This window comes from Pseudoxanthomonas sp. YR558 (assembly GCF_900116385.1).
In the GTDB taxonomy this organism is placed as follows: domain Bacteria; phylum Pseudomonadota; class Gammaproteobacteria; order Xanthomonadales; family Xanthomonadaceae; genus Pseudoxanthomonas_A.
On the sequence record NZ_FPCI01000001.1, the window covers coordinates 456,254 to 682,358 of the forward strand.

General features: G+C 66.7%; 216 protein-coding genes, 1 tRNA gene and 2 pseudogenes (2 of these 219 cut by a window edge). 111 read left to right on the forward strand and 108 right to left on the reverse strand.

Annotated features, from left to right (window positions below):
- The 14 genes from BM365_RS02045 to BM365_RS02110 all read left to right on the forward strand — a co-directional run.
- A protein-coding gene (locus tag BM365_RS02045; protein ID WP_093486136.1) for a hypothetical protein crosses the window boundary here: on the forward strand, positions 1–14 show its 3' end. 292 nt of this gene lie to the left of the window's left edge; 14 of the gene's 306 nt are visible here — the last part of the coding sequence; the start codon falls outside the window, past its left edge; the stop codon is at positions 12–14.
- Positions 11–319: a hypothetical protein gene (locus BM365_RS02050; RefSeq protein WP_093486138.1), complete on the forward strand. Its 309-nt coding sequence runs from the start codon at positions 11–13 to the stop codon at positions 317–319. Before BM365_RS02045 ends, BM365_RS02050 begins: the two co-directional genes overlap by 4 nt.
- Before the next feature lie 7 nt (positions 320–326).
- Complete coding sequence (locus tag BM365_RS02055) at positions 327–956, forward strand: FMN-binding negative transcriptional regulator (protein WP_093486140.1); 630 nt, start codon at positions 327–329, stop codon at positions 954–956.
- A gap of 57 nt (positions 957–1,013) precedes the next feature.
- Positions 1,014–1,802 (forward strand): SDR family oxidoreductase, encoded by a 789-nt coding sequence (locus tag BM365_RS02060; protein WP_093486142.1) that lies wholly within the window; start codon positions 1,014–1,016, stop codon positions 1,800–1,802.
- A gap of 42 nt (positions 1,803–1,844) precedes the next feature.
- Positions 1,845–3,266, forward strand: coding sequence for an aldehyde dehydrogenase (locus BM365_RS02065; RefSeq protein ID WP_093486144.1), 1,422 nt, complete (start codon positions 1,845–1,847; stop codon positions 3,264–3,266).
- A gap of 15 nt (positions 3,267–3,281) precedes the next feature.
- Positions 3,282–3,956, forward strand: coding sequence for a carbonate dehydratase (can, locus tag BM365_RS02070; protein ID WP_093486146.1), 675 nt, complete (start codon positions 3,282–3,284; stop codon positions 3,954–3,956).
- Entirely contained in the window at positions 3,949–4,344 is a 396-nt protein-coding gene (locus tag BM365_RS02075) for a RidA family protein (protein WP_093486148.1), read from the forward strand. Before can ends, BM365_RS02075 begins: the two co-directional genes overlap by 8 nt.
- 1 nt (position 4,345) lies before the next feature.
- A complete protein-coding gene (locus tag BM365_RS02080) occupies positions 4,346–4,876 on the forward strand; it encodes a 3-hydroxyanthranilate 3,4-dioxygenase (RefSeq protein ID WP_093486150.1) in 531 nt (176 codons plus the stop codon).
- A 55-nt stretch (positions 4,877–4,931) separates the two neighbouring features.
- Positions 4,932–5,942, forward strand: a complete 1,011-nt coding sequence (locus BM365_RS02085) for an amidohydrolase family protein (RefSeq protein ID WP_093486152.1) — start codon at positions 4,932–4,934, stop codon at positions 5,940–5,942.
- Between the two features lie 58 nt (positions 5,943–6,000).
- Positions 6,001–7,275 (forward strand): kynureninase, encoded by a 1,275-nt coding sequence (kynU, locus tag BM365_RS02090; protein WP_093486154.1) that lies wholly within the window; start codon positions 6,001–6,003, stop codon positions 7,273–7,275.
- Positions 7,276–7,290: 15 nt separating this feature from the next.
- The gene (locus BM365_RS02095) at positions 7,291–8,661 is read left to right on the forward strand and encodes an FAD-dependent oxidoreductase (RefSeq protein ID WP_093486156.1); all 1,371 of its coding nucleotides are present in this window, start codon (positions 7,291–7,293) and stop codon (positions 8,659–8,661) included.
- Positions 8,658–10,097, forward strand: a complete 1,440-nt coding sequence (gene sbcB / locus BM365_RS02100; RefSeq protein WP_093486158.1) for an exodeoxyribonuclease I — start codon at positions 8,658–8,660, stop codon at positions 10,095–10,097. The genes BM365_RS02095 and sbcB overlap by 4 nt, the downstream gene beginning before the upstream one ends.
- 78 nt (positions 10,098–10,175) lie before the next feature.
- Positions 10,176–10,862: a DUF2461 domain-containing protein gene (locus tag BM365_RS02105; RefSeq protein ID WP_093486160.1), complete on the forward strand. Its 687-nt coding sequence runs from the start codon at positions 10,176–10,178 to the stop codon at positions 10,860–10,862.
- A 16-nt stretch (positions 10,863–10,878) separates the two neighbouring features.
- On the forward strand, positions 10,879–11,421 hold the full coding sequence (locus BM365_RS02110; protein ID WP_093486162.1) for a DUF2939 domain-containing protein: 543 nt from the start codon (positions 10,879–10,881) through the stop codon (positions 11,419–11,421).
- Positions 11,422–11,438: 17 nt separating this feature from the next.
- Here the strand turns inward: BM365_RS02110 and BM365_RS02115 are convergent, their stop codons facing one another.
- From BM365_RS02115 to BM365_RS02130, 4 genes are all read right to left on the reverse strand, one after another.
- Positions 11,439–12,350 (reverse strand): 5'-nucleotidase, encoded by a 912-nt coding sequence (locus BM365_RS02115; RefSeq protein WP_093486164.1) that lies wholly within the window; start codon positions 12,348–12,350, stop codon positions 11,439–11,441.
- A gap of 40 nt (positions 12,351–12,390) precedes the next feature.
- Positions 12,391–12,888 (reverse strand): hypothetical protein, encoded by a 498-nt coding sequence (locus BM365_RS02120; RefSeq protein ID WP_093486166.1) that lies wholly within the window; start codon positions 12,886–12,888, stop codon positions 12,391–12,393.
- Between the two features lie 119 nt (positions 12,889–13,007).
- The gene (locus BM365_RS02125) at positions 13,008–13,775 is read right to left on the reverse strand and encodes an NAD kinase (protein ID WP_093486168.1); all 768 of its coding nucleotides are present in this window, start codon (positions 13,773–13,775) and stop codon (positions 13,008–13,010) included.
- Between the two features lie 82 nt (positions 13,776–13,857).
- Complete coding sequence (locus BM365_RS02130; RefSeq protein WP_093486170.1) at positions 13,858–18,927, reverse strand: NAD-glutamate dehydrogenase; 5,070 nt, start codon at positions 18,925–18,927, stop codon at positions 13,858–13,860.
- 299 nt (positions 18,928–19,226) lie between these two features.
- Here BM365_RS02130 and BM365_RS02135 point away from each other — a divergent pair, with 299 nt between their 5' ends.
- The 5 genes from BM365_RS02135 (at position 19,227) to BM365_RS02155 (ending at position 28,958) form a co-directional block, all read left to right on the forward strand.
- Positions 19,227–19,937 (forward strand): TetR/AcrR family transcriptional regulator, encoded by a 711-nt coding sequence (locus BM365_RS02135; RefSeq protein WP_093486172.1) that lies wholly within the window; start codon positions 19,227–19,229, stop codon positions 19,935–19,937.
- Positions 19,934–21,115, forward strand: a complete 1,182-nt coding sequence (locus BM365_RS02140) for an efflux RND transporter periplasmic adaptor subunit (protein WP_093486174.1) — start codon at positions 19,934–19,936, stop codon at positions 21,113–21,115. The genes BM365_RS02135 and BM365_RS02140 overlap by 4 nt, the downstream gene beginning before the upstream one ends.
- A 15-nt stretch (positions 21,116–21,130) precedes the next feature.
- Positions 21,131–24,298 carry an efflux RND transporter permease subunit gene (locus tag BM365_RS02145; RefSeq protein WP_093486176.1) on the forward strand — a complete coding sequence of 1,056 codons (3,168 nt, stop codon included), beginning with the start codon at positions 21,131–21,133 and terminating at the stop codon, positions 24,296–24,298.
- 328 nt (positions 24,299–24,626) lie between these two features.
- On the forward strand, positions 24,627–25,772 hold the full coding sequence (locus BM365_RS02150) for an efflux RND transporter periplasmic adaptor subunit (RefSeq protein ID WP_199186227.1): 1,146 nt from the start codon (positions 24,627–24,629) through the stop codon (positions 25,770–25,772).
- 12 nt (positions 25,773–25,784) lie between these two features.
- Positions 25,785–28,958: an efflux RND transporter permease subunit gene (locus tag BM365_RS02155; RefSeq protein WP_093486180.1), complete on the forward strand. Its 3,174-nt coding sequence runs from the start codon at positions 25,785–25,787 to the stop codon at positions 28,956–28,958.
- Positions 28,959–29,059: 101 nt separating this feature from the next.
- On the opposite strand, the gene BM365_RS17715 is transcribed toward BM365_RS02155, so the two are convergent.
- The 4 genes from BM365_RS17715 to BM365_RS02180 form a co-directional block, all read right to left on the reverse strand.
- A complete protein-coding gene (locus BM365_RS17715) occupies positions 29,060–30,628 on the reverse strand; it encodes a Tle-like phospholipase domain-containing protein (RefSeq protein WP_139227277.1) in 1,569 nt (522 codons plus the stop codon).
- Entirely contained in the window at positions 30,625–31,488 is an 864-nt protein-coding gene (locus BM365_RS02170; RefSeq protein WP_093486185.1) for a hypothetical protein, read from the reverse strand. The genes BM365_RS17715 and BM365_RS02170 overlap by 4 nt, the downstream gene beginning before the upstream one ends.
- Before the next feature lie 34 nt (positions 31,489–31,522).
- A complete protein-coding gene (locus tag BM365_RS02175) occupies positions 31,523–33,214 on the reverse strand; it encodes a type IV secretory system conjugative DNA transfer family protein (RefSeq protein ID WP_093486187.1) in 1,692 nt (563 codons plus the stop codon).
- Between the two features lie 333 nt (positions 33,215–33,547).
- The gene (locus BM365_RS02180; protein ID WP_093486189.1) at positions 33,548–33,931 is read right to left on the reverse strand and encodes a winged helix-turn-helix transcriptional regulator; all 384 of its coding nucleotides are present in this window, start codon (positions 33,929–33,931) and stop codon (positions 33,548–33,550) included.
- Between the two features lie 123 nt (positions 33,932–34,054).
- On the opposite strand from BM365_RS02180, the gene BM365_RS02185 reads away from it, so the two are divergent.
- On the forward strand, positions 34,055–34,951 hold the full coding sequence (locus tag BM365_RS02185) for an SDR family oxidoreductase (protein ID WP_093486191.1): 897 nt from the start codon (positions 34,055–34,057) through the stop codon (positions 34,949–34,951).
- Between the two features lie 60 nt (positions 34,952–35,011).
- Here BM365_RS02185 and BM365_RS02190 read toward each other — a convergent pair whose 3' ends face one another.
- A complete protein-coding gene (locus tag BM365_RS02190) occupies positions 35,012–36,886 on the reverse strand; it encodes a DUF885 domain-containing protein (RefSeq protein ID WP_093486193.1) in 1,875 nt (624 codons plus the stop codon).
- A 170-nt stretch (positions 36,887–37,056) separates the two neighbouring features.
- Complete coding sequence (locus BM365_RS02195) at positions 37,057–38,205, reverse strand: acyl-CoA dehydrogenase family protein (RefSeq protein WP_093486195.1); 1,149 nt, start codon at positions 38,203–38,205, stop codon at positions 37,057–37,059.
- 130 nt (positions 38,206–38,335) lie between these two features.
- Between BM365_RS02195 and BM365_RS02200 the strand changes: the two genes are divergently transcribed.
- From BM365_RS02200 to BM365_RS02215, 4 genes are all read left to right on the forward strand, one after another.
- The gene (locus tag BM365_RS02200; RefSeq protein ID WP_093486197.1) at positions 38,336–39,265 is read left to right on the forward strand and encodes an ArsR/SmtB family transcription factor; all 930 of its coding nucleotides are present in this window, start codon (positions 38,336–38,338) and stop codon (positions 39,263–39,265) included.
- Positions 39,262–40,347 (forward strand): homocysteine S-methyltransferase family protein, encoded by a 1,086-nt coding sequence (locus BM365_RS02205; protein ID WP_093486199.1) that lies wholly within the window; start codon positions 39,262–39,264, stop codon positions 40,345–40,347. Before BM365_RS02200 ends, BM365_RS02205 begins: the two co-directional genes overlap by 4 nt.
- Complete coding sequence (metH, locus tag BM365_RS02210; protein ID WP_093486201.1) at positions 40,344–43,031, forward strand: methionine synthase; 2,688 nt, start codon at positions 40,344–40,346, stop codon at positions 43,029–43,031. Before BM365_RS02205 ends, metH begins: the two co-directional genes overlap by 4 nt.
- Positions 43,032–43,150: 119 nt before the next feature.
- Positions 43,151–44,344, forward strand: a complete 1,194-nt coding sequence (locus tag BM365_RS02215) for an MFS transporter (RefSeq protein WP_093486203.1) — start codon at positions 43,151–43,153, stop codon at positions 44,342–44,344.
- A gap of 5 nt (positions 44,345–44,349) precedes the next feature.
- Here the strand turns inward: BM365_RS02215 and BM365_RS02220 are convergent, their stop codons facing one another.
- From BM365_RS02220 to BM365_RS02240, 5 genes are all read right to left on the reverse strand, one after another.
- Positions 44,350–44,976 carry a DUF2058 domain-containing protein gene (locus BM365_RS02220; RefSeq protein ID WP_093486205.1) on the reverse strand — a complete coding sequence of 209 codons (627 nt, stop codon included), beginning with the start codon at positions 44,974–44,976 and terminating at the stop codon, positions 44,350–44,352.
- 37 nt (positions 44,977–45,013) lie between these two features.
- The gene (locus tag BM365_RS02225; RefSeq protein ID WP_093486207.1) at positions 45,014–45,250 is read right to left on the reverse strand and encodes a SlyX family protein; all 237 of its coding nucleotides are present in this window, start codon (positions 45,248–45,250) and stop codon (positions 45,014–45,016) included.
- Positions 45,240–46,592: a UDP-glucose dehydrogenase family protein gene (locus BM365_RS02230; RefSeq protein ID WP_093486209.1), complete on the reverse strand. Its 1,353-nt coding sequence runs from the start codon at positions 46,590–46,592 to the stop codon at positions 45,240–45,242. Before BM365_RS02230 ends, BM365_RS02225 begins: the two co-directional genes overlap by 11 nt.
- 43 nt (positions 46,593–46,635) lie before the next feature.
- Positions 46,636–47,571 carry an FKBP-type peptidyl-prolyl cis-trans isomerase N-terminal domain-containing protein gene (locus BM365_RS02235; RefSeq protein ID WP_093486211.1) on the reverse strand — a complete coding sequence of 312 codons (936 nt, stop codon included), beginning with the start codon at positions 47,569–47,571 and terminating at the stop codon, positions 46,636–46,638.
- 84 nt (positions 47,572–47,655) lie between these two features.
- Positions 47,656–48,216, reverse strand: coding sequence for a glutathione peroxidase (locus BM365_RS02240; protein WP_093489393.1), 561 nt, complete (start codon positions 48,214–48,216; stop codon positions 47,656–47,658).
- Between the two features lie 137 nt (positions 48,217–48,353).
- Here BM365_RS02240 and BM365_RS02245 point away from each other — a divergent pair, with 137 nt between their 5' ends.
- Genes BM365_RS02245 through BM365_RS02275 form a run of 7 tightly spaced genes read left to right on the forward strand, consistent with a single transcriptional unit; the run spans position 48,354 to position 53,120 of the window.
- The gene (locus BM365_RS02245; protein WP_093486213.1) at positions 48,354–48,614 is read left to right on the forward strand and encodes a hypothetical protein; all 261 of its coding nucleotides are present in this window, start codon (positions 48,354–48,356) and stop codon (positions 48,612–48,614) included.
- A gap of 3 nt (positions 48,615–48,617) precedes the next feature.
- Positions 48,618–48,980: a GntR family transcriptional regulator gene (locus tag BM365_RS02250; protein ID WP_056880371.1), complete on the forward strand. Its 363-nt coding sequence runs from the start codon at positions 48,618–48,620 to the stop codon at positions 48,978–48,980.
- Entirely contained in the window at positions 48,980–49,858 is an 879-nt protein-coding gene (locus BM365_RS02255; protein ID WP_093486215.1) for an ABC transporter ATP-binding protein, read from the forward strand. Before BM365_RS02250 ends, BM365_RS02255 begins: the two co-directional genes overlap by 1 nt.
- Positions 49,855–50,853, forward strand: a complete 999-nt coding sequence (locus tag BM365_RS02260; RefSeq protein WP_093486217.1) for an ABC transporter permease — start codon at positions 49,855–49,857, stop codon at positions 50,851–50,853. The genes BM365_RS02255 and BM365_RS02260 overlap by 4 nt, the downstream gene beginning before the upstream one ends.
- 57 nt (positions 50,854–50,910) lie before the next feature.
- Complete coding sequence (locus BM365_RS02265; protein WP_093486219.1) at positions 50,911–51,570, forward strand: YggN family protein; 660 nt, start codon at positions 50,911–50,913, stop codon at positions 51,568–51,570.
- Between the two features lie 25 nt (positions 51,571–51,595).
- The gene (locus BM365_RS02270) at positions 51,596–52,438 is read left to right on the forward strand and encodes a DUF4097 family beta strand repeat-containing protein (protein ID WP_139227279.1); all 843 of its coding nucleotides are present in this window, start codon (positions 51,596–51,598) and stop codon (positions 52,436–52,438) included.
- Between the two features lie 16 nt (positions 52,439–52,454).
- Complete coding sequence (locus BM365_RS02275) at positions 52,455–53,120, forward strand: DUF2884 family protein (protein ID WP_139227281.1); 666 nt, start codon at positions 52,455–52,457, stop codon at positions 53,118–53,120.
- A gap of 42 nt (positions 53,121–53,162) precedes the next feature.
- On the opposite strand, the gene BM365_RS02280 is transcribed toward BM365_RS02275, so the two are convergent.
- Positions 53,163–54,584 (reverse strand): class II fumarate hydratase, encoded by a 1,422-nt coding sequence (locus BM365_RS02280; protein WP_093486221.1) that lies wholly within the window; start codon positions 54,582–54,584, stop codon positions 53,163–53,165.
- Between the two features lie 139 nt (positions 54,585–54,723).
- On the opposite strand from BM365_RS02280, the gene purB reads away from it, so the two are divergent.
- The 11 genes from purB (at position 54,724) to pilH (ending at position 67,793) form a co-directional block, all read left to right on the forward strand.
- Positions 54,724–56,091, forward strand: coding sequence for an adenylosuccinate lyase (gene purB / locus BM365_RS02285; protein ID WP_093486223.1), 1,368 nt, complete (start codon positions 54,724–54,726; stop codon positions 56,089–56,091).
- 21 nt (positions 56,092–56,112) lie between these two features.
- A complete protein-coding gene (locus tag BM365_RS02290) occupies positions 56,113–56,511 on the forward strand; it encodes a VOC family protein (protein ID WP_093486225.1) in 399 nt (132 codons plus the stop codon).
- The gene (gene bla / locus BM365_RS02295; protein WP_199186226.1) at positions 56,508–57,416 is read left to right on the forward strand and encodes a subclass B3 metallo-beta-lactamase; all 909 of its coding nucleotides are present in this window, start codon (positions 56,508–56,510) and stop codon (positions 57,414–57,416) included. Before BM365_RS02290 ends, bla begins: the two co-directional genes overlap by 4 nt.
- A gap of 84 nt (positions 57,417–57,500) precedes the next feature.
- Complete coding sequence (locus tag BM365_RS02300) at positions 57,501–58,748, forward strand: ribosomal protein uL16 3-hydroxylase (RefSeq protein ID WP_093489399.1); 1,248 nt, start codon at positions 57,501–57,503, stop codon at positions 58,746–58,748.
- Positions 58,745–59,653, forward strand: a complete 909-nt coding sequence (locus BM365_RS02305) for a GNAT family N-acetyltransferase (protein WP_093486227.1) — start codon at positions 58,745–58,747, stop codon at positions 59,651–59,653. The genes BM365_RS02300 and BM365_RS02305 overlap by 4 nt, the downstream gene beginning before the upstream one ends.
- Positions 59,654–59,769: 116 nt before the next feature.
- Complete coding sequence (locus tag BM365_RS02310; protein ID WP_175502028.1) at positions 59,770–62,670, forward strand: 2-oxoglutarate dehydrogenase E1 component; 2,901 nt, start codon at positions 59,770–59,772, stop codon at positions 62,668–62,670.
- Positions 62,671–62,722: 52 nt separating this feature from the next.
- Complete coding sequence (gene sucB, locus BM365_RS02315) at positions 62,723–63,946, forward strand: dihydrolipoyllysine-residue succinyltransferase (RefSeq protein ID WP_093486231.1); 1,224 nt, start codon at positions 62,723–62,725, stop codon at positions 63,944–63,946.
- A gap of 110 nt (positions 63,947–64,056) precedes the next feature.
- A complete protein-coding gene (lpdA, locus tag BM365_RS02320) occupies positions 64,057–65,493 on the forward strand; it encodes a dihydrolipoyl dehydrogenase (RefSeq protein WP_093486233.1) in 1,437 nt (478 codons plus the stop codon).
- 106 nt (positions 65,494–65,599) lie between these two features.
- Positions 65,600–66,193, forward strand: a complete 594-nt coding sequence (locus tag BM365_RS02325; RefSeq protein WP_093489401.1) for an LOG family protein — start codon at positions 65,600–65,602, stop codon at positions 66,191–66,193.
- A gap of 107 nt (positions 66,194–66,300) precedes the next feature.
- The gene (locus BM365_RS02330) at positions 66,301–67,296 is read left to right on the forward strand and encodes an oxidoreductase (protein WP_093486235.1); all 996 of its coding nucleotides are present in this window, start codon (positions 66,301–66,303) and stop codon (positions 67,294–67,296) included.
- A 104-nt stretch (positions 67,297–67,400) separates the two neighbouring features.
- Complete coding sequence (gene pilH / locus BM365_RS02335) at positions 67,401–67,793, forward strand: twitching motility response regulator PilH (protein WP_093297747.1); 393 nt, start codon at positions 67,401–67,403, stop codon at positions 67,791–67,793.
- Between the two features lie 66 nt (positions 67,794–67,859).
- Here pilH and cfa read toward each other — a convergent pair whose 3' ends face one another.
- The 3 genes from cfa to BM365_RS02350 all read right to left on the reverse strand — a co-directional run bounded on the left by cfa (position 67,860) and on the right by BM365_RS02350 (position 70,188).
- Positions 67,860–68,978, reverse strand: a complete 1,119-nt coding sequence (cfa, locus tag BM365_RS02340) for a cyclopropane fatty acyl phospholipid synthase (protein ID WP_093486237.1) — start codon at positions 68,976–68,978, stop codon at positions 67,860–67,862.
- 7 nt (positions 68,979–68,985) lie between these two features.
- On the reverse strand, positions 68,986–69,828 hold the full coding sequence (locus tag BM365_RS02345) for a DUF3298 and DUF4163 domain-containing protein (protein WP_233210779.1): 843 nt from the start codon (positions 69,826–69,828) through the stop codon (positions 68,986–68,988).
- Positions 69,829–69,894: 66 nt separating this feature from the next.
- Positions 69,895–70,188, reverse strand: coding sequence for a GNAT family N-acetyltransferase (locus BM365_RS02350; RefSeq protein WP_093486241.1), 294 nt, complete (start codon positions 70,186–70,188; stop codon positions 69,895–69,897).
- Between the two features lie 198 nt (positions 70,189–70,386).
- On the opposite strand from BM365_RS02350, the gene BM365_RS02355 reads away from it, so the two are divergent.
- The gene (locus BM365_RS02355) at positions 70,387–70,590 is read left to right on the forward strand and encodes a hypothetical protein (protein WP_056880390.1); all 204 of its coding nucleotides are present in this window, start codon (positions 70,387–70,389) and stop codon (positions 70,588–70,590) included.
- Between the two features lie 149 nt (positions 70,591–70,739).
- Here BM365_RS02355 and BM365_RS02360 read toward each other — a convergent pair whose 3' ends face one another.
- The 3 genes from BM365_RS02360 to BM365_RS02370 form a co-directional block, all read right to left on the reverse strand.
- Entirely contained in the window at positions 70,740–71,441 is a 702-nt protein-coding gene (locus tag BM365_RS02360; protein WP_139227283.1) for a hypothetical protein, read from the reverse strand.
- Positions 71,442–71,508: 67 nt separating this feature from the next.
- The gene (locus tag BM365_RS02365) at positions 71,509–72,126 is read right to left on the reverse strand and encodes a rhomboid family intramembrane serine protease (protein WP_093486245.1); all 618 of its coding nucleotides are present in this window, start codon (positions 72,124–72,126) and stop codon (positions 71,509–71,511) included.
- Positions 72,127–72,133: 7 nt separating this feature from the next.
- A complete protein-coding gene (locus tag BM365_RS02370) occupies positions 72,134–73,801 on the reverse strand; it encodes a POT-type proton-dependent oligopeptide transporter (protein ID WP_093486247.1) in 1,668 nt (555 codons plus the stop codon).
- Between the two features lie 214 nt (positions 73,802–74,015).
- Between BM365_RS02370 and BM365_RS02375 the strand changes: the two are divergent.
- A pseudogene (locus BM365_RS02375) lies at positions 74,016–75,704 on the forward strand (M14 family metallopeptidase); the annotation flags it as partial.
- Positions 75,705–75,722: 18 nt separating this feature from the next.
- On the opposite strand, the gene BM365_RS02380 reads toward BM365_RS02375, so the two are convergent.
- The 3 genes from BM365_RS02380 to BM365_RS02390 form a co-directional block, all read right to left on the reverse strand.
- Entirely contained in the window at positions 75,723–76,475 is a 753-nt protein-coding gene (locus BM365_RS02380) for a glutathione S-transferase family protein (protein WP_093486251.1), read from the reverse strand.
- Between the two features lie 51 nt (positions 76,476–76,526).
- The gene (locus BM365_RS02385; RefSeq protein ID WP_093486253.1) at positions 76,527–77,411 is read right to left on the reverse strand and encodes a ZIP family metal transporter; all 885 of its coding nucleotides are present in this window, start codon (positions 77,409–77,411) and stop codon (positions 76,527–76,529) included.
- 117 nt (positions 77,412–77,528) lie between these two features.
- Positions 77,529–78,134, reverse strand: a complete 606-nt coding sequence (locus BM365_RS02390; protein WP_093489403.1) for a YdeI/OmpD-associated family protein — start codon at positions 78,132–78,134, stop codon at positions 77,529–77,531.
- Between the two features lie 116 nt (positions 78,135–78,250).
- On the opposite strand from BM365_RS02390, the gene BM365_RS02395 reads away from it, so the two are divergent.
- From BM365_RS02395 to dbpA, 4 genes are read left to right on the forward strand one after another with little or no spacing between them, the layout of a single operon-like run.
- A complete protein-coding gene (locus BM365_RS02395; protein ID WP_093486255.1) occupies positions 78,251–79,030 on the forward strand; it encodes a YbaY family lipoprotein in 780 nt (259 codons plus the stop codon).
- 7 nt (positions 79,031–79,037) lie between these two features.
- Positions 79,038–79,619, forward strand: a complete 582-nt coding sequence (locus tag BM365_RS02400; RefSeq protein WP_093486256.1) for a guanyl-specific ribonuclease — start codon at positions 79,038–79,040, stop codon at positions 79,617–79,619.
- Complete coding sequence (locus tag BM365_RS02405) at positions 79,616–80,050, forward strand: barstar family protein (RefSeq protein WP_093486258.1); 435 nt, start codon at positions 79,616–79,618, stop codon at positions 80,048–80,050. Before BM365_RS02400 ends, BM365_RS02405 begins: the two co-directional genes overlap by 4 nt.
- Before the next feature lie 38 nt (positions 80,051–80,088).
- Positions 80,089–81,465 (forward strand): ATP-dependent RNA helicase DbpA, encoded by a 1,377-nt coding sequence (dbpA, locus tag BM365_RS02410; RefSeq protein WP_093486260.1) that lies wholly within the window; start codon positions 80,089–80,091, stop codon positions 81,463–81,465.
- Positions 81,466–81,533: 68 nt separating this feature from the next.
- Here the strand turns inward: dbpA and BM365_RS02415 are convergent, their stop codons facing one another.
- Positions 81,534–81,743 (reverse strand): cold-shock protein, encoded by a 210-nt coding sequence (locus BM365_RS02415; RefSeq protein WP_056880400.1) that lies wholly within the window; start codon positions 81,741–81,743, stop codon positions 81,534–81,536.
- A 308-nt stretch (positions 81,744–82,051) separates the two neighbouring features.
- Between BM365_RS02415 and BM365_RS02420 the strand changes: the two genes are divergently transcribed.
- The 3 genes from BM365_RS02420 to BM365_RS02430 all read left to right on the forward strand — a co-directional run bounded on the left by BM365_RS02420 (position 82,052) and on the right by BM365_RS02430 (position 85,472).
- Positions 82,052–82,609 (forward strand): YaeQ family protein, encoded by a 558-nt coding sequence (locus tag BM365_RS02420; protein WP_093486262.1) that lies wholly within the window; start codon positions 82,052–82,054, stop codon positions 82,607–82,609.
- A 1-nt stretch (position 82,610) separates the two neighbouring features.
- Positions 82,611–83,792 carry a BaiN/RdsA family NAD(P)/FAD-dependent oxidoreductase gene (locus tag BM365_RS02425; RefSeq protein WP_093486264.1) on the forward strand — a complete coding sequence of 394 codons (1,182 nt, stop codon included), beginning with the start codon at positions 82,611–82,613 and terminating at the stop codon, positions 83,790–83,792.
- Positions 83,793–83,921: 129 nt separating this feature from the next.
- Positions 83,922–85,472: a carboxylesterase/lipase family protein gene (locus BM365_RS02430; RefSeq protein ID WP_233210863.1), complete on the forward strand. Its 1,551-nt coding sequence runs from the start codon at positions 83,922–83,924 to the stop codon at positions 85,470–85,472.
- A gap of 3 nt (positions 85,473–85,475) precedes the next feature.
- Here BM365_RS02430 and BM365_RS02435 read toward each other — a convergent pair whose 3' ends face one another.
- The 4 genes from BM365_RS02435 to BM365_RS02450 all read right to left on the reverse strand — a co-directional run bounded on the left by BM365_RS02435 (position 85,476) and on the right by BM365_RS02450 (position 89,577).
- Positions 85,476–86,462, reverse strand: a complete 987-nt coding sequence (locus BM365_RS02435) for an LLM class flavin-dependent oxidoreductase (RefSeq protein ID WP_093486268.1) — start codon at positions 86,460–86,462, stop codon at positions 85,476–85,478.
- An 84-nt stretch (positions 86,463–86,546) separates the two neighbouring features.
- Positions 86,547–87,218, reverse strand: a complete 672-nt coding sequence (locus BM365_RS02440; protein WP_093486270.1) for a glutathione S-transferase — start codon at positions 87,216–87,218, stop codon at positions 86,547–86,549.
- Between the two features lie 44 nt (positions 87,219–87,262).
- Positions 87,263–88,822 (reverse strand): protein adenylyltransferase SelO, encoded by a 1,560-nt coding sequence (locus BM365_RS02445; protein WP_093489405.1) that lies wholly within the window; start codon positions 88,820–88,822, stop codon positions 87,263–87,265.
- Positions 88,823–88,827: 5 nt separating this feature from the next.
- Complete coding sequence (locus BM365_RS02450; protein WP_093486272.1) at positions 88,828–89,577, reverse strand: sulfurtransferase; 750 nt, start codon at positions 89,575–89,577, stop codon at positions 88,828–88,830.
- 87 nt (positions 89,578–89,664) lie between these two features.
- On the opposite strand from BM365_RS02450, the gene BM365_RS02455 reads away from it, so the two are divergent.
- The 3 genes from BM365_RS02455 to BM365_RS02465 are packed head-to-tail and all read left to right on the forward strand — an operon-like array spanning position 89,665 to position 91,082.
- Complete coding sequence (locus tag BM365_RS02455; protein ID WP_093486274.1) at positions 89,665–90,036, forward strand: ArsR/SmtB family transcription factor; 372 nt, start codon at positions 89,665–89,667, stop codon at positions 90,034–90,036.
- Complete coding sequence (locus BM365_RS02460) at positions 90,033–90,485, forward strand: SRPBCC family protein (RefSeq protein WP_093486276.1); 453 nt, start codon at positions 90,033–90,035, stop codon at positions 90,483–90,485. Before BM365_RS02455 ends, BM365_RS02460 begins: the two co-directional genes overlap by 4 nt.
- A gap of 36 nt (positions 90,486–90,521) precedes the next feature.
- Positions 90,522–91,082, forward strand: coding sequence for an SRPBCC family protein (locus BM365_RS02465; protein WP_093486278.1), 561 nt, complete (start codon positions 90,522–90,524; stop codon positions 91,080–91,082).
- Between the two features lie 3 nt (positions 91,083–91,085).
- Here the strand turns inward: BM365_RS02465 and BM365_RS02470 are convergent, their stop codons facing one another.
- On the reverse strand, positions 91,086–91,448 hold the full coding sequence (locus BM365_RS02470) for a DUF6164 family protein (RefSeq protein WP_093489407.1): 363 nt from the start codon (positions 91,446–91,448) through the stop codon (positions 91,086–91,088).
- A 76-nt stretch (positions 91,449–91,524) separates the two neighbouring features.
- On the opposite strand from BM365_RS02470, the gene BM365_RS02475 reads away from it, so the two are divergent.
- Positions 91,525–91,959, forward strand: a complete 435-nt coding sequence (locus BM365_RS02475) for an FKBP-type peptidyl-prolyl cis-trans isomerase (RefSeq protein WP_093486280.1) — start codon at positions 91,525–91,527, stop codon at positions 91,957–91,959.
- A 4-nt stretch (positions 91,960–91,963) separates the two neighbouring features.
- Here the strand turns inward: BM365_RS02475 and BM365_RS02480 are convergent, their stop codons facing one another.
- Positions 91,964–93,574, reverse strand: coding sequence for a serine hydrolase (locus BM365_RS02480; protein WP_233210777.1), 1,611 nt, complete (start codon positions 93,572–93,574; stop codon positions 91,964–91,966).
- Positions 93,575–93,662: 88 nt separating this feature from the next.
- Here BM365_RS02480 and BM365_RS02485 point away from each other — a divergent pair, with 88 nt between their 5' ends.
- A complete protein-coding gene (locus BM365_RS02485; RefSeq protein ID WP_093486285.1) occupies positions 93,663–94,925 on the forward strand; it encodes a TIGR03862 family flavoprotein in 1,263 nt (420 codons plus the stop codon).
- 174 nt (positions 94,926–95,099) lie between these two features.
- Here the strand turns inward: BM365_RS02485 and BM365_RS02490 are convergent, their stop codons facing one another.
- The 3 genes from BM365_RS02490 to BM365_RS02500 are packed head-to-tail and all read right to left on the reverse strand — an operon-like array spanning position 95,100 to position 96,338.
- Positions 95,100–95,312: a hypothetical protein gene (locus BM365_RS02490; RefSeq protein WP_093486287.1), complete on the reverse strand. Its 213-nt coding sequence runs from the start codon at positions 95,310–95,312 to the stop codon at positions 95,100–95,102.
- 3 nt (positions 95,313–95,315) lie between these two features.
- On the reverse strand, positions 95,316–95,660 hold the full coding sequence (locus BM365_RS02495; RefSeq protein WP_093486289.1) for a RidA family protein: 345 nt from the start codon (positions 95,658–95,660) through the stop codon (positions 95,316–95,318).
- Between the two features lie 30 nt (positions 95,661–95,690).
- Positions 95,691–96,338, reverse strand: a complete 648-nt coding sequence (locus BM365_RS02500; protein ID WP_093486291.1) for a DUF998 domain-containing protein — start codon at positions 96,336–96,338, stop codon at positions 95,691–95,693.
- Positions 96,339–96,516: 178 nt separating this feature from the next.
- On the opposite strand from BM365_RS02500, the gene BM365_RS02505 reads away from it, so the two are divergent.
- Complete coding sequence (locus BM365_RS02505) at positions 96,517–97,608, forward strand: diguanylate cyclase (protein ID WP_093486293.1); 1,092 nt, start codon at positions 96,517–96,519, stop codon at positions 97,606–97,608.
- 62 nt (positions 97,609–97,670) lie between these two features.
- Here the strand turns inward: BM365_RS02505 and BM365_RS02510 are convergent, their stop codons facing one another.
- From BM365_RS02510 to BM365_RS02535, 6 genes are all read right to left on the reverse strand, one after another.
- Positions 97,671–99,488 carry a sensor domain-containing diguanylate cyclase gene (locus BM365_RS02510; protein WP_093486295.1) on the reverse strand — a complete coding sequence of 606 codons (1,818 nt, stop codon included), beginning with the start codon at positions 99,486–99,488 and terminating at the stop codon, positions 97,671–97,673.
- 37 nt (positions 99,489–99,525) lie between these two features.
- Entirely contained in the window at positions 99,526–99,747 is a 222-nt protein-coding gene (locus tag BM365_RS02515; RefSeq protein ID WP_093486297.1) for a hypothetical protein, read from the reverse strand.
- A gap of 177 nt (positions 99,748–99,924) precedes the next feature.
- Positions 99,925–100,704 (reverse strand): SAM-dependent methyltransferase, encoded by a 780-nt coding sequence (locus BM365_RS02520; RefSeq protein ID WP_093486299.1) that lies wholly within the window; start codon positions 100,702–100,704, stop codon positions 99,925–99,927.
- A 16-nt stretch (positions 100,705–100,720) separates the two neighbouring features.
- Positions 100,721–101,266, reverse strand: a complete 546-nt coding sequence (locus tag BM365_RS02525; protein ID WP_093486301.1) for a GNAT family N-acetyltransferase — start codon at positions 101,264–101,266, stop codon at positions 100,721–100,723.
- Between the two features lie 73 nt (positions 101,267–101,339).
- Positions 101,340–101,780, reverse strand: coding sequence for a thioredoxin TrxC (gene trxC, locus BM365_RS02530; RefSeq protein ID WP_093486303.1), 441 nt, complete (start codon positions 101,778–101,780; stop codon positions 101,340–101,342).
- 32 nt (positions 101,781–101,812) lie between these two features.
- Positions 101,813–103,165, reverse strand: coding sequence for a M24 family metallopeptidase (locus BM365_RS02535; RefSeq protein WP_093486305.1), 1,353 nt, complete (start codon positions 103,163–103,165; stop codon positions 101,813–101,815).
- A gap of 145 nt (positions 103,166–103,310) precedes the next feature.
- Here BM365_RS02535 and BM365_RS02540 point away from each other — a divergent pair, with 145 nt between their 5' ends.
- Complete coding sequence (locus BM365_RS02540) at positions 103,311–104,384, forward strand: tetratricopeptide repeat protein (RefSeq protein ID WP_158253459.1); 1,074 nt, start codon at positions 103,311–103,313, stop codon at positions 104,382–104,384.
- A 53-nt stretch (positions 104,385–104,437) separates the two neighbouring features.
- On the opposite strand, the gene BM365_RS02545 is transcribed toward BM365_RS02540, so the two are convergent.
- From BM365_RS02545 to BM365_RS02585, 9 genes are all read right to left on the reverse strand, one after another.
- Positions 104,438–104,875 (reverse strand): hypothetical protein, encoded by a 438-nt coding sequence (locus BM365_RS02545; protein WP_139227285.1) that lies wholly within the window; start codon positions 104,873–104,875, stop codon positions 104,438–104,440.
- A 171-nt stretch (positions 104,876–105,046) separates the two neighbouring features.
- Positions 105,047–105,640: an RNA 2',3'-cyclic phosphodiesterase gene (gene thpR, locus BM365_RS02550; protein WP_093486311.1), complete on the reverse strand. Its 594-nt coding sequence runs from the start codon at positions 105,638–105,640 to the stop codon at positions 105,047–105,049.
- A 116-nt stretch (positions 105,641–105,756) separates the two neighbouring features.
- Positions 105,757–107,877, reverse strand: coding sequence for a M13 family metallopeptidase (locus tag BM365_RS02555; RefSeq protein ID WP_093486313.1), 2,121 nt, complete (start codon positions 107,875–107,877; stop codon positions 105,757–105,759).
- Positions 107,878–107,966: 89 nt separating this feature from the next.
- Positions 107,967–108,848 (reverse strand): bifunctional helix-turn-helix transcriptional regulator/GNAT family N-acetyltransferase, encoded by an 882-nt coding sequence (locus BM365_RS02560; RefSeq protein ID WP_093486315.1) that lies wholly within the window; start codon positions 108,846–108,848, stop codon positions 107,967–107,969.
- Between the two features lie 51 nt (positions 108,849–108,899).
- Positions 108,900–109,490: a DUF6151 family protein gene (locus tag BM365_RS02565; protein WP_093486317.1), complete on the reverse strand. Its 591-nt coding sequence runs from the start codon at positions 109,488–109,490 to the stop codon at positions 108,900–108,902.
- Between the two features lie 103 nt (positions 109,491–109,593).
- Positions 109,594–110,526: an HDOD domain-containing protein gene (locus tag BM365_RS02570; RefSeq protein ID WP_233210775.1), complete on the reverse strand. Its 933-nt coding sequence runs from the start codon at positions 110,524–110,526 to the stop codon at positions 109,594–109,596.
- Positions 110,527–110,589: 63 nt separating this feature from the next.
- Complete coding sequence (locus tag BM365_RS02575) at positions 110,590–111,012, reverse strand: NUDIX hydrolase (RefSeq protein WP_093486319.1); 423 nt, start codon at positions 111,010–111,012, stop codon at positions 110,590–110,592.
- A 33-nt stretch (positions 111,013–111,045) separates the two neighbouring features.
- Positions 111,046–111,312 carry a DksA/TraR family C4-type zinc finger protein gene (locus BM365_RS02580; protein WP_093486321.1) on the reverse strand — a complete coding sequence of 89 codons (267 nt, stop codon included), beginning with the start codon at positions 111,310–111,312 and terminating at the stop codon, positions 111,046–111,048.
- A gap of 65 nt (positions 111,313–111,377) precedes the next feature.
- Positions 111,378–111,923, reverse strand: a complete 546-nt coding sequence (locus tag BM365_RS02585) for a hypothetical protein (RefSeq protein ID WP_139227287.1) — start codon at positions 111,921–111,923, stop codon at positions 111,378–111,380.
- Between the two features lie 222 nt (positions 111,924–112,145).
- Between BM365_RS02585 and BM365_RS02590 the strand changes: the two genes are divergently transcribed.
- Positions 112,146–113,003, forward strand: a complete 858-nt coding sequence (locus BM365_RS02590) for an AraC family transcriptional regulator (protein ID WP_158253458.1) — start codon at positions 112,146–112,148, stop codon at positions 113,001–113,003.
- Between the two features lie 79 nt (positions 113,004–113,082).
- Positions 113,083–114,168, forward strand: a complete 1,086-nt coding sequence (locus BM365_RS02595) for a serine hydrolase domain-containing protein (protein WP_093486327.1) — start codon at positions 113,083–113,085, stop codon at positions 114,166–114,168.
- A gap of 18 nt (positions 114,169–114,186) precedes the next feature.
- Here the strand turns inward: BM365_RS02595 and BM365_RS02600 are convergent, their stop codons facing one another.
- The gene (locus tag BM365_RS02600) at positions 114,187–115,113 is read right to left on the reverse strand and encodes a M14 family metallopeptidase (RefSeq protein WP_093486329.1); all 927 of its coding nucleotides are present in this window, start codon (positions 115,111–115,113) and stop codon (positions 114,187–114,189) included.
- Between the two features lie 144 nt (positions 115,114–115,257).
- Here BM365_RS02600 and BM365_RS02605 point away from each other — a divergent pair, with 144 nt between their 5' ends.
- Together BM365_RS02605 and BM365_RS02610 are read left to right on the forward strand one after the other, a co-directional pair.
- Entirely contained in the window at positions 115,258–116,100 is an 843-nt protein-coding gene (locus BM365_RS02605; protein ID WP_093486331.1) for a class I SAM-dependent methyltransferase, read from the forward strand.
- 80 nt (positions 116,101–116,180) lie between these two features.
- Positions 116,181–116,780: a DUF1579 domain-containing protein gene (locus BM365_RS02610; protein ID WP_093486333.1), complete on the forward strand. Its 600-nt coding sequence runs from the start codon at positions 116,181–116,183 to the stop codon at positions 116,778–116,780.
- 13 nt (positions 116,781–116,793) lie between these two features.
- Here BM365_RS02610 and BM365_RS02615 read toward each other — a convergent pair whose 3' ends face one another.
- Positions 116,794–117,771 carry an AraC family transcriptional regulator gene (locus BM365_RS02615; protein WP_093486335.1) on the reverse strand — a complete coding sequence of 326 codons (978 nt, stop codon included), beginning with the start codon at positions 117,769–117,771 and terminating at the stop codon, positions 116,794–116,796.
- Positions 117,772–117,775: 4 nt separating this feature from the next.
- Positions 117,776–118,321, reverse strand: coding sequence for an OsmC family protein (locus BM365_RS02620; RefSeq protein WP_093486337.1), 546 nt, complete (start codon positions 118,319–118,321; stop codon positions 117,776–117,778).
- Positions 118,322–118,551: 230 nt separating this feature from the next.
- Here BM365_RS02620 and BM365_RS02625 point away from each other — a divergent pair, with 230 nt between their 5' ends.
- The 3 genes from BM365_RS02625 to BM365_RS02635 all read left to right on the forward strand — a co-directional run bounded on the left by BM365_RS02625 (position 118,552) and on the right by BM365_RS02635 (position 122,174).
- A complete protein-coding gene (locus BM365_RS02625) occupies positions 118,552–119,385 on the forward strand; it encodes a class I SAM-dependent methyltransferase (protein ID WP_093486339.1) in 834 nt (277 codons plus the stop codon).
- Positions 119,382–120,212 carry a class I SAM-dependent methyltransferase gene (locus BM365_RS02630; protein ID WP_093486341.1) on the forward strand — a complete coding sequence of 277 codons (831 nt, stop codon included), beginning with the start codon at positions 119,382–119,384 and terminating at the stop codon, positions 120,210–120,212. The genes BM365_RS02625 and BM365_RS02630 overlap by 4 nt, the downstream gene beginning before the upstream one ends.
- Positions 120,213–120,428: 216 nt before the next feature.
- The gene (locus BM365_RS02635) at positions 120,429–122,174 is read left to right on the forward strand and encodes an extracellular catalytic domain type 1 short-chain-length polyhydroxyalkanoate depolymerase (protein ID WP_093486343.1); all 1,746 of its coding nucleotides are present in this window, start codon (positions 120,429–120,431) and stop codon (positions 122,172–122,174) included.
- Positions 122,175–122,195: 21 nt separating this feature from the next.
- Here BM365_RS02635 and BM365_RS02640 read toward each other — a convergent pair whose 3' ends face one another.
- Entirely contained in the window at positions 122,196–123,506 is a 1,311-nt protein-coding gene (locus BM365_RS02640; RefSeq protein ID WP_093486345.1) for an alpha/beta hydrolase, read from the reverse strand.
- A gap of 190 nt (positions 123,507–123,696) precedes the next feature.
- Between BM365_RS02640 and BM365_RS17935 the strand changes: the two genes are divergently transcribed.
- Genes BM365_RS17935 through BM365_RS02650 form a run of 3 tightly spaced genes read left to right on the forward strand, consistent with a single transcriptional unit; the run spans position 123,697 to position 124,641 of the window.
- The gene (locus BM365_RS17935; protein WP_175502029.1) at positions 123,697–123,849 is read left to right on the forward strand and encodes a hypothetical protein; all 153 of its coding nucleotides are present in this window, start codon (positions 123,697–123,699) and stop codon (positions 123,847–123,849) included.
- Positions 123,846–124,313, forward strand: coding sequence for a YaiI/YqxD family protein (locus tag BM365_RS02645; protein WP_093486347.1), 468 nt, complete (start codon positions 123,846–123,848; stop codon positions 124,311–124,313). Before BM365_RS17935 ends, BM365_RS02645 begins: the two co-directional genes overlap by 4 nt.
- A gap of 7 nt (positions 124,314–124,320) precedes the next feature.
- Positions 124,321–124,641, forward strand: a complete 321-nt coding sequence (locus BM365_RS02650; protein ID WP_093486349.1) for a DUF6122 family protein — start codon at positions 124,321–124,323, stop codon at positions 124,639–124,641.
- 9 nt (positions 124,642–124,650) lie between these two features.
- Here BM365_RS02650 and BM365_RS02655 read toward each other — a convergent pair whose 3' ends face one another.
- From BM365_RS02655 to BM365_RS02670, 4 genes are all read right to left on the reverse strand, one after another.
- A complete protein-coding gene (locus tag BM365_RS02655; protein WP_093489411.1) occupies positions 124,651–125,088 on the reverse strand; it encodes a DUF1801 domain-containing protein in 438 nt (145 codons plus the stop codon).
- A 31-nt stretch (positions 125,089–125,119) separates the two neighbouring features.
- The gene (locus BM365_RS02660) at positions 125,120–125,536 is read right to left on the reverse strand and encodes a DUF1801 domain-containing protein (protein ID WP_093489413.1); all 417 of its coding nucleotides are present in this window, start codon (positions 125,534–125,536) and stop codon (positions 125,120–125,122) included.
- 94 nt (positions 125,537–125,630) lie between these two features.
- The gene (locus BM365_RS02665; protein ID WP_093486351.1) at positions 125,631–128,153 is read right to left on the reverse strand and encodes an alpha/beta hydrolase family protein; all 2,523 of its coding nucleotides are present in this window, start codon (positions 128,151–128,153) and stop codon (positions 125,631–125,633) included.
- Between the two features lie 111 nt (positions 128,154–128,264).
- The gene (locus BM365_RS02670; RefSeq protein WP_254772651.1) at positions 128,265–129,281 is read right to left on the reverse strand and encodes a S66 peptidase family protein; all 1,017 of its coding nucleotides are present in this window, start codon (positions 129,279–129,281) and stop codon (positions 128,265–128,267) included.
- A 176-nt stretch (positions 129,282–129,457) separates the two neighbouring features.
- Here BM365_RS02670 and BM365_RS02675 point away from each other — a divergent pair, with 176 nt between their 5' ends.
- From BM365_RS02675 to BM365_RS02685, 3 genes are all read left to right on the forward strand, one after another.
- On the forward strand, positions 129,458–130,075 hold the full coding sequence (locus tag BM365_RS02675; RefSeq protein ID WP_093489415.1) for a dihydrofolate reductase family protein: 618 nt from the start codon (positions 129,458–129,460) through the stop codon (positions 130,073–130,075).
- A 91-nt stretch (positions 130,076–130,166) separates the two neighbouring features.
- On the forward strand, positions 130,167–130,646 hold the full coding sequence (locus tag BM365_RS02680) for a VOC family protein (RefSeq protein WP_093486355.1): 480 nt from the start codon (positions 130,167–130,169) through the stop codon (positions 130,644–130,646).
- 105 nt (positions 130,647–130,751) lie between these two features.
- Positions 130,752–133,649, forward strand: a complete 2,898-nt coding sequence (locus BM365_RS02685; RefSeq protein WP_093486357.1) for a ligand-binding sensor domain-containing diguanylate cyclase — start codon at positions 130,752–130,754, stop codon at positions 133,647–133,649.
- A gap of 33 nt (positions 133,650–133,682) precedes the next feature.
- Here BM365_RS02685 and BM365_RS02690 read toward each other — a convergent pair whose 3' ends face one another.
- A complete protein-coding gene (locus BM365_RS02690) occupies positions 133,683–134,210 on the reverse strand; it encodes a hypothetical protein (protein WP_093486359.1) in 528 nt (175 codons plus the stop codon).
- Positions 134,211–134,385: 175 nt separating this feature from the next.
- Between BM365_RS02690 and BM365_RS02695 the strand changes: the two genes are divergently transcribed.
- The 3 genes from BM365_RS02695 to BM365_RS02705 are packed head-to-tail and all read left to right on the forward strand — an operon-like array spanning position 134,386 to position 137,131.
- Complete coding sequence (locus BM365_RS02695) at positions 134,386–135,537, forward strand: SPFH domain-containing protein (protein ID WP_093486361.1); 1,152 nt, start codon at positions 134,386–134,388, stop codon at positions 135,535–135,537.
- Positions 135,538–135,551: 14 nt separating this feature from the next.
- On the forward strand, positions 135,552–136,874 hold the full coding sequence (locus BM365_RS02700) for a hypothetical protein (RefSeq protein ID WP_093486363.1): 1,323 nt from the start codon (positions 135,552–135,554) through the stop codon (positions 136,872–136,874).
- A complete protein-coding gene (locus tag BM365_RS02705) occupies positions 136,871–137,131 on the forward strand; it encodes a hypothetical protein (RefSeq protein ID WP_093486365.1) in 261 nt (86 codons plus the stop codon). Before BM365_RS02700 ends, BM365_RS02705 begins: the two co-directional genes overlap by 4 nt.
- A 141-nt stretch (positions 137,132–137,272) precedes the next feature.
- Here the strand turns inward: BM365_RS02705 and BM365_RS02710 are convergent, their stop codons facing one another.
- Entirely contained in the window at positions 137,273–138,364 is a 1,092-nt protein-coding gene (locus tag BM365_RS02710; RefSeq protein ID WP_158253457.1) for a helix-turn-helix domain-containing protein, read from the reverse strand.
- Between the two features lie 188 nt (positions 138,365–138,552).
- Between BM365_RS02710 and BM365_RS02715 the strand changes: the two genes are divergently transcribed.
- Positions 138,553–139,356, forward strand: coding sequence for a DUF2306 domain-containing protein (locus BM365_RS02715; RefSeq protein WP_093486369.1), 804 nt, complete (start codon positions 138,553–138,555; stop codon positions 139,354–139,356).
- 67 nt (positions 139,357–139,423) lie between these two features.
- Here the strand turns inward: BM365_RS02715 and BM365_RS02720 are convergent, their stop codons facing one another.
- Positions 139,424–139,606 carry a YgaP family membrane protein gene (locus BM365_RS02720; protein ID WP_093486371.1) on the reverse strand — a complete coding sequence of 61 codons (183 nt, stop codon included), beginning with the start codon at positions 139,604–139,606 and terminating at the stop codon, positions 139,424–139,426.
- A gap of 185 nt (positions 139,607–139,791) precedes the next feature.
- Here BM365_RS02720 and BM365_RS02725 point away from each other — a divergent pair, with 185 nt between their 5' ends.
- Positions 139,792–140,772 carry a hypothetical protein gene (locus tag BM365_RS02725; RefSeq protein WP_093486373.1) on the forward strand — a complete coding sequence of 327 codons (981 nt, stop codon included), beginning with the start codon at positions 139,792–139,794 and terminating at the stop codon, positions 140,770–140,772.
- Between the two features lie 7 nt (positions 140,773–140,779).
- On the opposite strand, the gene BM365_RS02730 is transcribed toward BM365_RS02725, so the two are convergent.
- Positions 140,780–141,619, reverse strand: a complete 840-nt coding sequence (locus BM365_RS02730; RefSeq protein WP_093486375.1) for an amidohydrolase family protein — start codon at positions 141,617–141,619, stop codon at positions 140,780–140,782.
- A 139-nt stretch (positions 141,620–141,758) separates the two neighbouring features.
- Here BM365_RS02730 and BM365_RS02735 point away from each other — a divergent pair, with 139 nt between their 5' ends.
- The gene (locus tag BM365_RS02735) at positions 141,759–142,055 is read left to right on the forward strand and encodes an autorepressor SdpR family transcription factor (RefSeq protein WP_093486377.1); all 297 of its coding nucleotides are present in this window, start codon (positions 141,759–141,761) and stop codon (positions 142,053–142,055) included.
- Positions 142,052–142,432 carry an ammonium transporter gene (locus BM365_RS02740; protein WP_175502030.1) on the forward strand — a complete coding sequence of 127 codons (381 nt, stop codon included), beginning with the start codon at positions 142,052–142,054 and terminating at the stop codon, positions 142,430–142,432. Before BM365_RS02735 ends, BM365_RS02740 begins: the two co-directional genes overlap by 4 nt.
- A 33-nt stretch (positions 142,433–142,465) precedes the next feature.
- Here BM365_RS02740 and BM365_RS02745 read toward each other — a convergent pair whose 3' ends face one another.
- From BM365_RS02745 to BM365_RS17720, 3 genes are all read right to left on the reverse strand, one after another.
- The gene (locus BM365_RS02745) at positions 142,466–142,993 is read right to left on the reverse strand and encodes a hypothetical protein (protein WP_093486379.1); all 528 of its coding nucleotides are present in this window, start codon (positions 142,991–142,993) and stop codon (positions 142,466–142,468) included.
- A gap of 471 nt (positions 142,994–143,464) precedes the next feature.
- On the reverse strand, positions 143,465–143,995 hold the full coding sequence (locus tag BM365_RS02750) for an REP-associated tyrosine transposase (protein ID WP_093486381.1): 531 nt from the start codon (positions 143,993–143,995) through the stop codon (positions 143,465–143,467).
- Between the two features lie 405 nt (positions 143,996–144,400).
- Positions 144,401–145,933: a DUF5677 domain-containing protein gene (locus BM365_RS17720; protein ID WP_175502031.1), complete on the reverse strand. Its 1,533-nt coding sequence runs from the start codon at positions 145,931–145,933 to the stop codon at positions 144,401–144,403.
- Between the two features lie 132 nt (positions 145,934–146,065).
- On the opposite strand from BM365_RS17720, the gene BM365_RS02755 reads away from it, so the two are divergent.
- A complete protein-coding gene (locus BM365_RS02755; protein ID WP_093486383.1) occupies positions 146,066–146,941 on the forward strand; it encodes a hypothetical protein in 876 nt (291 codons plus the stop codon).
- A 132-nt stretch (positions 146,942–147,073) separates the two neighbouring features.
- On the opposite strand, the gene BM365_RS17725 is transcribed toward BM365_RS02755, so the two are convergent.
- The 5 genes from BM365_RS17725 to BM365_RS02775 all read right to left on the reverse strand — a co-directional run bounded on the left by BM365_RS17725 (position 147,074) and on the right by BM365_RS02775 (position 155,607).
- Positions 147,074–148,627, reverse strand: coding sequence for a hypothetical protein (locus BM365_RS17725; RefSeq protein WP_139227293.1), 1,554 nt, complete (start codon positions 148,625–148,627; stop codon positions 147,074–147,076).
- Positions 148,628–148,690: 63 nt separating this feature from the next.
- Positions 148,691–152,296: a methylmalonyl-CoA mutase family protein gene (locus BM365_RS02760; RefSeq protein WP_093486386.1), complete on the reverse strand. Its 3,606-nt coding sequence runs from the start codon at positions 152,294–152,296 to the stop codon at positions 148,691–148,693.
- Positions 152,297–152,415: 119 nt separating this feature from the next.
- A complete protein-coding gene (locus BM365_RS02765) occupies positions 152,416–153,978 on the reverse strand; it encodes a tetratricopeptide repeat-containing sulfotransferase family protein (protein WP_093486387.1) in 1,563 nt (520 codons plus the stop codon).
- 58 nt (positions 153,979–154,036) lie between these two features.
- Positions 154,037–154,912, reverse strand: a complete 876-nt coding sequence (locus BM365_RS02770) for an alpha/beta hydrolase (protein WP_233210774.1) — start codon at positions 154,910–154,912, stop codon at positions 154,037–154,039.
- Positions 154,913–154,986: 74 nt separating this feature from the next.
- A complete protein-coding gene (locus BM365_RS02775; RefSeq protein WP_093486391.1) occupies positions 154,987–155,607 on the reverse strand; it encodes a TetR/AcrR family transcriptional regulator in 621 nt (206 codons plus the stop codon).
- A gap of 215 nt (positions 155,608–155,822) precedes the next feature.
- On the opposite strand from BM365_RS02775, the gene BM365_RS02780 reads away from it, so the two are divergent.
- Both BM365_RS02780 and BM365_RS02785 read left to right on the forward strand, forming a co-directional pair.
- Positions 155,823–156,923, forward strand: a complete 1,101-nt coding sequence (locus tag BM365_RS02780) for a Glu/Leu/Phe/Val dehydrogenase dimerization domain-containing protein (protein ID WP_093486393.1) — start codon at positions 155,823–155,825, stop codon at positions 156,921–156,923.
- A gap of 55 nt (positions 156,924–156,978) precedes the next feature.
- Positions 156,979–158,151 carry an isovaleryl-CoA dehydrogenase gene (locus BM365_RS02785; RefSeq protein WP_093486395.1) on the forward strand — a complete coding sequence of 391 codons (1,173 nt, stop codon included), beginning with the start codon at positions 156,979–156,981 and terminating at the stop codon, positions 158,149–158,151.
- A gap of 60 nt (positions 158,152–158,211) precedes the next feature.
- Here BM365_RS02785 and BM365_RS02790 read toward each other — a convergent pair whose 3' ends face one another.
- On the reverse strand, positions 158,212–159,000 hold the full coding sequence (locus BM365_RS02790) for a DUF2189 domain-containing protein (RefSeq protein WP_093486397.1): 789 nt from the start codon (positions 158,998–159,000) through the stop codon (positions 158,212–158,214).
- A gap of 126 nt (positions 159,001–159,126) precedes the next feature.
- Between BM365_RS02790 and BM365_RS02795 the strand changes: the two genes are divergently transcribed.
- The 7 genes from BM365_RS02795 (at position 159,127) to BM365_RS02825 (ending at position 164,910) form a co-directional block, all read left to right on the forward strand.
- Entirely contained in the window at positions 159,127–160,302 is a 1,176-nt protein-coding gene (locus tag BM365_RS02795) for a thiolase family protein (protein WP_093486399.1), read from the forward strand.
- Between the two features lie 170 nt (positions 160,303–160,472).
- A complete protein-coding gene (locus BM365_RS02800; protein WP_056880473.1) occupies positions 160,473–160,817 on the forward strand; it encodes a hypothetical protein in 345 nt (114 codons plus the stop codon).
- Between the two features lie 163 nt (positions 160,818–160,980).
- Positions 160,981–161,358, forward strand: a complete 378-nt coding sequence (locus BM365_RS02805; protein WP_093486401.1) for a hypothetical protein — start codon at positions 160,981–160,983, stop codon at positions 161,356–161,358.
- 121 nt (positions 161,359–161,479) lie between these two features.
- Positions 161,480–163,087: a carboxyl transferase domain-containing protein gene (locus BM365_RS02810; protein WP_093486403.1), complete on the forward strand. Its 1,608-nt coding sequence runs from the start codon at positions 161,480–161,482 to the stop codon at positions 163,085–163,087.
- A 3-nt stretch (positions 163,088–163,090) separates the two neighbouring features.
- A complete protein-coding gene (locus BM365_RS02815; protein WP_093486405.1) occupies positions 163,091–163,840 on the forward strand; it encodes an SDR family oxidoreductase in 750 nt (249 codons plus the stop codon).
- A gap of 168 nt (positions 163,841–164,008) precedes the next feature.
- On the forward strand, positions 164,009–164,545 hold the full coding sequence (locus tag BM365_RS02820; RefSeq protein ID WP_093486407.1) for a bactofilin family protein: 537 nt from the start codon (positions 164,009–164,011) through the stop codon (positions 164,543–164,545).
- Positions 164,542–164,910, forward strand: a complete 369-nt coding sequence (locus BM365_RS02825; RefSeq protein WP_093486409.1) for a hypothetical protein — start codon at positions 164,542–164,544, stop codon at positions 164,908–164,910. Before BM365_RS02820 ends, BM365_RS02825 begins: the two co-directional genes overlap by 4 nt.
- A gap of 10 nt (positions 164,911–164,920) precedes the next feature.
- Here the strand turns inward: BM365_RS02825 and BM365_RS02830 are convergent, their stop codons facing one another.
- Genes BM365_RS02830 through BM365_RS02840 form a run of 3 tightly spaced genes read right to left on the reverse strand, consistent with a single transcriptional unit; the run spans position 164,921 to position 167,283 of the window.
- Complete coding sequence (locus BM365_RS02830) at positions 164,921–165,172, reverse strand: DUF6587 family protein (protein WP_093486411.1); 252 nt, start codon at positions 165,170–165,172, stop codon at positions 164,921–164,923.
- Between the two features lie 3 nt (positions 165,173–165,175).
- Positions 165,176–167,041, reverse strand: a complete 1,866-nt coding sequence (gene feoB, locus BM365_RS02835) for a ferrous iron transport protein B (RefSeq protein WP_093486413.1) — start codon at positions 167,039–167,041, stop codon at positions 165,176–165,178.
- The gene (locus tag BM365_RS02840) at positions 167,038–167,283 is read right to left on the reverse strand and encodes a FeoA family protein (RefSeq protein ID WP_093486415.1); all 246 of its coding nucleotides are present in this window, start codon (positions 167,281–167,283) and stop codon (positions 167,038–167,040) included. The genes feoB and BM365_RS02840 overlap by 4 nt, the downstream gene beginning before the upstream one ends.
- 108 nt (positions 167,284–167,391) lie before the next feature.
- On the opposite strand from BM365_RS02840, the gene BM365_RS02845 reads away from it, so the two are divergent.
- From BM365_RS02845 to yeiP, 8 genes are all read left to right on the forward strand, one after another.
- Positions 167,392–168,192 (forward strand): enoyl-CoA hydratase-related protein, encoded by an 801-nt coding sequence (locus BM365_RS02845; protein WP_093486417.1) that lies wholly within the window; start codon positions 167,392–167,394, stop codon positions 168,190–168,192.
- 4 nt (positions 168,193–168,196) lie between these two features.
- The gene (locus BM365_RS02850) at positions 168,197–168,598 is read left to right on the forward strand and encodes a VOC family protein (protein WP_093486419.1); all 402 of its coding nucleotides are present in this window, start codon (positions 168,197–168,199) and stop codon (positions 168,596–168,598) included.
- Positions 168,598–170,589, forward strand: a complete 1,992-nt coding sequence (locus tag BM365_RS02855) for an acetyl-CoA carboxylase biotin carboxylase subunit (RefSeq protein ID WP_093486421.1) — start codon at positions 168,598–168,600, stop codon at positions 170,587–170,589. The genes BM365_RS02850 and BM365_RS02855 overlap by 1 nt, the downstream gene beginning before the upstream one ends.
- A gap of 8 nt (positions 170,590–170,597) precedes the next feature.
- The gene (locus BM365_RS02860; protein WP_093486423.1) at positions 170,598–171,209 is read left to right on the forward strand and encodes a hypothetical protein; all 612 of its coding nucleotides are present in this window, start codon (positions 170,598–170,600) and stop codon (positions 171,207–171,209) included.
- On the forward strand, positions 171,206–172,126 hold the full coding sequence (locus BM365_RS02865; protein WP_093486425.1) for a hydroxymethylglutaryl-CoA lyase: 921 nt from the start codon (positions 171,206–171,208) through the stop codon (positions 172,124–172,126). The genes BM365_RS02860 and BM365_RS02865 overlap by 4 nt, the downstream gene beginning before the upstream one ends.
- Positions 172,123–174,687 carry a sensor domain-containing protein gene (locus tag BM365_RS02870; protein WP_093486427.1) on the forward strand — a complete coding sequence of 855 codons (2,565 nt, stop codon included), beginning with the start codon at positions 172,123–172,125 and terminating at the stop codon, positions 174,685–174,687. Before BM365_RS02865 ends, BM365_RS02870 begins: the two co-directional genes overlap by 4 nt.
- Before the next feature lie 82 nt (positions 174,688–174,769).
- Complete coding sequence (locus BM365_RS02875; protein WP_093489419.1) at positions 174,770–175,540, forward strand: SDR family NAD(P)-dependent oxidoreductase; 771 nt, start codon at positions 174,770–174,772, stop codon at positions 175,538–175,540.
- Positions 175,541–175,582: 42 nt separating this feature from the next.
- A complete protein-coding gene (gene yeiP, locus BM365_RS02880) occupies positions 175,583–176,149 on the forward strand; it encodes an elongation factor P-like protein YeiP (RefSeq protein ID WP_093486429.1) in 567 nt (188 codons plus the stop codon).
- A gap of 7 nt (positions 176,150–176,156) precedes the next feature.
- Here the strand turns inward: yeiP and BM365_RS02885 are convergent, their stop codons facing one another.
- The 3 genes from BM365_RS02885 to BM365_RS02895 form a co-directional block, all read right to left on the reverse strand.
- On the reverse strand, positions 176,157–177,911 hold the full coding sequence (locus tag BM365_RS02885) for a DUF7844 domain-containing protein (protein WP_233210773.1): 1,755 nt from the start codon (positions 177,909–177,911) through the stop codon (positions 176,157–176,159).
- 35 nt (positions 177,912–177,946) lie between these two features.
- The gene (locus BM365_RS02890) at positions 177,947–178,246 is read right to left on the reverse strand and encodes a DUF2388 domain-containing protein (RefSeq protein ID WP_093486433.1); all 300 of its coding nucleotides are present in this window, start codon (positions 178,244–178,246) and stop codon (positions 177,947–177,949) included.
- 80 nt (positions 178,247–178,326) lie between these two features.
- Complete coding sequence (locus tag BM365_RS02895) at positions 178,327–179,721, reverse strand: FAD-binding oxidoreductase (protein ID WP_093486435.1); 1,395 nt, start codon at positions 179,719–179,721, stop codon at positions 178,327–178,329.
- Between the two features lie 193 nt (positions 179,722–179,914).
- Between BM365_RS02895 and serA the strand changes: the two genes are divergently transcribed.
- Positions 179,915–181,156 carry a phosphoglycerate dehydrogenase gene (gene serA / locus BM365_RS02900; RefSeq protein WP_093486437.1) on the forward strand — a complete coding sequence of 414 codons (1,242 nt, stop codon included), beginning with the start codon at positions 179,915–179,917 and terminating at the stop codon, positions 181,154–181,156.
- Between the two features lie 3 nt (positions 181,157–181,159).
- Here the strand turns inward: serA and BM365_RS02905 are convergent, their stop codons facing one another.
- Entirely contained in the window at positions 181,160–181,708 is a 549-nt protein-coding gene (locus tag BM365_RS02905; protein ID WP_093486439.1) for an NUDIX hydrolase, read from the reverse strand.
- A 188-nt stretch (positions 181,709–181,896) separates the two neighbouring features.
- On the opposite strand from BM365_RS02905, the gene BM365_RS02910 reads away from it, so the two are divergent.
- The 6 genes from BM365_RS02910 to BM365_RS02935 all read left to right on the forward strand — a co-directional run bounded on the left by BM365_RS02910 (position 181,897) and on the right by BM365_RS02935 (position 187,822).
- Entirely contained in the window at positions 181,897–183,366 is a 1,470-nt protein-coding gene (locus tag BM365_RS02910) for an amino acid permease (RefSeq protein WP_093486441.1), read from the forward strand.
- Between the two features lie 75 nt (positions 183,367–183,441).
- Entirely contained in the window at positions 183,442–184,881 is a 1,440-nt protein-coding gene (locus tag BM365_RS02915; protein WP_093486443.1) for an amino acid permease, read from the forward strand.
- 25 nt (positions 184,882–184,906) lie between these two features.
- On the forward strand, positions 184,907–185,551 hold the full coding sequence (locus BM365_RS02920; RefSeq protein WP_093489421.1) for a methylthioribulose 1-phosphate dehydratase: 645 nt from the start codon (positions 184,907–184,909) through the stop codon (positions 185,549–185,551).
- 95 nt (positions 185,552–185,646) lie between these two features.
- Positions 185,647–186,207 carry a 1,2-dihydroxy-3-keto-5-methylthiopentene dioxygenase gene (locus BM365_RS02925; protein ID WP_093486445.1) on the forward strand — a complete coding sequence of 187 codons (561 nt, stop codon included), beginning with the start codon at positions 185,647–185,649 and terminating at the stop codon, positions 186,205–186,207.
- 32 nt (positions 186,208–186,239) lie between these two features.
- The gene (gene mtnC / locus BM365_RS02930) at positions 186,240–186,941 is read left to right on the forward strand and encodes an acireductone synthase (RefSeq protein ID WP_093486447.1); all 702 of its coding nucleotides are present in this window, start codon (positions 186,240–186,242) and stop codon (positions 186,939–186,941) included.
- Positions 186,942–186,949: 8 nt separating this feature from the next.
- Positions 186,950–187,822 carry an aromatic amino acid exporter YddG gene (locus BM365_RS02935; protein ID WP_093486449.1) on the forward strand — a complete coding sequence of 291 codons (873 nt, stop codon included), beginning with the start codon at positions 186,950–186,952 and terminating at the stop codon, positions 187,820–187,822.
- Between the two features lie 154 nt (positions 187,823–187,976).
- Here BM365_RS02935 and BM365_RS02940 read toward each other — a convergent pair whose 3' ends face one another.
- From BM365_RS02940 to BM365_RS02990, 11 genes are read right to left on the reverse strand one after another with little or no spacing between them, the layout of a single operon-like run.
- Complete coding sequence (locus tag BM365_RS02940) at positions 187,977–188,555, reverse strand: YdeI/OmpD-associated family protein (RefSeq protein ID WP_199186224.1); 579 nt, start codon at positions 188,553–188,555, stop codon at positions 187,977–187,979.
- Positions 188,556–188,557: 2 nt separating this feature from the next.
- A complete protein-coding gene (locus BM365_RS02945; protein WP_093486453.1) occupies positions 188,558–190,135 on the reverse strand; it encodes a calcineurin-like phosphoesterase C-terminal domain-containing protein in 1,578 nt (525 codons plus the stop codon).
- Positions 190,136–190,188: 53 nt separating this feature from the next.
- Positions 190,189–190,812 (reverse strand): bifunctional phosphoribosyl-AMP cyclohydrolase/phosphoribosyl-ATP diphosphatase HisIE, encoded by a 624-nt coding sequence (hisIE, locus tag BM365_RS02950; RefSeq protein WP_093486455.1) that lies wholly within the window; start codon positions 190,810–190,812, stop codon positions 190,189–190,191.
- Positions 190,802–191,578 (reverse strand): imidazole glycerol phosphate synthase subunit HisF, encoded by a 777-nt coding sequence (gene hisF, locus BM365_RS02955; protein WP_093486457.1) that lies wholly within the window; start codon positions 191,576–191,578, stop codon positions 190,802–190,804. The genes hisIE and hisF overlap by 11 nt, the downstream gene beginning before the upstream one ends.
- Positions 191,572–192,309 (reverse strand): 1-(5-phosphoribosyl)-5-[(5-phosphoribosylamino)methylideneamino]imidazole-4-carboxamide isomerase, encoded by a 738-nt coding sequence (hisA, locus tag BM365_RS02960; RefSeq protein ID WP_093486459.1) that lies wholly within the window; start codon positions 192,307–192,309, stop codon positions 191,572–191,574. Before hisA ends, hisF begins: the two co-directional genes overlap by 7 nt.
- Positions 192,306–192,905 carry an imidazole glycerol phosphate synthase subunit HisH gene (gene hisH / locus BM365_RS02965; RefSeq protein WP_175502032.1) on the reverse strand — a complete coding sequence of 200 codons (600 nt, stop codon included), beginning with the start codon at positions 192,903–192,905 and terminating at the stop codon, positions 192,306–192,308. Before hisH ends, hisA begins: the two co-directional genes overlap by 4 nt.
- Positions 192,905–193,978, reverse strand: coding sequence for a bifunctional histidinol-phosphatase/imidazoleglycerol-phosphate dehydratase HisB (gene hisB / locus BM365_RS02970; protein WP_093486461.1), 1,074 nt, complete (start codon positions 193,976–193,978; stop codon positions 192,905–192,907). The genes hisH and hisB overlap by 1 nt, the downstream gene beginning before the upstream one ends.
- Positions 193,975–195,057, reverse strand: a complete 1,083-nt coding sequence (gene hisC / locus BM365_RS02975; protein WP_093486463.1) for a histidinol-phosphate transaminase — start codon at positions 195,055–195,057, stop codon at positions 193,975–193,977. The genes hisB and hisC overlap by 4 nt, the downstream gene beginning before the upstream one ends.
- Positions 195,054–196,367, reverse strand: a complete 1,314-nt coding sequence (hisD, locus tag BM365_RS02980; RefSeq protein WP_093486465.1) for a histidinol dehydrogenase — start codon at positions 196,365–196,367, stop codon at positions 195,054–195,056. The genes hisC and hisD overlap by 4 nt, the downstream gene beginning before the upstream one ends.
- On the reverse strand, positions 196,364–197,278 hold the full coding sequence (hisG, locus tag BM365_RS02985; protein WP_093486467.1) for an ATP phosphoribosyltransferase: 915 nt from the start codon (positions 197,276–197,278) through the stop codon (positions 196,364–196,366). The genes hisD and hisG overlap by 4 nt, the downstream gene beginning before the upstream one ends.
- Positions 197,279–197,286: 8 nt before the next feature.
- Complete coding sequence (locus BM365_RS02990; RefSeq protein WP_093486469.1) at positions 197,287–197,613, reverse strand: YerC/YecD family TrpR-related protein; 327 nt, start codon at positions 197,611–197,613, stop codon at positions 197,287–197,289.
- A gap of 239 nt (positions 197,614–197,852) precedes the next feature.
- Between BM365_RS02990 and BM365_RS02995 the strand changes: the two genes are divergently transcribed.
- The gene (locus BM365_RS02995) at positions 197,853–199,679 is read left to right on the forward strand and encodes a sensor domain-containing diguanylate cyclase (RefSeq protein ID WP_158253456.1); all 1,827 of its coding nucleotides are present in this window, start codon (positions 197,853–197,855) and stop codon (positions 199,677–199,679) included.
- Positions 199,680–199,703: 24 nt separating this feature from the next.
- Here the strand turns inward: BM365_RS02995 and BM365_RS03000 are convergent, their stop codons facing one another.
- Both BM365_RS03000 and hisS read right to left on the reverse strand, forming a co-directional pair.
- Positions 199,704–201,593, reverse strand: coding sequence for an HAL/PAL/TAL family ammonia-lyase (locus BM365_RS03000; protein ID WP_093486473.1), 1,890 nt, complete (start codon positions 201,591–201,593; stop codon positions 199,704–199,706).
- 1 nt (position 201,594) lies between these two features.
- A complete protein-coding gene (hisS, locus tag BM365_RS03005) occupies positions 201,595–202,977 on the reverse strand; it encodes a histidine--tRNA ligase (protein ID WP_093486475.1) in 1,383 nt (460 codons plus the stop codon).
- Positions 202,978–203,124: 147 nt separating this feature from the next.
- On the opposite strand from hisS, the gene BM365_RS03010 reads away from it, so the two are divergent.
- A tRNA-Pro gene (locus BM365_RS03010) sits at positions 203,125–203,201 on the forward strand.
- A 78-nt stretch (positions 203,202–203,279) separates the two neighbouring features.
- On the opposite strand, the gene BM365_RS03015 is transcribed toward BM365_RS03010, so the two are convergent.
- The 14 genes from BM365_RS03015 to BM365_RS03080 form a co-directional block, all read right to left on the reverse strand.
- Positions 203,280–204,194 carry a hypothetical protein gene (locus BM365_RS03015; RefSeq protein WP_139227295.1) on the reverse strand — a complete coding sequence of 305 codons (915 nt, stop codon included), beginning with the start codon at positions 204,192–204,194 and terminating at the stop codon, positions 203,280–203,282.
- 11 nt (positions 204,195–204,205) lie between these two features.
- Positions 204,206–205,627, reverse strand: a complete 1,422-nt coding sequence (locus BM365_RS03020) for a glycosyltransferase family 2 protein (RefSeq protein WP_093486479.1) — start codon at positions 205,625–205,627, stop codon at positions 204,206–204,208.
- A gap of 122 nt (positions 205,628–205,749) precedes the next feature.
- Entirely contained in the window at positions 205,750–207,039 is a 1,290-nt protein-coding gene (locus tag BM365_RS03025; RefSeq protein WP_093486481.1) for a glutamate-5-semialdehyde dehydrogenase, read from the reverse strand.
- Positions 207,040–207,058: 19 nt separating this feature from the next.
- A complete protein-coding gene (proB, locus tag BM365_RS03030) occupies positions 207,059–208,207 on the reverse strand; it encodes a glutamate 5-kinase (RefSeq protein ID WP_093486483.1) in 1,149 nt (382 codons plus the stop codon).
- 9 nt (positions 208,208–208,216) lie between these two features.
- Complete coding sequence (locus BM365_RS03035) at positions 208,217–208,456, reverse strand: YciI family protein (RefSeq protein ID WP_093489425.1); 240 nt, start codon at positions 208,454–208,456, stop codon at positions 208,217–208,219.
- A gap of 14 nt (positions 208,457–208,470) precedes the next feature.
- On the reverse strand, positions 208,471–209,763 hold the full coding sequence (gene argH, locus BM365_RS03040; protein ID WP_093486485.1) for an argininosuccinate lyase: 1,293 nt from the start codon (positions 209,761–209,763) through the stop codon (positions 208,471–208,473).
- Complete coding sequence (argC, locus tag BM365_RS03045) at positions 209,760–210,722, reverse strand: N-acetyl-gamma-glutamyl-phosphate reductase (RefSeq protein ID WP_093486487.1); 963 nt, start codon at positions 210,720–210,722, stop codon at positions 209,760–209,762. The genes argH and argC overlap by 4 nt, the downstream gene beginning before the upstream one ends.
- Entirely contained in the window at positions 210,719–211,339 is a 621-nt protein-coding gene (locus BM365_RS03050; protein ID WP_093486489.1) for a GNAT family N-acetyltransferase, read from the reverse strand. The genes argC and BM365_RS03050 overlap by 4 nt, the downstream gene beginning before the upstream one ends.
- A gap of 1 nt (position 211,340) precedes the next feature.
- On the reverse strand, positions 211,341–212,660 hold the full coding sequence (locus tag BM365_RS03055) for an acetylglutamate kinase (RefSeq protein ID WP_093489427.1): 1,320 nt from the start codon (positions 212,658–212,660) through the stop codon (positions 211,341–211,343).
- Between the two features lie 81 nt (positions 212,661–212,741).
- Entirely contained in the window at positions 212,742–213,830 is a 1,089-nt protein-coding gene (locus BM365_RS03060; protein WP_093486491.1) for an acetylornithine deacetylase, read from the reverse strand.
- Positions 213,827–214,267, reverse strand: coding sequence for a GNAT family N-acetyltransferase (locus tag BM365_RS03065; RefSeq protein WP_093486493.1), 441 nt, complete (start codon positions 214,265–214,267; stop codon positions 213,827–213,829). The genes BM365_RS03060 and BM365_RS03065 overlap by 4 nt, the downstream gene beginning before the upstream one ends.
- Positions 214,268–214,281: 14 nt before the next feature.
- Positions 214,282–215,487, reverse strand: a complete 1,206-nt coding sequence (locus BM365_RS03070; protein ID WP_093486495.1) for an argininosuccinate synthase — start codon at positions 215,485–215,487, stop codon at positions 214,282–214,284.
- A gap of 84 nt (positions 215,488–215,571) precedes the next feature.
- Entirely contained in the window at positions 215,572–216,573 is a 1,002-nt protein-coding gene (locus BM365_RS03075) for an N-acetylornithine carbamoyltransferase (protein WP_093486497.1), read from the reverse strand.
- Between the two features lie 261 nt (positions 216,574–216,834).
- On the reverse strand, positions 216,835–217,278 hold the full coding sequence (locus tag BM365_RS03080) for a hypothetical protein (protein ID WP_093486499.1): 444 nt from the start codon (positions 217,276–217,278) through the stop codon (positions 216,835–216,837).
- Between the two features lie 197 nt (positions 217,279–217,475).
- On the opposite strand from BM365_RS03080, the gene cysS reads away from it, so the two are divergent.
- The 3 genes from cysS to BM365_RS03095 are packed head-to-tail and all read left to right on the forward strand — an operon-like array spanning position 217,476 to position 220,589.
- Positions 217,476–218,867, forward strand: coding sequence for a cysteine--tRNA ligase (gene cysS, locus BM365_RS03085; protein ID WP_093486501.1), 1,392 nt, complete (start codon positions 217,476–217,478; stop codon positions 218,865–218,867).
- 46 nt (positions 218,868–218,913) lie between these two features.
- Positions 218,914–219,351, forward strand: coding sequence for a SufE family protein (locus BM365_RS03090; RefSeq protein WP_093486503.1), 438 nt, complete (start codon positions 218,914–218,916; stop codon positions 219,349–219,351).
- A complete protein-coding gene (locus BM365_RS03095) occupies positions 219,348–220,589 on the forward strand; it encodes an MFS transporter (protein WP_093486505.1) in 1,242 nt (413 codons plus the stop codon). Before BM365_RS03090 ends, BM365_RS03095 begins: the two co-directional genes overlap by 4 nt.
- 72 nt (positions 220,590–220,661) lie before the next feature.
- On the opposite strand, the gene dksA is transcribed toward BM365_RS03095, so the two are convergent.
- Positions 220,662–221,768: an RNA polymerase-binding protein DksA gene (dksA, locus tag BM365_RS03100; RefSeq protein ID WP_093489429.1), complete on the reverse strand. Its 1,107-nt coding sequence runs from the start codon at positions 221,766–221,768 to the stop codon at positions 220,662–220,664.
- A 96-nt stretch (positions 221,769–221,864) separates the two neighbouring features.
- Between dksA and yidD the strand changes: the two genes are divergently transcribed.
- The 3 genes and pseudogenes from yidD to BM365_RS03115 form a co-directional block, all read left to right on the forward strand.
- Complete coding sequence (yidD, locus tag BM365_RS03105) at positions 221,865–222,128, forward strand: membrane protein insertion efficiency factor YidD (protein ID WP_093297360.1); 264 nt, start codon at positions 221,865–221,867, stop codon at positions 222,126–222,128.
- A complete protein-coding gene (locus BM365_RS03110; protein WP_093486507.1) occupies positions 222,128–223,474 on the forward strand; it encodes a dihydroorotase in 1,347 nt (448 codons plus the stop codon). Before yidD ends, BM365_RS03110 begins: the two co-directional genes overlap by 1 nt.
- A gap of 98 nt (positions 223,475–223,572) precedes the next feature.
- Positions 223,573–224,334: pseudogene (locus BM365_RS03115) on the forward strand (M23 family metallopeptidase); the annotation flags it as partial.
- Between the two features lie 340 nt (positions 224,335–224,674).
- On the opposite strand, the gene folE2 reads toward BM365_RS03115, so the two are convergent.
- Both folE2 and BM365_RS18295 read right to left on the reverse strand, forming a co-directional pair.
- Positions 224,675–225,607 (reverse strand): GTP cyclohydrolase FolE2, encoded by a 933-nt coding sequence (gene folE2, locus BM365_RS03120; protein WP_093486511.1) that lies wholly within the window; start codon positions 225,605–225,607, stop codon positions 224,675–224,677.
- Positions 225,608–225,718: 111 nt separating this feature from the next.
- Positions 225,719–226,105, reverse strand: the 3' portion of a protein-coding gene (locus BM365_RS18295; protein ID WP_343124170.1) for an isoprenoid biosynthesis enzyme family protein. 321 nt of this gene lie beyond the right edge of the window; 387 of the gene's 708 nt are visible here — the last part of the coding sequence; its start codon lies off the right edge, out of view; its stop codon occupies positions 225,719–225,721.

The window sequence follows — 226,105 nt, forward strand, 5'->3', positions numbered from 1 at the left end:
AGGCATTCGCATGAATCCGTTCCTCCGCGAAGACTGGTACCTGGCCTCACTCGGCCGCACCCTGATTTGGGCGCGCCTGCGCGTGTTGGAAGCCGGCACGGCCGAAGTGCTCGACAGCGACGGCAATACCCTGCCCTACGACAGCGAGGACAGCGCCCGCGCGGCCCTGTTCGATGCGGAATTCGTGGCGTTCGATGGCCTGGACGAAGACGACGCGCTGGCGCGCGGCTTCGCCCTGACTGGCGTGGCGCCGCCCCAAGGCGAGGACGATGCCGCATTGATCCCGCAGATGGTGCGGTCGCTGGGCGGTCGCGCCTGACACCCGCGTGTACACGCCGCGCGCCTTCGCCGAAGCCGACCTCGCCGAACTCGACGGGCTGATCGCCCGCGATGCCTTCGTCACCCTGGTGACTGTCGCGGACGGATTGCCCTTCGTGAGCCACCTGCCCGTGCTGTATGCGCGGGAGGGCGAACAGGTCGTCGTGGAGGGCCACTGGGCACGACCGAATCCCCAGGCACGCCACGCCGGTCCCGCTTTGCTCATCGTCCACGGTCCCCATGCCTACGTGTCGCCCGGCTGGTATGCGGACAAGGAAGAAGCGGCGCGCGTCCCGACCTGGAACTACGCGGTCGCGCATCTGCATGGCACGCTGGAAACCACCGACGACACCGCGCGTCTGGCGTCGATCGTCGACCGCCTCAGCCAGAAGAACGAAGCGCATGTCGGCAACGACTGGCGCTTCGAACATGAACGCGATGACCACATGCGCCAGTTGCGCGGCATCATCGGCTTCCGCTTCGTCGCCGAACGGATCGAACTGAAGTTCAAGCTCAGCCAGAACCATCCGGTCGCGAATGTCGAAGGCGCGGCGGATGCGCTGCAGCGACTGGGTGGCGAGGACAACCTGGAAATCGCGGCGTTGATGCGCGATCGGCTCGCACGCCGCACCGACTGAGGCCTGCGCACCCACGCACCGGTACACTCGACGCACTCTTATTCCGGAACACGCCGCATGGACTTGAACCTCGCTGGTCGACACGCGCTGGTCTGCGGCGCCTCCGAGGGCATAGGCCGTGCCGCGGCCGTCGAACTCGCACTGCTGGGCGCAGACGTCACGGTGCTGGCCCGTCGCGCGACCGCACTGGCAGAGGTGGCCGCCGCCCTGCCCCTCGTCGTGGAGGGCCAGCGTCACGGCGCGCTCGCGCAGGACGTCGCGGAGACCGCAGCGCTGGAGGCCGGCGTCCGCGCGTTGGTGACCGACCGGCCCGTCCATATCCTGGTCAACAACACCGGCGGCCCACCCGGCGGCCGCGCGCTGGACGCCGGCGCCGACGACTACCTCGCCGCGTTCCAGCGCCACCTGCTGGCGAACCAGGTGCTCGCAAGCGCCGTGGTGCCCGGCATGCGCGCCGCCCATTGGGGCCGGATCATCAACGTGGTCTCCACCTCGGTGAAGGAACCGATCGCCAACCTCGGCGTGTCCAACACCATCCGCGGTGCAGTAGCCAGTTGGGCCAAGACGCTGTCGAAGGAGCTCGGCGCTGACGGCATTACCGTCAACAACGTGCTACCCGGCTATACGCGCACCCAACGGTTGGAGCAGATCCTGCGCGACCGGGTACAGGCGACCGGAAAGGACGAGGCGGCCATCAGCGCCGCCATGCTGGCCAGCGTGCCCGCCGGCCGCTTCGCCGACGCGCACGAGGTGGCGGCCGCGATCGCCTTCCTCGCCACGCCGGCCGCGGCCTATGTCAACGGTGTCAGCCTGGCCGTCGACGGCGGCCGCATGCAGTCGCTCTGACGTCGGTCCGGGGGGCTTGTCAGCCGGGTTAAGCTAATGGGCATGGAACGCTACAGCCACTTCATCGATGGCGAACCTCGCGCCGGTGGCGCCTGGCGTCCCGTCTTCGAGCCGGCTTCTGCCGAGGTCTATGCTGAGGTGGCCGATGGCACCGAAAGCGATGTACTGCAAGCTATAGATGCCGCAGAAACCGCCTTCCCGGGATGGGCTGCCCTTCCACCCAGCGTTCGTGCGCGTTGGCTGGAGCGCCTGGCCGATGCCCTGGAAGCGCGCTTGGACGCCTTCGCCGCCGCGGAGTCGCGGGATGCCGGCAAGCCACTGGCGCTGGCGCGCGACATCGAGATCCCCCGCGCGATCGCTAACCTGCGCTTCTTCGCGCATGCTGCGACCCAATTCGCCAGCGAGTCGCACCACGGCGAAGCCGGCCTCAACTACACCCTGCGCATGCCGTTGGGCGTGGTGGCCGCGATATCGCCGTGGAACCTGCCGCTCTACCTCTTCACCTGGAAGATCGCGCCCGCGCTGGCTGCCGGCAACACCGTCGTCGCGAAACCGTCGGAGATCACGCCCGCCACTGCGACGATGCTGGGCGAACTCGCCGCAGAGATCGGCTTCCCGCGCGGCGTGCTGAACATCGTGCACGGAACCGGGCCCGCCGTCGGCGAGCGCTTGGTCGTGCATCCGGCGGTCAAGGCCGTGTCGTTCACGGGCAGTACGGCGGTGGGCCGGCGCATCGCCGGGCTCGCCGGACCGCTATTGAAGAAGGTCTCGTTGGAGCTCGGCGGCAAGAACGCCACGCTGGTCTTCGCCAACAGCGACTGGCGCGCGCACCTGGACACCCTGCTCCGCTCGGCGTTCCAGAATGCGGGCCAGATTTGTTTGTGCGGATCCCGCCTGCTCGTGCAGCAGGCGATCTACGAGGAGTTCCGCGAAGCGCTGATCGACCGTGCGCGGGCGCTGCAGGCCGGACCGCTGGACGATCCCGCCACGCGGCTCGGCGCCATGGTGTCGCAGGCCCACTTCGACAAGGTGCTGGGCTGCATCGCCCGTGCACGCGTCGAAGGCGGGCGCCTGCTCACCGGCGGGCACGCGCTGGACCGGCCCGGCTGGTTCATCGCGCCGACGATCATCGAAGGGCTGGGACCCGAAGCGGTCACCAACCGCGAGGAAATCTTCGGGCCCGTGGTGACGTTGCAGCCCTTCGAAGACGAATCCCATGCCTTGGCCCTGGCCAATGCCGGCGACTACGGGCTGGCCGTCACCGTCTGGACACGCGACCTCGATCGCGCCCACCGTCTGGCTGCGCAGCTGCGCGCCGGCATCGTCTGGATCAACACCTGGATGACCCGCGACCTGCGCACGCCGTTCGGCGGCACCGGCGCGTCCGGCCTGGGCCGCGAAGGCGGCCTGGAGGCCATGCGTTTCTTCACCGAACCCAAGAACGTCTGCGTGGCGTTGCGCTGAGGACGAATCAAGCGAATGTCTGACCTATCCGAACTCGAACAACTGCTGCAGAACAATCGCGACTGGGCCGCCCGCATCAAGCAGGAGGATCCCGGCTTCTTCAAGCGGCTGTCGCAGCAGCAATCCCCGCGCTACCTATGGATCGGTTGCTCCGATTCGCGCGTGCCGGCCAACCAGATCCTCGGCCTGGATCCTGGCGAAGTCTTCGTCCACCGCAACATCGCCAACGTGATGTCGCATGGCGACCTCAATGCGTTGTCGGTGGTGCAGTTCGCCGTCGACATCCTGAAGGTCGAGCACATCCTGCTGGTCGGCCACTATGGCTGCGGCGGCGTGCATGCCGCCATGACCGGCCTGCGCGTGGGCCTGGCCGATAACTGGCTGCGCCACGTGGCCGACGTGGCGATGAAGCACGCGGACCTGCTGGAGCAGGTCGACACCGAATCGCTGCGCCACGCGCGCCTGTGCGAACTCAACGTGATCGAACAGGTCTTCAATGTCTGCCAGACCACGGTGGTCCAGGACGCCTGGGCGCGCGGACAGCCGCTGGCGATCCATGGCTGGGTCTACAGCCTGTTCGACGGTCGCGTACGCGAACTGGGCATGGACGTCGCCGGTGCGGAAGACCTCCAGCCAGCCTACCAACGGGCCTTGTCGAGCGTGCCGCCGAAGGGAAAACGCAATGAGTGAGGTCGTCCAGGCGGGCGATGCACCGAAGCCGGTCGGCCGCTACCCGCATGCGCGCCGTGTCGGCGATCTTTTGTTCCTGTCCGGGATCGGTCCGCGCGACCCGGCGACGAATGCCATTCCCGCCGGCATCCAGGCGCAGAGCCGTGCGGTGTTTGCCAACGTGCGTACTGTGTTGGAGGCCAGCGGCGCCCGCTGGGAGGACCTCGTGGACGTCACGGTCTACCTGACCGACATGGCCGGCGATTTCCCTGGCTACAACCAGGTCTGGGCCGACTATTTTCCCGATGCCGCCGCCGCACCCTGCCGCACCACGCTCGGCATCACCGCCCTGCCCACGCCGATTTCCATCGAATTGAAGTGCATCGCGCACCTGCCGGAGCGTCGCTGACATGCTGCCCAACCCGCTCAACCTGCAGGCCTGGATCGAAGAACATCGCCACTTGCTGAAGCCGCCCGTCGGCAACAAGGTCATCTACGCCGGCGACTTCATCGTCATGGTGGTGGGCGGCCCGAATGCGCGCACCGACTACCATTACGACGAAGGCCCGGAGTGGTTCTACCAGCTCGAAGGCGAGATGGTGCTGCGTATCCAGGAGGACGGCGCCCCGCGCGACATTCCGTTGCGCGCCGGAGAGATCTTCCTGCTGCCCCCGCGCGTGCCGCACTCGCCACAGCGGATGCCTGATTCCGTCGGCCTGGTCATCGAACGCAAGCGACTGCCGCACGAGCAGGACGGGCTGATATGGTTCTGCGAGCGATGCAACCACAAACTCTACGAAGAATATTTCACCCTGCACAACATCGAGACGGACTTCCCCCCGGTGTTCGAACGGTTTTACGCCTCCCGCGAGCACCGTACCTGCACGGCTTGCGGACACCTGAACCCGGCGCCGTCCAAGTACGTGATGCCGGACACCTGATCGCCGCCTTGCGCCGCGTCGTGCCGACGCCGGAGCCCTCGGCTACACTCCGGCGATGCTGAAGATCGATACCCATGCGCACTTCCTGCCTCGCGATTGGCCCGACCTGGCCGCGAAGTACGGGGACGTGCGCTTCCCGGTGATCCACCACGGCGACGACGGCCGCCACCGCATCTACAAAGACGGCAAGTTCTTCCGCGAAATCTGGCCCAAAACCTGGGACCCGGAAGAGCGGATCGCCGACTATGCCCGCTTCGGCGTGCAGGTGCAGGTCATCAGCACCGTGCCGGTGATGTTCAGTTACTGGGCCAAACCGCACCATGCGCTCGAGCTGCACCAGGCCCTCAACGACCACACCGCTGCGGCGTGTCGTGCGTACCCTCGCCATTACGCGGGCATCGGTACAGTGCCGCTGCAATCGCCGCGTTTGGCCGTGCAGGAGTTGGAGCGCTGCATGGACCAGCTCGGCCTGCAGGGCGTGCAGATCGGCAGCCACGTCAACGACTGGAACCTGGACGCGCCTGAGCTGTTCGAGTTCTTCCAGGCGGCCAGCGAACTCGGGGCCGCCGTCCTTGTGCACCCTTGGGACATGATGGGCGCGGCATCGATGCCGAAGTACTGGTTGCCCTGGCTGGTCGGTATGCCCGCGGAACAATCACGCGCGGCCTGCTGCCTGATCTTCGGCGGCGTGCTGGAACGCCTGCCGGAGCTCAAGGTGTGCTTCGCGCACGGCGGCGGCAGCTTCCCCTACACCATCGGCCGCATCGAGCATGGCTTCAACATGCGCCCGGACCTCGTGGCCACCGACAACCCGCGCAACCCGCGCGATTACCTCGGTCGCGTGTACTTCGACTCATGGGTCGCCGACCCGCGCGCCCTGCACTACCTGCTCGACACCGTCGGCCACGAGCGCGTGATGCTGGGTACCGACTACCCGTTTCCGCTGGGCGAACAGGAGCCCGGCGCCGGCATTGCCGCGCTCGGCCTCGACGAAACCCAGCAGGCGCGCCTGTACCACGGCACCGCGCTCGAATGGCTGGGCCTGGCCGCCTCCCGCTTCGCATGATCCCGACTTCCGTCCCGGTGCATCGCCACCGGCTTCGTTCCGCCTGAACTGACTTTCCATGACCGACCCGCTGTCCCGCACCCACATCATCGCCCTGGACGCCGCCGATCCGCTGCGCGCGCTCCGCAACGAATTCCTGATCCCGCGCCACAAGCACAACGACCAGATCTACTTCTGCGGCAACTCGCTGGGCCTGCAGCCCCGAGGGGCGCGCGGGTACATCAACGAAGTGATGGACAAGTGGGCGAACGAAGCCGTCGAAGGCCATTTCACCGGCAGCGCCCAATGGATGACCTACCACGAACTGGTGCGCGAACCGTTGGCGCGGCTGGTGGGCGCGCAGGCATCTGAAGTGGTGGCGATGAATACGCTCACCGCCAACCTGCACCTGATGATGGTGAGCTTCTACCGGCCAACCGCCGCGCGTCCGGCGATCCTGATGGAAGCCGGTGCGTTCCCCTCGGATCGCCACGCCGTCGAATCGCAGATCCGCTTCCATGGTTTCGATCCGGCGACCGACTTGATCGAACTGGCGCCCGACCAGGCGGACGGCACGTTCTCGATGGCCGCCATCGAACGCGCCATCGCCGAACACGGCCATCGCCTTGCGCTGGTGCTGTGGCCCGGCGTGCAATACCGCACCGGGCAGGCGTTCGATCTGGCGGAGATCGTCCGGCTGGGCCAGGCGCAGGGCGCCATCGTCGGCGTCGACCTCGCGCACGCGGTCGGCAACCTGCCGCTCGCACTGCACGACAGCGGTGTCGATTTCGCGGTGTGGTGCCACTACAAGTACCTCAACTCCGGGCCCGGCGCGGTCGCCGGCTGCTTCGTGCACGAACGGCACGCGAACACCGACCGTCCGCGTTTCGCGGGCTGGTGGGGCCATGAGAAGGACACCCGCTTCCGGATGGCACCAGAGTTCGTGCCGACGCCGGGCGCCGAGGGTTGGCAGCTGAGCAACCCGCCGATCCTCGGCCTGGCGCCGTTGCGCGCGTCGCTGGAGCTGTTCGACAAGGCCGGCGGCATGGACGCGATCCGGACCAAGTCGCTCAAGCTCACCGGCCTGCTGGAGGCACTGATCCAGGCGCGACTGTCCGATGTCCTGCAGATCGTCACGCCCTCGGACACCGCCCAGCGCGGTGCGCAGCTGTCGTTGCGCGTGATCGGCGGACGCGAACGCGGCCGCGAGCTGTTCGACTACCTGCTGTCGGTCGGCACCGTCGGCGACTGGCGCGAACCGGACGTGATCCGCATCTCCCCCGCCCCGTTGTACAACCGCTTCATGGACGTCCATCGCTTCGTCGAGGAAGTCGAGACGTGGCGCGGCTTCTGACCAGGAGGAACGACCTTGGGCGTTGACGGCACGCGGCACATCACCCTCATCGGCGCCGGCCTGGCGGGCGCGTTGCTGGCCACGCTGATGGCGCGCGCGGGATGGCGGGTCGACGTACACGAGAAGCGCGGCGATCCGCGGGTCAAGGGCTACGAAGGTGGCCGGTCCATCAACCTCGCCCTGGCCGAGCGCGGACGCCATGCGCTGCGGATGGCCGATGCCGACGGTGCGGTGATGCGCCATGCGGTGATGATGCGCGGGCGCATGGTGCACGCGCTGGATGGCCGCCAGCAGCTGCAGCGCTACGGGCGTGACGATTCCGAGGTGATCTGGTCGATCCACCGCGGCGACCTCAATATCACGCTCCTCGATCTGGCCGAACAAGCGGGCGCGAACCTGCACTTCCACCATCGGCTCGACAGCGTCGACTTCGATGCCTCCGTTGCGCGCTTCGTCGATGATCGCGATGGCCGTCGCATCGAATCCGGATTCTCCGCGCTCGTCGGCGCCGATGGCGCCGGCTCCTCTCTGCGTGCTGCCATGATGGCGCGCGAGGACCTGGGCGAACGCACCGAGTTTCTCGATCATGCCTACAAGGAACTGGAGATCCCGCCGGCGGTGGATGGCGGCTTCATCATGGAGCCCAACGCGCTGCACATCTGGCCCCGCGGCCACTACATGTGCATCGCACTTCCCAACGACGAACGCACCTTCACCGTCACGCTGTTTTTGCCGAACGAGGGCGACCCCAGCTTCGCCAGCGTTCGCACGGGTGCCGAGGCGATGGCGCTGTTCCTGCGCGACTTCCCGGACGCCGTGCCGCTGATCCCCGAGTTGGAGAAGGATTGGGAAGCCAATCCGGTCGGTTTGCTCGCCACGCTCTACCTGGACCGTTGGCATCTTGGCGGCCAAGCCGTCCTGCTGGGCGATGCCGCGCACGCGATGGTGCCTTTCCACGGCCAAGGCATGAACTGCGCCTTCGAAGACTGCGTATCGCTGGCCCGCCACCTGCAGGCCACCGAGGACCTCGCCGCTGCCTTCGCCGCCTTCGAAGCCGAACGCAAACCCGACGCACTCGCGATCCAAGAAATGGCGCTCGAGAACTACGTGGAGATGCGCGACAAGGTCGACGACAGCGGCTTCCTGCTGCAGCGCGAACTCGAACTGGCCCTGCAGCAGCGCCACCCTGACCGCTTCGTGCCTCATTACACGATGGTCAGTTTCATGCGTATCCCCTACTCCGTCGCCCAGCATCGCAGCGAAGCGCAGCGTGCCTTGCTGGTGCGCCACACCACCGGTCGGAACACGCTCGACCAGGTGGACTGGGCGGCCGTGGATGCGGACGTGGCATCCACGCTCGCGCCGCTGGAGGATGCGGCGCCGTGAGCGCCAGCTTCCTCTTCTACGACCTGGAAACCTTCGGCGCCGATCCGCGCCGCAGTCGCCTGGCCCAGTTCGCCGCGATCCGCACCACGCCCGCGCTGGATGTCATCGACGAACCGATCAGTTTCTTCGTGCAACCTGCCGATGACCTGCTGCCTTCCCCGGTCGCCACGCTGATCACCGGCATCACCCCGCAGCGTGCCCTGCGCGAGGGCGTCAACGAAGCAGAGGCGTTCGCCCGCATCGCCGACGAGATGACGCGGCCCGAAACCTGCACCCTCGGCTACAACAGCCTGCGCTTCGACGACGAGTTCGTCCGCCATGGCCTGTTCCGCAACTTCCACGAACCTTATGAGCGGGAGTGGCGCGGCGGCAATTCGCGCTGGGACTTGCTCGACGTCATGCGGCTGATGCGCGCCCTGCGCCCGGACGGCATCACATGGCCCCGGCGCGAGGATGGCGCCACGTCCTTCAAGCTGGAGCACCTGGCTCTGGCGAACCATGTGCGCGATGGCGACGCGCATGAGGCACTGTCGGACGTCGTCGCCACCATCGGCCTGGCGCGCCTGATGCGACAGGCACAGCCGCGCCTGTGGGACTACGCGCTGCAGCTCCGCGACAAACGCTTCGCGGCACGCCTGCTGGACACCGTGGCGATGCAGCCGGTCCTGCACGTTTCGCAACGCTACCCGGCCAGCCGCCTATGCGCTGCGCCGGTACTGCCGCTTGCCCGACACCCGCGCTTCGACAGCCGCGTGATCGTGTTCGACCTGGACAGCGATCCGGCGCAGCTCCTGACGATGTCGCCGACCGACATCGCTGATCGGCTCTACACGCCGGCCGCCGACCTGCCGGAAGGCGAGCAGCGCATTCCATTGAAGGACGTCCACCTCAACAAAGCCCCGGCCTTGGTGGCATGGGCGCACCTTCGACCTGATGATCTGCATCGCATGCAGATCGATGCAGACCGTGTCGCACGTCATGCCGAAGCCCTGCGCCAGGCCGGGCCGGACCTGGCCGAGAAGGTGCGCCAGGTATTCGCAGGCGCACAGGAGTATCCCCCCGGCGACGTCGATGGTTCGCTGTACGACGGCTTCCTTGCCGATGCAGACAAGCGCCGCTTCACCGATGTGCGTACGACGCCGCCCGCGCTGCTCGGACAATGGGATTTCGGCTTCCGCGATCCGCGCCTGCCCGAATTGCTGTTCCGCTATCGCGCCCGCAACTGGCCGGGCACGCTGGACGCCACGGAACGCGCCCGCTGGGACGACTACCGCCGCACCCGCTTGCAGACCGAGAGCGGTCTGTCCGAACTGAGCTTCGCTGCCTTCGACCAGGAACTCGCCACGTTGCGGACCGCCCACGCAGGCGATGGGCCACGCCTGGCGTTGCTCGACCATCTGCAGCAGTGGCGCGACGACCTGGGCGAGACCCTCTGACGCCCTCCCGCCAGGGTGCAGCCGTCTTCGAGGACAGCCTTGTCGGCCATTTGACACCGGGGTGACTACAATCCACGCATGGCCACCTACTTCTCAGATGCCAGCTTCAAGTTCCTGCGCGGGCTGGCACGACACAACGACAAGACCTGGTTCAACACGCACAAGGCGAAGTACGAGGAGCATGTCCGCCAACCGTTCCTGCGTCTGCTGACCGATCTCCAGCCCGACCTCGCCGAGGTCAGCCTGCATTTCCGCTCGGACCCCAAGACCGTGGGTGGTTCGCTGTTCCGCATCTATCGCGATGCGCGGTTCTCGAACGACAAATCGCCGTACAAATCCTGGCAGGGCGCGCGCCTGTTCCACGAGCGTCACAAGCAAGTACCTGCGCCCTCGTTCTACCTGCATCTGCAGCCGGGCGAATGCTTCGTCGGCGCTGGCCTGTGGCATCCCGAGCCCGACACGCAACGCCGGGTGCGGCAATTCATCCTGGACAATCCGGGCAGCTGGAAGAAGGCCGCGCACGACGCACCCTTCCGCCGTCGTTTCGAGTTCGAAGAGAGCGAAAAGCTCGTACGCCCGCCGCGCGGGTTCCCCGCCGACTTCGAGTTCATCGAGGACCTGAAGCACCGCAACTTCGTGTTCTGGCGCTCGCTCGATGATGCGACGATGACCGGCCCTCGCCTGCGGCAGACCGTCGCCGGCGACCTCAAGGCACTGGGGCCGTTCGTAGACTATCTGTGTGCCGCGCTGGACCTGGAGTTCTGACCCGGAGGCCTTGCCGATGAAGAAGTCGCTCGTGATCGGATTGCTGCTCGCCGCGATCATCGGCGTCGCCAGCTACGTCGCCGCTGGCCCCTACCTGGCCATCCATGGCATCCGCACCGCGTTGGCCGAACAAGACACCGGCCGGCTGCAGAAACACGTGGATTTCCCCGCATTGCGCGTCAACCTGCGCGCGCAGGTGGAAGATGCGCTGGCACGGCGCGCGGGTACCGACGTCGCCTCCAACCTGTTCGGCGCCGCCGCCCTGTCCATCGCCAACAGCCTGCTTGGCCGTGGTGTCGACACCCTGGTGACGCCGATGGGCATCGCCGCGATCCTGGAAGGCCGCGCGACGTGGAAACGTGCCATCGGCGAGACGGTCGGTGGCGACACGTACGCGCCTGCCGTCCCGGCCGATCCGCTCAAGGAAGCGACGCACCGGTACGAATCGCTGTCCCGGTTCACCGCCACCATCCGTGATGCCGAGGGCGACCCCGTCGTGTTCGTCTTCACCCGCCAGGGCCTGCGTTGGCGCCTGACGGATATCCGACTGCCGCTGTAGCGCGAACTCCCCGAACGTCAGGGGTTGGCGACGCCATGCGGAACGTGGCCAGCGGCGACGTGCTGGCGTGCGCTGTCGATGTTGTGTTGCGAATCGTCGAAGAAAATGTCCGCGCCGAACGCTTCGAGGAACGGCCCTTTGTGGCGCCCGCCCAGGAACAGTGCTTCGTCCAGGCGCACGCCCCACTCGCGCAACGTGCGGATTACCCGCTCATGCGCAGGGGCCGAGCGCGCCGTCACCAGCGCCGTCCGGATCGGCGAACGTTCGTCGGCCGGGAATACCTGCTGGAGCTGATGCAGTGCCGACAGGAAATTGCGGAACGGACCACCCGAAAGCGGCTCGCGCGCACGCGCCTGCTCGTGCTTGCCGAACGCCTCTACGCCCTGCTCGCGGGAGATGCGTTCGCTTTCGTCGCTGAAGATCACCGCATCGCCGTCGAAGGCGATCCGCAACTGATGCTCGTGGCGCTGCTGCTGCGGCGCGCTGGCCGGCAGGATGGTCGCGGCGGCGATGCCATGCTCCAGCGACCGCCTGACCGACTCGGGGTTGGCCGACAGGAACAGATCCGTGCCGAATGGCTTGACGTAGGGCCAGGTCGCCTCACCCGCCGTGAACGTGGCCCGGACGATGCCCAAGCCGTGGTGCTGGATGGAATTGAAGATGCGCAGGCCGGTATCGGCGGAATTGCGCGACAGCAGGATCACTTCGACGCGCGGCGTATCCTCCGGAGCACCGACGTTGAGCGCCAGCAGCTTGCGCACCACCGGGAACGCGATACCGGGCGCGAGGATGTCGTCCTCGTGCGCACGCTGGTAGTCGCTGTAGGCCTCCACGCCCTCGCGCTCGTAAAGCGCGTGGCTCTCCTCCAGGTCGAACAGCGCACGCGAGGTGACGGCAACGGTGAGTAGGCGGGGGGTGTTGTCGGGCATGCGCACAGTATCCGCCATCCGGTGCGCAGGGCGTGAGACGCTAGCTGCCAGGTGCGGCGGCGATGCGCAGCTGGGCTGGCGGCCCGCGGCGGTTGTCCGGCGTCACGGCGCGCACTTCCACCACGAGGTCGATGGGGCCCTGCTGTGCTGGCGGCCCGTCCTGCCAGAGGAAAACGAACTCGCTGCGCCGCCCGTCGACGCGACCGGTCACCGGCGCCTTCGGGAAAATGGACAGCCGATCCTCGCCACCTACCACCCGGAACTCGAAGCCGAGGTCGCGTAGTTTGTAGTCCGTGCCCCGCGGCCACTCCACGCTGACCGTCAGCAGGCCGCTGGCGTCGCAGGAGGCACGTCCGTTGATGCCGCGTGTCAGGCTGACCATCTCGAGCGCCGGGGCGCGCAAGCCATCGCCCGCGTCCGCCGCGGGAGCGGCTGCGGCTGCGACGGCGAACGGCGTGGTGCCGGTGGACAGGTTGCAGGCCGCTGCATCGGCCACGACAAGACAGGCGCAGATCGCCAACGTGCATTTCAACTGCATCGGAACCCCTCCCCGGGTGGATGCGAACCGAACCGCTACGCGGCGCTGGATAACATGCGTTTGCAGAGGCGGCAAGCCGCAGTGCGGCGGAATCGCGCTGTCCTTGGGGACATTGCGACTCAGGTCATGAATTGCTCGCTGAGGATGCGCTCTTCGAGGTTGTGCTCGCGGTCGAACAACAGGGTGACCATGCGGTCGCGGGATTCGCGGATGGTCACCTCCACCACGTCGCGCACTTCGTGCGAGTCGGCGGTGGCGCTCACCGGCCGCTTATAAGGGTCGAGTACACGGAAGCGGACTTCGGTGTCGGCCTTGAGGATGGCGCCGCGCCAGCGGCGCGGGCGAAACGGCGCGATCGGCGTGAGCGCGATGGTGTTCGAGCCCAGCGGCAGGATCGGCCCGTGCGCGGAGAAGTTGTACGCGGTGCTACCGGCCGGCGTGGCGGTCAGCACACCGTCGCAGATCAGTTCGTCCAGTCGGGTCTCGCCATTGAGGTCGATGCGGATATGGGCCGCCTGGCGGGTCTGGCGCAACAGCGACACTTCGTTGTACGCCAGCGACGCGGTCGTAATACCGGACTCGGTCAGCGCTTGCATCTCCAGCGGACGCAGCTTGGCGGGCTCGGCCGCGGCGATGCGCTCGACCAATCCGTCCGGACGATACTGGTTCATCAGGAATCCGACGGTGCCCAGCTTCATGCCGAACACCGGCTTGCCCAGCGCGCCGTGCCGATGCAGCGTCTGCAGCATGAAACCATCACCGCCGAGCGCGCACAGCACATCGGCCTGGTCGGGCGCATGCGCACCGTGCTCGGCCTGCAGCGCAGCCAGCGCTTCCTGCGCCTCGGGCGTCGGACTGGCGAGAAAAGCGATGCGGGGGGTGGTCATCCGTGGCTCCATCATCGGGCCTGCACAGCGTACATAAAAAAGGCGGCCCGAAGGCCGCCCCGTTTCATGTCCCAGGCGATGCTCAGCCCTGCGACGCCAGTTGACCCAGTCGCTGCACGGCCACCGACGCGGTCGGGTAGTCCAGCGTCTTTTGCGCCGCCAGCTCGTTGAGCATGTTCAGCGTGAAGCGCAGGCCCGCGTCGTCGCGACCCAGCCAGGCCTGGACCTTGGCGTCGGCGTTGCCACCGGGCAGCGACAGCACCTGGTTGGTCAGCGTGCGCTGGTGCGCGGCGAGTTCGTCGCGCAACACGCCTCGCGCCACCGCATGCCAGCGACCGTCGACCTTGAGGGCTTCGATCTGGTCCTGCAGCCACGGTAGGTGCAAGGCTTCGCCCAAGCGGTAGTGGACCTTCGACACCTCGACCGGCTTGAGCTTGCGCGCACGCGACAGTTCGATGATGTCGCACGATGGTTCCAGGTACGGCAGCGCCGCAATCTGGCCGGCGAGCGCAGGCGGCAGGCCCTTGTCCTTCCAGTCCTGCAGGCTGGCGTTGTACGCCGGGCGCAGGGAATCCGGCAGCACGCCGTCCGCCGCACGGATCTCGTTGAAGCCGTCGTGATAGCGCTCCACCGCCGTGGCGATCGCCGGAATCGGTCCTTGGCGGGTCAGCAGCCAGCGGGTGAAGTTGCGCTGCACCTGCCAGATGACCTGTAGCGCGTCGATCTGCACCGACTCGGGCACCAGACCGTCCAGCGCATCGATCTGGTTCCACAGCGTCCGCGCATCCAGCGTCTCGCGGGTGATGGTGAAGGCCTTGGCGACTTCCGCCGGCGAGCGGCCCGTGTCTTCCTGCATGCGCAGCAGGAAGGTCGCACCCATGCGGTTGATGGTGGTGTTGGTGACCGCCGTGGCGATGATCTCGCGCTTCAGGCGGTGCTTCTCCATCTCCGAGGCGTACTTCTTCTGCAGCGGCTGCGGGAAGTACCGCTGCAGCTCCTTGGAAAGGTACGGATCCTCGGGGATGTCGGATTCCAGCAGTTGCTGGAACGCCACCAGCTTGGAGTACGACAGCAGCACCGACAGTTCGGGACGGGTCAGGCCCTGCCCACGCGCCTTGCGCTCGGCAAGCTCCGCATCGGACGGCAGGAACTCGATCTGGCGGTCCAGCAGGCCTTGCGATTCCAGCGTCTGGATGAAGTGCTGCTTGGAACCCAGGCGCGAGACGCTCATGCGCTCCATCAGGCTGATCGCCTGGTTCTGGCGGTAGTTGTCCCACAGCACCAGTTCGGCGACTTCGTCCGTCATATCGGCCAGCAGCTTGTTGCGGGCGTCCATCGACAGCTTCTTCGCCTGCACCACGCCGTTCAGCAGGATCTTGATGTTCACCTCGTGGTCGGAGGTGTCCACGCCGGCGGAGTTGTCGATGAAGTCGGTGTTGAGCAGCACGCCATGTTGTGCGGCTTCGATGCGGCCCAACTGGGTCAGGCCCAGGTTGCCGCCCTCGCCCACCACCTTGCAACGCAGATCCCGCCCGTCCACGCGCAGGCCATTGTTGGCGCGATCGCCCACGTCGGCGTGGGTCTCGCTGGCGGCCTTGACGTAGGTGCCGATGCCGCCGTTCCACAGCAGGTCGACCGGCGACTTCAGGATGGCGCTCATCAGCTCGTTGGGCGTCATCGCCTTCACGCCGTCCGCGATGCCGAGCACAGCGCGCACTTCCGGCGTGATCTCGATGGACTTCGCACTGCGCGGATGGATGCCACCGCCCTTGGAGATCAGTTTGGCGTCGTAGTCCGCCCAGCTGGAACGCGGCACCTTGAACATGCGGTCGCGTTCCTTGAACGACTTCGCCGCGTCCGGGTTCGGATCCAGGAAGATATGGCGATGGTCGAACGCCGCGAGCAGGCGGATGTGCTCCGACAGCAGCATGCCGTTGCCGAACACGTCACCGGACATGTCGCCGATGCCCACGCAGGTGAAGTCCTGCGTCTGCGAATCGCGGCCGAGCGCACGGAAGTGGCGCTTGACGGATTCCCAGGCGCCGCGGGCGGTGATGCCCATGCCCTTGTGGTCGTAGCCCACCGAACCACCGGAGGCGAATGCATCGCCCATCCAGAAACCATGCGCGATGGCCAGGCCGTTGGCGATGTCGGAGAACGTGGCCGTGCCCTTGTCGGCCGCGACCACCAGATACGGATCGTCCTGGTCGTGGCGCACCACGTCGACCGGCGGCACGATCTTGTTGCCGACGATGTTGTCGGTGATGTCCAGCAGGCCCTGGATGAACAGCTTGTAGCAGGCGATGCCTTCGGCGAGCACGGCATCGCGGTCGCCACCCACCGGCGGGCGCTTGACGAAGAAACCACCCTTCGCACCGACCGGGACGATGACGGTGTTCTTCACCATCTGCGCCTTCACCAGGCCGAGCACCTCGGTGCGGAAGTCTTCGCGACGGTCGGACCAGCGCAGGCCGCCGCGCGCGACCGGGCCGAAGCGCAGGTGCACGCCTTCCACGCGCGGGCCGTACACGAAGATCTCGCGATACGGGCGCGGCTTGGGCAGGTCAGGCACCTTCGCCGAATCGAACTTGAAGCTGATCGTGTGGGCCGGCTGTCCGTCCTTGCCGCGCTGGTAGAAGCTCGTGCGCAGCGTGGCTTCGATGGCGCCCATGAAGCCGCGCAGGATGCGGTCCTCATCCAGGCTCGACACGCGGTCCATCAGCTTCAGCAGCGATTGGTGCGCGGCCTCGACCTGCTGCTCTCGCTTGCCGCCACGGGCATCGACCAGCGCGGCCAGCGTCTTGGCGGCTGCCTCATCGTCGCCGGTCAGCGGCTTCAGTTGCGCCGCGAAGCGCTCCTGGCCTTCCTTGATCTGCGCCTTGCTCTCGCTGCCGGTCGCCGGATCGAAGCGCGCTTCGAACAGCTCCACCAGCAAGCGGGCCAGCAGCGGGTAGCGGTTGAGCGTCTCTTCTACGTAGCTCTGCGAGAACGGCACGCCGGTCTGCAGCAGGTACTTGCAGTAGCCGCGCAGCAGCGCGACCTGGCGCCAGGCCAGCCCGGCGCCCAGCACCAGCTTGTTGAAGCCGTCGTTCTCCGCATCGCCGCGCCAGATGCACGCGAACGCATCCTCGAAGGCGGGTGCGAGGCGCTCGACGTCGAACGCGCCATTGACCGGCTCGACTTCGAACTCCTGGATGTAGCGGGCACCTTGGGCGGTTTCCAGACGGAAGGGATGTTCCGAAATCACCCGCAAACCCATGTTCTCCATCAGCGGCAGCGCATCGGAGAGCGGGATGTCGGTTTCCTGGCGATACAGGTTCAGGCGCAGGCGGCCCTGGCCCGGACGCTTGCGACGCGACTCGTGCAGGCTCAGGCGCAGGTCGTCCTTGCCCGCCAGTGCGGCCAGCAGTTCGACATCGCGCGCAGCGCCCTCGGGGGACACCACTTCGATGTAGCCCGCCGGCAGAGCACGGCCGTAGCCACCGGCCAGCAACAAGCCCTTCGATTCGCCATGGCGCGAGATCAGGGTCTCGCGCAGGTCGTCCTGCCAGTTGCGCAGCAGGTGGGCGATGTCGCCTTCGAGCGCGGACGTGTCGACATCGACCTGTTCGCCCGCCTTAGGACGGATGGTGATGTGCAACTGCGCCAGCGGCGATTCGCCCAGCAGCACGCTGCTGTCCACGTACTCGCCACGCATGGCGTCCTTCAACAACGATTCGATGCGCAGGCGCACATCGGTGTTGAAACGCTCGCGCGGGATGTAGACCAGCGCCGAATAGAACCGGCCATAGCGGTCGCGGCGCAGGAACAGCTTGCTGCGCACGCGCTCCTGCAGGCCGAGGATGCCCATCGAGGTGCGGAAGAGCTCTTCGTCGCTGGACTGGAACAGCTCCTCGCGCGGCAGGGTTTCCAGGATGTGGCGCAGCGCCTTGCCGCTATGGCCGCTGGGCGACAGCCCGGACTTCTGCATCACGTACTCGTGGCGCTCGCGGACCAGCGGGATCTCCCACGGACGGCGGTTGTAGGCGCTGGAGGTGTACAGGCCGATGAAACGCTGCTCGGCGATGGGATTGCCCTGCGCGTCGAACTCCAGCACGCCGATGTAGTCCATGTTGCCCGGACGGTGCACGGTGGAACGGCGGTTGGTCTTGGTGAGGATCAGTGCGTCCACCGAACCGCCCTGCGGCAGGTAGTGCGCGGCCAGCGTCTTGATATTGCGCGGCGGCGTGGTGTCGCCCTCGCGCAGCAGGCCGAGGCCGCTGTCCTCGATGGCGCCGAGGATGCCGGTGCTCTTCTCCACGCGGTATTCGCGGTAGCCGAAGAAGGTGAAATGGTCCGCGGCGGCCCAGCGCAGGAATTCCTGCGCCTCGCGGCGGCCGTCGTCGTCCACCGGCATGCGGCGGGTGGCCAGGTCGTCGGCGAGCGCCAGCATCTTCTCGCGCATCGCGCTCCAGTCGCGGACGATCGCGCGCACTTCCTCCAGCACGCCGCGGATGCGCTTCTCGATCTGCGCCATCTCTTCTGCCGGTAGGCGGTCGATCTCGAGCAGCATCAGCGACTCGGGTTTGCCCTCGCCCACGGCGGACACCTTGCCTGCCTTGTCGCGGGTGAAGCGCACCAGCGGATGGCCGAGCACATGCACGCCCACGCTCATGTCGGCCAGCGCCATGCTCACGGAGTCCACGAGGAACGGCATGTCTTCGTTGACGATCTGGAGCACGGTGTGGGGCGATTCCCAGCCATGCGACTTATGGGTGGCATTGAACACGCGGACGTTGGCCGTGCCCGCCTTGCGGGTCCGCGCGAACGCCAGCATGTCGGCGGCGATGGCCGCCCAGCCTTCCGCACTGTGGTGGGGGAACTCGTCCTCCTCCATGCGCTTGTAGAAGGCTTCCGCAAAGGTCTGCGCTTCGGCCTGCGCTGTGGCGCCGGAAACGCGCTTGCGGATCGCGTCGAGGATCGGGGACAACGAGAACGCGTCGTCGGCCTTCGCCACCACTGCCTTGCCCTTCGCGGCCTTCGCCGCCTGCACCGGTCGGGCCGCCACCTTCTTGGTGGGGGTCGCCTTCGGGGTCACCGACTTGGTGGCCTTGGAGGCTTCCGGTTTAGACGTCTGTTTCGAGGCTTTTTTCGGGCTGCGTGCAGCGTTCATGCAGGGAGTGGCTCAACGATTGGTAGTCGAATGGTCATTGTATCCCTCGCCGCCATGACAAGACTTGCTGCGCGGCCACATAAGCTTCGCTTGCAAACGCATGCCGAATTTGTTTGGCACCGCGATCTGCATGCGCTCGCCCAGGTGTCCGCGATACGTCCACCACCATGCGGGTGCGCATGGAGGTGCGCGCACTTCGTCACGCGGCCATAACAACGACACGCGCCTGCTTTGTGCACGGAAATGCCCTGAAATCAAGGCTGTGAAATTTGTAAACTGGACGGTATAGTCTAGTCCGCATGCGCCCCGCCCCCACCCTCTCCGCGCCCGACCAACGTCGCTCTCGCGTCCACCAGGCCGTGCGCGAACTCATGGCCGAACAGGGGTTCCGCATCAGCATGGACGCGGTCGCAGCGCGGGCGGGCTGCTCGAAGCAGACGCTCTACGCGCATTTCGGCAGCAAACAGGAGCTGTTGCGCAGCGTGATCGCCGAGCACCAGGAGCTGGCGACCGCGCAGTTGTCGCCGACGGCCGATGCGCCCCGCGAGGCGCTGCTGGCCTTCGCGGAAGAACACCTTCGCCACCTGTGCGACCCGTCGGTGGTCGCCGCCAGCCAACTGCTGGCCGCAGAAGCGCACCAATTTCCCCAGGAAGCACGCGACCTGTATCGCGACGCTTGCGATACTCTGGTGCAGCGCCTCGCCGCCTGGCTGCAGCACGCCATGGACCAGGAATGGCTGAGGCATGACGACCCGCACTACGCCGCGGAGTTGCTGCTCAGCATGATCGTCGGGATGGATTTCGAGCGGCAGCGCTTCGGCGTCCCCCATCGCGCGAGCCGCCAGGCGCGCCAGCGGTGGTCGATATTCGCCGTCGATACCTTTCTGCGTGCGTTCGCGCCCTCGCCCGACAACGAACCTGCTTCCCCGGACCAGCCCCCTGGCCGTCGCATCCGCTCATTGCGCCCCCTTCCCACGTCTTCAAGAAAAAGAAACGGAGCTTCCCCATGACGTCCCCCGTCCGTCCCCTCGTCCTGGCCAGCGCCCTGCTGGCGGTCCTGACCGCCTGCAGCAAGCCCGAGCAGCAGCAGATGCCTCCGCCTGAAGTGGTCGTGGCGACCGCCACGCCGCAGAACGTGCCGTTGCAGCGCGATCTCGTCGGTCGGCTGTCGCCGTTCCGCAGCTCCGATGTGCGTGCCCGCGTCGCCGGCGTGGTGCAGAAGCGCGTGTACCAGGAAGGCAGCGACGTGAAGGAAGGCCAGGTGCTGTTCCTGATCGATCCGGCACCGTTGCAGGCGTCGTTGAGCGCCGCGCAGGCCAACCTGGCCTCGGCACAGGCCACGTACGCCAATGCGAAGGTCTCCGCCGACCGCGCGCGCCAGCTCGCGCCGCAGAAGTTCGTTTCCAAGTCCGACCTCGACAACGCCGAAGCCGCCGAGCGCAGCGCTGCTGCGGCCGTGCAGCAGGCGCGCGCCAACGTCGAGACCGCCCGCATCAACCTGGGCTATGCCAGCGTCACCGCACCGATCTCCGGCCGTGCCGGCAAGCAGCAGGTCACCGAGGGCGCGCTGGTGGGCCAGGGCGACGCCACGCTGCTGACCACGATCGACCAGATCGATCCGCTCTACGCCAACTTCTCGATGAGCTCCAGCGAGATGCAGGCCATCCAGCAGGCGCAGGGCGAAGGCAAGGTCGAACTGGCGGGCGCAGGCCAGCGCACGGTGCAGATCGTGCTGCCAAACGGCCAGGTGATCGATCAGGCCGGCACGCTCGACTTCTCCGACACCGTGGTCGATCCGGCCACCGGCAGCGTCTCGCTGCGCGCCACCGTGCCCAACGAAGGCCGCACGCTGCTGCCGGGCACCTTCGTCACCCTGCGTGCGACGCTGGGCGAGCAGAAGGGCGCCTTCCTGATCCCGCAGGGCGCGGTCCAGCGCGATACCGTCAGCGCCTACGCGATGATCGTCGGCAAGGACGGCAACGTCGTCCGCAAGAACGTCGTCACCCAGCAGGCCGTCGGCGCGAACTGGTTGATCACCGACGGTCTGGCCGCCGGCGACCAGGTGATCGTCGAAGGGCTGCAGAAGGTCAAGGAAGGCGCGCCCGCGAAGGGCATCACCGCCGAACAGGCTGCCGCCGCCAAGGCCGCGCAGGCCAAGCCGGCGCCCGCGCAAGGCAAGGCCGAGTAAGAAGGACCCTCCCCCATGCCCAAGTTCTTCATCAATCACCCGATCTTCGCCTGGGTCGTGTCGATCCTGATCTCGCTCGCCGGCGTGATCTCGATCCTCAACCTCGGCATCGAGTCCTATCCGTCGATCGCACCGCCGCAGGTGACGGTCAGTGCCACCTACCCCGGCGCCAGTGCGGAAACCACCGAGCGCTCCGTCACCCAGGTGATCGAGCAACAGCTGACCGGCATCGACAACCTGCTGTACTTCAGCTCCAGCTCCAGTTCCGCCGGCCAGGCCTCGATCACCCTGACGTTCCAGACCGGTACCGACGCGGACATCGCGCAGGTACAGGTGCAGAACAAGGTGTCTCTGGCCACGCCGCGCCTGCCCAGTGAGGTCACCGCGCAGGGCGTGGTGGTAGCCAAGGCCAACGCCGGCTTCCTGATGGTGGTGGGCCTGCAGTCCGATAACCCGAGCATCGACCGCAACCGCCTGAACGACATCGTCGCGTCGCGCGTGCTGGACCAGATCGCGCGCGTGCCCGGCGTCGGCAGCACCCAGCACTTCGGCTCCGAGTACGCCATGAACCTGTGGCTGGACCCGGGCAAGCTGCAGGGCTTCAACCTGTCGGCCACCGAAGTGCTCACCGCCGTGCGCAGCCAGAACGTGCAGTTCGCTGCGGGCTCGGTCGGTTCCGATCCGGCGCCAGAAGGCCAGGCATTCACCGCCACGGTGTCCGCCGAAGGGCGATTCACCACGCCGCAGCAGTTCGAGCAGATCATCCTGCGCGCCAATAGCGACGGCTCCACCGTCCGCTTGAAGGACGTGGCCCGCGTCGAGTTCGGCGCCCAGAACTTCGGCTTCGACACCCAGTTCAACGGCAAGCCGGTCGGCGCGTTCGCCATCCAGCTGCTGCCGGGCGCCAATGCGCTGAACGTGGCCGAGGCCGTGCGCGCCAAGATGGACGAGCTGCAGCCCAGCTTCCCGCCGGGCGTGAGCTGGTTCTCGCCGTACGACACCACCACGTTCGTGAAGATCTCGATCGAGGAAGTGGTCAAGACGCTGATCGAGGCGGTGATCCTGGTGTTCCTGGTGATGCTGGTGTTCCTGCAGAACTTCCGCGCCACCATCATCCCCACCCTCGTCATCCCCGTCGCGTTGCTGGGCACGTTCTGGGGCCTGAGCGTCATCGGCTTCACCATCAACCAGCTGACGATGTTCGCGCTGGTGCTGGCCATCGGTATCGTGGTCGACGACGCGATCGTGGTGATCGAGAACGTCGAGCGCATCATGGCGGAAGAAAAACTCCCGCCGCGCGAAGCGACCATCAAGGCGATGGGCCAGATCACCGGCGCCGTCATCGCGATCACCGTGGTGCTGGCGGCGGTGTTCATTCCGTCGGCGCTCCAGGGCGGCGCATCCGGCGAGATCTACAAGCAGTTCGCGCTGACCATCGCCATCTCGATGGCGTTCTCGGCCTTCCTGGCACTGGGCTTCACCCCGGCCCTGTGCGCGACCTTCCTGAAGCAGCACGAGCACGACAGCCACGAGAAGAAGAACATCGTCTTCCGTACGTTCGAGAAGTACTACGGCAAGATCGAGAAGACCTACGTGGGCCACATCGGCTCGGCGATCAAGCACGCGCCGCGCTGGATGGTGGTGTTCGCCCTGCTGACGGTGCTGGCGGGCTTCCTGTTCACGCGACTGCCGAGCAGCTTCGTGCCGGAAGAAGACCAGGGTTATGCGTTGGCCATCGTGCAGCTGCCGCCGGGCAATTCGCTGCAGAAGACCAAGCAGGTGTTCAACCAGGTCCGCGGCACGCTGCAGCAGATGGACGGCTTCGACGGCGTGATGGAAGTGGCGGGTTTCAGCTTTCTGGGCCGCGGCGAGAACGTCGGCATGGCGTTCATCCGGCTCAAGCCGTGGGACGACCGCGACGTCACCGTGCCGGAGTTCATCCAGCAGGCCAACCAGCGGTTGTACGGCATCAAGGGTGCGCAGATCTTCGTGGTGAACCTGCCGACCATCCAGGGCCTGGGCCAGTTCGGTGGCTTCGACATGTGGCTGCAGGACCGCGCCGGCCTGGGCCAGGAGGCCCTGATGTCCGCACGCAACCAGTTGCTGGGAGCCGCATCGCAGGACAAGAGCCTGATGGCGGTCCGCCCGAACACGCTGGAGAACGCGCCGCAGCTGCAATTGCACGTGGATCGCGTGCAGGCGCAGGCGATGGGGCTGTCGGTCAGCGACATCTACAACGGCATCCAGCTGATGCTGGCACCGGTGTACGTCAACGACTTCTTCTATGAGGGCCGCATCAAGCGCGTGAACATGCGTGCCGATGCTGCCTACCGCACGGGCGCCGACTCGCTGGGTCGCATCTACACGCCCAGCAGCCAGCAGACCGATGCCTCCGGTGGTCGCGCGATGATCCCGCTGTCCAACGTGGTGCAGTCCAGCTGGGCCTCGGTGCCGCCGTCGCTGTCGCGCTACAACGGCTATTCGGCGGTGAACATCAACGGTTCCGCCGCGCCGGGCAGTTCGTCCGGCCAGTCGATGACCACGATGGAGCACATCGTCACCGACCAGCTGCCGCAGGGCTTCGGCTACGACTGGAGCGGCATGTCGTACCAGGAAATCCTGGCCGGCAACAGCGCCACGCTGCTGATGGTGCTGTCGATCGTGGTAGTGTTCCTCTGCCTGGCCGCGCTGTACGAAAGCTGGTCGATCCCGGTGGCCGTGCTGCTGGTCGTGCCGCTGGGCGCCCTGGGTGCGGTGCTGTTCACCATGCTGCGCCCCGGTCTATCGAACGACCTGTTCTTCAAGATCGGCCTGATCACCATCATCGGCCTGGCGGCGAAGAACGCGATCCTGATCGTCGAGTTCGCGGTCATGGAGCGCAAGCAGGGCAAGACACTGCGCGAAGCGGTGGTCTCGGCGTCGCACCTGCGCTTCCGCCCGATTCTGATGACCTCGTTCGCCTTCATCATGGGCGTGCTGCCGATGGCGATCTCCACCGGCGCTGGCGCCAACGCGCGCCACGCCATCGGCACCGGTGTCATCGGCGGCATGATGTTCGCCACCTTCCTCGGCCTGCTGCTGATCCCGGTGTTCTTCGTGTCGGTCCGGCGCATGCTGGGCGACAAGATGGACGAGCCGTCGAAGGAGTACCTGGAAGAAAAGGGCAAGCCAGCCTCGCGCTGATTCGACCTGTCCGCTACGAGAAAGCCCCGGTCCTGCCGGGGCTTTTTCTTTGCATCGAGGGCGTTGCGGTCCTTGGATTGACCGCGATGACCCGCTTTCCTCGTGTCCGACCGACCCGCCCGCCTTCGCGCCCGTGCGCGCGGCTGCGGGCCAGGTAAACGAAACACACTTCTAGCCGGCGTCTCAAATCGTGATAATCCGGCGCTTCATGCTGTCGAACCGGCCCCCGCCCGTTCGTCGCCCTGACGACCTCCCTGACCTGCCGAAGACCTCCCCCATGACACGGAAAGACCCCACCGCACGGAAAAAGCCCTCCACGCCCCTGCGCATGACCCTCATGCTGATCGCCGTCGCGATCATCATCGGCGGCGTGTTCGTCGCCAAGGCGGTCATGGGTAACCTGTTGAACGGCTTCTTCGACAACATGCCGCAACCCGCTTCCACCGTCACCGACTGGACGGCCAAGGAAGAGGAATGGGTCGACGCGCAGCAGGCGGTGGGCACGTTCGTGGCGATCAACGGCACCGACGTCACCACCGAAGCCGGCGGCGTGGTCCGTAGCCTGTCGATCGACGTGGGCAGGCCGGTCAAGGCCGGCACGGTGCTGGCCCAGCTCAACACGGCCAATGAACTGGCGGTACTGAAATCGCTGGAAGCCCAGGCCAAGTTGGCCGCCGTGCAGCGCGACCGCTGGCAGGCGCTCGCGCGCGACAAACTAGTCTCGCAAGCCGAAGCCGAAGAGCGCGCCACGGTCGCCGCGACCTCGCTGGCCCAGGTGGAGGCCCAGCGTGCGTTGATCGCGCAGAAGACCATCCGCGCGCCGTTCGACGGTGTGCTCGGCATCCGCCAGGTCAACCTCGGCCAGTTCATCAACCCGGGCGACCCCATCGTCAGCCTGCAGGCGCTGGACCCGATCTACCTCGACTTCACCCTGCCCGAGCGCCAGGTCGGCCAGGTGTTGCCGGGCACCGCCATCCGCGCCACGGTCGACGCACTGCCGGGCCAGGTATTCGAAGGCAAGGTGACCGCCGTCGAACCGCAGGTCGATGCCGCCACGCGCAACTTCAAGGTGCAGGCAACGCTGGACAACGGCGAGTACAACCTCCGCCCCGGCGCGTTCGCGCATGTCGGCTTCGACACGGGCGACAGCCGCAAGGTCGTGGTGGTGCCGCAGACGGCGATCAGCTTCAACCCGTACGGCAATGCGGTGTACGTGATCCAGGAAGTGCAGCGCGCCGAAGGCGAGAAGGACATGCAGGGCAAGCCGCTCACCGGCAAGAAGCTGGTCGTGCGCCAGCGCTTCGTGAAGACCGGCGCCACCCGCGGCGACCTGATCGCCGTGACCGAAGGCCTGAAGCCGGGTGAGCGCGTGGCGACCACCGGCCTGCTCAAGCTGCGCAACGACGCCGAAGTGGTGGTGAACAACAAGGTGCAGCCGGTAACCGAGGCCCAGCCGAAGCCCGAGAACCGCTGACGGAGCGCCGGCATGAAATTCACCGACATCTTCATCAATAAACCGGTACTGGCGATCGTCGTCAGCCTGTTCATCTTGCTGTTCGGCCTGCGCTCGTTCACCGAATTGAACGTGCGCCAATACCCCGAGCTGCGCAACGCCGTGGTCAACATCAGCACGGTGTACTACGGTGCCGACGCGGACCTGATCCAGGGCTTCATCACCACGCCGCTGGAGCGGGAAGTCGCGAGCGCGGAAGGCATCGAGTACCTCAGCTCGACCAGCTCCGCCGGCGTCAGCCAGATCCAGGCCTACATCCGCCTGGACCAGGACCCGAACGAGGCGCTCACCCAGATCGCCGCCAAGGTCAACAAGATGCGCGGCCAGCTGCCGCCGGAGTCCGAGGACCCGGTGATCGACCTGCAGCAGGGCCAGCAGATCGCGGCCATGTACGTGTCCTTCGCCAGCGAGACCCTGGACAACAACCAGATCACCGACTACCTGACCCGCGTCGTCCAGCCCAAGCTGGTCACCGTGTCGGGCGTGCAGCGCGCCGATATCCTCGGTGCGGGCACGTTCGCCATGCGCGTCTGGTTGAAGCCGGACCGCATGACGGCCCTGCAGGTGACGGCCAGCGACGTGTCCACGGCGTTGTCGTCCAACAACGTGCTGGCGGCGGTGGGCTCCACCAAGGGCCAGATGGTCGCCATCGACATGACGGCCCGCACCGATCTGCGCAATGCCGACGAGTTCCGCCAGCTGATCATCCGTGAGCAGAACGGCGCCATCGTCCGCCTCGGCGACGTGGCCGACGTGCAGCTGGGTTCCGAGAGCTACGGCACCTCGGTCCGCATCAATGGCGAAGCGGCGACGTTCATGGGCATCTTCGTGTCGCCCGACGCGAACTCGCTGGACGTCATCAAGAACGTGCGCACCCTGTGGGACAACGAGATCGTTCCGCAGCTGCCCGAGGGTATCAAGGCGACGATCCCGTACGACAGCACCGAGCAGATCCAGGACGCCATCGACGAGGTCGTCAGCACGATCGTGGAAGCGGTGATCATCGTCATCGTGGTGATCTTCCTGTTCCTTGGCTCACTGCGCAGCGTACTGATCCCCGCGGTGACGGTGCCGCTGTCGCTGGTCGGCGCGCTGTTCCTGATGCTGCTGATGGGCTTCACCATCAACCTGCTGACCCTGCTGGCGATGGTGCTGGCGATCGGCATCGTGGTGGACGACGCGATCATCGTGCTGGAGAACATCCATCGCCACATCGAAGAAGGCATGTCGCCTTACGATGCCTCCATCAAGGGCGCGCGCGAGCTCGCTTGGCCGGTCGTGGCGATGACCACCACGCTGGTGGCCGTGTACCTGCCGATCGGCTTCCAGGGTGGCCTGACGGGCGTGCTGTTCACCGAGTTCGCGTTCACCCTCGCCGGCTCGGTGCTGCTGTCCGGCGTGATCGCGCTGACGCTGAGCCCGATGATGTGCGCCAAGCTGCTCAAGCCGCATACCGAAGGCGGCAAGGGCAAGCTGGAGAAGTGGCTGGACACGCGCTTCGACAAACTCAACGCCGGTTACCAGCGTCGCCTGCATGGCACGCTGGAAACCAAGTCGGTGATCGGCGTGCTCGGCCTGATCGTGCTGGTGTCGTGCGTGTTCCTATACATCACCGCGCCGAAGGAACCCGCGCCGCTGGAAGACGAGGGCTTCATCTTCTCGGTCGCCAGCGCGGACCCCTACTCCACCCTGGACTACGTGGAGCGCTACACCGAAGAGGTCACCTCGATCGCCAAGGGCGTGCCGGAAGTGCAGGACTACTTCCTGTTCAATGGTGGCTTCGGCGGCAGCGGTGGTGGCGCCAGCCCGATGGCGATGGCCGGTTTCGTGCTGAAGCCGTGGAGCGAGCGCGACCGCTCGACCAATGCCGTGCTCCAGCAGGAACTGCAGCCGAAGATGAGCCAGGTCAGCGGCCTGAACATCTTCGCGCTGGTGCCCCCCTCGCTCCCGAGCGCAGGCGGCGACGGCGGTGGCGGCGAGTTCGTCATCGGCGGCGTCGGCGAATTGAGCCAGTTGGCCGAGCTGGCCGACCAGATCCTGATGAAGGCGATGGAGAGCAAGCGCTTCATCTTCCTGGACAAGGACCTGAAGATCGACAAGCCGCGCATCGAGGTCAACATCGACCGCGACAAGGCGGCCAGCCTGGGCATCGACATGCGTACGCTGGCGGCCGACATGGCGGCGATGCTGTCGGGTGGCTACACCAACCGCTTCGCGATGCAGAACCGCTCGTACCTGGTGATCCCGCAGGTGCAGCGCAGCGACCGACTCAACGCCAGCGACCTGGAGAACTACTACACCCGCGCCCGCAACGGCGAGCTGATCCCGCTCTCCACCATCGTGACGCTGAAGGAGAGCGCGCAGCCGCAGTCGCTCAAGCGCTTCCAGCAGTTGAACGCGGTGTCGATCACCTTCGCCCCTCGCCCCGGCGTGAGCAAGGGCGAGGCGCTAGCCATCCTCGACCAGGCGGCGAAGGAAGTACTGCCGCAGGGCTACTCGGTGGATTACGCCGGCGAGTCGCGCCAGTTCAAGCAGGAAGGCGCAGCGATGCTGGTGACGCTGGCGTTGGCGCTGATCGTGATCTTCCTGGTGCTGTCGGCCCAGTTCGAGAGCTTCCGCGATGCGCTGATCATGCTGTTGACGGTGCCGATGGCGATCTGCGGCGCGCTACTGACCCTGAACGCGTTGGCCTTGCTCAGCGGCATCCTGGGGTTCATGCAGATCGAAGCTTTCCCCGGCATGAGCATCAACATCTACACGCAGGTAGGCCTGGTGACGCTGGTCGGCGTGATCTCCAAGCACGGCATCCTGATCGTGGAGTTCGCCAACAAGCTGCAGGTCGAGCGCGGCCTGTCCAAGCGCGAGGCGATCGAGGAAGCGGCGGCGATCCGCCTGCGGCCGGTGCTGATGACCACCGCAGCGCTTGTGTTCGCGATGATCCCGCTGCTGATCGCCAGTGGTCCGGGTGCGGCGTCGCGCTTCTCGATGGGCGTGGTGATCGCCTCGGGCATGACGATCGGCACGATGTTCACCCTGTTCGTGCTGCCGGCGTTCTACCTGTACCTGGCACGCGACCATGCGCACGACCGCAAGGATGCCAAAGAGGCGGCACCATCCCTGGAGAGTGAAGCCGCGCCCGGACATTGAGTACGGCCACGCCCGATGAAAAATAGGAAGCCCCGGCCATGCCGGGGCTTCCTTTTGGGCGCCGCCGGGACAGATGCTTGTCCTGTCCTGATCCGCGCGACTCAGCTCAATGCCTGGCCTTGGCTGGCCGATCTTTGCTGCTCCTGGAGGTGCGCCATCTGCTGCACCTGCAGCCGGTCGGACGACTCGATTCCGCGCAAGCTCTCCTGCAAAGAGGGAGACGGTTCGGACAGCGACACGTTGGCGCGGTCGCCGGGTATCCGGCCAGCTACCCAGACTTGGTCTTCATGGACCACCACGGCTCGGATCTGGCCGGGATCGGTCACGCCCCCCAACACGGCCTGATGAGTGATCTCGGCGATCTTCTCCTTCGCCACGCCTGGCAGACGTTCCTCCAGAGCGGAATACAACGGGTAGCGAGGATGGTCCGTGGGAAACGTTTGTGCGTGATCGTCGCGTTGAAGCCGGGTGTCCGACGATGGCGTAGTCCGCTCATGGTCCGAGCCAACCGACCCCCGCCCTCTGTGCTCGGGTGACGCAGGTTGAAGATAGTCAGGCGTCCGGAAGCGGATGGTCGGCCCAGACCCGTCGTCTGTTTCGGGTCGCCGCAGCTGCTCTGGCGGCCGTGCATCGCGGTCAATCGGAGGAAGTCGGTCGCAGAAGAATTGTTGACGCTGCTCGTGATAATCCGCGAGCCGCTGCGTCGCCGCGGCCTCCGCCGCTGCGCTGCGCTCCGCACGTGCCGCCGGTTCACCGGCCGGCAACGGGCCGCGCAGTTCGCCAAGGGTGTCCAGCGCGTTGCCGTAGGGACCACGCGCGACCACCGTGGCGATGGCCCGGCCTGCGGCAACATCGCCTCGGAACTTGTCGATCATGGGGTCGAACACCTCGGCCAGTTGGCGTGCGGCCGGATCCGACAGGATGGAGCGGTCGGGCCTGCCCTCGCCGTCAATGCCGAGAAAGTGATGCATGCTGTGCGATCCGAGCAGCAAGCCAGCAACGCCGGGGGCACGCGGATCGAGAGGATCACGGTCGCTGGCATAGCCCGCGCCGTGCAGGGCCGCGATCTCGTTTGCGCTGGCGTACACCCGCACCTGCCCATAGTGCGGGCTGGCGGCGCTGACTGCATCCCCGACCTTGACGTGGTTGAGGACGCTGCCGCCTCCTTCTCCAATCCCGTAACCCAGGCTCGCCGCACCATAGGCATTGAAGGTCTCGCCACGCAGGTCGAAATGGTGCGCCGTGATCTGCGCCAGGGTGCCACCCAGAGAGTGTCCTGTAACGGTGACTTCCGGGACGTGGCCCCCTTCACGGCCGATATCCCGGGCTCTTTCAATCGCACGCCGCGTCAACGCGATGGCGTCCTGCACCTGAGGATTGACGCGGTCAAGCACCATCGCGCCATCGGTAATCAGGCCATCTTTGACCCAGCCCTCCCACTTCTTTTCGCCCTCGGTACCACGGTGAGCAACGATGATCTCGCCGGTGTCTACGCGCTGGTAGATGGTGCCCTGGTAGCCGTTGATAGGGCTGCTGGCGTGTTCGAGTATTTTGTAGGTTATTCCACCGAGAACAATATTCTGCTCTTTACCTTTTGGCTGTGGTTCTGGCGGATAGAACTTGTACGCGTCATTTGCCAGATAAGCATACTGCTGGCTAGTTAGGCTCATTGGACTGCTGCCCTAGAAGAAAAAACAACAGAAAAAACTTCTGCCTCGAGCTCTGCGCGAAAAACCTTAGGGCCTTGGGCTTCCCATATAGTCGGATCGGCAGGATCTGACCTACCACGCCCATCCTTCCAGAAATAGAAAGTTTCTACTTGTTCGGAAATCATCATTTCTGGCGTATACCAGAGCGCAAGCTCCGGGTAAAAATGTCTTGAATTAAACTGCATATCGGCGGCAATAAAGATGCCGGCGAGCTCCCATTGGCAAATTCCTCGCCCATAAAAATCCTCCTCATATATCGCGTCCAGATAGATCGTGCCAACGTATCTGCCATCCGCGACCTTAGTCAAAGAAAACGGGATTGAAGCACTCTTTGGCTCAGTTTGAACGCCAGCGAAATTACGTATCGGGGGCAGACATTGTTGATTCGAGATGTCGTATTGCAAGCTACTCCTGGATACCTCATACGGTCCAGATGCGTCGACTATGTCCATGGTTATGATATAGCCGTGTTTTGGATTCTTATTTAGCTTGTGCAATGGCTTCTCTTCCTGCACCGGCGCACAAGCCGCGAATGCCATGCTGGTCGCGACGACCATCGACTTCATACTCATCTCGCTCTCCTGATTATCGTCACTATCTATCGGAAACGCCTTCGCCGCTTCGCAAGATGGAAGGTTTGGCTTGCGCTTTGTAGCGGCTGGCAACCCTCCTACCGGCAGCGGACCCAACTCTGCCACGGTGCGGACATTGATGATTTCCAGATCGCGCAGCAATTGCAGGTCGTGCAGCTTGTCGCCCTTGTTGGCACACAGCTTCATCCGCGCAACGATGGCATCGTCATTGCATCCCTCCTGCGCCATCACATCCTCCTGCCCTTAAAGGAGAGCAATCGTTTCATTGTCCGACATCGATCATCTTCACATCGACCTTCGGCAACAGCCGCCTGGTGAAATGCTTGTCCTGGTAGTACCTGATCTTCTCGCACATCACCGGATGTGGGATTCCCTCATACAGGAAGACCTCCTTTTCCGGGCCCATCGCTTTCAACTCCTGCGGCAGCATCAGCGCCCGGCGCTCCAACGATTCCGTGAATGACACGCTGCCCTGCTGCCCGTGCGATTGCGAGCGGTTGCGACGGTGCACCGTCGTGTAGCCCAGCATCTCGGAATAGTCGTTGGCATCCTGCTGCTCGCGGGGCGCGTAGATGATCTGCAACGCGTGATTGGTGATGATGGTCCGCGACACTTCCTTGCCGTACACCGCGTCCAACTGCGACATACTCTGAATGATCGGCAGAAGACGCAGGTTGTAGCCTGCCATGTAGCTCACTGCGCTGGCGATGATGTCCACCCTGCCGATGGCCGTAAACTCGTCCATCAGCAACAGGCACTGATGCTTTAGCGCCGGATTGGACTGCGGCAGTTCGCGCGTGTTCTCGTTGATCAACTGGCTGAAGAACAGGTTCACCAGCACCCTGCTCTCGGCCAGCTTGTTGGGCTGGATGCCGATGTAGATGGTCATGCGCTTCTTGCGGACATCGGTGATCAGGAAGTCGTCGCCGCTGGTGGCCGCGTCAAGGACCGGATTGACGAAAGCGTTCAGCGGCTCCTTAAAAGTACCCAGGATGGAGGAGAACGTCTCTTCGGCCTGCGAGAGCAGGTTTGCGAACGCAGTCCTGGCGTGCTCGCTGAGGAATGGCTTGGCCGAAAGCTCTTGCAGGTACTGCTTTTGTTGCGAGCCGTTTCCCGCCGAAAGCCGATGCACGCGCCCCAGCGTGGGGAAAGCCATAAGCTCCGGAGGACACTTTCTCCGGCGTTCTTCGTCGTGATTCTCGAACAGGTACAGAGTGAAGGCGAGGAACGCATTCCGCGCGTGGCTGATCCAGAACTTGTCCTTGCCGTCACCATCCGGATACAGCATGGCGGCGATCGCCTGCAGGTCCGATATGCGGAACGCAGGATCGGACGACACGTAGCTGAGCGGATTCCAGCGATGCGTGCGCCGGTCTTCGGCGAAAGGGTTGAACAGATAGATCTCCTGGCCCTGGCTGGCGCGCCAGCCGCTAGTCAGGTCGAAGTTCTCCTGCTTGATGTCCAGGACCACCACGGAGCCTTGGTACTCCAGCAGGTTGGGGATCACGACACCCACGCCTTTTCCCGAGCGCGTCGGCGCAGCCAGGATGACGAATTGCTGACCCGACAGCCGGATCAGCTTTCCACCCAGCCTTCCAACCACGATGCCTTCCGGCGCAGGCGCGAACATGCCATGCCTGGCGAGGTCGCCGGCGCGAGCGAAACGCGCATCTCCATGCAGTGCGGCTCTTGGCGACCTGAGGACGGGGATCACCATCGCCAGCCACGCGAGCAATGGCACACCGAACCCCAACGCTCCACCGGCCTTGATCTTGGTGGCGTAAGGCGCAACCTGGGGCTGGTCGAGGGCTCGCAGGTAGCGGAAATAGGTGTCCCATCGGAGCGAAGCATCCAGCCCGAGCAACCACAGGGTCGCGTATCCGGCCAAGTAGACACCCGCGATCAAAGCCAGCAATCCCATTGCCGACAGAAAGATTCCCTTCTTTCGTCCCATGTTCCTTTCCCGTTGTCACATTCCATGTATCACTGCAACTGTATGCAAGTGTCTTCTGCACTCAGCCTCGCGAGAATGAAACAAGCGGATTACCGCGTCCAGCCAGGACACGGTTTTTTCCCGCTAATGTCAGTTGATTAACTTCAATGCCACGGCGATGTGGCGAGGCGCAAACACTTTCAGATCGAACCAAAGCCACCGACATCGCTTGATGCGGATGAATCGTGACTTCTCGGGTGGCGATTCAACTTGCGCAGTCTTCTTCTCTAGCCCACAGCACCCGCATCGATCGTCGGACGTCGGACCCGAACGGGCACTCCACCGCAATGGCGACTACTTCGGCGCGTTCGCCGCCGGCGCCACATAGGCCTTGCGCGCAGCACGGACTTCGTCGTGGTGATCCGATGCCCACTGCGCCAGCATCTCCACGCGTTCGAAGAACGATTCGCCCAACGGCGTCAGTGCATAGTCGACGCGCGGCGGCACCGTGGGAAACACCGCGCGGCTGACCAGGCCATCCTGCTCCAGGTGCCGCAGCGTCTGCGCGAGCATGCGCGGCGAGATGTCGGCCACGCGTTTGCGGACCTCGGAAAAACGTAGCGTGCCCATGGCCAACTCGTGCAGGACGAGCACCGTCCAGCGGTCGCCGAGGCGGTCCAGTACGTCCCGGATCGGGCAGTTCTCGACGAGGATCAGGGATTGGCGATGCAAGGTCATGAGGATCTCCGGGACCGGTTACCTCGGGGTAACCGGGTTACTTCGAACACCCTGCTTGTACGGGCGTCCATTACTACCATAGGGTAACCAATATCCTTTCCGTTACCAAACCCAGGAGCCGCCATGTCTTCCCCCACCCTGCTCGTCACCGGCGCGTCCGGTCACCTCGGCCGCGCCGTGGTGCGCCACCTGCTGGAAACCCTGAAGGTTCCGCCCGTCCGGATCATCGCCACCAGCCGCAAGCCGGAGGCCCTCGCCGACCTCGCCGCCGCAGGCGTGACTGTGCGGGCCGCCGACTTTGACGCGCCCGCCACGCTGGCGACCGCCTTCGCCGGCGCGGACCGGGTGCTGCTGGTCAGCACCGACGCACTGCTCGAACCAGGCAAGCGCCTGGCGCAACACCGTACCGCCGTGCAGGCGGCGGTCGAGGCCGGCGTGAAGCATGTCGTCTATACGTCGCTGCCCTCGCCCGCCACCTCGCACGTCTCGTTCGCCCCCGACCATTTGGGTACCGAACAAGCACTGGAGGCCAGCGGTCTAGCATGGACCGTGCTTCGCAATGCCTGGTATGCCGAGAACCTGGCGTACTCGCTTCCGTCCGCGCTCGCATCGGGCGAATGGGTCACCGCCGCCGGTGAGGGTGGCGTCGCCTACATCGCGCGCGAAGACCTGGCGCATGCCGCGGCCGTCGCGCTCGCCGCCGACAGCACCGGGAACCGCACGTTCACGCTCACCGGCACGCAAGCGCTGAACGCCCGCGAGATCGCCGCGAAGGTCAGCGCGGCTCTTGGCAAGCCGCTGGCGATCGTCGGCGTCACGCCGGACCAACTGGCCGAGGGATTGCGCGGACATGGTTTTCCGCCGGTGCTGGCGGACGTGTTCACTTCGTTCGATGTGGCGACGGCGGCCGGCGACCTGGGCGAAGTGACCGATGATTACGCCGCGCTGACCGGTCGGGCGCCGGCGACGTTCGATGCGTGGCTCCCCGCACACGTCGACCTGCTGACCACGCCGCAATGACGGCTGAAAAAAGAACCCCGGCCTGAGCCGGGGTTCCTTTCTTACCGTGGAAGGAATGACTCAGGCCTGCTTGGCCTTCTCCTTCGCGATCCACTGGTCCACGCGTCGCTCCAGCAGCGTCAACGGCAATGCACCGCCGCCCAGCACGGTGTCGTGGAATCCCTTGATGTCGAACTTGTCGCCCAGTTCCGTCTCGGCCTTCCGGCGCAGTTCCTGGATCTTGATCATGCCCACTTTGTAGCCGGTGGCCTGGCCCGGCATGATCAGGTAGCGCTTCACTTCGGATTCGATCGCCGCGCGCGGCACCGCGCTGTTGGCGTCGAAGTATTCCACTGCCTGCTGTTCGGTCCAGCCCTTGGCGTGCAGGCCGGTGTCCACCACCAGACGGATCGCGCGCCACATTTCCGAGCTCAGGCGACCGAACTCCGAATACGGATCCTGATAGGTGCCCGGCATCTCCTTCGCCAGCCATTCCGCGTACAGGCCCCAGCCCTCGGCATAGGCCGTGGTGTTGTACTGGGTGCGGAACTTCGGCACGCCCGTCAGTTCTTGGGCGATGGAGATCTGCATGTGGTGGCCCGGGATGCCCTCGTGGTAGGCGATGACTTCCAGCTCGGGCTTCGGCATCGCGTTCATGTCGGACAGGTGCGCGTAGTACACGCCCGGGCGCGAACCATCCGGTGTGCCGGGATAGTAGTGCTGCGCGGCGCCGTCCTGCTCGCGGAACGCCTCGACGCGCTTCACCACCAGGTCCGCCTTCGGCTTCAGGCCGAAGTACTCCGGCAGCACCTTCTTGATGTTGTCGATGGCGCGCGTGGCGTCATCGATGTAGGCCTGGCGACCCGCATCGGTGTTGGGATACTTGAACTGCTTGTCGCTGTCGATGAAGGCGAAGAATGCATCCAGGTCGCCCTTGAAGCCGACCTTGTCCTTCAACGCCGTCATCTCGCCCTTGATGCGCTCGACTTCCTTCAGGCCCAGCGCATGGATTTCTTCGGCGCTCATGCCGGTGGTCGTCATCTGCCGCAGCTGGTACTCGTAGTACGCCTTGCCGTTCGGGTGCGTGCTGCCCACGCCGGTGGCATTCACTGCGGCCTTCGGCAGCTCTTCCTCACTCCACGCGATCACGCGGTCGTAGGCCGGCTTGAACTGCTCCAGCAGCGCCTTGCGGGCCTCGTCCTTCAACGCGGTGGCGCGGGCGGCGTCGATCTTGCCCGCCTTCACCAGCTCATCGGCCTTGGCCTGGGCATCGGCCCAGATCGCTGCGTCGGCGCCGGCTGAGAACGGTGCGCCGGTGATGACTTTCTTCGCCTGGTCGATGACGCCTTCGTACGCGAACTTGGGCGGACGGATGCCCTGCGTCGCCGAGGCGCGTGCGCGCTCCAGCAACTGGTCGAACGCACGACCAGTCGCCGTGATGCGCGCGATATACGCCGTGTAGTCGGATTCCTCTTCCACCTTGTGGAAGCTGATCAGGAAGGTCGGCCAGAAGCCCTGGGCGCCGTTCATCTGGTCGAACGCGTAGCCGTCGACCAAGAACGGCAGGCCGTCGCGCGCGTTCTCGTACTGCAACTTCCAGAGGTCATAGGACAGCTTCGCTTCGTCGTCGAGCTTGGCGTACGCGAAGGTCTTTTCCATTTCCTCGACGCTGGCCTTCTGCCAGGCGACCTGGTCGCGCGTGGCTTTCTCGGACATGTCGTCCACCTGGTCGTACAGGTCCTTGCGGCCCTGGAAGCTCAGCTGGATGGGGCTGAACTTCAACTGCTCCTCGTACTTCTTGTCGAACCACTCGTTCAGCCGCTTGCTCTCGGCGGCGATGTCGGCGGCGGACGCCACCGGGGCTGCGGCGTCGGCAGCGCCAGCCGCCGGGGCATTGCCCTTGTCGCAGGCAGCAAGGGCCAGGGTGAGGGCACAGACGATCAGGGTTTTGCGCATCGGGGTCTCCAGGAGGAAAACGGGGGACGCACCCCCGCATCAGGCCACTGTAGCGGACGGTCGGCCCTGTGGTCCCATGACCAAAGACGGGGGTCGCCGATACCCGTCGCCCAGAACGGAAAACGCCGCCTCGCGGCGGCGCTCTCCTTCAGGCGGGATGGCAGCGGAACTCAGCGCAGCCCGGTCTCGTTGCGCGCGATCACCAAGCGCTGGATCTCCGAGGTGCCCTCGTAGATCTCGGTGATCTTCGCGTCGCGGAAGTAGCGCTCGATCGGCATTTCCTTCGAATAGCCCATGCCACCGTGTATCTGCAGCGCCTGATGGGTGATCCACATGGCCGCTTCGGACGCGGTCAGCTTGGCGATCGCCGCTTCGTTGCTGAAACGCTGGCCCTGCCCCTTCACCCAGGCCGCGCGCAGCGTCAGCAGCGTGGCGGCGTCCAGTTTGCACTTCATGTCGGCGATCTTGGCCTGCGTCATCTGGAAGGTGCCGATCGGCGCGCCGAAAGCCTTGCGCTCCTTCACGTAGGCGATCGTGGCCTCATACGCGGCGCGCGCGATGCCGATGGCCTGGCTGGCGATGCCGATGCGGCCGGCATCCAGCACGCTCATGGCGATCTTGAAGCCCTCGCCTTCCTTGCCCAGCACGTCTTCCGGACGCACCACGTAGTCGGTGAACTCGATCTCGCAGGTGGCCGACGCGCGGATGCCCAGCTTCGGCTCGGTCTTGCCGCGGTGGAAGCCCGCTTGGGTGGTGTCGATCATGAATGCGGTGATGCCACGCGCGCCCTTGTCGGGTTCGCTCATCGCGAACAGCACGATGTACTTGGCCACCGGGCCCGAGGTGATCCAGCTCTTCTTGCCGTTGACGACGAAGCTGCCATCGGCCTGCTTCACGGCGCGGCAGCGCATCGCGGTGGCATCGGAGCCGGACTGCGGCTCGGTCAGCGCGAACGCGCCGATCTCGCGGCCTTCGGCGATCGCGCGCACGTACTTCTGCTTCTGCTCTTCCGTACCGAAGGTCAGGATGCCGTTGCAGAACAGCGAATTGTTGACCGACACGATGGTCGAGTGGGCGGCATCGCCTGCGGCGATCTCGAACATGGCCAGCACGTACGCGATCGGATCCATGCCGGCTCCGCCGTACTCGGCCGGCACTTCGATGCCCATCAGGCCGTTCTCGCCGAGCAGGCGGATGTTCTCCAGGGGGAACTCGCCGGTCTTGTCATGGTGCTCGGCACTGGGGGCGATCTTTTCCTGGGCGATCCGGCGCGCCACGTCCTGGATCATCAACTGCTCTTCGTTAAACGCGAAATCCACGGCTACCCCTCGGCAAGCAAATTTTGAATACCAATTGTAACCCGCGGACCATCCGCGGCCGTATGCCAAGGGTTGACCCGGCCGGGGCCGCCCAGTCAAAATATCTCTATATCGCGATAGGAAGATATTTATGGATCTGGAAGCCTGGTCCACCCGGCTGAAGGTCTTTGCCGACGCCACCCGTGTCCGCCTGCTGGCCCTGCTGGCCGGCGAGGAACTGACCGTCGCCGAGCTTTCCGCCATCACCCAGCTGGCGCAGCCGCGCGTATCCACCCATCTGGCGAAGCTCAAGGAAGCCGGCCTGGTGCGCGACCGGCGCGCCGGCGTGTCGGCGTACTACCGCTTCGACGAAGACAACCTCGATACGGTCCAGCGCGAACTCTGGCGCAGCCTGCGCGGCGGCAGCGACGATCCGCTGCTGCGCCAGGATGCCGAGCGCGTCGCCAGCGTGCTGGCCAACCGCGCCGCCGACCAGAACTGGGCCGACAGCGTCGCCGGGGACATGGAGCGCCATTATTCGCCCGGTCGTACCTGGGAAGCCCTGGCGCGCACCGCACTGCCGCTGCTCGAGACCGGCGACGTGCTCGACATCGCATCGGGCGACGGCGTGCTGGCCGAACTGCTCTCCCCGCACTCCAACCGCTATATCTGCATCGATACCAGCGCCCGCGTGGTCGCGGCCGCTGGCGAGCGTTTGCGCCGTTTCCCCAACGTGGAAGTGCGTGAAGGGGACATGCATGCCTTGCCGTTCAAGGACGCCAGCTTCGACCTGGTCGTACTGATGCATGCGCTCACCTACTCCACCAAGCCGGCGCAGGCCGTCGCGGAAGCTGCGCGCGTGCTTCGGCGAGGCGGCCGCCTGCTGCTCAGCAGCCTGGCGAAGCACGAGCACCGCTCTGTGGTCGAAGCCTACAGCCACGTCAATCTGGGCTTTTCGGAAAAGGAACTGCGCAAGTTCGCCGAGAAGGCCGGACTGGAGATCGCCAACGCAGAGACCGTCACCCGTGAACGCCGCCCGCCCCATTTCGAAGTGTTGTCGCTGACTGCCCAGAAGCCATGAAGACTCTCCCCTGGTTGCATCCCACCCGTGCCGCGCTGCTGCTGAAAGCCCTCGAAGAGCGCATCCTGATCATCGACGGCGCCATGGGCACCATGATCCAGCGCCACGGCCTGCAGGAAGCCGACTATCGCGGCGAGCGGTTCGCCGACGGTTGCGACGCGCAGCATGCGCACGAACACGGCCCGGGCTGCGACCACGACCTGAAGGGCAACAACGATCTGCTTCTGCTCACCAAACCGGAGGTAATCGCTGGCGTGCACGCCGCCTACCTCGAAGCGGGCGCGGACCTCGTCGAAACCAACACCTTCAACGCGACGTCCGTCAGCCAGGCCGACTACCACCTCGAACACCTGGTCTACGAGTTGAACAAGGCCGGCGCCCGTGTCGCGCGTGTGTGCTGCGACGACGCCGAGGCCAGGACGCCGGACAAGCCGCGCTTCGTCATCGGCGTGCTGGGCCCTACCAGCCGCACCGCCTCCATCAGCCCTGACGTCAACGACCCAGGCTTCCGCAACACCAGCTTCGACGAGCTGCGCGGCACGTACCGCGAGGCCATCGAAGGCCTGATCGACGGCGGCGCCGACACGCTGATGGTGGAAACGATCTTCGATACGCTGAACGCGAAAGCAGCGCTGTATGCCATCGAGGAAGTCTTCGACGCACGCGGCGGCCGCCTGCCGGTCATGATCTCGGGCACGATCACCGACGCATCGGGCCGCACGCTGTCCGGCCAGACTGCGGAAGCGTTCTACACCTCCGTCGCGCACAGCCGTCCGCTGTCGGTGGGACTGAACTGCGCGCTGGGCGCCAAGGATCTGCGCGAACACGTCGACACACTGTCCACCGTCGCCGACGCCTATGTCAGTGCGCACCCGAATGCCGGCCTGCCCAACGCGTTCGGCGAGTACGACGAGACGCCCGAAGAGATGGCGGCGACGTTGAAGGAGTTCGCCGAGTCGGGCCTGCTGAATCTGGTGGGCGGCTGCTGCGGCACCACCCCGGCCCACATCAAGGCCATCGCCGACGTGGTCGCCGGCTTGCCGCCCCGCGGCCTGCGCACTGCCCTGGAGCAGGCCGCATGAGCACCGCCGCACGTCATACGCGCCTGTCCGGCCTGGAGCCGTTGGTCATCACGCCTGATTTGCTGTTCGTCAACGTGGGGGAACGCACCAACGTCACCGGCAGCGCGCAGTTCCGCAAGCTGGTGAAGGAAGAGCGCTACGAGGAAGCCGTCGAGGTCGCGCGCCAACAGGTCGCCAACGGGGCGCAGATCCTCGACGTCAACATGGACGAGGGCCTGATCGATTCCGAGAAGGCGATGGTCCGTTTCCTCAACCTGATCGCCTCCGAGCCCGACATCGCGCGCATCCCGGTGATGGTGGACTCGTCCAAGTGGAGCGTGATCGAGGCCGGCCTGAAGTGCCTGCAGGGCAAGGGCGTGGTCAACTCGATTTCACTGAAGGAAGGCGAAGAGGCCTTCATCGACCATGCGCGCAAGGTGCTTCGCTACGGCGCCGCGGCGGTGGTGATGGCGTTCGACGAAACCGGCCAGGCGGATACCTGCGCGCGCAAGGTCGAGATCTGCACGCGCGCCTATCGCATCCTGGTCGATGACGTGGGCTTCCCGCCTGAAGACATCATCTTCGACCCCAACATCTTCGCGGTCGCCACCGGCATCGAGGAGCACGACAACTACGCGGTGGACTTCATCGAAGCCACGCGCATCATCAAACAGACCCTGCCGCACTGCCACGTATCGGGCGGCGTGTCGAACGTGTCGTTCTCGTTCCGTGGCAACGAGCCGGTCCGCGCGGCCATCCACTCCGTGTTCCTCTATCACGCCATCCAGGCCGGCATGGACATGGGCATCGTCAACGCTGGCGGGTTGCCGGTCTACGACGACCTGGACACCGAACTGCGTGAGCGTGTCGAAGACGTCATCCTCAACCGCCGCAAGGACGCAACCGAGCGCCTGCTGGAGATCGCCGACCGCTACAAGGGCAAGAAGGGCGAAGCGCCGGTGGAGAACCTCGCCTGGCGCGAGAAGCCGGTGCGCGAGCGCCTGGCCCATGCGCTCGTGCACGGCATCGACGCCTTCGTCGACGAGGACACCGAGGAAGCGCGCCAGCAGGCATCGCGTCCACTCGATGTCATCGAAGGCGCCCTGATGGACGGCATGAACGTGGTCGGCGACCTCTTCGGCGCAGGCAAGATGTTCCTGCCGCAGGTGGTGAAGTCCGCACGCGTGATGAAGAAGGCCGTGGCCTACCTGCTGCCCTTCATCGAAGCCGAGAAGCTCCGCACGGGCGACGTCGGCAAGTCCAACGGCAAGATCGTCATGGCCACGGTCAAGGGCGACGTGCACGATATCGGCAAGAACATCGTTGGCGTGGTCCTGGCCTGCAACAACTTCGACGTGGTCGACCTCGGCGTGATGGTCCCCACGCAGAAGATCCTGGACACCGCGCGCGCCGAGAACGCCGATCTGATCGGCTTGTCGGGCCTGATCACGCCGTCGCTGGAAGAAATGACCCACGTGGCGCGCGAGATGCAGCGCCAGGGTTTCGAAACGCCCCTGTTGATCGGCGGCGCGACCACTTCGCGCGCGCATACGGCGCTGAAGATCGACCCGCACTACAAGGCCCCCACGGTCTGGGTGAAGGACGCGTCCCGCGCGGTGGGTGTTGCGCAATCGCTGATCTCGCGCGACATGCGCACGGCATTCGTGGCCGCCAACGACGCCGACTACGCCGAGATCCGCGAGCGCCACAAGAACCGCGGCGATGCGAAGCGCCTGGTGTCGCTGGAGAAGGCGCGAGGGCAGAAGTTCGATGGCGGCTGGGCCGACTACGTGCCGCCCGTGCCGCGCCAGCCGGGTCTGCACGTGCTCGAGGATTACCCGCTCGATGAGCTGGTGGACTGCATCGACTGGACGCCGTTCTTCAATGCCTGGGAGCTCTTCGGCAAGTATCCGGCGATCCTCACCGACGATGTGGTCGGTACGCAGGCCAGCGAGTTGTATCGGGATGCCCGGGCGATGCTCGCGAAGATCGTCGAAGAACGATGGCTGACGGCGAAGGCGGTCTTCGGACTGTGGCCGGCCAACAGCATCGGCGACGACGTCGAACTGCAGGCCGATGGCACAGCAGAGCGCCTGCATTTCCTGCGCCAGCAGGTCGACAAGCCGGTCGAACGCCCGGATTTCTGCCTCGCCGACTTCATCGCCCCGAAGGATTCCGGCCGGCAGGATTGGATCGGCATGTTCGCCGTCACCGCCGGCATCGGGATCGACACGCACGTTGCCCGCTTCGAGGCCGACCACGACGACTACAACGCGATCCTGCTGAAGGCGCTGGCCGACCGCCTGGCCGAAGCGCTCGCCGAACGCCTTCACCAGCGCGTGCGTACCGAATTCTGGGGCTACGTCGCCGACGAGACCCTCGACAACGAGGCGCTGATCGCGGAGAAGTATGTCGGCATCCGTCCGGCGCCCGGTTATCCGGCCTGCCCGGAGCACAGCGAGAAAGGTACGCTGTTCCGCCTCCTGGATGCGGGCGCCAATGCTGGCATGTCACTGACCGAGAGCTTCGCGATGCTGCCGACCGCGGCCGTATCCGGTTACTACTTCAGCCATCCGCAGAGCCAGTACTTCGTGGTCGGGCGGGTTTCGAAGGAGCAGGTGGCGGACTATGCCAAGCGCAAGGGCGTTGAGATCGCGCAGGTGGAGCGCTGGCTGGCCTCGAACCTGGACTACGATCCCGAGTAAGCCAGGCTGCTCCCGGCTAGAATGCGCCACCCTTTCCCAGGCCAGCGCACCATGCCGTCCCTTGTTCCCGCCTGCCCCAGTCCCGCGATGCGCAGCGCGGGCCTGACGAGGCGTGCGCGATGAAGGCAACGACGGATCCAACGGGTTACCCCGCCGCGCGGCTCTCCAGCTTCTATTTCTTCTACTACGCGGTGCTGGGCGCATTCACGCCCTACTGGAGCCTGTACCTGGAGTCACGCGGGCTCGGCGTCACCGCCATCAGTGTTCTGATGAGCCTGTGGTACGCCACGCGCATCGTCTCGCCCTCGCTATGGACGACGCTCGCCGCGCGCTCGCCGCGTCCGATCCGTTGGTTGCACCTGGGGTGCGCGCTGGCCGTGGGCAGCTTCGCTGTGTTCCTGCTGCCGTGGAGCTACGTCGGCCTGTTCGTCGTGATGACGGCTTTCTGCTTCGCCTACAACGCCGTGATGCCGCAATTCGAATCGATCACGATGTCGCACCTGGCCACACGCAGCGATCGCTACGGCCTGATTCGCGTCTGGGGATCGATCGGCTTTATCGTGGTGGTCGCCTCGTTCGGCTGGCTGATCGATGCACGCCGACTGGGCATCGGCGCCCTGCCGTGGCTGATGCTGCCCGTGCTGGCCGCCGTACTGGGCTCGGCGCTGGTCAACCGCTACGCGCACGAGCCGGATGCTCACCGGGAGACGGCGCATGAAGGATTCCGGACACGACTGCGGCAACCGCACGTGATCGCTTTCTTCGTCGCGGCGTTCCTCACCCAGATCTCGTTCGGCCCGTTCTACACCTTCTTCTCGATCTACCTTTCCGAACACGGTTACAGCACCGGCACGCAGGGTATGTTGTGGACCGTCGGCGTGCTGGCCGAGATCGTCGTGTTCTTCCTGTCCAGCCGGATTTTCCGGCGCTGGGACGCATCGCGTGTGCTGATGGTGGCGCTGCTGAGCGCCTCCGTGCGCTGGCTGGTGACGGCGCTGTTCCCGGACAACACGCCAGTGATGGTGCTGGCGCAGCTGACTCATGCGCTCAACTTTGGCGCGTTCTTCGCGGCCGCGATGCAGTTGCTGGTGCGGTTCTTCCCGGGCCGCCTCAACGGCCACGGCCAGGGCGTGTTCTATGGTTTGTCGTCCGGTGTCGGCGGGGTGTGCGGCGCGTTGCTCGCCGGCCAGCTCTGGCGCTTCGGTGGCGAAACCGCCTTCATGGCATCGTCCGGCATCGCCCTGCTCGCCGCGGTCATCGTGTGGCGGTGGCTGGTTCGTCCGGACGCGCTTGCCGGTTTAAGCGGCACCTGATCGATTCACCACACCAGGTCGTCAGGCACCTGGTACTGCGGATCGGCGTAGGGATCGTCCCCCGCCGGCGCGTTCGGATCGACCTTCAAGGCAACGGCAGGTGCGAAGATGGCTTCGGCCTCGGCCAGCACGGCGGACGACACCAGCAGGTAGCGTCCGTTCTGCTGCACCACACCGAGGTCGCCGGCATTAAGCGACTTCAGCTGCTCGGCATTGACGTAGATGCGCTTGATCTTGCCGCCATAAGGGAAATGGCGGGCGATGTCGGCTTCGGCATCGTTCAATGCCTTGTCCTTGAGGAACTCCTCGAGCTTGGCCTTCGCCTCGCGACGCAGGCGCGCCTCTTCCTGCTTCACGCGCTCGGCTTCGATGCGCTCATCCTTCTCACGCTGTGCGCGGATGGCATAGGCCTTGGCCAAGTCGATGTCTTCCTGCGACCTCGGCTTGCGCGATGGGCCTTGCGGAGGACGCGGCTTGCCCGCATGGCCAGGACGAGGCGGCGCGGCACCCTTCCCATGCGGCTTCTGTCCGGGCTTGCGCGTGTCGGGTTTGCGGGTGTCGGGCTTGCGTTCGGGCTTGGGCGCCGGCTTGAAGCCCAGGCCCATCAACTGGTCGCGGAGGGAATCGCTCATGGTCTTTCAGAGGGGGACGTGCTGTCCCCACAGCGTATCAATAATGAGGGGGCGGCGGCTCGTTGGCGGGGTCCTCGAACAACGAGGACCGCACCTTGCCCAGTTCTTCCACCATGTGCCTCAGCAGCAACGCGGTGCGCTGGTTCTCGGCGCGCGCATCGGCGAGCGCCTCGCTCAGTTCGCCCAGCGCGTGTTCCTGGAACGCGAGGCGCGTTTCCAGTTCCACCAGGCGATGCTCCAGCGCGTCGCGCTGGAGCGGCAGGTCAGCCTGCATCTATCGATCTCCCTCGTCCGATCCCGTAATAGGCGACGCCTGCCGCCTCGACTTCGGCGGGATCGTAAAGGTTGCGGCCGTCGAACACCACGGCGTCGGCCAGTGTTTCGCGCAAACGGGCGAAGTCAGGGCTACGGAATTGCTTCCACTCGGTCACCACCACCAGCGCGTCGGCGCCCTCCAACGCGGCGCGGGCGTCGGTACAGAGCACCAAGTCCTCGCGCTCGCCGAAGATGCGGGAGGCTTCCTCCCGGGCTTCCGGGTCGTACGCGCGGACCTGCGCACCGGCCTCCCACAGCTCCGCCAGCAGCCGGCGGCTGCTCGCCTCGCGCATGTCGTCGGTGTTGGGCTTGAAGGCCAGGCCCCAGACCGCGAAGGTCTTGCCACGTACACCTTCGTCCTCGCCACGATCGTAGTGGCGCTGGATGAGCTCGAACAGGTGGCCCTTCTGGCGTTCGTTAACGCCTTCCACGGCCTGCAGCAACTCCGGCGCATAGCCATACTGCTGCGCAGTCTTGGCCAGTGCCTGCACGTCCTTCGGGAAGCACGAGCCGCCATAGCCGGCGCCCGGGTAGATGAAGTGCCAACCGATGCGCGGGTCCGAACCGATGCCCTGCCGCACGTGTTCCACGTCCGCCCCCACGCGCTCGGCGATGTTGGCGATCTCGTTCATGAAGCTGATCTTCGTCGCCAGCATCGCGTTGGCCGCGTACTTGGTCAGCTCGGCCGAACGCACGTCCATCACCACGATGCGTTCGTGGTTGCGATTGAACGGGGCGTACAGCCGACGCAGCTTGTCTACTGCCTGTGGCCGCGCCGCACCGATGATGATGCGATCCGGTCGCATGCAGTCGTTGACCGCATCGCCTTCTTTCAGGAATTCCGGGTTGGACACCACGTCGAACGCGACATCGACGCCGCGCGATGCCAACTCGGCCTCGATCGTCGCCTTCACCTTGTCCGCGGTACCGACCGGCACGGTGGATTTGTTCACCACCGTGCAAGGCCGTTCGATATGACGGCCGATGGTCTTGGCCACGGCCAGCACGTACTGCAGGTCCGCGCTGCCATCCTCGTCCGGTGGCGTGCCGACCGCGATGAAGAGCACGTCACCGTGCGTGATGGCAGCCGCCGCATCCGTCGTGAAGCGCAAACGGCCCGCTGCGTGGTTGGCTTTCACCATCGGCGACAGGCCGGGCTCGTAGATCGGCACGATGCCGTGGTTCAGACCATCGACCTTGGCCGGGTCGATATCGACGCACACCACGTCATGTCCGACTTCCGCCAGGCACGTGCCTGTGACCAACCCAACGTAACCCGTGCCGAAAATGGCTACTCGCATGCAGCGGCCTCCTGGACCTAGTCTTGGCTATTACAGCCGACGACTATTGCAGGATGCCCATCAACTCCACGTCAAACGTCAACGTCGCATCGGGGCCGATCTTGCCGCCGGGCGCGCCGTTCGCGCCGTAAGCCAGCCCCGACGGAATCCAGAAGCGGTACTTCGCGCCCACTGGCATCAGCGAGACGCCTTCGGTCCAACCCGCGATCACGCCATTGAGCGGGAATTCAGCCGGCTGTCCACGCTCATAGGAACTATCGAACACATCGCCGCTCAACAGTTTGCCTTCGTAATTCACGCGTACGCGGCTAGTCGCCATCGGACGCTGGCCGTTGCCCTGGCGCAGCACCATGTACTGCAGGCCCGACGGCGTGGTGATGACGCCCGGCTTGCTCTTGTTCTCGGCGAGGAACTTCGCGCCCTCGTCACGGTTGCGTTGGGCGGCACCCGCCTGGCGCTTGGTCAGGTAGGCCTTCATCTCGGCCTGCGCCTGCTCCACCGTCATCAACGGTGTGCCGTCCTTGCCGGCGACGGCGCGCACGGCCTTCGCGAGGACCGACGGATCGACTTCATCCTTGAACGGCAACAGCGACGGACCGACGACGTAGGTACCCAGGAACAGGCCTACCTTGGTCTTGTCGACCGGCGGCGGCGTGCTGCCCGGCGGCATGCCGGGGATCGGCTGGCCATCGGCCACAGCCAGGTTCACGCGCAGAAGCTGGTCGGTGGCCTGCGCCTCCTGCTCGGTGATCAGCGGCGGCTTGCCGGCGAAGGTGTTGACGATCGCGCGCTCGAACGCAGCGGTATCGAGAAACTGACCCACGGGCTGTAGCGAACTGCCGACATCCACGCCGATGGCGTAGCTGACCTTGTCGCGCTCAGTGGCAAGCGCGGTTTTTTCCTGTGCAGACACGCTGCCTCCCAGCATCGAAAACGAGATTCCCAACAACGCGGCAATGCCGCGGACCGACCGCTTCATCCTTCTCACTCCTGGAACCTGCGCCGGGAAGATGGCGCGAACCTCTTATTGTGGCACGCCCGCCGCCCCGCACGGCAGCAGGCGTCAGGGCTTGGCGCGGGGGGACGCCAGTTCGCGTTCGATCGCAGCGACCAACGTGGGATCGTCGGGTTTGATCTTGCTCGGGAAGTTCGCGACCACGCGTCCGTCGCGCGAAATCAGATACTTGTGGAAATTCCATCCCGGCGCGGTGCCAGTCGCCTGCGCCAGCGATTTGTACAGCGGCGTGGCGTTGTCGCCGATCACGGACACCTTCTCGAACATCGGGAACTTCACGCCGTAAGTAAGCGTGCAGAACTCCTGGATCTCCTTCTCCGTGCCGGGCTCCTGGCCTTTGAAGTCGTTCGAGGGAAATCCGAGCACTGCGAAACCTTTGCCGGCGTAGCGCTGATGGAGCGCTTCCAGGCCCTCGTACTGTGGCGTGTAACCGCACTTACTGGCGGTATTGACCACCAACAGCACCTGTCCTGCGTACTGTTTCTTCAGGTTCACGGGAGCCTTCCCCGTCAGCGGGCGATAGCTGAGATCCAACAGACCCGCCGCCAACGCCACTGAAGCGGCGCCCAGAAGCGCCACAAAAACAAATAATTTCAATAACTTAGACATCGTCTTCTGCTCCGGTATTACGAACATGACAAGTATGCCTTCAGTTGGGTGACAAAACTTTGCAAGGGAGTTGACGCCCTGTGTTTTGGTGTTATAGTTGAATACAACACCACTCACCCAACGCAGCGGGGGATGCCATGAACCAGAAACTGACCCACACACTGCCCAGCCTGGCCGTCGGCGGCCTGTTGCTGGCGATCGGGGTGCTGGCGACCGTCACCGGTGCCCGCACGGCCGAAGCAGAATCCACCGCGCTGGTCGGCGCGCTGGAATCCGATGCCCGCGAGATCGCAGGGGATGACCGCAACCCGGACGCGCGGCAGCACAAGCGCCGCGCCCGGGCCTCGCTGGCCATGCCCTACTTTTCCTTTGGCCAATCGCTGCGTCCGAGGAGCTAAGCCATGACGTCCATCCAATGGAGCGACGGCGCTCCCATCTACCGCCAGCTGAAGGATCGCGTGATCGCGATGATGCTGGACGGGATCCTGAAGCCGGGCGATGCCCTGCCCTCCGTCCGTCAGGTGGCGGCGGAGTACCAGCTGAATCCGATTACCGTATCGCGCGCCTACCAGGAGCTCGCCGACGAGGCCCTGGTGGAGAAACGCCGCGGCCTGGGCATGTTCGTCACCGACGAAGCGTCCAAAAAGCTGCGCGGCACCGAGCGCGAACGGTTCCTGACCGAAGAGTGGCCGGCCGTCGCCGAGCGCATCGAGCGCCTGGGCCTGTCCATCGAAGAGCTGCTGCAATCCAAGGGGAACAAGTGATGAATGCCGCAATCGCCAACACCGTGGTGACCGCCCACGGTCTACGCAAGGCCTATAAGAACAAGCTCGCGCTGGACAACACCAGCTTCGAGATCGAAGCGGGCAAGATCATCGGCCTGATCGGTCCGAACGGCGCGGGTAAGACCACCGCACTGAAGGCCATTCTCGGGCTGACGCCGTTCGAGGGCCAGCTCAGGGTGCTGGGCCTGGATCCGCGCAAGGACCGGGACGAGCTGATGAAGGATGTCTGCTTCATCGCCGACGTCGCCGTGCTGCCGCGCTGGATGAAGGTCAAGGAAGCCATCGACTTCGTCGAAGGCGTACACCCCCGCTTCGACCGCGCCAAGTGCGAGCGTTTCATCGCCAACACCCAGCTCAAGCCCAACCTGCGCGTCCGCGAGATGTCCAAGGGCATGATCGTGCAGCTGCACCTGGCCCTGGTGATGGCCATCGACGCCAAGCTGCTGGTGCTGGACGAACCCACGCTGGGCCTGGACATCCTCTACCGCAAGCAGTTCTACCAGCGCCTGCTGGAAGACTACTTCGACGAGCAGAAGACCATCATCGTCACCACCCACCAGGTCGAGGAGATCGAACACATCCTCACCGACGTGATGTTCATCCGCGACGGCAAGATCGCACTGACCGCGCAGATGGACGAAGTGGCCGAGCGTTACACCGAAGTGCTCGTCAGCGGCAGCGATACGGCCGACCAGGCGCGTGCCCTGAAGCCCATCGACGAGCGTGCCCTGCCCTTCGGCAAGACCGTGCTGCTGTTCGACGGCGTGCCGAAGGCGCAACTCGCCCCGCTGGGTGAAACCCGTACCCCTGGCCTGGCCGACCTGTTCGTCGCCATCATGAAAGGAACCTACGCATGAACGCCGTGACTTCGACGTTGGGCAAATCCTCCAAGCCGGGCGCGTTCAAGTGGCTGATCAAGCGCGAGTTCTGGGAGAACCGCGGCGGCTTCTTCTGGGCGCCGGTGATCACCGGCGGCATCTTCGTGGTACTCAACCTGATCCTGGCTGTCATCGGCAGCATCGCCGCGCGCGGCTCCATGGACGGCGGCGGCTTCAGCGTTGAGGAAGCGCCCCGGAAAGCGGAGATGATCGTCGGCGGCATCGGCGACGGCATGCTGCTCGGTGGCGTGATCCTGGCCTGCGTGGTGCTGGCTTTCGTAGTGTTCTTCTACGCACTGGGCACGCTGTACGACGACCGTCGCGATCGCAGCGTCCTGTTTTGGAAGTCGCTGCCGGTCTCCGACACCCACATGGTCTTGTCGAAGCTGGCCTGGGCCCTGGTCCTCGCACCGCTGCTGGCCGTGAGCGTCGGCATCCTGATCGGACTGTGCATGTGGCTGATCTCGGCGCTGACCATCAGCATCAACGGTCTGCCCGCCGGCGGCGCGATCTTCACCCACTCGCATCCGCTGCGCGTCATCGGCGGCGTGGTCAGCTCCCTGCCGGTCTACATGTTCTGGTCGCTGCCGGCGATCGGCTGGCTGATGTTCTGCTCCGCCTGGGCACGCAGCAAGCCGTTCCTGTGGGCCGTGCTGGTGCCGGTGCTGGCCTGCGTGATCATCAGCATGACCGACATCCTGCCGGGCCTGAAGATCCGCCACGACCTGGTCTGGTACACGGTGGTCTACCGCGGCCTGCTGAGCGTGGTGCCGGGCGCGTGGTTCCCGACCTTGCAGGGCGGTGCCGCCAACCCGCACACCGAGATCAACACGCCTGACGAACTGGCCAATGCGATCGATCTGACTCGCAGCTGGCAAGCCTTCGCCTCGGCCGACCTGTGGATCGGTGCGGCCATCGGCGTGGCCCTGATCGTCGGTGCGATCTACCTGCGCCGCTGGCGCGAAAGCGAATAAGCCCGACCCCGGTGGCGGCCCCGGCCGCCACCTCCCCCGATACCGAGAGGACAACCCATGCCCCGCACACCTGCCCTCCTGCGCACGCTGCCCTTCGTCGTCGTGATCGCACTGGCCGCCTGCCAACCCGCACCGGACAAGAACGACAACGCACCGAACGGCATCGCCGCCAAGGCCATGGACGAAGCCCGCAAGGGGCTGGGTGAAGCCAGCCAGGAACTGCAGAAAGCCCAGAGCGAGATCGACGCGGCACGCCAGAAGCTGGCCACCGAGAACCTCACGCTCAACCGCAACGAGAACCAGAACCTGCCCAAGGCGGAGATCACCCCGGCGGGCGAGCTGCTGATCGAAGGCAAGTCGGTGGCGACCACGCCGGAGCAGAAGGAAAAGGTACTTGCCTATCGCGGCGCCATGATCACCGTGGTCGGCGATGGCATGGCGATCGGCATGGAAGGTGCGAAGGTCGGCATCGATGCCGCCGCCAGCGCGCTCAAGGGCGTCCTGGCCGGACAGTCCGGCGACGAGATCGGCAAGCAGGTCGGCGCGGAAGCGAAGACCAAGATGAAGCCGATGGTGGACCAGCTCTGCGGTCGCCTGCCGGCGCTGCTCACCGCCCAGCAGGCGCTCGCGGCCTCCGTACCCGAGTTCAAGCCCTATGCCAGCATGGACCAGGCCGACGTCGACGACTGCGCCAGCCAGTCCGACTGGAACTTCTGATTCCCGCGACACGGAGAACCGCCGCATGCGTATTTCCACCACCGCTCCCTGGCTGCTCCTCGCGACCACGTTGCTGGCGACGCCCGCGTTCGCGCAGGACGAACACTGCAAGCATTCCGCTCCGCGCCAGCTGAAGCTGGACACTGCCGGCGCCAAGGCCATCGTGTTCGACATCGGCCACAACGACCTGCGTGTCGACGCGTCGCCGGGTGCAGCAGTTTCGCTGCAGGGCAAGGCATGCGCTTCGCAGGCCGATGCGCTTCCCAGCCTGAAGCTGACCCAGGAGCGCGTCGGCGACAAGCTAGTGGTGCGCGTCTGGCGCGAGGGCCGTTTCAGCGGCGTGTTCTTCGGTAACAACTACGCTTACCAAACCCTGTCGGTCACGTTGCCGGATACGCTCCCCGTGCAGCTGAAGGTCGGCTCCGGCGATGCGGTCGTCACCGGCGCACCGGTGCTCAGCGCCGACGTGGGCTCCGGCGATGTCGCCGCGCGCGGTATCCGCGGCCTGGCCGCCGTTTCCGTCGGCTCGGGCGATATCGAACTCGACGACGTCGGCGCATTGCGCGTGATCTCCATCGGCTCGGGCGACGTCACTGCGCGCGGCGTGCGCGGCGCCGTGCATGTCGGCAGCATCGGGTCGGGCGACTTCACGCTCGTGCGCGGCACCGGCGACGTCGAGATCGGCTCGATCGGTTCCGGCGACGCTGAACTGCGCGATGTCGGTGGCAACATCGTCGTCGGTTCGGTCGGCTCCGGTGGCGTGGAAGCGCGCAACGTCGCGGGCGCCCTGACCGTGCGGTCGGTCGGCAGCGGCGACGTGCACCACGAGGGCGTCAAGGGCGCCATCGACCTCCCGAAACACCATTGAGTTCCAAGGAATGACCATGACCCGATTCGCACCGCTCGCTCTCGCGCTTTCCCTCGTGTTCCTGGCCGCCTGCTCCGGCAAGGATAAGGCGCCCGACAGCGGCAACAGCATCGAAGCCTCGGGAGCGCTGTGGGGCCAGAACCTCACGCTCAACGCCACCGGCCAGCCGAAGGCGGAGATCTCCGCCAAGGGCGATTTCATCGTCGATGGCAAGAAGGTCGACGTGAACGACGCCCAGCGCGCCCTGCTGGTGGCGTATCACCGCCAACTGGGTGGTATCGCCGATGCCGGCATCGAGACCGGCAAGGAAGGCGCCAAGCTCGCCGGCAAGGCCGTGGGCGCCGCGGTGAAGGGCATCTTCAGTGGCAACCCGGACCAGATCGACAAGGAAATCGAGGCCGAAGCCAAGAAGGTCGAAGCCGAAGCGATGAAGATCTGCGACCTCCTGCCGGGCCTGTACAAGGCGCAGCAGGAACTCGCCGCCGCCCTGCCCGCGTTCCAGCCGTACGCATCGATGGACGAAGGCGACGTGGAAGACTGCCGCACGAACCAGAACGACAGCCACGAGGCCGGCGAGGATGTCGGCCGCGCCATTGGCCAGGCGATCAAGGGCGAGACCGGCGACGAGAAGAATGCTGCGTCCGAAGCGGATGCCGCCGCTGCGGAACCTGCCAAGCCCTGATCTCGTCGAACACCGTCTGCCGCTGCATCGCGGCAGACGGACTCAGCCGCCTCCGCCGCCCGCCTTGCCGTGAATGCCGCCCTTGGCGAGCAGGGCCGGATCCAGCAGCGGCTTGAGCGTCTTCTCCGGCAGCCCGGTGACCTCACGCGCAACCTCCAACACCGGCCGATTCTGCTTGTAGGCTTGCTTGGCGATGGCAGCGCCCTTCTCGTAACCGATCACCGGATTGAGCGCGGTGACCAGGATCGGATTGCGGTCCAGCGCTCCCTTGACGCGATCGCCGCGCACCTTCAATCCGGCGATGCAGTCGTCAGCGAGCAGTCGCGACACGTTCGATAGCAGGTGCATCGCATCCAGTAGGTTGTGTGCGATCAGCGGCAGGGTAACGTTGAGCTGGAAATTGCCGGTCTGGCCCGCCACCGTTACCGCGGTGTGGTAACCCATCACCTGCGCGCAGACCATCACCGTGGCTTCGGGAATCACGGGGTTCACCTTGCCCGGCATGATCGAACTGCCCGGCTGCAGTGCCGGCAGCTCCACCTCACCCAGGCCCGCCAGCGGCCCGGAGTTCATCCAGCGCAGGTCGTTGGCGATCTTGGTCAACGCGACGGCCAGTGCACTGAGCTGGCCCGAGAGCTCGACCGCGTCGTCCTGTGCCGCCAGACCCTCGAACTTGTTGGCCGCGCTTTCGAAGCGGGTACCTGTGCGGGCGGACAGTGCCTTGGCCACGCGTGTGCCGAAGCGCGGATCGGCATTGATGCCGGTCCCGATCGCCGTGCCGCCCAGCGGCAGCCGGCGCACGCGCTTGAGCGTGTCTTCGATCCGCGCCTGCGCCGACGACAGCTGCGCCGACCAGGCCGAGAACTCCTGGCCGAAGGTCAGCGGCATCGCATCCATCAGATGCGTGCGCCCGGTCTTGACCACCTTGCCCAGCGCACGGCCACGCGCATCGATGGTCTTGCGCAGATGCTTGATGGCAGGCAGCAGATCCTCCACCGCTGCCAGCTGCGCGGCGACGCGGATCGCCGTGGGGATGACGTCGTTCGAACTCTGGCCCAGGTTGACGTGATCGTTCGGGTGCACCTGCGCCTTTCCCGCGCGTGAAGCCAGGTTGGCGATTACCTCGTTGGCATTCATGTTGGACGACGTGCCGGAACCGGTCTGGTAGACGTCGATCGGGAAATGCGTGTCGTACGCGCCTTCGGCAACCTCGAGCGCGGCGCCCTGCACGGACTTCGCGATGCCCTTGGGCAGCAGGCCCAGGCCCGCATTGACCTCGGCCGCCGCGGCTTTCACCAGGCCCAGCGCCCGGATGAAGCCGCGCGGCATCGGTCGGCCGGAAATCGGGAAGTTCTGCACCGCGCGCTGCGTCTGCGCGCCCCAGAGGGCCTCCGCAGGCACCTGCAGCTCGCCCATGCTGTCGTGTTCGACGCGGGTCCGGCCCACGGTCTTCTTGCTGGTCATCACCGTCTCCTGGAAGGAATTCACGGCTTGCGCGCCGGCGAAGGCCGGTGGCTGGCGGGGGCCGACAGGATACGCCAGGCCGGTTCGGCCGCTTCCCGGGGTAAAATGAAACGATCCTTTTCAGCCCTCCCCGCCCCCCATGTCGGAATCGTCCCTGCTCGCCCTCTCCCCGCTCGATGGCCGCTACGCCGGCAAGGTCGATGCGCTGCGCCCGATCTTTTCCGAATACGGCCTGATCCGCGCCCGCGTGAAGGTGGAAGTCGAGTGGCTGCTGGCGCTGGCCGCGGAGCCCGGCATCGTTGAGCTGCCCGACTTCTCCGACGGTGCGAAGGCGCGCCTTCGTGCGCTGGCCGACGGCTTCAGCGTCGCCCATGCCGCCCGCGTGAAGGAGATCGAGCGCACCACCAACCATGACGTCAAGGCGGTGGAGTACTTCATCAAGGAGCAGCTGAAGGACGATGCCGAACTCGCACCGGCGCTGGAATTCGTCCATTTCGCCTGCACCAGCGAAGACATCAACAACCTGTCCTACGGGCTGATGCTGGAACAGGCACGCGGCGACGTGCTGCTGCCCGCGCTGGACGGCGTCGCCGCCACGCTGCGCGCGCTGGCCCATGCGCAGGCGGCGCAGCCGATGCTGTCGCGCACGCACGGACAGACCGCCTCGCCGACCACGCTGGGCAAGGAGATCGCCAACGTCGTCGCCCGCCTCGAGCGCCAGCGCACGCAGATCGCCGCGGTGGAACTGACCGGCAAGATCAATGGCGCGGTGGGCAACTACAACGCGCATGTGGCCAGCTACCCGGACGTGGACTGGCCGGTGTTCGCGCAACGCTTCGTCGAAGGCCTGGGCCTGGTGTTCAACCCGTACACCACGCAGATCGAGCCGCACGACAACGTTGCAGAGATCGGCGATGCCGCGCGTCGCGCCAACACCATTCTGGTCGACCTGGCCCGCGACATCTGGGGCTACATCTCGCTGGGCTACTTCAAACAGCGGCTCAAGGAAGGCGAAGTCGGCAGTTCCACCATGCCGCACAAGGTCAACCCGATCGACTTCGAGAACGCGGAAGGCAACTTCGGCATCGCCAACGCACTGTTCGAGCATTTCAGCGCCAAGCTGCCGATCAGTCGCTGGCAGCGCGATCTGACCGATTCCACCGTGCTGCGTGCGCTGGGCACCGCGTTCGGCCATACGCAGGTAGCACTGGATTCGCTGGCGAAGGGCCTGGGCAAACTCGAAGTGAATCCGCAGCGCCTGGACGCCGACCTCGATGCGGCCTGGGAAGTGCTGGCCGAGGCCGTGCAGACGGTGATGCGCCGTCATGGCCTGCCGAACCCGTACGAACAGCTCAAGGCGCTGACGCGCGGCCAGGGCATCACCGCCGACTCCATGCGCAGCTTCATCGAATCGCTCGATCTGCCGGCGGACGCCAAGCAGCGCCTGCGCGACATGACGCCGGGCAGCTACACCGGCCTGGCCGAGCGCCTCGCCCGGGACATCTGACCTGCGGAGACGGGAACGGCGATGCACCTGTTGATCAACATCGACGTCCCCGATCTTCCCGCTGCGGAAGCGCTTTACACCCGCGCCTTCGGGCTCTCCGCCGGGCGACGCTTCGGCAGCGGCGGCGTGGAGCTGCTGGGTGCTCAGGCGCCGATCTACGTGCTGCAGAATGCGGCCGGCACCACTGCCGCCGCGGATATGCGCCGCGACTACGCCCGCCACTGGACGCCCGTGCACCTGGACGTGGTGGTGGACCACCTCGAGCCTGCCCTCGACCGTGCCGTGGAGGCCGGACTGGTGCAGGAATCCGACATCCGCGACGCGAACTGGGGCCGCATCGTCCGCCTGGCCGATCCTTGGGGCCATGGCTGGTGCCTGCTGCAGTTCGTCAATCGTGGTTACGACGAGATCGCTACATGATGCTCCGTGCCTTCCTTCTTGTTGGTGGCTTGCTCGTCTCCACGCTTCCGTTCGCCGCGCACGCGGCCGATGCGCCGCCTGGCAAGGCCTGTGAGGACGACGCCGGCTGGAATGATCCCGCCACGCCCCTGCGGGTCTACGGCAACACCTGGTTCGTCGGCACCTGTGGCATCAGCGCCTTGCTGGTGACCTCCGATGCCGGCCACATCCTGATCGACGCCGCCACGCCACAAGCCGGCCCGCAGATCCTGGCCAACATCCGCGCGCTCGGCTTCAAGCCCGAGGATGTGCGCGCGATCGTGTTCTCGCACGAACACTACGACCATACCGGCAGCCTGGCCGCGTTGCAGCGCGCCACCGGAGCGCCGGTGTACGCACGTGCGCCCGCGGTCGGCACGTTGAAGCGCGGCACCCCGGACCGCAGCGATCCGCAGCTCGAGGTGTCCGAACCGATCGCCCCGGTCGAGCGCGTCGTCACCCTCGCCGACGACGGCGTCGTGCGCGTGGGGCCGCTGGCCCTGCACGCCGTCGCTTCGCCCGGCCACACACCCGGCGGCACCAGCTGGACCTGGCGTTCGTGCGAAGGCGACGCGTGCCACCAGATGGTCTATGCCGACAGCCTGACCGCGATCTCCGACGACGTGTACCGCTACAGCGACGAGCAAGCACACCCGGGCTACGTGGCGGCATTCCGCAACACGCTGGCGCGGATCGCCTCGCTGGATTGCGACGTACTGATCACGCCGCACCCATCGGCGAGCAAGCTGTGGTCGCGCATCGGCCCCGGCGCCCGCGCACCACTCTCCGACACCGGCGCTTGCCGGGCCTACGCGGACACCGCCACCCAGCGACTCGACAAGCGCCTGGCCGACGAAGCCGCCACGACGACGCCCGCCCATCCTTGATCAGCATCAATGCCCGGCGTGCCGCCCTCGGCGACGCTGGCCTTTCCTTTCCCGCATGACGCATCGCCGCGCGAACACCTCCCGATGAACAAGAAGACCTCCTCACGCACCACTTCGCTTCCGTTCGAGATCGACGCCACGCGCGACTACCCGCTGGGCATGCCTGCCGACCGCTTCCTGCGCGACTACTGGCACAAGCGGCCGCTGCTGATCCGCAACGCGTTCCCCGGCTTCGAGACCCCGGTGCAGCCGGAGGATCTCGCCGGGCTCGCCTGCGAAGAAGGCGTGCTGGCGCGGATGATCAGCCTGGACCGCGCTACCGGCGTGTGGGATGTCCGCACGGGCCCTTTCCAGGAAGAGGATTTTCCTGGCCTGCCCGACCACGACTGGACCCTGTTGGTGCAGGACGTGGACAAGTGGGACGCCGACGTGCGTGCGCTGCTGGAGCAGTTCCGCTTCCTGCCGCGCTGGCGGGTGGACGACATCATGATCAGCTTCGCGGCCACCGGCGGTTCGGTCGGCGCGCACGTGGATCACTACGACGTGTTCCTGCTGCAGGCGCAGGGCGAACGCCGTTGGGCGATCGACGCCCGCGTGGCGATGGGGCAGCCAGCACCGGACCTGGGTTTCCAGGAGGACGTGGCGATCAAGCTGTTGCGCACGTTCGAACCCACCCACGAATGGGTCCTCTCTCCCGGCGACATGCTGTACCTGCCGCCGCTGGTCCCCCATCACGGCGTGGCCGAGAACCCGTGCCTGACGTTCTCGGTGGGCATGCGTGCGCCTTCGTCGGCCGAACTGATCGGCGACTACCTGGACACGCTGATCGCCGAAGCGGACGAGGCCGTGCGCTACCACGACGAAGACCTGGCCGCGCCGCAGGACCCGAACGAAATCGACGCGCGCGCCATGGAGCGCGTGGTCGAAGCCTTGAATGCGTTGCGCATGAACGATCCCGACCTGGTCGGCGACTGGTTCGGCCGTTTCATCACCACCTACCGCGCCTCCGGCGACGTGATGCCGTCGCCCGACACGCCCTCGCGGATCGAGATGGAGTGGGACCTGCAGCAAGGCGCGCGCCTGCTGCGACACCCGTTCTCGCGATTCGCCTGGCGCCGGCGCAAGAAGGCCGCCACCCTGTTCTGCAACGGCCTGGACTACACCCTGCCGGTCAAGGACGCACAGGCGCTCGCCGCACTGGAAAGCCTCGACGGTCCCAGCTACGCGGCCCTGAGCGACGCAGGGCGCGACGCGGTGATGGCGCTCGCGGCACAAGGCCATTACCAACTGGCCCTGGACGACGACGCGGCCCTGGAGGACGAAGACCCATGACCACCGTCGATGTCCGCGTCGAAGCGGTCGACTACGCTACCGCGCTGCCGGACCTGCGGCGCGTCCGCGAGGCGGTCTTCATCGAGGAACAAGGCGTCCCGCGCGACCTCGAACAGGACGCGCTCGACCCGCTCTGCCACCACATGATCGCCCGCGATGCCGACGGGGCGCCCATCGGGACCGCCCGGCTCACTCCGGACCACCGGATCGGGCGGATGGCCGTGCTGTCGGCCTGGCGCGGCCGCGGCGTCGGCGAGGCCCTGCTGCGCGCCCTGCTGGCCGAGGCCCGCCAGCGCCAATGGCCGGCCGTCTCCCTGCACGCCCAGGTGGACGCCGAACGGTTCTATGCCCGCCACGGGTTCCTGCCCGAGGGTGACCGCTTCTTCGAAGACGGCATCGAGCACCAGGGCATGCGCCGGCTGCTGGGCGGCACTGCCACCATCGCCCATCGGGCCGAAGCTGTCGCGATCACCACCGCCGTCATCGTGCAGGCACGCCGCTCGCTCGTGATCTACAGCCGCGCGCTGGATCCGGGGTTGTGGGATGCACCGCCCGTGCTGGACGCCCTGCGCCGCTTCGCCACGCACCGCACGGGCGTGCAGGTCCAGGTCCTCCTCCAGGATGCGGCAACCCCTCAGCGCGCCCTGGCTCCCTTGATCGGCCTCGGCCAACGCCTGTCCAGCGTCTTCGCCTTCCGCGAGGTGCAGGATCCTGTAGACCTCTCCTACACCGCCGCCTTCGTCGCCAACGACGATCACGGCTACTACCACCGCCCGTTGGGTCATCGCTTCGATGGCGAGGCCGGCCTGGAGCATGCGGGGCGCGCCCGCCAACTGCGCGACGAGTTCACGCAAATGTGGGAACGCGCACGCCCGGTGACGGAATTCCGCGCGCTCGGCCTCTGATCGGCGCCTCGAGAACCGCGCCACAGAGGCCTCCGCGGGGCCATGCCCTGCGTCTTTAGTCCAATCCGGTTACGCCCCCTTCCCGGCATGGGGGTATAATTTCTGGGTTTTCGTCCATGTCCGTCGGACATCGCGCGACATGGACCGTAAGCGCCTCCTCGACTACCCCACAGCACGCCATCGCCATCGTGGACAATCTCCTGAAGCAGTTCGCGCAATCCTCGCAGCTCAATGGAGGCAATGCCTCCTACGTCGAAGACCTGTACGAGCAGTACCTCGTCGCCCCGGACAGCGTGGGCCCCAAGTGGAAGGCCTACTTCGATGGCTTCAAGGGCCACGAAGCCGGTGACGTACCGCACTCGGTCGTCATCCAGCAGATCACCGAAGCCGCCCGTCAGGCCGCCAACAACGGCCACGTCGTGGCCGCCGGCGGCGACGAGCGCGAGCGCAATGTCGGCCGCCTGATCACGGCCTACCGTTCGCGCGGCCATCTTGGCGCGCAGATCGACCCGCTGGGCCTGACCCCGCCGGTCAACCCGCCGGACCTGGAACTGTCGTTCCACGATCTGTCCGACAAGGACCTCGACAGCGAGTTCAGCACCGGCAACGTCGGCGGCAACTCGCGCATGAAGCTGCGCGACCTGCTGGCGCGCCTGAAGGCGACCTACACCGGCCCGATCGGTGTCGAGTTCATGCACATCTCCGAAGTCGACCAGCGCCAGTGGCTGTACCAGCGCCTGGAGACGGCTAGCGGCCAGTTCGGCCTGTCCGATGACGCCAAGCGCCGCACGCTCGAGCGCCTGACCGCCGCCGAGGGCCTGGAACGCTACCTGCACACCAAGTACGTCGGCCAGAAGCGGTTCTCGCTGGAAGGCGGCGACGCGCTGATCCCGTTGTTGGACACCACGATCCGCAGCGCCGGCGAAGGCGGCGTCAAGGACATCGTGGTCGGCATGGCCCACCGCGGCCGCCTGAACGTGCTGGTCAACACGCTGGGCAAGAACCCGCGCAAGTTGTTCGACGAGTTCGAAGGCAAGTTCGAACACGACAACAGCCTCGCGCACGCCGGCGACGTGAAGTACCACATGGGCTTCTCCGCCGACATCGCCACCCCGGGCGGCCCGGTCCACCTGGCCCTGGCCTTCAACCCGTCGCACCTCGAGATCGTCGACCCCGTCGTGGCCGGCAGCGTCCGTTCGCGCCAGGAGCGCCGCAACGACGCCGCGCGCCAAGCCGTGTTGCCGATCATCATGCACGGCGACGCCGCGTTCGCCGGCCAGGGCGTGGTGATGGAGCTGTTCCAGATGTCGCAGGCGCGCGGTTTCGCCGTCGGCGGCACGCTGCATATCGTCATCAACAACCAGATCGGCTTCACCACCAGCAACAAGGAAGACTCGCGCTCCACGCTGTATTGCACGGACGTGGCCAAGATGGTCGGCGCGCCGGTGTTCCATGTGAATGGCGACGATCCGGAAGCGGTGGTGTTCGTGGCCCAGCTGGCCTACGACTTCCGCCAGCAGTTCAAGAAGGACGTGGTCATCGACCTGGTGTGCTACCGCCGCCACGGCCACAACGAAGCCGACGAGCCGGCCGCAACCCAGCCGGTCATGTACCAGACCATCCGCAAGCACGCGACCACGCGCGAGATGTACGCCGCCAAGCTGGAAGGCGCTGGCGTGATCCCGGCCGAGGGCGGCAAGTCGCTGGCGGACGAATACCGCAACAAGCTGGACTCCGGCGAAGTCACCACCGAACTCGCCAAGCAGAAGGGCGACGAGCTGGCGATCGACTGGTCGCGCTATCTCTCGGGCAAGCTCAGCGATGCGGTCGACACCAAGGTCAAGCGCAAGTCGCTGGACTCGCTGGCCAAGATCATCACCACGATCCCGGCCGGCGTCGCGCTGCATCCGCGCGTGGCGAAGATCTACGAGGACCGCGTGAAGATGGCGGCCGGCGAACAGCTCGCCGACTGGGGCTTCGCCGAGAACCTCGCCTACGCCACGCTGCTGGCGGAAGGCAACGGCCTGCGCCTGGTCGGCCAGGACGCGGGGCGCGGCACGTTCTTCCACCGCCACGCGATCCTCCACGACCAGAAGACCGACAGCTACTACCTGCCGCTGCGCCAGCTGGTGGAACAGGCCGAGCAGGCCACCATCATCGACTCGCTGCTCAGCGAAGAAGCGGTGATGGCGTTCGAATACGGCTTCTCGACCACCGATCCCAACACCCTGTGCATCTGGGAAGCGCAGTTCGGCGACTTCGCCAACGGCGCGCAGGTCGTGATCGACCAGTTCATCGCCGCCGGCGAAGCCAAGTGGGGCCGCATCAGCGGCCTGACGCTGCTGCTGCCGCACGGCTACGAAGGCCAGGGCCCCGAGCACAGCTCGGCGCGCCTGGAGCGCTTCCTGCAGCTGTGCGCCGTGGAGAACATGCTGGTCTGCGTGCCGACCACGCCCGCCCAGTGCTACCACATGCTCCGCCGGCAGATGCGCATGACCACGCGCAAGCCGCTGGTCGTGATGACGCCCAAGTCGCTGCTGCGCCACAAGCTGGCCGTGTCCACGCTGGACGAACTCGCCAACGGCGAGTTCCAGCACCTGATCCCGGACGCCGCCGCCGACGCCAAGAAGGTCAAGCGCGTCGTCGCCTGCTCGGGCAAGGTCTACTACGACCTGCTGGAAGACGCGCAGAAGCGGGGCCAGGACGATGTGGCCATCCTCCGCGTCGAGCAGCTCTATCCGTTCCCGCGCGAGCAGCTGGCCGCCGAACTGAAGCGCTATGGCAAGGCGACCGAAGTCATCTGGTGCCAGGAAGAGCCGCAGAACCAGGGCGCGTGGTACCAGATCAAGCACCACCTGCAGGCCTGCCTGGCCGACAAGCAGACGCTGCACTACGCGGGCCGCTCGCGTTCGCCCTCGCCCGCTGCCGGCCATTTCGCCGAGCACGTCGAGGAACAGCTGAAGCTGGTCGCCGATGCGCTGGTCAACAAGCTCGGCAGCGACAACGTCGCCGAGTAAGTACGCCTCACCCATTCCAACGAACAACAACACCACCAGGACGTCCCATCCAATGGCCACTGAAGTCAAAGTTCCGGTTCTTCCCGAGTCCGTCTCCGACGCCACCATCGCCGCCTGGCACAAGAAGGTGGGTGATGCCGTCAAGCGCGACGAGAACCTGATGGACCTGGAAACCGACAAGGTCGTGCTGGAAGTGCCCTCGCCCGTCGACGGTGTGCTGAAGGAGATCAAGTTCAAGGAAGGCGACACGGTGACCAGCCAGCAGTTGCTGGCGATCATCGAAGAAGGTGCAGCAGCTGCTGCGCCCGCCCCCGCCGCGGAAGAGAAGAAGCCGGCCGCCGGCGCTCAGGAAGTACAGCCGAAGGCCGAAGCCGCCAAGGCCGACGCCGCCGCCCCGTCCAGCACCAAGCCGGCCCCGGCCGGCGCCGATGCGCTGCCGCCGGGTGCGCGCTTCACCGCCATCACCCAGGGCATCGATCCGGCCGCCGTGGAAGGTACCGGTCGCCGCGGCGCCGTGACCAAGGAAGACCTGGTCAATTACGCCAGCGGCAAGACCGCGGGCGTGTCCGGTGGCGCGCGTCCTGAAGAGCGCGTGCCGATGACGCGCATCCGTACCCGCATCGCCGAGCGCCTGATGCAGTCCAAGAACTCGATCGCCATGCTGACCTCGTTCAACGAGGTCAACCTGGGCAAGGTCATGGAGATGCGCAAGGAACTGCAGGACGACTTCGTGAAGGCCAACGGCATCAAGCTCGGCTTCATGAGTTTCTTCGCCAAGGCCGCCGCCAACGCGCTGCAGCGCCACCCGATCGTCAATGCGTCGGTCGATGGCAACGACATCATCTACCACGGCTATTCCGACATCTCGATCGCCGTCTCCACCGAGAAGGGCCTGGTCACGCCGGTGCTGCGCAACGTCGAGCGCATGGGCTTCGGCGACATCGAGAAGGGCATCGCCGAGTACGCCAAGAAGGCGCGCGACGGCAAGCTGGGCCTGGAAGACCTGCAGGGCGGCACCTTCACGATCACCAACGGCGGCACCTTCGGTTCGCTGATGTCCACGCCGATCGTCAACCCGCCGCAGAGCGCCATCCTGGGCATGCACGCCATCAAGGACCGCGCCATCGTCGAGAACGGCCAGGTCATCGCCGCACCGATGATGTACATCGCGCTGTCCTACGACCACCGCATCATCGACGGCAAGGACGCGGTGTTGTTCCTGGTCGACATCAAGAACCAGTTGGAAAACCCGCACCGCATGCTTCTGGGCATGTGATCCACGCGGCTCCCCGCGGGGAGCTGGAAAGGGGCCCTGCGGGGCCCCATTTCCTTCCACGAGACACCGCCACCGTCCGATGACGGACGCACAAGGCAAAGGACACTGAAATGGCTGAACAATTCGACGTCGTCGTCATCGGTGCCGGCCCGGCCGGCTACCACGCTGCCATCCGCGCCGCGCAGCTCGGCATGAAGGTCGCGTGCATCGACGCCGCGCTGGGCAAGGACGGCAAGCCCGCGCTGGGCGGCACCTGCCTGCGCGTGGGTTGCGTACCCTCCAAGGCGCTGCTGGATTCCTCGCGCCAGTTCTGGAACATGGGCCACCTGTTCGGCGACCACGGCATCAGCTTCAAGGACGCCAAGATCGACGTCGAAGCGATGGTCGGCCGCAAGGACAAGATCGTGAAGCAGTTCACCGGCGGCATCGCGATGCTGTTCAAGGCGAACAAGATCACCCCGTACTACGGCTTCGGCCAGCTGCAGCCGGGCAACGTCGTCAAGGTGAAGCAGCACGACGGCAGCGAAGTGGAGCTCAAGGGCACCAATGTCATCATCGCCGCCGGTTCGGATTCGATCGAACTGCCGTTCGCCAAGTTCGATGGCGAGACCATCGTCGACAACGTCGGCGCGCTGGACTTCACCGAAGTACCGAAGCGCCTGGCCGTGATCGGCGCCGGCGTGATCGGCCTGGAACTGGGCAGCGTGTGGAAGCGCCTCGGTGCCGAGGTCGTGATCCTGGAAGCGCTGCCGGACTTCCTTGCCGCCGCCGACGCCGAGATCGCCAAGGTCGCGGCCAAGGAATTCAAGAAGCAGGGCTTGGATATCCGCCTGGGTGCCAAGGTCAGCAAGACCGAGGTCACCGGCAAGGGCAAGAAGAAGGAAGTCGTGGTCACCTACAGCGACGCCGAAGGCGAGAAGACGCTGACGGTGGACAAGCTGCTGGTCGCCGTGGGCCGCAAGGCCGCGAGCAAGGGCCTGCTGGCCGATGGCACCGGCGTGAAGCTGACCGACCGCGGCCAGATCGAAGTCGACGACCACTGCCACACCGGCGTGGACGGCGTGTGGGCGGTCGGCGACTGCGTGCGCGGCCCGATGCTGGCGCACAAGGGCTTCGAGGAAGGCATCGCCGTGGCCGAGTTGATCGCAGGCCTGCCCGGCCACGTCAATTTCGACACCGTGCCGTGGGTCATCTACACCGAGCCGGAAATTGCCTGGGTGGGCAAGACCGAACAGCAGCTCAAGGCCGAAGGCGTGCCGTACAAGGTCGGCACGTTCCCGTTCGCCGCCATCGCACGCGCGGTCGCCATGGGCGAGCCGGCCGGCCTGGTGAAGGTCATCGCCCACGAGGAGACCGACCTGATCCTGGGCTTGCACGCCGTCGGCGTGGGCGTCTCGGAACTGGTCCACGAAGGCGTCATCGCGATGGAGTTCAAGGGTTCGGCCGACGACCTGGCGCGTATCTGCCATGCACACCCCACGCTGTCCGAAGCCATCCACGACGCTGCGATGGCCGTGCACAAGCGTTCGATCCACAAGGCCAACTGAGGCCGCACGGCGGCTGCGCATCGCACGGCCGTCGAGACAACACCGCATGCGCCAGGCGAAGCCTGGCGTTTTGCGTTTCAGACAACAGGCACGACAGGACACCACCATGAAGAGCATCTGCGTCTACTGCGGCTCCAACGCCGGCAGCAAGCCGGTCTACACCGAACGCGCCATCGCGCTGGGCGACCGTATCGCGAAGGAAGGCCTGCAGCTGGTCTACGGCGGCGGCAACGTCGGCCTGATGGGCATCGTGGCCGATGCGGTACTCGCCGCCGGCGGTGAGGTCATCGGCGTGATCCCCGAACAGCTCGTGGGCTGGGAAGTCGCGCACAAGGGCGTCACCCGCCTGGAAGTGGTCGCCAACATGCATGAGCGCAAAAAGCGGATGTTTGATCTGTCCGACGCCTTCGTCGCCCTGCCCGGCGGCTTCGGCACGCTCGACGAGATGTTCGAGATGCTGACCTGGCGCCAGCTCGGCATCGGCGACAAGCCCTGCGCCTTCCTCGATGTCGAAGGTTTCTATACGCCGCTGATGGGCATGATCGACCGCATGGTCGAAGAACGCTTCCTGCATCCCGAACAGCGCAACGACCTGTGGCATGGCGACGACCTCGATGCGATGGTCGCCTGGATGCGCGCCTATTCGCCGGCGCAGGCGGACAAGTGGATGGACGAGAAGCGGCGCAAATCGTTGCGCTGATCGCGCGTTAGACCAAAGTCCGGCGCACTCACCGCCGGGCGGCAGGCAGAATCGGTATCAAGCCCTTCCCTGTCGTCCACTGCGACGGCGCGAACAAGGAAACCCTCATGAGCCTGCCAACGACCTTCAACGCCTTCCGCATCCACAACGACGATGCCGGCTATCGCGCCGGCATCGAGACGCTGACGCTCGACGGATTGAATCCGGGCGACGTGGTCATCAAGACGGCGTACTCCTCCGTCAATTACAAGGACGCACTGGCCGGTACCGGCGAGGGCAAGATCCTGCGGCGTTTCCCGCTGGTCGGCGGCATCGACGTCGCGGGTCATGTGGTGGCCTCGACCGATCCCGCGTTCAAGGAAGGCGATGCCGTGCTTGTCACCGGCTGCGGCCTCAGCGAGACCCGCGACGGCGGCTATGCCGAGTACGCGCGGTTGGAGGCCAAGTGGATCATTCCCCTGCCCGCCGGCCTGAGCCTGCGTGAGAGCATGATCCTGGGCACGGCCGGGTTCACCGCGGCGCTGGCCCTGTTCCGCATGCGCGAGAACCGGCAGACCCCCGACCTGGGGCCGCTCGCCGTCACCGGCGCCACCGGCGGCGTCGGTTCGCTGGCGGTGGACATCTTCAGCAAGGCCGGGTTCGAGGTGCACGCGATCAGCGGAAAGCCGGAGAACACGGGTTACCTGACCTCCATCGGCGCCACTCAGGTCCTTGGACGCGATGCCCTGGCTACGACGCGCCCGATGGAATCGGCGCGCTTCGGCGGCGGCCTCGATAACGTCGGCGGCACGATGCTGGCCAGCCTGTTGGCGCAGACCACGCCTTATGGCAACGTCGCCACGGCCGGACTCGCCGCCAGCCACGACCTGCCGACCACGGTGATGCCCTTCATCATCCGTGGCGTCTCCCTGCTGGGCGTGGCTTCCGCGGGCACCGCGCGGGATGTGCGCGAGGCGGTCTGGTCCCACCTGGCCAGCGACTGGAAGCCCGCCCACCTGGACACGATCTGCAGCCGGGAAACCACCCTGGACGGCCTGCCCGAGGTCTTCCGGACCATGCTGGCCGGCCAGTCCTTCGGCCGCACGCTCGTGCGAATGGGATGAACGGCAGTGGCGGCACGACAGGCGTCATAGCCTGGCCGCCATCCCCATTTGTCTTGTCTCAAACTCGCTCTACAATCCTCGGCGGGGACAACTTGGGGAACTCCATGGCAAAGATTCTGATCGTCGACGATTCACCGTCGCAGCTGCTGGGCATCCAGCGTATCGTCGAGAAACTGGGGCACGAATCCATCACCGCAGAAGACGGTGCCGCAGGTGTGGAAGTCGCCAAGCGCGAACTGCCCGACATGGTCCTGATGGATGTGGTGATGCCCAACCTGAATGGGTTCCAGGCCACCCGCACGCTCAGCCGTGAAGCCACGACCAAGCACATCCCGGTGATCCTGGTGACCACCAAGGACCAGGACACGGACCGCATGTGGGGCCTGCGCCAGGGCGCCAAGGCCTACCTGACCAAGCCATTCTCGGAAGACGAGCTGGCCGAGGTCATCGAACGCATCTTCAACGCGCGCGAACTGCCCTCCCCGCCATCCGCCTGACCCAGGCCTACATGCAGACCGAAGAGCAGGCGCGAGCCTGCTCTTTTCGTTTCCGGACGCGTCCGTTCAGCGTGGTGCGGTGTATCCCCCGCGCACGCCGCGGGGCGACAGCACCAGTTGCCACAGTTGCGACCGGCGTGCACGGAACGTGGCCATCGAGGCACTGAGATAGAAGCGCCACATCCTGCGGAACCGCGCGTCGTAGCGCGGATCGAGATCCTGCCAGGCCGCCTCCGCGTTGTTGCGCCATGCCTGCAGCGTCAGGTCGTAGTCGGCGCCGAAACCGTGCCAGTCCTCCAGCACGAACCGCCCTTCGATCGCATGGGTGAGTTGCGCCGCGGACGGCAGCATCGAATTGGGGAAGATATAGCGCGCAATCCAAGGATCGGTGCGGTGCACCGAACGGTTCGTGCCGATGCTGTGCAGCAGGAACAGGCCATCGGCAGGCAGGCAGCGCCGGACGACATCGAAGAACGTGGCGTAGTTCTTCACGCCGACGTGCTCGAACATGCCCAGCGAGAAAGCCGCATCGAAGCGCTCGTCGAGATCGCGGTAATCCTGCAGGCGGATCTCGATCGGCAGGCCCGCGCACAGCCGGCGTGCGTACTCCGCCTGCTCGACGGAGATCGTCACGCCGACTCCGCTGACGCCATAGCGCTCGGCAGCGAACTTCAACGCCTCGCCCCAACCACAGCCGATATCGAGCACCCTCATGCCGGGTGCCAATCGCAGTTTTCGACAGACCAGATCCAACTTGGCTTCCTGGGCAGCGTCCAAGTTTCGGGCGTCGCGCCAATAGGCACAGCTGTACACCAGACGGCGACCGAGCATCGCCGCATACAGGTCATTGCCCAGGTCGTAGTGGCGGCGTCCGACTTCACCGCTGCGACGACGCGACTGCAGGTTGGTCAAGCGTGCCCGCAGTGCATCGAAGAGTTCGCCCGGCCCGTGCAACCGCTCGTCCAGCCGGGCATCCAGCAGGCGGAACAGCAAGCCGTCCAACGCCTCCGCTTCCCACCAGCCGTCCATGTAGCTCTCGCCCAGCCCCAGCGAACCCTGGCCCAGCACGCGCGCATGCACGCGGGAGTCGTTGACCCGGAAGTCCCATGGCCGGTCGCCGTCGATCCGCACATCCGCTTCGGCCAACAGGGATCGCATCCTGTGCTCGAAGCGGGTGTGCGACATGGCGGACTCAGCGGGCGAACAGCCCCGCGTACTCCGGTGCGACGTGCGGAAGCAGGACCGCCGCGGGCACGTCGACGGTCTGCGTGCCGTCCGCATACGGCCCCACCTGGTAAGGCGGGAACACGAAACGCAGTGCGGTGATGTGGCCTGCGGCGTCGAGCACCGGCACGAACTCGCTGAAGTTGCCGGCCTCAGGCTCCGTGCCCTCGTCGATCATCCGCGACGTGCTCTTGATGAGCGCGGCGCGGTCCACCGCGGCCAGTTCGTCTTCATCGGCGCGCGTAACCACGGCGGTATGCAACTGCTCGCGCACGTAATCGCTGATGGCCTGCCAGCCTTTGGGTCCGGTGACGAGGGCGGCCGATGTCAGGCGCTGGTCCTGCTGCGGCAGCCAGACGAAACGCGCGATCAGCGGCTGGCCGTGCGCGCCGCCCGTGTAGCGACTGCCATCGGCGGCCACGGCGACGATCTGCGGCGTATCCACCACTTGCTCGAACGCCAGCGAGAGTTCGTAAGGCGCCGAAGGCTTGTCGTTGCCGAACGCCTCCACCGCCTCCATCAGTTCGGCCCGCTCGGCGGCCGAGTAGTCGGCCAGCGCCTTCGCCAAGCCGGGATAGCGGTTCACGGACGCGGGATAGCTGATGCCGACCACATAGTGATCCGTCGTCTCGATGACATCCTTCAATGCCACCGGCGCGGTGGTGGCATCAGGGGCCGATGCCGCCGGCGTCGCGGGCGCATCGGCGGGCGCGCCGGACGGGGATTCGCGCTTGCAGGCCGCCAGCGAGGCAGCCAACAACACGGCCAGACAGGCCAATCGCAAGGTGTGGGGGGTCTTACAGGGGGACACGTTCGGGCTCCTTCCGCGTGTGATGGCCGTCATTCTAGGGCGCACCACCCGCTGCCTCCAGCTGGCTCATCTATCAATGAGTTCCGCGTATTCAGGATGCCGTTCGATGTAGGCCGCGGAATAGGAACAGGCGGGTACCACGCGCCAGCCCTGCGCGCGCGCATGGTCGAGCGCGGACTTCACCAGCGACGCGGCCACGCCGCGGCCGCCGATCTCGTTCGGCACGCCCGTGTGGTTGATGACCATCCGGCCGTCCCGCAGCGAATACAGCAGTTCGGCCTCATGGCCGTCCACCCGGGTGTGGAAACGACGGGCATCGGGGTCGTGATGGACATCCGTGAGAGGCGCGTCGGGGGTCATGGGATCTCCGTGGTGGGGGGCTCATCCGCATTGTGACGCACTGCCCAGCGGCGCCAGAGGCAAAACTGACGTAGCGCGTCACATTCATGCTTGTGAAAGGATTCTTCGCGGACCTGAAACGTGACCCGGTTCGCGAAACAGGAGTTGGCACGATTGCTGCGTGTACTGGGCCATAGACCCGCACTTCGGAGTTCCGCCATGAGCCTGATCGAAGAATTGCCCGACGTCTCCAACGCCAGCGATTTCACGCTGCTGGAAGGCCTGTTCCAACTCACCGTCACTGGCCACACCAGCGATTGGGAGTTCGAGCGCCTCAACAACGCCGTGTACGAGCGTCTGATGTCTGCCTACTCCAGCGCCGAGATCGGCAGCGTGCACGCCGTGCACTCGCTGATGGACTGAGCAGCCCCGCAAGACGCTTCACCCTACCGGGCGCTCCGGCGCGGCGCAGGGGTCCGCCTTCGGGTGCGACTGCCGCGCCGGAGTCCCGTCCCTCCCGCCTTCGCGGGAGGCACCGGATCCACCTCACTCGTTTCAACGAAACCGTGGCATCACTCGCCGCGATGATCGCGCTTGCCCTGGTTGCGCCGGTCCTGTGTGCCGGAACTGCCCTGGATGGCTTTCATCCGGCTCTCTGCCGCGTGCAATTCCAGCGCCTTCGCAGCGGCTTCCGATGACACGAAGCCGGTGCCCTGCGTCGAACCGTGACCGCTTTCGTCGAGTTGCTGCCACGGTGCCGGCTGGCGATCATGCTCCTGCTTCTGCTCAAGCAACGCCTTCGCGGTCTGCAGTGCCTGCTCGGGAGTGATCTTCTTCGGTGCGCGCTTGCGTACCGGGGCCTTGCGCGGGGATGTCGCGACCTGTTGCGGCTTCACGACCTGCTTGGCGCGGGGCACCGCGGCGATGCGTTTCGCCGCTTTCTTCACAACCTTCTTGACCGCCTTCTTCGCGACGGCCTTGCGTACGACCTTCTTTACCGCCTTCTTCGCGAGAGCGCGTTTGCTCGCCATCTTGCGTGGCGTCTTCTTCGCCGCCGCTTTCTTCGCGGGCTTACGTACAACGGACTTCTTGACCACTTTCTTCGCGGCCTTGCTGGCCGCCTTTTTCGTGGTGCGGACGTTCGTTCTCTTTACCGCTTTCTTGGCCGGTTTCTTCACGGCTTTCCTTGCGGCCTTCTTCACCGCCTTCTTCACCACCTTCTTGGCGGCTTTCTTACCCGTCGCCTTGCGTGCCGTTGCCATGCGCTGCTCCACGTGGGGACATGACATCGGAATAGCACGGAGAACCTTCAGTGCAGGTGATCACTACCGCAATGGCGGCTTAACCGAAGCTGGGCCGCGACAATGCGCCGATGAAGTGGGTCAGCACGGCCGGCTCCAACGCGATCAGGAACAGGATGCCGTAAGCAGCGCCCGCCAGGTGGGCACCATGATTGATGTTGTCGCCGCCGCGCTTGTCCATCCAGATGCTGTACGCGATGTAGAGCACGGCGAACACGATCGCCGGCATGGGGATGAAGAACACCCCGATCATCGCCCAGGGATCGATCAAAATGTACGCGAACAGCACGGCCGATACCGCGCCGGACGCGCCCAGACTGCGGTAATTCGGATCCTTCTGGTGCTTGAGGTAGGTGGGCAGGATCGACACCACCAGCGCCGAGAAATAGAACGCGACGAAGGTCAGCCGGCTACCGCTCAGCTGGGTGATGATCTGCTCCATCAGCCGCCCGAAGAAGAACAGCGTGAACATGTTGAACAGCAGGTGCCAGAAATCGGCATGGATGAAGCCGTAGGTCACCAGCCGGTCGTACTGGCGGTGGCGGTCGATCGCCGGCGGCCAGAGGATCAAGCGCATCAGCAGCGAGGGCGTGCGGAACGCGATGAAACTCACCACGCAGGTGACCGCGATCAACAGCAGGGTGATCGGTGCGCTCATCGTGTCCTCAGGCCGCGGTGCGGTAGTTGTCCTGCATCGGATAGGTGCGGGCATAGAGCGCGAACGCCAAGGCCGCAACGAACGCGAAGCCGGCGAAGAAGAACATCAGGAACGCGTTCTCCGTCCAGCCTTGTCCCTGGATCCAGCCGATCACGGCCGGGTCGCGCACGCTGGCGTTGGTCAGCAGCACCCACAAGCCGCCGAAGGTGCTGGTGAGGTACCAGAACGCCATGATCACGCCCTTCATCGCCATCGGCGCCTGGCTGTAGGCGAACTCCAGCGCTGTCGCCGACACCAGGACTTCGCCGAAGGTCAACAACAAGTAAGGCAGCGTCTGCCAAGCGAGCGAGACCTTTTCGCCATCATCCATCTGCAACTGCAGCAAGCCTGCCACGATCCAGGATAACGCGGAGATCGCGATGCCCCACCCCATGCGGCGCAGCGCGGTGACATTGAAGCCCATCTTCCGCAGCGCCGGGTACAGCACCAGGTTGTTGAACGGGATCAGCAGCATGACCATCAGCGGATTGAGCGACTGCATCTGCGCAGCGGCCGCGGATATTTGCTTCGTATATTCCTCGGTGCCCATCAACGCGGTGGGCGGCTGGATCAGGAAGCTGGGCCACCACCATGCGTCGCCCGGCACGAACATCGCCCGGCCCTGGATCACCCAGGTCGACGCCTTCTGGTCGAACAGCGACCAGAAGGGCGTGACCAGCGCGAACACGATCAGGATGCGGAGCACCGAACGAACACCTTCGATGGCGGCATCCGGATGCAAGCCACGCGCCCGTTCGAGCTGCAACGATGCGCCGAAACCGACGCCGGCGATGATTGCGCCGAGTGCGAGGCAAGCGGTAATCACGAAACCCCAGGCGTCGGGCCAGAGGCCAACCCCCGCGAACTTCAACGCCCACAACACCAGCATCGCCACGGCGCCGATCACGCCAACGGCGGCGATCGCGGTGCCCAGGCCGCGCTCGTTGCCCAACAGCGCGCTACGCACGATGTTCAGAAAGGAGTCCGGGTCGGTTCCGCGCGACGGCGGCACGTTGACGTACTTCTTGCGCCCCGCCCAGAAGATCAGCGTGGCGATGAACATCAGGATGCCCGGGATACCGAACGCCCACGCCGCTCCCCAGTTGCGCAGCACCAGCGGCATCAGCAGGGAGGCGAAGAACGAACCGAAGTTGATGATCCAGTAGAAGGCGTCGAAGACCACCTTCGCCTTGCTCTTGTTCGTCTGGTCGAACTGGTCGCCGCAGAAGGTCACGACCAGCGGCTTGATGCCGCCGGAACCCAGCGCTATCAGGAACAAGCCGGTGTAGAAGCCGGCGGCATGGCTCTCGAACAGCGCCAGGCACGCGTGGCCCGCACAGTAGATCAGCGAGAACCATAGGACGGTGTTGTACTTGCCGAAGTAACGGTCCGACAGCCAGCCGCCGAGCAGCGGGAAGAAATACACGCCGATCACGAAGCTGTGGAACAGGTCCTTCGCCGCGCCTTCGCGCGTCGCCTGGTCCGGCAGGTACGCCAGCAGCACCGAGCTGATCAGGAACGGCACCAGGATGTTGCGCATCCCGTAGAAGCTGAACCGTTCGCACGCCTCATTGCCGATGATGTAGGGGATCTGGCGGGGCATGCGGCCCGGGCTGGCTTCTGCGGTCGTGCTCATCCGATCTTCCGGTGAAAAAGTCCCGGAAGGTTACCGTATTGGCCCGCGGCGGGTCGAACCACCAGACCTGCGTTAGCCCAGCCAATAGGGACTGGGACTGACCGCGATTGCGCGGCATCATGCGCCCTGCCCTGTTCAGGATATGACCATGCTGCGACCGCTCTGCACCACGCTGTTGCTGGCCCTTGCGCCGCTCGCGCAGGCCCAGCCTGCCCTCACCACTGTGTCCGAGCGTTCGGGATTCGTCGACACCGGGCGGTACGATGAAGTGGTCGCGCTCTGCGATGCCTTCGCGCGGCAATATCCGAAGGCCGTGCGCTGCACCACGTTCGGCACCACGCCGGAGGGTCGGCCGATGAAGGCGCTGGTCGCGTCCACCAGCGGTGCGCTCACGCCGGAACAGGCGCAACGCCGCCAGCTACCCGTCGTGCTCGTGCAAGGCGGCATCCATGCCGGCGAGATCGATGGCAAGGATGCGGGTTTCCTCGCGCTACGCGAGGTACTGGAAGGCAAGGCGGCCGCAGGCGCCCTCGACAAACTGGTCTGGGTGTTCGTGCCGGTGTTCAACGTCGATGGCCACGAGCGTTTCGGTGCCTGGAACCGCCCCAACCAGCGCGGCCCGAAGGAGATGGGCTGGCGGACCACCGCGCAGAATTACAACCTCAACCGCGACTACGTGAAAGCGGACACGCCGGAGATGCAGGCCATGCTGCAACTGGTGCAGCGTTGGGACCCGATCGTCGCCGTGGACCTGCACGCGACCAACGGTGCGCAGTTCGAACACGACATCTCCATCCAGGTCGAACCCGTGCATGCCGGCGATGCCGGATTGCGCAAAGCCGGACTCGCACTGCGCAGCGGCGTGATCGACGATCTCGCAAAGCAGGGGTCGCTGCCGCTGCCCTACTACCCGTCGTTCGTCGTGCAGGACGATCCCACCTCCGGCTTCGAGGACGGCGTGCCGCCGCCCCGCTTCTCGCATGGCTATTTCCTGCTGCGCAACCGCATCGGCATGCTGGTGGAAACGCATTCGTGGAAGGAGTACCCGGTACGCGTGCGGATCACCCGCAACACCGTCGTCTCGGTGCTGGAGCACGTCGCCCGCGATGGCGCGGCGTGGTACGCCGCAGCCAAGCAGGCGGATGCGTCCGCCGCGCAGCTGGCCGGCACCGCCGAGCCGCTGACCTGGGCCGCGGCACCCACGTCGCACACGGTCGACTTCCGTGGCTATGCCTACACCCGGACGAAGTCCGACGTCTCGGGCGCGTTGATGACGCGCTATGACGAAAAAACGCCGCAGATCTGGAAGGTGCCGCTGAAGGACGAGATCCGTCCCGGCGTCGTCGTGGAGGCGCCGCGTGGCGGCTATCTGGTCCCCGCCGCGGAAGCCGCCTGGGTCGCGCCCGTTCTGAAGACACATGGGGTGGAGTACCGCCTGCTCGGCAAACCGTGGCAAGGCGACGCGCAGGTGTTCCGCGCGACGAAGAGCAGCTTCGGTGGCGCTTCCGTGGAGACGCACCAGCGCCTGACCGTCGAGGGCGACTGGACGCGTGAACAACGCGCCACCCCCACCGGGGCGTTATTCGTGCCGATCGCGCAACCCAAGGCGCGCCTGGTGATGGCGCTGCTGGAGCCCAAGGCGCCGGATTCGCTGCTGGCCTGGGGGCGCTTCAACAATGCGTTCGAACGCAAGGAGTACATGGAGGACTACGTCGCCGAGAGCGTCGCGCGCGAGATGCTGCGGGACCCTGCGGTGAAGGCCGAGTTCGAGCGGCGGCTGCGCGAAGACAAAGCCTTCGCCAACGATCCTTCTGCGCGCCTGGAGTTCTTCTACCGTCGCCATCCTTCGTGGGACGAGCGCTACCAGTTGTATCCGGTATTGCGGACGGACGCCGCACCGTAAGGCGCGGAATGCGCGCTTTCACCCCAGCCGCATCACGCCATAGCGCGGCGCCGCATTGCCACACGTCGTTTCGGTAAGCGGCGCCCCCATCTCGGCGAGCACGGTGCGCTGCTCCGGCAACGGCGTGCGCAACGTGCGGTCCTCGAACGCGGCCAGCCTGGCGAATGCCGGGAGCCCCAGCGCGCGATCGAGGAAGGCCGCAGTGCGGGGCCAGCGCTGCGCGTCCACCTGGTATTTCACGAAAGCCGCGTTGCGGAAGAAGCTGGCGATACTGATGTCGGCGATCGAGAGGTCGCCGAAGAGCCAGCCCGCTTCCGGCAGGCGAGCCTCCAGGTAGTCCAGCGCGACGGGCAACTCTTCCTCGCGCGCCTTGCGGAAGACTTCCTCGTCCGTACCTTCGTTGAACAGGAAGCGGCGCACGCCTTTCTGGAAGAACATCCGCCAAATCACCACGTCGCCGAGGTAGGAATCCGCGTATTCCTCCAGCCAGCGCGCCTTCGCGCGCTCCACCGGATCGGCTGGATACAGCGACGGCGATGGGAAGCGGTCCTGCAGGTATTCGCAGATCACCGTGGAGTCGTTGAGCACCAGGTCGCCGTCGATCAGCACAGGGATGCGCCGCAACGGACTGAGCTTGCTGAAGTCTTCATCACCCACGAATGGCGCGATGGGATCGATGCGATAGGGAATGCCCTTCAGCTCGAGGCAGACCAGCACCTTCCGCACGTAGGGCGAGATGTAATTGCCGATGATCGTCAGCGGTTCCGCCATGTGCCTGCTCCGTCGGGATGGCAGGCAGCGTGCGCACTCGCCGCAGCCGGGTCAACCCAGGGCGGTATCCAACGCCATCATCAGGCAGAAGCCGATGGCCAGGCCCCACGAAGCGATCGCGCCGTGGCCATGGCGATTGGATTCGGGAATCACGCTGTGCCCCACCGCGATGAGCATGGCGCCCGCGGCGAATGCCAGACCCCACGGGAGCAGCATCGAGGACAGGCCCACCGCCCATGCACTGGGCACGGCCGCCAATGGCTCGGCCACGCCGGACAATGCGCCGATGAAGACCGCCTTGCTGCGCGCCATGCCCGCCGTCGCCAACACCAGCGCCACGACCAGCCCCTCGGGCACGTCCTGCAGGGCGATACCCATGGCGAGCCCTTCCGCACCGCTCAAGCGGCCGCCGGCCGAGACGCCTACCGCCATCCCTTCCGGCACGTTGTGCAGCACGATGGCGAGCACGAACAACATCACCCGCGATGGCACCAAGTGCCGCTGCGCATCCAGCGGATCGTCCACCAGCACGCGGTCCATCACCAGCAGTACGCCTGCGCCAAGCAGAATGCCGCCACTGACCAGTGCCGCAGCACCCCACGGCGAGTAGCCCGCACCGGTGGCCGCATCCAGGCCGGGCAGCACCAGCGAGAAGGCGGTGGCGGCCAGCATCACACCGGCCCCAAATCCCAACAGGCCATCGGACACGCGCTGCGGGATCGCCCGCACCACCAGCACGGGCAACGCGCCCAAGGCCGTTGCGAGTGCGCACAGAGCGCCGCCTCGCAGGGCCTGCCGTACGCCACCCTGCGCGGGATCGGCGGGCATGCCGACCACGCACCAGAGCGCGACCGCGATGATCGCGGCCACGGCCAGCAGATACGGCCAGGACGTCTGGGTGCGGGTATGGGCGAACGGCTGCAGGACGCGGTTCATGCCGGGGGCTCCGGTTCGCGATGCGTTTCGTCTTGTCGCTCCATCGTAGCGCCGGCGCCCGCGCTCGTGTCATCGCAAAACTGAATCGATGCGATGGACGAGTTCAATCTCCGGGGCTTATCCGCGTCGCTCGTACTTCCAGTTGCGGGTCTTGCCCTCGGCAAGCCAAGCGATGGCCTGTTCGAGGCGGCGCGCACGCGTCTCCGCGCGCTTGGCTTCGGTAATCCACTCGATGTAGTCGCGACGGGCACTGGGGCTGAAGCCGTCGAATGTGGTCTTCGCAGCCGCGTTGCCCGCCAGCGCATCGCGCAGGTCGGCGGGCACACGCAACGCGGGGCGTGCGGTACGTGCGGCGTCTTTCGACCCCGGCTTCGTTCCGGCATCGATCAGGGCCATCGCCTTGCGGATCAACGCGACCAGGGTGCGCTTCGCGGGGAAGTCGCCGACCTTCGTCATCTTGCCGAAGCTGCCCATGCCGGCCCGCTCGCCCGTCTCCATGACCTGCGCGTGCTGCCAGAAGCCGAACGACGCATGCTGCTTGAACGCCGCCATCCCGCACAGGATGCGCCCCCCGTACTGGAACGTCGGCATGCCCCACTTCACCGTTTCCACGACCTGCGGGCACGCCTCGTGCACGACGGCGCGCGCATGCAACAGGATCGGCTGGGCGAAGTCGGCCGCCTTGGCGATGTAGGCGTCGATACGCGGATCGGTCGTCGGCATGTCGGGCTTCCCGATGGGCTGGCGCACTGTAGCGCGGCCTGCGCCCTTCCCGCATTGACGAACCATTACGTGATTCGTGGCTATGCTGGGCCACCTCGAACGCGGGAGCGCCCTCGATGATCCGTCCCCTGCTGGCCGTCGCCTGCTTGTCGCTGGCGGCGTGCACGCCGCGCCCCGACACCCATCCAGGCCAACCGGCGCCCGCGCCTGATGCGCCTCGCCAGACCGCCACCGTCGAAGGCCGCGCCACCTACCTGGAACGGATCGCAGCGCCGCCCGGCGCACGCCTGAGCGTGCAGTTGGTCGACGCCCAGTTGGCCGACACCCCCGCGGCGGTGATCGCCAGTCAGGAATTCACCGACTTGTCCGGCCCGCCTTACGCTTTTTCGCTGACTTACGACCCAGCGAAGCTCCGGCCCAACGGCCAGTACGGCCTGCATGCCGGCCTGCGCGATGCGCAAGGGAAGCTGTGGTTCGTCACCGATACCCGCGTGCCGGTCACGCTGGGCACGTCGTCCCCGGTGGAATTCCGCATGGTGCGCGCCGGTGGCGATCCGGTCCCGCCGACCGGCTCCCCTTGGGATCAGGCGAAGGCGCGTGGCATCGTCTTCCGCGGTATCGGCACCGAACCCGGTTGGCTGGTCGAAGTCGGCGCTGGCCCCAACCCGCCGCTGCATGCGGAGCTCGACTACGGCGAGCGCAAGGTCGATGTGGCGCGCCTGGATCGGATGCCGGAGGGCTACCGGGGCAAGACCGCCGATCAGACTGCCGTGTCGCTGACCACCCGGCGCGAGCCCTGCAGCGACGGCATGAGCGATACCGAGTACCCCGTCTCCATGACGCTGGTCGTGGGCGAACAGACCTACCGCGGCTGCGGCCGCTTCCTCAACGAATGAGCCCCTGATGAGCCGACGCTCCCGCCGCCGCCAGTCCTCCGGTCTGCGCCTTCCCCTGCTCGCCTTCGTGGCGTTGCTCCTGATCGGTGCCGGCGCCTGGTGGTGGTCCCAGCGCGACGCTGCGCCCGACGCGCCTGCGGTTGTCGCCGCGCAGGACGCCGGCGACCCAAAGCGCGTCAATGAAACGCTGGCGCTGCCGCCGGTCGAGGACACGCGGCCTGGCGGTCTTGCCGGGCAGGTGCCCACGCTTGAACCGGAACCGGCGCGTTCGCCCCCGGCCGCGACGCAGGCGGCGGATGCCTTGCCCGCTTTCCTGCCGCCGGAGGCCCGCACCACGCTGGACCTCATCCAGCGCGGTGGTCCTTTCCCGCACCGACAGGATGGCGCCGTCTTCCAGAACCGCGAAGGCCGTCTTCCGCGACAGGCGCGTGGCTACTACCACGAGTACACCGTGGATACGCCCGGCCTCGATCACCGCGGCACGCGGCGCATCGTCACCGGGGGTACGCCGCCGAGCGAGTACTACTACACCGACGACCACTACGACAGCTTCCGCCGGTTCGAGATCGGCCAGGGCAGCACGCCATGAGCGACTCCGGCTTCGATCCCGGCCTGACCGATCCCGCGCACGCGGGTGTGTTCTTCGTCACCGAGGACGACCTGGGCGCGCTCGCCGCCGTCGGGCGCGATGCCGGCCTGCTCGCGCGCCGCATCGATCTTTCCGGGTGCGACGGCAAGGCGGCGCTGCTGCTGCGCATCGCGACGGTACTGGACTTCCCCGATACCTCGGGCCGGAACTGGGATGCCCTGTCGGACAGCCTGCGCGATCTCTCCTGGCTGCCCGCCCCGGGCTATGTGCTGCTGTTCGAAGAGGCGCATGCGCTGCGTGAGCGCAACGAAGCCGATTTCGACACCCTGCTCGACATCCTGGACGAAGCCTCGCAGGCCTGGGCCGCCGACGAAGTGCCTTTCTGGTCCTTCATCGCATTGCCCGAGGAAGATTTCCCGGACCTGCAATAGCGGCCGGCGAGGCACGCGCCGATCTGCGAAAATGGCGCATGCACGATTTCTCCCATCTCCCGTTGTCGCCCGGCCTGCAGCAGGGCGTCGACGCCCTCGGCTACACCCAGCCGACCCCTATCCAGGCGCAGAGCCTGCCCGCCATTCTCGACGGCCGCGATGTCATCGCGCAGGCTCCGACCGGCAGCGGCAAGACCGCCGCGTTCGGCATCGGCCTGCTGCACCGGCTGGACCTGGCCAGCGTGCGCACCCAGGCGCTGGTGCTGTGCCCGACCCGCGAACTCGCTGACCAGGTCGCGCAACAGATTCGCAAGCTCGCGGTCGGACTGCCCAACCTGAAAGTGTTGACGCTGTGCGGCGGCCTGCCGCTGGAGCCGCAGATCCGCTCGCTGGAAGCGCACGACCCGCATGTCGTCGTCGGCACGCCGGGCCGCATCCAGGAACTGCTGCGGAAGAAGGTGTTGCACCTGGGCGGCGTGCGCACGCTGGTGCTGGACGAAGCCGACCGCATGCTGGACATGGGGTTCGAGGAGCCGATCCGCGAAATCACCGGCAAGACGCCGAAGGACCGCCAAAGCCTGCTGTTCTCCGCCACCTTCACTGACGCCATCCGCACGATCGCCCGCAATACCCTGCGCGATCCGCTGGAGGTGACCGTGGATGCTCCGCAGGAACAGGCGACGATCGAGCAACGCTTCGTGCAGGTCGAACCGGCGCGCAAGCAGATCGCACTGGCGGGGCTGATCGCGCAGCAACGCGTGGAAACCTGCGTGGTGTTCTGCAACATGCGCAAGGATGTCGACGAAGTCGCCGGCTCGCTGCAGCACTTCGGCTTCTCCGCCCTCGCCCTGCACGGCGACATGGAGCAGCGCGACCGCGACGAAGTGCTGGTGCGCTTCGCCAACCGCAGCTGCAACGTGCTGGTGGCCAGCGACGTGGCCGCGCGTGGCCTCGATATCGAAGACCTGGGCCTGGTGGTCAATTTCGACATGCCCAGCGATGCGGACACCTACATCCACCGCATCGGCCGCACCGGTCGTGCGGGCCGCGACGGCCTGGCGATCAGCCTGTGTACGCCACGCGAACTGCCGCGCGCGACGATGCTGGAAGAGCGCCTCGGCGCGCCGCTGCTGTGGGACCGCAACGTGCCGGTCGCGCCCAAGGCGCACGCCGCACCGCCGGCGGCGATGACCACGCTGCGGATCGACGCCGGCAAGACCGACAAGCTTCGCCCGGGCGACGTGCTAGGTGCGCTGACCGGCGATGCGGGGCTGTCCGCGGCGGCGATCGGCAAGATCAACGTCTTCCCCACCCGCACCTACGTGGCGGTTGCACGCGACAAGGCTGGCGCCGCACTGGCGCGGCTCAACGCGGGCAAGATCAAGGGACGAAGCTTCCGCGTGCGCAAGCTGTAATGCGCACAAACAAAAACGCCGGCGCTTGCGCACCGGCGTTTTCTTGAACCGTAGGGTTCAGGGCTGGATTACAGCGCCTGCACCTGGTCGGCCTGCATGCCCTTCTGGCCCTGCACGGCGACGAAGGTGACCTGCTGGCCTTCCTTCAGCGACTTGAAGCCATTGCCCTGGATCGAGCGGAAGTGCACGAACAGGTCGGGGCCGCTCTGCGGGGTGATGAAGCCGAAGCCCTTGGCGTCGTTGAACCACTTGACGGTGCCGGTCTGACGATCAGACATCTTTACTAACTCCTGAAACATGGATGAAAGGACCACGATTCCAGCATTGGCTGGAACGGGACTGGGTTTGCAGGCGTTGGTAAAGCGGGAAGATGTAGCAGATGTATCTACCGCATCAGGCTCACGATTCACGGTGACCCTGGCAAGCACAGTGCCGCGCACTCTACCGGGGTTTTGACGTAAAAGCGAATCCCTCCACGATCGAAGCTGAACAGGGCGATCCAAGCGGCCCGTGTAACCGGTTGCAGCCCACGGTGGGCGCCCCGCCGCGCGGCGTATGATGGCGCCCCTTTCCGCGAACCCCCGCCATGGCGCTCAAAGCCACCGTCGTCAAAGCCGAAATGCAGGTCAGCGACATGGACCGTCATTACTATGGCGGCCACACCCTCACCCTGGCCCAGCACCCCTCGGAGACCGACCAACGGCTGATGGTCCGCCTGCTGGCCTTCGCCCTGTTCGCCGACGAACGCCTGGAGTTCGGCCGCGGCCTGAGCACCGAGGACGAACCGGACCTCTGGCGCAAGGACTACACCGGGGACATCACCCAGTGGATCGACCTGGGCCAGCCGGACGAATCCCGCATCCGTAAGGCCTGCGGCCGGGCCGACGAGGTCATCGTGGTGAACTACGGTGGCCGAGCGGCCGATCTGTGGTGGGACAAGAATGCCAGCGCGCTGGCCCGCCACGCCCACCTCACCGTCATCGACATCCCCTTTCCTGCGGTCGAAACCCTGGAAACGTGGATGAACCGCACGATGCGCTTCAACGTGATGATCCAGGACGGCGAACTGCATTGGATCGGAGACGAGGGCACGCTGGACCTTCGCCCCGTCGTGCGCCAGGCCGGCACCCCGCGCGGTCGCTGAGGTGCTGCCCACCCACGACGTGCTGGTCATCGGCGGCGGTGCGGCCGGCCTGATGACCGCCCTCACCGCCGGCCAGCGCGGCCTGCGCGTGCTGGTCGTCGAGCACGCCAACAAGGTGGGCAAGAAGATCCTGATGTCCGGCGGCGGGCGCTGCAATTTCACCAATACCGGCACGACGCCGGCCAACTTCCTGTCCGCCAACCCGCATTTCTGCAAGTCGGCGCTCGCCCGCTACACGCCCGCCGATTTCATCGAGATGGTCGAGCGGCACCGCATCTCGTACCACGAGAAGGAACTCGGGCAGCTGTTCTGCGATGTCTCCTCCAAGCTCATCGTGAAGATGCTGGTGGACGAGTGCCTCGCCGCGGGTGTCCGCATCGAGACGGATTGCCGCGTGGAGCGCATCGAACAGGCCGATGGCGTGTTCCGCGTGGACACCTCGCTGGGCCGCTTCGCTGCGCCGTCGCTGGTCGTCGCCACCGGTGGGTTGTCGATCCCCAGCATGGGCGCCAGCGGCTTCGGCTACGACCTGGCGAAGCGGTTCGGCCATGAGGTGCTGCCCACGCGCGCGGGGCTGGTTCCGCTGACGCTCAGCGGCAAGCACCAGGAGCGATTGGCCGACCTGAGCGGCGTGTCGTTTCCGGTGGAAGCGCGCTGCGGCAAGGCCCGCTTTCGCAATTTCGTGCTGCTGACCCACCGCGGTGTCAGCGGACCGTCGATCCTGCAGATCTCTTCGTACTGGCAACCTGGCGACGACCTGCGCCTGGACTTGCTGCCCGACCGCGATGCGCTGGACTGGCTGGAAACCCAGCAGAAGCAGCGGCCCGATGCCGAACTGAAGACGGTCCTGTCCGACGCGTTGCCGCGCCGCTTCGCCCAGCGCCTGTGCGAGGTCTGGCTGCCCAACCGGCCGATGAAGCAGTTCAACACGCCGCAGCTGAAAGAAGCCGCCGCGCTGCTGGCCGACTGGCCGCTGGTCGCCAGTGGCACCGAGGGCTATCGCACCGCTGAGGTGACGCTGGGCGGCGTGGATACCGACGGCGTATCCAGCAGCACGCTGATGTCGAAGCATGTGCCCGGCCTGTTCTTCGTCGGTGAAGTGCTCGATGTGACCGGCTGGCTGGGCGGCTACAACTTCCAGTGGGCCTGGGCGTCCGGCCATGCGGCCGGCATGGCGGTCTGACGCACTGCGGCGTTCCTGTCCGCAGCGGCCTTGCTACCCTTTGGAAACCGGTGTCATTCGAGGGTTTCCATGGCTCCTGCCTATTACACGTCACGCCGTCAGTTCCTGATCCAGTGCGCCGGCACGTCGATGCTCGCCGCCCTGTCAGCCGCGTTGCCTGTCGGTGCGGCCACGCGAGGCGCGCCCGTCGCGACCACACGCAGTGGCCGCATCGCCGGCCGGACCGAGCGCGGGATCCATGCCTTCCTCGGCGTGCCCTACGGCGCGGATACCTCGACACGCCGCTTCCAGCGCGCGTCCCGCGAGTTGGCATGGACCGGCGTACGTAATGCGACCCGCCACGGCGCCTCCGCCCCACAGCGCGGTGATGCTGACGGTCAGCCAATCAGCGAAGACTGCCTGTTCCTCAACATCCACACACCAGCACTGCGGGACGGGCGGAAGCGCCCGATCCTGGTCTATATCCATGGCGGCGGCTACAACAACGGCTCCGGTTCGCATCCGCTCTACGGCGGCGTAAACCTGTGCCGACGAGGCGACGTCGTCGTGGTCACCGTCAACCACCGGCTCAACGCGTTCGGCTATCTCTACCTGGGCGAAAGCGGCGACGAACGCCTGCGCGACGCCGGCAACGCCGGCCAGCTGGATCTGATCGACGCGCTGTACTGGGTGCGCGAGCATGCCCATGAATTCGGCGGCGATGCAGGCAATGTCACCGTGTTCGGCCAATCCGGCGGCGGCGCCAAGATCGCCACGCTGATGGCGATGCCCGAGGCCGATGGCCTGTTCCACAAGGCGATGACGATGAGCGGGCAACAGGTCACCGCCGCCGGTCCACGCGCCGCGGCCCAGCGTACGGCGCTGTTCCTGGCGGAACTCGGACTCAGCCCACGCGACACGGACGTACTGCTGGCGATGCCGATCGCGCGCCTGCTGGAGGCCACGCGCGTGCGCGATCCCTCGCGGGTGGAGAACACCTCGCTCTACTTCGGCCCCGTGCTGGATACGCACAACCTCCCGCGGCATCCGTTCTATCCCGACGCACCTGCGCTATCGGCGCGCATCCCGATGGTCATCGGCAACACGCGCGACGAAACCCGCGCGTTCCTGGGTAACGACGAGGCGAACTTCGCCCTGACGTGGGACGCGTTGCCGCAGAAGCTGCGCGAACAGCAATACGTGGATCTGTCCCCGGACGCGGTCATCGCCGAGTACCGCCGGCTGTATCCGGACTACACGCCGTCGGAGGTGTTCTTCGCGGCCACCACCGCCGGCCGTTCGTGGCGCGGCGCCATCATCGAAGCTGAAGCGCGTGCGTTGCAGGGCGCGCCTGCCTGGGTCTACCAGTTGGACTGGCGCTCGCCCGCCGAGGATGGTCGCCTGCGCGCCTTCCACACGCTCGATATTCCGCTGGTCTTCGACAACGTCGCGGCAGAGGGATCGAGAACCGGCGACGACGCGCGCGCGCACGCGATGGCCTCGCGCATGAGCGAGGCCCTGATCGCCCTCGCCCGCCATGGCGACCCGAACCACGCCGGTCTGCCGGCGTGGTCGCCGTACACGCTGCCGCAGCGGCAGACGATGGTCTTCGACGACGCCTCACGGTTGCAGGACGATCCGCGCGGGGGCGAACGGCGTCTCTACGAACAGGCGCCCTTCGTTCAACGCGGCACCTTCTGAGCGTCAGCCGCCGGCCATCACTTCGGCCGCGATTTCGAACGACCGCAGCCGCTTGGCGTGATCGAAGATGTTGGCGGTCAGCATCAGCTCGTCGGGACGATGCCGCTGGATGAAGTCCGCGATGCCCTTGCGCACGGTTTCGCGGCTGCCGATCACGGCGCAGGCCAGCGCCTGTGCCACGCCTGCCTTTTCATGCGGCTCCCAGAACGTTTCGATATCGTCGATCGGTGGCGGCACCAGGCCTGCACGGCCACGCCGCAGATTGACGAAGGCCTGTTGCTGGGTGGTGAACAGGTGCTTCGCTTCGGCATCGGTTTCCGCCGCCACTACGTTCAGCGCGAGCATCGCGTGCGGCTTCGGCTGCTGCTTCGACGGACGGAAATCGCGGTGGTACAGCAGCAGCGCCTGGTCCATCGCATCCGGCGCGAAGTGCGACGCGAATGCATACGGCAAGCCGAGCGCAGCCGAGAGCTGTGCGCCGAACAGGCTGGACCCCAGCAGCCACACCGGCACGTCCAAGCCCGCGCCCGGCACGGCACGTACCGCCTGGCCTTCCTGCACCGGCTCGAAATAGCGCAACAGCTCCTGCACATCCTGCGGAAACTGCTCGGCACTGTCGAAGTAGCGGCGCAAAGCGCGCGCGGTCGGTTGGTCGGTGCCGGGCGCGCGGCCCAGGCCCAGGTCGATGCGGCCCGGATACAGCGAGGCCAACGTGCCGAACTGCTCGGCCACCTGCAGCGGCGAATGGTTGGGCAGCATGATGCCGCCCGCACCGACGCGGATCGTCGACGTGGCGCCCGCCACATGGCCGATCAGCACGGCCGTCGCCGCGCTGGCGATGCCCGGCATGTTGTGGTGCTCGGCCAGCCAGTAGCGCGTGTAGCCCCAGCGCTCGGCGTGCTGCGCCAGGTCACGCATGTGGACGAAGGCCTGCGTGGTGTCGCTGCCTTCGCAGACGGGGGCAAGATCGAGGAGCGAATACGGAATCATGGGTCCACCAGCGATGACGATACCATCGTCATGGGGTCGCGCGTGGCGCGATTCCACCTCAGCGGGCGGGATGCTGTATCCCGCTCACCCCAGCAGGTCGAACGGGCCACCCTGCTCCAGCGCACGCTGGTAGGCCGGTCGCGCATGGATGCGCTGCAGGAAGGCGGCGAGGTTCGGATACGCCTCCAGGCCGGCGCGCACAGCGGCGGCTTCGACCGGGAAACTCATCTGGATGTCCGCGGCGCTGAACTGTTCGCCCGCGAACCACGCCGCCTTGCCAAGTTCGCTTTCCATGTAACCCAAATGGAGCTTCACTTGCGGCCCGACGAAGGTCTTCAGCGCCTTGTCGGCGATGCCGCGCGCGATCGGTCGGGCGAAGAAAGGCATCGGCGCTTTCTTCAACCGCGAGAACACCAGGCTCAGCAGCATCGGCGGCATCGCCGAACCCTCGGCGTAATGCAGCCAATAGCGATAGCGCAGATGCTCCGCCGTGCTGGGCGACGGCGCGTAGCGCCGTGCGGCATCGTAGCGCTCCACCAGGTACTCCAGCACCGCACCGGATTCGGCCAGCACGTGCTCGCCATCGACCACCACCGGCGATTTGCCCAGGGGATGCACCTTCTTCAGTTCCGGCGGCGCCAGCATCGTCTGCGGGTCGCGCTGGTAGCGCACCACCGTGTAGTCCAACCCAAGTTCCTCCAGCAGCCAGAGCACCCGCTGGGACCGGGAATTGTTGAGATGGTGGACCGTGATCATGCCGGCACTCCGCGGGGATGCCGCATCCTACCGCGCGCCGACCCTCAGGAACTGCACGACAGCATCGAACACCCCGCGCGATCGCGGGCCCAGTCCGGCCGGCGCTGCGCGAAACGTTCGCGACCGGGTTGGTCATCGTAGGGCCGGCGCATGACCTCGAGCAATTCGTGCACGCCGGACAGATCGCCGGTCTCCGCCGCATCGATTGCCTGCTGCGCCAGGTAATTGCGCAACACGTAGCGGGGATTGGCCAGACGCATCCGCTCGCGGCGCATCGCAGGATCCTGCGGATCGTCTTCGATCCGTCGCGCGTGCAAGGCGAGCCAGTCGCGCAACGCGGGCGCCACCGCCTCGCGTTTCGACGCATCGTAGAAGGCAGCATCGAACGCCGACAGCGACACGTCGCCCGGATCCGCATCCATCAGCGCACGGAAGAACAGCGTCATGTCGATCTCGCCTTGCTGCAGCAGGAGCTGCAACGCCTGCATGTGCTCGGTATCGCCATCGCGATGCGCCGCCAGGCCGAGCTTGCGCGCGGTGGTGTCGCGCTCCTCGCGCGCGTAGCCATCGGCGAACCGTTGCAGTCCATCCTGCAGGGCATCGACGCCATCGAACAATGGCGACAGCGCGTGGGCCAGGCGGGTCAGGTTCCACCCCGCCACGCGCGGCTGCCAGCCGAAGCGATAGCGACGGCCCTGCGCATCGGTGGTGTTCGGCGTCCAGTCCGGGTCGTAGTCGTCGATCCACCCATACGGCCCATAGTCGATCGTCAGGCCCAGCACCGACATGTTGTCGGTGTTCATCACGCCATGGACGAAGCCTACCCGCATCCAGTGCGCCACCATCACCGCTGTGCGTTCGCAGACCTCGGCGAACCACGCACCGTAGAGCGCTTCGCCCTCGCCCTCCAGGTGCGGGAAGTCGCGCCGGATGGTGAAATCCACCAGCATGCGCAGCACCTCGGTTTCGCCCCGCGACATGGGCAACTGGTAGTGACCGAAACGCAGGAAGGAAGGCGCCACCCGGCACACCACCGCACCAGGCTCGGCCACGGGGTGACCGTCGTAGAACATGTCGCGCACGACCTGTTCGCCGGTTCCCACCAGGCTGAGCGCGCGCGTCGTCGGCACGCCCAGGTGATGCATGGCCTCGCTGCAAAGGAACTCGCGGATGGACGAGCGCAGCACCGCGCGCCCGTCGGCGGTACGCGAATACGGCGTCGGCCCGGCGCCCTTGAGCTGCAGTTCCCAGCGCTGGCCATGGGCATTTACCACTTCGCCCAGCGTGATGGCACGTCCATCGCCCAGTTGCCCGGCCCACTGGCCGAACTGGTGGCCACCGTAGTTGCCCGCGTAAGGCTGCATGCCCGGCAGCAGCGCGTTGCCGCCGAAGACCCGGGCGAAGTCGGGCGATGCCACATCCGCTTCAGCGATACCCACGAGCGCGGCCACCTCGGGTGAATGCGCCAGCAGCACGGGCCCGGCGACCGGGGTGGGCGCTACCGCCGACCACAGCGCAGCGCGCACCTCGCGGCGATGCGGGGACTGCTCGGGATCGCCCGGCAGTTCGTCGACGTAGCGGTTGTCGAAGTGAAGCGCGTGCATCGCGCTCACGCGGCGTCGGCCGCGTCGTCCACCAGCGGCGTGAGGTCCGGATGCAGCGCGACGCGTTCGTCGAAGACGAAACAGGTGCCGTCGTAGCCGAAGCCGCCCACCTGCTCGAAATAGCCGAGGATGCCGTCATCCAGCTGCAGCACGTTGTCCATGCCATCGGCCTGCATCCACAACGCGGCCTTCTCGCAGCGGATACCGCCCGTGCAAAAACTCACCACCGTGGCGTCCTTCAACGCATCGCGATGAGGCTCCAGCGCAGCCGGCAAGTCGGTGAACTTGTCGATCGGCAAGCTCAGCGCGCCGGTGAAGGTGCCGTAGGCCACTTCCTGCGCATTGCGCGTATCCAGCATCACCACGCGACGTCCGGCGTCGTCATGGCCCTGCGCCAACCAGCGGGCCAGGGTGCGGGGTTCTACCGTGGGTGCACGCGCGTCTTCCGGCGTGGTGCCGGGACGGCGGAAGCTGATGATCTCCGGCTTCACCTTGACCTTGAGCCGCGCGAACGGCACCTGCGAACTGGTGCTGTATTTGATCCGCAAACCGGCGAAGCGCGGGTCTGCACGCAACGGCGCGAGGAACGCTTCGATGGCGTCGGCGGAGCCGGCAAGGAACAAGTTCACGCCCTCGCCCGCCACCAGCACCGAGCCTCGCAGCACCAGCGCTTCGGCGCGTTCGCGGATCTCGGCCGCGAAGGCCTCGGGGGCGTCGATGGGCGTGAAGTGGTAGGCGGCGATGTTGGTGACCATGCGGTGATTTTACCGTCCGTCGGCAGCCAGCCCCATCATTCAACCAAATGGTTGACAGTCCATGGGCAGCAACCAATACTCAACCACATGGTTGAACATGAATCCCCCCGGCTCGATGCCGTCTTCCACGCCCTCGCCGACGGCACCCGCCGGCGCATGCTGCGCAGCCTCGGTGGGCAGCCGCGCAGCGTGGGCGAACTGGCGGCTCCCTTCCATATCTCGCTCGCGGCGGCCTCCAAACACATCAAGGTGCTTGAGCGCGCCGGGCTGGTGACGCGACAGATCCGGGGGCGCACCCATCTTTGCCACCTGCAGCCCCAGGCGCTCGCTGAAGGCCAGGCGTGGCTGCGCCACTACGAGCAATTCTGGGGTGATCGCCTCGACGCACTCGACGCCGTCCTGCAGGCGGAGGCCGACGTGGCGACCCCCTCCACGAACCGGCGCAGGCAACAACCGTGAGCGCACCTCCTCCCCCCGACACGATCGACATCACCGTTCAGCGTCGCTTCTCCGCGCCAGCGGAGCGCGTGTTCGATGCCTGGCTTACGCCACGCCTGCTGGGCCAATGGATGTTCGGACCCGGCGTACGCGACGAGAAGGTGCTGCGACTGGATGTCGATCCGCGTGTCGGCGGTCGTTTCTCGATGCTGGTCGAACGTGATGGCACGCGCATCGATCATGTCGGCGAATATCTCGTGATCGATCGCCCGCATCGGCTGTCTTTCACCTGGGGCATCGCAGGCCAGTCGGACCAGGACGGCAGCCGCGTGGACATCGTCATCTCGCCTGTTCCAACCGGGTGCGTGCTCCACCTTGCCCACACGCTGCCGCGCGCCTGGGCCGACTACGCCCGCCGCACGCAACAAGGCTGGGCCCACATGCTCGAGGCGTTGCACGCGCTGTTCTGATCTCGTCGCAATACCCCTTACGACATCGGAGTTCACATGAACGACATCAATGCCCGTTTCGGCACGCTGGTTGCACCCAACACCTTGCGCTTGCAGCGTTCGCTACCCGGACCCATCGAACGCGTCTGGCACTACCTCACCGACAGCGAAGCGCGCGGACGCTGGCTGGCAAGTGGCCCGATGGACCTGCGCGTCGGCGGCGACGTAGCCCTGGTCTTCCGCCACGACGACCTCTCCGACGTGCAGGTGCCCACGCCCGAGCGCTACCGCACAGAGGACGGCTGCCATCGTCAGTCCGGACGCATCACCGCATGCGAACCGCCGCGGCTGCTGGCGCACACCTGGGGCGAAGCGGATGGCACCTCGTCGGAAGTGCGCTTCGACCTGGAGCCGCAAGGCGAGCGTGTGCTGTTGACCATCACGCACAGCCGCCTGCCCGATCGCGATGCGCTGCTCAGCGTCTCCGCAGGCTGGCATGCGCACATCGGCATCCTGATCGATCACCTGGAAGGCCGCGCGCCCGCCAATTTCTGGACCTCGCACGAGGCACTGGAAGCCGACTACGCGCAGCGCCTGCCGCGCGATGCCGCGACCTGAGACTCAGAGCAGCAGCCAGGGCAAGGCCAACGTCACCGCGACGATGAACAGCATCGCCGCGAGAATGCCGGCCACGTAGAGCGGGCGTTCGCGCAGTAGTCCGCCGAAGGTGTCCGCGCGCCCTTCGCGCTCGGCGGCGGCGCGTTCGGACCGTGCGTGGTCGCGCCGTTGCGCCTGGTAGCCGGCCATCAGGACTTTCGCACGCGCCAACTGGTCGGCGTCCTCGATCCACAAACCGCCCGCGGAAATGCCCCACGGGCTCGCCTGCGTTTCGTAGAAGTCGATCGCGTTCGACCGCAGCAGGTCGCGCACCTCATCGGCTTCATCGGCCGGCACGTTGCGCAGGTTGAGGAAGAGTTTCGCCATAGCGACAGTGTAGCCGGTCAGCTTCCGGCGCATCCGCGTGGGTTACCCTGCACGCCCCCGTATTCCAGGATGATCGATGCGCTCCCTGTTGCTCGCTGTTTCGCTGACCCTCGTTGCTGCCTGCGCTCCGTCAGGCCCGCCGCCCGGTGGCAGCGTCGCCGAACTCCAGCGTCTGGACAGCCAGGCGGGCACCGGTACCGTCGCGACCAGCGGCAGCGATGTCACGGTGCACTACACCGGCTGGCTGTACGACGAGAACGCGCCGGACAAGCACGGGATGAAGTTCGACAGCTCGGTGGATCGCGGCGAACCTTTCACCTTCCTGCTTGGTGCGGGCCAGGTGATCCGCGGATGGGATGAAGGCGTCGCCGGCATGAAGGTGGGCGGCAAGCGCACCCTGCTGATCCCGTCGGACCTCGGTTACGGCACCAGTGGCGCGGGCGGCGTGATTCCGCCCGGCGCCTCGTTGGTGTTCGACGTCGAACTGCTCGACGTCAAACCGCACGATTGATCCCTCACTCCTTGCCTTCCGCGACCGGCGCCAGCCGCAGGTCGTGGAAATCGAAGCTGAAATCCGTCAGCGGCGAGATCGCTTCCATCCGCGCTTCGCGGATGCCGCCATCGGGCTTCAGCGAGAAGGTCAGGAAGGCATCGGCGTTGAGCCAACGCTCGCGCCAGCGCACCACGAAGGTGTCGTGCTGCCAGGGCTGGAGGTCACCGACCAGCTCTGGCGTGCGGCTGAAGCGCAACACTAGCCCCTTGCCCTCCTGGGCCACGGTGACGTCGCCGTACCAGGGGTCGCGCAAGGTGCCGGTGTACTTCGCTAGCGGCAGCGACGGTTTCGACGTCGCATCACGCGCGGCCTGCAGCTTCTGCCAGTGTTCGTCGGCGTTGTCATTGGCTTGCGCCACCTGCGCCTGGTAGGCGGCCAGCCAGTCGGTGCCGCTATTAGCAAGGTAGGCGTCCAGTACCTTCAGGGTGATCGCGTGGAACGCGGCGCCCACTTCCTGGTTCGTCAGCACCACCACGCCGAGCTTCTGTTCCGGCACCAGCGTCACCCGCGAGACCATGCCCGGCCAGCCACCGGTGTGCCACACCAGCTTGCGGCCCTGGAAGTCGGACACCATCCAGCCTTCGCCGTAACCGAGGAAATTCGGCTTCGCGGCCTTCAGCGCTTCCACCTTGGGCTCGGAAATCGGAATCGGCGTGACCAGCGACCACATCGCCTTCTGTCGTGCAGGCGTGAACAGCGCTTGCTCGCGACCGTTCGCATCGCGGTAGGTGCCGCCAGCCAGTTGCGCGTTCATCCAGCGCGCCATGTCCGACACGCTGGAATACACGCCGCCCGCGCCGGCCACGTTCTTCCACGTCATCCGCGGCGCGGGCTGCAGCGTGGTGAAGTCGGCCTTGGCATGGCCGGTGGCGACGTTGTCACCCGCCTTCAGCGCATCGCTGTTGTAGCGGGTCTCGCGCATGCCCAGCGGCTGAAAGATGCGCGTGCGCAGGAAATGCTCATAGGACTGGCCGCTGGCCTCTTCGACCACCAGCTGCGCGATGCCGTAGAGGATGTTGTCGTAGGCATAACGCTCGCGGAAGCCACCGGTCAGCGGGACGTCGCGCAGGCGCTCGGCCACTTCGCGGTTGCTGTACGTGGTGGTGGGCCAGTACAGCAGGTCACCGGCGCCCAGGCCGAGCCCGCTACGGTGGACGAGCAGATCGCGGATGCGCATCTCGCGGGTCACGTACGGGTCCGCCATGCGGAACCACGGCAGGTGGTCGATCACACGATCGTCCAGCGAGAGCTTGCCTTCGTCGGCCAGCATCGACAGCGACGCCGAGGTGAACGCCTTCGTGTTGGACGCGATGGCGAACATCGTGTGCGCGTCGACCTTCGCCGGCTTGCCGAGCTCGCGCTCTCCCCACCCTTTCGCCAAGACCACTTCGCCGTCCTTCACCACCGCGACCGCGATACCGGGCACGTCGAACGCCTGGCGCACGGATTCGACATACGCGTCAAGGTCCTGCAACGCGGGCGGTGGCGCTGCGTCCTTCGCAACGGCTGCAGGCGCGGCCAGGCACAGCAACAACAGGGCGCGGCGCAGGGCCGCGGGCGACGTCAGAGGCATCAGGCATTCCCGTTCGAACATTCAGCGCGACGATACCGCAGCCAACGCGCCTGCCGGGAGTGCTGATCGGGCACGGCATACTATGTAGATGCCTTCGCCGAGCCCCGACACCCCGCATTCGCCATCCACCGTCGCCATCATCGGCGGCGGCCCCGCCGGCCTGATGGCCGCCGAAACATTGCGCGCCGCAGGGCTGCAGGTCGATCTGTACGACGCGAAGGGCTCCGTGGGAAGGAAGTTCCTGATCGCCGGCAAAGGCGGCATGAACCTCACCCACTCCGATCCTTTCGATGTCTTCGTCACGCGCTATGGCGAACGCGCGAATGACGTCGCCACGTGGCTTCGCGATTTCGACGCGGATGCGCTCCGTGCCTGGGCACGCGGACTCGGCGTGGAGACGTTCGTGGGGACGTCAGGCCGCGTGTTCCCTACCGACCTCAAGGCCGCGCCGCTGCTGCGCGGCTGGGTGCGACGCCTGCGCGAACAGGGTGTGCGCTTTCATGTGTCGCATCGCTGGTACGGCTGGGACGAGGCCGGCGCGTTGCGCTTCGCCACGCCGGAAGGCGACCTCCGCGTACGGCCCGATGCGGTCTTGCTCGCGATGGGCGGCGGCAGCTGGCCGGAACTGGGCTCGGACGGCGCCTGGGTCGAGGCATTGCAAGCGCGTGGGGTCGAGACCGCGCCACTGCAGCCGTCCAACTGTGGTTTCGACATCGGCTGGAGCGAGCATCTGGCCACGCGTTTCGCCGGCGAACCCCTGAAGCCCGTCACCGCGCACTGGCATGCCGCTGACGGCACACCACAGCAACGACAGGGCGAGTGTGTGGTTACCGCCACGGGCATCGAAGGCAGTCTGGTCTACGCACTGTCGCCGATGCTGCGCGACGACATCGCACGCGAGGGTCACGCCACGTTGGTACTGGATCTCCTACCCGGGCGCGAGGAGCACGACCTGGTGCGCCGGTTGGCCAAGCCCCGGGGCTCGCGGAGCCTGAGCGAACACCTGCGCCGCGAAGCCGGGGTCAGCGGCGTGCGTGCCGCGCTACTTTATGAAGTGCTCGACAAGACGGCGTTGGCTGATCCGGCACGCATCGCGCGTACCTTGAAGCGGTTTCCGTTCCGCCTGCAGCGCGCGCGCCCCATCGAGGAAGCGATCAGCAGCGCGGGTGGCCTGCCGCTGGAAGCACTCGACGAAGGCCTGATGCTGCGCGGACTGCCCGGCGTGTTCGCCGCCGGCGAAATGCTCGACTGGGAAGCACCCACCGGCGGCTACCTGCTGACGGCGTGCTTCGCCAGCGGCCGCCAGGCCGCGCTGGGTGTGGTCGACTGGCTGGCGCAACGCAACGCCTGATTGGTCGTCCGCAGGGGCTGCGGCGCGCACCCCGGGAAGTGCGTGCCGCAGCGGCTGCGGAACGTGGGCGCACGATACGCGAGCCGTTGTTGAAGTCCGGTTAGCGTTTCAAAGCAGTTTTATTACAGACATTTACGGCCGGATGTGCATGCTGTGCCTGAGGCGGCTGAATGCTCATTCAGACTCGTCAGTGACGGTCTGTTTTCCCTCACCCTCGCGTCGCGCCTTGGCGGCCACATACATGTTGTCGACCAGGTTGGGGTAGCGCCGACCCGCGGCTTCGGCGCGGGCGCGCGCTTCTTCCACCTGGGCCGGCGTGAGCTTGAGGCCGCCGCCGCGCCTCTTCGGTGCGGGACGCTGCCACGGGCCAGGCTTGCGCGTCGCCATCGGTCAGACCGCCGCGGTCACCACGATCTCGATCAGCCATCCCGGACGCGCCAGATTCGCCTGCACCGTCGCGCGCGGGGGCGCATTGCCCTCCGGCACCCATGCGTCCCACACACGGTTCATCGCTTCGAAGTCCTGCAGGTCCTTGATGAAGATCTCCGCCCGCAGGATCTTCGCCTTGTCGCTGCCCGCACGCGCCAGCAACGCGTCGATCTCGGCGAGCACCTGCTGGGTCTGCCCGGCGATGCCTTGTGTGGCGTCTTCCGCCACCTGCCCTGCCAGGTAGATCACGCCGTTGTGGATGGCCATTTCGGAGAGGCGTGCGCCGACGTCGAACCGCTGGATCATGAGGGAATCTCCTGTGTGATTACCCGAAGCTTAGCGCCGCGCACGGCGGGCGGCACGCCAGAGCCACGTACCCGCCAACAGCATCGCGGAGACGATCAGCGCGATCAGCAGTTTCTGCACCCAACCCTTTCCGGCCGGCGCCCACAGCGCGTGCACCCACAACAAGGCGAAGCACGCGAGCGACCAGGCCGCGGCCAGCGGGAAATACGGCCGCCAGGCCGCATCGAGACGGAAGCGCCACGCCTGCAGCACCATGCCCGCGGTGACGCTCAGGAACGCCGTGATCGCACAGGTGTGGTGGAACCAGACGTGGAATTCCGGCGCAATCGCGGGCAACCAGGAATCGCCGACCGCCACGCCAGCGAGCGCGACAGCGCCCAGGGCGAACAGCAATACCGGAGCGCCGCTCCGCGCCTGCGGTGTCAGCTGGGCGCGCAGGCCCAACGCCAGCAGCACGATGGTGGCCGCCAGCAGGCAATAGGCCGACCGCAATAGCAGACCGTAAGGTCCGCTCAGATATTGGCTCAGGGTGGCTTGGGGCCAGGCCAGATCGTGGCGAACGACCTGCAGCGCCCCCGCCACCAGCAGGAACAAGACCGCTCCGGTGATCGCCAGCATCGCCGTCAGTCGGATCGTACGGGTCTGCGAGGTGGAAGCGGTCGGCGCGGCAGCGGGCATGACGGAACCTTGGCGGGTGTCGAACCGATTATCCGCCAGGGCTCAAGTTCGCCGGATGCAGGCCGTTGTCGTGGGCAGAAGTCCGTGGCGTGCCCGCCGTCACGGTTTGACCTACACTCCATCCTCTCCCGGGGTACCGGGGGACTGGCCGCCACGAGCGAGGGGACTCCACGCGCCAATGCCGTTCGACGTATCGCCATCCGGCGCCCACCCGGCGCGCCACCACGCCCAGCGCCTGCCACGCCGGATCTACCGGCTGCGCATGCTGGGCATGGGCTTGGCCGCCCTCCCCGTCGGCGCCGTGCTGCTGGAGAACGGGGCGGGCTGGGGCCTGTGGGCGTGGTTGGGTTTCACCGCCCTGCTATGGCCGCAAGTGGCCTACGGTCTGGCGCTGCGGCACCGCGAACCCTTCCGTGGCGAAATCCGCAACCTGCTCTTCGATTCGATGCTCGCCGGCATGTGGGTGCCATTGATGGCGTTCAACCTGCTGCCGAGCGTACTGCTCGTGACACTGGCCACCGTGGACAAGATCAGCACCGGCATCGATCGCCTCTGGTACTGGTCGCTGCCGCTGATGCTGGCGGGCGCGCTGCTGGCCGGTGCGCTCACCGGCTTCGAGATGCGCCCCGTCACCAGCATGCCGGTGATGCTGGCGTGCCTGCCGATGCTGTTGATCCACTCGATTGCGGTCAGCCAGGCCAGCTACCGGTTGGTGCGCAAGGTGAAGCGGCAGAACCGCCTGCTGGACGAACTCAGCCGGCGCGACACCCTCAGTGGGCTGGACAGCCGTGGCCATTGGCAGGAACAGGCATCGATGCTGCTCGCGCAATGCGCCGAGACCGGCGAGCAGGCCACGCTGATGATGATCGACATCGATCACTTCAAGACCATCAACGATCGTCACGGCCACGCGGCCGGCGACGATGTGCTGCGTGCCGTCGCCGGCGTGATCCGCCACAGCATCCGCACACTGGACTGCGCAGGCCGGCTGGGCGGCGACGAGTTCGCGGTATTGCTGCGCGGCAGCGACCTGGTCGCCGCCGAGAACGTGGCGCAGCGTATCCGCGAGGGTGTGGAAGCGCTCCGCCTGCAGAGCGCGCCCGGCCTGCACCCGACGGTCAGCCTCGGGCTGGCGCGGGCGGATGCCCCCTCCGCCGGACTGCGCGTCTGGCTGGAAGCGGCCGACCGCGCGCTCTATCGGGCCAAGAGCAATGGCCGCAACCAGTGGGCCATCCACGAAGGGCTGCATACGGCCACTGTCACGCCCTGACGCGTCGTCAGGGTTTCCGTCGATCCGTGTTTACGCGGACCGCCGCTCGGGCGGTCCGGCCGTCAGGCGCCGATGTGGTGTTCGGCGCGGCCTTCGCGCGTGGGCAGTTCCAGCACGTTGCTGGCTTCGCGCGCGTGCTCCTGCGTGGGCTCGTAGACGCACACGCGGTTGCGGCCCTGGTGCTTGGCACGGTACAGCTGCTTGTCGGCGTGCGAGAGCAGCTTGGCCAGGCTGTAGCCGGATTGCATGCTGGAGGTCACGCCGAAACTGCCCGTGATGGCGAACACGTGCCCGGTCTCGCGGGTGTCGATCTGGGCCAGGCGCACGCGGCAATCCTCAGCCACGCGCGCGGCGGCGCGCAGGTCGCAGCCGTACATCAGGATGGCGAACTCTTCGCCGCCCAGGCGGCCGATCACGTCGATGCGCCTGCAGAAGCCCTTGCTGGCTTCGGAGACTTCCTTCAGCGCCCAGTCGCCGGTGCCATGGCCGAAGCGGTCGTTGATGTTCTTGAAGTGGTCCAGGTCGAACATGATCAGCGCAGCCTGCTCGCCGTTGCGCGCGCATTCGGCCAGCGCGCGTTCGGCGCGGATGGTGAAGTGGTGGCGGTTGCAGATGCCGGTCAGGGCGTCGGTCTCGGCCATCTTCTTCAACGACAGCTGCACGCGCTTGATCTTGAACGCCCAGTAGCCGATGGACGCGACCAGCACGATCAGCAGGATCACGATCAGCCGCGTGTTCTGCGCCGCCTGCTGGTCGACCTTGCGCTGCAGCTGCAGCACCTGGTTCTGCTGGTCGAGCAGGCTGATCTGCTGGGTCTTCTGCAGGGTTTCCTGGCGCACGATCTGGTAAGCCAGTTCGCGCGCCTTCACTTCATTGAGGTAGGCCTTGTCGGCCTCGGCGTAGCTTTGATAAGCCACCAGTGCCCCTTTGGTATCGCCATTGCGTTCCGCAATGTCGTAAAGCGTCCTGTAGGCCTTTACCAGAGGGAGCGTGCTGGTGACACCCGCGCTTTGGCTCAATACGCCACGCGCATAATTCTCGGCGGCGGAGAGATCGCCCTTCTCCAGCGTTTGCTCGGCGAGGAACGCCTTCGCCTCTGCCACCAGGTGCGGATATTTGGCTCGTTCGATCTCGCCCAGATGCTTTTCGATCAGATCGATCGCACGCTGCGTTTCCCCCGCCTCCACCCACTTCCTGGCCAGCGCGATACGGATGAAGTTCGCTGCCGCGAATTCCTTCTGCTTGTTGCAATGCTCGATCGCGCCATGGATGGTCGCATCGTCGGCGGGCAGGAGCCCCAGGAACTGGCGACTCTCGATCTGCACCTGGGATGCAAGACAGCGTGTCCGACCATCGGGCACGTCCCTCAGGATGCGATCGGCATAGTCCAGCGCCTGTCGATACTGCCCGATCTGCTGGTTGAGCACTGCCGCCACACCCAGCCCCTGATGGCGAATTTCCTTGGAGCGCGCCGCAGGAAGCCGCTGCATGGCTTTTTCGAGCTGGCGGAGGCCTTCGGTGAACTGCCGGTTCAGCGCATAGGCGTTGACCGTAAGCAGGGTCGCGCGCAAGGCAAGATCAGCGTCCTTGGTCGATTCGCCCAACGCTTTCGCCACCGTGATGCCGGCTTCTGCTTTTCCTTCGAAGATCAGACCGTACGCCTTCAGGTAGGCGATACGGTCTTTCTGCGCTTCGTCCGCGGAATCGACCTGGGCTTCGAGTTGCCCGAGCAGCCGCTGGAAGGACTTCGGATCGGAACTGCGGGCGGTCTCCGCCTTCGCGATAAGCGCGTCAAGCGATCCGGCCGCATATGCAGGCCCGATCGAGATCGACACCAGCAAAGCGCCCAGCAGCCAGTAACCCTTCCATTGCGCAGACATAGCTCTACTCCCTTGATCTACTGCCCTCGACGGAAGCTCACTCTTCCGGCGGGTTGTCTTCCACGGGTACGTCACCTTCCAGGGGCTGATCGTCTTCCTTGGCCGGTTGCTGATCAGGCGCCCAGATCATGCACATCATCTTGCTTCGTCCGCCCAACAGGTCCGAGATCGCGGTGCTGTCCCTGCCCCGGAGGGCTGTGGCTTCCGGCTCGTCGATCCCGAGGGCGTCGATGGCGGCGTTGTAGTCCGCTGCGGTCATGTGGCGGGCCGACGAATTCTGACCGATAGATTCGATGAAACGGATAACTGCTGACACGACTCCCCCTGGGCAAAAATGGTGTTGAACGGCCCCTGCTCCCCAAGCAAACGGGCTCGTTTGCGGAAGATAACCTCTTTTCAGGCCACTCTCTAGCGGTTTTTCAGTGGGGAAGAGGGCCTAATCAGCCAACTCCGCCAACCGGGAGACGACCTCGCGATTCAGCTCCATCGGTCTTGAAGGGGGGACCACGAGGGTCGTCTGGCCGCTCAGCTGCGCGCCAACCAGCTCCTTCAGCGGGAACCGCTCCATGCGAGGACGGGCGAACGGCAGCGTGGCTGCTTCGTACGCGGTGACGACGTGGTCCCCGGGGTAGTCCCTAGAAAGGATGTCCACGAGGATTTCACGCTGGGCACGGCCCGTGCTGAGGCGTGCCAGCGTCGGATCGCCCGCCACGCCCACCTGCCACAGGACCAGGACAGCCGTGGGATCCACGATGCGGCGATAGGCCATGAACTGGCTTGCTTCGTAGTGCTGGCAGCCATAGGTTCCGGGGTCGATCCCGAGGTCCGCGTACAGACAGTCTTCCGCGGATACCGCAGCTTCCATGACCGCGTCGAACCCTTCGGAACGGGCCTGCTCGATCGCACGATGGGGCACGCATGCGAACACGCCAGGGTGCCCATAGAAGGCGCCGCAGACCCGCTCCCCCGCACGGACCCGCTCCAACATGGCGTGGACCATTTCAGCGTAGGAATCGCTGCGCGGCTTTCCTTCCGAATAATAGGGTTGCAGGCTGCGGACATCCGAGTGCATCTGCTGCACCCATAGCTCCACCAACGGGTCAGAGGCCGCCACGAACACCACGTCGGCTTCCTCGATGAAACTCCTCGCACGCGGCGCGAGATGCGCCCCCAGCGTCATGCCCAGGCCGACGCACGCCAAACTACCCGACTTCATTACTGCTTCCCCTGATTCAGACCACTGACACCGACATCTCCTGATCGCGGCGCCATCCCAGCCACTCGTGCGGCATGGGCGTCCCCTCGATACGCTTGAAGCCCGACTGCTCCATCACACGCTGCCAGCCCATGTTGCCGTTCCGCTGGCGCGATTCGATGGCCGGCAGTCCCAACCTGTCGAAACCATACTCCACCATCGCGTCCAGGACGCGACGCCCGATGCCCCGCCGCTGCCATGCCGGCAGCAGCATGATGCCGATTTCCGCGCAGGGACCGGTCGTCATGAGGAGCGAGATGCCGATGCCGGCCTCCTCGCCGGGCACGACGACCGTCCACATCCGATAGGTTGTATCTGCGGCTGAGGCCAGCTCGATCGCCCTGGAGAATCGCGAGCGCGCCGTGACGACATCCAGCGGATCGCCTACGTGTCGCATCGCCTCAGGCGATGCGTGCACCTGGACGTAGAGCGCCTCATCAGCCCGGGCAAGTGCACGCAGGTACACGCCATCCCCCGCCAGGTCCGGCGTCGTCATCCTGGTGAGCGCGGCATCGGCGCGCATGCCTCCGCACCGTGCAGCACGCTGGGAAAGCGACGGACCACCCCGCCCTTCGATGCCTCCGTTCCCGTTCGCTTCATCCCGCGTGTCCCCGCGCCCACCGCACGATCGCCTCCATCGCCATCGCGCCACTCTGCCGGGCGATCTCGCGGCCGCCCTGGAGCAGCACCATCGTCGGGATGCTGCGGATACCGAAGCGGTTGCCCAGCCCCGGGCACGCTTCGGTGTCGACCTTGGCCAGGCGGACCGCCGGTTCAAGCAAGCCCGCCGCCTGCTGGAAATGCGGGGCCATCTGCAGGCAGGGGCCGCACCAGGGCGCCCAAAAATCGACCAGCAACGGCAGCGTGCTGCGCAGTGCATGTCGGTCGAAGTCCGCCTCGCCCAGCGCCAGTGGCAGACCGGTGAACAAGGGGTGGTGGCAGCGCCCGCAGTTCGGTGCCTCTGCCAGGCGCGCCGGCGGCACACGGTTCATCGCCGCACAGTGCGGACAGGCGATCAGGTGGACGTCGGCGCTCATGCCGGCATCCTACCGTCCGTGCGTCCGGCGCGTCACCGCACGACGTGCCAGACCACCTGGCGCCCGGCCAGATAGACCACCTTGCGCCCGTCGAACACCGCCATCTGCTCCAGCTTGACCTGCACGTTCTGCCCGCCCCACTCCGGGACGCGCGCCTTCACGTTGCCTTCGATGGCGTAGACGGTATCGGCATGCAGCGGCCAATCCCCCTGCCCCACGGTGGGCCCCTGGTTGTCCCACATACCGATCGTCGGCCCGGGCGCGTGGCCCACGAAACCCACCGGGTGCGAATAGGTCGCCGCCCGCAGCCCCTGCCGGGTCGCTTCGCGCTGCGTCGCCGCCAGGATCTCGTTGCCCGTGCGGCCGGCGATGAACTGGGTCGTCAGCGCGTCCTGCCAGCGGTTGCCCTGGGCCAGCGCGACACGCAGCCCGGCGGGTGCCTCCGTTTCACCGGCGCGCACCACGTAGGCCATTTCCTGCGTGTCGGTACACAGCTTGAGGTAGCACAGACCCACGTCGGTGTGCAGTACGTCGCCAGGCTGGATGACGCCTTCCTCGCCGCAGAACGGCGCATCGTCCGCGCAGGCCGTTCCGGCGCGCTGGAAGTTGACGTCCGGCATGAACCAGGGCGCCAGCCCCAGCGACTCGAAACGCTCGCGGATGTACCACGCCACGTCGTCCGTGGTGGTGACGCCGGGGGTGATGACCTGGCTGGAAAACGCCTCGGCGACCACGCCGCGTGCGAGCGACACGATATGCGGATACGCCGCGAGTTCCCCAGGGCTACGGGTTTCCATCCAGCGCACGACCAGCGCTTCAGCCGGCACGAGCCGATCCTGCAGCGCGGCCGGCAGCACCGAGCGCAGACGCTCATGCAGCGCATGCGTCAGGCCATCGGCAATCGCCCACTCGCCGGAGACATTGATGCCGATCCTGCGTGGATCCCGCGTGGCGATCAGTGCACCCAGCGCTTCCCACTGCGTCTTGAGGTCGCCGCCCGACCACGCCGTCTCGTAGGGCGCACCGAACGGATAGCGGTTGATGGAGAGCCGCTGCACGCTGCCATCGGGTTGCCGGTGGAAGACCAGCATCGTCGTGCGCCGCGCCGCATGTGCCGGCTGCGGCACAAGGGTGAAGTACACCGGGTCTTCGGCATATTCCCGCGCGATCACCACCCACATGTCGAGGTCGGCCTCCTTCATCAAACGAGGCAGCAGCGTGTCGAGCCGCTCGCGGAGCATGCGGTTCTCCGGCTCCACCCGCTCTCGCGGCGACAGCACCGCCCCGACGGTGATTCCGTCCCGACCCTGGTCAGGCACCGATGCCGCATGGGAGACCGGCGCCAGGCCGGCCAGCATCAGGAACAGGAGGATGGCGGCGCGCATGCGGGAGCTTCCGGCAAAAGGGCCATGACGCTAGCCGCCCCGCCACGATCGCGTCAACGCAGCCGGACGGTCCATGCCGCACTGCGATGCAGGACTACACTCGTGCCGCGCGGACGCGTCCCGATGCGGGACCCGGAGGTGGGTGATGTGGACGAAGTGGCTAGGTACCCTGCTGCTGGCGTCGTTGGCCCTGTCGGCGCTCGCCCAGCCTGTCGGTCCCCCTGCCCCCAACGATGTGTTGGCGATCCCGGAGCCGCTTCGACAGCAATTCCGGGAACAGGTTCTGGACCACACCCGGCAGCCGAACGCCCGTCTGGAGCGGCTGGTGGATTTCCTGTTCAGTCCCCAGGGCTTGGGTATGCGTTACGAACCCGACGCCAACCACACCGTGGCCGAGGCCTACGCCACGCGCCAGGCGAACTGCATGAGCTTCACCCTGCTGACGGTGGCGCTGGCGCGGGAAGCCGGACTGACGGCGTATGCGCAGCAAGTCGACGAAACCCTGGCCTGGCGCCAGGACCACAACACGCTCTACCGCAGCCAGCACGTCAACGCCGGCGTGCGCATCCGCGAAAGGCGTTTCACCGTCGACGTGGCCTGGAACGAAGTCATCACCCGCGAACCACCCGAACCGGTCCGTGACGACCGCATGATCGCCCACTACTACAACAACCGCGCGGCGCAGCTACTGGAACAGGGCGCGCTGGATAATGCGCTCCGCCATGCCGAGATCGCGCTGAAGCTGGATCCCGGCTATGCGACCAGCTGGAGCAACACCGGCGTCCTTTACCTGCGCAATGGCGATCACGCGCGCGCCGAGCAGGCGTACCTGCATGCCCTCAAACTCGATCACGACAATGCCGGTGCGTTGTTCAACCTGGTGACGTTCTACCTGCGGGCGGGCAACGCCGATGCCGCGAGGCCGTTGCAGAAGCGCCTGGACGACGTGCAGGCGCGCGACCCGTTCCATCATTTCCTGCTCGCTGCCGGGTTTGAGCGCGACGGCGACTTGGAACGCGCGGCGGAACACTACCGCAAGGCCATCCACCTGTATGACGGCGAACACCGTTTCCACTTCGGCCTGGCGCGCGTCTACTTCCAGCAGGGCGATCACCATCGCGCCAGCCGTGAGTTGGCGCGCGCGCGCGAACTCAGCCAGGGCGATACCCGTGCGCTCTACCAGGCCAAGCTGGATACGCTGCGCAGACAGGGCCACTGAGCCGGGTTCGGGATCGCAGGACCACGCTCGCTGCGCGGCCCCGCGAAGTGCCGTCACTTCAACTTCAACTCGCGGATCAGTTGGCTACCGAGGATCTGGCGCATCTTGCCGCGATCGGCGAACGCCGTGTTCGCTTGCGCGGTGTTCTGTCCGGTGACCTTGCTGGACACGGCTTCCGATCGGTCCCGCAAGCCATCGAAGGCGGCCATGTTGGGATAGACCACGGTCAGGTAGAGGTCGGGATCCTCCGGACGCCGCGGATCGGCGGAATAGATCGTGTAGCCGAGGATGATGCCTGCGTCCTTCTGCGCATCCATGACGCGCTTGTACTGGGTCTGCAGGTGCTTCATGTAGTTGTCGAATTGGCCGTCCTTGATCTTGACCGCCGTGACTTCCATGACCGGCCCCTCGGTGTAGCTGCGATCCTGCGCAGACAGCGGGAATGACAGCGCGCACAGCAACAGCGCCCACAGCATCGGCAAGCGTCTCATGTCGGTGTCCTCGTTCAAGGCTGCCCGGAGGATTCCGGGTGTCCTCCCGAACGCAACCAGACGCGCGCAGCCGGCCACGCGAAGACGCCATCGTCGTGTCGGACCGACAGACGTAGCCGCAGGCAACCCTGTATTACAGATTCTCCGTACCGACAGGCGTGGAGGGTCCGCCTACTCCGCCAGCGACCACTCGCCGAGGCGCGTGTAGTCCGCCTCGCCTTCGACGCTCTGCAGCAGATGGATCGCCTGCGGATGCAGCACCATCGGCAGCACGTCCACCGGCGCGGTACGCGGAGGCACGTAGGCCAGGGTCAGGTGTGGGACGAAGCTGCGGCCCACATGCTGTTTGAAGCCCGCGCGCAGCAGGCGCTGCTGCAGGCTGCGCCAGAACGCCACCACCGACGCCGAGGGCTGCAGGGCGGCGAGCGTCAGCGCCGGGTTCTTCGGGTTGCCCAGGCACAGCAGGTGGTCGAGGGTGATGCCCACCGGTTCCGGCTGCCAGTCGCGCATGGCCTCGTGCGCCGCGGCCACCATGTCGTCGCGCGGTCCGTCGCTTTCGCCGAGGAAATGCAGGGTCAAGTGGTAGCGTTCCGGCCGCACCCAGCGCGCCTGCGGGAACGCCGCCTTGAGGTCCTCGGCCCGATGCCGGAGCGCCTCGCCTTCGCCGGGCGATGGCACCAGGGCGAAGAACAGGCGGTGCAGCCGGCCCGGTTGCGGGCCGCCGAACAGATCGCCTTGTTGGGAGGGCGCGGGTGTGGCGGGCATGACGCGAAAGGCACGGGAACGACGACGATGCCGCGCATCATCGGCGCGATGGCCATGTCGTGCAAGCCGCGGCGGACGGTGGGACGCACGCGTCCCACCGTCCCGCCCTCACCGCATCACCAGATCCGCACGCGGTCCTGCGGCGCGATGTACAGCGGATCGCCCGGCTTGATACCGAACGCGTCGTACCAGGCATCGATGTTGCGCAGCGGTGCGAAGGACCGGATGTGGCCCGGCGAATGCGTGCCGTTGACCAACTGCTGGCGCAGGGCATCGTCGCGCCACAGGGTGCGCCAGATCTGCCCCCAACCCATGAAGAAGCGCTGGTCGCCCGTGAAGCCGTCGACCACCGGCGCCGGCTTGCCGCCAAGCGAACGCCGGTAGGCCTCCAGCGCGATCGTCAGGCCACCCAGGTCGCCGATGTTCTCGCCCATCGCCACACGCCCGTTGATGTGCATGCCCGGCAGCGGCGCAAAGGTGTACGCCTCGTACTGGGCGCCGAGTTTGGCGGCCTGCACTTCGAACTTGGCCGCGTCATCGGCGGTCCACCAGTCGCGCAGCACGCCCTTGCCGTCGGACTTGCGGCCCTGGTCGTCGAAACCGTGGATGATCTCGTGGCCGATCACGCCGCCGATGGCACCGTAGTTCACGGCCGGATCGGCGTCCGGATCGAAGAAGGGCGGCTGCAGGATGGCGGCCGGGAACACGATCTCGTTCTTCACCGAGTTGTAGTACGCATTGACCGTCTGCGGGGTCATGCCCCACTCGCCTTTGTCCACGGACTGACCGATCCGCGCGCGGCGGTACTCCCACTCGAACTGGGCAGCGCGCTGCGCGTTGCCGAACAGGTCGCCGTTCTTCACCACCAGCGCGCTGTAGTCGCGGTACGTGTCCGGATGCCCGATCTTCAGGCCGAAGCCGGCCAGCTTGGCATGCGCCTCGGCCTTGGTCGCCGGGCTCATCCACGCCAGCGTATCCAGGCGCGCGCCCATGGCCGCCTTCACGTTGGCGACCAGCGCATCCATCTTGGCCTTGGCCTCAGGCGGGAAGTACAGCGCCACATAGTCGCGACCGATCGCCTCGCCCATGGCCGACTCGGCGAAGGACACGCCGCGCTTCCAGCGTTCGCGCTGCTGCGGCTGTCCGGACAGGAACTTGTCGCGGAATTCGTACTGCGCCACCGAGAAGTCCTTCGACAGCAGCGACGCGGCGTTGTCGGCGGCGTGGAAGGCCTGCCAGGCCTGCAGCGTGGCGAGGTCCGTGTCGGCGAAGATGGCCGCGATCTTCGGGATCGCGCTGTCCTGGCGGATCACCGCCCGGCCTGCGCCCTCGACACCGGCAGCCTTGAAGAAAGACGCCCACGGGAACCCCGGTGATGTCGTGGCGAAGTCCGCCATCACCATCGGGTTGTAGGTCTTGTCGCGATTGCGGCTTTCCGCGCGCGTCCAGTGCGCGTCGGCGATGCGAGTCTCCAGCGCCAGGATGGCCTTCGCGTTTGCCTGCGGCTTGTCCCAGCCCGCGAGCTGCAGCATCTGCGCGATGTAGGCTTCGTAGCGTTCGCGTTGCGGCTTGAAGTTGTCGCGCAGGTACATCTCGCGATCGCCCAGGCCCAGGCCGCCCTGGCTGAGGTAGAGCGTGTAACGGTCGGGGTCCTTCTGGTCGTCGCTGACACCGAGGTTGAAGAAGCTGTCGTAGAAACCGCCGCGCTGACCCATCAGCGCCGCCACGGCCTGCTTGTCCTTCGCCGCGCGGATACCGTCCAGCACCGGCTGCAGCGGCTTCGCGCCGAGCGCGTCGATCTTCGCTTCGTCCATGAAACCCCGGTAGAGCGCGGCGATCTTCGCCGCGTCGCCGCCCGTCGCAGGGTCGCCCAGCGCATACCCTTCCACCAGCACGCGCAGGCGCGCCTCGGAGAGGTCGCGCAGAATCGCGAAACCACCGTAGCTGGAACGGTCGGCCGGGATTTCGGTCGTATCCGCCCAAGTGCCGCTGACGTAACGGAAGAAGTCGTCGCCCGGCTTGGCAGTACGGTCCATGCCGGCGGTGTCGAGGCCCCAGGCCCCGAAGCGGCGCGCCGCAATGCCGGTACCCGAGGAACCCGTGTCGCCGCCGTCCTCGAACAGGGACTGCAGAGTGCATCCCTCGTCGAGGCAGCCGGTGTCGGCGTCGTGTGCGGCGAGCGGGCCACTCAGGGCGAGGGCCAGTAGGGTCGCGCTGGCCAGCAGGGTCTTCTTCAAAGCGGAGCTCCGGGACGGTCGCGCATGCGCGCGGGCCCGACAGGGTAACGGCTCCGTCCGCGGCGGGACCGTGCCAGAGGTTGGCCGCGTCAGCCCTGCAGCGACTTCTCGAACCAATGGTCCGCGTACGGGTTGTCGTTGTAGGCGGGTATTTCCTGGTAGCCGTTGCGCGCATAAAGCGCTCGCGCTTCGACCAGCGTGCGGTTGGTATCCAGGCGCAAGCGCCCGAGCCCGAACGCGCGGGCGTGCCCTTCCAGCGCATCGAGCAAACGCTGCGCCACGCCGAGGCCGCGCGCGTCCGACGCGACCCACATGCGCTTGATCTCGCCGGTGTCCTCGCCCGTCACTTTCAAACCGCCGCATCCGATCGCCACGCCATCCAGCCAACCCAGCAGGAACACACCTTGCGGCGGCACCAACTCGTGCGGGTTGGCCGAGACGCTGCGTGCGGCGTCGAAGCCTGTCTCGAAACGGGCATCGAGCTCATCGAGATAGGCGCGGATGCACGCCTGCGCCTCCGCACTCGCCGGATCCGCCACCCGGATCTCCACCGCGGAGGCGCGCAGCAGGGCCTCCACTTCGTCCATCGCCGCCAGCATGCGCGCGCGTTGCCGTTCCGACAGCGGCGTCAACAGGGCATCGGCCAGCGCCTGCGAATCGCGGTCGAGTGCGTCCACTTCTCGACGACCTTTCGCCGTCAGCACCACGCGACGCGCACGGGCATCGGCGGGGGACGCTTGCACCCGGATCAGGCCCTGGGCTTCCAGCGCGCGCAGCAACCGGCTGGCATAGCCCGAGTCGAGCGCCAGGCGCGCACGCAAATCGCGGACGTCGGCCCCCTCGCGCCCCACTTCGAACAGCAGGCGCGATTCGGCCAGCGGCCGGCCGTGCCCGAGGTAATCGTCGGTCAGCACGCCGATGCGGCGGGTGACAGTGCGATTGAAACGGCGCAGGCGCGTGGTGTCGTCCATTATCTGACTTTAGTCAGATAAATATCCGAGGTCAATCCGAAAAGCGACCCATCAGCCGGTCTCCAGACCAACGGCGTGGCGCTCCCCGGCATTGAGCGGATACGCCGTACGAAGCGTCTGCCCGGATGGGCTGAAAAACAGGCCAGGCGTCTGGCGGCGGAGCTTGGCGCCCAGGATGCCGGCGGCAATGCGTGCCCCACCCAGTAGGAACGCGACGGGCGTGCCCCGTACCTCGCCGGTCGCGGATCCGGTGTTGAGTACGACCCTTCCCGCGGGTCCGAACGCGGCATCGACTCCCGCCGCGGGTGCCAGGCAGGCCGTCACCATGCCCACATACGCCACGCGGCCGTCGTGCGGTGTGTTGCCGAGGGGCGTGCGGCAACACGCTGCGTACCAGCGGAACAGGCCGCCCTTGCGCAGGCAGAGGCCCGCGATGTTTTCTTCGCCTGCAGTGAACTGCACGGCGAGCGGATTCATCGCCACGATGTCGGTGCCGCCCTGCGCGTCCATCAGGCCAGGCTGGCCGAGATGACGCGCGTAGGCTTGGCAATCCTTGCAGTAACAGGAGGCGCGCACGTAGGCGCGCTCGGTCGAAACGATTCCTTTCACTTGTCCGCAACGGCAACGCAGCGCCAGCGTCATCGGTACACCTCGCGTGGTTCCCTGACGATGCAGGAATACCGCAGCGGATATGAGCGCAACGTCAAACCACGGCCCGCTGTCTGACTGGCACTGCAACGGATGATCAGGCGGCGTCGGCAACCCGTGCGGAGGCCATCGCGGCGCTGGCGTGCGGGGCCGCCGCTGCCAGCGCACGCCCGAGGCCGGTCATGTGCGCGGTATCGTCGATGGCCTGGTCATCCAAGCCTTGCAGCAGGCGTTCGGACAGTCCCCACTCTCGCGCCACGGCACGCCCCAAGCGCGGTGACGCATCCTGCAGGAGATGCGCGGCAATCCCGGCATCCGGTACACCACCGTGCTGCGCGCACGCGTCGCGTAGCGCCTGCGCCACGAGGATCGCGCCCAGCCCCTGGAGCAACGCGAGCAACTGGGCGGCGAAGGCGTCTTCGCGCTCCACGGTTTTAGCGAACTGTGCGGCGGCCAGCGCCGTGCGCTGCGTGTGGTCCCAGATCAGGTCGGGCAAGGCACCGAGGGCGCCGCCATCCATCCGCATGACGGGCTGCATCACCGCCATCGCCACGAGTTGGCGGAGACCTTCCGTGCCGACCAGCGCGACGGCCCGGTCGAGGTTTTCGATCGGTGCGGGCTGGGTGCGGTACAGCGCGCTGTTGGCGAGCCGGAGCAGATGCGCGGCCAACGCGGGGTCGCGCGCGATGACGCCCGCGATCTCGCGACCGGAAGCCTCATCGTCGTTGAGGGTGCTCAGCAGTTGGGGGAGCAACTGCGGCCGACGCGGCAGGCGCTGCGGCGCCTCTACGAAGCGCGCCAATGTCTTTTCGGCAGACACCCGGACGCACACCGTTGCTTCGGGCGACAGCGGCGTTGGCTGACCTTCGTACGCCAGTTCAAGCAGTGCGCTTGCCCAGTTGCGGTCGACGGCGGGTGCCGTGATGGTGGCCGCTACGGCGCGTGGCGGTGCGGTCGAAGCCTCGCCCGGCGCAACCACCGGCGTGCGTCCGCGGTGCCACCACGATGTCAGTGCCCCCAGCAGTGCCACGCGCGCCCCCAGACGTACCCGTTGAGACGATAGCGGCGGATGGGCGGGGAACTTGAGGACGGATCAGGACGGGATGGCCGTGCCCCTGCCCTGCCACGCCAGCAAGGCGGGCAGGATGTGCCCCGCGCTCAGCGGCGCGATCGGCACCGGGTACGGGCCCGCAGGATCGACCCACACCATCGCTTCAATCTCGGCCTGGGGCGCGGGCGTGCCGTGCACTGCGCAGCGATACGCATGCGCGCGCACGCGGAGGCCGGGTTCGTTGACCGCATCCGCCTCGAATTCGCCCAGCCACACGGCCGAGGCATGGTCGAGTTGTACGCCGAGCTCTTCGTCCAGTTCGCGCGCAAGCGCGGACAACGGCTCTTCGCCCGGCTCGGTCTTGCCTCCCGGCTGGATGAAGATGGCCGATGCGCGCTTGCGCACCAGCAGCACCTCGCCCTGCGCATTGAGGATGACGGCGGCGACGGTATGAAGGGTCGTCATGCAGATCGAATCAGGCAGGTACGTGCGAACGTATCAGCGCAGCTGGCTGTCCTTGCTACCCCGACGGTTGTAGAGGCCGCCGGCTTGTTCGTCCTGGTCGGCCGCTTCCTGGCAGCCCACGCACAGGCGTACGCCAGGAACAGCCTTCTGTCGCGCCGGGGGAATCGGCTTGTCGCATTCCTCGCACTGGCTGAGGCTGGGGCCCTTCGGCAACGCGCGCCGCGCCCGCTCGATGCCGTCCTTCACCGTCGCATCGATCTGGTCCTGTACCGCACCATCGCCTGCCCATCCGGTCGCCATGACCCGCTCCCACATCGCCACTGTGCCGGCAGCCTACACCCGGTCAGCTGACTCGTGCCCGGCCCTCAGTCCGACCAGATGGGGCCCGCGAGGTAAACACGCTCGCTATCGCCGGCATTCGGGTCGGCGCATTTGCCCTGTGCGATGTTGGTGCAGGTGAGCACACGCCAGCGCACGACAGGCTTCGTACCCGGCGGTTTGGCCGCGACCGCGGGCGTCGTGCGATAGGTCTCGCCGACCTTCAACGGATCGAGCGGCGTCTTGCGCAGGCAGGACGCGAGCGCCGGCTGCCACCAGCACTGCTGCGGCCCGTTGCCCTGCGCACCCCAGACCGACACCGACTTGCGCAGGCAGTAGCCATAGCCGGCACCGGCGGGCTTGTTCGCTTGGCAGAACGCTCCGTCATCGCAGGCCAGCGGTGCCGCGTTCTGGAAGACCAGGCAGCCGCCGCCGGTGTTGAGGTCGGTGCCCTGCCAACGCCGCTCGAACTTGAAGGCCCCGACGATTTTTCCCTGCGCCTGCGGCTCGACCGCACGCGGCACCACCTGGAACTTGCAGCCGACCAGCACGCCGACCGCCACGATCAATCCTGCACGCAAGACCTGACGCATGAGTCGTTCCTCCGGAGCGAGTCGTCCACAAGGACAAGACGCCGCCCTGCCGGGCGCACGGCCACGCAAACCCGACCGTTCACGACGTTCATGCGTGTAGCAGACGAACGGCAGGCCGTCTCGTCGGGCTTTCGTCGCGTCCTTCCCCGTTTCGTCGCACCGACGGTGCCCGCGCCGAGCGCGCGTGCGATTGTCGTTGCGCCACCCCACCCACGAGATCGCATGCCTGCCACCGCTTGTGCTTCCCGTGCGCTCCTACCGCGTGCCGGTGCGGCGACCCCCGACGACACCACGCGACGCGCCGGCAGCCTCGGGGCGGGAAACGTCCGACGCCTCGCCAATGGTGTGCAGATCGCGCGACTCGTGCCGACGGTGCCGGCCCGCGCCTTGGCGCGGCACACCCACGACGAGGCACACCTCGTTCTGTTGTTGCGTGGCCGCTATCTGACGTCCGCCACGGGCGGCCCGCCGGAATGCACTCCAGGCACGCTCATCTACACGCCACCAGCCACCACGCATCGCGACCGCTTCCATGATCTGGATGGCGAGTTCATGACCCTCGCGCTGCCGTCCACGATGGAAGGCGTGTTGAAGCGTGGCCTGGACCGGGGCGCCGTACGTGCGGGTCGCCGCGCACAGGCCTTCGCGCATGGCTTGGCACACGCCTGCATCGACTGGCGCGGCGATGACGGATTGCTAGCGGAGGCCTTGTTCGACGAGTTGCTCGACGCGGTCGCCAACCCCGCACCTGCGTGCCATGGTTGGCCCGGCTGGCTGGCCCGCGCCGAAGCCTGGTTGCATGACCACCACGACACGCCCGCCGACACGGTCACGCTGGCGCAAGCGTGCGAGGTGCACCCCGTGCATCTGGCGCGCGTGTTCCGTCGCCGTCACGGCTGCACACCGACGGAGTACTCGCGCCGCCTGCGGATCGCGCGCGCCGCGGGCATGCTGCGGCAGGGGAGCGCTACGGTGGCCACGATCGCCGCGGAGTGCGGCTTCGCCGATCAGGCGCATTTCCATCGCCTGTTCGTCCGCGCCTACCGGATGCCGCCCACGACCTACCGTTCGACTGTCTGAACGAGCACGTTGCCCGCGTGCAAGCCATCGCTCGCGCGCTTCGTCATCGTGCCCCCTTCTTCCCTCAAAGGACCTGCCCATGCGTCACCTGATTACGCCGTTGTTGCTGTCGTGCGCCCTGCTCGCTCCGCCGGTCGATGCCGCGGACTGGCGACGGGGAGCGCCGGCCGACCAAGGCCTGGATGCCGCAGCACTCGCCGAGATGGAGCGCGTCATCGCCGCCGGCGAGTTCAAGCAGGTGACCAGCGTGCTCATCGCCCGCGATGGCGTGCTGGTCTACGAGCGCTACTTCGACGAAGCGGGTTCTGAGGCACGACGCAACACCCGCTCGGCCACCAAGACCGTGGCCGGCATGCTGGCCGGCATCGCAGTGGGCCAAGGCAAGCTGGAAGGCGCACAGGCGCGGATCCTGCCGCTACTCAAGCGCCCATCGCCGGCCCTGCCCGATCCGCGCAAGGATGCGATCACCGTCGAAGACCTGATGACGATGTCTTCTTCGCTGGAATGCGATGACTGGAACACGTGGTCGCGCGGCAATGAAGAGCGCATGTACCTGATCGAGGACTGGGTGGGCTTCTATCTCGATCTTCCCATCCAGGGCTACGCCGCCTGGATGACCCCGCCCAAGGACGCCCCGTACGGCCGCAGCTTCCGCTACTGCACTGCCGGCGTCACCACGCTCGGTGCGGTGGTCCAGTCCGCCGCGGGCGAACCGCTGGCCACTTTCGCGCAGCGCACGCTGTTCGATCCGCTCGGCATCGCCGCACCGGCGTGGCAGTTCTCGCCACAGGGACTGGCACAGGCCGGCGGCGGACTGGGTTTGCGCAGCCGGGACCTGCTCGCACTCGGCGAGTTGTACCGCAACGGCGGACGCTGGCAGGGCAAGCAGATCGTGCCTGCCGCCTGGGTCGCCACTTCAATTCGCCCGCATGCGCGCATCGAGGACGGAATCGACTACGGCTACCTGTGGTGGTTGCACCACGAGACCAGCGGCGGCCGCACGTTCGATTCGTATGCGATGAACGGCACGGGCGGCAATACCGTGCGGGTGTTCCCGGAACAGAAGCTGGTGGTCGTCGTCACGACCACCAACTATCAGGTGCAGAACGCGCCGAGGCTGACGTTCCGCCTGATCACCGAGAAGCTGTTGCCGGCCGTCAAATGAGCGAGGGCTGACCCGTCCTTAAGGATGGGCCAGCGCGTAGTCGATCGCGGCGACCACGGCCGCGACCTGCGCATCGTTGCACTGCACCGGGGTCGCCTTCGGACTGTCCGGGTAAACCTCGGTGATGGTGGTGTAGCGCGCATCGGTGATGCCGGTGCACAGCCCCAGCGACTTCACCGGATACTCGATGACACCTTCGGCGACCACCGGCGACCCGATGATTTCGCCCTGGGCGTCGGCAGGTGCGATGTGGGTCACTCGCGCCACCGCTGCGATCACCGCCTGCTGGAACGTGGGCTGTCGGTTCTCGCTGTCGTCCACCAGGTAGAAGCCGTCGGGAATCTCACCGGGCTCGAACGGCTTGCCATCGCGCGCAGCGAGCGCGGGCCGGAACTCGGTCTCGTCGCTGTCGGTGGTTTCATGCAGGTCGATGTGCATCAGCACACGATCCTTTACCGGCGCCACCAGCGCGATCAGGGCCGCGGATTCCTGCGCGGGGCTGTTCGCACGGAAGGAGCGGTTCGGGTCCAGCGCATCGGCGTTCCAGCGATGGATGCGCTCGTAGCCCCACGGGCTCACGCACGGCACCACCAACAGGTTGGCGCGGCCGGCGTAGCCGACGGCGCGCTGCTCGAGGAACTGCAACGCACCGTGCACGCCACTGGTCTCGTAGCCATGCACGCCGCCGGTGACGAGCATCAGCGGCAGCGCGTCGTTCCAGTCGCGGCTGCGCACCGCGTACAGCGGATAGCGCTCGCCCGGACCGTAGTCGAGCTCACCATACGTGTCCACGTCGAAGCGCTCACGCAGGCGATCGAGCGACGCCACCACGTCATCCGCATAACGCCGCCGCACGCGCTGCTGCGCGCGCCATGCGGCTTTGTCGTCCGCGCCCCAAGGCGTACCGGGTGTGCCGATGGGGTGGAAACGCTCGATCGTGTGCATGGCGGCGGAATAACCTGGCGGCGAGGGCCGGCACTATACCAGCGGCCGTGCGAAACCCCCGTCGCTCGGTCCGCACTATCGCGATCACGCGCCAGCGGCGAAAATCGGCCATCGTCGCAAGATGCGACTTCCTTTCCTCCTCGCATGCCCCACTACACCGGCCCCCTTCTCACCCGCGACACGGCGAACGCGCTGCGCGCCGCGCGCGATCGTGGCGGCGGCAGCTGGCGGGGTTCGCTCGACCTCGGCCGCACGCAGGACGAAGCCCGGTTGGGCGCGGATACTTGGCAGTGGAAGGACGCGGTCTATCCGTATCCGGACGGCCTGAAGGACCGCACGCTGTACCACTGGGACGGCGAGGCATTCGCGCCGATCTCGCGCTTCGCCGGTTCGCTGATCAAGCTCGTACCCACCGAATGGGGCGCTCCGACCTTCGAGATCGACGGCATCAAGATGCTGCCCACCTCGAAGGAATCGCCGCTGGACGACGCGCAGCGCAAGGTCGCGCTGGTGGAACCGCGCGGCAAGGTGGTGCTGGATACCTGCGGCGGACTGGGCTATTTCGCCGCCTGCTGCCTGGCGGCCGGCGCGGCGCGCATCCGCTCGTTCGAAAAGAACGAAGACGTGTTGTGGCTGCGCACCCTCAACCCATGGTCGCCTGACCCCGAAGCGCCCGAGCACGGCGGCCGCCTCGAACTCATGCATGCGGACGTGTCCCGCGCCATCGCCGACATCGCGGATGCGTCCGTCGATGCGGTGCTGCACGACCCGCCGCGCTTCGGCATCGCCGGCGAGCTGTATTCGCAGGCGTTCTACGACCAGCTCGCGCGCGTCCTGCGTCGCGGCGGCAAGCTCTTCCATTACACCGGCAGCCCCAACAAGCTCACCAGCGGTCGAGACGTGCCGGGGGAAGTCGCCAAGCGGCTTGAGAAGGCGGGCTTCAAGGCGCAGCGCGCATTGGACGGCGTGGTCGGCCTGCGCCGCTGACCGCCGGCGGCCGGCCTTCACGCCACCTGAGCGCAACGAGGCGCACAACGGCGCCACCGCCACGCCCGGGAGGGGCCGCCATGCACCGCGTCATCCTGTTGACCGTTTCAGTTTCCGTCCTGCTTCTCGCAGGTTCCGCGACTGCCCAGGACAAGCCGCCGGCGATGACGCCGGAGATGCAGGCCATGATGGAGACCTACCAGAAGGCGGGTACGCCGGGCATGGAACACGGCAGGCTGGCGTCGATGGCCGGCACCTACGATCTGGTCGTGAAGAGCTGGTACGCGCCCGGTGCACCGCCCAGCACCGATGGCGGCACCGCCACGCGCAAGATGATCCTCGGCAATCGCGTGATGCTGGAAGAAGTGACCTCGCAGATGATGGGCCAGCCCTTCAGCGGCCAGGGCCTGCATGGGTTCGACAACGTCACCGGCAAGTACTGGGGCACCTGGAACGACAGCATGAGCACGGGGCTGATGGTCAGCGAAGGCACCTGCGACGCACAGCTCAGCTGCACCTATACCGGCACCCACAACGACGCGGTGAGCAAGAAGCCGCAGAGCAGCCGGATGACCACGCGCTGGACCGACAAGAACACCGAGGTCCTCGAAATGTACGGCCCGGGCCCGGACGGCAAGGAAACGAAGATGATGGAGATCACCTACAAGCGGCGGCCTTGACCGTTGCGTGCGATCAGGCATGCACGACCTGGCCGGCATCGGCCAGGTTGCGTCGCCAAGCGGCCGGCGGCTGCCCGTACTCGCGGCGGAAGGCGCGACTGAAGGATGTGTCGTTCTGGTAGCCCACCTCCTCGGCTACGCGCGACAACGGTGCATTGCTGCGGCGTAGCAGGTTGGCCGCCATCAGCATTCGCCACTGGGTCAGGTACTGCATCGGCGAGGTGCCGACCAACTGTTGGAAGCGCTCGGCCAGCACCGACCGCGATGTACCGGCGACGCGCGCGAGGTCGGCGAGCGTCCACTCGCGGCACGGCTGCTGGTGCAGCGCATTCAGCGCCTTGCCGACGACACGGTCGCCCAGGCCCGCGAGCCAACCGGCGTGGCCCTCATGCTGGTGCACGTAGCGACGCAGCACTTCGATGAACAACAGCTCCGCCAGGCGCGACAGTAGGCTGGCCCCGCCAGGACGCGGCGTGCGGGCTTCGGCCAGCGCGTAGCGCACGGACGATTCCAGCCAAGCGCCGGCATCGGAATCGCGCAGGCTGATCCGCACCACGGGCGGCAGACCATCCAGCAGCAAGCGGGCGAGCCGGGTATCGCAGGCCAGGTAGCCGCAGACGATGCGGGTCGGCGCGCCGCCACCGCCGTACGCCAGCCGTCGTGGGCGGCTCGAGAACAGCTTCTTGAGATCGGCCGCGCCGCGTGGCGGCGGCAGGCCCGGTGCGGAAGCCATGCGATGTGCGGCGCCGCCGGGGAACATCACCACGTCGCCCTCGCGCGCGGCCAGCGGCGGCATGCCTTCCATCTCCACCAGGCATTCGCCTTCGGTGACCAGATGGAAGATCACCACCTGTTCGGCCGTTGGGTCGAGCCACGGCGCCGCCAATGCGGCCTTCGGCGACTGGTAGCACCAGGGCGCACTGAAACGCGCGTTGACGAAGAACGCGCCCGACATCTGCACCACGCGCAGGATTTCCGACAACGCATCCATGCGCTCAGGCCGCTCGCGCGGATGTCGTCGCCACGCCGACGGTCAATGGCGGCTGGCCGAGCAGCGCACCTTGCATCGGCGAGCGGCGCAACGCTTCCTGCACGACGGCGCGCAGTCGGTCGTCTTCGACGTCCTGCGCGTGCAGCACCACGTCCACGTGCATCGACGCGGGGCAGGCACCGATCGGCGCACCGTCGGCATCGCGCATGCCGAGCAGGCCGCGCGTATCGGAGCGGCTGCCGACGTCCACTTCCAGATGGTCGAGCGCAATGCCTTGTTCGGCGGCGACCATCGCGATCGCGGTCGCCGTGCACGCCGCGATGCCCGCGCGGAAGAACCAGCCCGGCGACGGCCGGTCGCCGGTGCCGCCCAGTTCCACCGGCATGTCGGATTCGATGCGCGTGCCGCTGGCGTGCGCCGCCACGATCCGCGCCCCGTGCTGCCACGACGCGCGAGCCGCCGCGTCGTCGTGCAGGCCCATGTCGGGGCGGCGGGCGAACACGCTGACCGCGCGTTGCATCGCCTGGGCGATGTCTTGGGGGGTACTCATGGGACGGGCAACTCCATCGAACGACAGGGGCAGGCGGATTCTGAGCGGAACAACGCCGGCCGGGAGCCCGCGCGGCCAGCCGCCGGACGATCGGCAAGGAATCGCGGAAGCCGGGGAAACCGCGCCACCGACGCCGGACGCCCGGCCAGTTCCGGCAGACGCCCCGTCAGGACGGCGCCCCCGTGCGACGGCGACGCTGAGCACCTCCCAACCCCTGGAGTTTCCCCCGCATGAACGCCGTTGCCGTCTCCCTCCCCACCCCGCCCGACCTGAACGCCGTCAAGCAGCGCCAGCAGGCCGCCTGGTCCAGCGGCAACTACGCCGTGGTCGGCACCACCCTGCAGATCGTCGGTGAGCGCCTGGCCGAAGCCGTCGACCTGCGCTGGGACGAGCGCGTGCTCGACGTCGCCGCCGGCAACGGCAACGCGACGCTGGCGGCGGCCCGTCGCGGCGGCCAGGTCGTGTCAACCGACTACGTACCCGCCCTGCTCGACCTGGGCCGCGCCCGCGCCGATGCCGAACAACTGCAGGTCGCGTTCGCGGAAGCCGATGCCGAGGCCCTGCCCTTCGCCGATGAGAGTTTCGATGTGGTGCTGTCCACGTTCGGCGTGATGTTCACCCCGGACCACGCGCGCGCGGCCGGCGAACTGGCGCGCGTCTGCCGTCCCGGCGGCCGCATCGGCCTCGCCAACTGGACGCCGGAGGGCTTCATCGGCCAGATGTTCAAGGTGCTCGGCCGCCACCTCGCACCGCCGGCCGGCGTGCAGCCACCGTCGCTGTGGGGTACCACCGCGCACGTGCAGTCGCTGTTCGGCGACCGCGCCGGCGCCATCGGCGTCACCGCGCGCATGTTCAATTTCCGCTACCGCGATGCGGCCCACATGATCGACGTGTTCCGCACCTGGTACGGGCCGGTGCAGAAGGCCTTCCAAGCGCTGCCTGCCGAGAAGGCGGCCGAACTCGAACAGGACCTGCACGCGCTGATGGACCGCATGGATCGCGGCAACGGCAACGGCCTGGTCATCCCCAGCGAGTACCTCGAAATCGTGGTCGTGCGCCGGTGAAGGACCATGCGCGACTGCAGCGGCGGGTCCAGCGCTACGGCTGGGATCTCGCCGCCTCCCGCTACGACGCGCTGTGGCAGGCGCAGTTGTCGGACGCACACCGTCGGTTGCTGGCGCTGGCGCCAGCGGCCCCGGGCGAATCCGTGCTCGACGTCGCCTGCGGCACCGGCGTGATGGCGCTGGCCGCGGCAGAAGCGGTCGGTGCAAGCGGTCGCGTGGTCGGCGTGGACATCGCCGAACGCATGGTCGAGGAAGCCAACGCACTGGCGCAGGCACGCGGCCTGGACCACGCGCGCTTCCTGCGCATGGATGGCGAGGCGCTGGATACTTCGGGCGTCGGCTTCGATCTCGCGTATTGCGCGCTTGGCCTGATGTACATGCCCGACCCCGACCAGGCGATGCGCGGCATCCACGGTGCGCTCCGTCCGGGCGGCCGTGTCGCGGTCGCGGTCTGGGGCCAGCGCGCCCGCTGCGGTTGGTCGCCGGTATTCCCGATCGTCGACGAAGAAGTCGCCAGCGACGTCTGCCCACTGTTCTTCCAGCTCGGCCATGAAGGCATGCTCACCGAGCTCTGCGCGCGCGCCGGTTTCGTCGATGTGGAAGAGCAGCGCGTCGAAGCGGTGCTGGCCTACGCCGATGATGAAGACGCGTGTGATGCCGCCTTCGTCGGCGGTCCGGTGGCGATGGCGTGGTCGCGTTTCGATGACGCCACACGCCGGCGCGTCCGCACGCGCTATCTGCAGGCGATCCGGCCATGGCGCGTCGGCCTTGGCTATCGCATGCCGGGCGAGTTCGTGGTTGCCACGGCTCGCCGGCGTGCCGACTGACCGCACGCAGGCCTCCTCGCGGGGCCTGCGTCACGCTTGCGTGATGGTGCGTTGCAGCTTTCCCCTTTGGCCAATGCCCGAGGACGGACGCCTGTGGCCCACTGCCGGCACTTCACACCGGAGGTGCCGTCGATGTCGATCGCTGCGCTGTTGTGTCGTCCCGTCTCCCGCCCCCTCTTTCGCCGCACGGGGCTGTTTTTTTTCTCCGTTTGCTTGATGCTGGCCAGCGGCCAAGCGCTCGCGCTGACCGAAGTCACCGGCTTCGGCAGCAATCCCGGCAACCTGCGCATGCACAAGTACGTACCGACCGGCCTGCCGGCGGATGCGCCGCTGGTGGTGGCACTGCATGGCTGCGCACAATCCGCCGCCAACTACGACGCCGAGACCGGCTGGGAAACGCTGGCCGACCGTTTCGGGTTCGCGCTGTTGCTGCCCGAGCAGCAGACCGGCAACAACAGCAGCCGTTGCTTCAACTGGTTCGAGACCGTCGATACGTCGCGCGGGCAAGGCGAGCCGCTGTCGATCAAACAGATGGTCGACCGCATGATCGCCGACCATGCGATCGATCCCGCGCGCGTCTACGTCACCGGCCTTTCTGCGGGCGGTGCGATGACGTCGGTGATGCTGGCCACCTATCCCGACGTGTTCGCCGGCGGCGCCATCGTGGCCGGCATCCCGTATCGCTGCGCGACCACCCAGGCCGCCGCCTTCAGCTGCATGAACCCCGGCAGCGACCTCACGCCCGCGCAATGGGGTGCGAAAGTGCGCGCTGCCAGCAGTTGGAGCGGCCCCTGGCCCATCGTGTCGATCTGGCATGGCGATGCCGACTACACCGTACGTCCCGCCAACCTCACCGAAAGCCTGGACCAATGGGCCGACGTGCACGGCATCGACACCGTGGCCGATGCGACTGACACCATGAGCGGCTATCCGCACAAGGTCTACAAGGACGCGGCCGGCACCGTGAAGGTGGAAACCTACGTCATCACCGGCATGGGTCATGGCACGCCCGTGGACCCCGGTACCGGCGAGACCCAATGCGGTACGGCCGGCGCCTACATCCTCGACGTGAACCTCTGCTCCAGCTACCACATCGCCCGCTTCTTTGGCCTGGACAACCTGGACGGCGTACCGCCGTCGGTCGCCCTGACCTCGCCCACGAACGGCGCCACCGTCAGTGGCACGGTGACGCTAGCCGCCACCGCCAGCGACGACATCGGCGTGGCGCGCGTGGATTTCCTGCTGGACGGCGCGTTGCTTGGCGGCGATGCCAGCGCGCCCTACAGCCTGGCGTGGAACAGCAGCGGCGCCAGCGACGGCGCGCACGTGCTGCAGGCGCGCGCGCTCGATCTTGCCGGCAACACGGGCACCTCGGTCGCGGTCAACGTCACCGTCAACGGCGGTACCGGCGGCGGCTCGCCGGTCACGGTCGTCTTCAACAACGAAGATGCGAACGACGGCTACGTGAAGGCCAGCGCCACGGGCGGCAGCCCTGCCGTAGGCACGCTGGAGGCCTACTACGGCCTGGCGATCGGACGCGGCACCGACGGCAACCACAACCGCACGGTGCTGTCGTTCGATACGTCAGCGCTGCCCGACAACGCGGTGGTCACCTCGGCCACGCTGACGGTCGCCTACCGCAGCGCCAGCGGCGACCCATGGAACAATCCGGCCGGCAACGCCCTGGTCGTCGACGTGCGCAACGGCTGTCTCGGGGCGTGCACCATCGAGGCGGCGGACTGGGCCGCTGCCACCACCACGACGGGCAGCGCGCAGGTGCCGGCCTTCAGCGGCGGCAACCAGACCAGTACGGTGTTCGACACCGTCGGACGTGCTGCGATCAACCGCACCGGGCGCACGCAGCTGCGGCTGCGCTTCAACGCGAATCCAGCCGCGACGCACTACCTCTGGATCGACCGCGGCGCTACCGCCAAGCTCTCAGTCACCTACACCCTGCCGTGAGGGGCACGGCCTGCCGCCGCGTCACGGCGGCGGCAGGATCTTCCAGAACATGCCCGCGCCCAGCTTTACCGATTGCAGCGGCTTACGCTGCGCAGCCGGCTGGTTGGCGCGGAACATCTCGCGGATGTCGCCCATCACCTTGTCCGACTCCATGAAGTAGGAGTGCGCCAGCACGCTCTGGTCCACGCCGGAGACGTCGATGGTGTCGACGCCGGAAACCAGCACGACGCCTTCGCTGGTGTCGCCGGCGCGCGGACCGCGGTTGACCTGCTTGGAGGCCTTCAGCGCCAGGTCCTCCGACGAGGCGTAGAGCGTGACCCGGCCACTCGCCCGCTGCAGCGCAGGCGCCAGTTCGGTGCGGAACACCTTCGCGTCGATATCCGGTGCGGCCAGGATGATGCCGCGGAAGCGCCCGCGCAGTTCCGGCCTGCGGGTCACCAGGTTGCGCACCGCCTGGGTCAGCCCGCGCGTGCCCATGCTGTGCCCGATCACGTACAGGTTCTGCGCGCCGGAGCGGTCGGCGAGGTCCGACAGGAAGTTCTCGATGTACGGCACCGAACGCGCGATGCTCTGCTCGTCGGTGAAGTAGCCCGACAGCGCGGCCTGCGAAGGCCAGCTGTAGAACACCGGCGCGCCATCGAAGCGCAAGTCGTAAGCGAGCTGCGCGGTACGCCGGGCGGCATCGCGGAAGCTGACGTTGTATCCGTGCACGAACACGAACGCATTGCTGCCGCGCGATTCGCCCACGCGGCCGTACAGGCGGGCGAAGAACGGCGATTTCTCCAGCCGTCCGACGTCCTGCAGGATGACGTGCTGCTTGGCGTCTTCCTTGAACTCCAGCAGGTACCAGCGCGGCGACTCGAGCTCGCCCGCCACGTGCGACTTCGGAATGCTGATCCGCGCCGTGCCGTAGGTGAGCTGGCGCGCCAGCGACGAGGTGAAGCGGTCACCCGGCGGCAACGAAGCGAACGCCGCCGCCGGCAGCCGGTTGGTGGCGTAGAAGACGTCGACATTGACGAAATCCTGCTCCGGCGCCTTGCCGGCCTGCGCCGCCTCGCGGGCACGTGCCGCGCGCTCGGCGGCTTCCCGGGCGGTCGCATCCCGTTGCTGGCGGGCGCGCGCTTCCGCCTCGGCGGCGGCGGCACGGCGTTGGGCTTCGGCGAGTGCAGCCGCTTCCGCGGCGCTGCTGGGAGGCGGCGGCGGTGGGGGTGGTGGAGGCGGTGGAGGCGGTAGCGGCGTCTCCACGGGCGGAGGCAGCGGTGTTTCCTTGACACGTTTCGCGCAGCCAGCCAGCACCAAGGCCGCCAGCACCAGGCAGAGGATCCGCCGCATTCTTCACCCCATGGAAGGACGTCCTGACCGCCCCAGTCCCCGGAGGCGGCCGACGACCCGATGGTATCGCAGGGGCCGGTGCCGCAGCGAGCCGGGAAGGGTCCGCATTAGCCAGCAGCCGCACCCGCGAGCTATCGTGTGGGGGTACGGACCGCCTCCGACGGCCCCCTTCCCTCACCTGGACCCCCTTATGCCTACGCCCAACTACTCCTTCGAGAAACGACAGCGCGAGCTGGCCAAGAAGAAGAAGAAAGAAGAGAAAGACGCCAAGAAGCGCGCCGAGCGCGACGCCGCCCGGACCGAGACCGGCACCGAGGATGCCCCGGCCGACACGCCGGAATGAGCGACGCCGCGGCGCCGCCGCAAGTGTGGGTGGATGCCGATGCATGCCCGGGGCCGGTGAAGGAGATCCTGTTCCGCGCGGCCGAGCGTGCGCAGGTACAGGTCACCCTGATCGCCAACCAGTGGTTGCGCACCCCACCCTCGCGCTTCATCCGCGCCTTGCAGGTGCAGGGCGGCTTCGACGTGGCCGATGACGCCATCGCCGAACGCGCGCGCAGCGGCGACCTCGTCGTCACCCAGGACATTCCCCTGGCGGCGCGCGTGCTGGCCAACGGCGCGCAAGCGATCAATCCGCGCGGCGAGCGGTTCACGCCGGACAACATCGCCGAACGGTTGTCGATGCGGAACTTCATGGACGAACTGCGCGGGTCCGGCGTACAGACCGGTGGCCCTGCCGCCTTCAATGCACGCGACCGCCAAGCGTTTGCCAACCAATTGGATCGCTGGCTCGCCACTCGGCGCTGACGCGGCGATGCCCGAGTTCGAGTTCCGCCCCGTCTTCCATCTCGTGCTGCACGTCATCGTGCCGCTGGCGGTGGCGCGCCTGTTCTGGCCCACGCAGTGGAGGCGCGCCGCGCTGTGGATGCTCGCTGGGTGGGTGATCGACCTCGACCACCTGCTGGCCGACCCGATCTACGCTCCCGGGCGCTGCAGCATCGGCTTCCATCCGCTGCACACCTGGCCGGCCATCGCGGTGTATGCGGGCCTGACCGTGCCGAAGAAGACCCGGTGGTTCGGCATCGGCCTGCTGATCCACGTCGCGCTGGATGGCATCGACTGCCTGATGATGTAACGGCGGCCTCTACATCTTTTCGCCGGGCAACCGGCTCGCCTGCGTGATCCAGTCCGCCAGCTGCACTTCGTCGAACGCCTCGCCTTCGCGCAGGTGGACGTAACGGACATCGGCCACCTTCGAGGTTTCCGGCGGTACCGGCTTCAGCGATTGACCCCGGAAGAAGGTCACCTTGAGATAGCGTTCGAAGCAATGGAACGAGAGGAACCATCCCTCCGCGGCGGGCGCGCCGTAGAAGGGCGAGTTCCATTTCACCGCCTTGCGCACGCCTGGCACGGTTTCTTCGACGAGTGCATCGAGGCGCTGGGCGACGGCTTTCTTCCACCCCGGCACGGCCGACAGATAGGCGCGCACCGGTGCATCGCCCTCGCCCTTCGGGATCTGAGGATTGCCGCCGGACAGCAGGCGTGGCGCTGACGTCTTCACCGCCGTCTTCTTCGTGGGCATTTTCTTTGCGGCGACCTTCTTCGTCGCCATCTCAGGCCTTGGCCTTCTTGGCCTTGTTGAACGTCACCGCGCGCAGGAACAGCGCCTTGAAGGCCGTCGAATCCAGCACATCGCGTTCGCGGACGTCGATGGCACGGCGCGTCCCGCCGTCGAGACTGGCGTTGAAGAGATCGTCCGGGTCATCGAGCTTGGCGCCGTGGGCGAAGGTCAGCTTCACGTAGGCCTTGTAGACCTCGCCAGTGCACACCAGCCCGTCATGCGACCACGTCGGTACGCCGTGCGGATTGGTTGGCTTGACCCATTTCACGTCTTCCACGACATTCGGATCGGCGTCGTGGATCAGGGCGCGCACGCGCGCCAGCACGTCGCCGCGCCAATCGCGCAGTTCGTCGATGCGCGCATCGATGCGGCGCGACGCTTCGCTGGTGTCCTTCGGGGCGGTGGTCATCGGGTGCTCCTTGCATGCAAGGGCGACCATCTCGGTCGCCGTGGGTCGGGAGGATGAGGTCCACCGCGTTCAGGCCATGCGAACGCGGTCGGGCTCAGGGCGCGGCGGCCTTCGTGGCGGGGACGGGCGACGCGCCCAGGTGGGCCTGGAGGAAACCGGCGATACCGGTCCACATCGTCTCGACGTTGTCGATCTTCTCCACGCCGTGGCCCTCCTTCTCGAACACCAATCCCACTGGCGGCCGGCCGTCGATCTGCAGCATCCGCTGCAGTCGACGCGCGTGCTCCAGGTCCACACGGACATCCTCGGTGCCGTGCACGATCATCACCGGCACCTTGAGGTCGCGGTACTGGTAGATCGGCGACGACGCCTGCATGGCCGCCAGGTCGGTATGCGGATTGCCGATCAGCTTCTCCATGGTCTCGCGCACGCGCTTCACGCGCCCGCCATCGCTGGCGGTGAAGAACAGGATGCGGTCACTGACGCCGGCGATGGTGACCGCGCAACGGAAGCGCTGCGGCCAGCGGATCGCCATGATCATCGACGAGTAGCCACCGTAGCTGGTCCCCACCGCGCACATGCGCGACGCGTCCAGCGGATAGTTCGCCGTCGCGTAGCCGATGGCAGCATCGATATCGTCTTCGATCGCGGTGCCGTAGTTGCGATGGCCCTTCTCGCGGAAGGCCTTGCCGTAGCCTTCCGAGCCACGGAAGTTCACCCTCAGTACCGCATAGCCCAGCGAGGCGAGGAATTGCACTTCAGGATCGAAATGCAGCTTGTCGCTGATGCCGATCGGCCCTCCATGCGGCGCCACCACGAGCGGATGAGGACCGGGTGTGCGCGGTAACGTGATGAAGGCTTCCAGCGGCGTACCGTCCACACCCTTGAAGGTGAAGGCCTTGCTGGGTGCCAGCGTCGAGGACGGAAGATCGGGCATGGTCTCGTCGAGTAGCGTTGCGCGGCGCGCGGCGCCGTCCAAGTGGTAGAGCTGCGCGGGCTGGTCGCCCGCTTCGACCCACACCAGCATCTGCTTGCCGTCGCGACTGCGATCACCCACGACCACGGTCTTGCCGGGGAAAGCCTCGGTCAACAGACGTCCCTGCGCGCTCGCCGATGCGTCGAAATACTCGCTAACGAACAAGCCACCCTGGTAATAGCCCACGCCGATCACGTTGTGGGCGTCGTCGAACAGGGCGGTGACCACGTCCACGCCAGGCTTGCTGAATACCGTACGGGTGATGGTCTTCGATACCGGATCGAATGCCACCAACTCCTTCTGCGCGCGATCTTTCTCAGTGATGCCGTAGATCAGGCTGCCATCGCTCGACACACCCTCGGGACTGAAAGGTTCCTCGTCCTCGATCTCCATCACCTCGCGGAACACGCCGTCAGCACCATGCATCAGCACCAGGCGCTGGGGCGGCTCGTCGTCGCCCTCCTCGTCCCCATCCGGCGTGCGCGGCCGCGTGTCGTCGCGCATCGCCAGCGCAACACGCAGGCGACCGCGGCCGTCGGTGAACCAGCGCAGGTCGTCCTTGACGCCGATGTTGAGGCGGTCGCGCAGGTGAAAGCGGAAGCGGGCCGCCGCATCCGCACTGCTGATGTCCATGCGGTGCACCAACAGTTCGCCGTAACTGCCGATACTGCCGAACAGAATCTGGTTCTCGTCCCCCGGCAGTGTGTCGATGAGAAAGCCCTTGCGCGGCAGCTTGTAGCGCTCGATCGCCCGCTTTCCACCCACGGGCTCCTGGATCCGGGCAGCATGGATCTCCTCGGCACCCTCCTCGCTGATAGGCATCAGTACCACGCGATCGTTCGCCCAGCGGATGCCACCAAACGCCGAACTGCTGCTCGCCAACGTACTGACCGTGCCGGCCATCAGATCCACCAGTTCCACATCCCAACGCTTCTCGGTGCTGTGCACATGCACGGCCACCAGCGTGCCGGCGGGGTTGATCCGTGCGCTGAGCACGCGATCCTCTTTCCACAGCGTACGCACCGGCAAGGGGAGCGTTGCGGGTTTCGGGGGAGCGGCCAGGGGCGCGTCGACCACCGGCGCGTTCCCCGCGCTCCGCACCACGTCGCGATAGAACGCTGGGAACGGATCCGGGTAGTGCCCCGTATAGGTCAGTTCGTACCCGGCATAGACCTGAGGATGCTCTTTCTTCAACCAGTCGATCACGCCCAGGCTGCGATTGGCGATATGGAACCTGCTGTCGCGGATGGTCCTGGCACGGAACTGGAGGTCGCCGGCATAGTTGATCCGGCCAGGCTCGATGACGAACTCGAATTCCGGCTCGTTCCGCAGGTCGTAGGTGAAGTAACGCACTGGCCGCAGCTGCGACCATTCGTATCGACCGGCGGGCAGCGCATACAGGCGCAGGCTGCGACCTTCTGGCAGATCCTTCATGTCGCCGCCGCCGAACACGGCGTTGTCCTTCCGCACCTTGACCCGCACCAGCGGCATGTTGCTGTCGATGCCCACCACTAGCAGGCCCTCGTCCGCTTTAAGCGTCGGCACCGTACCTGGCTTGATCAGCCGCGCATGCGCCGGCGCTCCCCCACACACTGCCATGAGCACCAGCAACGCCGCCGTGCCGCGCATTAAAAGACGCATCACCTTGCATTCCCCCTTCCTGATGAACCGGCGCGCGGCCCCACCCGCGCGCCTCTCGTTTCCCTGTGCCGCGGGACGATGCCGCGCGGACCTTCGGAGCTTACCGGGTTCTCATCCCTGGAACACCGGCTCCAGCATCCGGAACGTGCCTGCGTCCGCATCCATCTCCACTCGGCCGCCGACCGGCACGATGAACTGCTGGCGGATGTGGCCGATCATCGCGCCGCGATAGGTCGGCACCTTCAGCGGTTTGAAGTAGTCATCGAAGATTTCCGGCAGCGTCAGCGAGCCGTAACCGTTGCCGGGGTCGCAGTCGGTGCATTCGCCGAAGATCACGCCGGCCACCTGGTCCAGCGCGCCCATCAGGCGCAGCGTGCTGAGCATGCGGTCGATGCGGTACGGGGCCTCGGAAACATCTTCGAGGAACAGGATCTTGCCGCGGAAATCCGGCAGGTACGGCGAACCGGCCAGCGCCACCAGCACCGACAGGTTGCCGCCCACCAGCTCGCCCTGCGCCTTGCCACCGGTGAGGGTGACGGTGCGGTTGCGCCGCTGGACGAGTTCATCGCCCTTGTCGGCGCTGTTGCGGTATTCCATCTGCTCGCGCTGGAAGAACACCCGGCGGAACTGGTCCGCGTTGAAGGCATTCCAACTGCCGATGCCGATGGGCCCATGGAAACTCACCAGCCCCGCCTGCGACAACAGCGCGTTATGTAGCGCAGTGATGTCGGAGTAGCCCAGCAGGATCTTCGGATTGCGGCGGATCGACGCGTAGTCGAGCAGCGGCAACAGGCGCGCCGCGCCGGACCCGCCGCGCGCGCAGACGATCGCCTTGACCTCACGGTCGGCGAACATCGCGTTGAGGTCGCCGGCCCGCTCGGCATCGGTGCCCGCCAGATGACCGCGTCGCGATGCGAGGTGCGGAGCCACTTTGACCTTCAGGCCCAGCGCTTCCATCGCCTCCTGTGCCAGTCGCAGGTCCAGCGGCTCGTCGGTGGCCGCGGACGGGCTGACCAGGCCGACCGTATCGCCGGGATTCAAGGCCAACGGCAGCAATCGCTTGCGCGGCGCCGCGGCGAATGCGTTCGATCCGGCCGCCAGCGGCAGCATCAGGGTCGTGGCGGCCAACGCCGCTGTTCCGAGGAAATTCCGCCTGCGCATGTCACCGCCTGTCGTAGGGAACCGGCCCCAGCTTAACAAGCCCGGCGCACCTTCCTGAACGATCGCGCGGATCGCGTGTCGATTCCGCCGTGGCCCGTTCGTCGCTTGGGAAAGGCGGACGTACCGCCAGCGAGGAACACGACATGCGCAAGCTCATCGTCGCCGTCATGGTCAGTCTCGATGGCGTCATCCAGGGCCCCGGTGGCCCCGACGAAGACCGCAGCAACGGCTTCGCCCTCGGCGGCTGGGTCTGGCCCTACGCCAGCGACGGCGAGGCGATGGACGGCCTGTTCTCGCAGCCTTTCGCGCTGGTGCTGGGTCGCCGCACCTACGACATCTTCGCCGGCTACTGGCCGAAGGTGCCCAGCGATGCGCCGCACGGCGCCATCGCCGATGCATTCAATGCCGCCACCAAGCATGTCGCCACGCATCACCCGGACACGCTGGCATGGGCGCGCAGCGACGCGCTCGGCAAGGACGTGGTCGGTGCGCTGCGCGCGCTCAAGCAGCAGGACGGCCCCGACCTGGTGACCCAGGGCAGCAGCGAGCTGCTGCATCAACTGCTCGCGAGCGACGTCGTCGACGAACTGCGACTATTGGTCTATCCGGTGCTGCTCGGCCGCGGCAAGCGCCTGTTCGACGACGGTGCGCAGCCGACGGCATTCCGGTTATCGGGTTCGCGCACCACGTCCACCGGCGTGATCGTCAGCCGCTACGAACGCGACGGCGACGTCCGCACCGGTTCGTTCGGCAACGACTGACCCGCCTCTCCTTCGCCAGTTTCACCCTGCCTTCCCGCGCGAACCGGATGCTGGGTCCTTCGCGCCTCCCTGCCCGACAACGGAGCTTCCCATGATTCCCAAGAACACCATCTGCCTCTGGTACGACACCGATGCCCTGGACGCCGCCACGTTCTACGCGAAAACCTTTCCCGACAGCGCCGTGGGTGCCGTGCATCGCGCGCCAGCGGACTTCCCCTCCGGCAAGGAAGGCGACGTGCTGACCGTGGAGTTCACCGTGCTCGGCATCCCCTGCGTGGGCCTCAATGGCGGCAAGGCGTTCAAGCAGACCGAGGCGTTCTCGTTCCAGATCGCCACCGATGACCAGGAAGAGACCGACCGCCTGTGGAATGCGATCGTCGGCAACGGCGGTGCGGAAAGCGCCTGCGGCTGGTGCAAGGACAAATGGGGCCTGAACTGGCAGATCACGCCCCGCGTGCTGACCGAAGCGTTCACCAGCCCGGATAAGGACGTCGCCAAGCGCGCGTTCGAGGCGATGATGGAGATGCGCAAGATCGACATCGCGAAGATCGAGGCTGCCATCCGGGGATGAACCGGCCCTGCGTCGGGCGTCGGTCCTCAATGTTGCGCCATCGGTGCCGCTATCAGCTGTTAGCATTAAGCGACACCGGTGGGGGACCGATGCCTCGAATTCCGCATGTTTCCTGACGCAAGGCGCGCCTACGCTCTGCTGGCCTTCGCGCTGTGCGCGCTCCTCCTGCTTCCCGCCCATGCGCTGGAGCCGCGCCGAGCGATCGGCCAGTTCACCCACGCCTGGTACGAGAACGAGCTGCCCCAAGGCACCGTACTGTCCATCGCCCAGCAGGCCGACGGGGCGATCTGGTTGGCGACCTATGGCGGCCTGGCGCGCCATAGCGGCGATGGCTTCGAAACGATCGACCCGCGCGTTGCGCCTGCGCTGAAGAGCTCGGCCATCACGGCGGTCGGCGCCGACCGCAAAGGCGGCATGTGGGTCGGCACGCTCAACGGCGGGCTCTATCACCGCCAGGGCCGCGCCCTCGCCCAGGTTCCCCTGCCGGAAGGCATCGAAAGCGTGTTCGGCATCGTCACCGACACCGCCGGCGGTGTGTGGCTGACCACCAACGCGGGCGTGGTGCGGATGGCGAACGGACAGCCCCGGCTGCTCGGCGACGCCGATGGCTTCCCGCCGCGTGGCTTCTACCGGGCCATCGTCGCCGACCGCAACGGCGGCATCTGGATCGCCGCCGACGGCGTGGGCGTGGTCCATTGGCTGGACGGGAAGGCGCAGCTCTACGACGAGGATGACGGCCTGCCCAGCAACGCGGTGTACAGCCTCGCCATCGATGCTGCCGGCACGGCGTGGGTCGGTACGCAGGCCGGTCCCGCATTCTTCCGCGATGGCCGCTTCCAGCGCGACCCGCGCGCGGCCGCGCTCGACGGCCGGCGCATCTACAGCCTGTACGGCGATCGCGACGGCAGCGTCTGGTTTGCGCCGCTGGACATGGGGCTGTGTCGGCTGGTGGCCGGCCACTTCAGCTGCGACAACACGCTGGCCGGCCTGCAGGGCGAAACCGTGCGGTCGATGTTCGAGGACCGCGAAGGCAACCTGTGGATCGGCACCACCTCCAGCGGCCTGCACCGGCTCAGCCCGTCCAAGCTGGTCACGGTGACCGGGCAGATGGTGTCCAACGCCGTGCGTGCGGTGCACCAGGCGCCCGATGGGGCGCTTTGGGTAGGCACCGACGGCGCCGGATTGTCGCGATACGACGGCGCGGTGCTGCAACCGGCTGCGGACTACAACCGGCAGCTGCCCAGCCAACTGATACGCGCCATCCGCTCCGACGATCAAGGCCAACTGTGGGTCGCCGGCACCGAGGGCGTCACCCGTTTCGATGCCGCTGGACGCGCCCGCACCTTCAGCCTGGCGGAAGGCCTGCCGGGCACGATCGTGTTCGCCTTCGCGCCGGCCCGCGACGGTGGCATGTGGACCGGTACGCTGCAGGGCGTCGCGCGGATCGACGGCGCGCAGGTCGAGGTGGTGGAAGGCACGCGCGGCGACGATACCCGTGCGCTGTACGAAGACCCCGATGGCCGCCTGTGGATCGGCCTGCGCAGCGGCCTGCGCTGCCTGTATCGCGGCGTGGTGGATACCTGCGGCACCGACGGCCTCGCCGGCACCAGCGTATTTGCCTTCCACCGTGCCGCCGACGGCGCCCTGTGGCTGGGCACCAGCGTGGGCATCGTGCGGGTCCGCGACGGCAAGGTCACCCGCTATCTCCAGCGCGCCGGCTTCCATGGCGATGCGGTGTTCGCGTTGCTGGACGACGGTCGCGGCAACCTGTGGTTCAGTTCGAACCGCGGCATCGGCCGACTGTCCAAAGCCGGCTTCGCCGCGCTCGATCGCGGCGACGTGCAGCAGCTCGAACCACACTGGTACGGCACCAGCGACGGCATGCTCAATGCGCAGGGCAATGGCGCCTCGCAGACGCCGGCCGACCGCAGCGACGATGGGCGGCTCTGGTTCGGCACGGCCAAGGGCGTGGTGATCGTCGACCCCGACCGCATGCAGGGCAATCCGCAGCCACCGCCAGTCGCCATCGAGCGCTTGCTGGTGGATGGCGTGGACGTGGATCCGTCGCGCGCCGCCCGGCTGGGGCCGGGCGTGGAGCGCATGGAGCTGCACTTCGCGGCGATGAGCTACGTGGCACCGTCGGCGGTGAGGTACCGCTACAAGCTGGAGGGCTTCGACCGCGCCTGGAGCGAGCCTGGCACCGGTCGCGCCGCGTACTACACCAACCTGCCACCCGGCGACTACGCGTTCCGGGTGATGGCCAGCAACAACGATGACGTGTGGAACGAGCAAGGGGCGCAGCTGCGCTTCACCCTGCTGCCGCAATGGCACCAGACCTGGTGGCTGCGCACACTGGCGACGCTGCTGGTGCTGGGTCTGCTGGCCGCGCTGGTACGGTTGCGACTGCGCGCCGCACGCGCACGCGAACGCGCCCTGACCCACGAAGTGGCCCAGCGCACCGATGCGCTGCGCGAGGCCAATGCGCGGCTGCAACTGCTGGCGGCCAGCGATGCGCTTACCGGCATCGCCAACCGGCGCGAATTCACCCGCTGCCTGCAACTGGCCTGGGACGATCACGCGCTTCGCGATGCGCCGCTGGCGGTACTGCTCGTCGACGTGGATGAGTTCAAGGCCTACAACGACAGCTATGGCCACCTCGGTGGCGATACCGCGCTGGCCACCATCGCCACCCATCTGGCGGCGAGCCTGCGCGGCGATGGCGACCTGGCGGCGCGCTACGGCGGCGAAGAGTTCGCCGTGTTGCTGCCGGACTGCGACGCCGACGCAGCCCTCGGCCTTGCGCGACAGCTGGTGTTGGACGTGCAGCAGCTCGCCCTACCGCACCGCGCGTCGAGCGTGGCGGACACCGTCACCGTCAGCATCGGTGCGGCCAGCCTTCGCCCGGCTCAGGGCAGCACGCCCGATGCGTTGCTGCATGCCGCCGATGCGGCGCTCTACCGCGCCAAGGGAGAAGGGCGCAATCGCGCGTTGCCGGCTGAGTGACGTCCCACGGAAATACGGTAATGCCGCGGCGGATCAGAGTCCGAGGTGTGCCATCAAGGCGTGACGCACCCGCTCGGCATAACCCTGCGAGCCGTAACGCCCGGCATCGAACACGCCGCCGGCACCGGCCGCCTCCGCCAGCCCGGAGAACGTCGGTCGCGGCACGATGACGACCTGCCAGGGCGCGTCGTCGTGGTCGGCGTCCTCGCTCCTGCGCACCTCGATGGCCGCCACGTTCGTCGTGGTCAGGCGCGTGGTCGTCTGCCGGCCCCAGGCACGGCGCTGGACGAGCACGGTGTACGGCGGATACGTCCAGTGGTCGCCCCAACCGGACAATCCGGCGCGGATGAACTGCAGCCCCACGTAAGCCGCACCGCCCACGATGATCGCGAAGAACGGCGTGGCGACGTTCAACGGCCACAGGCCGCGGCCCAGTTCCCACAGCGGCATGACGATGGCGAACGCGCCGGCGGCGACACAACCCACGCGGATCGGCCACGGGAACTCGCGGCGCACCAGCGGCAGGTCGGCTTCGAAAACGTCGGCATCGTGGGCAGGCATGCCGCATGGTAGCCGCATCGGGCGTCTCCGCCACCGCGCGCGCCGTAACGATTTTGCAACGTTTCCCTGCATCTCACGTCCATGACCTCTGCGCCATGGACGCTGCGTATCGCTCTGTATACTCGGTACGGCATGGCGGGTGCCCCTTCCCGCCTTCGAATCACGGAGCGATGTCATGGGTCTTGTACAGGCGGTGGTGGGTGCGGTCGGCGGCGTGTTGGGCGACCAGTGGAAGGACTTCTACACGGTCCCGGATGGCCTGCCGGCGACGGCGGCGCTGTTCGCGGCGGTGCCGCGCGGCACCAATGCCGGGCGCGGCTCCAACACCAGCGGCTCGAACAACATCATCACCAACGGCTCGAAGATCGTCGTGCCCGAGGGCTACGGCCTGCTGCTGATGCAGGACGGCGCGATCACCGCGTTCGTCGCCGAGCCGGGCGGCTACGAGTGGCGTTCGGACGACATCAACTCGAAGTCGATCTTCGCCGGCGACGGCATCGTCTCGACCTTCATCACCCAGAGCTGGGAGCGCTTCAAGTTCGGCGGCCAGCCGGGCTCGCAGCAGGCGGCTTTCTTCGTCTCGCTGAAGGAACTGCCGGAGAACCGCTTCGGCACCCAGTCGGAGATCTACTGGGACGACGGCTTCCTCAACACCCAGGTCGGCGCGGTCACCCGCGGCTCGTACACGCTGAAGATCGTCGACCCGATCCTGTTCGTGAAGAATTTCGTGCCGGCCGCCTACCTGCAGCCGGGCAAGGTGTTCGACTTCACCGACCTGGACAACGCGGCCGCCGGCCAGCTGTTCAACGAAGTCGTCGGTTCGCTGGCGCCCGCTTTCAGCCTGTATACGAACGATCCGTCCAAGGGCAACCGCATCACCAAGATCCAGCAGGATTCGCTGGGCTTTGCGCAGAGCCTGTCGGCGGCGGTGGAACAGGGCTACCAGTGGAAGTCCGACCGCGGCCTGGCCATCGTCAAGACCGCCATCGTCTCCATCGAGTACGACGCCAACACCCGTGAACTGCTGAAGACCGTGCAGCGCGCCGATGCGCTGGCCGGTTCGCGCGGCAACTCCAACCTGCAGGCCAGCGTCGCGCAGGGCATCCAGTCCGCCGGCGAGACCGGCGGGGCCGCCGGCCTGGTCGGCGTGGGCATGGCCTCGGGCATGGTGGGTGGCCTCGGTGCCCTGCAGCAGCCGGCCACGCCGGCCGCACCTGCCGCCGAAGACCCGGTCGCCAAGCTGCAGAAGGCCAAGCAGATGCTCGACCTCGGCCTGATCACCCAGGCCGATTACGACGCGCTGAAGGCGAAGGCACTGGGCCTGTAATCCGCACACCACCCATGTCCAACCCGAACCGTCCGGCGCCCCCGCCGTTGCCACCGGCCCCACCCGTGGGGCCCGGCTCACCGCAGGACGTGCCGCCGCTGCCCGGCACGTTCCCGGTCGATCCCGCCACCCTGCCCGACGCCATCCGCGACGAGCTGCAGGCGCCCGACCCGGTGGCCATCGATACCGCATCCGCCGAACTGCGCGACGGGCAGAACCGCTGCCCGAAGTGCGGCGCCACCGACATCCGCCACAAGCCCGGCACCGACCTGCTGGTCTGCCTGTACTGCCGCAACGAGTGGGATGGCGCGCGCGTCGAGGAGGCCTTCGGCTTCGGCACCGGCCATGCCGATCTGCGCGGCACCGTCATCGCCTCGGGCGCGAAGGACATCGACGCCGATGTCGCGGCGCTGATGACCTTCAAGTGCACCGGCTGCGGCGCCGAGGTCACGGTCAACACCGAGAACGCGATGACGGCGCGCTGCCACTGGTGCCGCCACGTGTTCGGCGTGAACGAGCAGATCGCCAACGGTGCGGTACCCGACGCGGTGCTGCCCTTCCATATCAAGAAGGACGATGCGGTCGCGCGGATCCGCCAGTTCGTCGACAAGCGCCGGCTGTTCGCACTGAAGGAATTCAAGGAGCAGTTCACGCCCGAGAACGTCGTCGGCGTGTACCTGCCCTACATGATCGTGGACGGCAACGCGAGCGCCGAGGTGTCGGGCAAGGGCGAAATCCTGATCCGGCGCTACACCCGCGGCACCGAGAAGAACAAGAAGACCTACTACGACGCCGACCTTTACCAGGTCGAACGCCAGGTGGATTTCACCGTCGACGACCTGCCACTGGAATCCTCGCGCGAGCGCGGCAACCTCGACACCACCGTCAACACCCAGAACATCATCAACACCATCCTGCCGTTCGATACCAAGAACGCGGTGAAGTGGAACGCCTCGTACCTGTCCGGCTTCACCTCCGAGAAGCGCGACACCGACGTGGAGCAGTTGCGGCCGCGACTGGAAGACCAGTTGCTGTCGATCGCGCGGTCGCAGGTCGAGGATTCGGTGAACCGCTACGACCGCGGCGTGCGCTGGGAACGCGAGCGCCTGGACGTGCACGGCACGCGCTGGGTGTCGATGTACCTGCCGGTGTGGCTGTACTCGTACCACCAGCCGGGCCGCAACGGCGGCATGCTGCATTACATCGCGGTCAACGGCCGCACCGGCGAAACGATGGGCAGCGTGCCCGTGCAGCACTGGAAGCTGCTGCTGGCGGCGCTGACGGTGGGCACCTTCCTCGAGGGCATCGCCCTCGCGATCATCTGGGCGGGCGCATGAGCGACGACAACGGTCTATGGCTGCTGGCACTGGGCCCCGCAGGGGCCAGCGCACTGTATTGGGCGCTGTACCGGTATTACCGCAACACCGACAAGTCGCACGCCTTCGAGCGTGAGACCGACGTCGTCGCCAAGCCGGTCACCGGCGCGGACCGCAAGATCGACGAGATCCGCGGCACCCAGCGCAGCGGCATCGACGGCGACAACGTCAGCGCCTACCGCCAGCGCGTGGAGCGCGTACGCGGCGACAGCAGCTAGCGGCCCGCCATAACGCGCGGTGGCGTATTCGTAGGCTGGGTTGGCTCCATCAACCCAGCCTCGCGCGGTCCATCAGGCGTCGGAGTCGATCGACGAAGCGCGCCGGGTTTGCAACCCAGTCTACGGAAGCGGCAATGCCGCCTACGAACGCACGTCCACCTGCGGCATCTCTCCTGGATCGGACGTCGTGCGATGGGCGCTGCGATACGCCGTCGGCGTGCACGCCATCGCCGTCTTGAACGCGCGATTGAACGGGCCCAGCGAGGCAAAGCCCGCGTCGCCGCTGATGTCGAGGATGGTCGCCTCGTCGTCCGCATCCGCCAGGCGCGCGCACGCATAGGCGATGCGGTGGCGGTTGATCATCTGGTTGAAGTTCTTCTCGCCCAATCCCTGCGTGAGCAGGCGGCTGAGTCTGTGTTCGGCGGTGCCCAGGCGATGGGCGAGATCGGCCACCTTCAGCTCCGGCTCGCGGTACACCTGCAGCGTGTCGAGTTGGCGCCGCAGGGCGCGCGCCAGGCGCGCGTCCTCGTCGCTGAGCGGGCCGGGCGCCGCGCGCGTCTCCGGTGCCGCGTCCACCGTGGCCATCGGCAGGCGGCGGCGTTGCCACAGCGCGGCATGGGTGAACAGGATCATCGCCATTGCGCATACCGGAATCACCCCGCCGCGCACCGAGGCGAGCCACGGCCAGGTGCCGGCCAGCGCGCCCATCAGCGTGGTGGTCAGCACGCAGCCCGCGAACAGCAGCAGGAAGGCGACGCGCAGCCGCCGCTCGGGGTGCGGCAGCGATGCGAAACCGCCGCGCAACGCTTCCAGGAAGGTCAGCACCAGCAAGGTGGAACTGGCCAGCGTCAGCAGGCTGTCCAGGCCGGAGGCCCACGGCGACACCGCACCGTGCGCGCCCAGCGTCGCACCGCGGTAGCCGGCGATCAGCAGGGCCACGCCGGCCGCGACCAGCACATGCACCCGGCCCACGCCGCCCTCGCCACGGAACAGCGCCCGCGACACCAGCCAGAAGCCATTGCAGGTCGCGCTGCCGCCGATGGCGACCGCCCACCGCATCCAGGTCGGCGCGCCGTCCATCCACGGCGACATCAGCGAGAGCGCCATCGAGCCGCTGACCACGGCGAAAATCACGTCGATATCGCGCTTCGGTCGCTGCCACAGCAGCGCCAGCAACGACACCACCGCCACCGCGACGGCCACTCCGGTTGCGCCTGCCTGCCAGCCTTGCATGGTCTCGTCCTCGCGGGTCCCGGCACAGGGTGCGGCACCCGCCCTGCCCGGCCAAGCGCCATCGGTCATGGCCGCGCGGCCGCGCGCCGAATCGCCACGCGCGATCCGGCTGGCCGAATTCCGATTCGGCGAGACGCCCCCGGCGGGCGCTACGCATCGTGCGCGCTGTCCCCACCGGAGCTTTCGTCATGCTCGTCCCGCGTTCCCTGCCTGCCCCGCCCCGCGTCCTCTCTACCGGCGCCACCGCCTGGTTCATCGCCGCCACGTTCGGGCAATGGGCCTTCGTCGCGTTCATCGTGTTGTTCTTCGGCGGGCCGGTGCTCGGCGGCGATCTGTCGCCCCTCAATGCCAAGCCGCACGTCACCGGCTATGTGCCCGGTGACGTCGTGGGCAACCTGCAGTTCGTCGGCCATGCGCTGCTGGCCGGGCTGGTGACCTTTGCCGGCGCCTGGCAGTTGGTGCCGGCGCTACGTCGGCGCTGGCCCGCGCTGCACCGCTGGAACGGCCGCGTCTTCCTGTCGGTCGCCCTGGTGGTCACGCTCACTGGCTTCTATCTGGTCTGGGTGCGCGGCTCGCAGCTGGGGCCGGCCAGCAACCTGTCCATTTCGTTGAACGGGTTGCTGATCGTGATCTTCGCGCTGCTGGCCTGGCGCAGTGCGCGCGCGAAGGACCTCGCCAGCCATCGCCGCCACGCACTGCGCGCCTATCTGCTGGTGAACGGGGTGTGGTTCCTGCGCATCGGCATCATGCTGGCCGGGCTGGTGCTCACGCCGCTGGGCATCACGATCGACTACACCGGCGCGCCCTTCATCCTGGTCAGTTTCGGCAGCTGGCTGCTGCCGCTGGCGGTGCTGGCGCTGTACTTCGGCGCCGAGCGTTCGCGCCACGCCGGCGTGAAGGTCGCGATGGGCGCCCTGCTGTGGCTGCTCGCGCTGCTCACCGCAGCAGGCAGCGCAGCGGCGATCGCCTTCATGTGGTGGCCGGTGCTGTAGGCCACCGGAAAATGGCGTTCGCAGGCTGGGTTGCCAGACCCAGCCTGCTTGGCCGAGGTGTCGCGCTTCACCGCTTGCAGGTGTTGACCCCCAGCAGGCGGTACAGCGGGCAGAAATTGAACAGCCCCGTCGCCAGCGGAATCACGCCGATCCATGCCCACACCGGTCCGCCGGTGAGTGCCCAGCCGATCAGCAGCGCGCCGACGATGACGCGGGCCCATTTGTCGAAACCACCTACGTTCGCTTTCATGGCAATGCCCTCCGGAAGGTATCGCCAGCATGGGCGGCCCCTTGCGACGGCGCATTGATCGGAATCAACGGTGCGCCGCTGTTACGACCAAGTGAACATCGCGTGCGCACGACGTACGGTTGGCCGTCGTGCCGCAAGCGGGGCGTTGGACCGAATGCACGGCATGTCGCCGAAGGAGTCGCATCATGGCCGACCGTCCCCGTTTTCCCGGCGGTACTTTTGGCAATCGCTTCGATCCCGCCATCGATGGCGAGGTGCTGCCGCCGCCGATCGATCCGGAACGCTTCCGGCATATCCAGTTGCTCAACGAAGCGGTGCTGGTCAACTTCGCGGCGTCGCCCAATCCGCGCACGCCGTGGGGATGGTCGACGCTGGCGTGGGACGTGACCATGCCCACCACCTTCCTGCCCGGCGTGCACGTGGAAGCGGTGTTGTTCGGCGAAGGCGAGCAGATCGTGCCGGCGCAGGGCACGCGGCCGGCGCGGCCGTACAACGAGACCACCTACACGCTGTCGCTGCGCACGCCGCTGGCGGTACGGATGATGGGCCAGGTAACGCTGGGCATCGATTTCGGCGCGTGCTTCGAGCTGCCGCAACGCAGCGACGTGATCCGCGACCTCATCCGCGAGGAAGTGCGCCGCGCCTTCCCGTCGTCGGGCCAGGTGACGTTGCGCGGCAGCGAGATCGGCGTGGATTTCGGCATCAATAGTTTCGTCGTCGATATCCCGTTGACGGCGGATGTGCCGAACTGGTTCGACGCCGACATCGACATGACCCTGGGCTTCGAGGTATTCCCGGTGGACGGCCGGGTCGCGGCGCGCTACGGCTTCGCGCGGACCAACGTGTCGTTCGGCACCGCGTCGGCCATCCTCTCCGGCGGCTGTTCGTCGGCGGTGGCGAAGGCGCTGGAAGCCGCCTGCGACGGGTTCTTCGATGGCTTCATCGGCCCGGCCATCGCGCGGCAATTGCGCGACCAGGTGCAGGCCGGCATGGACACCGCCCTCGCCGAGTTCAACCAGGGCCGTTCACCGCCGTACAAGGTGCACGACTTCACCCTGACCGAATTCAACCTGCTGGTGCGCGTGTGTCCGGTCAGCGCACCGCCCCCGCCGCCGGACCCGAATCGTCCGGGACGCGATGGCGGTTTCGAACCGCTGCATAGCTGAGCACGGATCAGCGTCCGAACAGCTTTCTCGCATTCCCGCTGCGGATCTTCGCTTTCTCGTCGGCGGTCAGGCCGAGGCGTTCGAACGCGTCGACGGTACGGCCCAGGCCGATCTGCGGATAGTCCGAGCCGAGCAGGACATGGTCGAGGCCGACGTTGCGCAGGGTCCAGAGGAATTCCTCTTCGACCGGCGAATCGGCCACGACCAGGACGGTGGCGGAGATGTCGAAGTACAGGTTGTCGAAGCCGAAGCCGTCGGCGGTGCGGGCCAGCGCGAGGATGTTCCAGAACCGGAAGTTCAGGCCGCCGATGTGGGCGAGGATGAACTTGGTCTTCGGCACGCGCACGACCAGATTGAACAGCTTTTCGCTGTCGCCGGGCAGGATGTTGGCGTTGTCCATCAACACGGTGAGGCCGAGTTCGCCGGCCTTGCGCACCAGGGTTTCCACGCGCGGGTCGCCGATGTCGAAACCCTGGGTGTGGGCGTGGATCTTCAGCACCTTCACGCCGGCGGCAGCCACGCGCGTGAGTTCCGCCACGGCGGCATCGCCGTCGTAGGGGTGCACGGTGGCGATGGGCAGTACGTCGGGATGCGCCGCGGCCAGCGCGATCACGGTGTCGTTGCCGGCACGGATCTTCGCCAGCTCGCCCTGCCGGGCCTGGTGCGGACCGCCGAACCACATCACGCCGATGCCCGACAGTTCCAGGGCGGCGGCGCGCACGTCGTCGCGGTACTGCCGCAAGGAGGTTTCGCCGTCGCGCAGGTGCACGTGGACATCGAATACGGGGCCGGCGGCCAGCGCCACGGGGGACATCAGGCAAAGCGACAGGACCAGCGCGCGCAGCATGCGTCGTCTCACAACAAGGGAAGGCGCGCATGGTGCCATGCGCCTGTACATCGCGTGTTTCGAGCGCGTAGACACGCCCTCGTCCCCCGGCCGACCAACGGCGCTTGACACATTTCGATAGTTAGCTAACTATCGCATCATGAGCCAGGTCTTCCGCGCCCTTTCCGATCCCACCCGCCGGCAGGTGCTGCAGTTGTTGCGCCAGGGCCCGATGAGTGCGGGCGAGTTGAGCGACCAGTTCGATGTGTCGAAGCCGACGATGTCGGCGCATTTCGCGGTGTTGAAGGAGGCCGACCTGGTGCATGCGGAAAAGGTCGGCAAGTCGGTGATCTATCACTTGAAGCTGTCGGTGCTGGAAGACGCGCTGCTCGGCTTCGTCCACTCGTTCGGTGCGGGCAAGGCTGCGCCGAAGGCCAAGAAGGAGTCGTCGCGATGAACAGAGAAGTGGCTACCAGTCTGGCGTGGGGCATCGGCATCGTGGTGCTGGCGCTGTGCGCGACCTTCGCCCGCCAGCAGGGGGTGATCGACAGCGAGATGGTCGACCGCATCGTGATGGGGGCGATCGGGTTGATGGTGGCGTGGTTCGGCAACCAGGTGCCGAAGCGGTTCGTACCCAGTGCGCGGGCGCGGCAGGCGCAGCGCGTGGCCGGTTGGTCGATGGCGCTCAGCGGCCTGGTCTATGCGGGCTTCTGGATCGCGGCGCCGAAGGACGTGGCGGTGATCGGCGGCACGCTGGCGGTGCTGTTGGGCATCGCGGTGACGGTGGCGTATTGCCTGTCGCTGCGGAACAAGGCGCGGGTGTCGGGGGCGTGAGGGGCATGCGGTGAAGCCCCTCGTACGTGGTCGTCAGGGGTCGTGGGACAGGCAGGCCTGCATCCACGGCTCCGCCAGCAGCGCGTCCCGCTGGTCGTCCGCCATGGGCACGGCCCGGTAATAGGGAAAGCACGAGCCGTTCGCACGCGTGAGGTCGGAGAGCCTGCCCTCACAGAGCTGCAGCGGCTTGTCGATGCGCTGCCACCCGTCTTCGCATTCGGTGTCGGTCTCGGAACTTGGACGACCGCAGATGTGCGTGCGCCTGGCGTCGGTGGAGGAGATCGCGTGCGCGATGACTCGGCCTGCGTACGCCTTTCCGGAGGCGAAATGGAACCAAGTTCCGCAGATGCGGTCGCCGCGCTGGAACAGGCGGTAGCGGCTGCACTCTTCCGGCGATGTCGTGCCCTCGCACGCCTCCCATTCGCCGGCGAACGCACCGACCGTTGGCGCCTCCGAAACAGCCTGCGGTGTGACCGACGCGGCACGGATACCTGACGGCTCGGCACCGAGTCCTGTGCATGCACCCACGCTCAACACCACCACCACGATCAAGATACGCATCCAGAATCCCTCCCGACCAGCGTTACCCCATGCTACGGCGTCGGAGGACGTCGCGGCGATCGGAGGTTCGCGGTCCCGTAGGCTGGGTTGCAAACCCAGCTGAGCGCGGCGCGACCGAAGCACGCGACCCGCCCGACACCGCACCCAGGCATTTCGGCTGATGCGCCAGCCTACGTGTGAGTAGAACCACCCTCTTTCACGGACGCATGCACCTATTTGGTGAAACGTTCGATGTTTTTCGGTGTCGCGACACCGTTAGTGTGAGAAGAAACACCGTTTTACATGGAACGTTCGATCTTAGTGTGAGAAGAAACACCCGTTTAGGCGGAACGTTGGACCTTAGTGAGAGAAGAAACACTCTTTTAGGTCGAACGTTGGATCTTAGTGAGAGAAGAAACACCACAACTGTGAGAAGAAACACGCTCGGAGCTTCGTAGGGCGGGCTCAAGCCCGCCACAAAGCCCCGCCTGCCTATCGCTCCCCCATCCCCTCCAAGACCACCGGCTCCACCGCCCAATCCAAGGGATAGACACCCGTGGCGGCCCATTGCCGGAACGAGGTGTAAGGCCAATCGGCGGCACGCGCGACATACCCGTGCTTCACGGGATTGATGTGTACGTAGTCGACAACGCGGCGGAGATCGTCGTCGTCACGCACCAGGTGCTCCCAATAGCGTCGTTGCCAGATGCCCCGCTCCCGGCGGGCGATACGCCGCGATGATCGACGTTCGTGGATGGGCAACGCCCGGCTGAAACCGGATTTGATCTGCGCCCAGCGGTTGGCATTGTCGGCGTCGCCGTCCGGCAACCGCCACACGCAATGCAGATGGTCGGGCATCACCGCGATGGCCAGCAGATGGAACGGTCGCGCCGCCTTCGCCGCCCGGAATGCATCACGCAGCAGGTCGATGTGTTCGACGAGCAAGCCGCGGCGACGCTCCAGCAGATTCACGGTGAAGAAGTAGGTGCCGCCCGGCACCCAGACGCGGCGGTAATTCGACATGGCGGCAGCGTGCCGGAGGCATCACGCGATCACCGTCGCCGCAGATCCCCCTTCCATGTCGGAGAAGTCCGACCCGCGCAAGCGGCACACCGGTGGGCCAGGGCCCACCCTACGCCATCCATCACCGCCCGACGCACCCCGCTATCCCATCAAGCGTAGGGCGGGCTCAAGCCCGCCTTACGGGTTACGCGTCGATAGTTCGACATGCCAGCAGCGTGCCGGCGCCATCGGGCGACCACCCTCGCCGCAGACCGCGTATCCCGGTCAGAAAACTACAACGAACAGGTGGGCCCAGGCCCAACCTACACACCCCATCCCCCACACCCGCCCGCGACCCCTTACGCAGGGCGGGCTTAAGCTCGCCTTACGCGTTAAAAGAAAAGCACGCAGATATCGACGGGGCGCCTAGGTATCGGAGAGTACCGAGAAAACTACCAACTGCTTAGAGCTTCCGGGATAGACGCGATCAACATCGACGCAAATTTTATTGAACAAGCTTACCGCGTCTTCCAACACACTCTCCATCTCTCGCTGAACACCTCTAGGAATTCGATGAAGTCTATGCAAAGGATTCAAACAAGTGGTCAGTGAGGCATCCCTTACCGCAGCCCAACTCCCATGAACGAAGGCCGAAGACCAGCCGTAGAAAGCATCGTAGTCTGCTTTAACTCCGGCGGCATCGGCCATCTTCCTAAGATCAGCATCGCACCAATGGCCAAGCGAAACCTCTACGAACTCTTCCGAAGAGTCCTCATTAGCGATCATAGCCAATGACTCTTCGCTCAAGAACTTGGGCGGATCCGCTGACTCATCAAGCTTCAGAAGCGCCAACTTCGCTTGACCAACACCAAATTTCCTGAATCTCACCCACATCTCTGGATCATCTTTCAGTATCAAGTACGCCAACGTTATTCGGCACTCGACAAGCGTTCTAAGCAGAAGTCGACCGCTAATTCCATTCCTATTCCTTCCATGAAGTACCTCAAGAAGAACATTTCCAGAGAACAGTGCAATACCGAAGGCAGCATCGAGCCTAGCATCGAGATCCGTTGTCGTTTGAAGATTCAAGAATCTATCTACGAGTTCCGCCTGTTTCTCAAACCAGTCTCGATGCAATGAATCCTCATCAACCCGCGACGCGGACTCACTCGCCTTATTCATAGGAATGCAATCACTTCTATCAAGACTTTCTTTCCAGAAAGATCGACACCAGTCGGATTCGACATCACCCTCATCAGGGGACATCATCCGGAAGGCCATCTCTGCAGCTCTGATTGATGGCCTTATATGTCGCATCTCTTCCATTTCAGGCGTTAGCTCGACATACCTCAATAGGTTTTTGACCATGTCTGCGGGGAAGTGCGCTCTTCCAGAGCCAATCTTGAACATCAGAATCAGCCAGCGAATGTCGGTTGACTCTTGAGATTGGTGATCCAAACATTTGGTGACCGCAACTACCAAATGCCTAGCATCGTCATCCCCCAAATCTTCCCCCAGCAAATGAGCCCAACGATCGCGGGCAGGAAGCGATTCGAACATTAGGATTGGCCTAAGGGCGGCTCGCCCATTCGGGCTAGCAAGAAGAACTACACATATTTCCTCAATTCCGGCTGGAAAGGACTCCAACCCAGAATGAGTAAGATCAAGCACAGGATCATCCTGTGCGGTACGCACGATAACGGCCAATCGTTCTGCAATCTCAAGGAATGCCTTCAAGGCCTCCTTGCGAGGCATGAAGCTTATAACTAGTGCTGCCCAGAGAAGCTCAGGAAGCCGATTGTTGACCCAAGAAGAGAAGGCCAACTTCCCCTGAGGGAGCATATGAAGCATGGGCGGAAGCAGCTTCTTACCAACCTTCTTGTGCTGATCAAGAGTGCTGCTATGGCTCTTCGACCTATTTCTGCGCTTAGCCTTGTCTCGCTTCTTGTTCACTAACATCAGTTCCTTGTTGGCATGGCCTCCAGTGGAGCCGGCAGGCCTATGGCCATGCCGACTCGTACCTATAATGTATCCGCCACTCTCCCTTTCATCCCTCATGAAGTCCCCCACCCCAGCCGCCCTCACCCCCAAATGAGCGACGCCCCCAGCCGCACCCGCGCGGCGTTGCTCCACCCGCTGGACAGGGAAGACGTCTACATCAAACAGAAGGAGCGCCGGATCGGCGTTCTGGTCAGCCTGTTGGTGCACGTCCTGTTCGTGCTGGCCCTGCTGTACACCTCCCAGCTGGAACTGGCCCCGCCCGAGGGCAGCAGCAGTGGCGGCGCGCGCGTCAAAGTGGACTTCCTGGGCGAGACCGACCGTGACGACCAGCGCCCGCCCGTCCCGCCGACCGGCGTCCAGGCCCCGCGCGAACGCCCCAAGCCCCTCAAACCCCTGGTGACCACCCCCGTCACCTCGCCCGTCGACGCCACCCGCGTGACCGAGGCCGAGAACCCCGTGGCCGAAGAAGAAGCCGCGCCCCAGCCAACCTCCTCCGAACAGGCCCTGCCCCAACCCCAGACCCGGCCGCCCGCCAGCCAACCGGCGTGGCGCCGCTCCGCCCAATGGGGCCAACCGCCCGGCATGCTCGCCCAGGACACCGCCCCCGAGAACCGCGGCCGCACCGTCGGCGCCGGCCGCAACGAAGGCCGTGGCCAGGACAACGCCGCCAGCCCCAGCATGGATGTGGACGGCCACCAGATCTATTACGACCTGCGCAACGAGCTCCGCGTGCAGGAATGGCAGGCCCGCGGCATGACCGAGCTCTCCTTCCCGCTGCCCGGCCGCCGCGAATACATGGTCTGCCCGCTGGAGATCGTCGCCCGTCGCGGCTCCGGCGGCTGCCGCCTGGTGCAACCGAACGACCCCGCCATGGCCGGCATCGGCGATGCCCGCGACGTGGTCACCGTCGAACGCGTCTATCGCCGCGGCGAACTGATCTGGCGCGGGCCGGGGGCGTATCGCTGATGGACCCGTAAGCTGGGTTGATAAACCCAGCATCACGAGCGCAGAGAGATCCAGCACCGCACATGGCGGAACGTCCCAAGCCGCCCCCCATGAGCAGCCCCCGCTTTTACTCTCAACTGCCAAGCAGCATCGTTAGCGCGTCACTGAAAGCTGACTGACATCGATTGCGAAACGATGCTTGCCATACTGTTCGGTACCAACGTAGGAGCCCGTATAGATCAGGTCCTCCCAGTTTGGTCGAACAGACTCACTTGCAAATGCTGTATCGAACGACGCTTGGAGATCCATCTCGAATGTCCTGACTTCGCCCACCAGCATTTGCGTGGGCAAAGAGACTGCTCCAACTAGATCAGCGAATCGCACCCGCGCATTGCGTGCCTCAGGTGGGCCACCAACCACAGTTTGGGATGGATACGGGCCATGCACGTAGGGAAGAGCCTCGATGAAATACACGACACCCGTTGTCTTGTGACGAAAAACAGATGCCACGATGAGATTCAACCAAGGGCTAGTACCAGTATCAATTCCCGGCGCGGGACCATTCTCTGGATTGGAGTACCTCCAATCTGCGCGGATGCCTAAAGTGACGCGAAGCGTCAAGTCATCCGAAGAGCCAAGTGGCAGCTCATCCATGTTCGTGGCGAGAGCCTGGAAGTTGTAGTCCCACGGGTACATGGTAGATGATGTGTCATACGTCTCAATCTTTAGCACCGTCCCTTGCGAAAGACCGTCGTATCGCACCCTGGCTTGAGGCCCCACATATCCAGCCTCAGGCGCCGGAGCCTGACCGGTGAACACCGTCTTGCTGATCGAGAAGACCCAAGGGTCCATGCCAGGGAGGCACCCTTCGTAACGCATGGAACTAGCATTCTGATACCAGCAATCCGCTGCCCGCATCACCAAAGGATCCACATTCAAGCTGGGGGCCGCAGGAAACGACACTCGTCGAATGCCGGTTACAAATTCCTCGAGATAACGATCATCGCCCGCTCCCGCGTTCTTAGCGCGTACTGCGAGGTTATGCGTTCCGCCACGCACGACAGGTAACGTCACGATAAAGTTTCTTGCAACGCCCGCGCCACAGGACACCCCTCCTGTCCGGCTATCTAGAGCAAGTCCGTCAGCCAGCGGAAGCAGTGGGCCAGTAGAGTGATATTGGATGAGGACTTCAATGCTTACAGGACCACTTCCATCCTGATCGCATGCCCAGCCCGACAGAGCCGAAAAGCTTGCGGACTCAATCACACCAAATGGGCTAGGGCCCACAAAGTCAGCCTGCGGCACGACAAGGCTCGTAGAGCCCGGTAGTAAATTCTCCTGGCTTGGCGTTGACGAATCGCTAGCGTACGCATGGATCGTGTGAACTCCTCCAGTCAGACGAGGCGTCTCCATGGAAAAGCCAACCCATTCCTTACCGGCACAGAAGACCGCGGCGTCCTGTCGACGCACCGTGTTCGAAGTAGTGGAGCCCACATAGTTGGATCCATCGTAGATATGTATCCAACGCGACTCACCCGATCCACCGCAAGCCCATCCTGATACAACAACAGTATCGACTTGATCAACAAATCCTGCGGCTAGAACGGTCGCTGGCACCAGCGAGAGCAGGAAGAAAAGCGAAGACCACATCTGGCTGTGGCGAAATCCGAAACGGCGGAACGCCACCCACAGAATGCAAGCACTCATATCAATCCCTTGATTCCAGCATTTCAATGAACGGCCCGACATAGGCCGCTAGTGCACTGACCTTTACATATTCCGCCGGTACTCGCCACCCACGTCGTACAAGGCGTGGCTGATCTGGCCCAGGCTGTGCGTCTTGACCGCTTCGACCAGGGCGGCGAACACGTTGCGGCGTTCGCGGGCGGTGCGTTGCAGGTAGGCCAGGCCGTGGCCGTCGTGGACGTCCGGGTCGGCGTGCTCTTCCAGCGCGGTGGCGTGGCTGTGGTCGGTCTCGCCTTCCGGCGCCAGCCCGTTGCGCGAGGCCTGCCAGGCGCGGACGTTGGCGATCTGCTGGCCCTTCTCTTCCTCGGTCGAGCGGATCAGTTCGATCTCGGTGGCGATCTCGCCGCCGTGCTCGCGCGGCAGGAAGGTGTTCACACCCACCAGCGGCAGGCTGCCGTCGTGCTTCTTGTGCTCGTAGTAGAGCGACTCTTCCTGGATCTTGCCGCGCTGGTACATGGTATCCATCGCGCCGAGCACGCCACCGCGCTCGCTGATGGCCTCGAACTCCTTGTAGACCGCCTCTTCCACGATGTCGGTCAGCTGGTCGACGACGAAGCTGCCCTGCCAGGGGTTCTCGTTGAAGTTCAGCCCCAGCTCCTTGTTGATGATCATCTGGATGGCGACCGCGCGGCGCACGCTTTCTTCCGTCGGCGTGGTGATCGCCTCGTCGTAGGCGTTGGTGTGCAGGCTGTTGCAGTTGTCGAACAACGCGTACAGGGCCTGCAGCGTGGTGCGGATGTCGTTGAACTGGATTTCCTGCGCGTGCAGCGACCGGCCGGAGGTCTGGATGTGGTACTTCATCATCTGGCTGCGCTCGTTGGCGCCGTAGCGCTCGCGCATGGCGCGCGCCCAGATGCGGCGGGCGACGCGGCCGATGACGGTGTACTCCGGGTCCATGCCGTTGCTGAAGAAGAACGACAGGTTGGGCGCGAAGTCGTCGATCTTCATGCCGCGGGCCAGGTAGTACTCCACGATGGTGAAGCCGTTGGACAGCGTGAAAGCGAGCTGGCTGATCGGGTTCGCCCCGGCCTCGGCGATGTGGTAGCCCGAAATCGACACCGAGTAGAAGTTGCGCACCGCGTGGTCGACGAAGTACTGCTGGATGTCGCCCATCATGCGCAGCGCGAATTCCGTGCTGAAGATGCAGGTGTTCTGCGCCTGGTCTTCCTTGAGGATGTCGGCCTGCACGGTGCCGCGCACGGTGGCCAGCGTCTCGGTCTTGATGCGGGTGTAGGTGTCTTCATCGACCAGCTGGTCGCCGGTGATGCCGAGCAGCCCCAGGCCGAGGCCGTTGTTGGTCGGCGGCAGTTCACCGTGGTACTGCGGACGCGCGCGACCTTCGAAGAACGCATCGATCTTCGCGCTCGCTTCGGCCCAGCGCGCGTCGTCGGCCTTGAGGTACTTCTCCACCTGCTGGTCGACGGCGGTGTTCATGAACATCGCCAGGATGATCGGCGCCGGACCGTTGATCGTCATCGACACCGAGGTGGTCGGCGCGCACAGGTCGAAGCCGGAGTACAGCTTCTTCATGTCGTCCAGCGTGGGGATGTTGACGCCGGAGTTGCCGATCTTGCCGTAGATGTCCGGGCGCGGCGCCGGGTCTTCGCCGTACAGCGTGACACTGTCGAAGGCGGTGGACAGGCGCGCGGCCGGCTGGCCGACCGACAGGTAATGGAAGCGGCGGTTGGTGCGCTCCGGCGTGCCTTCGCCGGCGAACATTCGAATGGGATCCTCGCCGGTGCGACGGTACGGATACACGCCGCCGGTGTACGGATAGCTGCCGGGCAGGTTCTCTTTCTGCAGGAACGTCAGCAGTTCGCCCCAGCCCTGGTACGGCGGTGGCGCGATCTTCGGGATCTGCTGGTGGCTGAGCGATTCGCGGTAGTTCTCGATGCGGATGGTCTTGCCGCGCACCTGGTACTCGTTGACCGGATCGGTCACGGCCTTGTGCCGGGCCGGCCATTCGCGCAGCAGCTTCAAAGCGTCGGACGACAGCGACTGGATCGCATCGTTGTAGCGCTGACGCAAGGTCAGCAGCGAACGATCCACCTGTAGGGCGGGCCTTGGCCCGCCGTCGTTGACCTCGCCCGCCTCCGAATGGCGGGCCGAGGCCCGCCCTACGAGATCGTCGTTGGCGTACAGCTCCAGCGCCTTCGGCAGTGCGGCATCGCCGAGGTCCTTCAGCGCGTTCCAGTAATGCTGCGCACGGCTGGCGGTCTCGGCTTCGGTCTCGATGCGGCGGTTGATGCCGCGGCCCTGCTCCGCAATTTCGGCCAGGTAGCGCACGCGGCTGCCGGGGATCAGCACGGTGGCGCGCGGCTCCTTCAGTTCGGTATCGAGCGCGGGCGTCCACTTCTCGGCCGGCAGCTGCAGCTTCTCGCGCAGCAGGCGGCACAGGTTGGCGAACATCCAGCTGACGCCGGGGTCGTTGAACTGGCTGGCGATGGTGGGATACACCGGCACGTCGGCGTCCGGCGTCTGGAACGCCACGCGGTTGCGCTTCCACTGCTTGCGCACGTCGCGCAGCGCGTCTTCGGCGCCGCGCTTGTCGTACTTGTTCAGCACGATCAGCTCGGCGAAGTCGATCATGTCGATCTTCTCCAGCTGGCTGGCCGCGCCGTAATCGCTGGTCATCACGTACATCGGGAAGTCGACCAGGTCGACGATTTCCGAATCGCTCTGGCCGATGCCGGCGGTCTCGACGATCACCAGGTCGAAGCCCAGCGACTTCAGGAACGCGATGCAGTCCTTCAACACCGCATTGGTCGCCACGTGCTGGCGGCGCGTGGCCATCGAGCGCATGTAGATGCGGTCGCTGCGCAGCGCATTCATGCGGATGCGGTCGCCGAGCAGCGCGCCGCCGGTGCGGCGACGGGTGGGATCGACCGAAATCACCGCGATATGCATCTGCGGGAAGCAGGACAGGAAGCGGTTCATCAGTTCGTCGGTGACCGACGACTTGCCGGCGCCGCCGGTGCCGGTGATGCCGACCACCGGCGTGGGCCGCGCGGGGAACGGCGCATGCGGGCCCTTGGCCCACTGCGCGCGCAGCTTCTCCAGGTCGGCGTCGGAATAGCGGCCATCCTCGATGGCGCTGAGCACGCGGCCGATGCCGGCCTCGTCGGTGAGCTTGGGCTGCGCGGGCGCGGCGTCGCGATCGGCGGCGACCTGCACGCGGCCTTCTTCGGCGCGCTTGACCACGTCCTGGATCATTTCGACCAGGCCCATCTTCATGCCGTCGTTCGGGTGGTAGATGCGCTCCACGCCGTAGGCCTGCAGTTCGGCGATCTCTTCCGGCGTGATGGTGCCGCCGCCGCCGCCGAACACGCGCACGTGGCCGGCGCCACGTTCCTTCAGCATGTCGACCATGTACTTGAAGTACTCGACGTGCCCGCCCTGGTAGCTGGACAGCGCGATGCCGTCGGCGTCTTCCTGCAGCGCGGCGCGGACGACGTCCTCGACGCTGCGGTTGTGGCCCAGGTGGATGACTTCCGCGCCCTCGCCCTGGATCAGGCGGCGCATGATGTTGATGGCCGCGTCGTGCCCGTCGAACAGGCTGGCGGCGGTGACGAAGCGCAGCGGCGTGGCGTCGGCCTGGGTGGCGGGGAACTGGCTGGCGGGTGTACTCACGCGTGCTCACTTGCAGGACGGACAGACGCGGGATTGTAGCCGCTCGCGCGTGATCACCTCACCAATTGCACACCAGTGGACCACCGCGGGCGCTGGATACGGCGCCGTATCCAGCCGGATCAGACGCCGGCATCGGCCAACGCAGCCTGCAAGGGCTGCAGGTGATGCGCGTACCGCCGCCACTGCCCCATGTAGCGCGTATGGATGGGTTCGCGGACCTGCGCGGCACTGGCGGTCGCGACCGCGGACGCACGCGGCGCGTCGGCGAGCACCTCCGGTGTCCAGGCGAGGCCGCAGAAATCGAGCACGCGATGGGCGGTCGGTTCGGGAGCGCGCACCAGGTCTTCGTAGGCGATGTCGAGGATCCGGCCGGGGTGCCGCACATGCCAGTGCTGCATCAGGCGGCGGTAGCGGATGAAGTGCGCCGCCATCTCTTCCTGGTGATAGGTATGCGGATAGGCGTCGACGAAGAGTTCCTTCAGATTGGAGAAGCAGACCTCCATCGGGTCGCGCACCATGTGCAGGATGCGCGCCTGCGGCAACGCACGGGCGATGTAGTCCACCAACAGGAAGTTCGTCGGCATCTTGTCGGTGAAGAACGCGCGATCCTCGGCGCGCCAGGCGGTTTTCTCCAGGTAGCGTCGGCCCAGCAGCGCCATGTCGGCGCCTTCCGCGGCCACGCAGAGCGCTTCGTCCAGGTGCGGGCCGCCCGCGAGGTCGCAGACCCAGCGCAGCTGGCACAGCGCATCGCGCAGTTCGCCGGCGTCCTGCACCTGCGGATGCCGTCCGAGGATCTGCTCCAGCAGTGTCGTACCCGAGCGCGGCATGCCGACGATGAAGATCGGCGTGGGCGTGCCGGCAGCCAGATGCGACGTCGGTGCCGTGCGCACAGGCAAGCGCTGCAGATGATCGAACAGTCGCGCGTCGCTCGCGGCGTCGTAGTCGATCTGCCGTAGGCGCGTGCGCAGTCCGCGGTCCAGCGCCTGCCAGGCACCTTCGACGTCGTCCAGGTCGTCGAGCTCCTTGAACAGGGCGTAATGCAGCCATGCGGCCTCGGGGTGCCCGTCAGGCACACGCGCAACCGCCGCGCGCAAGCGATCCACGTGGTTCGAGGCAGGCGTCTGCCGCCGCAGCTTGGCCAGCATGCGGTGAACGGGCGGCATCAGCGGGTCATGCTGGAGCGCGGCTTCCCACGCCTGTTCGGCGCGACCTTCATCGCCGGCATAGAACGCGGCCAGGCCGATCAGGTAGCGCGCAACGGCGCCGCCATCGCGCAGCCGCTGCGCGCGCTCCAGGAACGACAAAGCCGGGACGGGGAAGGATTGCGCCAGCAGCGCCTGCCCCACCCCCAGCAACACCTCCGGATCCGCGGACGATGCCAACGCCGGCCACCGCGTGGAGGTGAGCCCGGCTTCGATTTCGCCGACATCGAACAGCTGCGCGGTCACTGCTTCCAACAGTGCGGCATCGTCTTCGTCCGGCACAGCCGCGCGCACGGCGAACGCCACGGTGTCGCGCATCGCGCCACGTCGCGCGGCCAGTGTGGATAGCCGCAAGGCCGCCGGCGACTGCCAGCCCTCGATCTCGATCAACTGCCGGTACAGGTCAGCCGCGCGCTCGGGCTGCCCTGCGGACATCAGGTGTTCGGCTTCCTGCCAGGCCTGCAGCGGATCGATGGGCATGGGGCACGGCGACGCGAAGGGGCGCTGAGTCTAGCAAGCACCCCGATGCGGACAGCGCTCAACAGAGGCCGAACGGCAGCTCGCGCGTGGATACGACGCGCTGGCCGACGGTTTCGCCGCGCAGGAAGCGCAAGGCGGCATCAAGCGTTTCCGGCGCGATGGTCACGCGATGGTGGCCGAGCCCGTTCGTGCTGAGCAACGTGGCCTGCGGCCAGTAGCGCGCATAACGCTCGCCTTCGCACCACGGCACGTCGGTGTCTTCCAGGTCGTGCACGACCAGGCCGGGCCGCGCGATCTGCGGCGCGGTGGTCTGCGCGTGCAGGTCGCGGATGTCGTGCGCGGTGAGTTCCTGGTATTCGTCGAACAGCCGCCGGCTGAGGAACTGTGCCAGCCCCACCATGCCGCCGAAGCGGCGCGCGGCATCGAAAGGATCGGCGGCGGGCGCCAGCAGGATCACGCGCTCGGCCTGCAGCCCGCGCGCCATTGCGATCGCGCTCGCAGCGCCGCCGAGCGAATGACCGACGACGGCGGCCAGCGGACCGGTGTGGTCGGCGACCCGGGCGATCGCTTCGGCGAACATCGGCAGCGTGGCGCGGCGTCCGCTGCTGCGGCCATGCGCCGGCTGGTCGAACGTCACCACGGCATAGCCGGCGCGACGCAGCGGTTCCACCCACGGCAGGAAGCGCAGGCCGAAACTGGACCAGCCATGGGCCAGCAGCACGGTCGGTTCGCGGGCCGGATCGCCCCATGTATAGGTAGTCAGGCGTTCGCGGCCGAAGGCCAGTTCGCCCAGCCGCGCGCCGCCGGTGTCGGCCTGCCTGGCCCGCGTGCGGGCACCGGGCATCGGCGTGCAGAACAGCTGGAACGCCCGGGTCAGCGTGCTGCGAGGGGCCAACCAACTGCCGACGGCGAGACGGGCGCTCAGCAGGCGCAACGCGAGGGGTTTACGAACGGTCGTGCTATTTTGACGGACAGTGACAGCGGCCATGGCGGTGGACCTCGGGGGCGTCAGGCAGGGGTGGAGACAGCGGGGGCGCCGTAGGACGCCAGCAGGCGGTCCAGGGAACGGCGGGCGAGCAACGGTGCCTGTTCGGCGTCGTAAAGCCGGGCGTCGTGCAGGCCCTGGGCGACGGCGAACAGTTCGAACGCGAGCAGGACCGGATCGGTCTTTGGCGACAGCTCACCGGTGTCGATGCACATGCCGATCGCCTTGACCAATTGCTGGCGCAGCTGCAGCAGCCAATCGACGATGCGGTCGCGCAGCAGGCCCGGGCGGGCGTCGTACTCGTGGGCGGCGGCCAGAATGACGCAGCCATCCGGGTTGTCGCAGACCCACTGGAACCAGTGTTCCATGATGGCGCGCAGGCGCGGCAGGCCGCGCGGCTGGCTGATGGCCGGCCCGATCACGGCACGGGCGTAGCGCTCGGCCGTCCACTCCAGCACGGTCAGCTGCAGGTCTTCGCGGGAGCCGAAGTGGGCGAAGACGCCACTCTTCGACATGCCGGCGGCCGTGGCCAGCTCACCGATCGACAGGCCTTCCAACCCGTGCCGGGCAGCGATGTCGTAGGCCCGCGCGACGATCATCTCGCGGGTGGCATTGCCTTTGTGGGTGGCGGCCTGGGGACTCATGGTGACAGAAATAGCACGGTCGTTCGCTTCTCACAATAGGCCGGAGGTCACCCCGCCCCCAGGCGGCTGTCATCTCGCCGGAGGACGATTGGATTAAACTGGCGGCCAGCGACGACCACGGCGGAATCCGGAAACGTCGCTTTTTTCTTTTCTGACAACCCGTTAGCCGTGAAGGCAAGCCCGCGCCGGTTCCACCCGCGCACCGGAGCCCACCCATGATTTTCGAAACGCTCGACACCTCCGGCCACGAACAGGTCATCTTCTGCCACAACCCGGATGCCGGGTTGAAGGCCATCATCGCCATCCACAGCACCGTGCTCGGCCCGGCACTGGGCGGCGTGCGCATGCGGCCCTACGCCGACAGCGCGCTGGCGCTGACCGACGCACTGCGGCTGAGCCGCACCATGACCTACAAGAACGCGCTGGCCGGCCTGAACGTCGGCGGCGGCAAGGCCGTGATCATCGGCGACAGCAGCCAGGACAAGACCGAGGTGCTGTTCCGTTCCTTCGGCCGCTACGTGGACTCGCTGGGCGGCCGCTACATCACCGCCGAGGACGTCGGTACCGACGTCAACGACATGGAAAATGTCTATCGCGAGACCGAATACGTCGTCGGCGTGCACCAGGTGCATGGCGGCTCGGGCGACCCGGCCCCGTTCACCGCCTACGGTGCACTGCAGGGCCTGATGGCCACGCTGAACCGCAAGTTCGGCAACGAAGAGATCGGCAAGTACAGCTATGCCGTGCAGGGCCTGGGCCACATCGGCATGGAGTTCGTGAAACTGCTGAAGGAGCGCGGCGCCAAGCTGTTCGTCACCGACCTCAACCCGGCGCTGGTCGAGCACGCGGTGGAGGAGTACGGCGCCGAAGCGGTGAAGCCGGACGAGATCTACGACCTGCCGGTGGACGTGTTCAGCCCCTGCGCGCTGGAGTACGCGATCAACGAGCAGACCCTGCCCCGCCTGAAGGCGAAGGTGATCTGCGGCACCGCGAACAACCAGATGTCGCACGTGACCGGCGTGGAAGCGGCCAAGCGCGGCATCCTGTACGCACCGGACTACGCGGTGAACGCGGGCGGCGTGATGAATGTGTCGCTGGAGATCGACGGCTACAACCGCGAACGCGCGATGCGCATGATGCGGACGATCTACCACACGGTCGGCAAGATCTTCGACCTGGCCGAGAAGGAAGGCATCGCGCCGCAGTACGCGGCCGACCAGATCGCCGAGGCGCGCATGAAGGCCATCGGCAAGTTGAAGCTGCCGCTGGGCCGCACCGCGCCGCGCTTCATGGGCCACCTGCGCGGCGAGCACTGAGACCGAAGGCGTTACCGAAAACCTGGAAGTTGGGCCGCGGAGGAGGGAGGACCGAATGCGACCGGATACCGTCAGCGGGTTTCCGCTGGGCGAAGAGTTGGATGCGCTGCGCGAGGCCGTGCAGCGGTTCGCGCAGACCGAGATCGCGCCGCGTGCGGCGCAGATCGACCACGACAATGCGTTCCCGCAGGACCTGTGGCCCAAGCTGGGCGAGCTGGGCCTGCTGGGCATCACCGTCGACCCCGAGTTCGGCGGTAGCGGCATGGGCTATCTGGCCCACCTGGTCGCGATGGAGGAAATCTCGCGGGCGTCGGGTTCGGTCGGCCTGAGTTACGGCGCGCACTCCAACCTGTGCATGTCCAATCTCTACCTCAACGGCAACGCCGCCCAGCGCGCGAAGTACCTGCCGAAGCTGTCCAGCGGCGAGTGGAAAGGCGCGCTCGCGATGAGCGAACCCGGCGCCGGCTCCGACGTGGTCGGCTCGATGAGCTGCCGCGCCGAACTCTGGGATGGCGTCTGGGTCGCCAACGGCAACAAGATGTGGATCACCAACGGGCCGGAAGCCGACGTGCTGCTGGTCTACATGCGCACCGCGGGCAAGGATGCGGGCAGCAAGTGCATGACCGCCTTCATCGTCGAGCGCGGCATGAAGGGCTTCTCTACCGCGCAGAAGCTCGACAAGCTGGGCATGCGCGGCAGCAACACCTGCGAACTGGTGTTCGAGAACTGCGAGATCCCTGCCGAGAACGTGCTGGGCGAGGTCAACCAGGGCGTGCGCGTGCTGATGAGCGGCCTGAACACCGAGCGCTTGGTGCTGAGCGGCGGACCCATCGGCCTGATGCAGGCCGCGCTCGACATCACCCTGCCCTACGTGCGCGAGCGCAAGCAGTTCGACGCGGCCATCGGCACGTTCGGCCTGATGCAGGGCAAGCTGGCCGACATGTACACCGCGCTGCAGTCCAGCCGCGCCTTCGCCTACCAGGTGGCGCGCGGCTTCGACGAAGGCCAGGGTTCGCGCGCCGCGGCGGCAGGCTGCCTGCTGCACGCGTCGGAAGCCGCGGTGCAGGTGACGCTGGAAGCCATCCAGTCGCTGGGCGGCAACGGCTACATCAACGAGTACCCCGCCGGCCGCCTGTTGCGCGATGCGAAGCTCTACGCCATCGGCGCCGGGACGAATGAAATCCGCCGCATGCTGATTGGGCGGGAGTTGTTCGACGGTCGCGGTTGATCTGCCCGTCGTAGGGTGGGCCTTGGCCCACCATCTAGTGATGGCGGGCTGAAGCCCGCCCTACTTCGCACCAGCGCCATCCAGGGCTGGCCACGACGTTGCATCCAGCGTTTCCCGATAGGCGTGCCAACTGGCGTAGGCCAGCCAGGGCATCAGGATCGCCAACCCGAGTAGCGCGGTGGCGAAGCCGATCGCGGTCAGGGCGACCAGCACCAGGCCCCATACGGCCATCACGCCCTTGTTGCGCATCACGGCATGCACGCTGGAAACGGCGGCCGTGACCATGTCGACGTCGCGGTCGGCGATCATCGGCAGCGATAACGCGGTCACCGCGAACGTCAGCGCGGCGAACACCGCGCCGATGACCGAGCCCAGCGCCAGGAATTCCCAGAACGCACCCGGATCGCTTCCATCGAACGGGAAGAACGCGCTGACCATCATCCCGGCGCGCGACCACAGCAGGATGATCACCCCCTGCCCCAGCGCGAATACGCCCGCCTGCCCCAGTACGCGACGAGCGAGCACGAATGAATCGCGCAGGCGCGGCGTGCGCTCCTGCTCCAGCGCACGGCTCACGCAATACAGTCCTACGCAGATCAGCGGCGCGACGAACACGAACCCCGACAGCAGGGTCGCCAGCAGCGCGAACCGGCCCAGCACGAAGGCCAGCCACGAGATACCGGCGCTCACCAGCACGATTACTCCGCCAAACAGCAGCGACAGACCCGGCGCCCGGCGCAGGTCTCGCCAGCCGGCGCGCAGCCAGCGCCACGGCGCGCCCGCGTCCAGGGTCGCGCAGGGCACGACAAAGGCGCGCGGCACCGTGTCTGCGGACGGTTCTTCTGACATATAGCTCTCCCCTCCGGCCCGAGCATACGCCGCGTCGGGGCATGCGACCCTGTACGAACGGCCGATTTGCCCGCCGTCGGGCCGGGGCGGGATAATCGGGATCTCACTCCACGCGGGAAGTCCCCCATGTCCGACATCGTCATCGCCGCCGCCAAACGTACCGCCATCGGTTCGTTCCTTGGCCAGTTCAACGGCGTCCCCACCCCTACGCTGGGCGCGGCCGCCATCGCGGCGGCGCTGGAACAGTCGGGGATCCCGGCCGCGGACGTGTCCGAGGTCATCATGGGCTGCGTGCTGCCGGCCAACCTCGGCCAGGCACCCGCTCGCCAGGCCTCGCGCGCCGCCGGTATCCCGGACGCCGCAGGCGCCACGACCATCAACAAGGTCTGCGGCTCGGGCATGAAGGCCATCATGCTGGGCCATGACCTGATCAAGGCCGGGTCGGCCAGCATCGTGGTCGCCGGCGGCATGGAATCCATGAGCAATGCGCCGCACCTGATCCCCAACTCGCGCACCGGCAACCGCTACGGCAACTTCCAGGCGGTGGACCACATGGCGTGGGACGGCCTGACCAGCCCGTACGACGGCCAACCGATGGGCGTGTTCGCCGAGGCCACCGTAGCCAAGTTCGGCTTCACCCGCGAGGAGCAGGATGCCTACTCCATCGAATCGGTGACCCGCGCCCAGGCCGCGCAAGCCTCCGGCGCGTTCGATGGCGAGATCGTCCCGGTCAAGGTCGCGACCCGCAAGGGCGAGGTCGAGGTGGCCACCGACGAGCAGCCGGGCAAGTCCGACATCGCCAAGATCCCGACCCTCAAGCCCGCCTTCAAGAAGGACGGCAGCGTCACCGCTGCCAGCTCGTCCAGCATCTCCGACGGCGCCGCCGCGACGGTCCTGCTGAGCGCCGACGAAGCCGCCAAGCGCGGCCTGCAGCCGTTGGCGAAGATCGTCGGCCATGCCACCTATTCGCAGGCACCGGAATGGTTCACCACCGCGCCGGTCGCCGCCATCGACAAGCTGCTGAAGCAGGTCGGCTGGACGGTGGACCAGGTGGACCTGTTCGAGGTCAATGAAGCGTTCGCCGTGGTGGCGATGGCGCCGATCAAGGAACTGGGCATCCCACACGCCAAGGTCAACGTCAACGGCGGCGCCTGTGCGCTCGGCCATCCGATCGGCGCGTCCGGTGCCCGCCTGGTGGTGACCCTGATCAACGCGCTGCGTGTCCGTGGCCTCAAGCGCGGCATCGCCACCCTGTGCATCGGCGGTGGCGAAGCGACCGCGATCGCGGTCGAGGTGGCCTGAGGTTTTGCGCAGTTTGGGGCGAAGGCGCGCGCGTTTTCCTTCGCCCCATAGGGTTTAACAACGGATTGACAAAGATAACCGGCCAACCGCTTGACAGCGGTAATGGGCTTGTCATCATGTTGCAGGCGCGCAATTGCGCGTTGCCTAACTAACGACGAGGAAATGCAAAGATGACCATGAACAAGGCTCTGATCGCGCTGGCTCTGGGTTTCGCCCTGGCTGCGTGCTCGAACCAGGAGCAGGCTGCTGACGCCGCCGCTGACGCCGCTGCCGCTTCGACCGAAGCCCAGGCTGCTGCCGACGCCTCCGCCGCCGCTGGCGAAGCCACCGCCGACGCCGCCCAGCAGTCGGCCGACGCCGCTGCCGCTGCCGCCGACGCTGCTTCGACCGCCGCGACCGACGCTGCTGCCGCCACCACCGGCGAAGCCGCTGACGCTGCTGCCGACGCCGCTGCCCAGGCTGCTGACACCGCCGAAGCTGCGACCGACGCTGCCAAGGAAGCCACCAAGCAGTAATCTGCTGGCGGTTGCCTGATTTAGCGTTAAACTGAAGAAGCCGCCAGTTCGCTGGCGGCTTTTTCTGTATCCGGGTCCGGCATCCCGGTTCGGCCTCCTCAACGGACGAACACGTCGCCTTCCCGGCGCCACCTTCCACACACATACCGATTTGGGGATCCACATGAAGATCAAGAGCACCGTCCTGCTGGTCGCCGCCGTCCTGGCCCTGAGCGCCTGCACGAAGAGCGAGTCCACCGACGCCGCTGCCGCCGACGCCGCCGCTGCCGCCGACCAGGCCGCCGCTGCCGCTGGTGACGCTGCCACCGCCGCTGGCGACGCCGCTGCTGCCGCCGGCGACGCCGCCGCTGCCGCGACCTCCGACGCCGCTGCTGCCGCGACCGCCGCCGCTGGCGACGCCGCCGCCGCGACCGAAGCCGCTGCCACCGACGCTGCCGCCGCCGCTGCTTCGGCCACCGCCGACGCCGCCCAGGCGACCGCCGACAAGGCTGCTGAAGTGGCCGACAAGGCCGAAGCCAAGGCTGAAGAAGTCAAGAAGTAATCGACTCGCCTTCGCGCGAATCGGAAAGGGCCCGCGCAAGCGGGCCTTTTCTTTTGCACTGCGGTTTGGCGCATGCCGGGCTTTGTGGTCTGATGCCGCCTTTCCCGCTTTCGCGTGCCGCATGCCTGCCATCGCTTCGCAACTCGATCCGCGCTCGCCCGACTTCACCGCTAACGCGGCCTACCACCGGGTGCTGGTGCAGGAACTGGACCGCCGGCTCGCGCGTGCCGCCGACGGTGGCGGCGAGAAAGCGCGCGGCAAGCACACCGAGCGCGGCAAGCTGCTTGCGCGTGATCGCATCACCGCCCTACTCGACCCGGGTTCGCCGTTCCTGGAGATCGCACCGCTCGCCGCCGAAGACATGTACGACGGCGCGGCGCCTTCGGCGGGCATGGTGTGCGGCATCGGCAGGGTGATGGGGCTGGAAGTGGTCGTCGTCGCCAACGATGCCACCGTCAAGGGCGGCACCTATTTCCCGATGACGGTGAAGAAGCACCTGCGCGCGCAGGAAATCGCGCGCGAGAACCGGCTACCGTGCATCTACCTGGTCGACTCCGGCGGCGCGTTCCTGCCGCTGCAGGACGAGGTCTTCCCGGACCGTGAGCACTTCGGCCGCATCTTCTACAACCAGGCACGGCTCAGCGCGGAGAACATCCCGCAGATCGCGGTGGTGATGGGCAGCTGCACCGCCGGCGGCGCCTACGTGCCGGCGATGTGCGACGAGAGCGTCATCGTTCGCGAGCAAGGCACGATCTTCCTCGGCGGCCCGCCGTTGGTGAAGGCCGCCACCGGCGAAGTGGTGGATGCCGAAGCGCTCGGCGGCGCCGACGTGCACACCAGTGTGTCCGGCGTGGCCGACCACTTCGCCGAGGACGACCGCCATGCGCTGGAGATCGCGCGCGGCATCGTCGGCCACCTCAACCGGCGCAAGCCCGTTCCGGTCGCCGTGCGCGAAGCACGCGAGCCGCTTTACGCCGCCGAAGAGCTCTACGGCATCGTGCCGAAGGATACGCGCCGACCGTTCGACATCCGCGAGGTCATCGCCCGCATCACCGACGGTAGCGAACTGGACGAATTCAAGGCGCGCTACGGCAAGACGCTGGTCACCGGCTTCGCCCATCTGCACGGCTATCCCGTCGGCATCATCGCCAACAACGGCATCCTGTTCGGCGAGAGCGCGCTCAAGGGCGCGCACTTCATCGAGCTGTGCAACCAGCGCGGCATTCCGCTGGTGTTCCTGCAGAACATCACCGGCTTCATGGTCGGTCGCAAGTACGAGAACGCCGGCATCGCCAAGGACGGGGCGAAGATGGTCACCGCGGTCGCGTGCTCCTCTGTACCCAAGTTCACCGTCGTGATCGGCGGGAGCTTCGGCGCGGGCAACTACGCCATGTGCGGTCGCGCCTACGGCGCGCGCTTCCTGTGGATGTGGCCGAACGCGCGTATCAGCGTGATGGGCGGTGAGCAGGCTGCCAGCGTGCTGGCCACGGTGAAGCGCGACGGGATCGAGGCGGCGGGCAAGACGTGGTCGCCCGAGGATGAGGACGCATTCAAGGCGCCGATCCGCGAGCAATACGAAAGCCAGGGCAGCCCGTGGTATGCCACGGCCCGCTTGTGGGACGACGGCATCATCGACCCCGCCGACACGCGCCGCGTGCTGGGCCTGGGCATTTCGGCGTCGCTCAATGCGCCGATCGAGCCGGCGAAGTTCGGCGTGTTCCGGATGTAGTCGATGGCATCGCAGGTGATTCTCGTCACCGGAGGGAGTCGCGGCATCGGTGCGGCGACGGCCTTGCTGGCGGCCGAACGCGGTTACGCGGTTGGCGTGAACTACCGTCGCGATGCGGATGCGGCGGCTTCCATCGTGCAGCGGATCACCGCGACCGGCGGCCGTGCGGTCGCCTTGCAAGCCGACGTGTCGGACGAAGCAGAGGTGGTCGCCATGCTCGCTCGGCTGGACGAGACACTGGGGCCGGTGACCGCACTGGTCAACAACGCCGGCATCCTGGAAACGCAGATGCGCGTGGACGCGATGGACGCTGCCCGCATCGGCCGCATCCTCGCCACCAACGTCACCGGCACCCTGCTCTGCTGCCGCGAAGCGGTGCGACGGATGTCCGCCCGTCACGGCGGCGCCGGCGGTGCGATCGTCAATGTATCGTCTGTCGCGGCGAAGACCGGCTCGCCGGGCGAGTACGTCGACTACGCCGCATCCAAGGGCGCAATGGATTCATTGACTGTGGGCCTGGCACAGGAAGTCGCGCAGGAAGGGATACGCGTCAACGCGGTCCGACCGGGCTTCATCTACACCGACATGCACGCCGACGGTGGCGAGCCCGGACGGGTCGAGCGGGTCAAGGCCTTCGTGCCGATGCGGCGCGGCGGCCAGCCCGAGGAAGTGGCGGAAGCCATCCTGTGGCTGCTGTCCGCGCAAGCGGCCTATTCGACGGGCACCTTCATCGATGTCGCCGGCGGGCGCTGAGTCCTGCCCCACTTCAGACATGTGAGAGGCGCGTCGACAACTCCGGCTGGCAGGTGAACCGGTGCGACGCGGACGATGTGGCATTGCCGTTTGGCAGGCGTGATCACAACGTGAGGGCCCCGTCATTGGCGATAGTCCAGCGTCCACGTCCCCCGGAGCATCCCCTGCATGTCCATCTGGAAAGACCAAGGCCCCGCGAAAAAAGAGGCCACGCCGCCCGTCCCCGAGCCCACGCCCGCCGCTGTGCGTGAGGCGCCGGCCGTCGCCGACTTCTCGCCCACCGTGACCGCTCCCCCCGGCACGCGCGCGCCCGAGCGGGCACCGCAGGAGGCGTTGAAGGAATCGCTGATCGCTTCCGACCTGACCATCGAAGGCAAGATCGAGGGTACGGGCCACATCCGCATCGCCGGCAAGTTCAAGGGCGACGTCAACGTGCAGGGCGACCTGACCATCGAGACCGGCGCGAAGCTCAATGGCGGCGTGCGGGCGAAGAAGGTCACCATCGCCGGCGAACTCGAGGGCAACATCGAATCGGCTGCGCGCGTCGAACTGCTCGCCTCCGGCGTGCTGATCGGCGACGTCAAGGCCGGTTCGCTCACCGTCGCCGCGGGTTCGCGGATGCGCGGTCAGGCCGATTTCGGCTGGGACGAAGTCGCCAGCAAGGGCGGCAAGTCAGGCGGTACGGAGTCCGGCGCCGCCGCATGAGCCAACCCCGCCCTGGCAGTGCCGGCGCCACCCGCACCTGCCCGCACTGCAAGGCGACCATCCTGGAGAGCGCGGCGGTCTGTCCCGGCTGCCGCCACCACCTGCGCTTCGAACCGGGCGCGGGCGCCAACGCGGCGCCTGCGCTCACTCCGCTACGCATTGAAGGCACGCTGCAGCCGCCCGCCGAAGGCGCGGCCTGGGAGTACAGCGTGGTCCTGTCCATACGCAACGACCGCGGCGAAGAAGTGACCCGCCAGGTGGTGGGCGTCGGCGCGATGCAGCCGCACGAGCAGCGCAGCTTCGTCCTGTCGGTCGAGCTCAACCCTGCCACGGGCAAGGCCGCAGGCCGCCGCACGCGGCACTGACGTCGCGGGATCAGTTTTTCTTGTCAGGTCCGCAACTGTTGCAGCCGCCACACGCGGCATCGCTGGCAGACGATCCCGCAGGCGCGATCCAGCGCCCCAGCATGCGTTGCCAGTTCGCATTCCCTTCGCGCAGCAACGGCAGCGCCACCGCGATCCGCGCCTTGCGCAGCGGACCGGGGAATTGCTTCTTCAGCACGACCCACACGCTGGCCACCACCAGGATGGCGATGACGGCGTATTGCAGTGCGAGCGAGACATCCATGGCTCAGCCGCCGCCCAGGGCGCTGGCCACCTGGTAAGTCACCAGCGAGGCCAGGTACGCCAGCGCGAACAGGTAGAACGTCGCGAAGCCCATCTGCTTCCACGAGTTGGTCTCGCGCTTGATCGTCGCCAGCGTGGAGATGCACATCGGCGCGTAGATGAACCAGACCAGCAATGACAGCGCGGTGGCCAGCGACCAGCCGTCGCTGATCACCGGCGTCAGCGCCTGGATCGCTGCGTCGTCGTCGGCGGCAGAGAGCGCATAGATCGTGGCCAGCGAAGACACGGCGACTTCGCGCGCCGCCAGGCCGGGAATCAGCGCGATGCATATCTGCCAGTTGAAGCCCAGCGGCGAGAAGAAGACCGCCATGGCATGGCCGATACGGCCTGCGAAGCTGTAGTCGATCGCCGGCCCGATCGCGCCTTCCGGCGGTGCCGGGAAGTTGAGCAGGAACCAGAGCAGGATGGTCAGCGCCAGGATGATCCCGCCGACGCGCTTGAGGAAGATCATCGCGCGCTCCCACAGGCCGATCAGCAGGTCGCGCGGGTGCGGAATGCGGTACGAAGGCAGTTCCAGCAGCAGCGCATGCTCGCTTTTGTCGCGACGCCACTTCTTCATCACCCAGGACACGATCAACGCGCTGACGATACCGGCGGCATACAGGCCGAACAGCACCAGGCCTTGCTGGTTGAAGACGCCCCAGACGGTCTTTTGCGGAATGAACGCACCGATCAGCAGCGCGTAGACCGGCAGCCGCGCCGAGCAGGTCATCAGCGGTGCGACCAGGATCGTCGCCAGGCGATCACGCGGGTCCTGGATGCTGCGGGTGGCCATGATGCCGGGGATGGCGCAGGCGAAGCTCGAGAGCAGCGGAATGAACGAACGACCCGACAGACCCGCCGAGGCCATCATGCGGTCGAGCAGGAACGCCGCGCGCGGGAGGTAGCCGCTTTCCTCTAGCGCGAGGATGAAGGCGAACAGGATCAGGATCTGCGGCAGGAACACGATCACGCCGCCGAGGCCCGCGATGATGCCGTCCACCAGCAGGCTGTTGAGCGGTCCTTCCGGCAGGAAGGCCCCGGCCCACTCGCCCAGCGCGCCCGTGCCCGCTTCGATCAGGTCCATCAGCGGCGTGGCCCAGGCGTAGACGGCCTGGAAGATCAGGAACATCACCACCGCCAGTGCCAGCAAACCGAACACCGGATGCAGCAACCAGCGGTCCAACGCATCGTCGATCTTTGCGGTGCGGGTCGGCATGCTGACCGCCAACGACAGCAGGCGGCGCGTCTCGGCGTGGATATCCGCGCCTTCGGCGAGACGCGCGGTGGGTTCGTGTGGGTGCGCCGCCGTGCGGTCGATCTGCTCGATGAGTGCGCGCGCGCCGTTGTGCTTCACGGCCACGGTCTCGACGACCGGCACGCCCAGTTCGCGTTCCAGCGCGGCGAGATCGATGGCGATGCCACGACGCTGCGCGGCATCCATCATGTTCACCGCGAGGATCATCGGCTTGCCGAGTTCCCGCACTTCCAATGCGAAGCGCAGGTGCAGGCGCAGGTTGGTCGCGTCGACGACGCAGACGAGCACGTCGGGCGCGGCTTCGCCCGGATAGAAGCCGCGGCAGACATCGCGGGTGACGGCCTCGTCCAGGCTGGCCGCGTGCAGGCTGTACGCACCCGGCAGATCGAGCACGGCGTACTGGCGGCCGGATGCGGCGGAATGCAGGCGGCCTTCCTTGCGCTCCACGGTCACGCCGGCGTAGTTGGCGACCTTCTGCCGGCTGCCGGTCAGCTGGTTGAACAGCGCGGTCTTGCCGCAGTTCGGGTTGCCGACCAGCGCCAACCGCAACGTCGAGGCTTCCGCCGCGCTCATACGCCCGCTCCGTTGCGCAGGCGGATGCGCGCGGCTTCGGAGCGGCGCAGCGCGAAACGGGTGAAGCCCACCTGCACCAGCAGCGGCTCGGCGCCCAGCGGGCCCTTCGCGACCACTTCCACTTCCTCGCCGTTGACGAAGCCCAGTTCGCGCAAGCGACGGGCGATCGAATCCTGGGGACCGTGGTCTTCCACGGTGTCAACGATGGCGGGGGTACGCGAAGGCAGCTGTGTCAGGATCACGCCGGGCTCTCAAATGCGAACTATTCTCATTGTAGCATCGCCGCAGTGCAGGAAGGCCGCAACGCAGCGTGCCGTTATCATTCGGCGACTTCGCAAGGAACGGTCGCAATGGCGGAATTCCCGCAGGAACACCCCTTCGTGCTGGAACGCACCGGCGCCATCGCCCGCCTGCGGCTGGACCGCCCCGCCCTCCACAACGCCTTCGACGCAGGCCTGATCCTGGCCCTGACCGCCGCACTGGAGCAGCTGGCGACGGATGCCGACGTGCGCGTGGTCGTGCTCGAAGGCAGCGGTGCCTCGTTTTCCGCTGGCGCCGACCTGAACTGGATGCGCGGCATGGCCTCGGCCAGCGAGGCCGAGAACCGCGAAGACGCTCTTGCCCTCGCCCGCCTCATGCGTACGCTGGACGAACTGCCCAAGCCGACGATCGCCCGCGTGCACGGCGCGGCTTTCGGTGGCGGCGTGGGACTGGTCGCCTGCTGCGATATCGCCATCGGCGTGCCGACCGCGAAGTTCGGCCTGACCGAAAGCAAGCTGGGCCTGCTGCCGGCGGTGATTTCGCCCTACGTGATCGCCGCGATCGGTGCGCGCGAGGCGCGTCGCTGGTTCGCGACCGCGGAGATCTTCGATGCGGCCACCGCGTTGCGGATCGGCCTGCTGCATGACGTCGTCGAAGCAGAGGCGCTCGATGCCGCCATCGAGCGGCAGATCGCCCTCTTGCTGAAGGCCGGACCGCAGGCCGCTGCCGGGGCGAAGCGGCTGGTCGCGCGCATCGCGTCCATGACCGACCGGGACCGCGCCGACAGCGACAACGCCGATCTGATTGCCCGCCTGCGGGTCTCACCCGAGGGACAGGAAGGCCTGTCCGCCTTCCTCGACAAACGCGCGCCCGGCTGGGCCAAGGAATGAATCGATGATCGATCACTTGGGCATCGAAGTTGCCGATTACGCGCGGAGCCGCGCGTTCTACACGCGTGTGCTCGCCACGCTCGGCTACGGCGTCGTCATGGAGGTCACGCGCGAGATGAGTGGCGGCTATGAAGGCTGCGGTTTCGGTCCGCCCAACCGCCCCCATTTCTGGGTCGGCAAAGGCAGCGGCGAGCCCGGTCGTGGATCGCATATCGCGTTCACTGCAGGCAACCGCGCGCAGGTGGACGCCTTTCACGCCGAAGCGCTGGCCGCCGGCGCACGCGACAACGGCGCGCCCGGCCTGCGCGCGCATTACCACCCGAACTACTACGGCGCCTTCGCCATCGATCCGGACGGCCACAACATCGAAGCCGTCTGCCACCTGCCCGCGGATACCGACGCCTGATGTTCTCCAAGATCCTGATCGCCAACCGCGGCGAAATCGCCTGCCGCGTCATCCTTACCTGTCGCCGGCTCGGCATCGCCACCGTGGCCGTGTACTCCGAGGCCGACGCCGACGCGCAGCACGTGCGCCAGGCGGACGAGGCCTATCTGATCGGCGGCCCGCGACCGGCGGAGAGCTACCTGCGCGGTGACGCGGTCATTGCCGCGGCCAAGGAAGCGGGCGCGCAAGCCATCCACCCCGGCTACGGCTTCCTGTCCGAGAACGCGGACTTCGCCGACGCCGTCGCCGCGGCAGGCCTGGTGTTCATCGGTCCTTCCGGGGCATCGATGCGCAAGATGGGCAGCAAGGCCGGCGCGAAGGAGCTGATGGCGGCAGCAGGCGTACCCGTGGTGCCGGGCTACACTGGCGAGGACCAGTCGCCGAACACGCTGTCACGCGAAGCGGCACGCATCGGCTTCCCGCTGATGATCAAGGCGGCCCACGGCGGCGGCGGCAAGGGCATGCGTGTCGTGCACCGGCTGGAGGATTTCATCGGCCAGTTGGAGAGCTGCCAGCGCGAAGCCGCCAATGCCTTCGGCCGTGACCGTGTGCTGCTGGAGCGCTACGTGTCGTCGCCGCGCCACATCGAGATCCAGGTGTTCGCCGATGCGCACGGCCACACGTTGCATCTCAACGAACGCGAGTGCTCGGCACAGCGCCGCTACCAGAAGGTGCTCGAGGAATCGCCCTCACCCTTCCTGACCCCGGCGCTGCGTATCGCGATGGGCGATGCTGCGGTGAAGGCCGCGCAGGCGATCGACTACGTCAACGCGGGCACGGTGGAATTCATCGTCGATCCCGACGGCCAGTTCTACTTCATGGAGATCAACACCCGCCTGCAGGTGGAGCATCCGGTCACCGAACTGGTCACCGGCCTCGACCTGGTGGAATGGCAGTTGCGCGTCGCCGCGGGCGAGCCGTTGCCGCTGGCGCAGGACGATATCCGCCAGCAGGGCCACGCGATCGAAGTGCGTCTTTATGCCGAAGATCCGGAGGCCGGCTTCCTGCCCGGCTCCGGCCGTCTCGAACGCCTCGCGCTTCCTGTACCGGCACCGGGCATCCGGATCGATGCCGGCGTGGTGGAAGGCGATACGGTGACGATCTTCTACGATCCGATGATCGCCAAGCTCATCGTCCACGGCGCCGACCGCCCCGAAGCCCTCGGCCGCCTGCGCGACGCTCTGTCCCAGTGCGATATCGCGGGCCCCAAATCCAACATCGCCTTTCTGGAGCGGCTCGCGCGCCACCCGGCCGTCACCGAGGGCCGGATCGACACCGGCTACCTCGACCGGCATCTGGACGAGTTCATGCCGTCGGCGACGTTGCCGAACGGACATCGCGTCGCCATCGCCGTGGCCGAGTTGCTGCGCCAGGAAACCGAGGCGCAGGCCACCGCCGCGCGCAGCGGCGAACCCGGCTCGCCCTGGGCGGTCACCGATGGCTGGCGGCTGGGCCACGCGGGCGCCCGCCCGCTGGCCTTCCAGTACCGGGGAGAAGCCTGGGAAGGCCGGGCGCACGGCCACGGTGGACGCTACCGGGTCGACCTGGACGACGGCCAGCATGACGTGGAGGCCGCCCAGCTGACCGGCGGCCTGCTCGGTTTGCGTATTCATGGGCAGGCGCGGCGATTCCGCGTCCTGCGGCACGGCACCCGCCTGACGCTGCACGATGGGGAACAACGGACGACGGTGGAGACGGTGCCGGTTTATCGGCGCGCGGATGCGGCCGAGGCGTCGAGCAGCGGGAAGATCGTCGCGCCGATGCCGGGGCGCGTGGTGCTGGTGAAGGCGCGGCCAGGGGATGCGGTGGTGGCCGGACAGGAGTTGCTGGTGATGGAAGCGATGAAAATGGAGCTTGCCGTCAAGGCACCGCGCGATGGCGTGGTGGCTGAAGTGCGCGCCGCGGCGGGCGACTTCGTCGAGGCCGACACCGTCCTCGTGGCGCTGGAATGAGGGTCGCCATGACGCCGCTGCGCCTGTTGACCGTCCTGCTGCTGGCGGCCAGCCTGTTGACCGGCTGCGTCATGTTCGAACAAGCCCCTGCCCCGCTAGCCTGCGACCCGGCCCTGGTCGGACGCTGGATTCCCTTGCCCGACAGCCCGCAGGACCGCGTGCCGCTGGGCAAGGACGACTACGCGGACGTAGACGCCAAGTGCCATGTTCGCCTCCGCGACAACAATCGCCAGGACGAACCGGGCTTCGATGCGCTCGGCTTCGAGGTGGACGGTGACCGCTACCTGGCCCTCGGCTTCAAGGAACTGGAAGGCCTGTTCGGCACCGGCAAGGCCGCCGCGCCGCCGATCCCGAAAGGCATGCCTGCGGGTGCCGTCACGTTGCTGAAATACCGCATCCACGACGATACGCTGCAGATCGCGATGCTCGATACGGTGACCATCATGCAGCGGGTCCAACAGGGCAGCCTCAAGGCGCGCGAGACCGACGCCAGCACGTACCTGTTCGAAGGCAGTCCCGCCCAGTTACGCGACCTGCTGCGCAAGCATCCGGAACTCTTCGAAGCGTTCGACGGCAAGGCCAAGACGCTGCGTATGCGTCGCGCGAAGGTGGGCACATGACCCTGCCCACACCGTCTCCCGGCGGAGACTTCGTCCGCATCGTCGAAGTGGGCCCGCGCGATGGCCTGCAGAACGAAAAGACGCAGGTCGCGACCGCCGACAAAGTGGAACTGATCGACCGCCTGACACGCACCGGCCTGCTGAGCATCGAGGCCACGAGCTTCGTCAGCCCGAAATGGGTCCCGCAGCTCGCCGATGCCGCCGAGGTGTTCTCGGCCATCCACAGGCGGCCGGGCACGGCCTATCCGGTGCTCGTTCCGAACGAAACGGGTTACGACCGCGCACGCGCCGTGGGCGTTGAGGAAGTCGCCGTGTTCACGGCGGCCTCCGAAGCCTTCAACCAGAAGAACATCAACGCCTCGATCGACGAATCCATCGAGCGCTTCCGCCCGGTGCTGGCGCGTGCAGCGAGCGACGGCGTGAGGGTCCGCGGCTACGTGTCCACCGTGCTCGGCTGCCCCTACCAGGGCGACGTGCCGCTGGCGGACGTGGTACGCGTGGCGAAGCAGCTGCATGCCCTGGGCTGTTATGAAATTTCCCTCGGCGACACCATCGGCGTGGGCACGCCGCGCAAGGCGGCGGAGATGCTGAAAGCCGTCGCCGCAGAAGTCCCGATGCCGGCGTTGGCGGTGCACTTCCACGACACCTACGGCCAGGCGCTCGCGAACCTGCTGGCCTGCCTGGACGTGGGCGTGCGCGTCGTCGACGCTGCCGTATCCGGCGCGGGCGGCTGTCCTTACGCCAAGGGTGCCAGCGGAAACGTGGCCAGCGAGGATGTGGTCTACCTGCTGCACGGCCAGGGCCTGCGCACCGGCGTGGACCTGGACCTGCTGGCCGAGACCGGCCGCTGGCTGGCGACCCGGCTGGGCCGCGAGACCGGCAGCCGCGTCGGCAAGGCACTGGCGGCCGCGGCATGAACCACGACGCGGCCAGCGAAGGTCTCGACCTGCCGGCGCTTGTCGCCGCGCTGGAACGCGCCGCCGCTGAGCGCGGCCCGACTGACGCCACCGCCGTGCTCTTGCGGCAGGCCCGCGACGCGCTGCTTGCCAAGCAGCATGAAGCCGACACCGAGCGCTCGCGCTACCGCAACCTGTTCGACGCGGTCCCCGATCCGGTCAGCATCATCGCCGAGGACGGCACGGTGCTGGACCTCAACAAGGCCGGTATGTCGGCCTACAAGCGGCCACCTGAAGAGATCGTCGGCCGCAACATCAACGTGCTCAACCCCGACCTACCGCGCGACCACCTGATGCCGGTGTGGGAGACGCTGAACCGGGGCGAGACCTACGTCATCGAAGTCACCAACATGCGCGGCGACGGGACGCGGTTCCCGGTCGAAGTGCACTCGGCGAACATCAACTTCGATGGCCGCAAGAGCATCGTCGCCGTGGCACGCGACATCAGCTCCCGGCGGCTCGCGGAAATGCGCTACCGCGAACTGATGGAAACCATCGACAAGGGCATCGTCGTCAACAACCGCGACCTCGTCGTGCAGTACTGCAACGGCGCCGCGATGCGCATCTTCGGCATTCGCGAGGACCAGCGCGTCGGCCAGGAACTGTCGCTGGACCGCTGGCATGTCGTCGACGAACACGGTCGCGAGATGCAGCGCCACGAGCTTCCCGCGCAGCGCGCCCTGGACAGCGGGCAGATGGTGGAGAGCGTGCTGCTGGGCATGTACCACCGCGAACGCAAGCACCTGATCTGGGTGACGGCCACGTCGGTGCCGCAGTTCGCGCCCGGCGAGAGCCGTCCCTCCCAGGTGACCACGCTCTTCAGCGACGTCACCGAGCTCAAGCGCGACAGCGCACTGTTCGACCGCGCGCAATCGCTGGCCCACATCGGCGGTTGGGAATGGGACATCGGCCGCGACCGCATGTACCTGACCGACGAAGCGCAGCGCATCCTCGGCGCCGCGCGCCCGCTGATCACCCTCGACGATGTGCTGACCTGCCTGCGCGAAACCGACCGCCGGCGACTGCGCGGTGCGCTGAACCTGATCACCGGCGGCGGCAAGGGCTTCGACCTGGAGTTGCAGGGCACGCAGGCCGACGGTCACCCGTTCTGGATCCGCGTGATCGGCGATGCCGAGCCTGGCGATCCCGGCGCGTCGCGCATCACCGGCACCATGCAGGACATCTCGCAGGACAAGCAGGCGGAGGAAACGCTGCGCATCCAGGCGCGCACCGATCCGCTGACCGGCCTGATGAACCGCGACGCCGTGCTGACCGAGCTCGGCGCGCGCCTGAGTGACCCGGAACGTGCGCAGGTCGCGGTGCTCTACATCGACCTCGACCGTTTCAAGATGGTCAACGACGTGCTGGGCCACAACGCGGGCGATGAATTGCTGGTGCAGGCGTCCGACCGCATCCGCGGCGCGGTGGGTACCGACGGCATGATCGCGCGCTTCGGCGGCGACGAATTCCTGGTCATCTGCGACGCCGGCGACGACCCGCAATTACCCGAACAGCTGGCGCACGCGGTGCTGGGTGCGTTCGCCGACTCGTTCCGCTTCGGCAAGGACGAATTCGCCATCACGGCCAGCATCGGCCTCGCGGTCGCGCCAGGCGATGGCCTGCGCCCGCAACAACTGATCCAGAACGCCGACATCGCGATGTACGACAGCAAGCATCGCGCGCGCAACGGCTGGCAGAGCTTCACCCAGGAGCTCGCGCAACGGCAGCAGGACCGTCTGCAGATCGAGACGCAGCTGCGCCGCGCGGTGGACAACGAGGAATTCCGCCTCGTCTACCAGCCGCAGGTCGATCTGCGCAACGGCCACATCATCGCGGCCGAAGCGCTGATCCGCTGGCAGAACCACCAACTAGGCGAACTGCGCCCCGACGTGTTCATCAGCCACGCCGAGACCACCGGCGACATCGTGCGGATCGGCAGCTGGGTGCTGCGCGAGGCCTGCCGGCAGGTGGCGGCGTGGCGCGATCAGGGCCTGGGCATCGTGCGGGTGGCGGTCAACGTGTCGTACCGCCAATTCGCCGGCGATGACCTCGCTGACCGCGTGCGCGCAATCCTCACCGAGTTCAACCTGCCGGGCGCTGCGCTGGAACTGGAATTCACCGAACGCGTCCTGATCGAGGATGCGCCCGCCACGCTGCGCACCTTCGCCGATCTGCGCCAGTTGGGCGTAGTGCTGACCATCGACGATTTCGGCGAGGGCTACAGCGCGCTCAACTACCTGCGCCGGCTGCCGATCCATGGCCTGAAACTCAGCCCGCTGTTCACCGAAGGCGTGCCCAACAATCGCTCCGACGTGGCGGTTTGCCAGGCCGTCTCGGCGATCGCGCGCAGCCTGGGGCTTGGCCTGGTGGCCGAAGGCGTGGAATCCGAGGCGCAGCGCCAGTTCCTGCTCAACCTGGGCGTCCCGGTCGGCCAGGGCTTCCTGTTCGCGCCAGGCCTGTCGCCGGACGAATTCGCGCGCCGGTTGGCCGACACCCCGCTGGAGCGGGCGCTGCACGCCTGAGCCGAGCCGGCTTGCCCGCGGGTGCGACGCCCGTCACCCGCCATCGCGTAAAATGCCGGCCTTTCCGCATCAGGTCCGCCGCATGCAGCTTTCCGATACCCGTGCCGTCATCACCGGCGGCGTCTCCGGCCTGGGGCTGGCCGTCGCCCGCCACCTCGTCCGCCACGGCGGCAAAGCCGTCCTGTTCGACGTCAACGACGACAAGGGCGCCGCCGCCGTCGCCGAACTGGGCGAAGGCAACGCGCGGTACGTGCGTACCGACGTGACCGACGAAGCCGGCGTCACGGCGAACATCGCCGCGGCCAGGGAATTCCTGGGTGGACTGAATGCCGCGATCAACTGCGCCGGCATCCTCGGCGCCGGACGCGTGCTCGGCAAGGAAGCACCGATGCCGCTGTCCACCTTCCAGACCACGGTGATGGTGAACCTGGTGGGCAGCTTCAACGTGGCCAAGGCGGCCGCGGACGCGATGCAGCACAACACCCCGAACGCCGACGGCGAGCGCGGCATCATCGTCAACACGGCGAGCGTGGCGGCCTACGAAGGCCAGATCGGCCAGGCGGCCTATTCGGCCTCGAAGGGCGGCGTGGTCGGCATGACCCTGCCGATGGCGCGCGAACTCTCGCGCTTCGGCATCCGCGTGATGACCGTGGCGCCCGGTATCTTCTGGACCCCGATGGTCGACGGCATGCCGGAAGCCGTGCAGCAGTCGCTCAGCGCCTCGATCCCCTTCCCGTCCCGCCTCGGCAAGCCGGAAGAGTTCGCCGACCTGGTCGCCTACATCCTGGGCAATCCCTATCTCAACGGCGAGACGATTCGCCTGGACGGCGCCGTGCGGCTGGCGCCGAAGTAAGCCCACCGCCTCTATTTCTCCTTTCCTACCTACGGTTCATCCATGAAGGCTTTTGACATCAAGAAGGGCAACGTCGTCGAACACAACGGCGGCGTGTACCAGATCCGCGACATCGAGCGCAGCTCGCCGCAGGGCCGCGGCGGCAACGTGCGCTTCCGTTTCATCATGTACAGCGTGCCCGGCGGCAACAAGCTGGACGCCAGCTTCGACGCCGACGACAACCTGTCCGAAGTGGAGCTGCTGCGCCGCCAGGCGACGTATTCCTACAAGGACGGCGATGCCTTCGTGTTCCTCGACGACGAGGACTACACGCCTTACACCCTCGACGCGAACGTGATCGGCGACGATGCCGGCTACATCACCGACGGCCTGAGCGGTTGCTACGTGCAGGTGATCGACGAACTGCCGGTCGCGCTGCAGCTGCCGCAGCACGTCACGCTCGAAGTGGTGGAAACGCCGCCGGAACTGAAGGGCGGCACCGCCACGAAGCGTCCGAAGCCGGCCCGGCTCAGCACCGGCATCGAGATCATGGTGCCGGAGTACATCACCAACGGCGAACGCATCCTGGTCAACACGACCACCGGCGAATTCGGCGGCCGCGCGGACTGATTCGCGGTTACGGCGCGCCTGCCGCGGCCAAGGCCCGCAGGCGCGCACCGATCGCGTCCACGTTGGATTCGATCCCGCGCAGGGCTTCCCGCTGGTCTTCGGGAAGCCAGCGCTCCAGGTCCTTGCGCAGGACCGCATCCTCGCTTCGAAGCTTCTCGACGCGCACCTGCGCCTCCACGGCGATGCGCTCGCGTTCGTCCGATTGCGGCAATCCGTATCCCGCCGGCGCGAGTTCGGCGGGCTGGCTGACGAAGCTGGTATCGCCCAACCACGCTTTCAGCGCCTGCACCGCGGGCGCGGCATCCGCAGGCACGTCGCGACCGAGGTAGCGTCGCTTCAGTTCATCGCGCAACAGCAACTGCTGGCGGCGCAGCGCGGCATTCTCGAGCACGAGCAAGGCCGCGCTCGCCTTCAGGTCGGCCTGCGACAGCCAAGGCGCCCGTTCTGTCGGCGACAGCGCCAACCATACCTGCGCATCGGGGTGCGGCAGGGCAAGCGCCTGGCGTGCGACGGAATACAGCGTGTCATAGCGCGCGCTCATCGGTTCGAAGTAGTAACCAAGACGGCGCGCCTGTTCGCCATCCTCCAACACGCGACGGTCCGCGATGCCCGCCCGCTCCAGCTTCCTCAGCAAACCTGTCGGCATGATGCTCGCCAATGGCTCACCGGCAAGCCGCGGCACGCCATCGTGCAGCAGCTTCCAGGTTTCCACGGCGCAGTTGTTGCTGATGAAGTAATAGCGCCCGTCATAGCTCCAGTGGAGTTGCGCGGCACGCTCCAGCAGCGAGGCAACCTCCTCCCGCTGGAGTCGCAGCGGAACGGATTGCAGGCCACGCAGTTCGACCTTCGTGTATTCCTCGATCACCTGGTCCAGCGGCAGCAGGAACACGCGCGACGGGTACGAGCCCGTCAGCCCCCGCCAGCTTGAGATCTGCACATCGCCCACGAAGGCGCGGAACGACAGCACGCGATGATGGGCAAGGTCCAGCCGGCAATCCGGCCCCGGCGCACGCCCCGGCGCGCAGACGACCAGGCGCAGCATGCTGTGGCCCCAGCGGCTCATCGCTTCGGTGTTGCCCTCGGCCAGCAGGTAGTCGACTTCGTAGACGCGCGCGGGATCCAGCGCCAGCAGCGACGCATGGCCACGTGCCGCATCTGCCTCGAGGAAAGGCAGTCCCGTCGCGCACTCGGCCGCCGCGGCCGACCCGCCGAAATGCGATGCGAAATAGCGGTATAGCGCCGGACGCCGACATGCGTAGCTGCTGTCCAGCACGAAGTGCTCGAGATTGACGGCAACGAACTCCGACGGCCGCATCAGCTCGTAGGCATCGGGGCTCCGGGCGGTGAAATCATTGCGGCTGCGCCGGCCCACGACGCGGAACACGCTGCGCTGCCAACCGGCCAGCTCGCGCAGGCGCGCATCCCCGGACAACACGTTGCGATGCGCGCGGTCGTAGGCATGCGCGAGCTCGTGGACGAGCGCCTTCCGCGCCGCCGGGACGCGTGCGTCATCCAGCAATGCGCGATCGAGCCACAGTCGGTGGCCGACACGGCGGCCTTGCACATCGTGCGGAAGATCGGTGCGCCACCCCAGGATGAGGTCTGGCGGCAGTCCGTCTCGCCACGCGCGCGGCAGGCGGGCGAGGACATCGTCGACGAGCGCCTGCGTGGATGCGACCTGGGCCGCGTCGAGACCCGTGGGATCGACGCGTAGGGCGAAGGCAGGAAGCGCGTGGCCCAGCAGTACAGAAGCTAGGACCACGCCGATGCGTCGGCTCCATGGCCGACGCGGGAACATCAACGCGCCAGGATGGCCTGGGCCAGCTGCATGTCGCTGGCGCGGCGCGCGGTTTCATCGGTTTCGCGCAGGTGGCGCAACGCGGCCTCCAGCTGTGCGCCGCGGATGCGGCCATTGCTGGCGACGAAGCTGGCTGCGTCTTCGCGGGCCTGCAGCACAATCTTGTCGTCGCCGGACGAGCTGTCGGACGATGCCGACGAACCGGCGGAGGAGGCGCCCGCAGAACTGCCGGCGAAGCTGCCGGCCAGGGCCGGGACGGAAAGTGCCAGCAACACGCCGGCCAGGATCAAACGGGACATGGATGTTTCCGGAGGGGACGCCGTCGCCGGCGCGGTGCGCAAAGCCTACCTGCAATCGACGCGCGCAGGATGAACCCGCATCACCCTTGCGCGTCGAACAGCTTGCCGGGGTTCATCAGGCCGTTCGGGTCGAGCACGCGCTTCACGCCGCGCATCACCGCGATTTCCTCGGGGCTGCGCGTGCTTTCCAGGTAGCCCTTCTTCACCAGGCCGATGCCGTGCTCGGCCGAAATGCTGCCGCGGTGACGCTGCAGCGATGCGGCCAGCAGCTTGGTCACCTGTTCGCACTGGGTGACGAAGTCGGCATCGCCGACGTCGTCGGGCTTCAGCACATTGATATGCAGGTTGCCATCGCCGATGTGGCCGAACCAAACCACGTCGAACTGCGGGTACGCCTCGCCCAGCAACGCCTGGGTTTCGGCGAGGAAGGCCGGCATGGCGGAGATGCGCACCGACACATCGTTCTTGTAGGGCTTGTAGCGCGCCAGCGCCTCGGTGATGCCTTCGCGCAGGCGCCACAGCTGCGCCGCCTGCGCATCGGACTGGCTGATCACGCCATCGCTAACCCAGCCCTGCTCCATGCAGGCTTCGAAAGCCGCCATCGCGGCGGCCTCCTTCGCGTCGTCGCCGATGGCGAATTCGGTGACCACGTAGTAGGGATGCACCTCGTCGAACGGCCTCTGTGCACCATGCGCCAGCACATGGTGCAGCGCGCGATCGGTGAAGAACTCGAAGGCTTCCAGCTGCAGCCGCTCGCGGAAGGCTGCGAAGACCTGCATCAGCACGTCGAACGACGGCAGCGCCAGCAGCATGACGTTGGTCGGCGGCGGCGGATCGGTCAGGCGGACGGTGGCTTCGACGATTACGCCGAGCGTGCCCTCCGAACCGATGAACAGGTGGCGCAGGTCGTAGCCGCTCGAGTTCTTGATCAGGGCCTTGTTGAGTTCCAGTACGTCGCCGGCGCCGGTGACCACCTTGAGCCCGGCGATCCATTCGCGCGTGTTGCCATAGCGGATCACCCGGATACCGCCCGCATTCGTCGCGATGTTCCCACCGATGGCGCAGGAGCCACGCGCGGCGAAATCCACGGGATAGACAAGACCGTGCTCGCGCGCCGCGTTGTGCACGGCTTCCAGCGGCATGCCGGCCTGCACGGTGAGCGTGCGATCCACGGCATTGAAATCCAGCGCCTGGTTCATGCGCTCCAGGCTGAGCACCAGTTCTCCGTTCGCCGCGACAGCGCCGCCGGACAGCCCGGTGCGACCGCCCGAAGGCACGACGGCGACATGATGTTCGTTCGCCCACTGCACGACGGCCTGCACGTCCTCGACGGTAGCCGGCAACGCAATGGCCAACGGGGCCGGCGTCCAGCGCCGGGTCCAATCGCGACCGTAATGTTCGAGGTCGGCGGGATCGGTCTTCAGGCGCAGCCCAGGGGCGGCTTCGAGCAAGGCTTGCAGGCGCGGATCGCTCATTGCACAGGTGGATTTTCGGGGGCGCTCAGGGTGCCAGCGATGCTGCGCTGCGTCCAGCCGACAAGCAGGTCGTTTCAGAGGCAACCAAGCCGGAAAAACGGCAACCGAGCATTCCATTCCGCGCTGCAGCATCGCGGGCCGGCATCTGGCATAGTGGCGATCCTTTCCCACTCCCGTTTGCGACCTTCCGGCAATGTCGAACAAGAAGACCTCGTACCCGAAGCAGGACATCCGCGTGCTGTTGCTCGAGGGGGTCAGCCAGACGGCCGTGGAGACCTTCCGCGCGGCGGGTTACACGCAGATCGAGTTCCACGAGAAGTCGCTGCCGGAAGCCGAACTCAAGCAACGCATCGCCGAGGCCCATATCGTCGGCATCCGGTCGCGCACCCACCTGACCGATGACGTCCTGGCGCAGGCGCGCCGTCTGATCGCGGTGGGCTGCTTCTGCATCGGCACCAACCAGGTGGACCTGGAAGCGGCGGAACTGGCCGGCATCCCGGTCTTCAATGCGCCCTACTCCAACACCCGCAGCGTGGCCGAGCTGGTCATCGCCCAGGCCATCCTGCTGATGCGCGGCATTCCGCAGAAGAACGCCGAATGCCATCGCGGTGGCTGGAGCAAGTCGGCCGCAGGCAGCCACGAAGTGCGCGGCAAGACCCTCGGCATCATCGGCTACGGCCATATCGGCACCCAGGTCGGCGTGCTCGCCGAGTCGCTGGGCATGCACGTGCTCTTCCACGATATCGAGACCAAGCTCTCGCTCGGCAACGCGCGCCCTGCGATCAGCCTGGACGACCTGCTGGCGCTGAGCGACGTGGTGACCCTGCACGTGCCGGAAACAGCGGCGACCAAGGACATGTTCGGCACGGCGCAGATCGCGGAGATGAAGCGTGGCGCGCACTTAATCAACGCCTCGCGCGGCACCGTGGTCGACATCGACGCGCTGGCGGATGCGCTGAAGTCCGGCCACGTCGGCGGTGCGGCGGTGGATGTGTTCCCGGTGGAGCCCAAGGGCAACGCCGAATCGTTCGAATCGCCGCTGCGTGGGCTGGACAACGTCATCCTGACCCCGCACGTCGGCGGCTCCACGCTGGAAGCGCAGGACAACATCGGTATCGAGGTGGCCGCCAAGCTGGTCCGTTACAGCGACAACGGCAGCACGCTGTCGGCGGTGAACTTCCCCGAAGTCACCCTGCCCGGCCACGACGGCAGCCGCCGCATCATGCACATCCACCGCAACGTGCCGGGCGTGCTGTCGCAGATCAACGACATCTTCCGCGACCGCGGCATCAACATCGACGGCCAGTTCCTGCGCACCGACCCCAAGGTCGGTTACGTGGTCATCGATGTCACCGCCGACGAAGAGCAGACCACCAGCCTGCGTGAAGCGATGGCGGCCATTCCCGGCACGCTGCGCGTGCGCGTGCTGTACTGACGCTCACCCCGCGTCGCGGGCCAGCCACTTGCGCGCCATGCGGCTGAGCGATTCGTCGGGCTCGTCGGCGATGGGCGCGATCTCGCGCCAGGCCAGGTCCAGCGATTCCTCACTGATTACGTACGCTTCGCTGCCGCCGGCACGCACGACGTAGCGCACGTCGTAATGCCAGTGGCCAGGAACGTCCTTGCGTTCGGGGATCCAGTGCTGGTCCAGGTCGAAGATGTCGCCCTCCACACTGAGATCGACCAGGCCGGATTCCTCTTCCGCCTCCTTCAGCGCCACCCGGGCCATGTCGATGTCGCCATCGGCGTGTCCGCCCAGCTGCAGCCAGCGCCCCAGCTTGCGATGGTGCGTCAGCAGGGTGCGCCGCCCATCGCCGCTGACCAGCCAGGCACCGCCGGTCAGATGGCCTTCCAGCCGCTGGCGGACAAACGGGTCGGCCGGGTCGTCGAGCAGTACCAGGAATTGCGCCACCACCGGCTGTTCGTCGGGCCAGCGGCGACCGTAGTCGGCCAGGTCTGCACGGAGGCGAGCGTAAGCAGCTGACACGGCGTGTTTTTTCCTTTCAGGGTATGGCGAGGGCGCCGCGATTATCGCCCGCCATGCTGCAACCGCGCTTGTGATCCCCCGCCCGCTTTGGCAAGGTACGGCCTTCCGTGGGGACGGTCCCCATGACAGTCGCCACCGCCCGGCGGGTCCTTCCGCCGGCACTCACGTCATCCAAGGGGACGCTGCGAATGCTCAAAGCTCTGTTCAGGGTCAAGCCGGTCGCGCCGGCAGGCCACGTCGATGCCGGTGAACCCTTCGAAGGCAGCCTGGACGGCGAAGCCACCCTGAAACGGACGTTGACCGCCAAGCATCTGGTGATGCTCGGCGTGGGCGCGGTGATCGGCGCGGGCATCTTCGTTCTCACCGGCCAGGCCGCCGCCAACCATGCCGGCCCCGCGATCATGCTGAGCTTCGTGATGGCCGGCTTCGCCTGTGCCCTCGCGGGCCTGTGCTACGCGGAGTTCTCCGCGCTGATGCCGGTCTCCGGCAGCGCCTATTCCTATTCCTACGCCACGCTCGGTGAATTCGTGGCCTGGTTCATCGGCTGGTGCCTGGTCCTCGAGTACCTGTTCGCCGCCTCGACCGTCGCAGTGGGCTGGTCGGGCTATCTCAACAGTTTCCTCGGCACGCTGGGTGTGCCGCTGCCGGACGCACTGGCCAACGCCACGTTCACCGTGGCCAACGGCGAGTTCGTCCGTTCCGGCGCCATCCTCAACCTGCCTGCCGTGTTCATCGTGGCGGCCGTCAGCGGTCTCTGCTACGTGGGCATCACCCAGTCCGCGTTCGTCAACGCGATCGTGGTCGCCATCAAGGTGACGGTGATCCTGCTGTTCGTGGCCTTCGGCCTGCAGTACGTGGATCCGGCCAACTGGCAGCCCTTCATCCCGGCTAACGAAGGCCCCGGCAAGTTCGGTTTCGAAGGCGTCACCCGTGCCGCCGCCATCGTGTTCTTCGCCTACATCGGCTTCGATGCGGTATCCACCGCTGCGGGCGAAGCGAAGAACCCCCAGCGCGACATGCCCATCGGCATCCTCGGCTCGCTGGCGATCTGCACCGTGATCTACATCGTGGTCTGCGCGGTACTGACGGGCATGATCTCGTATACCCAGTTGGGCACGGCGAAGCCGGTGGCGACCGCACTGGAGGCCTATCCGAGCCTGTTGTGGCTGAAGACGTTGATCGAGATCGGCGCCATCGCCGGCCTCACGTCGGTGATCCTGGTGATGCTGATGGCGCAGCCGCGCATCTTCTACAGCATGTCCAAGGATGGCCTGATGCCGAAGATCTTCGGCAGGGTGCATCCGAAGTTCCAGACGCCGTACGTGGGCACGATCATCGTCGGCGTCGTCGCCTCGGCGCTGGCCGGCTTCCTGCCGATCGGGCTGCTCGGTGAAATGGTTTCCATGGGCACGCTGCTCGCCTTCGCCACCGTGTGCGCGGGTGTGCTGATCCTGCGTTTCACCAAGCCGGAGATCCCGCGTCCGTTCCGTGTGCCGGCCGCCATCATCGTGTGCCCGCTCGGCGTGCTCGCGTGCCTCTACCTGTTCTGGCAGCCGTTCACCGAGCACTGGAAACTGTTCGTCGGCTGGACCCTGATCGGCCTGGTGATCTATTTCAGCTACGGCTTCTGGAACAGCAAACTCAGGCAGCGCGCCTGATCCTCTTCAAGGCCGGCGGGCGCACCGCCGGCCTTTTTGGTTGCACTCCTCGATAACGTCCCGAGATCACGCACGATGCTCCGACAGCTCCTGGCCACCAAGCACCCCCACGCCGCCCACAACGAAGCCGAAGGGCTCAGCCTGCGCCGCACCCTCGGCCCTTGGGGCCTGACGGCGCTCGGCATCGGCGCGGTGATCGGTGGCGGCATCTTCGTGATCACCGGCCAGGCCGCGGCCAACCACGCCGGCCCGGCGATCATGCTGTCGTTCGTGCTCGCCGCCATCTGCTGCACGTTCTGCGCGCTCGCCTACGCGGAATTCGCCGCGATGGTCCCGGTGTCCGGCAGCGCGTACACCTACACCTACGCCACCCTGGGGGAACTCGCTGCTTGGTTCATCGGCTGGATGCTGGTGCTGGAGTACGGCGTGTCGGCATCTGCGGTCGCCGTCAGCTGGACCGGCTACCTGTTGAGTCTGCTGGAACACGCCAATATCTATTTGCCCCAGGCCTTCGTCAGTGCCCCGCTGGACGCGCAACTGCGCCCCACCGGCGCGATCGCCAACGTGCCGGCAGCGGTGCTGGTGCTGCTGCTGACCTGGCTGTGCTACGTCGGCATCCGCAAGTCGTCGGCCATGAACATGGCAATGGTGGTGCTGAAGACGGGCCTGATCGTGCTGGTGATCTTCGCCGGCTGGCAGTACGTCGACCCGGGCAACTGGGAGCCCTTCATCCCCGCCAACGAAGGCCCGGGCAAGTTCGGCTGGGATGGCGTGCTGCGTGGCGCGGCGATGGTGTTCTTTGCCTACATCGGCTTCGAGGCGGTGTCGGTCGCGGCGCAGGAATCCCACCGCCCGCAGAAAGACCTGCCCATCGGCATGCTCGCTTCGCTGGTGATCTGCACCATCCTCTACATCGCCATGGCGGCCGTGATGACCGGCCTGGTGCCTTACACCGCGCTGGGCACCGCCGAACCGGTGGTCACCGCGGTGGCCGCTCACCCGGAGCTGGACTGGCTCCGCATCACGGTGGAAATCGGCGCGCTGATCGGCCTGTCGTCCGTCGTGCTGGTGATGATCATCGGCCAGCCGCGCATCTTCATGATCATGGGCCGCGACGGCCTGCTGCCGCCGGTGTTCACCAAGATCCATCCGGAATACCGCACGCCGCACATCAATACGGTCATCACCGGCATCGGCATCGCGCTGCTGGCGGCGCTGTTCCCGCTCGACATCCTCGGCGAGCTGACCTCGATGGGCACGCTGATTGCGTTCGCCTCGGTGTGCATCGGCGTGCTGGTGCTCCGCCGCACCCAACCCGACTTGCCGCGTCCGTTCCGCATTCCCGCCGCCTGGCTGATCTGCTCGCTGGGCGTACTGAGCTGCATGGCGCTGCTGTCGGCGATGACCGCGCACAACTGGATGCTGATGGCGGTATGGACGGCGGCCGGCTTCCTGATCTACTTCGGCTACGGCTATCGCCACAGCCGCCTGCGCGCCCAAGGCCGAGCCCCGTAATCTTCCAGGCGCTAGAATGGGCGGCATGAACGCCGCCCTCCCCTACGACGCCGACCAGTTGCGCGACCGCGCGCACTCGATCATCAGCAACGTGCGCGAGCTGTCGCAGCTCGGCTGGACGCCGGCGACCAGCAGCAACTTCTCCGAGCGACTGGACGAGCGCCACGCCGCCATCACCGTCTCCGGCCGCGACAAGGGCCGGCTGGTCGAGAACGACATCATGGTCGTCGACTTCGAGGGCAAGGCCGTCGGCAGCGACCACCGACCATCGGCGGAAACCCTGCTGCATACCCAGCTGTATCGCCGTTACCCGGAGATCGGCTGCGTGCTGCACACGCACTCGCTGGTGCAGACAGTGGCTTCGCGGCTGTTCGCCGGCGCCGGCCACATCCGGCTGGAAGGCTTCGAACTGCTGAAGGCGTTCCATGGCAACCAGACGCACGAGATGGCGATCGACGTGCCGGTGTTCGCGAACACCCAGGACATGCCGACCCTGGCCGCCCAGGTCGATGCCCTGCTCGACCGCCAGCCGCTATGGGGCTACCTGATCGACGGCCACGGCCTGTACGCGTGGGGCCGCACGATGGCGGAGGCGCGCCGGCACCTGGAGGCATTCGAGTTCCTGTTCGCCGCGGAACTGGAACTGCGCAAGCTCGGCTGCCGCCGCTGATAACCGCCGGTTATCGCAGCGTTCCGTTTCCGCAACAGGGCGTGGGGACCGGGTTTGCTACCCTAGCGTCCCCCTCGCCGCCTCACGCCATCGCCATGAGCCGCCTGCGCATCTTCAAGGAATCCGACCCGGCCACCCCGGAGTTCGCCAGCTACGATCCCGACTTCATCGCCACCGAGCTGAAGAAGATCGGCGTGACCTTCGAGCGCTGGAAGGCCACCAAGGCCATCGAACCGGGCGCCTCGCCCGAGGACGTGATGGACGCCTACCGCGCCGACATCGACCGCCTGGTCGCCGAACGCGGCTTCAAGACCGTCGACGTGGTCAGCATCGCGCCGGACAACCCGCAGCGCGAGGCGATGCGCGCGAAGTTCCTCGATGAGCATTACCACAAGGAAGACGAAGTGCGCTTCTTCGTGGCGGGTTCCGGCCTGTTCACGCTGCACGTGGACGGCAAGGTCTACGAGATCGAGTGCGTGCAGGACGACCTGATCGGTGTACCGGATAGCACGCTGCACTGGTTCGACATGGGCCCGGAACCGCGCTTCGTTGCGATCCGCTTCTTCACCGAGCCGGATGGCTGGGTCGGTCATTTTACCGGCACCACCATCGCGCAGGATTTCCCGCGCTATGAAGGCCTGACCCAGGGCCATTGATTCCCGCTCACCGACACTCACGACCAAGCACCATGCCCGTTTCCGCCATCCTCACCGACATCGAAGGCACGACCAGCAGCATCTCGTTCGTCAAGGACGTGCTGTTCCCTTATGCACGCCGCGCCCTGCCCGGGTTCGTCCGTGAGCACGGCGATGAACCGGAGGTCCGCCGCTGGCTGGACGTGGTGGCCACCGAGCACGGCAGCATCTGCAGCGATGACGTCATCGTGGAGACGCTGCAGGGCTGGATCGACCAGGACCGCAAGCACACCGCGCTGAAGGCGCTGCAGGGACTGATCTGGGAGGCGGGCTACCGCGATGCCGATTTCACGGCGCATGTGTATCCCGACACCGCGCCCGCCCTGCGTGCGTGGTACGACCAGGGTTATCCGCTGTACGTGTACTCGTCCGGCTCGGTGCCGGCGCAGAAGCTGCTCTTCGGGCACACCGACGCGGGCGACCTGACGCCGATGTTCTCGGGCTGGTTCGATACCGAAGTCGGCGGCAAGCGCGAAGCCGGCAGCTATCGCGTGATCGCCGAGCGCATCGACGTGCCGGCGGAAAAGATCCTGTTCCTGTCCGATGTGGTCGAAGAGCTGGATGCCGCGCGCGAGGCCGGATTGCAGACACGCCTGATCGACCGACTGGACGACTATCCCGTGCCACGCGAAGGCGACGCGGTGCACGGCCACCTGCGCGCCACCACGTTCGACGCGATCGAACTTCCGCACTGAATCCCCGCATGGCATCGCAACGCACGGCCACACTGATCGGGTTGGCGGCCATCCTGCTGTGGGCTTCGCTGGCGGTGCTCACCACGGCGACCGGTACGCTGCCGCCCTTCCAGGTCTTGGCGATCAGCTTCGGCGTGGCCGCGCTCCTCGGGCTCGCACGTGCGGCGCTTCGAGGGAGATCTGGTTGGCGTGAACTACGCCAGCCCTGGGCGGCCCTGGCGCTGTCCACGCTGGCCCTGTTCGGTTACCACGCGCTCTACTTCATCGCATTGAAGCGCGCGCCCGCTGTCGAAGCGAACCTGCTGAACTATATGTGGCCGCTGTTGATCGTGGTCTTCGCCGGGCTGCTCGGCGGCGTCGCGGTGCGCGGCGGGCAGTGGGCGGGCACGCTGCTCGGCCTGATCGCCGCCGTCCTGCTGGTGACGCGCGGCCGCGGGCTGCAGGTCGATCCTGCGCACGTGCCCGGATACGTCGCCGCGCTCAGTGCCGCGGTGATCTGGGCGGCCTACTCCGTCCTCAACCGGCGCTTCGCCGACGTCCCGACCGCTGCCATCACGGTGGCCTGTGCCGGCGTCGCGATCCTGGGCGGCATTGCGCATCTGTTGTTCGAGCGCACCGTCGTCCCGGATGCCACGCAGTGGATCGTGTTGGTCGTGATGGGCATCGGCCCCGTAGGCGCCGCGTTCTGGCTCTGGGATCACGGCACCAAGCGCGGTGATATCGCCTTGCTGGGCAGCCTCTCCTATCTCGCGCCCTTGTTGTCGACGCTGCTGTTGGTCGTCTCGGGTCGTGCGGAGCCGCATTGGATCCAGGCCGTCGCGATCGCGCTGCTGCTGATAGGCGCGTGGCTCAGCGTGCGATCCAGCCGCGCTGCTCGATGAGAGCGATTCGCGTTTCTACACGCGTCGTGCGATTTGCCTAGACTGCGCGCCACGTCGCCCGCCAGCCTTCGCCAGCCAGCCACGTCAGCCTCGCACGCCAGCCTCCGCTCGCCCGCCAGGTTCCAGGACGCCTCCTTCGGGAGGCGTTTCCGTTTCAGGCGCCGTGGATCTTCTCGCCGCGCGCGAGCATGGCGACCAGCTTTTCGATCCGCGCCAGGCGGGTCTCCGGCTTCACCGCCGTCTGCACGCGCCAGCACACCGCGTACCGGTTGGTCTTGTCGAGCGCGTCGAAGAACGCCTTGGCCTTGCGGTTCTTCGCCAGCGCCTTCGCGAGTTCCACCGGCACCTCCATCGACTTGGCGCCATCGTAGGCCGCCTCCCAGCGCCCGTCGGCCTTGGCCGCATCGACCTCGCGTTGCCCCGCAGGCCGCATCCGCCCCGCTGCCACCAGGGTTTCGATCTTGGCGACGTTGATCTTCGACCAGGTGCTGCGCGCGCGCCGCGGCGTGAAGCGCTGCAGGAAGAACTGCGCGTCGAACCCCTTCTTCTGACCGTCGATCCATCCGTGGCACAGCGCCACATCGAGTGCTTCGGCATAGCTGACCGAGGCGATGCCCGACTCCTTCTTTGCGATCTTCAGCCAGACGCCCGTGGAGGCCGGATGGCGCTCCAGCCAGCGCTCCCACGCGGACGCATCCGCGAAGTGTTCGATGGGAAGTTCCGCGGTCGTCACGATCAAGGCTCCCCGATCTGCAACCGATAGGACGTCCTCGCCGACTGCTCACCACGCCAGCGGTCGAACACGCGCACCTCGACGGCATGGTCGCCTACGTCCAGGTCGGTGGGCAGCGCGCCCCGCCACAGGTGCTGGGACGCTTCGGCTTCGGGCGAGCGGTCGTAGCCGCGTAGCGCGTCGGCCACGTCGTCGCGCATGTTCTCCGCCAGCAAGCGCGGATCGGGCTGTTCGACGCGTTTCATCGGCTTCCACGCGCCCTCATCGACGCGGTACTCCACGCGCGTCTCGGTATCGCCCATGTAGACATTAGCAAACACACCCCACGCGGGGTACGCGCCTTTCCGCAGCACGCGCGGTGCGTGCAGTCCGATGCCGCTGTCGTTCTCGCTGCGGGCGGAATGCCAGGACAGCGCATAGTCGCCGCCTGCACGCACGCGCAGCCTGGCGTAGCCGTTGGGCGTGCCATCGGCCATGGTCGTGTCAGGGATGCCCTCGGCATCCTTGACGCCCGACCAGTAGGCACCGCACGCGGCACCGACGTTGTACTCATGCAACCGCTGGAGGCCATGCCAGCCGGTGGAGGCATCGTGATACCAGTGACGCTGCGTGTGCGTATGGCCGCTGAGCAGCAGCACGTGCGGGAAGTCCTTCAGCATCGCGAACAGGCGTTCCCGATCCACCGCACGGAAGCCACGCGCACCGGGCTCATAAAAGGGGATATGCGCGCCGATCACCAGCAGGCGGTCCTTCCGCACCGTGGGCAGGTAGGCCTGTAGGAAGGCGAACTGGTCTTCGCGCAGCCCGCCGAAGTAGGCCGGCGACTTGCCCGGCTGGTAGATCACGTCATCCAGGCCGATGAACGTCGCGGCTTCCTCTTCCCAAGCGAACGTATCCGGCCCCAGGTGATGACGGAAAGTACGCAACGATTCTTCATCGTTGGCCGCATCGACATCGAGGTCATGGTTGCCGGGGATGAAAAGCCACGGCACCTGCAGGCTCATCGTCGTGCGAAGGATCTCCGGATACAGGGACAGATCGTCATTGGTCACATCGCCCAGCGTCAGCCCGAGCGCAGCGCCGTGCTTGCCGACGAGCGGCTGCACGATGTCGCGCCAGTAGTAATCCACGTCCTTCACCGAGGACGTCTGGCTGTCGGCGAACAGCAGCACGTCGAGGTCGCTCTGTACTGCCGGCTTCGGCCTCAGCGCGAAATGGGTGCAGTCCGGCTGGCGCTGCGGGATGCCGCCGTACTTGAGCGCGGGCGCGGTGTGGTACTGCAGGTTCCGCCAACGGGCCGGCAAGCCATCCCGTCGTACCGCAAGCTCGTAGCCGGGCGGCTTGATGACGAACATGGTGCGGCCGTCCACGTAGTCGAGGGTGTACTCGCCCTGCGCGTTACTGGTGGCGATATCGATGCCGTTGGACACCTTGACGCCCGGCAGGCCCGGTTCGCCGTTATCGCGGATGCCATTGCCGTTGCGGTCCTCGAACACCTGCCCCCAGCTGCAGGGCGGCGGCAACGCGTGGGCAGGTAGGGCGAGGCAGACCAGGAGGACGGCAGTCAGCGAAGCGCGCACGGCGACTCCAGCGGGGGCGACCGCCGGATTATGACCCGAGGTGGCCGATGCGGTCAGCGTGCGTGGCGCTGGGCGAGCACAGCGACCGCATCGTCGAGGGAGAGACCCCGCGCGCGCAGCAGGACGATCAGGTGGTACAGCAGGTCGGCGCCCTCGCCGAGGAGTGCGGCATCGTCCTGGGCGACCGCCGCGAGCGCGGTCTCCACGCCCTCCTCGCCGACTTTCTGCGCAATGCGGCGCACACCGGCATCGAACAGGCGCGTGGTGTAGCTGTCGGTCGGTCGCTCGCGCTCGCGTCGTGCGATCACCGTATCGAGCTCGGCGAGGAACGCACTGGGCGCGTCCGGGAAACAACTGGCCCGCTGCAGGTGGCAGGTCGGTCCGCGTGGGTGCGCGAGCACCAGCAGGCTGTCGTCGTCGCAGTCGACGTCCACCGACACCAGCTCCAGCACGTGGCCCGAACTCTCGCCCTTGGTCCACAGGCGTTGCTTGCTGCGGCTGAAGAACGTCACCCGGCGACTGGCCAGCGTCGCGTCCAACGCATCGCGATTCATGTAGCCCAGCATCAGCACGCGGAGCGTCGCCGCGTCCTGGACGATGGCGGGCAACAACCCATCGCCCTTGGCCCAGTCCAGCCGTGCAGGATCGATCGCTTGCTCACCGGATTCAGTTGCCACGTCGCACCTCGATGCCCTGCCCGTCCAATACCTGTTTCAACGCGGGGATCGCGATGTGCCCGCTGTGGAAGACACTCGCGGCCAAGGCCCCGTCCACGTCCGCGCGCCGGAATACATCGCTGAAATGCTCCACCTCGCCGGCACCCCCCGAGGCAATGAGCGGAACCTCGCAGATCGCACGGACCGCCTGCAACTGCGCCAAGTCATAACCCCGCCGCACGCCGTCCTGGTCCATGCAGTTCAGCACGATCTCGCCGGCGCCCAGACGTTGGGCCTGCACCACCCAGTCCAGCGTACGCAAGCCGGCGCCCCGCATCTTCGACGGATCGCCGGTGTAGCGGCGCACGCGCCATTCGCCATCGGCTTCCAGGATGGAATCCACACCGACCACCACGCATTGCACGCCGAACGCCTGCGCCAGTTCGCCGATCAGCACTGGCCGTTCCAGCGCCGGTGTATTGACCGAGACCTTGTCGGCTCCGCTGTACAGCACGCGGCGCGCCGTCTCCACGTCGCGGATGCCGCCCGCCACGCAGAAAGGAATGTCCAGCAGCCGCGATACACGTTCGATCCACGCGTAGTCGACGGAGCGGCCTTCCGGACTGGCGGCGATGTCGTAGAAGACCAATTCGTCGGCGCCTTCGTCGCGATACCGCAGCGCCAATTCAGCGATGTCGCCCATGTCGACGTGGTCGCGGAACTTCACCCCCTTGACGACACGGCCCTCGCGGACGTCGAGGCACGGGATGATGCGCCGGCTCAGCATGCGAGCGCTTCCGGCAGCGCGAAGCGTCCTTCGAGCAGCGCCCGACCCAGCACGATGCCTGCGCAGCCGGCTTTGCGCGCTCCACTGACGTCGACGATGGTGCTCACGCCACCGGAGGCCTGTACGGCCAGCGCAGGCACGACGCCGCGCAGATACGCATACAAGTCCAGGTTCGGTCCGGTCAGCATGCCGTCGCGGGCGATATCGGTACACAGCAGGTGACGCAGGCCGGCTTCGGCATAGCGCGTGGCCAGCGCATCCAGTGTTTCGGCAGCGGTTTCCGTCCAACCATGCACCGGAAGACGCCAGACGCCATCGTCATCGCGACGCGTGTCGAGCGCCACGGTGATGCGCTCGCTGCCGAACTCGGCGAGCCATGCCAGCACGGTGTCAGGCGCGCGTACGGAAAGCGAGCCGATCACCACACGCTGCGCCCCGGCGTCGAGCAACTTCGCCACGTCATCGCGTTCCCGGACACCGCCGCCCGTCTGCACGCGGAGCGAGGTCGTGCGCGCAATCTCCTGCAGCAGCGGCTCCAGCGTGTAACCGCCCGCGCGCGCGGCGTCCAGGTCGACGAGATGCAGCCATTCGGCACCTTGCGCCGCATAGCGCGCAGCCACCTCGGACGGCGAGCCCTCGTAGCGGGTCTCGCGCGCGTAGTCGCCCTGCGCCAGGCGCACCACGCGGCCATCGCGAACATCGATGGCGGGATAAACAGTGAAGCCTGTCATTGCAATCCGTACTCGATGAAATTCCTGAGCAATCTCGCACCCACACCGGCCGAACGCTCGGGATGGAACTGGGCGCCGGCGACCCGGCCACGCTGCACGACGGCGGCGAAACGCTCCCCGTGCTCGCTGCTGCACAGGCAGTCGTCGTCGACCGGCGCCGCGTAGCTATGGACGAAGTAGGCGTGGTCGCCCTCGCCAATGCCTTCCATCAGCGAGCTGTCGCGGTGCCGTTGCAGCGTGTTCCAGCCCATGTGGGGCACGCGGATGCCGGGCGACACCGGCAGCTTGCGGACCCGGCCCGGCAACAGGCCGAGGCACGGCGTGTCGTCTTCTTCCGAGTGAGCGAACAACAACTGCACGCCGACGCAGACGCCTAGCAATGGCGATTCCAGCGTGCGCAGCGTGTCGACCAGTTCCAGCTCCCGCAGGCGCGCCATGCACACGGCCGCCGCACCCACGCCCGGCAGGATGACCCGGTCCGCGGCGCGAATCGCCGCGACGTCGCCGGTCAGTTCCGCTTCGACACCGAGCCGCTGCAGGGCGTAACGCACCGAGCCAATGTTGGAGCCGCCGGCATCGACGAGTACGACGCGCATCAGAGCGCACCCTTGGTCGAAGGAAGCTCTGCGCCTTCGCGCTTGATGGCCTGCCGCAACGCACGCGCGAGCGCCTTGAAGCTGGCTTCGACCTTGTGGTGGTCGTTGTCGCCGTGCACCTTCAGGTTGAGGTTCAAGCCCGAGGCATCGCATAGCGAACGGAAGAAATGAGGCACCAGCTCCGTCGGTAGATCGCCCACGCGCTCGCGCTTGAACTCGCCGTCGAAGACGAAGTAAGGCCGGCCGCTGAAGTCCAGCGCCGCGCTGGCCAGCGTCTCGTCCATCGGCAAGGTGAAGCCGTAGCGACCGATGCCGCGCTTGTCGCCCAACGCTTCCTTCAGCGCCTGACCCAGCGCAAGACCGGTGTCCTCGACCGTGTGGTGTTCGTCGATGTGCAGATCGCCATCGGCACGGACCTCGAGAGCGAAGCCGCCGTGCTTGCCGATCTGTTCCAGCATGTGGTCGAAGAACGGCAGACCGGTTTCCGCCACCGGCTCGGCGACACGATCCAGGTCGACGTCCACGCGGATCTTCGTTTCCTTGGTGTTGCGCTGGACGACGGCGCGACGCGGTGCGTCCGCCAGTTCGTGCGCGACGCCGGCCCAGTCCCACTCGCCACCGAACTGCGCGGTCTTCAACTGGAACGCACGGATCTTCAGGTTGTCGGCGAACTGGTTGTCGGTGGGTCGGTCGCCGACCATCGCCGAGCGCGACCAGTCGATGGTGCGGTCCTGCAGGTACGGGATGACCAGACCGATGCCGGGCTTGCGCGTGGGCTTGTTCTCATGCGGCCAGCTCTCATCGATCAAGACGTCGCGGAAGCGGATGCCCTGGCTTTCGAACACCTGCATCATCAGGGCATGCGGGCCGTCGAACGTGGCGCGCGGATACTGGTCCGAGCCCAGGCCGTCCTGGTTGCTGACCATCACGAACTGGTAGCCCGCATCGCGCAGTCTCAGCAGCGCGGGGATGACGCCGGCGACGAAGCGCAACTTCTCGTAAGCATCGATCTGGAAGTCTTCCGGCTCCTCGATGAGGGTGCCGTCGCGGTCGATGAAGAGGATGGGCGTCATGCCGCCTGCTCCCGGGCGCCGAGGGCCGCGATCACGCAGTCGTTCTGCGCCGGCGAGCCGACGGTGATGCGCAGGGCATCCCCCAGTTGCGGTGCCGCCCGCTGGTCGCGGACCACCACGCCGGTGGCCAGCAATGCACGGAACGCGCGCTCGGCATCGTCGAAGCGCGCCAGCACGTAATTGCCTTGCGATGCATAAACGCGACGCACGCCCGGCGTCCGCGTCAGTGCCTCGGCCAAGCGGCTACGCTCGCTCCGCACCAGCGCGACCCGTTCGCGCGTCTGCGCCAGTGCCGCGTCGGACAGTCCCGCCAATGCCAGGTCAGCACAGGGCGTTGGCACCGGGTAAGGCGCCTGGCAGCGCTGCAGGACGGCAATCAGCGCCTCGTCGCCGATCACCACGCCGATGCGCGCGGCGGCCAGTGCATGCGCCTTGGACAGCGTCCGCAGCACGGCGATGTTCGACTGCGTGGGCAGGAGCGTCGTGGCAGAAGGGCCATCGGCGAACTCGCCATAAGCCTCGTCCACCACCACCAGCGCATTCCCTTCCAATGCACGGGCGAGCGACGCGATACCGTCGAGCGGAATGGTGGCACCCGCAGGATTGGAGGGTGAGCACAGGAAGACCAGCTTCGCGCGCCGTGTCAGTGCCGCGTCGCGGATCGCGTCCAGGTCGGCGGAGAAGCCCGCGGCGGCGTCCACGAGCGGAACCTCGATCAAGGCCGCACCCTGCAGGCGCGCGCACACTGCGTACATGCCGAAGACCGGGGGCGTCACCACGACCGCGTCCTGTCCCGGTACGCACAGTGCGCGCACGAGCAAATCGATGGCTTCATCACTCCCGCGCCCCACCAGCAGCGCGGCGGGCGCCACGCCGTACAGCTCGGCAAGGCGCGAGCGCAGGGCCGGTGGCTGCGGATCCGGATAGCGGCGACTGCGCCCTTCCCCATCGGCGGGATTGGCCCAAGCCGACTCGTTGGCGTTCAACCATACTTCGCCGCGCAGCGCTTCGCTGCGTGCCGACTTGTAACCGGCGAAGTCGCGCAGGTCCGGGCGTACCAGCGAGAGCAACGCACTCATGCGGCCACCCCACTCAGTCGCAGCGCAACGGCATGGGCGTGCGCATCCAGGCCTTCCGCCCGCGCCAGCGTCAACGCGCACGCGCCGATGGCGGCGATGCCGGCACGGCTGGCCGACTGCACGCTGACGAAGTTCTGGAAGCTCGCCACGCTGACGCCGCTATAGGCCCGCGCAGCACCTGCCGTCGGCAGCACGTGGTTGGTGCCGCTGCAGTAATCGCCCAACGCTTCCGGCGTGTAGTCGCCAAGGAACACCGAGCCCGCCGCTTCAACGCGTTCGAGCCACGCGCGCGGTTCGCGCAACGCCAGGATCAAGTGCTCGGGTGCGTAGCGGTTGCTGATGGCGAAGGCCTCGTCCAGCCTCGCCACCTTGATCAACCGCGACGCAGCCAAGGCCTGGCGCGCGATGTCGGCACGGTCCAGCGCGGCGAGCTGCGTAGCCAGTTCTTTCTGCACGCGCGCGATCAGTGCATCGTCGTCACTCAGCAGCAGCACCTGCGAATCCGGACCGTGCTCGGCCTGCGACAGCAGATCCGCCGCGACGAAGGCGGCATCGGCGCCGGCATCGGCGATCACCAGCACTTCGGACGGCCCGGCCGGCATGTCGATCGCAGCTGCGCCACGTTGCGCCACCTGCTGCTTGGCCTCGGTGACGTAGCTGTTGCCGGGGCCGAACAACTTGTCGCACTTCGGCACGCTGTCGGTGCCGAAGGCCATCGCGGCGATCGCCTGCGCGCCGCCCAGCTTGAATACGCGCGGTACGCCGGTCATCTGCGCGGCGACCAGCACGGCGGGATCGGCCGTTCCGTCCTTGCGCGGGGGCGTGCACAGCACAACCTCGCGACAACCTGCCAGCCGCGCCGGCACGCCCAGCATCAACGCCGTGGACGGCAGCGGGGCCGTACCGGCGGGCACGTAAAGGCCCACGCGCGGAATCGGCCGGATGACGCGTTCGCAGACCACGCCCGGTGCTGTTTCCACCGCATAAGGCTGCGCCATGCCCGCCTTGTGGAAGGCCTCGATGCGCCCGGCCGCCTCCCGCATTGCGTCGCGCAAGTCCGTGGATACGGCGGCATGTGCGGCCGCGAATTCCTCGTCGCTGACGGCGAAACTGGCCAGTTCGACGCCGTCGAAACGGGCGGTCACCTCGCGTAGCGTCGCATCGCCGCGCGCCCGCACGTCGGCCAGCAGGCCGGCGACCGCGTCGCGCGTGCGCTGCGCGACCGCCTGCACCGGACGTGCGAGCAACCCTGCGCGCGCGGCCTCATCGAGCGTGGTCCAGTCGTAACGGGGAGCAGGTGATGCGCTCATGCCAGCGACCTCTCGACCGACAGCACCATCAATCCCTGCGCACCGGCGCGCTGCAGTTCTTCCAGCCGTTGCCAGGTGACGGCGCCATGGCACATGGCCTGCAGCGATACCGGACCCTCGTCGTTGCCCGGCAGCGCGACCACGCCATCGCTATCCGTCAGCAGACGCGCCAGCGCCGGCACGATGTCGCGTTCGGCACGGAACATCAGCAGCTTGCTGTCCTTCAGTTTCAGCACGCCGTCGAGGCGGCGCAGCAGCATGTCGGCCAGGCCTGCACGGGCGTCGTCGAAGGCGCGTGCGGGGCCGGCCAGGACGGCTTCGCTGTCGAGCAGCGTTTCCACCGGCTTCAACTGGTTCGCCGCCAACGTGGCGCCACTGGAAACGAGGTCGCAAATGAGGTCCGCCGTGCCCAGCTTCGGGGCGATCTCCACCGAACCGGACAGCTCGACCACCGCGGCATCGATGCCCCGCGCCTGCAGCCACTGGCGCAGGACGGACGGGTAGCTGGTGGCAATGCGCAGGCCTTGCAATTGCTCGGGACCGGTCCATTCCCAGCTCTCGGGAATCGCCAGCATTAGGCAGCAGCTACCGAACCCCAGCGGACGCAGTTCACGGTAGGCCTGCGGCAGGCCGATCAGGGTGCGCTCGCCGGCTTGTTCGTCCAGTTCATTGCGGCCGACGATGCCGAAATCGCAGACGCCATCGGCGATCAGGCCGGGGATGTCGTCGTCGCGCACGAGCAGCAGGTCGACCGGTAGCGATTCGCCGTAGCAAAAGAGCTTGTCGCGGCTCTCGCGCCAGCTCAGGCCGCACGCGGCCAGCAGGGTGCGCGCCGGCTCGGCGAGCCGTCCGCTTTTCTGGATGGCGATACGCAGACGCTCGCGCGTCGCGGGGGTCAGGGAGGGACTCATGGGGAGGCTCAGTGGGAAGCGGTGGCCGTCGCCGCCTGCTGGCGGTGGACGGCGGCGGCATAGCCGCCTGCGCCGCGCTCGAGGGTGCGGGCGACGCGGCCGATCGTGGTCACGCTGACCTGGGTGAGGTCGTGGATCTCCCGATACGGGACACCCTTCAGCAGCAGAGGCACCACCCGCCAGCGGTCGGCCATGGCCTCCAGCTCCGCAGGCGTACAGAGGTCCTCCAGGAAGGCGCGCACCTCGCCCGCCTCCGCCAGCGCGGCCAGGGCTTCGGAAAGCGCCTGCAGCGGAGCGTTGTCGGCGATCTCTTCCTGGGTCGGGCGGCGCTTCATGGGCGGGATCGATGCATTAATGTATTAATGTGCTAATACATTAGTTCATGGGTGCACGGCCCGTCAACCCGGCGCGTGTCTGGAATGACAGTGTTTTCCCGTTACTTCCGGCATAGCCACACCAGGGGACTGTCGATGGGCTGGAGCGGGCAAGGACGATGAGTACACTGCCAAGGACGCCGGACCGTCGGCCCGGCCCCATCGCCGGACGGCGGAAGGGCTACCCGGGGGGGACGGGCATGCAGGGACGACGCGATCGCAGGGCGAACCATCCACACTGGCTGGCGTGGCTCTTCGTGCTGCTGCTGTGGCCGATGGCGGCGGCGGCTTCCGGTCCGGCCCGCATCGGCACCGATGCCAGCTATGCCGCGCTCGCGCCCAACACCACCTACTTCCACGACGCCGGCGGCACCACAACGCCGGAAGAAGCCGACCGCCTGCTCGACACCGGCCGCTTTGCCCCGTTGCCGAACGGCGACGCTTCGTTCGGGTTCCAGACCGGCGCGTTCTGGTTCCATGTCGAAGTCACCAACACCAATGCCCGCGAACAGCGCTGGTTGCTGGTGCAGCAGTACGCGCTGAGCGACCGCATCGACATCTACGCGCGCTACCCCGACGGTCGCACGGTGCACCACACCGGCGGCGACACCTTCCCGTTCGAACATCGCAGCATCCGTTATCGGCATCCGAACTTCTGGCTGGACCTGCCTACCGGCCAGCCTGTGGACTTGCTGGTACGGGTGCAGAGCCAGAGCTCGATGCAGGTGCCGTTGTTCCTGTACACGCCTGCCGCCTTCGCCGAACTCTCGCGTGACGGCCAGCTCGGCATCGGCATCTACTACGGCATCCTGGTCGCGCTGTTCTTCTACAACCTGGTGCTGTGGCTGGTGCTGCGCGATGGCAGCTACTTCTGGTATTTGTTCCACATCACCGCGTTCGGCCTGGTGCTGTTCACCCTCAACGGCCTGGGCTTCGAATACTTCTGGCCGCACTCCACCTGGCTCGCCGACAAATCGGTCCCGCTATCGGTCTGCCTGGCGCAGATCGGCATGCAGCAGTTCTCGCGGACCTTCCTCGGCTTGAACACGCGATGGCGACTGGGCGACCGCATCAGCAAGGGCATCATCGCGTTCTTCGTGCTGCTGGGCATCGCCGCGACGCAGCTGCCCTATCACGTGGCCACGCCGATCGCGTCGGCGGCGGTGTTCCCCAGCATCCTGTGGATCGCGGTGATCACGTTGGTGGTCGTGCGCAGCGGCTACCGCCCGGCGAAGGTGTTTCTGCTGGCCTGGGCGATGTTCCTGCTGGGCACCGGCATCTTCGTCGCGCTGGCCTTCGGCCTGCTGCCCAAGACCTTCATGACCGAGTACGGCGTGCAGATCGGCTCGGCGCTGGAAATGCTGCTGCTGTCGGTGGCGCTGGGCTACCGCTACGCCGCGCTGCGCAACGAGAACGAACGCATTGTGCGCGACGCCAAGAACCAGCTCGAAGAGCAAGTCATTACCCGCACGGCCGAACTGCGCCAGGCGATGTCCGAACTGGAAAGCGCGCACCACCGGCTACGCGAATCCAGCCGCCTCGACGGCCTGACCGACCTCTACAACCGCACGCACTTCCGCGAAGCGTTCGAACATCTGCTGTCCCAGTCGCGCAATTCGCAGCGGCCGATCTCGCTATTGATGATCGACCTGGACCACTTCAAGCGGATCAACGATACCTACGGCCACCTGGTCGGCGACGACTGCCTGCGCTGTACGTCGAACACGCTGGCCGAGACGCTGCGCCCGCACGGCGCGTTGCTGGCGCGTTTCGGCGGCGAGGAATTCATCGCCGCCCTGCCCGGCCTGGGCCTGGGCGAGGCCAGCGTGGTGGCCGAGGAGTTGCGACAGGCCCTGCGTGCGCAACCGTGCCGCAGCGGCGAACTGGAGATCGCGGTATCCGCCAGCATCGGCGTGCACTGCGTCGACCTGGAAGCCCGCGACAGCCTGGAATCCGCGCTGCAGGTGGCGGACCAGGCGCTCTACACCGCCAAAGCCGAGGGGCGTGACTGCGTGCGGACGCTCTGAGAAGCGGCTCCGCACGCCGTGCACTCAGCGGTTGCGCACCGCCGACAGGATTTCGCCCGATTCCACCAGCCGCACCGCGGTAGCGACCTCGCCGTCGAGCGCGCGATCGCGATCCAGGAACGGAATCTTCGCGCGGATGGCCGCGTGGGCGGCCGCGACGGCATGGCCCGGATGGAAGGCTTCGCTGGCCGCGAGTGCGGCACGCAACGCATCCACTTCCTCGAGGAAGCCATCACGTCCTTCCCCACCGGGCGCCGGGCCGCCGGCCACCTTGGCCGCCATGCCTTCGGCGTCGGTCCGGTCCGCCAGCCCGCGCGCCGCGTTGATCATGTCGCGACGCAGGTCGAGCGCCTGCGCGGCGGTGTAGAGCTCCAGCGCCAGCACCTTGCCCAGGTCCTGGGCCATCGCCAGTACATGGCGCGCCTCGTTGGCGCCCATCGACACGTGGTCTTCCGCGTTCGCGCTGGTCGGCACCGAGAACACGCTGGCCGGGTGCGCGCGGCTGGCCAGGTCGTTGACGATGGCGGCGGCGCTGTACTGCACGATCATGTGGCCCGATTCGGTACCGTCTTCGTTGCCGATCAGGAAGGCAGGCAGGCCGTCGTTGGTCGCAGGATCGACCAGCTTGTTCAGACGGCGCTCCGAGATGGATGCCAGCGTCGGAATGGCGGCTTTCACGTAGCTCATCGCGAGCGCCAGCGGCATGCCGTGGAAGTGGCCGGCGGAGATCACCTGCTCTTCGACATGCTCGGCTTGCTTGTCGGGGAACACCAGCGGGTTGTCGGTGACCGAATTGAGTTCGATCTCCAGCACGCGCTTGGCCTGCTCCACGGCATCGCGCACGGCACCGTGCACCTGCGGGATGCAGCGCAGCGAATAACTGTCCTGCGGCTGGTGCTTCTTGCCGCCACGGAACGGCATGAAACGCCGGTAGAACTTCTCGCGACCGTGGCGTTGCCCCGTAGGCACCCAATCCCAGCCGATGTCGAAGCGCAGCGCCTGCGCTTCCGGCGTATCCCAGCTGCCGGGCAGCCAGGTACGGAAGCGCGGCACCAGATGGTAGGGAATGTCGGCCAGCGTCGAGCCGGCCAGCAATTCGCGCAGGCGCGCGGCGACATGCACTTGGCCCGGATGCGGGCGCAGCGCGTGCACTTCTTCGGCGAACGCACCCAGGCGGCCGGCGAAGGCATCGATCGTCATCGCGGCGGCCAGATCCGCCGTATCCAGCAACTGATCCAGGCGGTACGTGGCGAGCACGCCCATGGCGAGCATCTGCGCGGTGCCGTTGTTCAGCGCCAGACCTTCCTTGTAGGACAGCGATACCGGCGACAGGCCGGCGCGCTTCAGCGCCTCCGCGCCCGACATGCGCTCGCCCTCGTGGAAGGCTTCGCCACCGCCCAGCAGCACGATGGCCAGGTGCGACAGCGGCGCCAGGTCACCCGATGCACCCACCGAGCCCAGCGACGGCACGACCGGCACGATGCCGGCGTTGAGCATCGCAGCCAAGGCCTGCAGGGTTTCCACGCGGATGCCGGAATGCCCTTTCAGCAGCGTGTTGATGCGGATGCCCAGCATGGCCCGCACGATCTCCGGCGCCATCGGCTCGCCCACGCACACCGCGTGGGTGACGATCAGGTTGTACTGCAGCTCTTCATGCAGCGAACGCCCGGACTTCGTCGCGCCCGGCAGTTCGTCGCGCACCGGATGCGCACCCAGCAGCTTGTCGGCATTGCTGCCGAAGCCGGTGGAAACGCCGTAGATCGGCTCTTCACGGCGGACCTGTTCGGCGAGGAAGTCGGCCGCGCGCGCGACCGCCTTCAGCGCGCCCTTGTCCAGTTCGACGCTGGCGCCGAACGCGATCTCGACCAGCTTGTCGCGGGTGAGCGAGGCACCATCCAGCAGGATCGGTTTCATGTCAGCGCCCCGCCAGTGCGCGTGCCTGTTCCAGCTCTACCTTCAGGCTGCTGGCCAGTTCCTCGCGCTTCACTTCGAACTGCTGCTCGCGCAACAGGTCCTTCACCGTCACCGCGCCGCGTGCCCGCTCGTCTTCGCCGGCCAACACCACGAAGCGGATGCCCGCACGCGAGGCGTACTGGAACTGCTTGGCGAGCTTGCGGCCTTCCATCTGCACTTCGGTGTTGATGCCGGCCGCACGCAGGCGCCGGGCGATATCCAGCGATTCCGCCAGCTCGCCTTCGTCCATCAGCGCGACCATCGCCTGCACGCTGCTTTCATCGCTGCCGGCGATCAGGCCGGCTTCGCGCAGCTGCCAGAACAGGCGCGTCAACCCGATCGAAATGCCCACGCCCGGCAGCTTCGACTTGGTGTAGTGGCTGGCGAGGTCTTCGTAGCGGCCGCCCGAACAGATCGACCCGATCTGCGGATAGCCGTCCAGCTGCGTCTCGTAGACGGTGCCAGTGTAGTAGTCCAGGCCGCGCGCGATCGAGAAGTTCAGGCAGTACGCCGCTTCCGGCACACCGAGCGCCTTGACCAGTTCCAGTACCTCGCGCAGCTCGGCGATGCCCTGGTTGAAGATCTCGCTGCCCTGCCCCAGCGCATCGAGCTTGGCCAACGCGTCAGCGTGGCTGCTGCTGCGCATGGCGACGAAGTCGAGGATGCGGTCCACGCCCTCCGCGGACATACCGAAGCCTTCACCGGTCAGCGTCTCGCGCACGTAGTCGGCGCCGCGCTTGTCCAGCTTGTCGACTTCGCGCAGGACCAGTGCCTGCTGCTCGCCGTCGGTGACGCCCTGCGCCTCGAAGAAGCCGCGCATCAGCTTGCGGTTGTTCAACTGGATGGTGAAGTCGCCGATGCCCAGGTCGCTGAAGACCGCATGGATCACGGCGAGGATCTCGGCATCGAAGCGCACGCTGAGCGCGTCCTTGCCGATCACGTCGATGTCGCACTGGTAGAACTCGCGGAAGCGGCCGCGCTGTGCGCGTTCGCCACGATAGACGCGCTGGATCTGGTAGCGACGGAACGGGAACGTGAGCTCATGCTCGTGTTCGGCCACGTAGCGCGCGAGCGGCACGGTCAGGTCGAAGCGCAACGCCAGTTCGGGCAAGCCCTCGCCTTCCTTCGCCAGCGCACCGGTGGACTGGACGAAATACACCTGCCGCTCGGTTTCGCCACCGGACTTGGTCAGCAGCGTCTCGGACAGTTCGAATACCGGCGTTTCCACCGGCAGGAAGCCGAAGCGCTCGTAGTTCCGGCGGATGGTGTCCAGCATACGCTGGAACGCGATCTGCTCGCGCGGGAGCAGCTCCATGACGCCAGGCGGGGTACGGGGCTTGATCAAGCGGGCAACTCCGGCATTCGTGAACGGCGCATTTTACGTGGCCGGGCCCGTCCATCGCAGCTTTTGGCGACGACGGCCCACCGTTCGCGAATTCCGCTTCCACGTCTTGCCTCGGCCGGGCGGCTTCACTACAATGGCGCGCTCAGTCGGGGTGTAGCTCAGTCTGGTAGAGCGCTACGTTCGGGACGTAGAGGTCGCAGGTTCGAATCCTGTCTCCCCGACCAATTGAAAAAGCCGGCCTTGCGCCGGCTTTTTTGTGCCCGGAACCGGCCGCGGGACGGCCGGAACGCGTGCGATCGCGGTCAGAAGGCGACGAACGCCTGCAGCCGGGCGTAACGGTACGAATAACTGTCCGTACCGGTATCGGTCAGCACGGGGGTGTCGGTATAGCCGGCATCCAGGCGCAGCCACGCATTCTTCCAGCGCGGCGTTTCCACGCCGACCTCGATCATGCGCGCACGCTTGGAGGTGTCGCCTGCGCTGCGCTGCCGGCCCAAGCCCGCGCGCGCCGTGTATTGGTAGCCGCCGACGTAACGGCGCCAGCCCACCACGCCCAAGGCCTCGCCGTACCAGCGCGGGGAGTAGTAGTCCGCTTCGCGCGGCTCGCTGTTGCGGTAGTAGCGCGTGCGCAGTTGCAGGCTCAGGCCCTGCTCGGGCGCCACCGCGAACACCAGGTTGCCGCGCAGGTGCGTACGCAGGTTGTCGCCCACGTCGAAATCCTGCACGCCGGCAACGGCACTGGCCGACCACCGGTCGCCCATCGGCACATCGACGCCCGCCCCCGCGAACGTCTGCACCCATCCCTGCGCCACGCCGTTGCGCGTTTCCAGGACGTCGCGCTCGATGAAGAATTCCTTGCGATAGGCGTCGCGGCTGTGGATCGACGCACGGCCGATGAGATCGTCGCCGTTCGTGCCCACGTCACCTTCCCATTGCCACTGGCTGCCGGCGTCGCCGGCGCCGCTCAGGAAGAGGCGGTCCTGGCCCTCGTGCCAGCCGCGGCCGGAAAAGCGCGCATGTTCGACTTTCACGCCCCACCAGTGCTCGATGTCGCGGTGTTCGATGTCCCAGCCGAGCGCCAGCTTGCGCGCCTCGTTGCCATCGGCATCGGAGCCGACCCACACATCGGTGCGCACGGCCTGCTTGCCCTCGTCGGGCGTGGTTTGTGCCATCGCGGCGGGCGCCACGGCGGCCAGGGCCAGGGCGGCGGTCAGCATGCAGCGCTTCATCACTTGGTACCCCAGGTCTTGCGCAGGCGCAGCAGTTCGGCGGCGTAGCCCATGACGCAGACGGGCTGCAGGATCATGGTGTAGGCCAACGTGTAGAACAGGAAACCGGAGATGTTCCGGCGCACGCGCAAGTCCTGGCTTTTGAACATGCGCGCTTGCACGCGGAAGATCACGATGTTCCACAGCGCCGCCAGCGGCAGCACCAACAAGGTCATGATGCCGGCGATCCAGTAGTAGCCGAACAGCGCCAGCACGATGCCGGGGATGAAGGCGAAGGTGTAGACCAGGTCCAGCGGCAGGAACAGCAGATTCCACCAGATGAACAGCGTGGTCATGCGGGGCTTGAACAGCAGACTGCCGTGGCGCGCGAAGGCTTCCATCAGGCCGCGCGACCAGCGCTGGCGCTGGCGGGAGAACTGGCCGACCTTGGTCGGCACCTTGGTGAACAGACAAGCTTCCTCGCAGTAGCCGATGCGGGCACCGGTCTCGAGCAGCGCCCAGGACACCACGATGTCTTCGCCGACGCACTCGGGCCAACCGCCGACCTCATCCAGCGCCTCGCGGGTGTAAAGCGAGAACGCGCCCTGCGCCACCAGCGTGCCGTGGTACATGCTCTGCATGCGCTTCACCGCGGCGATGCCGTGGAAGTAATCCCACTCCTGACTACGGGTCAGCCAGTTCTCGCGCGAGTTGCGGACCAGCACCGCGCCGGCGACGGCCACCGTGCCGGGCGGATCGGACAGAAAGCGCTCGACCAGCTTGCGCAGCGCATCGGCGCGTAGGTAGGAGTCGCCATCGACGGTCACCACCAGCGCCTGGTGCGTCTCGGCAAAACCGCGGTTCAATGCCTTCGACTTGCCGCCGTTCTTGGGCTGCGCCAGTACGCGGATCTGCAGGCCCGGGCGGCTGAGCTGCGCCGCCATCGCGCGGGCGATGGCGAGGCTGTCGTCGGTCGAACCGTCGTCGATCACCACCACTTCCACGGTGCCCGGGTAATCCTGGCGCGCCAGGCTGGTGAGCGTGTCGGCGATGTTCTCGCTCTCGTTGTAGGAAGCCACCAGCACGCAGACGTCCGGCAGGCGGTCGTACTTGCGCAGGACCGGGCGGCGATCGGAAAGGATCGAGCCGATCAGGAACGCGTTCATGAAACCGGGCACGTAAGCGATGAACGCGATCACGAACAAGGCCAACCCGAAGCCCAGCGGCTTGGACAGCTCGGACAGCCAGGGCTGGGACAGCTTGACCGACACGCCCGCCCACGCCAGCGAAGCCAGCAGGATGAGGGTGTACTTGACCCGGATCGGTACGTAGAAGCGCCGGCGCGCAGGCGCCTCGGCGGCGGGCTGTGTGGCCTCGAGCCCGGTATCGGGGGGCGGCGCATCGAACGGCTGGAAGGTCGCGGGGGTTTTGACGTCGTACATGGGGGCGTGCATCGACAAGGGTTGCCCCCTTGGTGCAAATGCCGTGCCAATCCCGCAATGCCGCAATAACGCGGTTTTAACTCACTTTTGCGAACTGAATCACAAAAAAGTGACCCGCCACGTCACTTTGCGCCCTGCGCCGGGCCCCCGTACTGCTGGTCGGGATGCCTTACCTGGCCCTGCCCGCGCACGACGAAGCGCTCCACCGTCAGGGCTTCCAGCCCCATGGGGCCGTAGGAGTGCAGCCGGGTGGTCGAGATGCCGATCTCCGCCCCCAGCCCCAGTTCGCCCCCGTCCGAGAATCGAGAGGACGCATTGACCATGACCACGGCAGAACGAAGCGCCTGGATGAATCGCTCGGCATGGGCCGGGGTACGGGTGACGATCACCTCGGTATGGTCGGAGGTGTGGCGGCGCACGTGGGCGATGGCGGCCTCCAGGTCGTCGACCACGCCGATGGCGAGTACCAAATCGAGGTACTCGGCCGCGAAGTCGTCCTCGCTCGCCGGGACGGCATCGGACACCCATGCCCTGCCGGCTTCGTCGATGCGCACTTCCACGCCACGGGCGCGCAAGGCTTCCACGGCGCGCGGCAGGAAAGTCGGCGCGACATCGCGGTGGACCAACAGCGTCTCCAGCGCATTGCACGCGGAAGGCCGCGAAACCTTGCCGTCGAGCAGGAGGCCGAGCGCCACGTCTTGGTCCGCATCCGCGTCCACGTACTGGTGGCAGACGCCTTTGTAGTGCTTGATCACCGGCACGCGTGCATGTTCGGCGACGAAGCGGATCAGGCCCTCGCCGCCGCGCGGAATCACCAGGTCGATGACGTCGCTGAGCTGGATCAGCTCCAGGATGGTCTCGCGCTGCAGGTCCTCGACCAGCGTCAGCACGGCCTCGGGCAGGCCGGCCTCGCGCAGGGCACGACGCAGTGCGGCCGCGATGGCGGTGTTGGAATGGATGGCCTCCGATCCGCCACGCAGGATCACTGCATTGCCGGCCTTCAGGCACAGTGCCGCGGCATCAGCGGTCACGTTGGGGCGCGCCTCGTAGATCATGGCAATCACGCCCAGCGGCACGCGCACGCGCTCCACGTGGATGCCGTTCGGCCGGTCATAGGCGCGGGTGACCTGTCCCACCGGATCCGGCAGGTCGGCGACTTCGCGCACGGCGCCCGCAATCCCGTGAAGCCGTTTGGCATCCAGACGCAACCGATCCAGCATCGCACTGCCAATGCCCTTGGCTTCCGCGGCTTCGATATCGCGTGCGTTGGCGGCCAGGATCCCCGCTTCATCCGCAAGCAGCGCGTCCGCCATCGCCCGCAGCAGCGCGTCCTTCGCCTCGGTCGGCAGCGTGGCGATCGCATGCGCGGCATCGCGGCATTGCAGGGCTTGCTGGGTGATCGCGCCAGTCATGCGGACTCCGGGAGAAGCGTCAGAGAAGGACCAGATCGTCGCGATGCACGACGTTCTCGCCGTAGGTGTAACCGAGTATGCCTTCGATGTCGCGCGAATGACGACGCGCGATGCGGCGGATATCCACGGCCGAATACTGGCTCACGCCGCGCGCGACGGCGCGGTCTCCTTCGCCGTCGCGCAACACTACCTCGACCATGTCGCCGCGCCGGAAATCGCCTTCGGCCGTGGTCACCCCGCCCGGCAACAGCGACGCGCCCTTGCCCGTCATCGCACCGGCCGCCCCGGTGTCAACGACGATCGCACCGGCTTCGACCGGCACGTTGCGAAGCCAGTACTTGCGCGCCGCGAGGCGGTTCTGCGCCGGGCGGAACCGCGTGCCGAGCAGCGACCCGCGCGCGAGCGCCGAAACGGCAGTCGCCTGCGTACCGTTGAACAGGAACGTCTCGATGCCCGCGGCGGCGGCCTTCGCGGCCGCTTCGAGCTTGGTGTGCATGCCGCCGGTGCCGACGCCGCTGCCGGCACCCCCGGCCATCGCGAAGAACGCGGGTGTTAGCGCTTCGACGTCCAGGATCGGCTGGGCATCGGCGTGCGTGCGCGGGTTGGCGGTGTAGAAGCCGTCGATGTCGGTGGCGATGAAGAGCGCATCGGCATCGATCAGCGCCGCCACGACGGCGGCCAGGTTGTCGTTGTCGCCGAGTTTCAGCTCGTCGACGGAGACGGTGTCGTTCTCGTTGATGATCGGCAGCGCACCCAGCGCCAGCAATTCCTGCAAGGTCGCCCGCGCATTGAGGTAGCGCCGGCGATTGCGCAGGTCGTCGTGGGTCAGCAGTACCTGCGCTACCGGCCGGTCGAAGAAGCGCTGCCACAGCGCGATCAACTGCGCCTGACCGAGCGCGGCCAGCGCCTGCCGCTCGGCCATCGCAACGCCGGCCTGCGGTTTGCGATGCAACAGGCCGCGCCCGGCGGCCACCGCACCCGACGACACGATAACCACTTCCCTGCCCGCGGCGATGCTGGAGGACACGAATTGCGCCAGGGCCAGCGCATGGCGCGGGGTCAAGCCCTCGTCGCCGCCGGCCAACAGACTGCTGCCGACCTTCAGCACGGCGCGACGCCATGTCGGCAATGCTTGTTCTTCGAACGGTGGCGGCACGGCGTGGGTCATCGTCTCAGCTCAGCGTGTGTTCCATTCGTAGACGGTGAGGTCGGACGTGCCGAGCGTCGCCAGCGGATCGCGTGCCGCGATCGCACGGGCCTGCTCAAGCGAATCGAGGTTGACCAGCACGTAGGCACCACCGGTCTTGTCGCTGAAGCCCCCGGTCATCTCGAGATGGCCGCTGTCGCGCAGCTCGTCCAGGAAGGCGAGGTGCGGTGCGATCGCGCCCTCGTCGAATGCAGGTCGCCGCATGGCCATGACGAGATAGCGCTTCACAGGGCGTCCCAGCGCGCCATCAGCGTGTCCAGACGGAGATCCGCGCCGGCACCCGGCGATACGCGCGCAGCCAAGCTGCCCTCGGGCGAGCGCCCCTGCCCGGCCGTATCCGCGGACGCAGCCGCCGCTTTGTACGCTTCGCGGAACGGCACACCGGCGACGGCCGCTTCCACGGCGACGTCGGTGGCGTACATGCCGGAATCGATCGCGGCACGCAGGCGGTCTTCGCGCCACTCCAGGTTCGCGAGCAATGCCGGCAACAGTTCGAGCGCCGGCAGGCCACGACCGAAGCCATGGAAGATCGCACCCTTGCTGGCCTGCAGATCGCGGTGGTACCCCGACGGCAACGACAGCAACTGCTCGATCTCCGTGCGCGCCGCCGCCACGCTGGCGTGGGTGGCGCGCATCAGTTCGATGACGTCGGGATTGCGCTTGTTCGGCATGATCGAACTGCCCGTCGTGTACTGCGAAGGCAACGCGACGAAACCGAACTCCGCGCTCGTGAACAGCGATAGGTCCCAGGCGATGCGGCGCAGGTCGAGGGTGGCACCACCGAGCGCTTCCAGCGCGGCCAGTTCGAACTTTCCGCGCGAGAGCTGCGCGTAGATCGGGCTCACCTGCATGCGCGCGAAGCCGAGCGCCGCGGTCGTGTGCTCGCGGTCGAGCTTCAGGTTGACGCCATAGCCGGCCGCGGTGCCGAGCGGATTGGCGTCCACCAGCTTCAGCGTGTCGCGGGCGCGCATCGTGTTGTCGATGAACGCCTCGGCCCACCCCGCCCACCACATGCCGGCGGACGACACCACGGCGCGCTGGATATGGGTATAGCCCGGGATCGGCAAGTCGCGTTCGGCCCGCGCGCGATCCAGCGCCACCTTGGCCACTTCGCGCGACAGCACCGCCACGCGCGCCAGCTTCTCCTTCAGCCACAGGCGCGTGGCGACCAGGATCTGGTCGTTCCGGCTGCGGCCGGTATGGATCTTGCGACCCGCATCGCCCAACCGCTCGGTCAGCCTGGCCTCGATGGCGGAGTGGCCGTCTTCGTAGCGTTCATCCAGGACGAAGTCGCCGCGACGGAAATCATCCGCCAGCAACGCCAGCTCGCGCTTGAGGCCCGCCAACTCGTCGCCGGACAGGATGCCGATGCGCTGCAGGCCTTCGGCATGCGCCGTGCTGGCCTGGATGTCGTGCAGGAAGAATTCGCGGTCCAGCACCACGTCGTCGCCGGCCAGGAAACGCTGGATCTCCGCATCCACCGCCACGCCGGGCTTCTGCCACAACAGGTCGCTCATGCCGTCGTCTCCTGCGGAATGCTGTCGAGTTCGCCGAATCCGAACGCGAGGTTGAGGTTCTGCATCGCCTGCGTCGCCGCGCCCTTCAGCAGATTGTCGAGCGTCGCGACCACGACCAGACGCTTGCCGCCGGGTGCGAGGGTGAAGCCGCCGATTTCGACATCATGCCGGCCGGCGATGCGACTGACCCATGGCGCCTCGTCCAGCACCTGGATCAACGCTTCGCCCGCATAGCGATCGCGGTAGAGCTTACGGATGTCTTCGATCTTCGCCGGTTGCTGCAGCCACAGGTTGACCGTCATCGTGATGCCGCGGAAGTGCGGCGCGACGTGCGGCATGAACTCGATAGGCAGGCCCAGGTGGCGGCTGACTTCGCGCTCATGCATGTGGTCGGTCAGCGCGTACGGCATCAGGTTGTCGCGCAGCAGGTCGGTGTTGTTCTTGTCCGACGGCGAGGTTCCGGCGCCGGAATAGCCGGACACGCCGAAGCATTGCGGCGGACCCGCCAGGCGACCGAGCAACGGCGCAATCGCCAGTTGCATGGCGGTGGCATAACAACCGGGATTGCTGATGCGCTTCTCGCCGGCGTACCGCTGCCGGGTCAGTTCGGGCAGGCCGTAGTACCAATGCTCGTCGAAGCGGAAATCCGCCGACAAGTCGATCACCACGGTGTCCGGCGCCTGCGCGTCGATGGCGGCGACCAGTTCGGCTGCCTTGCCGTTCGGCAGCGCCAGGATCACGGCATCCGCGCCCTTGCCGCCGACCTGCTCGTGGCTCAGGTTCTCGTAGCGCAGCTCGCCTGCGAACTCGGGAATGTGATCGCTGACCTTCTGCCCATCCAGCTCGCGTGAGGACACGAACACCAGCTCGAGGTACGGATGGCGGGCAATCAGGCGGATCAGCTCCGCGCCGGTGTGGCCGCGGGCGCCGACGATGCCGACGGTCTTGGTCGTGCTCATGGGGAATCCTGTTCGTGCCGGGCGAGCTTCGCCAGCAGGTTGCGCTTCACCGCCGGCCATTCGCCATCGATGATCGAGAAGACGACGGTGTCGCGTGGCGATCCGTCGGCATGCCGCTTGTGGTTGCGTAGCACCCCGTCCTGCTTTGCGCCGAGCCGGGCGATCGCCGCACGCGAGCGATGGTTGAACCAGCTGGTCTCGAAGACCACGCTGATGCAGCCCAGTGTCTCGAAGGCATGCGTGAGCAGCAGCAGCTTGGTTTCGGTGTTGACGCCCGTGCGCTGCACGTCAGGCGCATACCAGGTGTAGCCGATGCTGAGTTTGGGCACGTCGGCTTCCAGTCCGTAGAACCGGGTGCTGCCCACGATGCGGCCGCCCGCATCCCGCACCACGAACGGCAGCACGCGGCCGTCGGCCTGCGCCGCGAGCACCGCATCCACATAGCCCGCCGCATCCGCGGCTTTCGGCACCTGCGTGAACCACAAGGCCGCCAGTTCGTCGCCGGCCAGCGCCGCGCGCAGGCCGTCCACATGGTCGCGCGACATCGGCTCGAGGCGCGCATGGCGGCCCGCCAGGACCGGTACCTTCTGCCATGCCGTTGGGATCGAAGCGCTCATCTCAGTCCTTCAAGGTCGGCAGACGCGTACGGCAATGCGCCACGCAGCGCTCGATGTCGGCGAAGCCGTCGATGCCGTACCAGAACACCTTCCACTTCTCCTGCTTGTAGCAACCGTCGGACTCGGCGTAGTAGAAGATGTTGACCTGATTGTTGTGGCGGGAGCGCCAGAACAGCTGCGGATTCTCCTCGCGCATCACGTGCCACACGGCACGGCCCAAGCCTTCGCCCTGCGCATCGTCGAGCACGGCGAACTTGTCGAGATAGGCAAAGCCTTCCTCGCGGGTGAGGATCAGCGCGGTACGGTAGTTCTCGCTGATGTAGACGCGGTACGGCGTGGTGCGCTCGAAGTAGTCGGGCAGCAGCGTGCGGCCGAAACTGGATTCGATCAGCGTCTTCAACCGCGGCAGATTCACGCCTTCCCAGCCGCCCTCGAAACGCAGCACGCGCTCGCCCTTGCGCACCAGTGTGCCGGAGCCGCGATGGGTGAAGAGTTCCTTGGCCAGCTCCGCCGGCTTGGTGATGGAGACCGACGAAGTCAGCGGCAGCCGGTCCAGCAGATCCTTGATCTGCTCGATCTTCACCCGCATCCCCCCGTTGATCCAGGGCTGCGCCATCAGCTCGTCGTACTCGGTCGACAAGTTGATCGAATCGATCACGCGGCCTTCTGCATCCAGCAAGCCGCCAGTACCGGTCAGGAAGATGATCTTGTACGGCTGCAGCACCTGCACCAACTCGTTGGCAGCGAAGTCGGCGTTGATGTTGAGTATCTGTCCACCGACGGTTTCGCCCATGCTGGCGATGACCGGGATGGAGCCGGCCTTCAGGCTCGCCTCGATCGGCGCCTGATTGATGCGGGTGACGTCGCCGACCAGGCCGTACGTGGCCTGGTCCTTGTACTCGGCTTCGAATACACCCGACACGATGGACGTCGCGCGCGCACCGACCTGCTGCAAGGCCTCGACCAGCGCGAGGTTCTGCTGCAGGAACACCTTGCGCACGATCGCCAGCACTTCGGGCGTGGTGACGCGCAGGCCGTTGACGGTCTGCTTGGTGATGCCGGCCGCCGTCATTTCCTCATCCAGCTGCGGCCCCGCGCCGTGCACGACGATGGGCGTCAGGCCGACTTCCTGCAGGAAGGTCAGCGAGGACGTCAGCGACTCCAGGTCGTCGCGCAACACGGCGCCGCCCACCTTCACGACGGCGAAACGCTTGGCGTCCAACTGCGAGAAGCGCTTGACGTACTGCGAAATCTCCTTCGCGCTGGCCATGCTGGACAGCAGGCGGATGATGGTCTGGCGGGTTTGCTTGTTCGATTCCATGTCTTCTTGCTTTTCGTAGGGTGGGCCCTGGCCCACCACATCATCGGTTCCGCATGGCGGGCCGGGGCCCGCCCTACGACGCTACTGGAGGATCCTCGCCACGCTGTCGGCGTATTGCTGCAACTGCTCCAGCGATACCCACTCGTCGGCGGTATGGGCTTGGGCGATGTCGCCCGGGCCGTAGACGAAGGCGGTCAGGCCGGCGGCGGAAAATAGCGACGCCTCCGTCCAGAAGTCCACGGCATTGCCGATCGGCAAGCCGAGTTCGTCGGCGAGGTCGCGTGCGGCCAGGCGGCGCTCCTCCGCGCGCGCGACATCGCCGGACGGCAGCGACGGGCCACGGAAGGTTTCTTCGTAGTCGGCCAAGGCATCGGGATTGGCGAAACTACGGAACGTCGCGTGCAGGTCGGCGGGGTCCTGCGAAGGCAGCGGACGGAAGCCGAAGCGCACCTCGGCGCTGGGCGCAATCATGTTGGCCTTGATGCCACCCTCCACCCGACCGATGTTGAAGCGCAAGCCGGTCAGCCCGCCGAAGCGCAGATGATGCTGGGCCTGCACGAAATCCAGCGCCGACGTGCCCCAGCGCATCGCGTTGTGCAGGGCGCTCAACGACAGCGCGTTCTCGGCGGAGGCGTGCCCGGCCTGCCCCGTGAACGCCATCCGGACGGCACTGATGCCGCGGTGTGCAAGCACCGCCTGGCACTGCGTCGGCTCGGCGATGATCGCTTCGCCGAAGCCATGATCGCGGGCGAGGAACGCGGCGATGCAGCGTGCGTCGTTCGCCTCTTCGTCCGTCGTGAACAGGAACGCCGCATCGCCCTGTGTCACCTGTGCGGCGGCCACGAGTGCCGCCGCCGCACCCTTGATGTCGCAGGCCCCCAGGCCGATCGCGCGATCGCCTTCGACGCGCAGCACGTGCGGGTCGGCGCTCCACGCCGGCGAGGACGGCACCGTGTCCAGGTGCACGTTGAACACGCGCTTGGGCTGCCCGCGCACCGCGAACAGCGTGACCGCGCCGGCGCCATGGTCGATGACCTCGACCTGGAAATCCGGCAACTGCGCGCGCAGGTAGTCGAAGATGCCGCCGGTACTGATGTCGCGGGGCGGGTTGCGGGTGTCGAACGACACCAGCGCTTCGAGGTGCTTGAGCGTGGCTTCGAGCAGCGTCATGCGGTTTTCGTCTCGGTATAGGGGTTGGAACGCAGCACTTCCATCAGCGTCTGCGGGTTGGTCGGCGTAGCGAAGCCGTACTGCGCGTACAACCCATGCGCATCGGACGTCGCCAGCATGAACCGGCGCAGCCCCTGCAATTGCGGATGCATCATGACCGCGGCGACCAGCTGCTTGCTGTAGCCGTGGCCGCGATAGTCTGGCAGCACGAACACGTCGGCCAGGTAGGCGAACGTCGCGAAGTCGGATACGACCCGCGCGAACGCCACCTGCCCCACGCCAGCGACATGGCCGCCGAAGCACAGCGAACCCTCGACTGCACGCGCCACCGTGTCCTCCGGAATGCCCAGGCTCCAATACGCCTGGGTCGAAAGGAAACGATGGATCAACGGGAGATCCAGTTCCGCCTTGTCCGTGCTGATGCGCATGCCGCTCATCCAGGGGTTTCCGCTCAGCGATTGATCTCGGCCCACAGGGTCGAGCTCATGCCGAACAGCTTGATGAAGCCCTCGGCTTCCTCGACGCCCCAGTCCGCCGACTGCGCGTACGTCGCGCCCTTGGCGTTGAGGATGTGCGGTGACTTCACCGCGACAGCATCGACGCGGCCGCCGCGGGTCTCCAGCACCACGTCGCCATTGACCGTGGCCTGCGAAGACTGCAGGAACGCCTCCAGATCGGCCTTGAGCGGATCGTGGTAGAAGCCTTCGTACACCAGCTCCACCCACTTGCGCGCGATCTCGGGCTTGAAACGGTTCTGCTGCTTGGTCAGCACGGCCTCTTCCAGCGCGCGGTGCGCCGCCAGCAGCGACACCAGGCCCGGCGCTTCGAACACGATGCGGCCCTTCAGGCCGATCACGGTGTCGCCGGTGTAGACGCCGCGGCCCACACCGTAAGGCGCGAACAACGCATTCAACTTCGCCAGCAGCGCAGCGCCGGCGACCGGCTGGCCGTCCAGGCTGACCGCTTCGCCGTTCTTGAAGCCGACCGTGACGCGCAACGGTTCCACCGGCCATTCGGCGCGCGGTGCGCACCAGCCACGCGCGCCTTCGCCGGGGGCGGACCAGGTGTCGATCTCACCACCGGACATGGTCAGGCCGAGCAGGTTCTCGTTGATGGTGTAGCTCTTCTGCTTGGCACGCACGCCGAAGCCGCGCTCTTCGAGATACGCCTGTTCGTAGGCGCGGGTCTGGGTGTGCTCCTTCTGGATCTCGCGGATCGGCGCGACGATGCGGTAGTCGCCGCTGGCCTTGACCGCGAGGTCGAAGCGCACCTGGTCGTTACCCATGCCGGTGCAGCCGTGCGCAATCGCGTTCGTGCCCAGCTCGGCCGCCCGCTTCAGCGCGGCGTCGACGATCAGGTAGCGGTCGGACACAAGCAACGGGTACTGGCCCTGGTAGCCCTCGCCGGCCCACACGAACGGCCGGACGAAGCCGTCCCAGATCGCCGGGCCGCCATCGACGGTGACGTGGCTGGCCACGCCCAGGTCGGCGGCGCGCTGTTCGATGTAGGCGCGTTCTTCGGCATCCACGCCGCCGGTGTCGGCGAACACGGTGTGGACGTTCCAGCCGCGCTCCTTCAGGTAGGGCACGCAGAAGCTGGTGTCGAGGCCGCCGGAGAAGGCGAGGACGATGTCTTTGGATTCGTGGGGGGTGGTCATCTTGAGTCTCGTAGGGCGGGCCTTGGTCCGCCGGATCTGGTTTGTGGTGTCTTGCCGGTCAGGAGCGGCGGGCCAAGGCCCGCCCTACTTGATCAGCGCGGCCATGATGGCCTTCTGCACGTGCAGGCGGTTCTCGGCTTCGTCGATGGCGATGCACTGCGGCGAATCCATCACGCCGTCGGTGGCCTTCACGTTGCGGCGCAGCGGCAGGCAGTGGCTGAAGACGCCGTTGTTGGTCAGCGCCATCTTCCGCTCGTCGACGATGAAGTGCTTGTACTGGTCGCGGATGGGTTTCTCGGGCTCCCAGTTGCCGAAGAACGGCAGCGCGCCCCAGCTCTTGGCGTACACCACGTCGGCGCCGGCATAGGCGCTGTTGATGTCGTGGCTGACCTGTAGCGAACCGCCGCTTTCGGCCACGTTCTGCTCGGCCCAGCCCATGTAGCGTTCATCGAGCACGTAGTCGGGCGTGGGGCACAGCAGGGTCACGTCCATGCCCATGCGGGTGGCGATGGTCAGCGCCGAGTTGGCGACCGCGGTGTTGAGCGGCTTGGGGTGGTACGTCCAGGTGAGCACGTACTTCTTGCCACGCAGGTCGGACGTGCCGAAGTGCTCCTGCAGCGCCAGCGCATGCGCGAGTTCCTGGCAGGGATGGGTGATCGTCTCCATGTTGATCACCGGCACCGGCGAATACTTCGCGAACGACTTCAGGACGATGTCCTCGCGGTCGTAGGCCCAGTCGACGAATTTCGGGAAGGCACGCACGCCGATCAGATCCACGTAGCGGCCCAGCACCTTCGCCACCTCGGCGATGTGCTCCTCGGTGTCGCCGTCCATCACCGTGCCCAGGTTGAACTCGATCGGCCACGCGTCCTTGCCCGGCTGCAGCACCACGGCGTGGCCACCCAGCTGGAAAGCACCCAGTTCGAAGCTGGTGCGGGTACGCATGGACGGGTTGAAGAACACCAACGCGATCGATTTGCCCTTGAGCGCATCGCCCAGCTTGTGCTGCTTGTAGAGGGCAGCCTGCGTCAGCAGGGCGTCCAGCTCGGTGCGGCTCCAGTCCTGCGTGTTCAAGAAGTGCTTCATTACGGCATCCTGGTTTCGGGAATGTGGCAAAACGGGCTTCAGAAACGAAAAAACCCAGCCTCTGGCTGGGTTCCGGTGAACAAGCGACGACGTCCGGGGTACCCAGCTAGATGCAGGATTCCGGTCGACGGGCACGCGACGTCATGCTCGAGGCCTGGCGGGCCGCGCTGTCAGCATGGGCGTGTGCGTTCATCTTCATGGGCGCGAATGCTCGCATGTGCTGCGGCGCAGCGCAAGGCTACCTTGGGCGCATGCCACGCGTCAGGGTGTGCTGGCGGCGGGCAGCGTGGGCACGACGTAAGGCACCACCGAAACCCGGATGCGCAGGCGGTTGCCCGGATCCTCGGCGAGGCGGGAGCGGTACTTCACGCCTTTGTAGATGTAATCCACGTCATAGGCGATGGGACGCTGGAACTCGCGTTCCACCGGCACCGCACGGCAATTGGTCCGCACGGTCCCCGTCGGCGGGGCCACCGGAGGCGCCGTTTCTTCCTCACCCCCGAACCAGCCTTTCACGGAACTGACCACCTTCGACCAGCGACTTTCGTCCGCGTGTGCGGCGGGTTCGGGCTTGGCCGCAGGCACCTCCTCGCAGCGCTGCTCGGTACGGGTGGCCCGCAGGGTCTGGTACACCGGCTCCACGCTGAGCACCTGGGCATAGTCCAGCCGCACGTTCTCCGTCGGGATCACCCGCTCCTGCGCCATCACGGGGGCACAAGCGAGTAGGCAGGACAGAAGAAGGGCGGCGCGGAAGCGGTGCATGTGGCCTGTAAGTGGTATCCCGGTGTCACAGTGTAGACATCGCGCCTTGAGTGGGGCTGAACATCGGCCCCACGGACGCTGTCGAGTGCCCGTCCTCGGCGCAGGCGGTAGAATCGTCGCGTACCCCCTGCCCCACGCCCATGACCCTGCGCCTGCACAACAATCTGACGCGCCGGGTCGAGCCGTTCGCGCCGCTCGATCCTGCCTGCCCCACGATGTACGTCTGCGGGCCCACCGTCTACAACTACGTCCATATCGGCAATGCACGCGGCCCGGTGGTCTTCGGCGTGCTGGCGGCCTTGCTTCGCCGACGGTTCGGCCAGCTGCGTTATGCGCGCAACATCACCGACGTGGACGACAAGATCAATGCCGCGGCCAAGGAACTCGGCGTGGCGATCTCGGTGATCACCGACCGTTATGCCGCCGCCTACCGCGAGGACATGGCCGGACTGGGCGTGACGGGCGAGTTCTCCCCGGACATCGAGCCGGAGGCGACCGCCCATATCCCGCACATCATCGCGATGATCGAGCAGTTGATCGCGGGTGGACATGCGTACGCCGCTGAGGGCCACGTGCTGTTCGCGGTGGCCAGCTTCGCCGAGTACGGCAAGCTTTCGGGTCGTGATCCAGAGGAAATGCTGGCCGGCGCCCGGGTGGAAGTAGCGCCCTACAAGCGCGACCCGGGCGACTTCGTGTTGTGGAAACCGTCCACACCGGACCTGCCGGGCTGGAAATCTCCTTGGGGCGTTGGCCGCCCGGGCTGGCACATCGAATGCTCAGCGATGGCCGCCGCCCACCTGGGCGAAACCATCGACATCCATGCCGGTGGCGTGGACCTGCAGTTCCCGCACCATGAGAACGAAGTGGCGCAGAGCGAATGCGCGCACAAGCACGCCGACGGCTCGCACAAGACGTTCGCGCGGTTCTGGCTGCACAACGGCATGCTGAACTTCGGCGGCGCCAAGATGAGCAAGTCGCTGGGTAACATCGAGAAGGTCCACGACCTGCTGCAGCAGCATCCGCCGGAAGCGCTGCGCTACGCCCTGCTCTCCGCCCACTACCGGCAGCCGCTGGACTGGTCCGAGGCGCTGGTGGAGCAATCGAAGAACACCCTGGACCGCCTCTACGGCACGTTGCGCGACCTCGGCGATGTCACTGTCGATGCCGACACCCCGCAGACCATCGAGGACGCGCTGGATGACGACCTCAACACCCCGCTCGCGCTGGCGGAAGTCGCCCGCATCGCCGCCGACGCCCGCAAGGCGACGACGGCAGGCGATCGGCAACGCCTGAAGGCAGAGCTGGTAGGCGCAGGGCGCGTGCTGGGGCTGCTGCAGCAGGATCCTGCCGAATGGTTCGGTCGCGGCACGTCCGGCGACGACGATGCGCGCATCCAGGCGCTGATCGACGAACGCGCGGCCGCGAAGCAGTCACGCGACTTCGCGCGTTCCGACGCGATCCGCGATCAGCTCGCTGCAGAAGGCATCCTGCTGGAAGACACGCCGCAGGGCGTACGCTGGAAGCGGGCCTGATCCATACCCATCAGGAAGCCGGCGACGCCGCGCTTCCGGAACTCCCATGACCGACACCATCTTCCCGCTCGAACCGACCGCCGCCGACGCACAGGCGGCGATCAAGGACGAATTCGCCTTCTTCGGCGACTGGTCCGAACGCTACCAGTACCTGATCGACCTGGGCCGCAAGCTGCCGCCGTTCCCGGACGATTGGAAGCGCGAGGAGCATCGCCTGCTCGGCTGCCAGTCGATGGTCTGGATCGTGCCCGAGGGTGATGCGGCGAAGCTGGATTTCCATGCCATCAGCGACTCGGCGATCGTCTCGGGCCTGATCTTCCTGGCTCTGCGCGTCTATTCGGGGCGTTCGGCCGCCGAGATCCTGGAGACCACGCCGGACTACATCGCCGATATCGGACTGGCCAAGCATCTCTCGCCCACCCGCAGCAACGGCCTTGCGTCGCTGCTGGCCTTCATCCGCGAGACGGCCGCCAACACGAAGTGAGCGACAGCCGGACGCCCTCCGCCTTCTCGCTGCTGCGCAATCGCGGCTATGCGGCGGTACTCGCGTATCGCATCTGCGCGCTGCTGTCGTACCAGATCGTCGCGGTCACCGTCGGCTGGCATATCTACGAACTGACTCACGATCCATTTTCGCTGGGCTTGATCGGATTGGCCGAAGTCCTGCCGTTCTTCTGCGTGGCGCCGTTCGCGGGCTACCTGGTTGATCATCTGCCTCGTCGCCACGTCGGCATGGCCGCATGCGGGGCCTTGGCCCTGACGGCGTTGACGCTGGTGGCGTTCACAAGCGGCTGGCTACTGATCCGAGGTACCTGGCCCATCTATGCGGCCATTGCCCTGACCGGCGTTGCGCGTTCGTTCCTGAGCCCGGTCTACAACGCCTTGTTCGCGCGTGTCCTGGATCGCACGGATTTTGTGCGCGGCGCCAGTCTTGGCAGTGTTGCGTTTCAGACGGCACTGGTGGTTGGCCCGTTTATAGGTGGCGCATTGATCAAACTGGGTGGCGTGCAATTGCCTTTCGGGATTGCGACGGTGCTGGCGGGTCTGGCGGGACTGGTCCTGATGCGCCTGCGGGTGAAGGAGCTGGGTCCACCGAAGGTCAGCCTACCCATCTTCCGAAGCATTGCCGAGGGTGCCCGCTTCGTGTGGAGCAACCAGATCATGCTAGGCGCCATGGCGCTCGACATGTTTTCGGTACTGTTGGGCGGTGTGGTGGCGATGCTGCCTGCCTTCATCCTGGATGTCCTCCATCACGACGCCGGTGGCTTTGGCATCCTGCGAGGAGCCCCCGCGCTAGGCACAATCTGCGTCGGCCTCTGGCTGGCGCGCCATCCGCTGCAGAAGCATGCGGGCCGCGTGCTGCTGTTTGCGGTGCTGGGCTTCGGCCTGAGCGTGATCGCATTCGGCCTGTCGCGCAGCTTCTGGCTATCCGCAGCGATCCTGCTGTTCTACGGCATGTGCGACGGGGTGTCGGTGGTTGTGCGCTCGACGATCCTGCAGCTGTCCACGCCGGATGAAATGCGCGGGCGCGTCTCGTCGATCAACGGCATCTTCGTCAGCTCGTCGAACGAACTCGGCGCGTTCTACGCCGGCACGATGGCCAAACTGCTCGGGCTGGTGCCTGCGGTGATCATCGGCGGCTTCGCCATCCTGTCGGTGGCCGGCATCACCGCTTGGAAAGCGCCTCGCCTGCGGCGCTTGGACCTCCGGGACCTCCAGTAACTTGGATATCAGCGCTGGAGAAAAGAAAAACCCCGCCGAGGCGGGGTTTTTCGTGCGCGGAGAACGCCGGACTCAGTCACCCTGCTGCTTCTGCAGGTGCTCCCAACGCTCCTGGGCGTCGATGGTGCGTTCGGCGGTCAGACGGGCTTCGAGGCGATCGAGGCCGATCTCTTCGCCGGTGTCGACGCAGTAGCCGTAATCGCCACCCTCCAAGCGCTTCAGCGTACTGTCGATCTTGCCGATCAGCTTGCGGTAGCGGTCGCGGGTGCGCAGCTCCAGCGAGTTCTCCGTCTCGCGGGTCGCGCGCTCGGCTTCATCGCCGATGTCGCGGACTTCATCCTTGAGGTTCTCGATGGTCTGCTTGGATTCCTCGACCAGGTCGGCACGCCACTGGAGCAGGCGCTGGCGGAAGTACTCGAGCTGCAACGCGCTCATGTACTCCTCTTCGGGCGAGGGCTTGTAGCCGGTCGGCACGATCGGACGACCGGTGGCTTCGTCGGTCTTGTAGGGCACTTCTTTCACCTTGCCGCGCACGACCGGCGCGGCAGGCTTGGCGGCCACGGCCACCGCGACCTTGCCCACGGGGCGAGGGGTGACGGCGGGACGCGTGCTCACGGGAGCTGCGGCGGGAGTCGGGGCTTTGGCGGGTTTGCTATTGGATTTCGGGACTGGCACAGGCTTCGGGGGGGACGGAACCTTGGCGGCGGGGGCCGGAGCCGCGGCAGCTGCCTTGGGGGCAGGCGTCGGGGCGGGGGACTTGGTCGCAGCCGCGGTGGGGGCGGACTTTGCCGGAGCCGGCTTGGCGGCAGGCTTCGGTGCGGGCTTGGCAGGAGCGGGTTTCGTGGCCTTGGCCGGTGCCTTCACCGGCGCCGCCTTGGCGACAGGCTTGGCGGCCGGCACGGGCTTCTTGGCGACGACGGGCTTGGCGGCCGCTTTCTTGACCGGCGCAGCCTTCTTCGCCACCGGCTTGGCAGCCGGCTTCTTCACCGGTGCCGCCTTCTTGGCGACAGGCTTGGCGACGGGCTTCTTGGCGACAGGCTTGGGAGCCGCTTTCTTCGCCGCCGGCTTGGGAGCCGGTTTCTTGGCGACAGCCTTCTTCACGACAGGCTTCTTGGCGACGGTCTGAGCGGGTTTCTTGGCGGCCTTGGCGGCCTTCTTCGCAGGTTTCTTTGCAGCCACGAACAGCGCTTCCTTGTTCTTCCCGAGCATCGGGAAAGCGCGCTTTTATAGCCTACCCGGGAGGCAGCGGCAACCCGACGCGTTATCATCGGGTCCATGCTCTCCCGCCTGCTCATCCTGTTGCTGAAGGGATACAAGCGCTTCATCAGCCCGCTGCTGGGGCCCCGCTGCCGCTTCGTGCCCTCCTGCTCGGAGTACGCCATGGAAGCCATCGGCCGCTTCGGTCCGCTGAAGGGCGGCTGGCTGGCGATCCGTCGGATCGGCCGCTGCCATCCGTTGCACCCGGGCGGCCACGATCCTGTACCGTCGTCGTGCGGCCATGCGCACGCCCCCTCCCCCCGCCCTTCCAGGAACCCCTGATGCCCGCCACCGTCATCGTCAACGCCCGCCTGGTCAACGAAGGCCGCGTCACCGAGGGTGACCTGCGGATCGAGAACGGCCGCATCGCCCGCATCGCCGCCGAGATCCGCCCCCAGGGCGAGGACACCGTGATCGACGCCGCAGGCCGCCTGCTGCTGCCGGGGATGATCGACGACCAGGTGCATTTCCGCGAACCGGGCATGCCGCACAAGGGCGACATGGCCACCGAGTCCGCCGCCGCGGTCGCGGGCGGCCTCACCACCTTCATGGACATGCCCAACACCAGCCCGCCGACGCTGGACGCCGCCGCGCTGGAGGACAAGTACCAGCGCGCCAAGGGCCGGGCCTGGGGCAACTACGGCTTCTACATGGGCGCCAGCAACGACAACCTGGAGGCGATCCGCACGCTCGACCCGAAGACCGCGCCGGGCATCAAGGTATTCATGGGCGCGTCCACCGGCAACATGCTGGTCGACAACCCCGACACCCTGGACGCGATCTTCCGCGAAGCGCCCACGCCGATCATCACGCACTGCGAAGACACGCCGATGATCGACGCCAACCTGGCGGCGTTCCAGGCCAAGTACGGCGATGCGCTCAGTGCAGAACACCACCCGGACATCCGCAGCCGCGAGGCCTGCATCAAATCCACGCGACTGGCGATGTCGCTGGCGCGCAAGCACGGTACCCGCCTGCACGTGCTGCATATCTCCACCGCCGATGAGCTGGCATTGTTCACGCCGGGCCCGCTGGTGCACCCGGACGGTGCGCGCAAGCGCATCACCGCGGAAACCTGCATCCACTTCCTGCGCTTCGACCGCGCGGATTACGCGGCGCTGGGCAACTTGATCAAGTGCAATCCCGCCATCAAGGACGCCAGCGACCGCGAAGCGCTGATCAAGGCGCTGGTGGAGGATGTGATCGACGTGCTCGCCACCGATCACGCCCCGCACACGCTGGAAGAAAAGGAAAAGCCCTACGTGCAGGCGCCCTCCGGTCTGCCGCTGGTGCAGTACGCGCTGGTGGCCGCCCTGGAGCTGGTCCACGAGAAGCGCATGGACGTCACCCGCGTGGTGCAGAAGTTCGCGCACGCACCCGCGCAGCTGTTCGACGTGAAGGAACGCGGCTACCTGCGCGAAGGCTACTTCGCTGATCTCGTGTTGATCGACGACGAACCTTTCACTGTGAAGCGCGAGGACGTGCTGTCCAAGGTTGGCTGGTCGCCGTTCGAAGGCCGCACGTTCCGCTCGCGGATCGGCGCCACCTGGGTCAATGGCCGCATGGTCTGGAACGGCGAACATCTGGTCGGCACGCCCAACGGCCAGCGCCTGGAGTTCGCGCGTTGAAGTGGGCGGTCGCGGCGTTGCTGGCCGCGATCTGCATGGGCGGTATGCCGCGCGCGGCGGCTCAGGACGTCGCTGCGCCACCCGTGGCAGATATGCGCGTCGTCTTCCCCGCGACTGTTTCGCAAGGCGCCTTGGTCTTCGGCAAGGTGCCGCCAGGCAGCACGGTGCACTACGCAGGACGCACGCTGCGTGTCAGCGGCTACGGCACCGTAGTATTCGGTGTCGGCCGCGACGAGCAGGGCACGATACGGGTGGGCGTGATCCTCCCCGGCCCTCCCAGCCATGATGTGGCGGAAATCGTTGCCGACATTACCGTCACCCCGCGCGACTGGCCGGTCGAACACGTCAACGGCGTGCCGCCGAAGACGGTGAACCCGCCCCCCGAGATCGCCGCACGCATCGAACGCGAACAGGCCCTGGTCACCGCCGCACGCCTCCGCGACGACGAGCGCACCGATTTCGCCCAGCCCTTCCAGTGGCCTGTACAGGGCCGCATCAGCGGCCGCTTCGGCAATGCCCGCGTCTATAACGGTCAGCCGGGCGCCGGTCATTCAGGCATGGACATCGCCGCTCCCACCGGCACGCCGGTGAAGGCGCCCGCCGGTGGCGTGGCGACGTTTGCCGCACCGGACTTGTATCTGACGGGCGGCACGGTGCTGCTCGATCACGGTTACGGGATCAGCTCGAACTTCCTGCACCTGTCGCGCATCGACGTGAAGGTGGGGGATCGCATCGAACCCGGCCAGGTCATCGGCGCGGTCGGCGCCACCGGACGCGCCACGGGGCCGCATCTGCACTGGGGGATGAATTGGTTCGACGTGCGCATCGACCCGCTGCTTGTGCTCGAACGCGGGAAGTAGAAACCCGTTGTTCGCCCCACGGGCGCGCTGCGGCGCGTTGATGGCCCATGACGCTTCTGATTCTGGTGGGCGCGGTTCGACGTGCGCATCGACCCGCTTCTTGTGCTCGAACGCGGGAAGTAGAAACCCGTTGTTCGCCCCACGGGCGCGCTGCGGCGCGTTGATGGCCCATGACGCTTCTGATTCTGGTGGGCGCGATTCGACGTGCGCGTGGACCCGCTGCTGGTGCTGGAGCGCGGGAAGTGACCCACCCTGCCGTTGTGCGAGCGACGTAAGTCGCGAAGCTTTGCTTTGTGAGCGATCGCGACTTACGTCGCTCCCACATCCGGCAACCGAGGCCTCAGTCGTTGCTGCCGCTGACCCGGGCGACCGCATCGTGCGGGTGCAGGCTTTCGTAGTGCGCGACGGTGGCGTCGTAGCGGGCGATGCGCGCATCGCCGGCCAGCACCGACGCCACGCGACGGGCAGCGTCTTCGCAGAACATCAGGTTTTCGGCGTTGAGACGGGCGAACGCCTGTTCGTCCACGCGCTTGACGGCCGTCTGCACGGGCGTGGCCAGCGCGGCTTCGAGCGCATCGACCAGGGCCACCAACGGGAGTTCATCGAACTGCGGACGCAACTCGACGCGCACGCTGGCGCGACTGCGCTGCGCATGCGGCGTGGCGGCCAGCCCGCGCTCGGAGGCGAGCCAGTCATGCACCACGTTGACCGACAGCGGATGCGCCGCGGCGAAGTCCTCGGTGAACCGCTCGGCATTGGCTTGGCGGGACAGCGCAGCCGACGCCGGGCAGGTGCTGGAGTACTCGACGGAGAACGCCAGTGCCAGGATCAGGTGGCCGTCGGCGAGCGTGGCCTCGATTTCGACCGGGTAACGCTTCCAGCCGGCGTAGTCGCTCTCCAGCGCCTTCCGCTGCAGCAGCGCTTCGTAGCGGATGCGCAGGCGCGCCTGCGTGGCCAGGCCGGCCTGGGAATCGACACTGGTCTGCAGCAGATGGCGCAGACCGGCCGGGGTGATGGCTTCACGCGCCAGGCCATCCTGCAGTTCCAGGTAAAGCCGGGACATGTGGATGCCACGCGCGTCGGCATTGGCCAGGTTCACCGAAAGATCGATGCTCGCCGCTACCTGCAGCTGACCGCCCTGCCCGTCCGGAATGCGGACCGGCAGCGCGATGTTCTCCATGCCCACCCAGTCCAGCGGACGCGCCAGCGGCACGCGCTGGTGGGCGACGTCGGGAAGGTCGGCGCGGGGCGCCACGGGGAGCGAGGAAGTCATCGTCGTACACGGGGGAGTGATGGCGCGCATTGTACCCCCTGCCCCGAATCACCAGATGAAACAGTCCGTTACGACGCCTTTCGCAGGCTATCGCGACGATAGGCAGCGTGTTCAGCCGCCACGCGCGGCGCGCCAGCCGGTGAACAACAGCGACGCCTGCGACGGCAGCGGCGCAGGTTCGCCCCTGCGTGCGAAACGGAGAAGCCGCCCATGCACATAGGAGGACAGCAGGCGACGCTCGCGCGCGCCGTCGCGCGGGGGCCAGGCTTCGAGCAGCGCGGTGGCCCAGGCCCGGAGCTTGCCCACTTCATCCGCGCCTTGCCGCAGGTTCACCGGTACGGCCGCGCCGCCGACCTCCATCAAGCGGGCAGCCAGCATCTCCGCGACGATGGCCTGCGAGGCGGGCATGCGCCCCAGCACCCCGTTTTCCACGGCAGCGACCGCTTCGCCGTAGCACGACAACGAGGCGAAGCATGCGTCGCGATCCGGCGCTACCGC

Coding starts and splice junctions, on each gene's coding strand:
- BM365_RS02050 (WP_093486138.1), top strand. CDS start 11: ATGAATCCGTTCCTCCGCGAAGACTGGTACCTGGCCTCACTCGGCCGC.
- BM365_RS02060 (WP_093486142.1), top strand. CDS start 1,014: ATGGACTTGAACCTCGCTGGTCGACACGCGCTGGTCTGCGGCGCCTCC.
- BM365_RS02065 (WP_093486144.1), top strand. CDS start 1,845: ATGGAACGCTACAGCCACTTCATCGATGGCGAACCTCGCGCCGGTGGC.
- can (WP_093486146.1), top strand. CDS start 3,282: ATGTCTGACCTATCCGAACTCGAACAACTGCTGCAGAACAATCGCGAC.
- BM365_RS02075 (WP_093486148.1), top strand. CDS start 3,949: ATGAGTGAGGTCGTCCAGGCGGGCGATGCACCGAAGCCGGTCGGCCGC.
- BM365_RS02080 (WP_093486150.1), top strand. CDS start 4,346: ATGCTGCCCAACCCGCTCAACCTGCAGGCCTGGATCGAAGAACATCGC.
- BM365_RS02085 (WP_093486152.1), top strand. CDS start 4,932: ATGCTGAAGATCGATACCCATGCGCACTTCCTGCCTCGCGATTGGCCC.
- kynU (WP_093486154.1), top strand. CDS start 6,001: ATGACCGACCCGCTGTCCCGCACCCACATCATCGCCCTGGACGCCGCC.
- BM365_RS02105 (WP_093486160.1), top strand. CDS start 10,176: ATGGCCACCTACTTCTCAGATGCCAGCTTCAAGTTCCTGCGCGGGCTG.
- BM365_RS02110 (WP_093486162.1), top strand. CDS start 10,879: ATGAAGAAGTCGCTCGTGATCGGATTGCTGCTCGCCGCGATCATCGGC.
- BM365_RS02115 (WP_093486164.1), bottom strand. CDS start 12,350: ATGCCCGACAACACCCCCCGCCTACTCACCGTTGCCGTCACCTCGCGT.
- BM365_RS02120 (WP_093486166.1), bottom strand. CDS start 12,888: ATGCAGTTGAAATGCACGTTGGCGATCTGCGCCTGTCTTGTCGTGGCC.
- BM365_RS02125 (WP_093486168.1), bottom strand. CDS start 13,775: ATGACCACCCCCCGCATCGCTTTTCTCGCCAGTCCGACGCCCGAGGCG.
- BM365_RS02130 (WP_093486170.1), bottom strand. CDS start 18,927: ATGAACGCTGCACGCAGCCCGAAAAAAGCCTCGAAACAGACGTCTAAA.
- BM365_RS02135 (WP_093486172.1), top strand. CDS start 19,227: ATGCGCCCCGCCCCCACCCTCTCCGCGCCCGACCAACGTCGCTCTCGC.
- BM365_RS02140 (WP_093486174.1), top strand. CDS start 19,934: ATGACGTCCCCCGTCCGTCCCCTCGTCCTGGCCAGCGCCCTGCTGGCG.
- BM365_RS02145 (WP_093486176.1), top strand. CDS start 21,131: ATGCCCAAGTTCTTCATCAATCACCCGATCTTCGCCTGGGTCGTGTCG.
- BM365_RS02150 (WP_199186227.1), top strand. CDS start 24,627: ATGACCCTCATGCTGATCGCCGTCGCGATCATCATCGGCGGCGTGTTC.
- BM365_RS02155 (WP_093486180.1), top strand. CDS start 25,785: ATGAAATTCACCGACATCTTCATCAATAAACCGGTACTGGCGATCGTC.
- BM365_RS17715 (WP_139227277.1), bottom strand. CDS start 30,628: ATGAGCCTAACTAGCCAGCAGTATGCTTATCTGGCAAATGACGCGTAC.
- BM365_RS02170 (WP_093486185.1), bottom strand. CDS start 31,488: ATGGCGCAGGAGGGATGCAATGACGATGCCATCGTTGCGCGGATGAAG.
- BM365_RS02175 (WP_093486187.1), bottom strand. CDS start 33,214: ATGGGACGAAAGAAGGGAATCTTTCTGTCGGCAATGGGATTGCTGGCT.
- BM365_RS02180 (WP_093486189.1), bottom strand. CDS start 33,931: ATGACCTTGCATCGCCAATCCCTGATCCTCGTCGAGAACTGCCCGATC.
- BM365_RS02185 (WP_093486191.1), top strand. CDS start 34,055: ATGTCTTCCCCCACCCTGCTCGTCACCGGCGCGTCCGGTCACCTCGGC.
- BM365_RS02190 (WP_093486193.1), bottom strand. CDS start 36,886: ATGCGCAAAACCCTGATCGTCTGTGCCCTCACCCTGGCCCTTGCTGCC.
- BM365_RS02200 (WP_093486197.1), top strand. CDS start 38,336: ATGGATCTGGAAGCCTGGTCCACCCGGCTGAAGGTCTTTGCCGACGCC.
- BM365_RS02205 (WP_093486199.1), top strand. CDS start 39,262: ATGAAGACTCTCCCCTGGTTGCATCCCACCCGTGCCGCGCTGCTGCTG.
- metH (WP_093486201.1), top strand. CDS start 40,344: ATGAGCACCGCCGCACGTCATACGCGCCTGTCCGGCCTGGAGCCGTTG.
- BM365_RS02215 (WP_093486203.1), top strand. CDS start 43,151: ATGAAGGCAACGACGGATCCAACGGGTTACCCCGCCGCGCGGCTCTCC.
- BM365_RS02220 (WP_093486205.1), bottom strand. CDS start 44,976: ATGAGCGATTCCCTCCGCGACCAGTTGATGGGCCTGGGCTTCAAGCCG.
- BM365_RS02225 (WP_093486207.1), bottom strand. CDS start 45,250: ATGCAGGCTGACCTGCCGCTCCAGCGCGACGCGCTGGAGCATCGCCTG.
- BM365_RS02230 (WP_093486209.1), bottom strand. CDS start 46,592: ATGCGAGTAGCCATTTTCGGCACGGGTTACGTTGGGTTGGTCACAGGC.
- BM365_RS02235 (WP_093486211.1), bottom strand. CDS start 47,571: ATGAAGCGGTCGGTCCGCGGCATTGCCGCGTTGTTGGGAATCTCGTTT.
- BM365_RS02240 (WP_093489393.1), bottom strand. CDS start 48,216: ATGTCTAAGTTATTGAAATTATTTGTTTTTGTGGCGCTTCTGGGCGCC.
- BM365_RS02245 (WP_093486213.1), top strand. CDS start 48,354: ATGAACCAGAAACTGACCCACACACTGCCCAGCCTGGCCGTCGGCGGC.
- BM365_RS02250 (WP_056880371.1), top strand. CDS start 48,618: ATGACGTCCATCCAATGGAGCGACGGCGCTCCCATCTACCGCCAGCTG.
- BM365_RS02255 (WP_093486215.1), top strand. CDS start 48,980: ATGAATGCCGCAATCGCCAACACCGTGGTGACCGCCCACGGTCTACGC.
- BM365_RS02260 (WP_093486217.1), top strand. CDS start 49,855: ATGAACGCCGTGACTTCGACGTTGGGCAAATCCTCCAAGCCGGGCGCG.
- BM365_RS02265 (WP_093486219.1), top strand. CDS start 50,911: ATGCCCCGCACACCTGCCCTCCTGCGCACGCTGCCCTTCGTCGTCGTG.
- BM365_RS02270 (WP_139227279.1), top strand. CDS start 51,596: ATGCGTATTTCCACCACCGCTCCCTGGCTGCTCCTCGCGACCACGTTG.
- BM365_RS02275 (WP_139227281.1), top strand. CDS start 52,455: ATGACCCGATTCGCACCGCTCGCTCTCGCGCTTTCCCTCGTGTTCCTG.
- BM365_RS02280 (WP_093486221.1), bottom strand. CDS start 54,584: ATGACCAGCAAGAAGACCGTGGGCCGGACCCGCGTCGAACACGACAGC.
- purB (WP_093486223.1), top strand. CDS start 54,724: ATGTCGGAATCGTCCCTGCTCGCCCTCTCCCCGCTCGATGGCCGCTAC.
- BM365_RS02290 (WP_093486225.1), top strand. CDS start 56,113: ATGCACCTGTTGATCAACATCGACGTCCCCGATCTTCCCGCTGCGGAA.
- bla (WP_199186226.1), top strand. CDS start 56,508: ATGATGCTCCGTGCCTTCCTTCTTGTTGGTGGCTTGCTCGTCTCCACG.
- BM365_RS02300 (WP_093489399.1), top strand. CDS start 57,501: ATGAACAAGAAGACCTCCTCACGCACCACTTCGCTTCCGTTCGAGATC.
- BM365_RS02305 (WP_093486227.1), top strand. CDS start 58,745: ATGACCACCGTCGATGTCCGCGTCGAAGCGGTCGACTACGCTACCGCG.
- BM365_RS02310 (WP_175502028.1), top strand. CDS start 59,770: ATGTCCGTCGGACATCGCGCGACATGGACCGTAAGCGCCTCCTCGACT.
- sucB (WP_093486231.1), top strand. CDS start 62,723: ATGGCCACTGAAGTCAAAGTTCCGGTTCTTCCCGAGTCCGTCTCCGAC.
- lpdA (WP_093486233.1), top strand. CDS start 64,057: ATGGCTGAACAATTCGACGTCGTCGTCATCGGTGCCGGCCCGGCCGGC.
- BM365_RS02325 (WP_093489401.1), top strand. CDS start 65,600: ATGAAGAGCATCTGCGTCTACTGCGGCTCCAACGCCGGCAGCAAGCCG.
- BM365_RS02330 (WP_093486235.1), top strand. CDS start 66,301: ATGAGCCTGCCAACGACCTTCAACGCCTTCCGCATCCACAACGACGAT.
- pilH (WP_093297747.1), top strand. CDS start 67,401: ATGGCAAAGATTCTGATCGTCGACGATTCACCGTCGCAGCTGCTGGGC.
- cfa (WP_093486237.1), bottom strand. CDS start 68,978: ATGTCGCACACCCGCTTCGAGCACAGGATGCGATCCCTGTTGGCCGAA.
- BM365_RS02350 (WP_093486241.1), bottom strand. CDS start 70,188: ATGACCCCCGACGCGCCTCTCACGGATGTCCATCACGACCCCGATGCC.
- BM365_RS02355 (WP_056880390.1), top strand. CDS start 70,387: ATGAGCCTGATCGAAGAATTGCCCGACGTCTCCAACGCCAGCGATTTC.
- BM365_RS02365 (WP_093486245.1), bottom strand. CDS start 72,126: ATGAGCGCACCGATCACCCTGCTGTTGATCGCGGTCACCTGCGTGGTG.
- BM365_RS02370 (WP_093486247.1), bottom strand. CDS start 73,801: ATGAGCACGACCGCAGAAGCCAGCCCGGGCCGCATGCCCCGCCAGATC.
- BM365_RS02380 (WP_093486251.1), bottom strand. CDS start 76,475: ATGGCGGAACCGCTGACGATCATCGGCAATTACATCTCGCCCTACGTG.
- BM365_RS02385 (WP_093486253.1), bottom strand. CDS start 77,411: ATGAACCGCGTCCTGCAGCCGTTCGCCCATACCCGCACCCAGACGTCC.
- BM365_RS02390 (WP_093489403.1), bottom strand. CDS start 78,134: ATGCCGACGACCGATCCGCGTATCGACGCCTACATCGCCAAGGCGGCC.
- BM365_RS02395 (WP_093486255.1), top strand. CDS start 78,251: ATGATCCGTCCCCTGCTGGCCGTCGCCTGCTTGTCGCTGGCGGCGTGC.
- BM365_RS02400 (WP_093486256.1), top strand. CDS start 79,038: ATGAGCCGACGCTCCCGCCGCCGCCAGTCCTCCGGTCTGCGCCTTCCC.
- BM365_RS02405 (WP_093486258.1), top strand. CDS start 79,616: ATGAGCGACTCCGGCTTCGATCCCGGCCTGACCGATCCCGCGCACGCG.
- dbpA (WP_093486260.1), top strand. CDS start 80,089: ATGCACGATTTCTCCCATCTCCCGTTGTCGCCCGGCCTGCAGCAGGGC.
- BM365_RS02415 (WP_056880400.1), bottom strand. CDS start 81,743: ATGTCTGATCGTCAGACCGGCACCGTCAAGTGGTTCAACGACGCCAAG.
- BM365_RS02420 (WP_093486262.1), top strand. CDS start 82,052: ATGGCGCTCAAAGCCACCGTCGTCAAAGCCGAAATGCAGGTCAGCGAC.
- BM365_RS02430 (WP_233210863.1), top strand. CDS start 83,922: ATGCTCGCCGCCCTGTCAGCCGCGTTGCCTGTCGGTGCGGCCACGCGA.
- BM365_RS02435 (WP_093486268.1), bottom strand. CDS start 86,462: ATGATTCCGTATTCGCTCCTCGATCTTGCCCCCGTCTGCGAAGGCAGC.
- BM365_RS02440 (WP_093486270.1), bottom strand. CDS start 87,218: ATGATCACGGTCCACCATCTCAACAATTCCCGGTCCCAGCGGGTGCTC.
- BM365_RS02445 (WP_093489405.1), bottom strand. CDS start 88,822: ATGCACGCGCTTCACTTCGACAACCGCTACGTCGACGAACTGCCGGGC.
- BM365_RS02450 (WP_093486272.1), bottom strand. CDS start 89,577: ATGGTCACCAACATCGCCGCCTACCACTTCACGCCCATCGACGCCCCC.
- BM365_RS02455 (WP_093486274.1), top strand. CDS start 89,665: ATGGTTGAACATGAATCCCCCCGGCTCGATGCCGTCTTCCACGCCCTC.
- BM365_RS02465 (WP_093486278.1), top strand. CDS start 90,522: ATGAACGACATCAATGCCCGTTTCGGCACGCTGGTTGCACCCAACACC.
- BM365_RS02470 (WP_093489407.1), bottom strand. CDS start 91,448: ATGGCGAAACTCTTCCTCAACCTGCGCAACGTGCCGGCCGATGAAGCC.
- BM365_RS02475 (WP_093486280.1), top strand. CDS start 91,525: ATGCGCTCCCTGTTGCTCGCTGTTTCGCTGACCCTCGTTGCTGCCTGC.
- BM365_RS02480 (WP_233210777.1), bottom strand. CDS start 93,574: ATGCCTCTGACGTCGCCCGCGGCCCTGCGCCGCGCCCTGTTGTTGCTG.
- BM365_RS02485 (WP_093486285.1), top strand. CDS start 93,663: ATGCCTTCGCCGAGCCCCGACACCCCGCATTCGCCATCCACCGTCGCC.
- BM365_RS02490 (WP_093486287.1), bottom strand. CDS start 95,312: ATGGCGACGCGCAAGCCTGGCCCGTGGCAGCGTCCCGCACCGAAGAGG.
- BM365_RS02495 (WP_093486289.1), bottom strand. CDS start 95,660: ATGATCCAGCGGTTCGACGTCGGCGCACGCCTCTCCGAAATGGCCATC.
- BM365_RS02500 (WP_093486291.1), bottom strand. CDS start 96,338: ATGCCCGCTGCCGCGCCGACCGCTTCCACCTCGCAGACCCGTACGATC.
- BM365_RS02505 (WP_093486293.1), top strand. CDS start 96,517: ATGCCGTTCGACGTATCGCCATCCGGCGCCCACCCGGCGCGCCACCAC.
- BM365_RS02510 (WP_093486295.1), bottom strand. CDS start 99,488: ATGTCTGCGCAATGGAAGGGTTACTGGCTGCTGGGCGCTTTGCTGGTG.
- BM365_RS02515 (WP_093486297.1), bottom strand. CDS start 99,747: ATGACCGCAGCGGACTACAACGCCGCCATCGACGCCCTCGGGATCGAC.
- BM365_RS02520 (WP_093486299.1), bottom strand. CDS start 100,704: ATGAAGTCGGGTAGTTTGGCGTGCGTCGGCCTGGGCATGACGCTGGGG.
- BM365_RS02525 (WP_093486301.1), bottom strand. CDS start 101,266: ATGCGCGCCGATGCCGCGCTCACCAGGATGACGACGCCGGACCTGGCG.
- trxC (WP_093486303.1), bottom strand. CDS start 101,780: ATGAGCGCCGACGTCCACCTGATCGCCTGTCCGCACTGTGCGGCGATG.
- BM365_RS02535 (WP_093486305.1), bottom strand. CDS start 103,165: ATGCGCGCCGCCATCCTCCTGTTCCTGATGCTGGCCGGCCTGGCGCCG.
- BM365_RS02540 (WP_158253459.1), top strand. CDS start 103,311: ATGTGGACGAAGTGGCTAGGTACCCTGCTGCTGGCGTCGTTGGCCCTG.
- BM365_RS02545 (WP_139227285.1), bottom strand. CDS start 104,875: ATGAGACGCTTGCCGATGCTGTGGGCGCTGTTGCTGTGCGCGCTGTCA.
- thpR (WP_093486311.1), bottom strand. CDS start 105,640: ATGCCCGCCACACCCGCGCCCTCCCAACAAGGCGATCTGTTCGGCGGC.
- BM365_RS02560 (WP_093486315.1), bottom strand. CDS start 108,848: ATGGACGACACCACGCGCCTGCGCCGTTTCAATCGCACTGTCACCCGC.
- BM365_RS02565 (WP_093486317.1), bottom strand. CDS start 109,490: ATGACGCTGGCGCTGCGTTGCCGTTGCGGACAAGTGAAAGGAATCGTT.
- BM365_RS02575 (WP_093486319.1), bottom strand. CDS start 111,012: ATGACGACCCTTCATACCGTCGCCGCCGTCATCCTCAATGCGCAGGGC.
- BM365_RS02580 (WP_093486321.1), bottom strand. CDS start 111,312: ATGGCGACCGGATGGGCAGGCGATGGTGCGGTACAGGACCAGATCGAT.
- BM365_RS02585 (WP_139227287.1), bottom strand. CDS start 111,923: ATGCGTCAGGTCTTGCGTGCAGGATTGATCGTGGCGGTCGGCGTGCTG.
- BM365_RS02590 (WP_158253458.1), top strand. CDS start 112,146: ATGCCTGCCACCGCTTGTGCTTCCCGTGCGCTCCTACCGCGTGCCGGT.
- BM365_RS02595 (WP_093486327.1), top strand. CDS start 113,083: ATGCGTCACCTGATTACGCCGTTGTTGCTGTCGTGCGCCCTGCTCGCT.
- BM365_RS02600 (WP_093486329.1), bottom strand. CDS start 115,113: ATGCACACGATCGAGCGTTTCCACCCCATCGGCACACCCGGTACGCCT.
- BM365_RS02605 (WP_093486331.1), top strand. CDS start 115,258: ATGCCCCACTACACCGGCCCCCTTCTCACCCGCGACACGGCGAACGCG.
- BM365_RS02610 (WP_093486333.1), top strand. CDS start 116,181: ATGCACCGCGTCATCCTGTTGACCGTTTCAGTTTCCGTCCTGCTTCTC.
- BM365_RS02615 (WP_093486335.1), bottom strand. CDS start 117,771: ATGGATGCGTTGTCGGAAATCCTGCGCGTGGTGCAGATGTCGGGCGCG.
- BM365_RS02620 (WP_093486337.1), bottom strand. CDS start 118,321: ATGAGTACCCCCCAAGACATCGCCCAGGCGATGCAACGCGCGGTCAGC.
- BM365_RS02625 (WP_093486339.1), top strand. CDS start 118,552: ATGAACGCCGTTGCCGTCTCCCTCCCCACCCCGCCCGACCTGAACGCC.
- BM365_RS02635 (WP_093486343.1), top strand. CDS start 120,429: ATGCTGGCCAGCGGCCAAGCGCTCGCGCTGACCGAAGTCACCGGCTTC.
- BM365_RS02640 (WP_093486345.1), bottom strand. CDS start 123,506: ATGCGGCGGATCCTCTGCCTGGTGCTGGCGGCCTTGGTGCTGGCTGGC.
- BM365_RS17935 (WP_175502029.1), top strand. CDS start 123,697: ATGCCTACGCCCAACTACTCCTTCGAGAAACGACAGCGCGAGCTGGCC.
- BM365_RS02645 (WP_093486347.1), top strand. CDS start 123,846: ATGAGCGACGCCGCGGCGCCGCCGCAAGTGTGGGTGGATGCCGATGCA.
- BM365_RS02650 (WP_093486349.1), top strand. CDS start 124,321: ATGCCCGAGTTCGAGTTCCGCCCCGTCTTCCATCTCGTGCTGCACGTC.
- BM365_RS02655 (WP_093489411.1), bottom strand. CDS start 125,088: ATGCCCACGAAGAAGACGGCGGTGAAGACGTCAGCGCCACGCCTGCTG.
- BM365_RS02660 (WP_093489413.1), bottom strand. CDS start 125,536: ATGACCACCGCCCCGAAGGACACCAGCGAAGCGTCGCGCCGCATCGAT.
- BM365_RS02665 (WP_093486351.1), bottom strand. CDS start 128,153: ATGCGTCTTTTAATGCGCGGCACGGCGGCGTTGCTGGTGCTCATGGCA.
- BM365_RS02675 (WP_093489415.1), top strand. CDS start 129,458: ATGCGCAAGCTCATCGTCGCCGTCATGGTCAGTCTCGATGGCGTCATC.
- BM365_RS02680 (WP_093486355.1), top strand. CDS start 130,167: ATGATTCCCAAGAACACCATCTGCCTCTGGTACGACACCGATGCCCTG.
- BM365_RS02685 (WP_093486357.1), top strand. CDS start 130,752: ATGTTTCCTGACGCAAGGCGCGCCTACGCTCTGCTGGCCTTCGCGCTG.
- BM365_RS02690 (WP_093486359.1), bottom strand. CDS start 134,210: ATGCCTGCCCACGATGCCGACGTTTTCGAAGCCGACCTGCCGCTGGTG.
- BM365_RS02695 (WP_093486361.1), top strand. CDS start 134,386: ATGGGTCTTGTACAGGCGGTGGTGGGTGCGGTCGGCGGCGTGTTGGGC.
- BM365_RS02700 (WP_093486363.1), top strand. CDS start 135,552: ATGTCCAACCCGAACCGTCCGGCGCCCCCGCCGTTGCCACCGGCCCCA.
- BM365_RS02705 (WP_093486365.1), top strand. CDS start 136,871: ATGAGCGACGACAACGGTCTATGGCTGCTGGCACTGGGCCCCGCAGGG.
- BM365_RS02710 (WP_158253457.1), bottom strand. CDS start 138,364: ATGCAAGGCTGGCAGGCAGGCGCAACCGGAGTGGCCGTCGCGGTGGCG.
- BM365_RS02715 (WP_093486369.1), top strand. CDS start 138,553: ATGCTCGTCCCGCGTTCCCTGCCTGCCCCGCCCCGCGTCCTCTCTACC.
- BM365_RS02720 (WP_093486371.1), bottom strand. CDS start 139,606: ATGAAAGCGAACGTAGGTGGTTTCGACAAATGGGCCCGCGTCATCGTC.
- BM365_RS02725 (WP_093486373.1), top strand. CDS start 139,792: ATGGCCGACCGTCCCCGTTTTCCCGGCGGTACTTTTGGCAATCGCTTC.
- BM365_RS02730 (WP_093486375.1), bottom strand. CDS start 141,619: ATGCTGCGCGCGCTGGTCCTGTCGCTTTGCCTGATGTCCCCCGTGGCG.
- BM365_RS02735 (WP_093486377.1), top strand. CDS start 141,759: ATGAGCCAGGTCTTCCGCGCCCTTTCCGATCCCACCCGCCGGCAGGTG.
- BM365_RS02740 (WP_175502030.1), top strand. CDS start 142,052: ATGAACAGAGAAGTGGCTACCAGTCTGGCGTGGGGCATCGGCATCGTG.
- BM365_RS02745 (WP_093486379.1), bottom strand. CDS start 142,993: ATGCGTATCTTGATCGTGGTGGTGGTGTTGAGCGTGGGTGCATGCACA.
- BM365_RS02750 (WP_093486381.1), bottom strand. CDS start 143,995: ATGTCGAATTACCGCCGCGTCTGGGTGCCGGGCGGCACCTACTTCTTC.
- BM365_RS17720 (WP_175502031.1), bottom strand. CDS start 145,933: ATGTTAGTGAACAAGAAGCGAGACAAGGCTAAGCGCAGAAATAGGTCG.
- BM365_RS02755 (WP_093486383.1), top strand. CDS start 146,066: ATGAGCGACGCCCCCAGCCGCACCCGCGCGGCGTTGCTCCACCCGCTG.
- BM365_RS17725 (WP_139227293.1), bottom strand. CDS start 148,627: ATGAGTGCTTGCATTCTGTGGGTGGCGTTCCGCCGTTTCGGATTTCGC.
- BM365_RS02765 (WP_093486387.1), bottom strand. CDS start 153,978: ATGCCCATCGATCCGCTGCAGGCCTGGCAGGAAGCCGAACACCTGATG.
- BM365_RS02775 (WP_093486391.1), bottom strand. CDS start 155,607: ATGAGTCCCCAGGCCGCCACCCACAAAGGCAATGCCACCCGCGAGATG.
- BM365_RS02780 (WP_093486393.1), top strand. CDS start 155,823: ATGATTTTCGAAACGCTCGACACCTCCGGCCACGAACAGGTCATCTTC.
- BM365_RS02785 (WP_093486395.1), top strand. CDS start 156,979: ATGCGACCGGATACCGTCAGCGGGTTTCCGCTGGGCGAAGAGTTGGAT.
- BM365_RS02790 (WP_093486397.1), bottom strand. CDS start 159,000: ATGTCAGAAGAACCGTCCGCAGACACGGTGCCGCGCGCCTTTGTCGTG.
- BM365_RS02795 (WP_093486399.1), top strand. CDS start 159,127: ATGTCCGACATCGTCATCGCCGCCGCCAAACGTACCGCCATCGGTTCG.
- BM365_RS02800 (WP_056880473.1), top strand. CDS start 160,473: ATGACCATGAACAAGGCTCTGATCGCGCTGGCTCTGGGTTTCGCCCTG.
- BM365_RS02805 (WP_093486401.1), top strand. CDS start 160,981: ATGAAGATCAAGAGCACCGTCCTGCTGGTCGCCGCCGTCCTGGCCCTG.
- BM365_RS02810 (WP_093486403.1), top strand. CDS start 161,480: ATGCCTGCCATCGCTTCGCAACTCGATCCGCGCTCGCCCGACTTCACC.
- BM365_RS02815 (WP_093486405.1), top strand. CDS start 163,091: ATGGCATCGCAGGTGATTCTCGTCACCGGAGGGAGTCGCGGCATCGGT.
- BM365_RS02820 (WP_093486407.1), top strand. CDS start 164,009: ATGTCCATCTGGAAAGACCAAGGCCCCGCGAAAAAAGAGGCCACGCCG.
- BM365_RS02825 (WP_093486409.1), top strand. CDS start 164,542: ATGAGCCAACCCCGCCCTGGCAGTGCCGGCGCCACCCGCACCTGCCCG.
- BM365_RS02830 (WP_093486411.1), bottom strand. CDS start 165,172: ATGGATGTCTCGCTCGCACTGCAATACGCCGTCATCGCCATCCTGGTG.
- feoB (WP_093486413.1), bottom strand. CDS start 167,041: ATGAGCGCGGCGGAAGCCTCGACGTTGCGGTTGGCGCTGGTCGGCAAC.
- BM365_RS02845 (WP_093486417.1), top strand. CDS start 167,392: ATGGCGGAATTCCCGCAGGAACACCCCTTCGTGCTGGAACGCACCGGC.
- BM365_RS02850 (WP_093486419.1), top strand. CDS start 168,197: ATGATCGATCACTTGGGCATCGAAGTTGCCGATTACGCGCGGAGCCGC.
- BM365_RS02855 (WP_093486421.1), top strand. CDS start 168,598: ATGTTCTCCAAGATCCTGATCGCCAACCGCGGCGAAATCGCCTGCCGC.
- BM365_RS02860 (WP_093486423.1), top strand. CDS start 170,598: ATGACGCCGCTGCGCCTGTTGACCGTCCTGCTGCTGGCGGCCAGCCTG.
- BM365_RS02865 (WP_093486425.1), top strand. CDS start 171,206: ATGACCCTGCCCACACCGTCTCCCGGCGGAGACTTCGTCCGCATCGTC.
- BM365_RS02870 (WP_093486427.1), top strand. CDS start 172,123: ATGAACCACGACGCGGCCAGCGAAGGTCTCGACCTGCCGGCGCTTGTC.
- BM365_RS02875 (WP_093489419.1), top strand. CDS start 174,770: ATGCAGCTTTCCGATACCCGTGCCGTCATCACCGGCGGCGTCTCCGGC.
- yeiP (WP_093486429.1), top strand. CDS start 175,583: ATGAAGGCTTTTGACATCAAGAAGGGCAACGTCGTCGAACACAACGGC.
- BM365_RS02890 (WP_093486433.1), bottom strand. CDS start 178,246: ATGTCCCGTTTGATCCTGGCCGGCGTGTTGCTGGCACTTTCCGTCCCG.
- BM365_RS02895 (WP_093486435.1), bottom strand. CDS start 179,721: ATGAGCGATCCGCGCCTGCAAGCCTTGCTCGAAGCCGCCCCTGGGCTG.
- serA (WP_093486437.1), top strand. CDS start 179,915: ATGTCGAACAAGAAGACCTCGTACCCGAAGCAGGACATCCGCGTGCTG.
- BM365_RS02910 (WP_093486441.1), top strand. CDS start 181,897: ATGCTCAAAGCTCTGTTCAGGGTCAAGCCGGTCGCGCCGGCAGGCCAC.
- BM365_RS02915 (WP_093486443.1), top strand. CDS start 183,442: ATGCTCCGACAGCTCCTGGCCACCAAGCACCCCCACGCCGCCCACAAC.
- BM365_RS02920 (WP_093489421.1), top strand. CDS start 184,907: ATGAACGCCGCCCTCCCCTACGACGCCGACCAGTTGCGCGACCGCGCG.
- BM365_RS02925 (WP_093486445.1), top strand. CDS start 185,647: ATGAGCCGCCTGCGCATCTTCAAGGAATCCGACCCGGCCACCCCGGAG.
- mtnC (WP_093486447.1), top strand. CDS start 186,240: ATGCCCGTTTCCGCCATCCTCACCGACATCGAAGGCACGACCAGCAGC.
- BM365_RS02935 (WP_093486449.1), top strand. CDS start 186,950: ATGGCATCGCAACGCACGGCCACACTGATCGGGTTGGCGGCCATCCTG.
- hisF (WP_093486457.1), bottom strand. CDS start 191,578: ATGCTGAGCCGGCGCATCATCCCGTGCCTCGACGTCCGCGAGGGCCGT.
- hisA (WP_093486459.1), bottom strand. CDS start 192,309: ATGACAGGCTTCACTGTTTATCCCGCCATCGATGTTCGCGATGGCCGC.
- hisH (WP_175502032.1), bottom strand. CDS start 192,905: ATGCGCGTCGTACTCGTCGATGCCGGCGGCTCCAACATTGGCTCGGTG.
- hisB (WP_093486461.1), bottom strand. CDS start 193,978: ATGACGCCCATCCTCTTCATCGACCGCGACGGCACCCTCATCGAGGAG.
- hisC (WP_093486463.1), bottom strand. CDS start 195,057: ATGAGTGCGTTGCTCTCGCTGGTACGCCCGGACCTGCGCGACTTCGCC.
- hisD (WP_093486465.1), bottom strand. CDS start 196,367: ATGAGCGCATCACCTGCTCCCCGTTACGACTGGACCACGCTCGATGAG.
- hisG (WP_093486467.1), bottom strand. CDS start 197,278: ATGAGTCCCTCCCTGACCCCCGCGACGCGCGAGCGTCTGCGTATCGCC.
- BM365_RS02990 (WP_093486469.1), bottom strand. CDS start 197,613: ATGAAGCGCCGCCCGACCCAGGAAGAGATCGCCGACAACGCTCCGCTG.
- BM365_RS02995 (WP_158253456.1), top strand. CDS start 197,853: ATGCAGGGACGACGCGATCGCAGGGCGAACCATCCACACTGGCTGGCG.
- BM365_RS03000 (WP_093486473.1), bottom strand. CDS start 201,593: ATGAAACCGATCCTGCTGGATGGTGCCTCGCTCACCCGCGACAAGCTG.
- BM365_RS03015 (WP_139227295.1), bottom strand. CDS start 204,194: ATGCTGACCGCCGCCCTGGCCCTGGCCGCCGTGGCGCCCGCCGCGATG.
- BM365_RS03020 (WP_093486479.1), bottom strand. CDS start 205,627: ATGTACGACGTCAAAACCCCCGCGACCTTCCAGCCGTTCGATGCGCCG.
- BM365_RS03025 (WP_093486481.1), bottom strand. CDS start 207,039: ATGACTGGCGCGATCACCCAGCAAGCCCTGCAATGCCGCGATGCCGCG.
- proB (WP_093486483.1), bottom strand. CDS start 208,207: ATGACCCACGCCGTGCCGCCACCGTTCGAAGAACAAGCATTGCCGACA.
- BM365_RS03035 (WP_093489425.1), bottom strand. CDS start 208,456: ATGGCCATGCGGCGACCTGCATTCGACGAGGGCGCGATCGCACCGCAC.
- argH (WP_093486485.1), bottom strand. CDS start 209,763: ATGAGCGACCTGTTGTGGCAGAAGCCCGGCGTGGCGGTGGATGCGGAG.
- argC (WP_093486487.1), bottom strand. CDS start 210,722: ATGAGCACGACCAAGACCGTCGGCATCGTCGGCGCCCGCGGCCACACC.
- BM365_RS03050 (WP_093486489.1), bottom strand. CDS start 211,339: ATGAGCGCTTCGATCCCAACGGCATGGCAGAAGGTACCGGTCCTGGCG.
- BM365_RS03055 (WP_093489427.1), bottom strand. CDS start 212,660: ATGGAATCGAACAAGCAAACCCGCCAGACCATCATCCGCCTGCTGTCC.
- BM365_RS03060 (WP_093486491.1), bottom strand. CDS start 213,830: ATGACGCTGCTCGAAGCCACGCTCAAGCACCTCGAAGCGCTGGTGTCG.
- BM365_RS03065 (WP_093486493.1), bottom strand. CDS start 214,267: ATGAGCGGCATGCGCATCAGCACGGACAAGGCGGAACTGGATCTCCCG.
- BM365_RS03070 (WP_093486495.1), bottom strand. CDS start 215,487: ATGACCACCCCCCACGAATCCAAAGACATCGTCCTCGCCTTCTCCGGC.
- BM365_RS03075 (WP_093486497.1), bottom strand. CDS start 216,573: ATGAAGCACTTCTTGAACACGCAGGACTGGAGCCGCACCGAGCTGGAC.
- BM365_RS03080 (WP_093486499.1), bottom strand. CDS start 217,278: ATGGCGCAGGAGCGGGTGATCCCGACGGAGAACGTGCGGCTGGACTAT.
- cysS (WP_093486501.1), top strand. CDS start 217,476: ATGACCCTGCGCCTGCACAACAATCTGACGCGCCGGGTCGAGCCGTTC.
- BM365_RS03090 (WP_093486503.1), top strand. CDS start 218,914: ATGACCGACACCATCTTCCCGCTCGAACCGACCGCCGCCGACGCACAG.
- yidD (WP_093297360.1), top strand. CDS start 221,865: ATGCTCTCCCGCCTGCTCATCCTGTTGCTGAAGGGATACAAGCGCTTC.
- BM365_RS03110 (WP_093486507.1), top strand. CDS start 222,128: ATGCCCGCCACCGTCATCGTCAACGCCCGCCTGGTCAACGAAGGCCGC.
- folE2 (WP_093486511.1), bottom strand. CDS start 225,607: ATGACTTCCTCGCTCCCCGTGGCGCCCCGCGCCGACCTTCCCGACGTC.